This window comes from Desulfomicrobium aestuarii, from assembly GCF_055385525.1.
On sequence record NZ_AP042427.1, the window covers coordinates 3336233 to 3566918 of the forward strand.

Below are 230686 nucleotides of genomic sequence, written 5' to 3' on the forward strand. Positions count from 1 at the left end.
GGCTGAGGCTCCATGCCCACCGGCTGCAGTTGGCAGCCAAAAGACAAGGACAAGGATAAGGACAAATCATGACTCGCGAAGCTCGGTCATGATGAGTCCCACGAAACCTCCGACCGAGCCGCGATATTCCCAGCCCAGATGCGTCCCGCAGCTGCGGCACATGGCGTAGCGCCATGCGTAGCCCGGAAACCAGGTGAATTCCGGGGTGAACCCGCCCTCGAAGCGGCACCCCGGAGCCGCGGCGAAGCACCCGACCTCGAAGAGGATGCCCGACGGGTTGAACAGGGCGTGGCCGTGCTTTCCGTTCACATCGACCCGGTCGCGCACGCGGGCCACGGTCTGGCCGCAGGTCCGGCACAGCAAAACCCTTTCCCCGGGCTCATCGGGGAATTCCTGATCCTGGTCAGCCAGGACCGGGCTGTGTCCTGGACTGTCGGCGCTTCGAAAACAAAGGGGCAGCGGCGCGAACATGCCGGGAAAGTACCCCAGACACCCTTGAAAGCAAAGAGGTTCGCATGAACATGCTCGCCGTGCGCACGGCCCAGGCCAGCCTGGCCGCGCGCATTTTCGAATCCCTCGCGAACGCTGTCGGCGCGGACCAGGCCCGAGCCGTCCTGGCCGACGCCATCCAAAAGGACGCCCATTGCGCAGGCGCAGCCTTCGCGCGCCTCGCCCCGCAGGCCCCGAGCCTCGCGCACTTCGCCACGGTTCTGGAGCGCTGGCGCGAAGGCGGGGCCCTAGCCATCGAAGACGTGGCCCTGGCCGGGAACACCCTGTCCTTCGCCGTCAAGGACTGCGCCTACGCCCGGGCTTACGCGGACATGGGCCTCGATCTAGAACTCGGCTTCATCCTGTCCTGCTCCCGGGACGAACCCTTCGCCCACGGGTACAGCCCGCGGCTGTCCATGGAGCGCTCCCGCACCATCATACAGGGCGCGCCCGCCTGCCTCTTCACCTTCTCCTGGGCCGGGTGACCCGCTCTCCCGGCCGATCTCCCTTCCCGCCCGCGCCCCTCCGCCTTCGTCCGTCCTCAGACGCCAGGCCGAACTGACGGCGGCGCCATGACTGCGAACAGCGCCGTGTCTATAAAAAATTCCATAAAAATAGATAAATACTTGAGTTTCGAACAACTCGACACGCTCATTCCCCCTGACTCGACCGAGCACGCCGATCTCAGGCGCATTTCAGGTCGGATGTGCGGAACCTTGTGCCCAAAAATGTTCGCAACTTGTTCCTTGCCCAAATCCATCAAAGCTCCCTGACCCGGTCCCCTGAAAATGCGCCCGCCCCTTCTCCCGGACGCGAGCTCGAAACAGGGAACAGCGATGAAAACATCACATAATCTTTAATTTCGCAATGTTATCCTGTTTACGCACAAAATGCACAGCCCATTCGCATCTCTTCCAAATCTGTTCACGAGGGTGTTCACCGAATGTTCCTAACGTGTTCCAAGACACGGCGGTCGTGTTCCGAAAACACCGCCCGGGCGCCCCTTCCGTTTCCGCACACGATCCGCACAACTCCGGAACCGCGCGCACGAAAAAGGCCGCCCCCCGGACAGGAGGCGGCCTGCTCGACCACGCTGGGGCGGGAGGGTCAGTCCCCGCTCTTGACCCGCAGCACCCCGTCCCCGGAGCGCACGTGCACGTCCATCTGCGGGAAGGGCATCTCCACGCCGTGCTCACGGAACCTGGCGTCGATGGCCTCCCGGATTTCGGAACAGGTCGACAGCCCAAGGTCCACATGCCGCACCCAGAAACGCACGATGAAATCCAGGGAGCTGGGCCCGAAATTGTTGAAGACGACCCAGGGGGCCGGACTCGAAAGCACGGCCGGGTGCTCCTCGGCCACTTCCTGCATGATCTTTTTGACCAGCTGCACGTCGGACCCGTAGGCCACGCCCACCGGCACGTCGCGGCGGATGCGCACGTCGTTGCGGTGGGTCCAGTTGGTGACCTGGTTGGCGATGAGGGTCGAGTTGGGCAGGAAGATCTTGGCGTTCTCGAAGGTCTGGACCTCGGTGTTGCGGATGTTCACGCTCATGACCTTGGCCCACACGCCGTTCACCTCGATGACGTCGCCGGGCTGGATGGCGCGGTCGAAGAGGAGGATGAGGCCGCTGATGAAGTTGCTGATGATGGTCTGCATGCCGAAGCCGATGCCCACGGACAGGCCGCCGGCGATGACCGCGAAGTTGTTCAGGCTGATGCCCAGGAGGTTCAGGCTGACCAGGCCGTAGAGCATCCACAGGCAGTAGATGCCGATGCGCTGCAGGGAGGCGGCAGCGCCGTGGTCGATGTTCTTGCCGCGCAGGCTCTCGCTGTCGAGGATCGTCTTCCAGGCCATGGCCAGGGAGCGGACCACCTGGAAGAGCAGCAGCACCACGCCCAGCCGCATGAAGTTGAAGGAGAAGTCGCCCCAGTTGAGCTCCAGGGACGACAGCTTGTCCACAAGGGCGCTGGTGCCCAGGTTGACGTTGACCCAGGTCATGATGCCAATGATCACCGCCAGCCAGACCAGCAGCGTCAGGAAGGTCATGGCCAAGTCCGCTACCAGGGCGCGCCACCCGCGCTTGTCGAGCTTCTCGACCACCACCCGCACCACGCTCGTCGCGCCGATGGCCAGCTGTACCGCCAGGGCCAGCACGCCCCACATGGTGCTGGCCAGCACGGCCAGGTTGCCCCAGCCGAGCACGGCCACGGCCACGAGGACGGCGAGCACGTAGGGGTGCGCCCGGCGGATGAAGCGCTCGTACCTGAGTTCCGGCCTGATCATGCCGAAGAAGAGGCTGCTGAGAACCAGGAGCCCGACCCAGGTCAGCCGCTCCATCCACTGCGGCAGGCGCAGGAGGTCCAGCACCGCCACGCTGAGGGACAGGAAGACCAGGGGCAGCAGGGGCTGAATGGTGTCCTTCTGGAGAATGCCCCGCACGTTGCGGAAGACCCAGGCCAGGGCCTGTACCCCCAGAAGCATGAGCACATGGGTAAAGACCAGGAGCAGGGACGTCTGCTTGACCTTGCCGGAGAAAAAGGCGGCCAGCAGGGAAAAGGCCAGGGAAAGACAGAGAATGGCCATGGCCGAGGTCACGCGGCCGCCCGCGTGAGCGTTCTCGAACACGCCCGACAGGAAGCGATACGAGATGACGCCGATGAAGACGAAGGGCAGCCAGAAGAGGACGAAAGTCCCGGCCCAGTCGCCCGCATCGCCGGCCAGGGAATACTGGCTGAGGAAAAAGGACTTCAGGTTCGTGAACCAGTCGGACAGCTCCTGGCCGACATCGGCTCCGGGCTGCGGAAGCATGCGGAACTCCGTGCCGTCCAGAAATTCCGCCCGCCAGATGAGAGGCAGCTGCGTTTCAAAGTTGGTGATCCATTCCGTGGTGGCGGTCAGGATTTCGTTCGCCTGCGCGTTGATCTTGTCGATCTGGCTCTGAACGCCCTTGAGCTTCTGCCCGACGGCGGTCACGCTCTTGCGGATGGCCTGCACGTCCTGGCGCACGTCCTTGTCCAGGCCGGTGGACCATTTGCGCTCCAGGTCTTCCTCCAGAGCCTGGATGGTGACGGTCTTGAGCCCGAGCTCCTTGGACAGGGCCTCCAGGGGCTGCATGTCCTTGGTCAGGGTCAGCTGCAGGTACTTGGCCTCGGCCAGGGCCACTCGCATGTCGTAGGGGTTGGTCTTGACCATGCGGGCCATGACCTCGAGCATCTGCAACCTGCCGCGCGCGGTGTCCAGGGCGGCCGCGAAATCCGGCTCGCGTCCGGCCAGCTGCTCCTGCAGCCCCTCGACGTCCTTCTGCAAGACGTCCACTTCCTGGGCCTTGGATTGGAAAAAGGAGGACAGAGCCGAGCTCTCGGGAGCGGGCTGGGGCTCGGCCGCCGGGCCCGGCCCGGCGATGCAGAGGAGAAGTGCCGTGAGGATGAGAATCTTCTTCATATGCGTCCTTGAAGCAACGAAAGGGCCACCCGTTTCCGAATGGCCCTTACGGATTGTCGTTTCCGGGCTTACAGGTAGCCCCAGGTCTTGAGCCTGGAGTAGGCGTGCTGGGCCATCTCGCCCTGCCGCACGACCTTCAGGTAGCGGTGATATTCCTGGGCCGCGTTCTGCTTGTCCTTCATGCCTTCGTAGGAAAAGCCCTTGAAAAAGACCGTGGTCGGGTTTCCGGGGAGCATGCGCTCGTAGGCAGTGAAGTCGGCCAGGGCCGCGGAGTAGTTCTTGGCCATGATGGAGGCCACGCCATGCACGTGCTGGGCCTGGGCCTCGGTCGGGTAGACCCGGCGCGCCCTGTCGGCGTAGTCCGCGGCCTTGGCGGGATTCTTCCGGGCAACCTGGCACTTGGCCATCATGACCAGCCCCGCGTAGTCGTTGGGGGAAATCCTGAGCCCTTCGGCATACCTGCCCTCGGCCGCGTCGTAGGACTTGGCGGCCATGGCCTTGTCGCCTTCCTGGAAAAGCTTGAACATGGGGGCGAGCTTGCGCAGCCCGGCCGTGGAGGCCATGTAGCGCTCCTTGCTCAGGGGCAGGCTCAGCCGGTCCCCAAAAGTGGTCCGGGCGCGGTTCACGGCCGTCTGATAGCGTTCCTCGCTCATGGGGTGGGAGGAGAACATGGCCTCGATGGCGCTCGGCTGGCGCTTGCCCATGGAACGCAGGACGTCCATGAGGCCGACCATGCCTTGGGGGGAATACCCTGCGCCGACCATGTACTCCATGCCCAGTTCGTCGGCCTGGCGCTCGTCCTCGCGGCTGTACTTGGCCAGCAGGAGGCTCGCGCCGAGTCCCCCTACTGAGCCGGTCAGGTTGCCCAGGGTCTGGCTGGCGGCCCCGGCGATGAGGGAGGCCCCGCCCACCAGGGCGCCCAGAATCTTGCTCGTGGACATGCGCGCCGCCGTGTGCCTGGCGTTGACGTGCCCGAGTTCGTGGCCGATGAGCCCGGCCAGCTCGGCCTCGTTGTCCAGTTCGGCCAGGATGCCGCGCGTGATGGCGATGCTCCCGCCGGGGAAGGCGTAGGCGTTGGCGTAGGTCGCGTTGACCACGCTGAACCTGTAGGGCATCTGCGTCCGGTGCGTGACCCGGGCCAGGGAGGCGCCTATGCCGGCCACGTAGGCGTTCAGGCCCGCGTCCTGGGACACGCCGTAATCGGATGAGAACTGGTGGGGGGAGTTGACCTTGTCGACCTGGATTTCCTCGCCTTCGCCCACGAGCATGAGCTGGCTCTGCCCGGTCACGGGGTTGGCCGCGCAGCCCGCGGCCGTGGATACGGCGGCCAGGGCGGCGAGCTTCATGAAATCGCGGCGGGTCAGGGTGCCCCGATAGGCACGATCGTCGAAAATCGAGGTCATGGTCTGCTCCTGCGGATAACGGTTGAGCCCACCTTCTACACCACCCCCCCGCAGCCTGACAACCCGCCCCGCAGTCCCCAAGGGCGCGATGCGCCCTGACACGCGCCGCTTGACGCGACCGCGGGAAAGTTTCAAACGTTCGATTGAAACAAGCATTTAATTCCGGAGAACCGATGCCCAGCAAGAAATCCGCCCGGACCAGGGAAAGGCTGCTGTCAGCCGCCGGCGACGTATTCGTGGAAAAGGGGTTCCGCGACGCCACCGTGGCGGAGATATGCGCCCGCGCCGGCGCCAACATCGCCGCGGTGAACTATTACTTCGGCGGCAAGGAGGCCCTGTACCAGGAGGCCTGGCGGCACTGCCTGGCCGAGTCCCTCCGCGCCCACCCGCCGGACGGCGGCGCCGACCCCGGCGCCCCGCCCGAAGAGCGGCTGCGGGAACGCCTGAGGGCCCTCATGGGGCGCATCGCGGACCCCGAAACCAAGGACTTCTTCATTTCCCAGATGGAGATCGCCAACCCCACGGGGCTGCTGGAGGAGGTCATGATGCGGGAGCTCATCCCCATGCGCGAGAAAACCCTGGCTATGGTCCGCGAACTGCTCGGACCGGATGCCGACGAGCGGCAGGTCGTTTTCTGCGAGGCGTGCATCATCAGCATGTGCGTCCACCCCCTGATCATGCGCCGCCTCGGACAGAAGACGCCCAACGCGCGGATGCCCGTGATCGTGGACGACCTCGACGCCTTCGCCGACCACGTGGTGCGCTTCGCCCTGGCCGGCATCCACGCCAGCCGCACGCCCGCAAAGGCATCGTGAGGTTCCGGCCATGAACGTTTGCAAAGCCTGCACCCTGATCCTGCTTGCCCTCACGGGCCTCACGGCCTGCGTCTCCGTAGGCCCGGATTACATTCCTCCGATTCCGGAAACGCCGGTCGCGTGGAGCCGGCTGGACAGCCCGGCCGACAACGCCACGGCCGTAGACCTCGGCAGCTGGTGGGACAATCTGGGCGACCCGCTGCTGTCGGAACTCGTGCACGAAGCCCTGGACGCCAACCTCGACGTGCGCAGCACCCGGGCCAGGCTCAAGGAGGCCCGCGCACGCCGTGCGGTCGCCTTGGCGGGGTTCTTCCCCACCGTGAGCGCCTCGGGCAGCGGCAGCCGCAGCCAGTCGAGCCGCGAAACGGGCAGCGGGCTGACCCGCGAGCTCTACAGCGGAAGCCTGGACGCCGGCTGGGAACTGGACGTGTTCGGCGGCACCCGGCGGGGCTACGAGGCGGCCGAGGCGGATTTCGAATCGTCCCGGGCCGAACTGCACGCCGCCCGGGTCTCCATCGCGGCCGAGGCCGCCCTGAGCTACGTGGAGATGCGGACCCTGCAGGAGCGCCTGCGCATCGCCCGCGACAATCTCGCCAGCCAGACCGAAACCCTGCAGCTGACGCAGTGGCGCGCCCAGGCCGGCCTGGTCGACAGCCAGGACGTGGCGCAGGCGCGCAGCAACCGGGAACAGACGCGGTCGCAGATTCCGGTCCTCGAAACCAGCCTGGCCGAAACGCAGCACAGCCTGGAGATTCTCCTGGGCAAGGCGCCCGGCTCCCTGCGGGCGCGCCTGGATGTCGAGGCAGAGCTGCCGGCCGTGCCCGAACGCATCGCCGTCGGCATCCCGGCCGACACCTTGCGCCAGCGCCCGGACATCCGCGCGACCGAGCGCACACTGGCGGCGGAAACGGCCCGCGTGGGCGTGGCCGAAGCCGCGCGCTACCCGTCGTTCAACATCTCGGGCTCCATCGGCCTGGAGGCCCTGACCTTCAAGGCCCTCGGCGGAGGCGACGCCGGCACGTCGTCGCTTCTGGCCGGCATCACGGTGCCCATCTTCGAAGCCGGCCGGCTGAAGAGCCAGGTCGACATCCAGGACGCGGTCCGCGAACAGGCCCTGGTCGCCTACGAAAAGGCGGTGCTTGCGGCCCTGCAGGAGGTCGAGAACGCCCTGGTCTCCCTGGCCCGCTCCCGGGAGCGCGCCCGAGCCCTGGGAGACGCAGCAGACGCCGCCCGCAGCGCGGCGGACATGGCCCGACTGCGGTACGGCTCCGGGCTCATCGATTTCCAGTCGGTGCTCGACACCGAGCGCAGCGTGCGCACCATCGAGGACAGCCTGGCCAGCGCCCGCGCCGACGGCGTGCTGGCCCTCATCCGATTGTACAAGGCCATGGGCGGCGGCTGGTCTGCGCAGGCAGAAGCCGCTCCGGCCGTCAAGGACACGCCATGAACGAATCCACTCCGCAACGCGGGACCGGGGAAGCGTCCCTCAAGCACCTCATCGAAACCCGCTCCCCCGCCCGAAGAGGTCGGCGCTGGCTCTGGCTTCTCGCCGCCCTGGCCGTCCTGGCCGCTGGCGGCTTTCTCTTCCTGCGCGACGGCCAGGAAGCGGCAGGGCCCAGCTACAAAACCGAGGCGGCCGTCGTCGACACCCTCGTGGTCAAGGTCTCTGCCACGGGCAACCTGCAGCCCACGAACCAGGTGGATGTAGGCAGCGAACTTTCGGGCATCATCGACCAGGTGCTGGTGGACGTGAACGACCGGGTCGAAAAGGGGCAGGTCCTGGCCCGCCTCGACCTCTCCAAGCTGGAGGACGCCGTGGCCAAGTCGCGGGCCAACCTGGCCTCGGCCCAGGCCCAGGTGCTGCAGGCCCGGGCCACCGTGGCCCAGGCACGGGCCGAACTGAGCCGGATGCGGCAGGTGGCCGCGCTCTCCGGCGGCAAGGTGCCGTCGGCGAGCGAAATGGACACCGCCGATGCGGACCTCAAGCGCGCCGAGGCCGACGAAGCCAAGGCCCTGGCCGTCGTCCGCCAAGCCCAGGCCGACCTGCAGTCGGACGAGACCAACCTGCGCAAGGCCAGCATCCGCTCGCCCATCGACGGGGTGGTCCTGGCCCGGGAGGTGGACCCGGGGCAGACCGTGGCCGCGTCCTTCCAGGCGCCGGTACTCTTCACCCTGGCCGAGGACCTGGCCAAGATGGAGCTGCAGGTGGACGTGGACGAGGCCGACGTCGGCCAGGTCCGCGAAGGGCAGAACGCCACCTTCGCCGTCGACGCCTGGCCCGGGCGCAGGTTCGACGCCGTCATCACCAGGGTCAGCTACGGGTCGCAGGAAAAGGACGGCGTGATCTCCTACCTGACGGAACTGCAGGTGGACAACGCGGACCTGTCCCTGCGGCCCGGCATGACGGGCACGGCCGAAATCACCACCCTGGTCAGGGAAGGCGCCCTGCTGGTGCCCAATGCGGCCCTGCGCTTCTCGCCGCCGGAAACGGACGCGGCGCCGAAGAAAACAGGCGTCAGCCTGGTGGGGGCCATCATGCCCCGCCCGCCGCGGCAGACTGCACCGCAGGCCAAGGCTGCAACCGGCGCGGCCCCGAGGGTGTGGACGCTGCAGGACGGACGGCCCATCCCTGTCGAGGTCGTGACCGGAGCCACCAACGGCCGCATGACGGAAATCCTGGACGGCGCCCTCGCCGCGGGCGCGGAAGTGGTCACCGAGACGCTGGAGAGCGCCAGATGAGCGACCCCGCCCTGATCCGGCTCTCGGGCGTGACCAAGACCTACGGTCAGGGACCGTCGGCCTTCCAGGCCCTCAAGGGCATCGACCTGGCCATCGGCCAGGGGGAGTTCGTGGCCATCATGGGTCCCAGCGGCTCGGGCAAATCCACGGCCATGAACATCCTCGGCTGCCTCGACGTGCCCACGGACGGGAGCTACGAATTCCAGGGAGTGCATGTGGAGCGCCTGCAGCGAGACGAACGGGCGCTGCTGCGCCGGCACTTCCTCGGCTTCGTCTTCCAGGGCTTCAACCTCCTGGCGCGGACCACGGCCCTGGAGAACGTCGAGCTGCCCCTCATCTACCGCGGGCACGACGCAGGGGCGCGCCACGCCGCGGCCCGCGAAGCCCTGCGGCAGGTCGGCCTCGAAGGCTGGGAGCACCACACCCCGGCCGAGCTGTCGGGCGGCCAGCAGCAGCGCGTGGCCATCGCCCGGGCCATGGTCACCTCCCCCCTGGTGCTCCTGGCCGACGAGCCCACTGGCAACCTGGACACGAAGACCAGCCGGGAGATCATGGACCTCATCACGAGTTTCAACCGCGACCGCGGCATCACCGTGCTCATGGTCACCCACGAGCCCGACATCGCGGCCTGCGCGAGGCGCGTGGTGCGCTTCGTGGACGGCCGGGTGGACAGCGACCGCCGCCACGGGGAGGCCGCCTGATGCTCTGGAACACACTGCTTCTGGCCCTGCGCGCCATCCGGCGCAACCTAATGCGCTCGTTCCTGACGATCCTGGGCATCGTCATCGGCGTTGCCGCGGTCATCACCATGGTCACCCTCGGCAACGGCGCGACCAAATCCGTGTCGGACCAGATCGCGAGCATGGGCAGCAACCTGGTCATGGTCGTGCCCGGCCAGCGTTTCGGCCCCGGTTCGGGCGGCGCGCCCAACTTCAAGAGCGCCGACGTGGAGGCCGTGCGCAGCCAGATCTCCGCCGCGGAATGGGTCGCGCCCGTGGTCAGCAAATCCGTGACCGCCGTGTACCAGGCGAGCAACTGGGCCACGGTCGTCACCGGCAGCAACAACGACTTCTTCAGGGCGGGCAACTGGGAACTGGCGCACGGCCGCACCTTCAGCGAAACCGAGGAACGGGCCGGCAAGGCCGTGTGCGTCATCGGCGCGACGGTGCGCGAGAAGCTTTTCGGAGGGCAGAACCCGGTGGGCAGCGAGATCCGCATCAAGCAGTTCTCCTGCGAGGTGGTCGGGATGCTGAAACCCAAGGGGCAGTCGGCCATGGGCTCTGACCAGGACGACATCGTGGTCATGCCCCTGCGCACGGTGCAGCGCCGCCTGAGCGGCAGCCAGGACATCAACCGCCTGAGCGTGTCCGTACGCGACGGGGCCTCCATCGACGCCGCCAAGAGGCAGCTGACCCTGCTGCTGCGGGAGCGCCGCAACATCGCCGAAAACGAGGAGGACGACTTCCGGGTCATGGACACCCGGCAGATCGCCGAAACCCTGACCGGCACGACGAAGATCCTCACCATGCTCCTGGGCGCCGTGGCCGCCGTGAGCCTGCTGGTGGGCGGCATCGGCATCATGAACATCATGCTCGTCTCGGTCACGGAACGCACCCGGGAGATCGGCATCCGCCTGGCCATCGGCGCCCTGGAGCGCGAGGTGCTCCTGCAGTTCCTCATCGAGGCCGTGGTCCTGTCGAGCCTCGGCGGCCTCGTCGGCATCGCCCTGGCCACGGGCGCATCCATGGGGCTTGCCCGCGTCATGGGCGTGCCCTATATTTTCGACCCGGCCATCAACATCGCCTCGTTCCTGTTCTCCGCGGCCATCGGCGTCATCTTCGGCTACTTCCCGGCCCGGCGGGCGGCCGGGCTCAACCCCATCGACGCCCTGCGCCACGAGTGACGCCGGCCGGGGAACCGGCGGCAAACCCCTTCAGACCATCCAAACGGAGCCCATTCTTGTTCAACCACGTTCCGAGCCTGCTGCGGCTCGCCCTGCCTCTCATCCTGTCCTCCTCGACGATCACCATGATGCAGATCGTCGACGCCTTCGTCCTGTCGCTGCATTCCAGCGCAGCCGTGGCGGCCATGGGGCCGTCCAGCCTGGCCGTGATCCTGTTCCAGGGTTTCCTGTTCGGAACGGCGGGCTATGCCGGGACCTTCGTGGCCCACAGCCACGGACGCGGCGACGAGGGGGGCATCCGCCAGGCGGCCTGGCTCGGCGTACATGCGTCCCTGGTCTCGGGCCTGGCGGCCCTGGCCCTGGCCTGGCCCCTGGGCAGCCTTTTCCTCTTCGCCGGCCACGAGCCGCAGGTGGCCCGGGACGAGCAGGTGTATTTCGCCATCTGCATGGCCGGCTCCCTCTTCCCGGTCCTGGGCGGGGCGCTGGGCGGGTGGCTGGCGGGCATCGGCCGGGCCGTGACCGTGACCTGGGTGACGCTGGTTTCCTTCGCCGTCAACGCCGTCCTCGACTGGGGGCTGGTGCTCGGGGAATGGGGATTTCCGCGCATGGGCATCGCCGGGGCGGCGCTGGGCACCGTGGCGGCCCAACTGGTGGCGGCCGGGCTGTACGCGACGCTCTTCGCCATGTCGGGCGGGTTCGCCGACCGGCTGGCCCGGCGCTTCCGGTGGGCCGAGTTCCGCCGTTTCCTGTCCCTGGCCACGCCGATGGGATTTCGAATCAGCATCGAGCTCGCGGCCTGGACCTTCTTCCTGCTGATCCTGGGACGCCTCGGCACCGTCGAGCTGGCCGCATCGAGCATCGCCTTCCGCATCAACGGCACGGCCTTCTTCCCGGCCCTGGGCCTGGCCCAGGCCGCGGGCATCCTGGTCGGCCAGGCCCGCGGGGCCGGGCGGGACGAGGACGTCCTGCCCATCGCCTGGCAGTCCCTGATCGTGTGCGAGCTGTGGCTGGCGGTCATGGCCGTGCTCTTCGCCACGGCCTCGGAGCCGCTGGTGGCCATTTTCGCCGGGGACGGGCCCGAAAGCGCGGCCATCGTCGCCGCCGGATCCGTGATCATGAAATTCGTGGCCGCCTACTGCCTCATCGACGCGGCCAACATCGTCTTCGGGGGCGTGCTCTCGGCGGCGGGCGACACCCGCTGGATCGCCCGCGCCTTCCTCGCCGCCACGAGCCTCTTCCTGGCCGCCCTGTGGATGATCGACCTCTTCATGCCGAGCCTCGTGGCCGAATGGACCGCGGCCACGGTCTTCGTGGCCGGCACGGCCGTGGCATGGACGCACCGGGTCAAGGCCGGAGCCTGGAAAAAGGCCCGGGTGCTCCATGACGAGGCTGCGTAAGGGATTACTCCCGGCCTTGCCTGTCCAGTCCGCGGTAGTTGATGGCTTCGGCCAGGTGCACGACGGTCAGGGTCTCGTCCCCGGCCAGGTCGGCGATGGTGCGGGAGATGCGCAGCACGCGGGTGAAGGCCCGGGCCGACATGCCCAGGCGCTGCACTGCGCCTTCCAGAAAGTCGTGCTCGCGTGCGGTCAGGGGGCAGAAGCGCTCCAGCCACCTGCCCGAGAGCTCGGAATTGGATGAGAAGTGCAGGCCGTCGTAGCGCCTGCGCTGAACCTCGCGGGCCGCGTCGATGCGCTCCCGCATGACGGCCGAGCTGATACTGCCCTGCTCCTGTTTCAAATCCCTGTACGGCACGGCCGGCACCTCGACGTGCAGGTCGATGCGATCCAGCAGAGGCCCCGAGAGGCGCGAGCGGTACCGCTGAACCTGCAGCGGCGTGCACGAGCAGTGGTGCTTCTCGTCGCCCAGATACCCGCAGGGACAGGGGTTCATGGCCGCCACCAGCATGACGTCGCCGGGATACTCCAGGGACACGGCGGCCCGCGAGATGGTCACGCGGCCTTCTTCGAGGGGCTGGCGCAGCACTTCCAGCACATGCTTCTTGAACTCCGGCAGCTCGTCCAGGAAGAGGACGCCCCGGTGGGCCAGGGACAGCTCGCCTGGCCGCGGGTACTGGCCGCCGCCGATGAGGCCGGCGTCGGAGATGGTGTGGTGCGGCGAGCGGAAGGGGCGGGTGACCACCAGCGGCTGCTCGGCGGGCAGCTTGCCGGCCACGGAGTAGACCTTGGTCACCTCCAGGGCCTCGTCGAAGGTCAGGGACGGCAGAACCGTGGGGATGCGGCTCGACAGCATGGTCTTGCCGCTGCCGGGAGGGCCGATGAACAGGAGATTGTGGTTTCCGGCGCAGGCGATCTCGATGGCCCGCTTGGCCCGCTCCTGGCCCTTCACTTCGGCGAAGTCCAGGTGATGCCGCTCCCGCTGCTCCCACAGGCTCTGCACGTCGCAGGCCAGGGGGGCGACATCCTCCTCGCCGAGGACGAAGCGCACGACCTGGGACAGAGTGCGGCAGGCGAACACGGGCAGGCCCTGGACCACGGCCGCCTCGGGACCGTTGGCCTCGGGCACGACCATGCCCCTCGCCCCGGCCTCGCGGGCGCGCAGGGCCAGGGGCAGGGCGCCGGAAACGGGCTTCAGCTCCCCGGAAAGAGAAAGCTCCCCGGCCAGATACAGACCGGAGAGCTTTTCCTGCGGAATGACCTCGGCCCCGGCCAGAAGGCCCAGGGCCAGGGGGAGGTCGTAGGCCGAACCCTCCTTGCGGATGTCGGCCGGCGCGATGTTCACGGTGATGCGGCTCGGCGGCAGCTTGAAGCCGGTGTTCTTGAGGGCCGAGAAGACCCGTTCCTTGGCTTCGCGCACCGCCCCCTCGGCCAGGCCGACCATGATGAAGGCCGGCATGCCCGAACGCGCAAGGTCCACCTCCAGTTCCATGGTGAATCCGTCGATTCCCAGGAGCGCGGCGGTGGAGACCTTGGCGATCATGACCTCACTCCACCATCTGCCCGATGCGTTCCCAGCGTATGTCCGTCAGGCTCGCCCATGACCAGTAGAGGATGAGGGCCTTGCCGGCGATGGTGTTTCGCTCCACGAACCCCCAGAAACGCGAGTCGTAGGATTCGTCGCGGTTGTCGCCCATGACGAAGTACTTGTTCTCGGGCACCATGACGGGCCCGAAATTGTCGCGCCTGGGCACGGAGCTGGCGGAGTCGACATGCTGCACGTACGGCTCGGTCAGCTGCACGCCGTTGCGGAAGACCTGCTTGTCGCGGATCTCGATGACGTCGCCGGGCAGGCCGATGACGCGCTTGATGAAGTCCTTGGAGGGGTCCTCGGGGAAGTCGAAGACGATGACGTCCCCGTGCTTGGGCCCTTCGCGCTCGATGACCATGATGTTCGTGAAGGGGACTTTCACGCCGTAGGCGAACTTGGTGACCAGCAGGTGGTCGCCGATCTGCAGGGTCTGCAGCATGGAGCCCGACGGGATCTTGAAGGCCTGGACCACGAAGGAACGGATGAAAAACGCCAGAATGAGCGCCACGATGAGCGCTTCGGCATATTCTTTGAGCATTGTCTGCCAACGAGGGTTCATATCTGCCTGCCTGATACCTGATCCGCGCGGGGCGGAGAGTTGTCTGGACTATTCGTCCGGTTGGAGGGCGGCCAGGAACGCTTCCTGGGGAATTTCCACGCTGCCCATGCGCTTCATGCGCTTCTTGCCTTCCTTCTGTTTTTCCAAAAGCTTGCGCTTGCGGGTGATGTCGCCGCCGTAGCACTTGGCGGTGACGTTCTTGCGCATGGGGGAGACCCGCTCACGCGCGATGATCTTGCTGCCGATGGCCGCCTGGATGATGATCTCGAAGAGCTGGCGGTGGATGACGCGCTTGAGCTTCAGGGCCAGGGCCCGGCCCCTGTAGGCCGCGTTGGAGCGGTGCACGATGACGGCCATGGCGTCAACGGGCTCGGAGTTGATGAGCACGTCGAGCTTGACCAGGTCGGCCTGGCGGTAGTCGATGACTTCGTAGTCAAGCGACGCGAAGCCCTTGGTCACGGATTTCAAACGGTCGAAGAAGTCGTAGACGATCTCCGAGAAGGGCAACTCGTAGCTGATGACCACGCGGGTGGAGGTCATGTAGCGCATGTCCTTCTGGATGCCGCGCTTCTCCTCGCACAGCCCCAGCACGTTGCCCACGTAGTCGTTGGGGACGTGGATCTCCATGCGCACGAAGGGTTCGGCGATGGAGGCGATCTTCTCCTGCGGGGGAAGGTTGCTGGGGTTGTCGATGTCGAAGGTCTCGCCGTCGGTGCGGGTCACCCGGTAGATGACCGAAGGGGCTGTGGCGATGAGCTTGGCCTGGAACTCGCGCTCCAGACGCTCCTGGATGACCTCCATGTGCAAGAGGCCCAGGAACCCGCAGCGGAAGCCGAAGCCCAGGGCCTGGGACGTCTCGGGCTCGTAGTGGAGGGCCGCGTCGTTCAGTTGCAGCTTCTCCAGGGAGGACTTCAGCGTGTCGTACTCGGCCGGCTCCACGGGGTAGAGCCCGCAGAAGACCATGGGCTTGATGGTCTTGAAGCCGGGGAAGGGCGAATCCGTGGGACGGTCCGGGTCCGTGACGGTGTCGCCGACCTGGGCGTCCTTGAGTTCCTTGATGGCCGCGCAGAGGAAACCCACCTCACCGGGCCCCAGTTCCTTGATGTCCATGGCCTCGGGAGAGAAGACGCCGAGCCTGGTCACTTCGAATTTCTTGCCCGTTGCGCACATCTGCACGCGCTGGCCGTTTCTGATCGTGCCGTCGATGACGCGGAAGAGCACGACCACGCCCTGGTAGGAATCGTACCAGGAGTCGAAGATCAGGGCCTTGAGCGGCGCGTCGGTGTCGCCCTTGGGCGCGGGGACGCGCTCCACCAGGCGCTCCAGCAGATCCTCCACGCCCAGGCCCGTCTTGGCCGAGACCTTGGCGACATCCGTGCAGTCGAGGCCGATGACCTCCTCGATCTCCTCGGCCACGCGGTCGGGCTCGGCGCTCGGGAGGTCGATCTTGTTCAGGACCGGCAGGACCTCGAGGTCGTTGTCCAAGGCCATGTACACGTTGGCCAGGGTCTGGGCCTCGACGCCCTGGGTGGCGTCGACCACCAGCAGCGCGCCGTCGCAGGCCGCCAGGCTGCGGGACACCTCGTAGGAGAAGTCCACGTGCCCGGGCGTGTCGATGAGGTTCAGGATGTACTCGCGCCCACTCTTGGACTTGTAGGGGATGCGCACGCTCTGGGCCTTGATGGTGATGCCGCGCTCCTGCTCCAGTTCCATGCGGTCCAGGTACTGGTCCTTCTTCTGGCGATCCGAGATGAGGCCGGTCTTCTCCATGATCCTGTCGGCCAGGGTGGACTTGCCGTGGTCGATGTGAGCGATGATGCTGAAATTTCTGATGTGTTCTTGCTTGGCCATATGTCCTTGCGGGGAGGTCGAAGCTCCCGTTCATTACGGATATAAACGTTTTTCAATATGTGATTTCGCGAGCGTTGTCCAACGGCCCCGGAGCTGGGAAAATTTCGGGACAGGGCCGAAAAAACCTTCTGGTTCCAGCTGGTTGGGGAACAATTCCGCCGGGATTGAGGAAAAGGGGAAGAGGCCGGGGCGCCTCGCAAGCTGGGAACTTGAGCTCGTTGGAAATCAAGGATATATGATCGGTTGCCCCATTACCCGCGACCAGGCTGGCATCATGCCCAAACTCAAAGCTCTGCTGCTGCACCCGGACCCGCAAGTCCGGTCCCAATTGCGGGACATGCTCGATCCTGTCAAGGAGATCACCGTGCTCGGGGAAGCGGTGACCTCCTTCGAGGCCCTGGAGATGCTGTCGTTCATCCCCTACGACGTCTTCTTCATGGGCACGGAGCTGCCCCACGGCGTCAGCGGCATGGAGCTGGCCGCGCACCTGGCCCAGGGCGACGACCCTCCGGCGCTCATCTTCCTGGCCACGGAAGAGGATCACGCCTTCACCGCCTTCGAGCTCGGCGCGGCCGACTACATGCTCTGGCCCGTGAACGCCAATCGCTTCGCCCGGGCCATCGAGCGCCTGCGGCCCCTGCTGCCGCGCAAGAAGGCCGCCCCGCCGACGCAGCCCCTGCGCACGCGCGAGCAGATCCCCGAAGAGACCCTGCAGCTGTCCATGGGCGAGGACGAGGAAGAGGTCTTCGTCAACGCCCTGCGCCAGGCCTGGGACATGAGCCGCGAGCGGCCGCCCGAGATCGAGAAGCTCCCCGTCAACCAAGAGGGCCGCCACATCCTCGTCCCCTACACGCAGATCGTCTACGTGGAGGCCTACGAGGACTACAGCTTCGTGCACACTGCCCAGGACCGTTTCCTGACCTCCTACCGCCTGAAGAACCTGGAGGCGCGCCTGCGGCCCCACCGCTTCTGCCGCGTGCACCGCAAGTACCTGGTCAACCTGGACATGGTCACGGAGATCGCGTCCATGCCCGGCGGCAATTTCATGCTGCGTACGGCCGGCCGCAAGAAGATCGAGCTGCCCGTCAGCCGCCGCCGCATCGGCGAACTGAAGAAAATATTGCAACTCTAGGGCGCTCACCTGCCCCACACGGCCGCTAGCCGAGAACAGGCTTGGCCCGCAACGCAAATCGAGTAGAGCATCATGGAAAGACGCATCGGCATGAATCGCGGCCTGCCGCGCAAGGAGAAGGCCATGAAAGAATCCGACATGGCATACAGCGAGGAGCTCGTCTTCCGCCCCCTGCCCCAACTGGTCATCGAGGCCAACGTCAACCCGCAGGAGTTCGCCACGGCCCAGGCCTCGGCCCGCGCCGACCATCTCGGCTACTGGGAGGACGCGGCCCAGGAGCTGGACTGGTTCCGCAAGTGGGACAAGGTCCTCGACGACTCCGACGCCCCGCGTTACCGCTGGTTCAAGGGCGCCCAGTGCAACATCGTCTACAACGCCCTGGACCGCCACATCGAGACGGCCAACAAGAACAAGCTCGCCCTCATCTGGGAAGGCGAGGCCGGCGACACCAAGAAATACACCTACTACGAACTCTACCGCGAGGTGAACAAGCTGGCCAACGCCATGCGCTCCCTGGGCGTGGCCAAGGGCGACCGCGTGGTCCTGTACATGCCGCTCATCCCCCAGACCATGATGGCCATGCTGGCCTGCGCCAAGATCGGGGCCGTGCACTGCGCGGTCTTCGCCGGCTTCTCGGCCAAGGCCCTGCGCCAGCGCGTCACCGAGGTCGAGGCCAAGCTGGTGGTCACGGCCGACGGCTTCTACCGCAACGGCCGCATCATCAACCTGAAGGCCACCGTGGACGAGGCCCTGGTGGGCGGCTGCGACTGCGTGGAGACCGTGGTCGTGGTCAACCGCGCCAAGCTCGACGTCGAGATGAGCGAAGCCCGCGACATCTGGTACGACGCCCTGGTCCGCCAGGAACGCTCCGACGCGGCCACGGAGATCATGGAGGCCGACGACCCGCTCTTCATCCTGCACACCTCGGGCACCACGGGCGAACCCAAGGGCATCGTCCACGGCCACGGCGGGTACATGGTCGGCCTGCACCGCTCCCTGGACTGGGTCTTCGACATCAAGCCCACGGACATCTTCTGGTGCACGGGCGACATGGGCTGGATCACGGGGCACAGCTACGTGGTCTACGGCCCCCTCATCGCCGGCACGACCACGGTCATGTACGAAGGCCACCCTCTCTACCCCCAGGCCGACCGCATGTGGGACATCGTGGCCCGCTACGGGGTGACCATCCTCTACACCGCGCCCACGGTCATCCGCATGCTCATGCGCTACGGGCACCAATACCCGCGCATGCACGACCTCTCGACCCTGCGCCTTCTGGGCAGCGTCGGCGAGCCCATCGCGCCGGACACGTGGCTGTGGTTCTACAAGCACATCGGCCACTCCCAGTGCCCCATCCTGGACACCTGGTGGCAGACAGAGACGGGCGGGTGCATGATCACGCCCTTCCCGGTCTCGGTCCTCAAGCCCGGCTCCGTGCACCGGCCCATGCCGGGCGTGGAGGTGGACATCGTCGACGACGACGGCCAGCCCGTGGAGAACGGCATGGCCGGCAACCTCGTGGTGACGAAGCCCTGGCCCGCCATGCTGCTCGACGTCTACCGCAAGCCCGAACTCTTCGAGACCGCCTACTGGCCCCTGGGCCCCGGCAAGTACTGGGCCGGCGACATCGCCACCCGCGACGAGGACGGGCTCGTCTGGATTCACGGCCGTTCCGACGACATCATGAACATCGCCGGCCACCGCATCGGCAACGTCGAGGTGGAGAACGCCTTCCTGTCCCACAAGGCCGTGGCCGACGCGGCCGTCATCGGCATCCCGGACAAGATCAAGGGCGAGGTTGCCAAGGCCTTCGTGGTCCTGCAGCCCGAGTTCGCGGCCCTGGACGACCGCAACGAGATCATCCGCATGCTCAAGACCCACCTGCGCAAGGAGGTGGGTCCCGTGGCCGTGATCCGCTCCGTGGAGTTCGTGGACGCCCTGCCGCGGACCCGTAGCGGCAAGATCGCGCGACGCGTCCTCAAGGCCCGCGAGGCCGGCGTCGACATCGACATGACGGCCATCGCCGAGGACTGATCCCGCCAAGGACGCCAGGAACGTGCACCAAGCCGACGTGATCATCGCCGGGGCCGGGCCCGCGGGCAGCACCGCGGCCCTGGTCCTGGCCCGGCGGGGCTTCGACGTCCTGCTGCTGGACAAGGCCGCGTTCCCGCGCCCCAAGCTCTGCGGCGGCCTGCTGACCTGGAAGAGCATGCGCCTGCTGGAGAGCCTGCACGGCCGCACCGCTGATGACCTCATCCGCGAAGGCGTCGTGGACACCGTGGCCGGCGGTTTCGCGCTCCATCTCGACGGGCATCCGCTGATCCGGGACCGGCTGGCCTACCCGTTCCACCTCGTGCGCCGCGCCCGCTTCGACGCGTTCCTGCTGGACCAGGCCCTGACGGCCGGGGCGCGAATCCTCCACCGTCACGAAATCACCGGCTGTTCCCCCCAAGGGAACGTGCGCACGAAACAGGGCGAGTTCCGCGGCCGCTTCGTGCTCGGCGCCGACGGGGTCAACTCCGTGGCCCGCAAGTGCTTCGGCCTGGCCCGGGAGCGCTGGCAGAGGAACCTCGCCGCGGCCATCGAGATCACCGTGCCGCGCGAAGCCGCGCCGAGAATCACCGACGTCCCGGAACTGCACGCAGGCTTCCTGCCCACGGGATACGGCTGGGTCTTCCCGAACAGCGCCGGGATGGTCATGGGCGTCTGCGGCCTGCGCCGGAACGGCGAAAATTTCCGCGAAACCTTCAAGGCGTTCCTGCGCCACCTCCATGTCGAGACCCCCGACGCGTTTCTGCGGCGACACGCCCTCGAAGGCCACCCCATCCCCTACGGCAACGCCCTCCAGGACCCGGTCCACGGCAACGTCCTGCTTGCCGGGGACGCCGGCGGCTACGCCGACCCACTTCTGGCCGAGGGCATCTTCTACGCCCTGCTGACAGGCTGGTACGCCGGCGAGGCCCTGGCCGACGCCCTGGAAAAGGGCCTCCACCCAGGGCCGGCCTACCGCGAGCGCATCAGGCGCCACGTCATGCCCGAAATGCGCGGGGCCAACCGCCTGCGCTGGATCCTCTACGGCCTGAACAGGATCAACCCGCGGAACCTGGGGCGGTATTTCCGGCTGCGCGGCGGAGCGTTGGCCGAGATGGTGCACGGCATGCGTTCGTATGATTGGGGCAGGAAAAAACAGTGGGACTTCTGAGATGCAGGAGGCGCTCCTCCCGAAGCACGGCGGCTACCGGAGCCTGAAAAGCTTCCGGGTGGCGCAGTTGGCTTACGACGTGACGGTTCTTGTTCTGTGAACGCTTCGTGGACAGACGCAGCCGCACCCATGACCAGATGGTCCAGGCAGCGCGCTCGGGCGTGCAGAACATCGCCGAGGGCAGCCAGGCTTCGGGCACGTCGAGGAAGATGGAGCTGAAGCTGACCAACGTGGCCAGGGCCAGCCTGGAAGAGCTGCGCCTGGATTATGAGGATTTTCTGCGGCAGCGCGGTTTGCCAGAACTGGAGCCGGGGCACCCGGCGCTGGTGCGGTTCAGGGAGAGGCGCTGCGCGACGCTTGATGAGGTGCGGCAGTGGGTCAGGGAAGAAATGGACAGGCAAAAGGCAATGGACGGGCACGGACTTTCACGGACCGGCACGGACAAAAACCAAGACGCCCAGGCAGTTCCGGGGTCCGTGCCCGTCCGTGTTCGTCCGTGTCAGTCCACAACGTCCATCCCTCCTGTCCCCCCAGAAGCCCTTGCTGCCAACGCCGCTCTGTCCCTCCTCAATCTGGCCTGCCACCTCCTGGACCGCCAGCTATCCGCCCAGGCCGACACCTTCCTTCAGGAGGGCGGGTTCACCGAGCGGCTGCACCGCCTCCGCTCAAATCGCCGCCCATAAGCTTCAACCCAATCCGCCCCGCAGCAGGTCGGCGTAGAGCCTCGCCTGGATGTACTGCGCCAGGGCGGCCACGGCCCGGTCGCAGACCGGGAAGACCGGCACGCCGCCGGCCATGAGCGCGTCGCGCAGGGGGTCGTAGAGGCGGCCGCCGTCGATGACGCCGATGACGGGCTTGTCGCTCAGCCTGGCAACCTCCGGCAGAAGCTGCGCGATGCCCCCTTCGGCCCCCAGGTCGAAGGCCGGCACGCCCGTGTCCGCCAGGGTGTGCATGACCGGCGAGAGCGGGTCCAGACCCAGGATGACCGCGTCCACGCCCGGGTCTTCGGCCAGGATGGCGGCCACGCGGGCATGGGCCTCGTCGTCGGCCGAGGGGTTGATGTCCAGGGGGTTGGCCACGCTGACCAACTTGTCCAGCCGCTTCTCCCGCAGCAGTTCCCCGATCCTCTCGACCGTGTCCGGCGCAAAGGGGGCCAGCTGCATGGCGTAGTCGTCGCTCTGGATGGAGTCGGCCATGCCCACGGCCTCGAAGCCCGCGCCGCTGACGGCGGCCAGGCGGTTGCCGCGGATCTTCTTGCCGTGCAGGGTCTCGGCCAGGAGGAAGAGGTCCTGGAACTGGTTGAAGTTCTGGGCCACGATGGCCCCGGCCTGGCGCACGCAGCTCTCGCAGACCATGTAGTCCCCGGCCAGGGAGGCCGTGTGGCCGCTGGTGGCGGACTTGCCCTCGGGGGTGCGGCCGGCCTTGTAGAAGACCACTTCCTTGCCCTTAAGCACCGCCTCGCGCACGGCCCGGCAGAAGGCCAGGCCGTCGAGGTCGTTGAAGCCTTCGGCGTAGACGGCGATGACGTCCACCTCGTCCGAGTCCTTGAAATAGCTGACCATGTCGCCCAGGGTCAGGTCCGTCTGGTTGCCCATGGAGATCATGTAGGCCGGGGCCAGTTCCGGGCACTGGCTGCTGCGGTGCAGCATGAAGGCTCCGCTCTGGCTGACCAGGGCCGCCCGGCGGTAGGGCTTGCCGCGCTCCCGCGGCAGCTTCTCCTCGGGGATGAACCACGTGTCGTAGCGGCCGGGCCGCGAAACAACACCCATGCAGTTGGCGCCAAGAAACACGGGCCCGCCGTCGCCCTGACCGTGGGCCGCATCGATGCGGGCCATGACCTGCGCGGCCCGCTCGCGGCTGTCCTCGGTCTCGCCCATGCCGCCGGGGATGAGCATGACGGCCCTGGCCGCATCCCGCGCGATGACCTCCTCCACCAGATCCGGCACCTGGGCCGCGTTCACGGCCACCACCAGCAGATCGAGCTTATGCGGCAGGCTGGCCAGGCCGGGCACGCAGGCCACGCCGCTTTCATCGGGCCCGCCCTCGCGCAGGATGGTCACGTTTTCGGGCGCGAAACCCTGGGCCAGGACGTTGTCGAGGATGATGCGCCCGAAATTGCGGCGCGTGGCCGAGACGCCGACGATGCCGATGCGTTCCGGGTGCAGGAGGTTGCCGATCTTGCCCACGGGCCGCGCCACGGGCCGGCTGCCGGGCAGGGAGAAGCGGCACATGCCGTCCAGGGGCACCATGAGGTAGTCCGTGAAGGCGAAGGGGTTGATTTCGAGCTCTTCGATGACGAAAGGCGCGTCGGGGTTTTCGGGGGAATAGAAGTTGGCCATGGAGATGAAGCTCTCGAAGCACTCGATGAGCTGGTCGTCGCCGACGATGCGGCGCTGGCCGCGGGTCAGGCCGGCCAGCTTCTTGTAGGAGATGGTCTGGCGGAAGAGTTCGAAGAAGGCCTCGCCGTCGGTCAGGGCCGTGGACGCGGCCACGATGGCCTGGCCCTTGCGGAAGCGCTGGGCGTAGAGTTCCGTGTCCGTGCCGCCCAGGCCAGCCGAAAGCACCATGCCGAACTCGCGCGTGCGGCGCAGGCCGACGATGAGCTCGTTGCCGAAGGCGTCGGAGTCGGGCGGCATGAACTGGACCTGCAGCACGCCCTTCAGGTCCCGGCTGATGGCCGCCACCAGTCCCTGGCCGGACAGGCCGCGGTAAGACGGCGGCGCCGCGTCGGGGTGGCGCTCGATCCAGGCGGCGTAGTTCTCGGGCACCTCGTAGAGCATGCGCCGCAGGGCCGAGCGCACGCCGTCGGGCGTCTTGGGCACGATGCGCACGCCGCCGACCTCGGTCTTGTGCACGATGGTCGGGGAGACGATCTTGAGCACCGCCCTGTCGCCGGGCATGGCGGCCAGTTCCTCGTCCGACGGTCGCGCGCCGCGCACCAGCAGGTTGGCCCTGGGCGGGGTCTCGGCCCCTGACCTGGCAAGCAGGGTGTAGACCTCGTATTCGTACAGAAAGTCCCGCCCTTCCAGCTGCGCTTCGCGGAACAGGGCGGTGATGGCTTCGAAATCGATATAGTCGGGGGTATGCATGGCGTATCCCAGCTCGCGGCAAGAGGTTGCGGACGACGGCCCGTTATGCCCCGTGCGAACCACGGGATCAAGATCGGCGGAGAAGCCCGGCCACGAAAAAAGCGGGCCGAAGCCCGCTTACGATGAGACACAAGGGTGCAGGGACCGCGTCCCTGCCCGCCGGAGGCATTCCCCCCTACTTCCCCCCCAACTCCCGCCCGGCCAGGAAGGCGGCGTAGTTGGCCTGCCAGACGGCCGGCTTGGGGCTGACGTTCTTGAGGGCCTGCAGCCAGTACTCCGTGGGGAAGGAGTCGAAGGGCGGCAGGGTGCTCAAAACGCCGATCATGACCACGTTGGCGCAGCGGCCCGTGGGGTCGCCCAGGCCCAGGGCGGTGCCCAGGACGTCGACGTCGATGACCTTGTACCCGTCCAGGGCCTGGCGCACGGCCTCGACCGAGGGGTAGTTCTCGGCCTTGAAGAGCGGGGGCATGATGGCCGTGTCGGCCAGGATGACCGTGCCGCCGGGCCGGAGCATGTCCAGGAAGCCGGGACGGAAGACTTCGCTGCGCTCCATGCTGACCAGGCACTGGGTGGTGCCGGGCATGAGCACTGGCGAATGGACGCTGCCGCAGGCGAAGGTGCTGATGACGGGCCCGCCCATCTGGGCCATGCCGTGGGTTTCGCCCTTGACGATGTTCTGCCTGTCGTAGCCCAGGAGGTAGGCCAGCTGGGTCAGGACGCGGCCGAAGAAGAGGTTGCCCTGGCCGCCCACGCCGCGGATGGCCACGGACAGGAAGGGCGGCAGGCCACCGGTCACGGCCGGGAGGTCTATTGACTCGGGCGGCGCGGGCAGCTCCGGGCAGGTCGTCAGGCCGCAGGCGCTCTGGTCGCGGGCCGGGGCGATGGCGCCCTTGGGGCACATCTGGGCGCAGGCCGGGTTCTGGCTGACGCAGCCCGTGCAGATGTTGTTGAAGAAGGGCAGGCCTTCGGCGTCGGCCTCGATGCCGGAGCAGATCTGGCACATGCCGCAGCGAATGCACAGCTCGGGGTCCACGGCCATTTTCACGCCGTAGGACTCCTTGGGCATCTTGCGGATGCAGGTGCCCGTGACCACGAGGGTGGTGAAGGTGCCGGCCTCGGCGTCGGACAGGGCCTTTTTCAGAGCCTTTTCGAGATCCTTCTTCTCGTAGCCGCTGACCTCGACGACGTTGGCGCCATGGGCTTTGAGGCTGCCGTTCAGGTCGAAGACGTTGGGGTCGCCGGCCAGGTTGGCCGGGGAGGTCGGCGAGGGCTGGCCGCCGGTCATGGCCGTCCATTCGTTGTTGAGGATGACCTTCACGCCCGGGATGTTGCGGAAGATGGTGTTGCGCGTGGCGTCCATGCCGCTGTGGCACTCGGTGCCGTCGCCCAGCACGGCCAGGCACTTGCTCGCCGCCTCGGGCCGCGACAGGACGTAGCCCAGACGCTTGGCTTCGCTGGCGCCCATGGCCAGGGCCGTGTCCATGGCGTTCAGGAAGTGCAGGAGCGTGTTGCAGCCGATGTCGCCGAACACTGCTTCGAGCTTGCCCTTCTTGCGCATCTTGCCGACGATCTGGCCGAACAGGCGGTACGGACAGCCCGCGCAGATCATGGGCGGGCGCGGCAGGCTGGCCACCTTGGACGCACCGGCGGGCGAGGCCAGGCCCAGGCGGGCGGCGATGAGGGCCGGGGACCACTCGGTGACGGTCTCGTCCTGGCCCTTGCCCTCAACGGCGATGCCTTCGGCCAGGATGCTCTCCTGGATGAAGCGGTAGCCGTCCTCGATGACGAAGACGGGGCCCGAGACGCTCTCGCAAAAGCGGCGGATGAGGTCCATGGGCAGGGGGTAGGTGAAGCCCAGGGACAGGACGTCGATGTTCTTGCCCGTGGCGGCCTTGACCTCCTCGACGAAGAGGCCGTTCACGCCGTGGGTGATGATGCCGACGCTGCCGTCGCCCTTGGTCCACGTGTTCAGCGCGCTTTCCTCGACCATCTTGCGCAGGGCCGGGATGCGCGTAGTGCGGACCTGGTCGTGGAACATGCGCGCCCGGTTGGGCAGGGTGATGAAATCGCTCATCTTTTCGGGCAGGGGCGCTTTTTCGCGCACGGCCGTGTCCATGAGCCGCACCAGCCCTTCGCTGTGGCAGAGCACGCCCGAGGCGATGACGGCCACGGGGGTGTTGAACTGTCGTCCAAGATCGGCGGCGATGCGCGCGGCCTCGTGCATTTCCTGATGGCTGCGCGGCTCGAAGACCGGCACGCAGCAGCTCTTGAGCACATAGCGGGGGTCCACCAGATGCTGGGTGGAGCTGGGCGTGTAGTCGCTGGCGATGTAGTAGACGAGGCTGCCGCGCCGGCCGGTGTAGAAGGCGGCGCTGGTGATGACGTCGGCGGCCTGGAACAGGCCGGGGATCTTCATGGTCACGACGCAATCGCTGCCGGCCAGGGTATGGCCGAAGCCCACGCCCGCGGCCACGGCCTCGTTCACGGACCAGCCCACGGTGATCATGTCCTGGACCTGGGACAGGCCCTTGTCGATGACCTCGGTGCTGGGCGTGCCCGGATAGCCGTCCGCGGCATGGATTCCCGCCCGCACGCACCCCACGGCGAAGGCCATGTTGCCCTGGATGACCACACCCTTGCCCGCCTTGTCCGTACACATCGCCTTCACTGCACTCATGAATCCTCCAAAGTATGAAAAGACATCGAATAGTCGTACCTGTACGCATGGGCCGCGCCGGCCTGACGGAGGGAGCCGGAACCGCCGGCCGCATCGCGCGCCCCCCGTCGTCTGCCGGTACGCGAAGCTTCGGCCTTTCTCAAGCCCCCGAAAGCACGCGCCGCTTTCTCGACATGGCCTCGAAAACACCACGAATCCGGTTAAAAAACAGAAGGATATCCTATATTATCGATTATCCGAAACACGTTATCCACAGGCTTGCATCTTCACCAAGAATCTGTTTGAAGAAACCTCATATGGGAACCATCTACGCAAACATCACGCTCAAAGGTCCGCAGGCGCAGGATATTCTGCAGGAACTCGGCAACCAGGGGAAGTCGGCCTTCGTCTCGCCGACCGAGGACGGACTGACCACCGTCTACGAGATGGACAGCGACGAAGGTGAGCCCTCCATCCTGACCGATCTGGCCGAAGACCTGTCGGGTTACTTCGGGTGCCCGGCTCTTGCCGTCAAAACAGTAGACGAAGAGCGGTTCTGCTACTGGCTGTACTCGGACGGTGAACTTGTGGATACCTACAAATCCGCAGCCCCGTCCCTGGACCACGACGGCAGGGGCAAAAGCCTGGGCGGCAAGCCCGAGCTCCTGGCGCAGCTGTTCAACACCGACGTCACGAGCGAGGAGATCAGCGAGATCCTGCATTGCCCCGATCAGGACTGCGGTTTCTCCCTGGCCGTGGACCGTCACCTGAGCCTGGTGGAACTCCTTGGGCTGCCCATGTGCTCCGTGGGCTTCGGCTTCTGCGACCTTGATTCCGGGGAATACCCCGAAGACCTGGAAGACGAGGATCTGCTGCGGGTCGACGCCGAATAGGCACCCTCGTCCCGCACCGCCCAGACGAGGCGCGAACCGGCCTCGAGAGTCAATACAGGGATCGCAATGCCCTGCACCCCTCCGTGAACGCCCCCTTGCTCCTGCACCACAGCGTGGCGTGCCCGACCTTGCGGCCAGGCCGCTCCGACTTGCCGTAGAGGTGCACGTGCAGACCGCGCAGGGCCAGCAGCTTCGCGAGGTCAGGCTTCCTGCCGATGAAATTGACCATGGCCGAATGGCCGGTCACTGCGGTCTTCCCCAGCGGGAGCCCCGCGATGGCACGCAAATGGTTCTCGAACTGGCTCGTCTCGGACCCTTCGATGGTCCAATGCCCTGAATTGTGCACCCGGGGGGCCATCTCATTGGCCAGCAGCGTCTCTCCCACCTGAAAGAGCTCCAGGGCGAGAACCCCGACATAATCCAGACGCCGCAGCAGCTTTCCCGCCATCTCCTCCGCGAGGCCCTGGAACGGATCGTCCGGGCAGCTCCTCGAAAAACGCAGTACCCCTGCCTGGTGCACGTTCTCGCTGAGGGGATAGAAGGCCATGTCTCCACAAGCACGCCTGACCGCGAGGATGGAGATTTCGCGATCGAACTCCACCAGCCGCTCCAGGACAAGGGAAAATCCCCCCAGAAGCTGCCAGGCCTTGGCGACATCGTCGGGACCGCGCAGGACGTGCTGCCCCTTGCCGTCGTACCCGAGGGTGCGGGTCTTGAGCACTGCGGGCAGCCCGATCTCCATGACCGCCGCTTCGAGTGCTTCCAGAGAATCCACGCCCCGCACGACAGGGGCTTGAATGCCGAGTTCACGGAAGAGCTGTTTCTCGAGCAGCCTGTCCTGGGACAAGGCCAGGGCCCCGGGGCCAGGGTGCACGACCGTTCGTGCCGAGAGAAACTCGATGCATTCCAGGGGGATGTTCTCGAATTCGAAGGTCACGACGTCCACTCGGCGGGCAAAAAGCTCGAGCTTGAACCGATCGGTGAACTCGCCCTGCATGTGCTCTCCGAGCGGCGCCGCGCAGGGATTTGTCGCGGGATCGAAGAACACGAACCGGAAGCCGAGCGGCAACCCGGCGAGGGCGAGCATGCGGGCCAGTTGTCCGCCGCCGAGAACCCCGATGATCATGCTTCCGTCCCGGGGACGGGATTGGCAAGGACCGCTTCGGTCTGACCCCGCCGGTATCCGGCCAGGGCCTCGCGCAGCCGGGGATGCCTGGCGCAGAGGATGCTGGCGGCCAAAAGAGCCGCATTGACCGCGCCGGCCCGGCCGATGGCCAGGGTCCCCACGGGCACACCGGCCGGCATCTGGACTATGGATAGCAGGGAGTCCAGGCCGTTCAGCGCCTTGGAACGGATCGGGACGCCCAGAACGGGGAGCAGCGTTTTCGCCGACACCATGCCGGGCAGGTGCGCCGCGCCCCCGGCGCCGGCGATGATGACCTCGAGGCCCCGCCCCTCGGCTCCTGACGCGTATTCGAAAAGGAGATCAGGCGTCCTGTGCGCCGAAACCACGCGCACCTCGTGCGCAATCGTCAACAATTCAAGCGTCTGCGCGCAATGCCGCATGGTTTCCCAATCGGACGAGGACCCCATGATCACGCCAACTATCGGAGTCATTCCGCTCCCTCCTTGGATCATGTTTCCGGCCCGGCGAAACCTCTCTGCGGCCTGAAGCCGTCATCGAGCCTGCCAGCCCGCAACCCAGCTCTTGCGCCTATCATTTTTTTGCATCAAGTAAATTCGTATTTACTTGATGAATTGTTCGGCAAAAATTGACAAAACGAGTCCCAAACATGCTCAACTACAAGCAGCTCTATTATTTCTGGAACGTGGCCATGGCGGGGGGCATCCGACGCGCCGCCGTCCGGATGCACCTGACTCCCCAGACCTTGAGCGGGCAGATCGGCGAACTGGAAAAGGACCTGGGCATCTCTCTGTTCCGCAGGTCGGGGAAGCGGCTTGAAATCACCGAAGCCGGCAAACTGGTCCTGTCCCGCGCCGACGAGATATTCCAGATCGGCAAGGAACTGTCCGACATCCTGAAAAACTCTCCGCCTGAAGAGGCGTTGCCGTTTCGCGTAGGTCTGGCTGAGCCGGTGCCGAAGTCCATCGCCTTCCGGCTCCTGGCCCCTGCGTTGCGCCTGGACAGGCCCGTGCGTCTCTTTTGCCACAGGGACAGGCTGGAAAACCTCTTCGCCGAGCTGGCCATACACAAGCTCGACCTCGTCATCGCGGACCGCAAGCTCCCTCCGGAGCTGGGGGTGAAGGGCTACAACCATCTTCTGGGCCGCTGCGCAGTCACCTTCTTCGGCACCGAAGCCCTGGCGCGCCGCTTCGGCCCCGGATTTCCGCAATCGCTGGATGGGGCGCCCCTGCTCATCCCGTCGGGCAGCGCCGCGCCGCACGGCATTCTCGGCAGGTGGTTCGACGAGCACGCCATACAACCGCAGGTGGTGGGGGAATTCGACGACACGGCACTGATGAAGACCTTCGGCCAGGCCGGCCTCGGGCTGTTTCCCGCACCGAGCGTGATGGACGAAGAGGTGCCGCGCCTGTACGGCGTGGAGGCCGTTGGCAAGGCCCATGACATTGACGTGAGATATTACGCCATTTCGGCGGAACGACGCCTGAAGCATCCGGCCGTCATGGCCGTGAGCGAGCACGCCCGGCTTGATCTGTTCGTCGAAGACCCGCGGGAGTCAAAGCCCGCCGAAACCCTCAAACCTTCGTGAGCAGTTCCTGCCAGCGGCGGGCCTTTTGCGGCGAGTACCCGCCCGGAACACAGGGCCAGATGGAATTGTTCTGGCAAACCGGCTCCGTGCGCAGGGGCCAGGGCGAAACCTCGCATGCCCGGTCGAAGAGGGGGCTCGACGGGATCGGCGTGAAATGGGCCAGTTCCGGCCGCACGCCCCAGGCCCTGGCCAGGGCGATGGTCCGCTCCACCTCGCCCGGGTCCTGATCCGGCAGGCCGAAGAGGATGTAGGCCGCCACCTCCCCGGGGCCGAATCCGGCCCCGCTCAGGGCCGCGACGCCCGCCTCCCACTGCTCCCGCGAGAGCTTGACGTCCCGACGATGCTCGAAATCCTCGGTTTCGAGCCCCAGCCGTATCGTTCTGAACCCGGCCCTCCTCAACCGCGCGCAGACCTCGGGCGTGAGGTACCGCACGTGCATGGCGTTGGGCGTGTGCAGGCGCGCGCCCTTTCCCTCGAACCAGTCCAGCAGCGGCCACAGCCACGTCTGCGGCGACACGAGCAGCGCGTCGTCGTAGAAGGCGAAATCGCGCACGCCGCGCGCATACTCGCGGCGTGCGGCGGCCAGCACATCTTCGGCCCGGGCCTGCCGGAATCCGGGGTGGAGGCTCCCGCTGGCGCAGTACGCGCACCGGAAAGGGCAGCCTCGGGAACCGAGAATGATGGAAAATGCCGGACTCTCGTACAGGTCCAGGGCCAGCTCCAGGCCCGCAGCCTCGGGTAGGGATGGAACCCCGCCGCCCAGAAGCCCCCAGAGCCGCTCCCAGACATGCGGCTCCTCCATGCGGCCGGGCAGAACCAGGTCAGCCCCCAGGCCTGCGGCGTGCTCCGGGCACAACGTGGCGTAGACGCCGCCCAGGACCACGGGGACGCGCGGCCAGATTTCGCGGACCATGCGTAGGGCCTCGGCTGCGCCGGGGTACCAATAGGTCATGACCGTGGTCACGAGGACGAGATCGGGGACAGGGGAGAGGCTCCGCAGGGCGTCACGCACCGTGTCGGGATGGTGCCCGTAGCGGCTGTACCGGCGCGGCACACCATGCAGGGCGGCGGGCGTGGGCAGCGGGGTCTTGGGGTAGGGGCCCTGGCCCGTGAGACGGGCCTTGGGCCAGGAGTCCGGGGACCAGGCGCGGTCCAGGCAGTCCATGAGGGCGACGCGCGCGCCGGCGGCCCGCAGCATGTGCAGGCCGGCCAGCAGCCCGGCCGGGCGGGACCAGAGCCCGTAGGCCGCGAAGTCGTGGATCCAGGGGTTCAGGCCGAGGACGCGCGGGCCGTCCCCGGAGCCGTCACTGCAGGAGGTCCAGGTAATCCCGGGCCGCTCTGGCTTCACCGGACTTGGGGTACTGGGTGGCGATGCGCTCAAAGAGCTCCTTGGCTTCCAGCGTCTTGCCGATGCGGACCTGGTGTTCGGCCAGGGCCAGCATGGTCGAGGTGCTGCTCATGTCGGCCTCCAGCCCGCTCTTGAGGACCGACTCTGCATCGTCCATGCGGTTCTGGGCGATGAATGCGTCCGAGAGCAGCTTGTAGGCCGGGATGTACCGCCAGTTGCGGGCCAGGGCCTTGCGGCCGAAGTCCTCGGCCTCCTTGGCCCGCCCCGTGCGCAGCAGGAGGCTGCCGAGATTGTAGGCCGCGAATTCGGGCGTGACGTAGGTCAGGATGCCGAAGGCCTTGCGATAGGCGGCCTCGGCCTCTGCATCCTTGCCCTGGGCCTCCAGCACCTTGCCCAGGTTGTTCCAGGCCTCGGCGAAGTCCTCGTCGATTTCCACCGCCTTGGCGAAGCCCTCGCGGGACTTATCCAGCTCGTCCAGGCCCAGGTAGATGAGGCCGGCGTCGAAATGGTATCGCGACAGGTGGTCGGCCGAACTCTCGACCTTGATGAGCTCCTGCAGGGCGATCTGGTACTGGCGGCCGCTGATGTGCGACTCGACCAGGTTGAGCCGCAGGTCCACTTCCTTGGGAGTGATGCTGCCTGAGGACATCCCCCTGGAACCGGCCTTGGCCCCGCACCCGGCAAGGGCCAGACAGAGAAGACAAACCAGCGCGAACTTCTTCATGGACGTCTCCTGGGCGGCCCCCGGATCGGGGGCCCCGGATTAGATGACCTTGTTCAGGGAGTACTCGATGATGGCCTGGGCCCCGACGGACTGCAGCCTCGGGATCAGGTCGCGGACCTGGCAGGTCTCGACCACGGTCTCGATGGACAGCCAGTCGGAATTGTGCAGGTGCGCCACGGTCGGGGAATTCATGCTCGGCAGCAGCTCCATGACCTTGTCCACGGCTTCGGACGGAGCGTTCATCTTCAGGGCCACGAGCTTGTCGGCCCGCAGCGCCCCCTGCAGCAGGGTGTTCATGTTCTCGATCTTGGCCCGCTTCCAGGGATCGTTCCAGGCGTTCTTGTTGGCGATGAGCTGGGTGTTGGTCTGCAGCAGCTCGGCGATGATGCGCAGGCCGTGGGCCTTGATGGTCGTGCCCGTCTCGGTGATCTCGACGATGGCGTCGACCAGCCCCTCAACCACCTTGGCCTCGGTGGCGCCCCAGGAGTACTCGACCTCCACGGGGATGCCGGCGTCCTGGAAATAGCGACGGGTGAAGCCCACGAACTCCGTGGCGATCTTCTTGCCGGCCAGATCCTCGGGACGGCGGTAGGGGGAGTCGCCGGCCACGGCCAGGACCCACTTGGCCGGGCGGTTGCTGGCCTTGGAGTAGATCAGGTCGTCGACGATGACCACGTCGGACTGATTCTCCAGGATCCAGTCCTTGCCGGTCAGGCCGGCGTCAAGCAGGCCGCTTTCCACGTAGCGGGCCATCTCCTGGGCGCGGCACAGGGAGCAGGTCAGTTCCGGGTCGTTTATTTCAGGGAAGTAGTTCCGGTGGTGGGAGGTCACCTTCCAGCCAGCCTTGGCGAAAAGCTTGACCGTGGCCTCTTCCAGGGAACCCTTGGGAATCCCGATGCGCATCTGTTTTCCTTCAGCCATTATTTGTAAACCTCCTTGGGGTCGAACACCATTGGGGAGCAGTCGGACCACTGCCCCTCTGCATCCCGTTCACGATAAAAACAGCTTCTGCGGCCCGTGTGGCAGGCCGCGCCGCCGATCTGCTCCACCTTCACCAGCACCGTGTCCCGGTCGCAGTCCATGCGGATGGACCGCACCTTCTGCACGTGGCCCGAGGTCCCGCCCTTGTGCCACAGGCATTTGCGGCTGCGGCTGTAGTAATGGACCTCGCCGGTGCGCAAGGTCTCGTTCCAGGCGTCCTCGTTCATGTAGGCGAGCATGAGCACCTCATTGCTGGCCGCGTCCTGGGCGATGACCGGGACGAGGCCACCGCACTTCTCGAAATCAGGCTGTTCCATTCCTATTGTCCTTGTTCATGCGTCGAATTCATGCGGCGTTCGGCCTCGGTCTTGAGCTGGCCGCAGGCCGCCGCGATATCCTGCCCCTTGCTCTTGCGCAAGGTCACGGTGAAGCCCTTCTTGCGCAGAAGCTCCTCGAAGGCCAGCACATCCTCGGGCGCGGGCGCGGCAAACCCGATGCCCGGGCCGGGGTTGTAGGCGATGAGGTTGATCTTGCACTTCAGATGCGACAGCAGGCGCACCAGCTGCCGGGCGTGCTGCAGGCTGTCGTTCACGCCCTTGATGAGGATGTACTCGATGGTCACCCTCTCCCTGGGCTTGAGCTCCATCTCCTGCAGGGTCTTGATCAGGTCGTCGATGTGCCAGCGCGCGGCGCCGGGCATGAGCTGCTCGCGGATCTCCTGGGTCGGGGCGTGCAGGGAGATGGCCGGCAGGGCCAGGCCTTCCGTGTCGAAGACGCCGAGCTTCCCCTTGATGGCGCAGGTCGAGAGGGTGATGCGCCGCCGCGAGAACTCGAGGCCCTCGGGGTGGGACAGGATCTGCAGGCTGCGCCGCACCTCCTCCCAGTTGGTCAGGGGTTCGCCCATGCCCATGTACACGAGGTTCTTGACCTCGTCGGCCAGGCCGTGGGCGCGCAGATGCTCCCGCGCCACCAGCACCTGGGACGCGATCTCCCCGCCCGACATGTTCCGCACGAAGCCCATGAGCCCCGTGCTGCAGAAGGTGCAGCCCATGGGGCAGCCGATCTGGCAGGACAGGCACTGGGTGTAGCGGTCCTTGTCCGGGATGAGCACGGTCTCGACCAGGGCCCCGTCGGTCAGGCGCAGCAGGAGCTTGACCGTGCCGTCGGAACTTTGCTGGGTTTCGACCACCTCGGGCCAGCCGAGGGACCACTCGCGCGCGAGCTGCTCCCGGAAATCCCTGGCGATGTTGGTCATGTCCGAAAAGTCGCGCACGCCCTTGCGCCACAGCCACTGCCACAGCTGCCGGGCGCGGAAGGCCTGGTGGCCCATGGCGCGGACGGCCTCTTCGAGTTCAGGGTAGGTCAGTTCGAGAATGTTGCGCATGCTGCCGCGTTGTCCGGAATCGCAAAGGCACAAGGAACGCGAACCGCGCGCCCCTCGTGCCTTCGGCAAACGAAAAGATTGTTACGAAACAAAGAGTTAGAGCTGCTCTTTTTCCCTGTACGCCAGAACGAAACGTTCGGCCTCCTCGATGGTGTTCACGTCGCCCGCGATCTGGGCCTGGAGCAGGTTGTCGCGGATGAGGCCCACGGCCGGACCGGGCTTGATACCGGCCAGATCCATGATCTGCTTGCCGTTCAGGAGCGGTTCGAGGAGTTCCTCGCGGATGTCGGCACGCTCCAGCATCTTCATGTTGTGATTGAATTCCGTGTAGTTGGCATTCCTGGCCTTGATGTCCGCCCGGGCCATCTCGATGAGGCGCGGGTAGTCGTCCACGGCCTTGAAACGCCGGATGCCCTTGTCCGTGAGCATGAAGTGGAAGCGCATGTGGTTGCGCACCAGATTGACGATCATGTCCACTTCCTCGGTGTTCAGACGCAGGCGCTTCAAAATCTTGCGCGCGATCTTGGCTCCGATGCGGTGGTGCTGGTAGAACGTGGTCCGCCCGTCGTAGACCTCGCCGGCGTAGAGCTTGCCGCAATTGAGGAAGAGGCAGCCCAGGGTGCCGTACCAGTCGTAGGGCAGTTCTTCGGGATAGTGGCTCATGACCTTGAGGGTGTGCTCCCAGATGGACACGGGGCCGGCCTCCTCGTCGAAGGTCTGGAAGATGCGGCTCAGGGCGGCGAGCTCCGGCACCAGGCCGTGCAGGATCATGGAGTCAAAGAGCAGTTCGGCGAAACGCCACATGTTCTCGGCCTCGACCTTGCGCCACTCGTCCATGATGTCCGTGACCGAGACGTAGTCGAGGACGCGGCGGGAGGCGCGGATGATGGACATCCACGAATTCTCCTCGATGGGCAGGTGGTAGTTGGCCGAGAAGCGCAGGGCGCGGATGGCGCGCAGGTAGTCGTGCTTGAGGGTTTCGTCGGGGATGCCCTGGAACCTGATCTGACCGCCGGAAATGTTCTCGAAGCCGTCGTACACGTCGCGGGAGCGGGGGATGAACGGGCAGGCGTAGTTGACCGGAAAGGCGTCGTCCTTCTCCAGCTTTTTGAGCATGGTGCCCGTGACCTGCGCCACGCAGGCCTCGGGGTGGGACGCGTCGGCCATGTCGGCCGGGTGGAAGAGGAACGTCGCCCGGCCCTGGTTCATGCGGGCCACGATGCCGCCTTCGCCGGCGGTCACTTCGGGAAAAAGGCTTTTGAGGCCCTTCAGGTCCATGTCCGTGCAGATCTCCACCTCGGCGTCCTTGGACGTGGCGAGAATCTTGCGCTGCAGGGCGGCGTTGCTGACATAGGCGTCATAGCCGTTGCGCATGATGGTTTTGCAGATGGAGGCCGCTTCTTTTATCGGCTGAGGCATCAATGTCTCCTTGAAAGTCGTGTTGGCGGTCGTCGTGGTTCGGAGACCGTTCAAATATCTTCGTCTTTTTCCCCCGCCTTGGTCAAGCGGTAGCGGAACTGCCGGAAATTGAGGCCCACCATCTCGGCGGCACGGCCCTTGTGGCCGCCGCAGCGGCGCAGGGCTTCGGCGATGACCCGGTGTTCGTGCTCGGCCAGGTACTCGTCAAGGGTCATCTGGCCCGAAAGGACTTTGTGGACCCCGCCGTCCTGCTCCGCCGCGGCGATCTTCTCGTAGATGACGAGGGACTGGGACGAGACTGCGTCGCCGAGTTCCAGGGCCACGGCCCGCTCCACGATGTTCTCCAGCTCCCGCACGTTGCCGGGGTAGCCGTAGGCCAGGAGCTTCTTGCGGGCCTCGGGCGTGAACCCTTTCAGCTGGCGCTTCTGGGCCCGGCAGGCCTTGTCTAGAAAGTGGTCGGCCAGGTCCAGCACGTCCTCGCCGCGCTCGCGCAGGGGGGGCAGATGCACCTTGACCCCGCTCAGGCGGTAGTAAAGATCCTCGCGAAAATCCCCGTCGGCCACGCACTGCTCGACGTTGCGGTTGGTGGCCGCGATGATGCGCACGTCCGAGCGCAGTTCCTCGGTCCCGCCCAAGGGGATGAAGCAGCGCTCCTGGATGTAGCGCAGGAGCCGGACCTGGGTCGAGGGGGCCAGCTCGCCCACCTCGTCCAGAAAGAGGGTCCCGCCCTCGGCCATCTCCAGAAGGCCCTTCTTGTTGCGGTCCGCACCGGTGAAGGCCCCCTTGCGGTAGCCGAACAGTTCGCTCTCGACCAGGTTCTCCGGCAGGCCGCCGCAGTTGATTGCCAGGAACGGCTGCCCGCGGCGCCGGCTCTCGTCATGGATGCAGCGGGCGAAGAGCTCCTTGCCCGTGCCCGACTCGCCGGTCAGCAGCACGCTGATGTTGGTCGGCGCGATGCGCCGCACCAGATCGAAGACGGCCTGCATCTGGCGGCTGTGGCCGATGATCTCGCCGTAGTGCCGGCTGATCTGGCCCTTGAGCCAGGCGTTCTCCTCCTTGAGGCGCGCCGTCTCCAGGGTCCGCTCCACGGTGTAGAGCAGGTCGTCCAGTTCGAAGGGCTTGGAGATGTAGTCCTTGGCCCCGTGCTTCATGGCCGTGATGGCGCTCTTGGCGTCGGCGTAGGCCGTGACCATGAGCACCGGCACGTCCGCCCACGTCTCGCGGATGCGCACCAGCAGGTCGATGCCGCTCTCCCGGCCCAGGCGCAGGTCCAGGAGGATGAGCGCGATGGACTGCTTCTGGAGCACGGACAGGGCCGTGGCCGAGTCGGGCGCGGTCCAGACCGCGTGCCCCTTCTTGAGCAGCGCGATCTCCAGGACCTCGCGCAGGCTTAGGTCGTCGTCGACGATGAGTATGTTGGCCATGTCGTCACCCGGGCTGAAGTCCCTTCCAAAAGAAACGGCTAGCCCAAATCCCGCCGCGGCTCAAGGCGGCGGCGCAAAACCTACCTGGAAAACACCTTTTGCCCGCCGAGATAGTGCGCCATGACCCGGCCCGGCACCTCCTTGTCCAGGCAGGGCGTGTTCTTGCCCTTGGACAGCAGCGCCTCGGCCGAGACCACCCAGGCCAGATCCGGGTCGAAGAGGACGAAATCCGCCGGGTCGCCGGGCTGCATGCGGTTGGCGGGCAGGCCGAAGATCTCGGCCGTGCGCCAGCACCACAGGCGCGCGATGTCGGTGAAGTCCAGTTCGCCGCTGCGGACCAGCTCGTATGTCAGGGACAGGGCCGTATCGAGCCCGGAGATGCCGTTTGGCGCGTCGGCGAAGGTCACTTCCTTCTCGTGGGCCGCGTGGGGCGCGTGGTCCGTGACCAGGATGTCGATGACCCCGGTCCGCACGGCCTGGCGCAGGGCCAGCACGTCGTCGCGGGTGCGCAGTGGCGGGTTGACGCGCACGCTCGTGTCGTAATTGCCGACTCTGGTCTCGTCCCACAGCAGGTAGTGGGGGCAGGTCTCGGCCGTGACGGGCACGCCGCGTTCCTTGGCCCTGGCGATGAGCTCCACGGACTCGCGGCAGCTGATGTGGGCCAGGTGGATGGGCAGCTTCAGGTAGGAAGCCAGGAGAATGTCACGGGCCACCTGCATGGCCTCGGACACGGCCGGCACCCCCTTGAGGCCCAGGCGGCCCGAGACCTCGCCCTCGTTCATGACCCCGCCGCGGCCAAGCCACGGGTCCTCGCAGTGGTCGATGACCTTGAGGCCGAAGTCCGCGGCGTATTCCATGGAGCGCCGGAAAAGCTCAGTGTTCTCGATGGGCACGCCGTCGTTGGACAGGGCCACGCACCCGGCCCGGGCCAGTTCCCCGGCCGGGGCCAGCTCCTTGCCGGCGAGGCCCACGGTCAGGGCGCCCACGGGCCGCACCCAGGGCCCCCCCGGAAACGCCTGGGCCGCCTTCTGCAGCATGAGGCGCGTGACCGAGGCGTTGTCGTTGACGGGGCTCGTGTTGGCCATGGCCATGACCTGGCCGAAGCCGCCGCCGGCCGCGGCCGACAGGCCCGAGGCGATGTCTTCCTTGTACTCCTGCCCCGGTTCGCGCAGGTGCACGTGGGCATCGATGAGGCTCGGCAGGAGCATGAGGCCCCCGCCGTCCACGACCCGGGCCCCGGGCGCCTGGACCGCTCCCGCGTCCGCGAGTTCCACCACCTTCCCGTCGCCGACGAGCAGGTCGCAGTCGCGGTCCTGCCAGGAAACGTTTCGAATCAGCAGATCGACATGTGCCATTTTTCCGCCTCCGCTCAGGCCGAGACCCGGGAGCGGGTCAGATAGAGGTGCAGGAGGGTCATGCGCACGGCCACGCCCGCGGCGACCTGGTCCAGGATGAGGCTCGCGCCGCAGTCGGCCAGCTCCGAGGCGATCTCCAGGCCGCGGTTCATGGGGCCGGGGTGCATGATCTTCACGCCGGGGTTGGCCTTCTCCAGATGCCTGGGCGCCAGGCCGTAGGTACCGGCGTACTCGCGCAGGTCCGGCAGAAGCCCGGCCTGCTGGCGTTCGAGCTGCAGGCGCAGGCAGATGACCGCGTCCACGCCCGCGCAGGCCCTGCCCACGTCGGAGAAGACCTCCACGGGCCAGGTCGAGACGGCGGCAGGGAGCAGGGTGCGCGGGGCGCAGACCCGCACGCGCGCGCCGAGCATGGTCAGGAGTTCCACGTCGGAGCGGGCCACCCGGCTGTGGGCCACGTCGCCCAGGATGCAGACGGTCTTGCCCTCGAAGGAGTCCCAGACCCGGCTCAGGGTGAACCCGTCCAGCAGGGCCTGGGTCGGGTGGGCGTGCCAGCCGTCGCCGGCGTTGATGACCGAGCACTCCAGCCGCTCGGCCAGGAAGCGTGCTGCCCCGCTGTCCCAGTGCCGGATGACGATGGCGTCGGGGTTCATGGCCTGCAGGGTCAGGGCCGTGTCCTTGAGGCTCTCGCCCTTCTGCAGGGAGCTGCCCGACTTGGCCAGACTGAAGGTGTCGGCCGAGAGCCGCTTGCCGGCCATGTCGAAGGAGGTCTTGGTCCGCGTGGAGGCCTCGGCGAAAAAGAGGACCACGCTCTTGCCCTTCAGGATGGGCACCTTCTTGATGGGCCGCTGGTTCACCTCGGCGAACCTGGCCGCCGTCTCGAAGACATGGCCGATCTCGCCCGGACTGAGCTGCGAAATTTCCAGAAGATCCTTGTGGCGCCAGTTCATATCACTTCCCGTCCCGCCCTGGGGGCCATGGTTGGCGTGCGGCCAAAAAAAAGGGACCCGCCTTCCGGCCTGTCCCCTGTTGCTGCATGACGCACGGTCTTTCGTACACGTTTCATGGCATGGGCCCTTACACCACCGGGGGCCGAGCGTCCAGTACCGCATTGCCCCCCGCGATCCGCGCAAAAAAGGCGCGCCCCGTGCGGAACGCGCCTTTTCATCTTTTGGTGCGATGCCCTATTCCTCGCCGTCCTCGGGCCCGTCGTCATCCGGCAGGTCCGTATCCAGCAGATCCTCGGGATCGTCCAAGTCGACCGGGTCCGTCGACGCCGGCTTGGGCCTGGGCGCCCCGGCGGTCTCGACGGTATCCGTGGGCACGTGGTCGAAGCAGACCACGGTCTGTTCGTCCTCGAGGCGCACCAGGCGCACGCCCTGTGTGGCGCGGCCCACCAGGCTGATGTCGGAGATGCCGATGCGAATGATCTTGCTGCCCGAAGTCAGCAGAATGAGCTCGTCCGTGGGGTGGACCATCATGGCGCCGACGACCTTGCCGGTCTTGGGCGTGATGCGCATGTTGATGATGCCCTTGCCGCCGCGCGACTGGGCCCGGAAGTGCTCTACCTGGGTGCGCTTGCCGTAGCCGTTCTCGGCGATGGTCAAAAGCTCCTGCCTGGAGTCCTTGCCGACGACCACGCCGGCCACGACCTGATCGCCCTTGCGCAGGGCCAGGCCCTTGACGCCCGTGGCCGAGCGGCCCATGGCCCGAACCTCGGAGCAGGCGAAGCGGATGGAGTAGCCGTCGGCCGTGACCAGGACCATCTCGTCGTCGGCCTCCACCTCGCACACGCCGATGAGCTCGTCGTCCTCGCGCATGCCCAGGGCGATGAGGCCCACGGCCCGGACGTTGCGGTAGAGGCTCGCGACGCTGCGTTTGACCACGCCCTGGCGGGTGTAGAAGAAGTAGTACTTTTCCTGATCCAGGTCGCGACAGGTCATGGCCGTGGCGATGTACTCGTTGCTGTCCAGGGGCAGCAGGTTGGCCACGTGCTTGCCGCGCGCCGTACGCCCGCCCTCGGGGATCTGGTGCACCTTGATCTGGTACATCTTCCCCTTGTTGCTGAACAGGTTCATGTACTGGTGATTGGAGGTGGTCAGGATGGAGGTGATGAAATCCTCGTCGGCCACCTGCACGCCGGTGATGCCCGTGCCGCCGCGGCGCTGCTGGCGGTAGTTGTCGAGGCTCGTGCGCTTCAGGTACCCGTTGCGGGACAGGGTGATGACCACGGGCTCGTCGGGGATGATGTCCTCGATGTCGATGGAGTCGGGGTCATGGGCCAGGATCTCGGACTTGCGCGGCGTGGCGAAGGTGTCGCGCAGCTCCTGGAGCTCCTGCCGGATGACGGATTTGAGGACCTCGGGGTTCTCGATGACGCTGGTCAGGTACTCGATCTGCTTGAGGAGCTCCGCGTATTCCTCCAGGAGCTTCTCGCGCTCGAGGTTGGTCAGGCGCTGCAGTCGCATGTCGAGGATGGCCTGGGCCTGGATCTCGGACAGGCCGAAGCGCTCGCGCAGGCGCTCCTTGGCCTCCTGCGGCGTGCGGGAGGCGCGGATGAGGCTGACCACCTCGTCGATGTGGTCCAGGGCGATGCGCAGGCCTTCGAGGATGTGGGCCCGGTGCTGGGCCTTCTTCAGGTCGAAGCGCGAACGCCGGATGATGACCTCGCGGCGGTAATCGAGGAAATACTCGAGCACCTGCTTGAGGTTCAGGAGCTGCGGCCGGTTGTTGACCACGGCCATCATGTTGATGCCGAAGCTCGTCTCCAGGGACGTGTACTTGAAGAGCTGATTGATGATGACGTCGGAGAACACGCCCTTCTTCAGGTCCATGACGATGCGGATGCCCTTCATGTCCGACTCGTCGCGCAGGTCCGAGATGCCCTCGATCTTGCGCTCGTTGACGAGCAGGGCGATCTTCTCCACCAGGGTGGACTTGTTCAGGGCGTAGGGGATCTCCCGGACCACGATGGATTCGAGGTCCCCTTTTCGCTTCTCGATCTCGACGCGGGAGCGGATGCGCACGGAGCCGCGGCCCGTGTGGTAGGCCTCGCGGATGCCGGCCCGGCCGTAGAGCAGGGCGGCCGTGGGGAAGTCCGGGGCCTTGATGTAGCGCATGAGCTCATCGATGGAGGCCTGCGGGTTGTCCAGCAGGTGCAGGGTGCCGTCCACCACCTCGCCCAGGTTGTGGGGCGGGATGTTGGTGGCCATTCCCACGGCGATGCCCGAGGAGCCGTTGATGAGCAGGTTGGGCACCTTGGTCGGCAGGACCGAGGGCTCCTGCAGGGAGTTGTCGTAGTTGGGGCGGAACTCCACCGTGTCCTTCTCGATGTCGGCCAGGAAGGAGCCGGCCAGCCGCGACATGCGCGCCTCGGTGTAACGCATGGCCGCCGCGGCATCGCCGTCGATGGAGCCGAAGTTGCCCTGCCCGTCGACCAGGGGGTCGCGCATGTTGAAGTCCTGGGCCATGCGCACCAGGGCGTCGTACACGGCCGAGTCGCCGTGGGGGTGGAATTTGCCGATGACGTCGCCGACCACGCGGGCGGACTTCTTGTAGGGCCGGTTGTACGTGTTGCCCAGCTCGTGCATGGCGAAGAGGATTCGCCGGTGCACGGGCTTGAGGCCGTCGCGCACGTCCGGGATGGCCCGGCCGATGATGACGCTCAGCGAATATTCCAGGTAGGATTTCTGCAGTTCTTTCTCGATGCTGATGTTCGACACATCCACCTCAGTTCATTGTAAAATCGTATTGATTCGCGCTAGATGTCGAGGTCCGTGACCAGGAGCGCGTTGCGTTCGATGAATTCGCGACGGGGCTCTACCTTGTCGCCCATGAGCTTGCTGAACAGTTCGTCGGCCTCCACCGCGTCCTCGATGCGGACCTGCAGCAGGGTGCGGACCTCGGGGTTCATGGTCGTGCCCCAGAGCTGCTCGGGGTTCATCTCGCCCAAGCCCTTGTAGCGCTGCACATTGACGCCCTTCTGGGCCAGATCCAGGACCTGGCGCAGCAGGTCGAAGGGCCCGGCGGCCTCGAATTCCGCGTCCTTGTGGCGGATGGTCCAGGTCCCGCCGGGGCAGACTTCCCGGATTCTGGACTGCAGCTCCAGGGCGCGGCGGTAGCGCTTGGAGTGGAAGAACTCCACGCCCAGGCGGATGACGTGGTTGTTGGAGTCGACGAAGCGCAGGTAGTGGCGCGCCTCGCTGTCCAGGGCCTCGCCGTTGCCTGACTCGTCGTGCTCGCTGATCAGCTCCAGGGCGTACCCACCCCCGGCCATGTGCGCGACGAAGGCCGCGTCGGGGCCGCTCTCGCGCAGGGCGTCGGGCTCAAGGGGGGCCGGCGCGTTCACTACCCGCATGAACAGGCCCTCGGGGATGCCCATGTTGGCCACGTCCTCGGCCAGGTCGCGCAGGGCCAGGGCGGTGTTGAGCAGAGTGGTCAGCTCCTGGCCGGCCACGGGCTCGCGCCCTTCCACCGCAAGGCTGACCTCCTCGGCCACGCGCTGGACCAGGAACTGGCTCATCTCGGCCTCGTCCTTGATGTATCGCTCGAAGGAGCCCTTGTGCACTCGGTACAGGGGCGGCTGGGCGATGTAGAGGTAGCCCTGGCGGATGAGCTCCTCGTAGTGGCGGAAGAAGAAGGTCAGGATCAGGGTGCGGATGTGCGCCCCGTCCACATCGGCGTCGGTCATGATGATGATCTTGTGGTAGCGCAGTCGCGCGAGGTCCACGTCGTCCTCGCCGATGCCGGCGCCCATGGCCGTGATGAGGGCCTTGATCTCCTTGTTCTGGAGCATCTTGTCGAAGCGGGTCTTCTCCACGTTCAGGATCTTGCCGCGCAGGGGCAGGATGGCCTGGAACTTGGGGTTGCGTCCCTGCTTGGCCGAACCGCCGGCCGAGTCGCCCTCGACGATGAAGACTTCACTCTCGGCCGGGTCCTTGCTCTGGCAGTCGGCCAGCTTGCCCGGCAGGGAGTTGTCGGACAGGGCGCCCTTGCGGCGGACCAGCTCCTTGGCGCGGCGGGCCGCGTCGCGGGCGCGGGCCGCGTCGATGACCTTCTCGATGATCAGGCGCACGTCCTTGGGGTTCTCGCCGAAGAATTCGTTCAATTTCTCGTAGACGATGGTCGCCACGTAACCGGCCACCTCGGAGTTGCCGAGCTTGGTCTTGGTCTGGCCCTCGAACTGCGGGTTGGGGATCTTGACGCTGATGATGGCGGTCAGGCCCTCGCGCACGTCGTCGCCCGAGACCTTCTGCTTGAGCTTCTTGGGCAGATCGGCACTGTTGCCGATGTAGGTGTTGATGGCGCGGGTCAGGGCCGTCTTGAAGCCCTGCAGGTGGGTGCCGCCTTCGCGGGTGCGGATGTTGTTGGCGAAGGTGTAGACGTTCTCCTTGTACCCGGCCGTGTACTGCAGGGCGAAGTCGATGCTCACTCCCTCCATCTCCCCGGAGCCGCTGACGATGCGGTGGATGCCGTTGTCCAGGTTCTTGTTCTTGACGAAGAGGGGCAGACCGCCGTCGTACTTGTACACGTCGCGGTTCTGGGACTTCTCGTCGAAGAACTCGATCTTGATGCCGGGATTGAGGTAGGCGAGCTCCTCAAAGCGCTTGGCCAGCACGTCGTACTGGAAGTCGAGCTCCTCGAAGATCTCCTCGTCGGGCCGGAAGCGCACCAGGGTGCCGGTCTTGTCGGTCTCGCCGACCACGGCCAGGGGCGCCTGGGGCACGCCGCGCACGTAGCGCTGGTAATGGCGCTGGCCGCCGCGGCTGACCGTGACCTCCAGGTACTCGGACAGGGCGTTGACCACGGACACGCCCACGCCGTGCAGGCCGCCCGACACCTTGTAGGTGTCGTTGTCGAACTTGCCGCCGGCGTGGAGCACGGTCATGACGACTTCCAGAGCCGGCTTCTTCTCCTTGGGGTGCATGTCCACGGGGATGCCGCGGCCGTTGTCGACGATGGACACGGAGTTGTCCATGTGCACGGTGACCTTGATGTGGTCGCAGTACCCGGCCATGGCCTCGTCGATGGAGTTGTCGATGACCTCGTAGACGAGGTGGTGCAGGCCGTTGATGTTAGTCGAGCCGATGTACATGGCCGGCCGCATGCGGACGGCGGACAGGCCTTCGAGGACGGTGATGTTGTCCGCGGTGTATGTCGATGTTTTTGTCATGTTTTGTTCTTGTGTCATGGAGCGTTATTGTCCGGCGGAACTAGAGTTCCTCTTCGCTGTAATACGTGTCTTCGGTGATCTCCACGGGCATGGTGATGATCATGTAGTTGGCGTCGTCCTTGCCCGTGATGCGGCAGGGCTCCGAAGAGCCGACGAAGGAGAAGGTCAGGGAGTCGGACACGAAGTGGCCCAGGATCTCCAGGATGACCTTGGTCGGCAGGGCGATCTTGGCCAGCTCGCCCTGGTACTGGCAGCCGATGAGCTCCGTGCCTTCGCCGATGTCCTGTCCCTGGCAGTAGAGGGACAGCTCCTCGGGGCCGAAGGCGAAGAACGTGGCCTTGTTGGCCTCGGTGTTGAAGACGAAGATGCGGTCCAGGGCGTCGGTCAGCTCGTGCCGGTCCACCGTGAGGTTGGAGGCGAAGCGGTCCTTGTACTGGTTGATGAAATTGCGGTAGTCGGCGAACACGTAGGCCTTGAGCGGCAGGCTGAAGGCCTCCTTGCGGTTGCCCGTGCGCAGGAAGAGGCGCTTGTCCGAGAGGCTGATCTCGATCTCGTCGTTGGTCAGCCACTTGCGGATTTCAAGCAGATACTTCTTGGAGATGAGGAAGCCGTCCCGGCCGAGCAGGCCCCGGATGTCGGCGTTGGTGAAGCGCAGCAGGCCGAACTGGTGGCCGTTCAGGCCGCAGATCTCCACGTCGTCGCCTTCCACGGGCGCGAACTTGATGCAGTTCATGCTCGTCAGGTCCTCGTCGTCGGCGATGCAGAAGGCGATGCGGTCGATGATCTCCTTGAAGAAGTCGCCGGACCACAGCACGGCGTTCTCGGCCGGGAACGGGTTGAAATCCTGGAACCAGGAGGACTCGTTGGCCGGCAGCTTGTATTTGCGGCGGCCCTGCTCGACGTGCAGATGCTTGGAGGTCGCGTCGAGCTTCATGGTGATCTCGCCGGGAGGCAGGCGGCGCATCAGTTCGCAGAACTTCTTGCCCTGCACGCCGACCAGGCCGCCGTCGCTGATGACGGCAGGATAGACGCCCACGAACTCGATGCTCGAATCCGTGGCCAGGATGGACAGGGTGTCACCCTCGGCCTTGAGCCAGACCGTGCGCAGATAGGCGGCTCCGGTCTTGGACGGGATGATGTTCGAGGCCTTGAGCAGCCCGTCGATGACGTCTTCCTTTCGCACTTTCAAAAACATCGCCGTCTCCTTGTGTCCTGATCAGGCAGGTGATTTTTCGTTCATGGCCAGACATTTTTCGGTCAGGGCCTGTAACATGGATTTTATGTTTTTATCATCTCTCTGTAATTGCTGAATTTTCCGGCAACTATAGAGGACAGTGGAATGATCGCGCCCGCCGAAGGCCCGGCCCAGCTCGGGAAAGGACAGGCCGAGGTGCTTGCGGCAGAGAAACATGGCCACCTGACGGGCGAAGACGAGCTCGTGCCTGCGCCCGGCCGAGAGGATTTCCTCGGCGGTGAGGTCGAACTGGGCGCAGACCGCGTCGATGATCTGCTCCACGCTGAGGGAGGTCACGGAGCGGTCGTCGAGGTAGTTGAGGATGTTGTCGAACTCCTCGTCGGAAATCTGGTCGTGCACCAGCTCGCGGTACGCCCAGAGCTTGAGCAGGCATCCTTCGAGGTTGCGCAGGTCCGGAAAGCGCTGGGCCAGCAGGAGGATGCGGTCCTTGGGCAGGTCCAGGCGGCGCTCCCGGCAGCGGGACTGGACGTACTGGGTGCGGATGTCCAGGTCCGGAATCTTGAGGGTCACGGTCAGCCCCCACTCAAGCCTTGACTTGAGTTTGGGCGTCAGGAACGCGAGCCCGGCCACCTTGCCGGAACACGCGAAGACCATCTGCTTGCGGTGCAGGTGGAAATGGTCGAACAGCGCCAGCAGCTCCCCCTGCAGATACGGGTAGCGCTCGATCTCCTGCAGGTCGTCCACGGCCAGGAAGTGCATGGACATCAGAAACTTGCGCGCGTCCGGCCGGGAGGAAAAGAGTTCGTGCAGGTCGTTGACTCCGGCCACGTGGATCCCGTCCCGGCCGTTCTCGCTCTTGGCGTTGGCGATGGCGCGCAGCAGGAAGGACTTGCCCGAACCGCTCTCGCCGCAGAGCACGAAGGGGTTGTAGGGCGCGTGGCTGCTCTGGGCCACCTCCTGGGCCGAAGCCAGGGGGAAGTAGTTCTTGGTGTTGACCAGAAAGTTGTCGAAAATGAACTCCGACCCGAAGGGTAGCTCCTCGGAGGCCGGACGCGCCTCGCGCACGATGCGGGAGCGGCTGCCGTCGCGGCACTCGTAGGCCAGGGCCAGGCCCGTGCCTTTCAGCGCGCTTTCAAAACGCTCCCGGGCGTGGCTCTCGAACCAGTCGGCGAAATACATGTGCGGGAAGCGCACCGTGAGAACGCCGCCTTCCACGCTCATGCCAAGAGACGAGCGCCACCTGCCCAGCTCTTCGGAGGAAAAGGCCCGCTCCAGGGCCGCATCGACCTGATCCCTGCTCAATTCAACTCCCAATTATCTTCGATCCGCCATGGCGGCCGGTTTACTCCGGCGTGCAATTCGGGCACAGTCACGCCCTGCGGACCGGCATCGGCCCGATATCATCTTCGGAGGACAAGCATGAGCGCCCAGCATACAGTCAGAACCATCGCCGAGATCAACGAGAAGATCCGGCAAGGAAAAGCCGTCGTCCTCAACGCCAGCGAAATGACCAGCCTAGTTCGCAAGGAAGGCAAGGTCAAGGCCGCCCGCAAGGTCGATGTCGTCACTACCGGCACCTTCTCCCCCATGTGCTCGTCGGGCCTTCTGTTCAACATCGGCCAGCAACCCCCGACCATCAAGACCGCCAAGGTCTGGCTCAACGGCGTGCCCTGCTACGCCGGCCTGGCCGCGGTGGACAGCTACGTCGGCGTCACCGAGCCCACCGAAGAGGACCCGCTGAACAAGGTCTACCCCGGACAGTTCAAGTACGGCGGCGGCCACGTCATCGAGGACCTGGTCAAGGGCAAGCGCGTGCATCTCAAGGCCGAGGCCTACGGCACGGACTGCTACCCGCGCAAGGCCATCGAGAAGAAGATCTCCCTGGCCGAGCTGCGCAACGCCATCCTGCTCAACCCCCGCAACTGCTACCAGAACTACAACTGTGCAATCAACCGCACGGGCAAGCTCAAATACACCTACATGGGCCCCCTCAAGTCCAACCTCGGCAATGCCAACTACGCCACAGCCGGAGAGCTGAGCCCGCTGCTGAACGACCCGTATTTCCGGACCATCGGCCTGGGTACGCGCATCTTCCTCGGCGGCGGCATCGGCTACGTCATCGGGGAGGGCACCCAGCACGTGGCCGAGCCCAAGCGGAACGAGCGCGGCGTCCCCATGAGCGCCTCGGGCACCCTCATGGTCAAGGGCGACCTCAAGGGCATGAACGCGCGCTACCTGCGCGGGGTGAGCATCGTCGGCTACGGCTGCTCCCTGGCCGTGGGCATGGGCATCCCCATCCCCATCCTGGACGAGGAAATGGCCTGGTTCACGGGCGTGGCCGACGAGGACATCCACGTGCCCGTGGTCGACTACGGCGAGGACTACCCCAACGGATACCCGTCCAAGTACGGGCACGTCACCTTCGCCGAACTGAAGAGCGGCGTCATCAGCGTGGAGGGCAAGGACGTGCCGACCACGCCCCTGACCAGCTACACCCTGTCCCTGGAGGTGGCCGAGGAGCTCAAGCGCTGGATCCTGGAAGGGCGCTTCCTGCTGACCGAGGCCCAGGAACCCATCCCTTCGAGGTAAGCCATGGCCGAGGCCGTCTATTTCTGGAACCTGCGCGCCTCGCGCAAGGCCCCCTTCGAGGCCAAGGTCAAGCGCATGCTCAAGCTCGCCGGCCTGGGGGCGGAGCTGCGTTCCGGGGATCTGACGGCCGTCAAGCTGCACTTCGGCGAAGGCGGGGGCACGGCCCATATCCGGCCCCTGCAGCTCACGCCCCTGCTGGCCTTCATCCGCAAGTGCGGGGCCAAACCCTTTCTGACGGACACCAACACCCTCTACGTGGGCCAGCGCGGCGAGTCCGTGTCCCACTGCCTGCAGGCCGCGGCCCACGGCTTCGACCCCAACGTCCTCGGCGCGCCGGTCGTCATCGCCGACGGGCTGAAAAGCGGCAACGAACGGGCCGTTCCCTGCCCGGGCAGACATTTCGACGCGGCCTACCTGGGTGGCGACATCGTGGACGCGGACATGCTGGTCACGGTCAGCCATTTCAAGGGCCACGAACTGGCCGGGTTCGGCGGGGCCATCAAGAACGTCGGCATGGGCTGCGCCACGCGCAGGGGCAAGATGCAGCAGCACTGCGGCCTGGGCCCCTCGGTCAAGCCAGACCACTGCACGGGCTGCGGCCAGTGCGTGGAGGTCTGCAGCCACGGCGCCCTGCGCCTGGACCTGAACGGCAAAATCTCCATCGACCGCGACAAGTGCGCGGGCTGCGCGGCCTGCTTCCTGGTCTGCCGCAGCGGCGGCCTGGAAGTGGACTGGCGGGTGGACGTGAACACGTTCCTGGAGCGCATGGCCGAGTACGCCGCCGCGGCCCTGCTCTCCCGCTCCCGCAGGACCTTCCACCTGAGCTTCATCCAGCAGGTCAGCCCGGGCTGCGACTGCATGGGCTTTTCCGACGCGCCCGTCTGCCCGGACCTGGGCCTGCTGGGGTCGTGGGACCCGGTGGCCCTGGACCAGGCCTGCCTGGACCTGGTCAACCAGGCCCAGCCCCTGCACCCGAGCGCCCTGCCCTCCGGCATCGCGCCCGGTGAGGACAAGTTCGCGGCCATCCACGGCCATGTGCGCGGGCAGTACCTGCTCGAGTACGCCCAGAGCCTTGGCCTCGGATCGCGGGAGTACGCGCTGCAGCCGGTATGAACCGTGAAATCGGGCTCGAAAGAGGCTGGACAAATGCGGCAAGGCTATTATATGTGCCCTTGCTTCGCGCCAGAAGAAATTTCACCCCATTGGAGGATTGCATAATGGCCCACAAGAAAATCGAACGCATGAAAGAGATCGCCCGCCGCCGCAAGCGCCGCGCCGAGCGCATCAAGGAACGCATCAAGGAAGCCAAGGCCGCTGCTGCCAAGAAGTAGGCTCTGTCGTCTTTGAGGAGGTAACCATGCCCATCTACGAATACTGCTGTGAAGACTGTCGCCAGATTTTCGAGGAATGGCAGAAGGATTTCCAGGACAGGGAAAAAATCTGTCCGGTCTGCGGGGGCACTGCCCAGAGGCTTATCTCCAACACCTCCTTCGTCCTGAAGGGAGGCGGCTGGTACGCGTCCGGATACAGCAAGGAGTCCGGCGGGAACGGGAGCAAAAGCTCCACGCCCTCAACATCCGCGGACACATCCTCTTCGGCGTCCTGATCAAGGCAGCTTAGGCTGCCTTTTTCATTTTCGGCCCCGTCCACGGCGGGGCCCGAACATCAACCACACCCCACCATCATGATCGATCGCTATACACGGAAGGAAATGGGCGAGATCTGGACCCTGGAACGCAAATTCCGGGTCTGGCTCGAAGTCGAGCTGGCCATCTGCGAAGGCTGGCACGCCATGGGCGTCATCCCGGCCGAGGACATGGCCGTCATCCGCGAGAAGGCCGACTTCGAGCTGGACCGCATCCTGGAGTTGGAGGAGACGACCAAGCACGACGTCATCGCCTTCCTCACGGCCGTGGAGGAGAAGGTCGGGCCCTCGTCGCGCTACATCCACCTCGGCTGCACGTCCTCGGACATCGTGGACACGGCCAACGCCGTGCTCCTGACCCGCGCCGGCCGGATCATCCTGGCCGACCTGGACCGGCTCCTGGGCACCATCGCGAAGATGGCCGAGACCCACAAGGGGCAGCTGTGCATGGGCCGCACCCACGGCATCCACGCCGAGCCCACCAGCTTCGGCCTGAAGATGGCCGTGTACCACGCCGAGTTCCAGCGCCATCGCGAACGCTGGGAAGCCGCCCTGGAGAACATCCGCTACGGCAAGATCTCCGGCGCCGTGGGCACCTACGCCCAGCTGGAGCCAGAGCTCGAAAGGCGCGCTCTGGACATCCTGGGCCTGAATGTGGATCCCATCTCGACCCAGGTCATCCAGCGCGACCGCTACGCCCAGTACTTCACGGCCCTGGCGCTCATCGCCGGCGGCGTCGAACGCCTGTGCGTGGAACTGCGGCACCTGCAGCGCACCGAGGTGCTGGAGGTAGAGGAGGGCTTCGGCAAGGGCCAGAAGGGTTCCTCGGCCATGCCCCACAAGAAGAACCCCATCTCGGCCGAGAACCTGACGGGCCTCTCGCGCCTGGTGCGCACCAACGCCCTGGCCGCCATGGAGAACATGGCCCTGTGGCACGAACGCGACATCAGCCATTCGTCGGTGGAGCGCGTCATCATGCCCGACTCGACCATCATGGTGAATTATATGCTGAACCGCCTAAGCGGCGTTCTGGCCAACCTGCGCATCATCCCCGAGAACATGCAGCGCAACCTCATGGGCTCCTACGGCCTCTTCTTCTCCCAGCGCGTGCTCCTGGCCCTGGTGGAGACGGGCCTGGAACGCCAGAAGGCCTACGAGATGGTGCAGGCCGTGGCCATGCGCTGCTGGCAGGAGCGGACCTCCTTCGAGGAGGCTGTGCGCGGAAACGCCGACATCACGGCCCGTCTCGACGCCGCGCGACTGGACCAGGCCTTCGATCTGAACTACTATCTGCGGCACGAACAGACCGTGTTCGACCGCGTCTTCAAATAGGTGATACACCATGCTTGAATTGAAAAAACGACTGGCCCGCCTGCTCATCGAGAAGTCCTACCTCGAGGGCGACTTCACCCTGACCTCGGGCCAGAAGAGCGACTACTACTTCGACTGCAAGCACACGGCCCTGCACCCCGAGGGCGCGTGGCTCATCGGCAAGTTCTTCCTGGACATGATCCGCGCCAAGGGCGGCGTCCAGGGCGTGGGCGGCATGACGCTGGGCGCCGACCCGCTGGTCTCGGCCGTGACCGTGGTCTCGCACCTGGAAGGCTACCCCCTGCCCGGGTTCATAATCCGCAAGCAGCCCAAGGGCCACGGCACCAACCAGTATCTTGAGGGCCTCAAGAACTTCACGCCGGGCATGAACGTCTGCCTGCTGGAGGACGTCATCACCACCGGCGGGACGCTCCTGAAGGCCGTGGACCGCGTGCGCGAGCAGGGCCTCAATATCGTGGCCATCATGGGCGTCCTGGACCGCGAACAGGGCGGCCGGGAGAACATCGAGAAGGCCGGGTTCCAGCTGCAGACCATCTTCACCCGCCGGGAACTCGTCGAAACCGCGAAACTGTAGGGAGGCCCCGGCCTCCCTTTTTCCTGCCATGGTCACCCGCTTCCTTCAGCTCACGGTCCTGGTCCTCGCACTGGCCGCCACCTGCGCCTTCGCCGAAGGCTGGGTGCCGACCCTCGCCCCGCGCACGAACCTGCCGCCCCAGTTCATGGCCGTGGACATGGGCCGCCAGCGCGCCTTTCTGCTGCAGAGCCAGGGCGGGGCCCTGCGCACGCTGCAAAGCATGTCCTGCACCACGGGCATGCGCGGCGGGGGCAAGCTTCTCGAGGGCGACCGCAAGACGCCCGAAGGCGTCTACTTCCTGCAGGGCAAGGCCACCGGCGGGCTCGATTTCGACCGCTTCGGCAACACCGCCTACCCCCTCAACTACCCCAACCCCGCGGACCGGGTCCTCGGCAAGACAGGCGACGGGATCATGATCCACGGCCGGGGCCGAACCTTCGGCCCGCGCCAGACCCTCGGGTGCGTGGTCCTGGAAAACGACGTCGTGGACCGGCTGGACCGGCACGTACGCATCAACGCCAGCCCCGTGGTCATCGCCGACGGGGTGAAGTGGGGCGAGACGGCAAAATTCGGCCCCCCGCCCGAGATCGTCATGGGCACCAAGGGCTGGGTCAAGGCCAGGGAGCGGCGCGAAGGGGCGTTTTTCGAGATCTACGATCCCGAGCGCTTCGAAAAGTCCGCAGGCATGAGCTTCGACCAGTTCAAGCGCAAAACCCTGCAGGAATTCTCCCGCTCCCCCTGGGTCGACATCCGCATGCAGGATCTGCAGGTGCTGGAAGGGCCGGGCTACATGGTCTCGGCCTTCGCCCAGCGCACCTATCCCCAGGGCGAGGAGGGCTGGCGGCGGCTGTACTGGATGCGCAAGGTCGAGCTGTGGAAGATCGTCGGCGAGGAGTGGGTGCCCCAGAACCTGGGCCCGCGGCCGGATTACGCCTCTCTGGCCGGCCGCGAGATCCGCGAGCGCCTGCGTGAATGCGCCGACGCCTGGGACAGGGGGGATCTGAAATCCCTCGTCCAAGCCTACGACCGCACGGCCAGCCGCGACAGGGACCAGGGACGCGACGCCATCGCCACGGCCCTGGACAAGGAACGCGGCAAACCGAACCCCTTCCGCGCCGAACCTTCCGTGCGCGTCACGAAGGACGGCGTCGAGGCGGTCCTGCGGCCGGCGGGCGGACAGCCACGGACCTTCCTCTTCCTTCCCGGCAACTTCGAGTCCTGGGTCATCGCCAGGGAACACACCGCTTCCTGACATGGCCTTCGTCAACCTGCCCCTGCGCTACCTGGACGAGCACCCCGCCTATCTGGAACTCTTCCTCTCGCGGCGCCTGAACCCCGAACTCGGCTTCGACGCCCGTGCCCTGGACTCCACGAGCCCGGCCCGGCATGCCGAAAACGCCCGGATGTTCCACGACGCAGGCCTGACCTGCGCCGTACACCTGCCCTTCTTCGACCTGCATCCCGGCAGCCTCGACCCGCTGGTGCGGCGGGCCGCCACCGAACGCCTGCTGCACGCTCTCGACGCGGCGCAGGTCTACGAGCCAGCCCACCTCATCGCCCACCTGGACTACAATCACCTGACGTACGCCGCGTTCCAGGAGCAGTGGCTGGAGAACTCCCTGTCCACCTGGACGACGGTCCTGGAACATGCCTGCGCGCCCCTTTTCCTGGAGAACGTGTTCGAGGCGGACCCGCAGTGGCATGTCCGGGTGCTCTCGGCCCTGCCGGGTGTCGTCCGGGCCTGCCTGGACCTGGGACACTGGCACAGCTTCGCCCGCGGCGGCGAGCGCGGCAACTTGGACGAATGGCTCACGGCCCTGGACCCGTTTCTCGGCCACCTGCACCTGCACGACAACGACGGCAGCGCGGACCAGCACCTGGGCCTGGGACAGGGCGCCGTTCCATGGGACAGGCTCTGGGATTTCCTGGCAAAACGAAAGGCCCCGGTCACCGTCACCTTCGAACCGCATACGAAGGATGATTTCCTGGCGACCGAGGCCTACCTGGCCCGAAATCCCGGACGCTGCCCGGCCTAGAAGTTTCCGCCCTCCTGGGCCGGCCAGACGCCCTTGTATCCGCGGCACAGGAAAAGCGTGAAGGTCTGGCCGAGACGGCTGCCCTGGGCGGTGGTCACCACCCTGGGCTCGTCCACGCTCTCGAAGAGTTCGAGGACCCGCTCCGCAACCTTCCCCTTTTCCCCCTTGACCACGAAAACAGCATTCTGGGCAGCCGGGTCCGGAGCCGGCCAGAAATCGTACTGGTTCATCTTGCGGCCGCCGGCCAGGCAAAAGGCCCGCCTCTGTCCCGGCACGTAGAAGGACAGCTCAGCCGTGACTCCGTATTCGCTGCCGAAGACGAACGCCGCATCGGACCCGCCCAGTTCCTGCCGCGCCTCGTCGACCTTCTGCCCCAGTTCCTGCCAGCCGCGCAGCCGGTGCACGGGGTTCTTCTCCCCGTCAAAGGGGATTAATGCCTGCATGTGAAGGACGGCGAAAACGACAACGCCGAGCGCGGGCCAGGCGAAACGCCACCTGGGCCGCGGCTCGCGGTGGACAAAGCGCTCCAGGGCCATGGCCGCCAGCAGGATGCCGGCAGGGTAGGCCGTGGCCGACCAGTTGGCCTCGACCTTGGCGTGTAGGCTCCAGAAGAGGAAAAAGAGCCACACGGGCCAGAAGAAGACCGTCAGGATGATGGCCATGGGACGCGGCAGCCAGGGGAAAACCGGCTCGGCCTGCCTCCGCAGGAGCTGGCGGCCGACCAGCCAGGCCCCGATGAAGAGAAAGGCGAACCACCACGGCGTGACCACGCCCAGCTGGCTGCCCAGGTATTCGGGAAAATTCTTCAGCTCGAAAAAGACCTTGGCCTTTTCCCCGGCCATGGCTCCCCGGTAGAGGACATGCTTGATCCCGGCCCAGTCGTGGGTGGCGTTCCAGACCAGGATGGGCAGCAGCCCGGCCGCGCCGCCGATGCCGAGGGACTTCAGCAGCCGCGGCCAGAACAGGGCCGGCAGGTCCTGTCCCCGGCCGATCCAGAAGGACGCAGCCATTGCCAACGGAATGAAAAGCAGCATGGTGTACTTGGCCGCGATGCCCAACGCCAGGAAAAGCCCCATGAGAATGAAAAGGGGGAGGCTCCCTTTGTCCACGGCCAGGCTCAGGCAGATCATGCCCAGAATCCAGCAGGCCAGCAGCGGGTTGTCCGTGGTCATGAGCAGCCCCCCGGCCATGAAGAGCAGGGTCGTGTTCAAGACCACGAGGGTCCAGAAGGCCGTACGGATGCGCCGCAGCCATATCCCGATCCAGCCCAGCACGGCCAGCTGCATGAGGACCGCGCCGACCATGGCCCCGGCGCGAACGCCCAGTTCCGTGGCACCGAGAAAAAACGTACTCAGGGCGTTTATGAAGGCGATGAGCGGCCCCTTGGAGTAGTAGGACCACTGCAGGGTCCGGCTCCAGTCCCAGTACTGGGCCTCGTCGGGCGAGAGGCCCAGCTGTCCCGAGGTTACGAACCAGTACCTGACCCAGGTGGTCAGGGCGATGAGGGCGAGGCTTGCGCCCCAGTACAGGGCGCTTGATTGGCGTTCGTTCATGAAGCCCCCTCCTTGGCGGGAGCGGTGGTGATGATGTCGTTGATCGTTCCGGCCAAGGCAGGGGAAACCTGAAAATCCCCGGTCCAGGGCGGAAGGGCGAAATAGGCGTGTCCCGGCCAGGACAGGAAGGCGGCATGGAGCATGAGCCCCCCGCCGCGGCCGTATTTGGGGTCGCCGACGATGGCGTGGCCACGGTCGGACAGATGCACCCTGATCTGGTGGGTGCGGCCGGTGCCGAGCACCACCAGCACCAGACTGCGGCCCGCTGCGAGGCTGACGGGATGGACATGGGACACGGCCCGCCGCCCCTGCCCGGAAACGACTTTCTCGCCCCCGGCGGTGGCGGCCTTGGCCAGGTCCGAGACGATGGTCGTCCAGCCCCGGTCCGGCCAGGCCCCTTCGACCCAGCACAGGTAGGCCTTGGTCGTGCCGGGCCAGGCCTCGTGCATGGCGCGCAGGAAATCGTGGGTCTTGGCGCAGAGCAGCAACCCCGAGGTGTCGCGGTCCAGGCGGTGGACTGGGACCGGGGTGAAGATCTGTCCGGGAAAGCGGACCTTGAGCCGGTCGTGGACCGAGTCCGTCCAGCCCGTGCCGGCGTGGACCGGCAGGTTTGATGGTTTGTTGACCACGAGCATGTCCGCGCCCTCGTGCACGATGTCGAGGTCCGTGCGGGCCGGACCGGCCTCCTCGCGCAGTTCGACGGTAACGGGCGGGATGCGCACCTTCTGCCCCGCGGACACCCGGTCGAAGGGCTTGCAGCGGCGGCCGTCGATGCGCACCTGGCCGGTGCGCACAAGGCGCATGACGAGACCGGCCGGGAGATGCCCCAGCCGCGCCTGCAGGAAGGTCGTGAGCTTGCGGCCGTTCTCCTCCGCCCCGACCTCCACAATCTGAACCGCCGTCCTGACCGGTTGCATGGGCCCTCCGCTTTGACAGGCCCTTTCTTGATGGCTACACGGGCTCTTGTCAAATGGCCCAGGCACAACCCCTATGAAAAACACCACCCGCTCCTTCCGTCTGGCATGCGCCGAGGATCAGATCCCGGACGTCGAAGCCCTGCTTCGGGCCGAAGGGTTCGGCTTCGAACCCGAGCCGTTCTTTTCCCTGGCCCGGACCCTGACCGCCGAGCCCATGCCCCTGGGCCGCAGCATCGCGGCGCGCTTCGGCTACATCTACATCCAGGACAAGTCCTCCATGCTCCCGCCCCTGGCCCTGGCGCCCCGCCCCGGCGACCGGGTGCTGGACATGTGCGCGAGCCCCGGCAGCAAGACCGGCATCCTGTCCCGCATGGTGGGGCCGACCGGGCTCGTCCTGGCCAACGAGCCCAGCCCCGACCGCCTGGCCACCCTGCGCGTGAACATGCGCCACCTGGGATGCCTGAACGTGGTCACCTGCAAATACGAGGGACAGGACCTGCCGCTCGTTCCCGGCTCCTGGCCCCTCATCCTGCTCGACGCCCCGTGCAGCGGCTGGGGCACGGTCGAAAAGAACCCCAAGGCCGCGCAGATGTGGGCCGGAGAGAAGACCGCGCCCCTGGAGGAACTCCAGCGCGAACTGCTGACCAAGGCGGCCGAGCTGCTGGCCCCGGGCGGAAGGCTCCTCTACTCGACCTGCACCACCAACGTCCGCGAGAACGAGGACCAGGTCCGCTTCGCCACGGAACATCTGGGGCTCGCACCGTCTCCGCTGCCCGAATTTGCGTCCTTCAGCTTCGCCCCGTCCCTGCCGGGCTGCCTGCTCGTGGACGGCGAGGGCAGCGCCGCCCAGGGCTTCTTCCTGGCCGGACTGACCAAACCGGGCACGCAAGGGGATATGGAGAAGTCGGAAGGCCGGGAGCTTCCGGGCGACACGATCACGAGACAGCAATTTTTCGCGCGCACCGGGCTGGACACGAGCTGGCTACCGGAGCACAGTTTCCTTTGCGTCGGCGGCCGCGTCTACCTCATTTTCGAACAGGCCAGGAAGCTGCCCGGCGAACTGCGCTGGCAGGGATTCGCCGTGGGCAAGACGGCCGGGGATTCCGTCCTGGCCGACGCCACGCTGCGCATGTTCGTTCCGCCCGTGCCCGACGGAAACAGCCTGGTGCTGGAAAACGTGCGGGACATCGGCGCCCTGCTTTCCGGGCAGAGCCTGGCCTGGAAGGGCGAGGCCCGACGCAGGGCCTTCTATTACCGGGGCCTGCCCCTGGGGTTTCTGACGGTCAAGGGCAATCGGTGCCTGTGGTCGGATCGCTAACGCATGAGGAGAACGACATGATCGGATACCTGCGCAAGGCCGCGCGGCTCTTCCACCCCGAATCCAAGAGGACCATCATCCTGCCGCTGGACCACGGCCTGTCCGAAGGCAACATCCCGGGCCTGGAAGACCTCGGCAGCCTCCTGCGCGGTCTGCAGCATCTGCCCCTGCAGGGGGTGGTCCTGCACAAGGGCATGGTCATGGCCACGGCCGGGGAGATCCGCCTGGATCAGTCCCTCATCGTGCACCTTTCGGCCGGCACGCGGCACGGCCTGCCGTCCTACAACAAGGCCCTGGTCTGTTCCGTGCCCGAGGCTCTGCGCCTTGGCGCGGACATGGTCTCCATGCACATCAACATCGGCAACGACCTCGAGGACCGCATGCTCTCGGACCTCGGCGCCTGCGTGGAGGAGGCCCACCAGCTGGGCCTGCCCCTTCTGGCCATGATCTACGCCCGCGGCGGCCAGATCGTGAACGAGAACGACCCGACCCTGGTGGCCCACAGCATCCGCATCGGCGCCGAGCTCGGGGCCGACGTCATCAAGGTGCCGTCCTGCGGCAGCCACCCGAGCTTCGCCCGGGCCGTGGCCACCTGCCCCGTTCCCGTGGTCATCAGCGGCGGCCCGCGCAACGGCGATTTCCGCCATTTCCTGCGCAACGTGCGCGAGGCCCTTGACTCCGGCGTGTCCGGCGTGTGCATCGGCCGCAACATATTCCAGCAGGAAAACCCGGCCAAGGCCCTCGAAGAGGTCTGCACCCTGGTTCACGGAAAATAACTACCCGAAAAAAATGACAAATGGCCGGGCTGCACGCATGCAGTCCGGCCATTTCGTTTGCGGGCTCTTTCTTCAGACCGTCGGTTCCGTTTCCCAGGCCATGAGGGGGGTCTGGGCCGGCGGCGCGGTCAGGTCGATGCGCACGGCCGTGACCGCGCCCATCCAGGGGAAGACGGAGACGCTGTTCAGGAGCCTGATGACGGGCAGAGCATTCCAGGTGCAGGACGGCCCCAGCAGGATGGATCTGGCCTCCATGGCTCCGGGGGAGATACTCTGCTGGATCAGGGCCCGCATTTCCGGCCAGGTGAACCAGCGCGCCCTGGCCAGAGTCGAATGCCGCTTTCCCAGACGCACCGAACACCCGTAGAGCGACCATTTGTTCAGGAACGTGACGAGGATGCCCTTGCGGGCCACTCGCGCAGCCTCCTGCAGGACGAGAACGGGGTCGTCCACGAATTCGAGCACGGTCATGACCGAGGCGTAGTCGAACTCGCGGTCCTCGAAGGGCAGATGCTCCGCGCTGCCCAGGTGCAGGTCTGCCCTGTTCCCGATCTTTTGCCTCGCGCTGGCCAGCATGTCCGGGCTCAGGTCGATGGCCGTCAGGTCGAACCCGCAGGACCAGAAGAACTCGAGGAACGTGCCGGTGCCGCAGCCGATGTCCAGCAGCTTCTGCTTGCGCCGGGGCCAGTGGGCGATGACGCCCTGCAGCAGCCTTTGCTCCTGCCGCAGGGCGAAGCTCCCGCAGGGACTCTTTGCCCACTGGTCATAGCGGGCCGCGGTCTGGGCGTCCCAACCCATCAGATCTTCGTCACCGCGCCCTTGGCAGCCGACGAGGCCATGCGGCTGTAACGGCGCAGGATGGATGACGTGATTTCCTTGGGGTAGGGCTTCCAGTCCTTGCGGCGCCGCTCGAGTTCGGCCTCGTCCACGAGGAGTTCGAGCTTGCGGGCCGGGATGTCGATGCTGATGCGGTCCCCTTCCCTGACCAGGCCGATGACGCCGCCCTCGGCCGCCTCGGGGCTGATGTGCCCGATGGCCGCGCCGCGCGTACCGCCGCTGAAGCGGCCGTCGGTCAGCAGGGCCACCTCGCCGCCAAGGCCCAAGCCGGAAATGGCCGAGGTGGGGGTGAGCATCTCGCGCATGCCCGGGCCGCCCACGGGGCCCTCGTTGCGGATGACGACCACGTCGCCGGCCACGATCCTGCCGCCCAGGATGGCCTCCACTGCCTCCTCCTCGCCCTCGAAGACCCTGGCCGTACCCGTGCGGCGCATCATCTCGGGAGCCACGGCCGACTGCTTGACCACGGCCCCGTCCATGGCCAGGTTGCCCTTCAGGATGGCGATGCCGCCTTCCACGGAATACGGGTCGGCCACGGTGCGGACCACTTCGGGCCGAGAAATGCGGGGCTTCAGGGCTTCCAGGTTTTCACCCAGAGTCCGTCCGGTCACGGTCATGACGTCAAGCGCCAGGCGACCGCTGCCGGCCAGCTCGTTCATGACCGCGGGGATGCCGCCGGCCTCGTGCAGGTCGGCGATATGGTGCGGTCCGGCCGGGGACAGGCGGCAGAGGTTCGGGGTGCTGCGGCTGATGCGGTCGAAAATGTCCAGCGTCAGGTCCAGCTCGGCCTCGCGGAAGATGGCGGGCAGGTGCAGGACAGTGTTGGTCGAGCAGCCCAGGGCCATGTCCACGGTCACGCCGTTGGCCACGCTCTTCTCGGTCACGATGTCACGCGGCCGGATATTCTTCTCGACCAGCGTCATGACCTGCATGCCGGCGTCCTTGGCCAGGCGGATGCGCGCGCTGGTCGGGGCCGGGATGGTGCCGTTGCCTGGCAGGGCCAGGCCCAGGGCCTCGGACAGACAGTTCATGGAGTTGGCCGTGAACATGCCGGCGCAGGAACCGCAGCCGGGACAGGCGCACTCTTCCATGCGCTCCAGATCCTCCTCGGTCATGCCGCCGCTTCTGACCTTGCCCACGCCCTCGAAGACCGTGATGAGATCAACTGTTTTCCCCTCGAATTTGCCGGGCAGCATGGGCCCGCCGCTGATCATGATGGACGGGATGTTCAGGCGCAGCATGGCCATGAGCATGCCGGGCACGATCTTGTCGCAGTTGGGGATGAAAACCAGGCCGTCGAAGGGCACGGCCGTGGCCGATATCTCGATGGAATCGGCGATGAGCTCGCGGCTGGGCAGGCTCATCTTCATGCCCTCGTGGTTCATGGCCAGACCGTCGCACACGCCGATGGTCGGGAACTCCATGGGCGTGCCGCCGGCCATGCGCACGCCGTCTTTGACCGCTCGGGCGATGATGTCCAGGTGCATGTGGCCGGGCACGATCTCGTTGGCCGAGTTGACCACGCCGATGAGGGGACGGCGCATCTCCTCGCGGGTCATGCCCAGGGCGAAGAGCAGGGAGCGATGGGGGGCCTTTTCCAATCCTTTCGTCATCTTATGGCTACGATTCATATGATCCTCGATTGTCTAGTTGCGAAGGGCGACGAGGGAGCTCAGGACTCCGACGGTCGCCAGGGTTGCGACGATGACCAGGCAGTGCAGGGGGGGCAGGAAGGAAATGGTCATCCACAGGGGCGGGACGTTGAACATCTCCTCGATGCCGTTGTGCAGAAGTTTGAGCAGTCCCAGGGCCAGGCCGGCTCCGAGAAACCCCTGGAAAGCCCCGCCCACCAGCAGCGGAAACTGGATGTACGCGCGGCTTGCGCCCACGAAGCGCAGGATCTCCAGTTCCTCGCGCCGGGCCAGCAGGGCCAGCTTGATGGTGTTGCCGACCACTAATGCGACCACGACCAGCAGAAAGCCCGTCACCGGCCAGAAGGCCATCCGCGTCAGCCCCACCCACGAGGTCAGCAAATCCACCTGCAGGGGGTTGAAGGAGACCTTCTCCACCTTGGGAAGGGCCCGAAGCCGCTCGACCATGGCCGCGGCCCACTTCTTGCCGTCCTCGGCGGGAAGCTCGCATTCCACCAGGGCCGTGGGCGGCAGGGGGCTTCTGCCCTTCATCCACTCCATGTCGGCGCTGTTCTGGAAGGATTCGGCCAGCACGCCCAGGGCCTGGTCCGGCGTGAAGGTGCGCACGTTGACGACGCCCTCCATGGACGAAAGGCCCGCCCACACCTCACGGACCTCCTCGGTCGTGGTCTGGGGCTGCCAGTAGACCTGAAACTGGACGTTTCCTTGCCTGGCGCCGATCTGCAGGTCGAGATTGTGCACGAGCATGAGAAAGGCCCCGCCCAGAAAGGACACCAGGGTAATGGCCGCGATGGTCATGCACAGGGACCAGGGCGCACGGAACAGATCCCGGACGCCCTGGCCCAGCAAGTGGAAAAAGACGCTCATAGGCCGCCTCCCGTTTCCACGCAGCCCTCGTGCATGACGCCGTCGTGCAGGGTCACGACGCGCGCGCCGGACATGCGCTCCATGATCTCGCGGTTGTGGGTGGCGATCATGATCGAGGTGCCGAATTTGTGGAACTGCTGGAAAATGTCCATCATGCGCATGGACAGCTCGTAATCGAGGTTGCCCGTGGGTTCGTCGGCCAGAAGGAGCTTGGGTTTGACGACCACGGCCCGGGCCACGGCCACGCGCTGCTGCTCTCCGCCCGAGAGCTCCTCGCACGGGGACATGGCCTTGTGGTCGAGATGAAGGCTCCTGAGTACCGCGCGCACGCGCTTCTCGATGATGTGCCGGGGAATGCCTCGGACCTTCAGGGGCAGGGCCACGTTGGCGAAGACCGTCTGGTTGGTCAGGATCTTGAAATCCTGGAAGACAACGCTCACGTCGCGGCGCAGCAGGTGCTTGCGCCGTTCGGGCAGGGTATTGAGGTCATACCCGGCCACGTCGACCTTGCCGCGCTGCACGGGCAGGGCGCCGTGCAGGATGCGCATGAACGTCGTCTTGCCCGCGCCCGAAGGCCCGCACAGGAAAACGAATTCCCCCTGCTTCATGCAGAAATTGACATCCTTCAGGGCCAGCTGCTTGCCGAAGGTGTAGGACAGCTTGGATATGGTGATCATAACCCCCTCTTCGGGCCGATGGTCTCAGTCGGCCTCGCGAGTGTGCGCTTTGTTGATCTGCTCGTAAAGGAGTCTGGCCTTCTCGAACCCCGGATCGTTGCCCAGGGCGCGGGCCAACAGCTCCTTGGCCTTGGCGAGCTGCTTGCGGTTCACATAGGCCACGGCCGCGTTGTAGAGAATTTTCGGGTTGTCGGGTTCCTTGGCCAGGGCCGTGCGGTAGATCTCCACCGCCCGGGCCAGTTCCCCCTTGCGCCGATAGGCCACGGCCATGTTGTTCAGGGTATCGCAGGTCAGGGATGAAAAGATGTACGCCCCGAAATCGCGCTGGACCTCGTCGACCATGTCCAGATCCACGTAGGCGTTCCAGATGTCCTGTTTGATCTGGTCGTTCTTGCGGTCGATGTTCAGGGCCGTCATGAAGCTTTTCCTGGCCTCGTGGAGATCTTCGCGACGCAGATGGATGGTCCCACGCAGCACGTGGTTTCCGGCATTGTTGGGGCTGATGGAGATGGCCCGCTCCGCCGCTCCCAAAGCCTGGTCCCATTTCCCCATCCTGGACTGCAGGATGACGAGGGTTTCCCAGGCCTTGGTGAAAAGGGGGTTGGAGGACAGGATTGCACATGCTTCCTTCTCGGCAGCTTCGAACTCCGAAATGTTCATCAGCAGATGAACCCGTTCCAGACGGATTCGCGGGTAATTGTCGGGATGCAGGCTTTCGAAGCGGCGCAGAAGGTCGTCGGCCTGGTCGCATTTCCCGGATGCGCACAAGGTTTTCACTTCCGCCTTGAGCAGCTCGAAATCCCGCTCGAAGGTGCTTCCGAACACCGCTTCGAGGGCCTCAGACAGGGCCTTGATGGTCACCGGCTTGACCAGATAGGCCGAAGCCCCTCCCTCGGAGGCCAGGGCGATGTCCTGCATCTCGTACTTGGAGGTCAGGAATATGAAGGGAACGTGCCTGGCCCCCTCCATGGAACGCACGGCCTGCAGCAGCGAAATCCCGTTCATCTTGGGCATGTTCCAGTCCGAGATGATCAGTCCGGGAATCTCCCTCGAGACGTGTTCGAGGGCCGCCGCACCGTTCTCGGCCTCCAGGAATCTGGAAAAGCCCAGGGCCCGCAAGATATGGATCACCGTCTCGCGCGCGGAAAGAATGTCCTCCGCCACCAGCACGGTCATGTTCTTATCCATGTTCGTTTCCGTCCGGACCATCCGGAATGAAGAGAATGACGCAGAATCTGCTGCCCTTGGGCAAGGCGTCCTCGACCCAGATCCTGCCCTGAAACATGTTCACGATCTTGCGGCAGACGAAGAGCCCGATCCCCGTGCCCTTGATGCCGCTCTCCACGGATCTCTCCGTGCGCACGAACTTTTCGAACACGGCTTCCTTGTAGCGGTCCTCGATGCCATCGCCGTTGTCCTCAACCCAGAATTTGAGGACCGTGCGGGTCGGGTCCTCGGTGCGGCGCGATTCCCAGCTGTCCATGCCGAGGCGGATCCGGCCGTTCTCCGGGGTGTACTTGACGGCGTTGGAGACGAGATTCTGCACCAGATGTCCCAGAAGCATCCTGTCGCCTAGAACCCGCACGTCGAGGGCGCATTCGTTCTCGATGACAATGCCCTTGTCCCTGGCCAGGGGGGCTATCTCATCGAGCTGGCTTGCGACCAGGGGGAGAAAGGACACCGGCGCGGGGCTGAAACCCCGCTCGTGCAGCTCGTCGACGCGGGCCACATGCAGAAACTCGTCGATCATCTCCAGAAGCTTTGAGGCGCCCTTGAAGGCCGTCTCGATGATGGGCTTCTGGGACTCGCTGGGGCCCAGATAGGTCAGCAGGTCCATGTTGGAGATGACGGCCGAGAGGGGGCTCTTGAAGTCGTGCACCACCATCTGGACCAGCTCGGCCCGCTCGGTGGATGCCATGATCAGCTCCCGCTGCTTGATCTCCAGCTCCTGGGCCAGATCCCGGTACCGCTCCTTCTCCTTTTCGAGCCTGTCCAGAGCGATGAGGTAGTCGATGAGCGGCGTGACCCAGCCGGCGTATTCCAGAAGCAGTCCAAGGTCGGCCTGTGAAAAGGCGCCGCCACCTTCCTTGTCGGAGACGTTGATGACCCCGATGACGCTCCCCTGCTCCGACAGGAGAGGCACGGACATGAGGGAGGCCGTGCGGTAGGCGGCGCTGCGGCAGCAGAAGCGCCCGTCCGCCGCGATGTCCGTGATGAGCAGGGGCTCCTTGAAGGTGCAGACGTAGCCGGAGACGCAGCGGGGAGACAGGGGCTGGCAGAGCCCCACGATCTCCTGCCTGGTCGCGGCCACGACCCTGAGCTCCTGCCTGTCCTCGTCGAACAGCATGACCGAGGCCTGGGAACTGCCGAGGCGCTCCTGGATGAGCACGCCCCCAAGGCGCAGTTTCTCGGCCGGACTCTTGGACCTGCAGGCCAGGATGCCCATCATCCGGCGCAGGAACAGGCCAAGGTCCGGCTCGATCCCGTTAGTCAGAGGCATGACCCGTCAACCGCACTTGGTGAACCCGCAGGAGGGACAGACGAAGCACCCTTCCTGGAACACGAGCTCCGTCGAACACTCCGGGCACTCGGTCTTGGACAGGGAATTGCCGAAGCTCCTGCCCGCACCGCTCTGCATGTATCTGTTTTCCAGCACCCAGGACACCGCGTCGGGGATGGAAAGGAGCATGCCCTTTTTCTGGAAGACCGGGTGTTCGCCGCCGATGCCCTTGAGCTGCTTGACGATCTCGCTGACGTGCACGCCCGAGCGCAGGGCCAGGGACACGAGGCGGCCGATGGCCTCAGCCTTGGCCGTGATGGACCGCCCGGACCGGCCGATGGTGGCGAAGACCTCGAAGGGCTTGCCGTCGATCTCGTTGACCGTCAGGTAGAGCTCCCCGAGACCCGTGCGGACCTTCTGGGTGAATCCGAAGACGATATCCGGCCGGTCCATGGGCCGCGTCTCTTCCTCGGCCTTCTTGCCGTCCTTGCCCCCCTCGCCCGTACACAGCACCTGCACGCTCTTGCACCCGTCCCGGTAGACGGTCACGCCCTTGCAGCCCTCCTCGTAGGCCATCCAGTAGATCTTGTAGATGTCCTCCTGGGTGGCGGAGTTGGGCAGGTTGACGGTCTTGGACACGGCGTTGTCCGTGTGCTTCTGGAAGGCGGCCTGCATCTTCAGGTGCCAGACGGGGTCGATGTCCATGGCCGTGACGAAGACCTTGCGCAGGTCGTCGGGCAGAAATTCCATGCCGCGCACCGTGCCCTTCTCGACGACTTCGGCCATGACCTTTTCGGAATAGCAGCCGGCGTCGTGCAGGGCCTGCACGAAAAAGCCGTTGGCCTCTGTCAGCTTCTCGCCGTCCATGACCTGGCGAACGAAGCACAGGGCGAAAAGCGGTTCGACGCCCGAGGAACACCCGGCGATGATGGACAGCGTGCCCGTGGGCGCGATGGTCGTGGTCGTGGCGTTGCGGTAGGGCCCGAGATTCTGGTCGCTGTAGACCGACGTCTCGAATGCCGGGAAGGGGCCGCGCTCCTTGGCCAGCTGGGTCGAGGCGGACTTGGATTCACGCTGCAGAAACTCCATGAGCTTCTCGGCCAGGACGATGGCCCGGCGACTGCTGTAGGGCAGGCGCAGCTGGTAGAGCATGTCGGCCCAGCCCATGACGCCCAGTCCGATCTTGCGGTTGCGGCGCACGGTCTGGGTGATGCGCTCCAGAGGGTACTCCGAGGCGTCGATGACGTTGTCCAGGAACCGCACGCTCAGGTGGATGACCTCGCGCAGCCTGTCCCAATCGACCTCCTTGACGCCGTCCTTGTCCACCACGAAGCGGGCCAGGTTGATGGAGCCCAGGTTGCAGGCCTCGTAGGGCAGCAGGGGCTGCTCGCCGCAGGGGTTGGTGCTCTCGATCTCGCCCTGGTCGGGGTTGGGGTTGTCGCGGTTGATGCGGTCGATGAAGATGATGCCGGGGTCCCCGCTCTCCCAGGCCTTGCGCACCAGAAGCTCGAAGACCTCGCGGGCCTTGAGGCGCTCGATGACCTCCTGCGTGTGCGGGGCGACGAGGGCGTACTCCTCGTCCTTTTCCACGGCCTGCATGAACTTCTCGGTCAGGGCCACGGACAGGTTGAAGTTGTTGAGGTCGCCCTCGCGCTCCTTGGCCCGGATGAACTCGAGTATGTCTGGGTGGTCGACGCGCAGGATGCCCATGTTGGCGCCGCGCCGCGTGCCGCCCTGTTTGACCTGTTCCGTGGCCGTGTTGAAGATCTTCAGAAACGAGATGGGCCCCGAGGCCACGCCGCCCGTGGAGCCGACGCGGCTGTCCTTGGGACGCAGGCGGCTGAAGGAAAACCCCGTGCCGCCGCCGGACTTGTGGATCAGGGCGGCGTGCTTCACCGCGTCGAAGATCTCGTCCATGGAGTCGCCGACCGGAAGCACGAAGCAGGCGGCCAGCTGCCCGAGATCCGTGCCGGCGTTCATGAGCGTGGGGGAATTGGGCAGGAAGTCGTAGTCGGTCATGAGCCTGTAGAAGGTCCGAGCGAGATCCTCGACCTTCCACGTGGAGTCCGCATACGCTGATTCCATGGACGCGATGCTGGCGGCAACCCTCCAGAACATCTGCTTGGGGGTTTCGATGGGACTGCCGTCCAGGCCCTTTTTCTGGTAGCGCTTCCTGAGCACCAGTTCGGAGTTGGCGTTGAGGGTCACCTCGGGCAGATCCGCCGGCATTTTCATAAGGTCCATGGATACCTCACTTTCCTTGAAATTGTATGAGACATATTGAAATTATTGGCTCTTCTTGATCCGTGTCTCTGTACTGGAGATGGCCGAAGACTTCAACGTTGTGAAAAGGGGGACGGCTCGGCCTTCCTCTCTTCCTCTAAAAAAATGAGAAAAGAATTTGTTGGTATTATTAGGCGGCGTCGAATGTGAATAATTAACTCAATATTATGAAATAATGATTGTTTTTTGAAGCCCCAACGGTTCCGAACAAAGTTCCCCGCCGTGTTCGAGTCAGACTTCACACTGGCGAAGGAACAAGGGAAAATGTTTGGAACAATCTTTTCCACAAGTGTTCCTTCGCCATCTTACATTCTGAAATAATTGAGTTTACTCGTCCTCTTCAACCAGTTCATCGAGGTATCGGCCGTAGTCGTTCTTGGAGAACTTCTCGGCCAGGGCCTTCAGGTGTGCGCTATCGATGAAGCCTTTCCTGAAGGCTATCTCCTCGATGCAGGCGATCTTGAAGCCCTGACGTTCCTGGATGGCCTGCACGAAGCTGCCAGCCTGCTGCAGGGATTCGTGGGTCCCGGCGTCGAGCCAGGCGTAGCCGCGTCCGAGGAGCTCCACCTGCAGGGTGCCGCGGCGCAGGTACTCGAGGTTGACGTCCGTGATCTCGAGCTCGCCGCGTGGCGAGGGACGCAGGGCCTTGGCGATGGCCACGACGTCGTTGTCGTAGAAATAGATGCCCGGTACGGCGAACTTGGATTTGGGTCTGGCCGGCTTTTCCTCGATGCTGACGACCTTGCCGGCGTCGTCGAATTCCACCACCCCGTAGCGCTGGGGATCCCTGACCGGATAGCCGAAGACGATGCCGCCCTTGTCCAGGCCCACGCAGTTTTCGAGCACCGTCGACAGGCCTTCGCCGTGGATGATGTTGTCGCCCAGGACGAGGCAGACGCTGTCCTGGCCGATGAATTCCTCGCCGAGGATGAAGGCTTGGGCCAGGCCGTCGGGCGAGGGCTGCACGATGTAGGTGAAGCGCACGCCGATCTGGCTGCCGTCGCCGAGCAGGTCGCGGAAGCGCGGCAGGTCGTGGGGGGTGGAGATGATCAGGATATCCCTGATGCCCGCCAGCAGCAGGATGGAGAGGGGATAGTAGATCATGGGCTTGTCGTAGACGGGCAAAAGCTGCTTGCTGGTGCCCAGCGTCAGTGGGTAGAGGCGCGTGCCGGATCCTCCGGCCAGAATGATTCCTTTCATGGGGTATCCTTTCCTGTTGATTTCAGGGACAAACTGTACGCGGGAAGAGGTTTGCGGACAAGTGGCTGAGGCTTTGCGGTAATGACAATGGCGCTTGCCTTTGGTAGCGATAGGCGTCGACTCTGAAAGAAACAAAGGGGATGGGATGCGCATAACCTGGAAGAACGCTTGGCAGTCGGGACCCGTGGTCATCACCGTGGGCATGGACCATGGCCTGGCCCACGGCTTTATCGATGCGGTGCAGGAATTGCGCGCCGGGGATGTTTTGGATGACGGGGCCAGCCGGGTGCAGGTGGAGAGCAGGATCCGCCTTTGCCGCGAGGACGGCCTGTGCCTTGAGGCCTGGACCGGGCAAGTCGCGGGAACCGTCACGGCGGGGGAAAGGGAATGCGTCCTTTCCCGCAGCGGCTTTTCCCTGGCCTGGATCACCCTGAGCGACAAGGGGTCGCGCGGCGAGCGCGTGGACGCGAGCGGCCCCTGCATCCGCGACACCGTCGCCGGGGCGATGGAGCTGAGCCTGGCCAGGGGGGTGATCATCCCGGACGAGCCGCTCATGCTCAAGGCCGCCCTGGTCGACTGCTGCCTGAACCACGGCTTCGATCTCGTCTTCACCACGGGCGGCACCGGTGTGGGGCCGCGCGACATCACGCCCGAGGCGACCCTGCCCCTTCTGGACAAGAGACTGCCGGGCTTCGAGCGGGCCATGACCCTGGCTTCCCTGGCCAAGACCCCGCACGCCGTCATTTCCCGGGCAGTGGCCGGGACCATGGGGAAATCCCTGGTGGTCAATCTTCCGGGCAGCCCCAAGGCCGTGCGGGAAAATCTGGCGGCCATTCTTCCGGCCCTCAGGCACACGGTGGAAAAACTCCAGGGAGACCCAAGGGATTGTGGACAATAACCCCGAGCTGACACCCTCCGCCGAACTCAAAAGCTTCTTCGTCAAATTTTCCGTGATTCGTCTCGGAATCATGGTCTTTCTCCTCATGCTGGCCGTTTCCGAGATCCTGAACCTTTCGGACCGGGGCATGCGGCTGGAAGTCGACAGGGACGTCCAGTACATCCTCTTCTTCGCCTCGGGTTTCGCCCTGAGCGCCGTCTATCTCCTGGCGTCGAAGCGGTTTATCGGTTCCATGGGCCTGTTCCGCTTCCAGCTCATCGCAGACCTCTTCCTGACGACGTGGTGGATCGTGCTGACCGGCGGGTCGTTCAGCGCTTTCATGATCCTCTACATCCTGTGCCTTTTCTTTTACGGACGCATCGTCGGTTTCCAGACTATTGTCTTCTCCTCCATCGCCGTCTGGGCACTCCTGTTCCTTATTTCGTGCGTGCAGTTCTATTTTCCCGGTGCGTGGGGCCAGGTGCATATCCGTGGTTCCGATCTGGCCTACAACTACAGCCTGTTCACCCTGGCGCTCATTCTTGTGGCCTCCCTGGTCAAGCTGAGCCGCACGGCGGAAAACAGGCTGCTGCAGCGCCTCATCGAACAGGAAGGGGCTCTGCGCAGGTCCGAGGAAATCAAGTACCGCGTTTTCGACTGGCTCGACGCGGGCCTGCTGGTGGTCGACGACCACAGGCGCGTCACCAGCATCAACCAGCGGGCCCTGGACTGGCTTCCGGGCTACGACCGCAGCCGCACCATCGGCGCGCGGCTCGATTCCCTCTTCCCGGAGTTCGTTCCCTTCTGGGCGGACCGTCGCAAATCCACCCGCCGTCACATGGTCGTGAGCACGGGCCGCGACCTCGTCTTCGGCTTCAAGATGACGGAACTGCCCGAGAACCAGGGGTGGATGATCCTCTTCTCGGACATCACCGAAGTGCAGAAGATGGAACGGCAGATCAAGGAAATGGAGAAGTTGGCCAGCGTGGGCGAGCTGGCCGCCGGCCTGGCCCACGAGATGAAGAACCCTCTGGCCGGCATCAAGACGAGCCTGCAGCTTCTGCTGTCCGACGATCTGGAGAAGGACTTCTCCGAGCGACTCTCAAGGGTCATCCTGCGCGACATCGACCGCCTCGACTTCCTGCTCAAGGATTTTCTCATCTTCGCCCGCCCCCAGGCCCCAAGCCCCGACCATCTGGTTCTGGCCGAAGAGATCGAGCATGTGCTCATGCCCCTGCGCCTGCAGCATCCCCGGGTCAGGATTCGCGTCGATGTCGATGACGCCCCATGCCGCTTCGACCGCAACCAGTTTCATCAGATTCTCGTCAATCTGCTGGTCAACGCCATGCAGGCCCTGGAAGACGCGGAGGATCCCGAGATAGTCATCTCATCTTCCCGCGAAAACGGAAAAATGGTCCTCTCCATTGTCGACAATGGTCCAGGGCTGAGCCAGGAAGTCGAAGAGAAGTGCTTCGATCCCTTCGTCACCACCAAACCCGTCGGATCGGGGCTGGGTCTGGCCATCGCGCGCCGGCTCGCGGCCCAGAACGGGACCTTCATCGATCTGCAGAACAATCCCACCGGAGGGGCCAGGGCCGTCCTGGTCCAGGACGAATCATTTTTCCGCACGCGAGCGGATCAGGATGCACCGTGAACACCTACATCGCAGACCTCCACATCCATTCCCGGTTCTCGAGGGCAACGAGCAAGAACCTGACGCCGAGAAACCTGGTGGCCTGGGCCGCGGTCAAGGGCATCGACGTGCTGGCCACGGGCGACTTCACGCATCCGGGCTGGATGGAGATGATCCAGTCCCAGCTCGAACCGGGGGAGGACGGCCTCTTCCGCCTGCGCGACACCAAGGGCCTTGCGGCGGAACTGCCGTGGTATTCCGGCAACCTCGATGCGGACGGAGTGCGTTTCGTGCTCTGCACGGAGATCAGCTCCATCTACAAGCGGGGCGGCAAGGTGCGCAAAGTCCACAACCTGGTCTTCATGCCCGGCTTGGACGCGGCCCTGAGGTTCAACACCCGCCTGGCGCAGGTCGGCAACCTGGCCTCGGACGGGCGGCCCATCCTGGGGCTTGATTCGCGCGACCTCCTGGAGATGGTCCTTGAGACGGACCCGCAGGCCTTTCTCATTCCGGCCCACATCTGGACGCCCTGGTTTTCCGTCTTCGGTTCCAAATCCGGCTTCGACCGCATCGAGGACTGCTTCGGTGACCTGAGCGGCGAAATTTTCGCCTTGGAGACTGGCCTGTCGTCGGACCCCGAGATGAACTGGCTGTGGAGCGCCCTGGACCGCTTCTCCCTGGTCTCCAACTCCGATGCCCATTCGGGGGAAAAGCTCGGCCGCGAGAGTAACATCTTTTCCGGCGAGATGTCCTTTTCCGGCATGCGCCGCGCCCTGCGCCGCGAGGAGGGTGGCACGCGCTTCGAAGGCACCCTCGAATTCTATCCCGAGGAGGGGAAATACCACCTCGACGGCCACCGCAAGTGCGGGGTCATGCTGGAGCCCGCGGAGTCCGCGCGGCACAAGGGCCTGTGTCCGGTCTGCGGTAAACCCCTGACCATCGGCGTGCTGAACCGGGTCTTCGCCCTGGCGGACCGGGCCGCGCCCGTGCGGCCGGCCCACCAGCCGTCCTTCACGTCCCTGGTTCCCCTGCCGGAAATCCTCTCGGAGATCCTCGGGGCCGGGCCCGCGACCAAGAAGGTCCAGGGCATGTACAACCAGCTCATCCGGGACTTCGGCTCGGAGTTCGCCATTCTGCGCGCCGCACCCGTGGAGGACCTGCAGCGTTCCTCCAAGATGCTGGCCGAGGCCCTGCGCCGGATGCGCCAGGGGGTGGTGCACCGCCACAGCGGGTATGACGGCGAGTTCGGACGCATTTCCATGTTTTCCCCCCAGGAGCTGCTCGAATTCCGGCACGGTCGCATGCTGTCCATGGCCGCCCCGGTCGCGGAGCCCGAGGAGGTCGGGCAGCGCTGGCGCAGGACCCAGGCCCAGGCGGCGCCGAGGCGCGAGGAACCGCTGCAGGAACCGAACGAGATGCAGCTCGCGGCCATCCTGGCCGGACCCGGCCCTGTCCTGGTCCTGGCGGGGCCCGGCACGGGCAAGACCCAGACCCTCATGGGCCGGGTGCGGCACCTGCTGGACCAGGGCGCGGACCCGGCGCGCATCCTGGTCCTGACCTTCACCCGCAAAGCCGCGCGGGAGCTCAAGGACCGCCTGCAGCGCGCCTGTCCGGCCGGGGCGGCGCTGCCCAAGGCCGACACCCTGCACGCCCTGGCCCTCGAATACTGGGCCCGGGTCATGGGCGAGGCGCCCATACTGCTCTCGGAGGAATCGAGCCGCCGCCTCTTTGCCGCCGCCAACCCCGAACTGCAGGGCAAGGCCCTGAAGACGGCCTGGAACGAGCAGTCCCTGGCCCGGGAGAACGGCGTGCGCATCCCCGGCGAGCAGACCCGCCGCTACCTGGACCACAAGGCGCGCTTCAATCTGGTGGACTACACCGACCTGCTGGAATTCTGGCTCGAACACCTCCAGCTCGGACACCATGTCCCGGACTGGGACCACGTGCTGGTGGACGAGGTACAGGACCTCTCGCCCCTGCAGATCGCCCTGGTCACGGGCCTGAGCGGAAAGAGGGGGCAGGGGTTTTTCGCCATCGGCGACCCCAACCAGGCCATCTACGGCTTCCGGGGGGCCGTGCGCGACATCGAGGCGAGGCTGCGCGGCATCTGGCCCGACACGCGCAAGGTCAGGCTGGTGCGCAACTACCGCTCGTCACAGCAGATCCTCGACCTGGCCGCGAGCCTCTTTCCCGAACGCGAGTCCCTCGTGGCGCAGCTCGGGCACGGCGCGTCCATGACCCTTTTCGAGGCCCAGAGCGCCGACCAGGAGGCGGGCTGGATCGCCTCGCGCATGCGCGAACTCCTGGGGGGAACGGGCCACTGGCATGCCGACGCACACGGCGGGGCCGGGCTCTCGCCGGGCGACATCGCCGTGCTCGTGCGCCTCAAGGCCCTCATCCCGCCCATCGTCAAGGCCCTGGAGGGCGCCGGCATCCCCGTGTCCGTGCCCGAGCAGGAGCCTTTCTTCACGGACCAGCGGGTGGAGGTGGTCATGGGCATCGCCGGCAACGTGCTGGGCATGCCCGAGGCCGTGCAGCAGGAATTGCCGCCCTGTCCCGAGGCCATCGTCGAGAAGGGCCCCCTGGCCATGGCCGTGCACCTTTCGCAGACGCCCCCCTTCGACGAACTGTTCTGGAAGAGCCGGGCCTTTCTGGATCTGGTCAAGGCCCACCAGAGCTTCGGCGGTTGGCGGGGCCTGCTGAACATGGTCCGCCTGGAGACGGAGCTGTGCGCCATCAGGTCCAGAGCCCAGAAGGTCCAGGTCATGACCCTGCACGGCGCCAAGGGCCTGGAGTTCGAGGCCGTCTTCCTGCCGGGCCTGGAGGAGGGCATCCTGCCCTTTGCCGGCATGGACATGCTGCTGGGCAAGACCGTGGAGGACGGGGTGGACCTGGACGAGGAGCGGCGCCTCTTCTACGTCGGCCTGACCAGGGCCAGGTCGTCGCTCTTCATGAGCCACTGCGCCAGCCGCCGCATGTTCGGCAAGACCTTCAAGCTCGGCCTGTCCTCCCTGGTGCGCCGCCTGCCGCAGGACATGCTGCGCAAGAGCGCCATCCGCCGCCACGTCAGGAAGAGCGAGCGGCAGCTGAGCCTCTTTCCGGCCCCATGAGCTTCCGTCTGGCCGCGCCGTCATGCGTCATCCCCGACAGGGTCGGGCCCAACTGCCGCGCCCTGGCGCCCCTGGTGCGGGAGGTCGGACTCATGCTCCTCGAAACGCGGGGATGTCAGGATTACGACGACCGCGACCTGCCCCCGGACCTGCCCGATCTGGGTTTGTCCTACCATGCCCATCTGCCCGTGGACCTGCCCTGGGACTTCGGCCAGGACGCGGTCTGCGGGTCCCTGGGGGCCATCGAGCAAAAAATTGCCTTTCTGCATCCCTGCGGGTATGTGCTCCATCCTCCGCCTCCCGGGGAGCTGACCCGGCTCGTGCGCCGGCGGCCCGACCTGGCGTCGTCCCTTCGCATGGAAAACACGAGGGAGGGCGACCTGCGGGACATCTGGCCGGAAATCGAAAGCCTGGATCTGGGCGTGTGCCTGGATGTGGGGCACCTGGTCAGCTACGGCCAGGAACGCATTTTGCAAATTCCCGGATTCCTTGAGCGCGTGCGCATGCTGCACGTCTACGGCGGGGAGTCGGGCCGAGGTCACGCCGGCCTCGAAGACCTGCCCGACCCAGGCCTGCTGCGCGCCATCCTGGGTTCGGTGCGCCGGGACTGCGTGCTGGTGGCGGAGCTTTTCCGGCTGGACGCGCTGACAAGGTCCCTGGACCTGCTGCGGGCCTGGCTCGACGCATGGGGGATGGATCATGATTGAGCTGGTGCTGGGCGGCAACAAGTCCGGCAAGTCCGATTTCGGCCTGGAACTCCTGCGGGCCGCTCCGAAGCCCTGGACCCTCGTGGCCACGGGCAAGTCCCGGGATCTGGCCTTCCGGGAGCAGATCCGGGCCCATCGCCTTGACCGCGAGCCGGACATCGCGGTGCGCGAGGCCGACACGGACCTGGCCGGCGTCCTGCGCGAACTCTCGACCCTGGGTGGCGGGGTCCTGGTGGACAGCCTCGATTTCTGGATGTTCGCCCTCACGTGCCTCGACGCCGCGTCCGGCAAGGGCCGGCGCGAGGAACTGCTGGCGGCGCTTTCTTCCTGGCAGGGGGGGAAACTGGTCCTCGTCTCCACGGAGATGGGACTCGGCCCTCTGGCCTTCGACGGGACCGTGCGGGCATTTGCGCGGGACCTCGGGCAGCTCAACCGTGAAATTGCCAGCATCAGTGCAAGTGTGTATCTGGTGGTTGCCGGTCTGGCCCAAAAACTCAAGTGAGAAGGTCATGGCATATTTCAGAAAGCTGGATCCGAAGCTCGCCAAGCTTCAGGAATTGCTGAACAAGAACGAGCGCTGGCTGATCCTCATCAATGCCGACCCCGACGCCCTGGCCTCTGCACTGGCCCTGAAGCGCATCCTGGCCGGCCGCGTCGAGCAGGTGGCCATCGCCCATGTCAACGAGATCACCCGTCCGGACAACCTGGCCATGATCCGGCTCCTGCGCATCCCCACCAAGAAGCTGACGCCTCTCCTGGCCGCCCAGTACGACCGCTTCGCCCTGGTGGACTCCCAGCCCCATCACCACCCCGATTTCGCGAACATCAAGTTTTCCGTGGTCATCGACCACCACCCCAAGGTGGCCGGCACTCCCGTCGATGCCGACTACGTCGAGATCGTGTCCGAGTACGGCTCCAACTCGACCATCATGACCGAATACCTCTACAACCTGGACCTGCGGCCCGGGAAACTCCTGGCCACGGCCCTGCTCTACGGCATAAAGACCGACACCCAGAGCTTCGAGCGCGAGTTTCACGACAACGACATGAAGGCCTTCCGCTACCTGTCGAAGTTCTACAGCAGGCCGCTGCTGCACAAGATCATCCGCTCGGAGTTCCGCCTGGAGTGGCTCAAGTACTTCACCCAGGCCTTCCGCAAGATGCGGCTCATGGGCAACACAATCACCATCTTCATGGGCAAGGTCGACTCGGCCGACATCCTGGTCATCCTGGCCGACTTCTTCCTGCGCGTGCACGGCCTGTCCACGACCATGATCAGCGGCATCAGCGAGGACAAGCTGGTCGTTGTCTTCCGGGGCGACGGCCTGCGCCGCGACATGGGCAAGTTCGCCAAGCGCCTGTTCGGCGACGTGGGCTCGGCCGGCGGGCACAAGTCCATGGCCCGGGCCGAGATCCCCATGGAGAAGCTGGGCTGCCAGCACGCCAGCCAGTTCATCTGGGAGCGCCTGCACAGCAGTTCCGAGACAAAGAAAAAGAAAAAGGATCCGGAGAACGGCCAAAACGGCTCCGCCTGACGGGCCGACCTTCCCCGGACCGGAGGGCGCATGACTTTGCAGACACGGCTCGGCCTGAAGACCGAGCCCCTTTTTTTGATCGACGGCCACGCCTTCATCTACCGCGGCTTCTACGCATACCCTGATTTCAAGCGCTCGGACGGGTTCCCGACCAGCGCCATGTACATCATCTTCAAGCTCGTGCTGAAGCTCTTGCGCGAGGAGAAGCCCACGCACCTGGTCTTCGTCACCGACGGGCGAGGGCCCACCTTCCGCAACGAACTCTACCCCGACTACAAGGCCAACCGCCCGCGCATGCCCGAAGGCCTGGCCGCACAGCTGGAGCCCCTCAAGAACGGCCTGCGCCTTCTGGGCGTCCCCGTGCTGGAGGCCCAGGGCTGCGAGGCCGACGACTGCATCGCCTCCCTGGCCGAACGCTTCAAGGACCGGCGCAGCATCGTCATCGTCGGCGCGGACAAGGACCTGCGCCAGTGCCTGGACGAGGATGTGGTCATGTGGGACCCGGCCCAGGGCAAGGAGAAGATCATCACCCTCGGCGACTTCACGCAGGAGACGGGCCTCACCCCCGGCCAGTGGCCCGACTTCCAGGCCATGACCGGCGACTCCGCCGACAACATCCCGGGCATCCCCAAGGTCGGTCCCAAGACGGCCATGGGCTTCCTGCGCCGCTTCCCGAGCCTGAACCTGCTGAAGGACAATTTCGACCGCCTCACGGCCAAGGAGCAGACCCTGCTCGGCCCGCACATGGATCAGGCCTTCGTCTACCGGCAGCTGACCACGTTACGCACGGACGTGTGTACGGAGTACGGCCTGGAAGACCTGGCCGTAGGGCGGGTGGACGACGCGGCCCTGGAGTTCTTCAGGGAATACGAGTTCCGCTCCCTGCTGTCCGATTTTCAGTCGCTGACCGGAACGAAGGCCAAGCCTGCGGCGGCAGGCGGAGGTTCGTCCGAGGCTCCGGAGCCCGAGGCCCCCTCCCGGACGCCGCGGGTCGAACCCCGCGTGGTTTCGGAACTGGGACCCATGGCCGGCCGCGAGGTGGGTCTTTTCGGCGAGTCCGGCCGCTGGATCCTGGGCACGGACGTCAGCGAACTGCTTTTCATGGGGCGGGACGCGGAGCTGGGCCGGGCCCTGACCGGGGCGCGCGTGCACGTGACGTCCTACAAGACCCTGCTGGAGTTGGGTCGCCCCGACCTCTCGGGCTGCGCCGAAGTCTTCGACATCGAGCTGGCCGCCTACCTGCTGAGCCCCGAGGAACGGAACTATTCCCTTGAGCGCATTCGTGACGGCCTGGGCGAGGAGATCGAGGTCCACCCCGAGAATCTGGGGCAGACCGCGCTGGCCGTGGGCAGGGTGCTGCGGTCGCGCCTGGCCGGGTCGGAGCTGCTCGGGCTTCTCAAGGGCCTGGAGCAGCCCCTGACCGAGGTCCTGGTGCGCATGCAGCGTCGCGGCATCCGCATCGAACAGGCCAAGTTCCGCGATTTCCTGGACATGGTGCAGGCCGAGCTGGACCGGCTGACCCTGCGGATCCACGACCAGGCCGGCGGGGAGTTCAACATCCGCTCCAGCCAGCAGCTGGCCGACGTCCTGTTTTCGAAGCTGGGCCTCAAAAGCAAACAGAAGACCCCGGGCGGCGCCCAGTCCACCTCCAGCGCCGTGCTGGATGGCCTGGTCGGTCAGCACCCCATCGTCGACGACATCCAGGAGTACCGGATGTACGAGAAGCTGCGTTCGACGTACCTTGAGCCCCTGCCGCAGCTGGCCGACGCCGAGGGGCGAATCCACACGACCTTCAACCAGCTGGCCACGGCCACGGGCCGTCTTTCCAGCAGCAATCCCAATCTGCAGAACATCCCCATCCGCGGCAGCCTCGGGCCGCGCATGCGGTCCTGCTTCGTGGCCGCGCCGGGCAAGATGCTCGTGGCCGCGGACTACTCACAGATCGAGCTAAGGGTTCTGGCGCACATGTCCGGCGACCCGACCCTCCTGGACGCCTTTGCCGCGGGCGACGACATCCATGCCCGCACGGCCAAGATCCTGTTCGACAAGGCCGAGGTCACGCCCGACGAGCGGCGCAAGGCCAAGACCATCAACTTCGGCCTGCTGTACGGCATGGGGCCGCAGAAACTCGGCCGGGAGCTCGGCATCAGCCTCAAGGAGGCCAAGGAGTTCATCGAGGTCTACTTCAGCAAGCTGTCCCGCGTGCGGCAGTTCTACGAGGAGATCGAGGAGGGCGCCAGGGCGCTCGGCTACGTGACCACCCTGGCCGGGCGGCGGCGCATGCTGCCCGACATCAACTCGCGCAACGTCAACCTGGCCCAGCAGGCCAGGCGCATGGCCATCAACACCGTGGTCCAGGGATCGGCCGCCGACATCATCAAAAAGGCCATGCTCGAAGTGGACAAGAGCAGGGTTATTGGCGAATTAGGCGCGAGCCTGATCCTGCAGATCCACGACGAACTTTTGCTGGAAGCCCCGCAGGACGCGGCCCGTGAGGTCGGCCAGGCCGTGGCCGCCGTAATGGGCTCGGTCTACGACCTGTCCGTGCCGCTGGCCGTGGACTGGGGCGTCGGCGCGGACTGGAGCGAGGCGCACAAGTAACCATTAATTTTCATTGGAAATACGGACATGCTGAACAAACTTCGATTGCTGACGCCCGGGCCGACACCCTTGCCCGAAGAGGTCCGCCTGGCCCTGGCCAAGGACATGATCCATCACCGCAAGCAGGACTTCGTGCGCGTCATGGAGCGCATCCAGCCCGGCCTGCAGTACCTCTTCGGCACCACGCAGCAGGTCCTGCCCCTGTCCTGCTCGGGCACCGGGGCCATGCACGCGGCCGTGACCAATCTCTTCGCCCCGGGCGAGAAGGTGCTTGTGGTCGAGGGCGGCAAGTTCGGGGAGCGCTGGCGCGAGATCGCCGAGTCCCAGGGGCTGGCGGTCACCTCCCTGGTGACGGAGAACGGACACGCCATCACGGATGCGGCCGTGCGGGAGGCCCTGGACGCCGACCCGTCCATCGCCGCCGTGCTGGTGCAGGCTTCGGAGACCTCCACGGGCGTGCTGCACCCCGTGCGTGAACTGGGGGCCGTGACCAGGGACAGAAACGTCCTCCTGGTGGTGGACGGCATCTCGGCCGTGGGCATCTCGCCCTGCCCCATGGACGCCTGGGGCGTGGACTGCCTGCTCACGGGCTCCCAGAAGGGGCTCATGCTGCCTCCGGGCCTGGCCCTGCTGTCCCTGAGCGCGCGGGCCTGGGACAAGGTGCGCGCCGTGGGGCCCAAGAACTTCTATTTCAACCTGCTGGCCGAGCGCGACAAGAGCCTGGCCAACCAGACGCTGTTCACCTCTGCCGTGAACCTGCTGCAGGGCCTGGCCGTGAGCCTGGACCTGTTCCGCGAGCAGACCCTGGAGGGCGTGTTCCGCAAGCAGTGGGCCATGACGGCCATGGTCCGGGCCGGTGCGGCGAGCATGGGCCTGGAGCTGCTGGCCAAAACGCATTTTACCTGGGGCCTGACGTCCATCCGGATGCCCGCCGGCATCGACAGCTCCCTGGTGCTGAAGGCCGCGGCAGAGCGCTGCGGCGTGGTCATGGCCGGTGGCCAGGGCGAGTTGAAGAAGTGCGTGGTCCGCCTGGGCCACATGGGGCACGTGGACTGGGCCGACGCCCTGGCCGGCCTGCACGCCCTGAAGGTCGGGCTCGCCGCGGCCGGCGGCTACAGCGCCGCCAGGTCGTACATGGAAGATGCCATGGCCGCCTACGACGAGGCCCTGGAAGAGGGATACCCCGGAATGAAGGCCTGAAGGAGACGTTATGAGCGAAGAGAAGAAAACTGAATACGAAGACCTGACCTGCGGCTGCCCGGAGCTGCCGCAGCTGGATTTCGCCACGTTCGTGCTGTCCATGAGCTCGTCGGCCCTGGTGCATCTGGGCGAGGTGCCGGAGCCCGAGACGGGCCATATGATGGAGAACCTGCTGGCGGCCAAGCAGACCATCGACATCCTGTGCATGCTCCAGGACAAGACCAGGGGCAACCTGACGGACCAGGAAGCCCGACTGCTCAAGGACATGCTTTTCGAACTGAGAATGAAATACGTGCAGAAGGCGAAATAGGAGAACGGGCATGGCAAAGCGCGTCGGACTGGTCGGGGTGACCGGCTACACGGGAATGGAACTGACCCGCATCCTGCTGGATCACCCGGGGCTGCAGCTGACCCAGGTCACCTCCCGCAAGGAGGCCGGTCAGCCCCTGCGGAAGATTTATCCCTTCCTGCAGGGCACGGAATTGGGGGACCTGCAGATCACAGCGCCGGACAGCTCGTACCTGGCCGAGAACTGCGACCTGGTCTTCCTGGCCGTCCCCCACGGCACGGCCATGGAGATGGCCGCCGAGCTGCGGGAGAAGGGGGCCAGGGTCGTGGATCTTAGCGCCGATTTCCGCCTGCGCGACCGCGAGGTCTACGAGAGCTGGTACGGCGTGACGCATACCCGCGAGGCCCTGCTGCCCGAGGCCGTCTACGGCCTGCCGGAACTCTACGCCGAAAAGATCGCCGGCGCCTCCCTGGTGGCCAACCCGGGATGCTACCCGACCTCGGCCATCCTGGCCCTGTACCCGGCCCTGCAGGCCGGCCTCGTCTCGGCCGAGGACCTGGTCATCGACTCCAAGTCCGGAACCACCGGCGCCGGGCGAAAGGCGGCCGTGGGCACGCTCTTCTGCGAGGTCTCGGACACCTTCCGGGCCTACAACCTGACCAAGCACCGCCACACCCCGGAGATCGAGCAGGAGCTGGGTCTGGCCGCGGGTCGGGACATCCGCCTGTCCTTCAACACGCACCTTCTGCCCATCAACCGCGGCATCCTGACCACGGCCTACGCCAAGCTCTCGCCGGGCGCGGGGCCTGAAGAGATTCGCGCCTGCTACGAGCGCTTCTATGCCGGGAAGAAGTGGGTCCGCCTGCTGCCCGCCGGGACCCTGCCCGAGACCAGATGGGTGCGCGGCACCAACTTCTGCGACATCGGCCTGGTCACGGACCCGCGCACGGACCGTCTCATCGCGCTCTCGGCCATCGACAATCTCTGCCGCGGGGCGTCGGGCCAGGCCGTGGCCAACGCGAACCTCATGCTCGGACTGGCCGAGGATGCGGGATTGCCCAGGGCCGCCCTCATGCCGTAGGCACGGACATGACCGAAAGCGAACCCGAAAAGCTCTACGACCGGATCTTCGTCGCCCGCCAGCCCATCTTCGGCGCGGACATGAAGGTCTGGGGCTACGAACTCCTCTTCCGGCACGGCGACACGCAGGCGGCCGCCATCACCGACGGCGACCAGGCCACGACCCAGGTCATCGCCGACGGGTTCACCCTGGCCTCGCGCGGCATGCGCAAGGGGGCAAGGGCATTGGTCAATTTCCCGCGCAACGTGCTCGTCGGCGCGGCGGCCTTCGTGCTCCCTCCCGAGCGCTGCGTGGTGGAGATACTGGAGACGGTGGAGCCCGAGGCCGAGGTCATGGAGGCCTGTCGGGAGCTCAAGAGGCGCGGCTACACCCTGGCCCTGGACGACTTCGTCGGGCAGCCCGGGTTCGAGCCCCTGTGCGAGGTCGCGGACATCGTCAAGGTCGACATCCTGCACAAGAAGCCGGCCGAGGTCATGGACATCGTCAAGGGTCTGCGCCCCTACAAGGCGCGGCTCCTGGCCGAGAAGGTCGAGAACCTCGACATGTTCACGGTCTGCAAGCGCCTCGGGTTCACCTATTTCCAGGGGTATTTCTTCAGCAGGCCCGAGATCATTCCCGGCCGCAAGCTCTCCGCCAGCCAGACGACGAAGATCAAGATCCTGAAGGAACTGAACCAGGCGGACACGGAGCAGGACAGGCTGGTCGAGATCATCCAGACGGACCTCTCCATCTCCTACCGCCTCCTGCAGTACATAAACTCGGCCCGCTTCGGCCTCAGGGGCAAGATCGAGTCCATCCAGCGGGCCGTGAACATGCTCGGCCGGCAGAATCTGCGCCAGTGGCTGCAGGTCATCATCCTGTCCGACATGAACAGCACGGACAAAGCCCAGGAACTGGTGCGCATCTCCGTGCGGCGAGGTCGGTTCCTGCAGCTCCTGGCGGCCGACCGGCCGACCCCCTTCGGCTCCGACAGCATGTTCCTGCTGGGCTTTTTCTCCGTCCTGGACGCCATCCTCGACCAGTACATGGACCAGCTGCTGGAGGAGATTTCCCTCGATGCCGACATCAAGGCCGCCCTGACCGACCCCAAGAACCCGGCCGCGGTCTGGCTCGGGCTCCTCGACGAACTCGACCGCGGCAACTGGGGGCGGCTCGAAGCCAGGGCCGCTGCCATGGGCATCCCCATGGACCTGGTGGACCGGGCTTCCATCGACGCGGCGGCCTGGACCGACGAGGTCATGGGCGGGGCGTTTTAAGGGCCGCGGCTTGAAAATGATCCCGGGCAACTGTAAGGACAACTCTGGAACCCCATGATGGAAGAGCAGTACCCGGAACAACTCTACGACAAGATCTGTGTCGCCAGGCACCCCATCTTCACCGCGGACATGCAGGTGTGGGGGTACGAGCTGCTTTTCCGCCACCAGGAGGACATCCAGTCGGCCGTCTTCACGGACGGCGACCAGGCCACCAGCCAGATCATCGCCGACGGCTTCAGCCTGGCCGCTCCGGGGCTGCGCAAGGGCTCCAAGGCGCTCATCAATTTTCCGCGCAACGTCCTTGTGGGCGCGGCCCCCTACGTGCTCCCGCCCGAACGCTGCGTGGTGGAGATTCTGGAGTCGGTCCGGCCCGAGCCCGAGGTCATCCAGGCCTGCCACGAGCTGAAGAAGCGGGGCTACGTCCTGGCCCTGGACGACTACGAGGGCGCCCCGGGCCTCGAACCCCTGTGCGAGCTGGTGGACATCATCAAGGTCGACATCCTGCACAAGTCACCGAAAGAGGTCCGGACCATCGTCGAGGGGGCCTCGCGATACAAGGCGGCCCTCCTGGCCGAGAAGGTCGAGACCCACGACATCTTCAAGGTCTGCAAGAATCTCGGCTTCACCTATTTCCAGGGTTTCTTCTTCAACCGCCCCGAGATCATTCCCGGCCGCAAGCTCTCGGCCAGCCAGGTCACGAAGCTCAAGCTCCTGAAGGAGCTGGGCGCCCTGGACACGAACCCCGACCGTCTGGTGGAGATCATCCAGACGGACCTGTCCATCTCCTACCGCCTGCTCAAATACATCAACTCGGCCTTCTTCGGCCTGCAGGTCGAGGTCACGTCCATCCCCCGCGCCGTGGCAATGCTCGGCTGCCAGAACATGCGCCAGTGGCTGCAGGTGGTCATCCTCTCGGACATGAACACCACGGACAAGGCCCAGGAACTGGTCCGCATTTCCGTGCAGCGGGCCCGCTTCCTGCAGCTGCTGTCCATGCGCCACCCCACCCCCTTCGACCAGGACAGCATGTTCCTGATGGGCTTTTTCTCGCTGCTGGACGCCATCCTGGACCAGTCCATGTCGACGGTGCTGGAGGAGATCCCGCTGGATCCCGCCCTGAAGAAGGCGTTGGTCGACCCGGCCAGCGCCGACTCGAAGTGGATCGGGCTGCTCGACGAAATCGACCGCTGCAACTGGGCCAGGCTGAACGGCAAGGCCGCGCAGATGGGGCTGTCCATGGCGCTCATCAGCAGGCTGTCCGCCGAGGCCACGGCCTGGGCCAACGAGGTGCTGACCTGAAACGCAGCACCCCCAACCCGACACGGCCCGGCCACGTGCCGTCCCACCGGAAACCCCATGCCTGAGATGCAGTTCCCGCCAGTCCTCTTCCATGCCGCGGCCCTCATCCTGGGCCTGTGCCTGGGCAGCTTCTACAACGTCTGCGTCCACCGCTACCTCACGGGGCAGTCCGTGATCAGCCCCGGCTCACACTGTCCGGCCTGCGGGCACGTCCTGTCCTGGTGGGAGAACATCCCGGTCCTGTCCTACGTGCTGCTGGGCGCCAAATGCCGGTCCTGCAAGGGGGGCATCCACTGGCGCTACCCGGCCGTGGAGCTCCTGTCCGGCGTGCTCTCCCTGCTGTTCGCCCTGAAATTCGGCCCCTCCCTGCAGTGGGCCGTGTACATGGTCTTTCTGGGCATCTTCCTGGTGGCCAGCTTCATCGATCTCGACTCCTTCATCCTGCCGGACATCCTGACCTGGCCGGCGGCCGCCCTGGCCCTGACAACCCCGCTCTACCTGCCCGTGGACTGGCTGGAAACGGCGCTGGGGAGCCTCTTCGGGGCGGGCGTCTTCCTGCTGCTGCAGCAGGCCTACCTGCGCCTGCGCGGCCTCGACGCCCTGGGCACGGGGGACATCAAGCTGATGCTCAGCCTCGGCGCCTTGACCGGCCTGTCCCGCCTCCCCCTCATGATCCTGCTCGCCGCGGTCTCGGCCCTGCTCGTGGCCGTGGTCTACATGCGCAGGCCCGATGCGCAGGGCATGCGCACGGCCGTGCCGTTCGGCCCCTTCCTCTGCCTCGGGGCGGTGCTGACGCTGCTCTGGGGCGACGCGATCCTGGACTGGATTCTCTTCCTGTAACGACTGCATGTGCGGTTTGCGGCGCTGTTGCGGTCCTGGCGCGTCCTCAAGTGAGTTGATCAATCAATGTATTGGTTGGTTGATTAATGTATGTGCGGACGAAAAGAAGATTGCTCGGTTGATCAAATAAGCGCTTTTATATTGACCTTTTGCCCCTCTTTTGGATAGCCAAACCTGTTGCAAAAATCCCAAGGATTTTTGTTCACATTCTCCTTGTTACTGCTCTTTCCGTGGGAAGTAGTCAGCCGGTTCAGCCGGCTGAACTTATACTGGCGTCTATGGTGACTGGACAAAATTGCAAGGAGGTTTTTTGCCTATGCTAGCCCCGCAACTGATAGGGATTAGCATCGCCCTGCCGTTCATCGCGGCAGTGTTGTGTCTGATCAATGTCAAACCCCTGAGGTCCGCGCTGGTTATCGGAACCGGCGTGGTCGTCTCCGTCGCATCGCTTGCGCTGGTGCAGTCGGGGGCGATTTCCTTCACGCCCGAGAGTTTTCTCGGGATCAACCCCGACGGCCTGATCGCCATCCTCGATTTCGCGCTCCTGTTCGTCATCCTCGGCATAGCCTACCGGATGAAGAACAAGCTCATCGCCGTCCTGACCCTGCTGCAGATCGTGCCCCTGGCCTTTCTCGAGCTGTTCATGAACCCCGGCGAGAACATGGGGCCCGCGATCTACGTGGACCAGTTCTCCATGATCATGTGCATGGTCATCTCCATCGTCGGGTCGCTCATCTGCGTGTACGGCCTGGCCTACATGAAGGAGCACGAGCACCATCTGAAGCTGGCCACGTCCCGGCAGGGGCGCTTCTTTTTCTTCATGGTCCTGTTCCTGGGCGCCATGAACGGGCTGGTCTTCTCCAACAACCTGCTGTGGCTGTATTTCTTCTGGGAAGTGACGACGTTCTGCTCGTTCATGCTCATCAAGCATGACGACACCGAGATCGCGGTCAAGAACGCCACCCGCGCCCTGTGGATGAACATGCTGGGCGGCGTGGCCTTCGTCCTGGCGCTGGTCATCTTCCGCTCCCAGGGCCTGCCCCTGTCCCTGCAGGAGATCATCACCGCGGAATCCGCCTCCAAGCTGATCCTGCTTCCCGTGGGCCTTTTGTGCTTCGCCGGCTTCACCAAGGCCGCCCAGCTTCCCTTCCAGAGCTGGCTGTGCGGCGCCATGGTCGCACCGACGCCCATCTCCGCGCTGCTGCACTCGAGCACCATGGTCAAGGCGGGCGTGTACCTGGTCATCCGCCTGGCCCCGGCCTTCGCCGGCACCGTCTTCAGCAACTACGTGGCCCTGTTCGGCGCCGTGACCTTCCTGGGCGCCGCCGTCCTGGCCCTGTCCCAGAGCAACGGCAAGAAGATCCTGGCCTACTCGACCATCAGCAACCTCGGCATGATCGTGGCCTGCGCGGGCATCAACACGCCTGCGGCCATGGCCGCGGCCGTGCTCCTGATCGTCTTCCACGCCATCTCCAAGGCCCTCATGTTCCTGTGCGTCGGCACCATCGAGCAGCACATCGGCAGCCGCGACATCGAGGACATGCGCGGCCTGATCAATGTCATGCCCCGCACGACCATGGTCGCCGTCATCGGCATCGTGACCATGTTCCTGCCGCCCTTCGGCGCCCTGCTGTCCAAGTGGATGGCCGTCGAAGCCTCGGCCCACCTGCCGCTGGTCGTGCTCATGCTGGCCGTCGGGTCGGCCCTGACCATGGTCTTCTGGGGCCGCTGGCTTGGCCTGCTCATGACCTCCGTGGTGCCGGACAAGGCGCCCCTGGCCGAAAGCCAGCCCTGCCTGACCCGCCTGCCGCTCCTGACTCTGGCCGTGGCCGCGGTCCTGATCAGCTTCGTGGCCCCGGGCCTCTACACCTCCATGGTGCTGCCGGTCCTGGAGCGCTTCTACGACACCGACCTCTACATCGCGGCCCGCGGCGTTATCTCCAACAACATCGGCATGTTCGCACTGTACCCGGTGTTCGTGGTCATGACCCTGGGCGTCATCTACGCGGTGCGCGCCTCATCCTCCAAGCGCCTCATCAAGCGCGGCAACTACGTCACGCCGTACGTGTGCGGCCTGCAGGACCCCGGCGATTCGCGCAAACTCGGCTTCAAGGGCCCCCTTGGCGTATGGGCCGACTTCAAGACCACGAACTGGTACATGGAAAGCCTCATTGGCGAATCCCGGATCACCGGTTGGATCAACCTGGTCGCCATCGGCATTCTGATCATCTTGCTGGCGGGGGTGTTCTAAATGGACTTCAAGACAATTAGCTTCGTCATCCTGGCAATCATCCTGGCACCTCTCGCCGGCGGCCTGCTGGCCGGCATCGACCGCCGCCTCACCGCCTGGTTCCAGGGCCGTTTCGGGCCGCCGATCCTGCAGCCCTTCTACGACGTCATCAAGCTGCTGGGCAAAGAGCCCCAGGTGGTCAACTACTGGCAGATCTTCTGCGTGCACATCTACCTGATCGCCTCGATCCTCTGCGTGGCCCTCTTCGCCATGCAGGCCGACCTGCTCATGATCTTCTTCGTCATGACCATCGGCGCGGTGTTCATGGTCGTGGGCGCCCTGGCCGTGCCGTCGCCCTATTCCCAGCTCGGCGCCCAGCGCGAGCTGATCCAGATGCTGACCTACGAACCGCTTCTGATCATCGTCTTCGTCGGCATCTACTTCGTCACCGACAGCTTCAAGATCGCCGACATCCTGGCCTACGATCGTCCGATCTTCCTCGCGCTCCCGCTTCTGTACCTCGTGCTGACCTTCGCGCTGACCATCAAGCTGCGCAAGTCGCCCTTCGACATCTCGGCCAGCCACCATGCCCACCAGGAACTGGTGCGCGGCGTGCTGACCGAATACTCCGGGCCCTATCTGGCCATTCTGGAAATCGCCCACTGGTACGACATCGTGCTCATCCTGGCCATCTGCAGCCTGTTCTGGAGCACGAGCTGGATCGGCCTGGTGATCCTGCTGGCCGTGACCTACATGGCCGAGATCATCATCGACAACGTGACGCCCAGAATGACGTGGAAATGGATGCTGACCTACGTGTGGGCAGTGGGCATCAGCTTGTCCTTCTTCAACATGGCGCTTCTGTACGCCAAGTCCTTCTAAGTACCAACGGAGTTCAGATATGGGCTTTTTTCAAGATCTGCTGCACACATCCCGGGTGAAGTCCCCGTGGCTCATCCATTTCGATTGCGGGAGCTGCAACGGGTGCGACATCGAGGTGCTGGCCTGCCTCACCCCGGTGTACGATGTCGAACGCTTCGGCATCCTGAACATCGGCAACCCCAAGCACGCCGACATCCTTGTCGTCTCCGGAACGGTCAACCCCAGAAACGCCAAGGCACTGAAAAACATCTACGACCAGATGCCCGACCCCAAGGCCGTCATCGCCATCGGCGCGTGCGGCACCTCGGGCGGCGTGTTCCGCGAGGCGTACAACGTCGTGGGCGGCGTGGACAAGGTCATCCCGGTGGATGTCTACGTCCCCGGCTGTCCCTCCAAGCCCGAGGCCATCATCGACGGCGTGGTCCTGGCCCTGGAGAAGCTCAAGAAGCGCCGGCCCGAGAAGGATACGGAGCCTCTGGTGGCCGACCTCAAGAAGGCCAGGGAGTTTTACGAAAACCGCGAAGATCGTCAGGTCACGAGGTAAGATATGGCATTTGAAACGATGAATCTGGTGAAGGGGCAGCTCTCTTCCGAGGTGCTGGCTCTCAAGAACAAGGGGTACCGCTTCGTGACCATGACCTGCGTCGATCTGGGCGACAGCTTCGACCTGCTGTACCACTTCGACCTGGACCTGAAGCTGACGCACCTGCGCCTGAACGTGGCCAAGGCGGACAGGGTGGTGCCGAGCATTTCCGGCATCTATTTCGCCGCCCTGGTCATCGAGAACGAGACCCAGGACCATTTCGGCATCACGTTCGACGGCCTGGCCCTCGATTTCGGCGGGCATTTCTACCTGGAGGAGGAAGTGAAGAAGTTCCCCTTCTGCAAGTTCACGGTCAACAAGGCCGAATCAGCCGGGGAGGGAGCATAGCATGGCGACCATAGTACCTTTCGGCCCCCAGCACCCGGTTCTGCCCGAACCGCTGCATCTGAAGCTCGTCCTCGAGGACGAGATCGTCAAGGAAGCCCTGCCGACCCTGGGCTACGTGCACCGCGGCCTGGAGACCCTGGCCTCAATCCGTGACATGGACCAGATGGTCCAGATCGTCGAGCGCGTGTGCGGCATCTGCAGCTGCATCCACGCCCACACCTACTGCATGTGCATCGAGGGCCTGATGGGCATCGAGGTCCCGCAGCGCGCGGACTTCCTGCGCGTCGTCTGGTCCGAGCTGCACCGCATGCATTCGCACCTGCTGTGGCTGGGCCTGCTGGCCGACGCCTTCGGCATGGAGAGCATGTTCATGCACGCCTGGCGCATCCGCGAGCGCGTCATGGACGTCATGGAGGCCACGGCCGGCAACCGCGTCATCATCTCCGTCAACAAGATCGGCGGCGTGCGCCGCGACATGAGCCCCGAGCAGCTGCGCTGGGTCCTGCAGGTCGTCGACGAGCTGGAGACGGAACTGGACAAGATCAAGGCCGTCCTGACCAACGACTACACCGTCAAGAAGCGCACCGTGGGCGTCGGCGTGTTGACGTACCAGCAGGCCTACGAGCTGGGGGCGGCCGGCCCGCAGCTGCGCGGCTCGGGCGTGGCCCAGGACATGCGCATGACGGGCTACGGAGCCTACAAATACATCGACTTCGCCCCGGTGGTGGAGAAGGACGGCGACAGCTGGGCACGGACCATGGTCCGCTTCCGCGAGCTGTACCAGTCCATCGACATCGTGCGCCAGCTCATCTCCAAGATCCCGGACGGCGAGATCGCCGCCAAGGTCAAGGGCAAGCCCACGGGCGAGATCGTCTGCCGTTCCGAACAGCCCCGCGGCGAACTGATGTACTACGTCAGGGCGACCGGGGACAAGTATCTGGACCGCGTCCGCATCCGTACCCCCACATTCGCCAACGTGCCGCCGCTCTTGGCGATGCTCCCCGGCTGCGAAATGGCCGACGTGCCGATTATCGCTCTGTCCATCGATCCCTGCATCAGCTGTACGGAACGTTAAGGAGGCCCCATGTTCGATATGACAGCGACCGTGCTCAGGAACTTCCTGAGCAAGACACATACGCGGCTCTACCCGTTTCAGGTCCGCGAGACCTTCGAGAATGTGCGCGGCAACCTCGACATCAGGATCGAGGAATGCATCATGTGCGGCATGTGCCAGAAGAAGTGCCCGTCCCAGTGCATCACCGTGAACAAGGAGGCCAAGACCTGGGAGGTCGACCCCTATTCCTGCGTGTACTGCGGCATCTGCGTGGACCACTGCCCCACGGACTGCCTCTTCATGCACTCGGAGCACCGCAAGCCGGCCAGGGTCAAGGAAAACAACCAGCAGATCCAGCTTAAGGGACCGGAAAAGAAGAAGAAAGCCCAGGAGTGATTCCGGGGTGTTTCATGCATCGATGCAAGGCCGCTCCCGCGAGGGGGCGGCCTTTTTTCACGGCAGGTAGGCCTTGGCGACGAGGTAGAGGTCGGCGAAGGGCACGCCGGACTTGATGGCCGACATCATGTACATGGACAGGTCCATCTTCAGCTCCGTGGCTTCCAGGATCTCCTTCTTGACCAGGTTCAGGCGGAACTTGACGAAGTCGTAGTCGAACCCGTCGCAGATGAGCGTCAGCCCGTCCTTGAAGTACTGGGAGGAGATGAACTCCTGGTAGTCCAGCAGGGACTCGACCCCGCTGCGCCTGGCCAGCATGCAGTAGAAGATGAGATTGATGATCAGGGCCTCGATCTTGAGCTTGTGGTCGATGTTCAGGAACTTGGCCTTGTTGAGCTCGGAGTTGTCCAGGTTCTTGAGCATGACCTGGGCCACGTCGAAGACCTGCTTCTCGAAGATGGGCGCGATGTGGAACTTGGACAGGAAGCGGATCATGACCTTCTGCGGGTTCTCCTTGGACACGATGCCCAGGAGCCCGATGGCCATGAGGACGTACTTGCGATGCAGCTCGGCCAGGATGTTGCGCTTGCGCACCTGGGCCAGCTCCTCGCAGCGGGAGGCGGGGAAGGACGAGGCGGCCAGCTCCAGCAGGAATCGCACGTGGGGCTCGCGCGTGTGACGGGCCTCCTCCAGCAGGAAGCCGTCGTCCTTTTTTTTGGCGTCGAGGGTCTTTTTCACGGACAGCCAGAAGGCGGCCACGCCCTCGACGGGCATCTCCATGAGGTCGAACTCCTTGGGCGCGTCGATGGAGCGGGCGCTGGCCCCCAGCAGGAGCTGCGAGACCTGGTCGTTGATGTTCCCCGCGCCGTTCATGGGGCTAGTCGAAGCAGAATTCGAGGGTGAAGGTCCCGGCTTCGCAGGAGAATGGGATGGCGATGGCCAGGGCCGAGGTCATGTGGGCGATGGTGTGGTTGTCGCCCATGATGACCGAAGGGGTGGAGCCCTGGAGCTTCAGGCCCATGTCCACCAGGCCGACGCGGGCCTGGCCGGAGATCATGTTGGTGATCTCGCCAACGGCGTCCTGCACGTCCTGCAGGATGTCCTCGATGGCGTCGCCGAGCATCTGCTTGACGATGTGCACGGCGGTCTTGCGGTCGAAGGATATGGAAAAGGTGCCGTGCTTGTCGCCCGTGATGCCGATCACGGCCGAGACGTCGCCGCGGGCCATCTTGTCCTTCTTGATGTAGGGCGTCCCCGCGACGACGTCGAGGGCGGCCATGGCGGCGAGCACGTCCTTGGTGGCTTTGATGAAGGGCTTGGCCAATGCTGGGTCCATTTGGGTCTCCTTGGGGCGCGTGAACTGTGAAGACTTCACACCGTGGAATCTCATAAGGACAATTCGCGCCCCGGGTCAACTCCCGGCGCAGACGCGGCGCGGATGCGCCGGACACCCCCGCTCTGCGGGGAGTTGACCGGGACGATCCCTGGGCGCAATGATCCTTCGGGACGGCATTTCACCAAAAAAGGAGTACGACGTGGAGAATAGTCTGGAGCGGAGGGTGCTGGATCACCTGTGCCGGGTCTACGGCCTCGGGCTCGAAGAGGTTCGGGAACTGTACGCCATCGGGCGCGACACGGTCGGCGGAACGCTGGGCAGCCTCGAAGAGGCCCAGGCCCGTGAAGACTGGTCCGGAATGGCCGACGCGGCGCACATGCTGAAAGGGACCTTGTTCAACATGGGGCTGCAGGAACTGGGCGAAGCGGCCCGGAACCTGGAGATGGCCGCCAAGGAGGCGCGCACCGCCGAGGCCCGGCGGCTCCATGCCGAGCTAGGCCTCCAGCTGAAGGAATTTCGCGTTCCTGCCGCAGGCGCCTAGTCGTGGTGATGGTGCGGCTCGTCCCCCAGGGGATGGGCGTGCACGTGGCGGTGCGGCAGGTGGGGAATGTCGGTCAGGAGGCGGCCGTCCTTGATGGTCATGAACCGCGTCGTGGTCTGCGCCAGGAAGTCCCAGTCGTGGGAGATGATGATGCGCGCCGTGGGCAGGGCGTCCAGGATTTCGATGATGCGCTCCCGGGTCTGCGGGTCCAGGCCGTTGGTCGGCTCGTCCAGGAGCAGGGCGCTCGGCCGCATGGACAGGATCGTGGCCAGGGAGACGAGCTTCTTCTCGCCGCCCGAAAGGCGGTGGGTCAGGCGGCTTCCGAAGCCCGCAAGTCCCAGTTCCCGAAGGGTTTCCTCCGCCCGCTCCCTCGCCTCCTCGGCCGACAGCCCGAGGTTCAGGGGGCCGAAGGCCACGTCGTCGAGGACCGTGGGGTTGAAGAGCTGGTCCTCTGCGTTCTGCATGACGAGGCCGACTTCGCGGCGCAGGGCGCGGAACTGCTTTTCGCCGCTGATGGGGGCGCCGTGGAACAGCACCCGTCCCGCCGAAGGCGCCACGAGACCCATGATGACATGGAAGAGGGTCGTTTTACCGCTGCCGTTGGTCCCGTAGAGGCCGATCTTGCGGCCGGGGTCAAAGGCGAAGCTCACGTCGCGCAAAACCTCGCGCCCCGAAGGGTAGGCGAAGGACACGTTTTCCAGGGCGAAAAGGGACGGTTCAGACACCAAGAACCTCCGGGTACAGATCCATCACGGTGAGCGCGGCCGTGGCCGCCAGCCAGAACAGGGCGAAGACGGCGTCACGTGCCCGGGCCCGGAAGCGGACCACGGAGGCGAAGCGCCCGGAGAAGCCGCGCAGGATCATGGCCTGGTAGACGCGCCCCGAGCGGTCGAAGCTGTTGACCAGGACCATGGCCAGCAGATGGGCGATGGTCCGGTAGCTGTGCATGCCGGTCCGGGGTACGAAGCCGCGCAGCCTGGCCGCCGTGATCAGCCGCCGCCATTCGTCGGCGATGACGTGCAGGTAGCGGTAGGTGAAGAGAAACAGAAAGACCAGCTTGGGCGGCACGCCGAGTCGGTCCAGGGCATGCCCCATGGTCGGGGCGTTCATGGTCGCGACCATGGCCAGGAAGGCCAGCAGGATGGCGTTGGACTTGAGGGTCACGAGCCAGGCCATGGCCACCCCCTCCCGGCTGAAGGAGATCGGCCCCACGGCCAGCAGCTCCTGGCCGGGCATGGTCGCGGGAACGGTGGCCCACAGGAAGAGGATGAAGACATTGACCGCGGCCAGACGCCTGATCAGCAGGCATGCGGGCGGCAGGCTGGCTGCCAGCGCCGCGGCGGCCAGAGCCAGGGCCGCCGCAGCGGCCGCGGGGTCGCGCAGCAGGGCCACGCATAGGGAAAAGAAGGCAGCCGAGGCCAGGCGCACCCTGGGGTCGAGCCTGTGCATGGGCGAGTCGCCCTGGGCGAAGGGTTCGTCAAACACGTGACCGGCTCTTGAAGTAGGCGGCCACGCCGACAAGGCCGAAAATCCATCCGATGCCGCCGATGATTTCCCGCACTCCGGGTCCATCCTCCGTCCGTTCCAGCACGGCGCGCCTGATGGGCGCGAGCTTGGCGTCGAGGGCGGCGTTCACGATTTCCTCCACGTCGCCGCGCGACAGCGCTCCAGGCGCTGGAACGGCCGCAGGTGCTGGCGGCACCTTTGCGCCGACCGTCTGCGTCGCGTCAGATGCGATGGCTGGTCCCGATTCTGCGTCCATGAATTCCGCGGCATCGACAACCCACTCGTTCTGATGACCCTCGCCGGCCTTCAGCACGATGCGCAGTCCGGAACCCGTTTCTCTGGCCGTTTCGGGCACGGGAAAACGGAAACGGCCGGCCTCGTCCGTCTCCCCGGCCAGCAGGGTCTCCCCGCTTTGCAGGCTCAGTACCTCGATGGTGCCGCGGTTGACCCGCTTGGACTTGCTGTAGCTGCACTCGACCACCACCTCTCCAACCTCGACATAGGCGAAAACGTTGACCCTGTGGGCCAGGGCCGCGTTATGGGTCAGCAGGGCGAGGACAAGGGGCAGCAGAATGCGGGACATAACGCTTCTCCTCATGCGGTTCAGGCGAAGTTCAGAATTTCCGGCCGCACCCGGGCCAGAAAGGACACGGCCAGCACGGTGACGATCCCTTCGGCGATCATGACCGGGATGTGGGCCGCGAACAGGACCTGCGCGGCCCGGAGAAAGCCTTCGCTGGTGAAGGACAGGGACAGGGCGGTCAGCAGTCCGGCTCCGGCTACGGACATGGCGCCGCAACAGAACGCGCCGACGGTGCGCAGGCGCCCGGGTTGAGCCAGCAGGGGGCGCAGCAGGTAGAAGCACAGCACGGCCGGGAAGGCCATGTTGAAGGCGTTGACACCCAGGACCGTGAACCCTCCGTACTGGAAGAGCACGGACTGCAGCACCAGGGCCACGAGGATGGCCGGGAAGGCGGCCCAGCCAAGAATCACGCCCACGAGGCCGTTCAGGATCAGGTGGGCGCTGGCCGGGCCGATAGGCACGTGGATGAGGGAGCCGACGAAAAAGGCCGCGGCCAGGATGGCCACGGTCATGAGGCGGTCGTAGTCCAGGCGGCGCAGGCCCACGGCCGTTCCGGCGGCGGCCAGGGCCGCACCGGCGCCCAGGATGGCGGGGGAGAGGACCCCTTCGGAAATGTGCACGATCAGCTCCCGTATGTTCCGGCCTGCCCCGGCCGCATGTCCGGCGCTCCGGGAGGCTGCCCGGAGCGCCGTCTCGAAAGAATGTCTCGAGGCAGTCGTGTAGCCCTACTTGCGCACGGGTTCAAGAAATTCCGTCCACAGCACCGCGCCGAGCTCCACATCCTTGGGCTTGCCCTCGTGGTCCATCTTCTCGTCCGCCGTGTTCAGGGCGGCGAAGCCCCACCAGCCCGCAAAGGGCACGCCGTAGGTGAACACGCCGCCCTCGTCGGCCTTGACGACCTGGGTGATCATGTAATCGTTGGGGGCTTCGTGCCTGCCGTCACGGTTGTAGAACTCCACCTCGACCATGGCTCCGGGCACGGGCTTGCCGTCAAGGAGCACCTGGCCCTGGAAGACGTTGCCCGCATAGTTGCCGAAGGGACGGGTCAGGGGCACGATCTCGGTCTTGAGGCCCAGCGGCGCGTCCCACCCCTCCTCCTCTCCGAAGGCCGGTACGACGGTCTTGGTGTAGTGGACGATGAAGCAGTCCTCGGCCGGCTCCCAGTAGGGCTTGGGCTCCATGACGAACTGGTACACGCCGGGCTTTTTGACGGCGTACGCGGCGCTCCAGGCCTCGTGCTCCATGACCTTGGCGGGCTTCAGGGCCGGCAGCAGGTCCTCGGCCGCTCCATCGACAAAGACCTTGAAGGATGCGGGGGAGGCCAGCGGCATGCCGACCATTTCCATGGGGTGGGAAAAGGACAGGGTCAGGGTTAACGATGCGTCCTTCTTGTCCGCGACGCTGCCCGCGGAGGGAATGAGCATGCCGAAATGCGCCAGGGCCGAGTTGGCGGCGCAGAAAACCAGGGTGAAACAGAGCAGTAGGATTCTCGTCATCGCGGCGCACCTCCTGTCCCGGACCCGCGCGTGGAGTACGGCTGGCTCCGGAAATTGCGTTAAAAGAATATTGAACTGAAGAAAATGCCGAAAAAGTAACACTCAAAATAAAATCATAATACTCGGAGATGAATTACAGCCGAGACGTGATCGTTGTCAATCATGATTTTGGGGGGTTGCGTGAGAAAGAGGTGAAAACGCAGACCGCCCGGATGTGGTGGCTCATCCGGGCGGCTTGCGCAAGCTTCATGCGGGTTTTTTGGGCTTGGAACGCCGTGCGGGAGGAGCGGTCGCTGCCCTGTCGCCGTGTGCTTGCTTGCGGCGGGGTGGGGCCTCCGTCCTGTCGTGTTCCGACCGCCTTGCTGCCGGCTCGGCATGTGCGCCGGATTTCCTGCCCGGGCTTCGAGGCTTCTTGTCGGCAGCTTCCCCGTGCCGGGTTTCCGGGCGGCGCGGCTCCTTTTCAGGCTTCTGGGCCGCCGGGGTCGTCTTGCCTGTCCTGCGCGGTGAGCCGGGGGCGGCCAGGCCGCGTTTGCGCGGGGCCGGGGCCAGGGGCTGTGCGCCGGACCCGTCGGACGGGACCAGGGCGCCGCGCACCATGCGCACGGGCTCCATGGAGATGTCGAGTTCTTCGGAATAACGTCTGGCCAGTCTGGCTTCCGCCTCGGTCAGCAGGGACAGGACGAGCCCGGCGGCCCCGGCCCGGCCGGTCCGTCCGGCGCGGTGCAGGTAGTCCCGGCTCTGGCTCGGGGCGTCGACGTTGACCACCAGTTCCACGTCCGCGATGTCCAGGCCGCGGGCCGCGATGTCCGAGGCGATGAGCACCCGGGCCCGGCCCTTTCGGAAGCTGTCCAGGGCGGACTGGCGCTCGAACTTGTCCCTGGCCCCGTGCAGGTCGGCCACGGCCAGTTGGTGGTAGTCGAGGCGCTCGGAGATGCGTTCGGCGCTGGCCCCGCGGTGTACGAAGACGAGGGCGCGGCTGGGTTCGAGGCCTCGCAGGGCCTTGCGCAGCCACTCGATCTTGTCCCGCTCCTCGCACACGAGGTAACAGTGGCGGATGGAGGGGCTGATGCCCGCCTGCACGCGCACGAACTTGAGGTCGGGGGCCAGGCCCTTGGCGATGCGGGTCGTGGCCGGGCCTTCGGTGGCCGAGACGAAGACGAAGCGCGTATGCGGCCCCAGTTCGCCGGTAATGCGCCGCACGTGTTCGAGCCCTTCCTCGATGAGCAGGCGGTCCGCCTCGTCGAGAACCAGCCAGGTCGTGTCGCGCAGCTTCAGCTTGCCCAGGTCCAGGAGATGGGTGATGCGGCCGGCCGAGCCGACGACGATGTGCGGCTTTTTCTTCAGCCCCTCGATCTGCCGGCTGGCGGCCGCGCCGCCGATGAGGGACTGGACCCTGATCCCGAGGCCGGCCTCCGCCGAAAGCTCCTTGGCCACGCGGTTGATCTGCATGGCCAGCTCGTGTGTCGGGGCCAGGATCACGGCCTGCACGTGCGGGCTCTGCGGGTCGATGCCCGCCAGGATGGGCAGGAGATAGGCCAGGGTCTTGCCTGACCCGGTCCGGGAGATGAGCATGGCCGATTCGCGGGCGGCGAGCGTGGGCAGGGCGGCCTCCTGCACGGGCAGGGGTTCGCGCAATCCACGTACGGCCAGGGCCTGAACGAGCGGTATGGGTAATCCGAGTGATTCGAATGACATAGAGTTCCTTTGAGTGCGGCTTTCGGCCGGCGGTGAAGGCTGCGGGTCCGGGCCCGCAGCCGGCGGGGGACGATCCGGCGTGCGGGCTAGTCGGTCTTGAACAGTTCGGGCTTCCAGGCCAGGACCCGGTTGCGTCCGGCTTTCTTGGCCTGGTACAGGGCCTGGTCGGCTTGTTCAAGGAGCATGTCCATGCCACCGTCCCCTTCCTCGGGCGAGGGGATCGTGGTCACGACGCCGATGCTCAGGGTCACGTAGGGCGCGGCGTCGGACCCGCAGTGGTCGATGCGCAGATCCCGAACGGCCTGCCCCAGCACTTCGGCCATGTGTCGGGCCCCTTCGGCGTCTGTGCCCGGCAGGATGGCGGCGAACTCCTCCCCGCCGTACCGGGTCAGCAGGTCGGCCGGACGCTGCATGTGCAGCTGCATGACCGCGGCCACGCCGATGAGGCACATGTCGCCCTGCTGGTGGCCGTAGGTGTCGTTGTACTTCTTGAAGTGGTCCACGTCGGCCAGCATGATGGACAGCGGGGTCTGCTCGCGCATGGCCCGCCGCCATTCCTGCTTGAGGTAGGCGTCGAACATGCGTCGGTTGGCGATGCCGGTCAGGGCGTCGTTCAGGGAGAGCTGCGTGAGCTGTTCGTTGGCCCGCTGGAGCTCCACGGTGCGGTCGTTGATGGTCTGGACCAGGGAATCGAGGCTCTTGGCCAGGACTCCGATCTCGTCCTTGCGGTCGAGGTCGAGGCGCAGGGAATAGTCGCCCTCCGCCTGCAGCTTGACGGCATGGTCGGTCAGGCGCTGCAGAGGCCTCAGAACCACGGCCTGCATCATCAGGTTCAGGATCACGAGCACGGTCACGCCGGAGCCGATGACCAGGAAGACGGCGTAGCGGATGCTGTCGATGCCCTTGCGCGTCGTTTCGCGGGGAAAGAGGTACTGGACTCCGAAGAGGGTCTCGCCGGCTTCGTTCTGGAATCCGGCACAGGACACCATTTTGTCGCCGTCGTCCTTGGTGTAGTAGGTCAGGTTGCCGGTCTGCATGGGCTTCATGCCCGACGTGCGGCAGAGGAAACGGGCGTTGTCGAAGGGGTCGACGATCTCGAAGGACAGGCGGGTCTGCTCCTTCAGGGTTTCGAGCATGGTTTCGTTCAGGAAGCGTCCCATGATCAGGAAGCCGTTGGCGGGACCGGACCCGTCGGAGCGCAGCACTTCGCGGGTGGCGAAGAGCATGGGCCCGGCTTCGGTGTTGAATATGCCCCTTTTTCCCCTGCCGCCCTCGGGGGAGGGGTGCAAGGCGAGCGTCGTGTGCGCCGGGTCGATGCGCCCCTCGGCCATGAAGCCGAGCTGCAGGGTGGTCTTATCCTCCAAGTCGCGGACCCGGCTCCAGACGATGTTGCCCCTGGTGTCGCAGAAGACAAGCAGATTGAGGGAGATGTTGTCCAGGGAGTCGTCGCTCAGGTTGCTCTCGATGAACCCTTCGTAGCCCGTGGCCATGAAGTTGTGGGAGTCGTTCCACGTGGCCCAGTCGCGGCACAGGCGCTCCACGTGGTAGGTTTCGCGGTCGATGGCGTGGAAGATGCGTTGCAGGTTCTCGCCTGCCTCGCGATGCTCCAGTTCCAGGAAGCTCGGGTAGATGACGAAGCGCTGGACGATGAAATCCGCTATCCCGAGGGCGGCGAAAAGAACGAAGATGATGAGGAAGACCTTGGTTCTGATGGACATCGGGACTCCTTGAACCTATTTGAGCGCTGCGTTTTCCTCGCTATCCGAGTTCTCCCCGAGGGACAAGCGGCAAGAAGCAAAGGCTTGCGTTTCCTGCGCAACACGGCGTAAGGCCCATGCGTCCGTCCGGGCTTTGCGCCCGGGGCGCAACACTTCTGCGGATGGGAAAGATGCTCGAACTCGTCACCGTCGCCACCATCACCATTCTGGCCGTCATCAGCCCCGGCGCGGACTTCGCCATGGTCACCCGCAACAGCATGGTCATCTCCAGGCGTGCCGGGGTGCTGACCGCCGTCGGCATCTCCATGGGCGTGCTGGTCCATGTTGCCTACAGCCTTCTGGGGGTGGGCCTCGTCATCTCCCGGTCGGAGATGCTTTTCGGCCTGATCAAGTATCTGGGTGCGGCCTATCTCGTCTGGCTCGGCGTCGGCATGCTGCGGGCCCGGCCCGCGGAACCCGGCGCGGCGACACTTCCCCCCCTGTCCGACTTCGGCGCCTTGCGCCGCGGTTTTCTGACCAACGCCACCAACCCCAAGACCACCCTCTTCGTGGTCAGCCTGTTCACCCAAGTGGTCAGCCCCCGGACCCCCCTGCCGGTCCAGCTCGGCTACGGGGCGTTCATGTCTCTGGCGCACCTGGCGTGGTTCGTCCTGGTGGCACTGGCCTTTTCCTCGGTCCCGGCCCAGCGGGTCGTCGCCTCGGCCCGGCACCATGTGGAGCGGGGCATCGGGGGCGTCCTGGTCTGCCTGGGCCTGACCCTGGCTTTGGCCTCGCTGCGGCAGGCGTGAGGACCGACCTTTCGCACAAGGAGAATGCATGGCTGCGGAACTGAAACCAGAGGTGAGCTTTGAAGAGTCCTTCGGTCTCCTGGATATCCGTCTCGGGCGCATCATCGAGGCCGAACCCTGCGCCGAGACCCCCAAACCGACGTACAGGATGGTCATCGACTTCGGCAAATACGGCCGCCGCACGAGCTACGGACGTTTCACCTCCCATCCCGTGGACGAGGTCGTGGGGCGGCTGGTGCTCGGGGTGCTCAACTTTCCGCCGCGACAGATGGGGCCGGTAGTCTCGGAAGCCCTGGTGCTCGGCGTGCAGTACCCAGGCAGGGACAGCGGCGAGGCGACCTTCGTCTCTCCGGCCGTGAACGCCAAGCTCGGCAGCAAGCTCTTCTAGGCCGCGCCCATGAAACCCTACCTCTACGCCATGGGCGCGGTGCTCTGCTGGGCCAGCCTGCCGGCGGCCACGGGCAGCGGCCTGGACGGCCTCTCGGTGCCGGAACTGCTCTTCTTCAGCTTTGTGCCGGCCGCGCTGTACCTGGCCGCGCAGGAAATGGTCATCTCGAAGCGCGCGGCCATCCCCTGGCCCTCGCCGCCCATGGCCGCCCTGGGCCTCGCCGGCATCTTCGGCTACCACGCGGTCTACTACCTGGCCCTGGACCGCGCCCCCCTGGTGGAGGGGGCCATTCTGACGACGACCTGGTCCTTCTGGATCGTGGTCTTTTCGTCGGTTCTGGCCAAGCGCCGCCTGTCCCTGCCCGTGCTGGCCGTGGCCCTGGCCGGGCTCCTGGGGGCGGGGCTGGTCGTGTCCGGCGGCAGGAGTCTGCAGTTCGACCCGGCACACCTCCCGGGCTATGCCCTGGCCCTGTGCTGCGGCCTCATCTGGAGCAGCTTCTCCGTTGCCCTGTCGCGGCTGCGGCCCGCCAGGGACTACATGCCCGCCTTCACCGTCCTGGCCGCGGCCTGCTCGACCGCGGTCTACGCCGCCGGCGCCCCCCAGGGGCTGCCGCCCACCGGCGCGCTGCTCTCGGCCCTGTATCTGGGACTCGTACCCCTGGGCCTGTCCTTCACCCTCTGGAACCGGGCCGTGACCACGGGCAACATGACCGTCATCGGCTACCTCTCCTACCTCACCCCTCCCCTGGCCGTGCTGCTGGCGGCACTGGCCCGCGGCGCCGCCGTGACGCCCCACGCCGTGATCGGCATGGCGGTCATTCTCGTCGCCGCCTTCGTCGGGCGGCGCATCGCCTGAAGGCGAGCGCGGGGCATCGAACGCGACCGGCGTCCCCGGGGGAAAACCGGCTCGGCGTGGGCATATTGTCGGACCGGGGGGCGGCGCCGGGCACCGGTTTCCCGGCATTGTCTTCCATACCCTTATTTGCTACGAGCGCTTGTTTCTCTGTTTTCGCCGAACCCCAACTTTCATGGAGCATCTCATGGCCCGACCAAAAACCGCATCCCCCGAAGACGCGCGCCGCGAAGCGCTGGAAACCGCGCTGGCCACCATCGAGCGCCGCTACGGCCAGGGCTCGGTCATGCGCCTTTCCGACACGTCCCATCAGGTCGTCCCGGTCATCCCCACGGGATCCATCGGACTGGACCTGGCCCTGGGCGTCGGCGGCATCCCGCGCGGCCGTGTGACGGAGATTTTCGGGCCGGAATCCTCGGGCAAGACCACCCAGGCCCTGCACATCATCGCCGAGGCCCAGAAGCGCGGCGGCGTGGCGGCCTTCATCGACGCCGAGCACGCCCTGGACATCAATTACGCCCGCAGGCTCGGGGTCAAGACCGAGGAACTGCTCATCTCCCAGCCCGACTACGGCGAGCAGGCCCTGGAGATCGCGGACATGCTGGTCCGTTCCGGCGCCGTGGACGTGGTCGTGGTGGACTCCGTGGCCGCCCTCATCCCCCAGGCCGAGCTGGAGGGGAGCATGGGCGAGACCCAGGTCGGCAGTCAGGCCCGCCTCATGTCCCACGCCATGCGCAAGCTGACGGGCACCATCCACAAGTCCCGCACCTCCATCATCTTCATCAACCAGCTGCGCATGAAGATCGGCATGACCGGCTACGGCAGCCCCGAGACGACCACGGGCGGCAACGCCCTCAAGTTCTACGCCTCCGTGCGCATGGATCTGCGCCGCATCCAGACCCTGAAGGACAAGGAGGAGTCGTACGGCAACCGCGTGCGGGTCAAGGTGGTCAAGAACAAGATGGCCCCGCCCTTCCGCGAGGCCGAGTACGACGTGCTCTTCGGCACCGGCATCTCCCGCGTGGGCGAACTGCTCGACCTGGGTGTGGAGCAGGGCATCGTCGAGAAGAGCGGCGCCTGGTACGCCTTCGGCTCCGAGCGCCTGGGCCAGGGCAAGGAGAACGTGCGCGCCTTCCTGCAGGACAACGACGAGCTGCGTATGCAGATCGAACGCGCCCTGCTCGAACACCTGGGCATGCCCGTGCCCGAGGAAGCGTCCGCGGCGGCGCCTGCCGAGTAGTTTCGGCTGATTTTCAGCAATATCAAAGGTATGGATTTACCCTGCTGGGCACACGCCCGTCTTCGCGGGAATGACATCGTGCTATGACGGCAATGTTGCGTCATTCCCGCGAAGGCGGGAATCCATGCCTTTCACCATATCATGCCCTGACGAAAACGGGGATCAACGAGGTAAAGAACGTGATCAGCGCCGGTGAAATCCGCAAACGGTTTTTGGAATATTTCGAGAAGCACGGCCACAGCGTGCAGCCCAGCTCATCCCTGGTCCCCCAGGACGACCCGACCCTGCTTTTCACCAACGCCGGCATGGTCCAGTTCAAAAAGATCTTCCTGGGCCAGGAGAAGCGCGACTACACCCGGGCCGCCACCTCCCAGAAGTGCCTGCGCGTGGGCGGCAAGCACAACGACCTGGAGAACGTCGGACGCACGGCGCGCCACCACACCTTCTTCGAGATGCTCGGCAACTTCTCCTTCGGCGACTACTTCAAGGCGGACGCCATCCGTTTCGCCTGGGACTTCGTGACCGTGGAGCTGGGCTTGGACAAGGAGCGCCTCTACGTCTCCATCTTCCGCGACGACGACGAGGCCGGTGAGCTGTGGCAGAAGGTGGCGGGCGTTCCGGCCGAGCGCATCTTCCGCCTGGGCGAGAAGGACAATTTCTGGGCCATGGGCGACACCGGCCCCTGCGGCCCCTGCTCCGAGATCTACGTGGACCAGGGCGCGGACATGGCCTGCGGCCCCGACTGCGGCATCGGCAAGTGCGACTGCGACCGGTTCCTGGAAATCTGGAACCTCGTGTTCATGCAGTTCAACCGCTCGGCCGACGGGACCATGACGCCCCTGCCCAAACCGAGCATCGACACGGGCATGGGCCTGGAGCGCATCACGGCCATCTGCCAGGGCAAGCGCTCGAATTTCGACACCGACCTCTTCCAGGGCCTGATCCAGGCCATGGCCAAGAAGGCCGGCGTGGCCTACCGCCAGCATGCCGACTCGGATACGGCGCTTCGCGTCATCGCCGACCACAGCCGCTCCATCGCCTTCCTGCTGGCCGACGGCATGCTGCCCTCCAACGAAGGCCGCGGCTACGTCCTGCGCCGCCTGATCCGCCGCGCCTACCGCTTCGGCAAGCTGCTGGGCTTTGGCGAGCCCTTCCTGTGCGAGACCACGGCCCAGGTCGTGGCCGAGATGGGCGCCACCTTCCCCGAACTCGTGGCCGGCAAGGACTTCATGGTCCGCGTCGTGCGCCAGGAGGAGGAGCGGTTCGGCGAAACCCTGGACAAGGGCCTGCGCATCCTCGAGGACGAGATGGCGAGCCTTGCATCCGCCGGGAGCAGGACCATCTCGGGCGAGACGGCTTTCAAGCTCTACGACACCTACGGGTTCCCCCTCGATATCGTCAACGACATCGCCGAGAAGCAGGGCTTTGCCGTGGACGAGGCGGGCTTCCGCGAACACATGGCCGTGCAGAAGAAGAAATCCAAGGAAGCCTGGGCCGGCTCCGGTGACAAGGGCCTGGCCGGGCAGTTCGCGGCCCTCATGGGTTCGGGCCTTGAATCCGCCTTCATCGGCTACGACTGTCTGTCCGCCGTGAGCCGCATCGTGGCCCTGCTGGACGCCGAAGGCCAGCCCGTCGAGCGACTGACCGGCGGCACGGGCTTCATGGTCACGCTGAAGACCCCGTTCTACGGCGAGTCCGGCGGCCAGATGGGCGACACGGGCCGGGTGCAGGCCCCCACGGGCGCGGCCCGCGTGGTCGATACCCTGAAGCCCGCGCCGACGCTCCTCGTGCACAAGATTGAGGTTAGCGGCGGCGAGATCCTGGCCGACCAGGAAGTGGAGCTTTTCGTCGAGGAAGGCGAGCGCGTGGCCACGGCCCGCAACCATTCCTCCACCCACCTGCTGCACGCGGCCCTGCGCCGGGTGCTGGGCGAACACGTCAAGCAGGCCGGCTCCCTGGTGGGCCCGTCGCGCCTGCGCTTCGACTTCACCCACATCTCCGGGCTTTCGGCCGAGGAGCTGCAGCGGGTCGAGGACGAGGTCAACCGCGCCATCCTGGCCGACGCGCCCATCACCACGCAGGTCATGTCCTATGACGCGGCCGTGAACGAGAAGCAGGCCATGGCCCTGTTCGGCGAGAAGTACGAAGCCGACGTGCGCGTGGTCGAAATGGCCGGCGAATCCGTGGAGCTGTGCGGCGGCACGCACCTGGAGTCCACGGGCCAGGCCGGTTCCTTCGCCATTCTGTCCGAGGCCGGCATCGCAGCCGGCGTGCGCCGCATCGAGGCCCTGACGGGCTGGGACGCCCTGCGCCACTGGCAGGCCCAGCGCGAGGAGGTCCGCAACGCGGCCGCCCTGCTCAAGGCCGCACCGAACGAGGTGTCGAAGAAGATCGCGGCCCTGCAGGACCAGGCCAAGATCCTGTCCAAGGAGCTGCAGGCCCTGCAGGCCAGGGTCATGTCCGAGAGCGGCAAGGACCTGGCCTCCGAGGCCAAGGACATCGCCGGCATGAAGGTGCTGGCGAAGAAGGTCGCGGCCCCGGACATGAACGCGCTCAGAAACCTCATGGACGACCTGCGCTCCAAGATATCTAGCGGCATCATCGCCCTGGCCGCCGAGATCGACGGCAAGGCCATGCTGGTGCTGGCGGTCAGCAAGGACCTGCACGGGCGCTACACGGCCCCGGCGCTCATCAAGGAGGTCTCTGGAGAGATCAAGGGCGGCGGCGGCGGGCGTCCCGACCTGGCTCAGGCAGGAGGCTCCGAGCCGGCGGGCATCGACAGGGCTCTGGACAGGCTTGAGGCGTTTCTGGCGCAGTGACGGGGAAGGGCCGCCTCTTGGCGGCCCTTTCGTTTTCGGCTACGGACGGTCGGTAAGCGTCAATCGATAATCTTTTTAAGGACCCGTCTTGGTCCTAGACCACGACGCTGATCATCGGGGAGACGCTGCGCAGGTTGGCCTGTTGGCCGTAGGCCATGGCGCCCAGGCGCCGGGTGGTCGGGTTGGGGGCGTAGTCACCGGCCGGCTTGTAGGGCGAGACGTGCTGAGTCAGGTACTGGAGCTCAAGTTCCTGGGCGAAGTCCTTGAGGATCTTGGGTGCGGGCTCGTCGGCGAAGGAGATGTTCTGAGTGCTCAGGCTGACGCCGAGCTTGCCGAGCTGCACGCCCACGGTGCGTGTGGAGACGCGGGCCGAAAGCATCTGCCGTGACAACCCTGAATTCCACTGCGCGTCGGAGCCGATGCTCTGACTGGAATACGCGCTGATGGTGTCTGGGGTCATGGACATATCCTTCCTTTGAGGGTCATATTTCTTTACAATCGCCCAGGAAGTTTGACAAGCAGCGGTGAAGCGGCGGAATTCTGGGCCACTTGTTCAATAAGACGCCCCGGTTAGGGCATGGAGGAATTGGTGAGCACTACCATATTGAAAAAAAGAATTCTCATCCCCGGCCGGGTCACGGAGATGACCCTGGACGCACCCGAGATCGCGGCCAAGGCCAAGCCGGGCAATTTCGTCATCCTGCGCGTGGCGGAGGACGGCGAGCGATTTCCGCTGACCATCGCCGACGCCGATGCCGGGAAAGGGACCATCACCATCGTCTATCTCGTCCTGGGCAAGAGCACGGCCATTCTGGACAGTCTGGGCGAAGGCGATGCGGTTCTCGATCTGTGCGGGCCCCTGGGCCGGGCCACGGACATCCACAAGGTCGGCACCGTCATCTGCGTGGGCGGCGGCACGGGAATCGCGGCCATGCACCACATCGCCAAGGGCCATGCCCAGGCCGGGAACAAGGTGGTCTCCGTCATCGGCGCGCGTTCGGCCGATCTGCTGCTGTTCGAGGAGGAACTCTCGAAGTTCAGCCACGAGGTCCTGATCGCCACGGACGACGGCAGCAAGGGCCAGAAGGGCTTCGTGACCCAGGTTCTCAAGGAGCGCCTGGAGTCGGACCCGGAGGTCAAGGAGGTCGTGGCCGTGGGCCCGGTGCCCATGATGCGCGCCGTGGCCGAAGTGACCCGTCCCTTCGGCGTGAAGACGGTGGTCAGCCTCAATTCCATCATGGTCGACGGCATCGGCATGTGCGGCGCCTGCCGCGTGCGCGTGGACGACTCCATCCGCTTCGCTTGCGTGGACGGTCCGGAGTTCGACGCCCACAAGGTGGATTTCGGCGAGCTGATGATGCGGCTGGGGTCGTACGTTCCGCAGGAAAAACAGTCCTACAAGTGCTACTGTGAGTGCCATGGCAAAGAAAGCTAAACTCCTCCCCCGCGTTTCCATGCCCATGCAGGACCCCCATGTCCGCAGCGGCAACTTCAACGAGGTCGCCCTGGGGTATACCCTGGAGCAGGCGCAGGCCGAGGCCAGGCGCTGTCTGCAATGCAAGAACCCCACCTGCCAGGCCGGATGCCCGGTCGAGGTGGACTGCAAGGCCTTCATCCGCGAGGTGGCCGAAGGACGGCTCGACGAGGCCTACAAGGTCATCAAGGTCACCAACAGCCTGCCCGCGGTCTGCGGCCGGGTCTGTCCCCAGGAAAAGCAGTGCGAACTGCGGTGCAAGCTGAACCCCACGGGCCAACCCATCGCCATCGGACGCCTGGAGCGTTTCGTGGCCGATTCCTACTATGCCGTGAACCCCTGCGACGCCATCACCGGCGGGGATGACTGCAAACTCCTGCGCGAGGACCTGAAGGTCGCCTGCGTGGGCTCGGGCCCGAGCAGCCTGACTGCGGCCGGCTACCTGGCCGCCCTGGGCGTGTCCGTGACCGTCTTCGAGGCCCTGCACGAAGTCGGAGGCGTCCTGACTTACGGCATCCCCGAGTTCCGCCTGCCCAAGGCCATCGTGCACACGGAAGTGGAGTTCCTGAAACGCATGGGCGTGGTGTTCAAGACCAACTGGGTCGTGGGCAAGACCGTGTCCATCCAGGACTTCTTCGATCAGGGCTACAAGGCCGTGTTCATCGGCGTGGGCGCGGGCCTGCCCAAGTTCCTGAACATCCCCGGCGAGAGCCTGCTGGGCGTGTACAGCGCGAACGAGTACCTGACCCGCGTCAACCTCATGCGCGGCTACAAGTTCCCGGACGTGGACACGCCGGTGGCGGCCGGCCGGCAGGTCACGGTCCTGGGCGGCGGCAACGTGTCCATGGATGCCGCGCGCACGGCCCTGCGCCTGGGCGCCGAGAAGGTGACCATCGTCTACCGCCGCACTAAGGAGGAGATGCCGGCCCGTCTCGAAGAACTCGAGCACGCTCTGGAGGAGGGGGTTATCCTGGAGAACCTGGCCGCTCCCGTGGCCTTCAACGGCGACGAGAAGGGCCATCTGCGGAGCCTGACCGTGCAGCGCATGGAGCTGGGCGAACCCGACGCCTCGGGGCGGCGCAAGCCCGTTCCCGTGGAAGGGGCCTTCTTCGACATCCCCACGGACCTGGCCATCCTGGGCATCGGTACGGGGCCCAACCAGGTCCTGCTGCGCGAAACCCCGGAGCTGACGCTGAACAAGTGGGGCTACATCAAAGCCGACCCCGAAACCGGCGAAACGGACATCCCCATGGTCTTCGCCGGCGGCGACATCGTCACCGGCGCGGCCACGGTGGTCCTGGCCATGGGCGCGGGGCGCAAGTCTGCCCGGGAAATCGCGCGCAGGCTCGGCCTTCTCTAGCTTGTCACTTTCGGCTTCTCCCGCTACACAACCGGTTCCGGGCATCGGCCCGGAACCGGTTTTTTGCGCAGTGGCGCACGAACGTGAAACCGTCATCACCTCCCGCGCAACGCGACGGGATCATCCTTTGGAATATATATGGCTCAATACGTTGGTGTTTCTTTCAGACGCCAGGGACAGATATACTTTTTCCTGTCCACCCCCTTCGTGCTGTCCATGCACGACATGGTCCTGGTCAAGACCGAGGAGGGCATCGGCTTCGGCGAGATAGTGGCCCTGCGCGACGACCTGCCCGAAGGCGTGGACCCGGAAGCCGTCAAGCCCATCTACCGCCCGGCCACGGCCGAGGACACGGCCATCGACCGTGAAAACCGGGAGCTGGCCAGGGAGGCGCGCAAGTACTGCCAGCGCTCCATGGCCCGGCTGCACCTGGACATGAAGCTCGTGGACGTCGAGATCTACTTCGACAAGAGCAAGATGATCTTCTATTTCACGGCGCCGGGCCGCGTTGATTTCCGGGAGTTGGTCAAGGATCTGGTGCGCAACTACCGCACCCGCATCGAGCTGCGCCAGATCGGTGTGCGCCACGAGACCCAGATGATCGGGGCGCTCGGCAACTGCGGGCAGATGTGCTGCTGCCGCCGCTACCTGCGCCGATTCGAGCCCGTGACCATCAAGATGGCCAAGGACCAGAACCTCTTCCTGAACCCGGCCAAGATCTCGGGCGTGTGCGGGCGGCTGTTGTGCTGCCTGGCCTACGAGAAGGACAACTACGCCGATTTCCAGAGCCGGGCCCCCAAGCTCGGCCGCCGCTACATGACCACCCAGGGCCCCATGAAGACCATCCGGGCCAACATGTTCCGCGACTCCGTCAGCGTGGTGACCGAGAACGGCGAGGAGCTGGATTTTTCCCTGACGGACTGGGCGGCCATGGTCCTGCCGGATCAGCCGCGCGGAGCCGCGCAGGACGATTCCTCCGATGACGTACCCGCCGAGCTGGCGGCCCTCATGGATCCGGAGGTCAGGGGCCAGGCCGGGCGGCAGGACCGCCGGCCCAAGCCCATGCGCAAGGAGAACCGCCCGCGCCCGGGCGGCGACCGCCAGCCGCGTCCCGACCGCCAGGAACGGGCGGACCGACCGGACCGTCCGGATCGCGCCGAGCGCCAGGACCGCTCCGAAAGAGGGGAGCGTCCCGAGCGTCCGGATCGCCAGGATCGGGCCGACCGGCCCAGACCACGGCCCGAAGCCCAGCCCGGAGAGGGCGGCGAACGCAGGCCCGAAGGGTCAGGCCAGCCCCGTGACCGCAGGGACGGGCGCCCCAGGGACAAGCGGCGCAGGTCAGGCCCCCGAAAGGACCAGGCCCCCAAGCCCACAGAGCAGCAATAACCTCCGGCAGACAAGGAGCACAGCGTTGAAACCGTTTTTCATTTCAACTCCCATCTATTACGTGAACGCCCGGCCGCACCTCGGGCACGGATATACGACCATCGTCGCCGACAGCGTGAGCCGATTTCACCGCCTGAAAGGCGATGCCACGTTTTTCCTCACGGGCACCGACGAGCACGGCGACAAGATCGTGCAGGCAGCCGAGGCCAACGGCCAGGATCCCAAGACCTATTCCGACGCCGTCAGCCAGCTTTTCAAGGATCTGTGGCCCGAACTCGAGGTGTCCAACGACCAGTTCATCCGCACCACCGACGCCCGCCACAAGCTCTGCGTGCGCCACGTGCTGCAGCAGGTCTTCGACAACGGGGACATCTACTTCGACGAGTACGGCGGGCACTACTGCTTCGGCTGTGAGCGCTTCTACACCGAGAAGGAGCTGGTGGACGGCAAGTGCCCGGACCACCAGACCGTGCCGACCTTCATCAAGGAGAAGAACTACTTCTTCCGCATGAGCAAGTATCTGGAGCCGCTGCGCCAGCACATCGAAGCCAACCCGGACTTCATCCAGCCCGAGCGGTACCGCAACGAAGTCCTGTCCATGCTCAAGGAGGACCTGGGCGACCTGTGCATCTCGCGGCCCAAGACGCGCCTGACCTGGGGCATCGAGCTGCCCTTCGACAGCGATTTCGTGACCTATGTCTGGTTTGACGCCCTCATCAACTACATCTCGGCCCTGGGCTACCCCGATGGCGAGGATTTCCGCAAATACTGGGCCGGCGCCCACCACCTCGTGGCCAAGGACATCCTGAAACCCCACGCCGTGTTCTGGCCGACCATGCTCATGTCGGCCGGCATCCCCCTCTACAGGGGCCTGCGCGTGCACGGCTACTGGACCGTCAACGAGACCAAGATGTCCAAGAGCCTGGGCAACGTCGTTGCCCCCCTGGACATGGCCAAGAAGTACGGCCTGAGCGCCTTCCGCTACTTCCTGCTGTCGGAGATGAGCTTCGGCCAGGACTCGTCCTTCAGCGAGGACGCCCTGGTGGGCCGCTTCAACGCCGACCTGGCCAACGACCTGGGCAATCTTTTCTCGCGCAGCCTGTCCATGACGCACAAGTATTTCGGGGGCGTGGTGCCCGAATGCGGCGAACTGGCGGAACTGGACCGCGAAGTGCTGGAGATCGGACACAACGCCATGGCCAACTTCCAGACGCAGTTCGAGCACTTCCAGTTCTCCCGCGCCCTCAAGTCCCTGTGGGAACTGATCCGCCACCTCAACAAGTACATCGACTCGTCCGCTCCGTGGACCCTGTACAAGAACGGGGACATGAACCGGCTGGGCACGGTCATCTACGTGATCCTCGAAGGCATGCGCAAGGTCGCCCTGCACCTGTGGCCCGTCATGCCGTCCACCAGCGAGACCATGCTGACCCAGCTCGGGATCAAGTTCGCCCTGGAAGGCGTGGACCTGGAGGCCGAGACCTCGTCCTGGTTCGGCCTGGCCCCGGGCACGCCCGTGGCCGAGCGCTCCAACCTCTTCCCCCGCCAGGACCTGGAGCCCAAGGAGGACAAGCCCGCCGAGCCGAAGAAGGCCAAGGCCCCCAAGGAGGCCAAGGCCGGCCCCAAGATCGAGATGGCCTGCCCCGAGTGCATCGAGTTCGAGGATTTCGCCAAGGTCGACCTGCGCGTCGGCACGGTCCTCGAAGCGGCCCCGCACCCTGAGGCCGACAGGCTGCTGGTGCTCAAGATCGATGCCGGGGAGGAGAGCCCCCGGCAGGTCGTGGCCGGCATCGCCGAGTTTTGGAAGCCCGAGGAACTGGTGGGCCGGCAGGTGGTCGTGGTCTTCAACCTCAAGCCCCGCAAGCTGCGCGGCATGGTCTCCCAGGGCATGGTCCTGGCGGTCAAGAAGGAAGGCGGCCTGGCCCTGCTGGGGCCGAGTTCCGGCGTGGTCAACGGGAGCAAGGTGTCCTGATTTTGTGACTGTATTCCTGAGCTGAAAGGCATGGATTCCCGCCTTCGCGGGAATGACGCATCGTTCCATGCGGCAGTTCGGTTTACGGTTAAAGTCCGGTTCCTTCACCCCGCCATGGCGTCATCCCCGCGAAGGCGGGGATTCATCTTCCATAGTAATGAAGCGAGCCCCTGCCATCGTCTGGCAGGGGCTCGTTTATTTGGGCAGGCAATCGGTCAGAACAGGCCGCTGATGACCCCGTTGGCGTCGATGTCGATCTTCTCCGCCGAGGGGATTTCCGGCAGGCCGGGCATGCGCATCATGTTGCCGGTGATGGGCACCAGGAAGCCCGCTCCGGCCGCGATCTCGACCTCGCGCACCGTTGCGACGAAGTCCCGCGGCCGGCCGCGCAGGCCGGGCTGGTCCGAGAGGGAGCTCTGGGTCTTGGCGATGCAGACGGGCAGGTGTTCGAGCCCCAGCCGCCTGATCTTGTCCAGGTCCAGCAGGGCGCCGGGGGCGTATTCCACCGAGGCCGCGCCGTAGACGCGGGTGGCGATGATCTCGATCTTCTCGCGCACGCTCTGCTTCCAGTCGTAGAGGGGCTTGTAGTGGGCCGTGCAGCGGTCGGCCGTGGCCGCGACCAGCTCGGCCAGTTCCTCGGCCCCGGCCCCGCCCTTCTCCCATCCTTCCATCACGGCCGCCTGCACGCCCATGAACTGGCAGTGGTCGAGGATGACCTGGTGCTCCTCGTCGGTGTCCGTTGCGAAGCGGTTGATGGCCACGATGGGCGTCAGCTGAAAGTGGCGCACGTTCTCGACCTGCTTCGACAGGTTCTCAAGGCCCCGGGCCAGGGCCTTGGCGTTGGGCACGGACAGGTGCGGCAGTTCCACGCCCCCGTGGTATTTGAGGGCCCGGACCGTGGCCACCAGGACCACGGCGCAGGGGTCGAAACCCGCGGACTGGCACTTGATGTCCAGGAACTTCTCGCCGCCCAGGTCAAAGCCGAAACCGGCCTCCGTGACCACGTAGTCGGCCAGGCACAGGCCCGTGCGCGTGGCGATGACCGTGTTGGTGCCCTGGGCGATGTTGGCGAAGGGGCCGCCGTGCATGATGGCCGGGTTGCCTTCCAGGGACTGGATCAGGTTGGGCTTGACGGCGTCCTTCAAGAGGGCCGCCATGGCGCCCTGGGCGTTCAGGTCGCGGGCGTGGATGGGTTCGCGGCCGTGGGTGAAGCCGATGAAGATGTCGCCCAGGCGTTTCTTCAGGTCCGGCAGGTCGTCGGCCAGGCAGAGGATGGCCATGATCTCCGAGGCCGCCGTGATGTCGAAGCCCGTCTCGCGCGGCACGCCGTGGGCCAGGCCGCCCAGGCCGCAGACCAGGCGCCTGAGCGACCGGTCGTTCATGTCCATGACCCGCTTCCAGGCCACGGTGCGGCCGTCGAGGTTGAGGGACCTGCCCTTGCTTTGCAGGTTGTTGTCGATGAGGGCGGCCAGGAGGTTGTTGGCCTTCTCGATGGCCGCGAAGTCGCCGGTGAAGTGGAGGTTGATGTCCTCCATGGGCAGAAGCTGCGAATACCCTCCGCCCGTGGCGCCGCCCTTGATGCCGAAGACCGGGCCCAGGGACGGTTCCCGCAGCACGACCATGGATTTTTTGCCGATGCGGTTCAGACCGTCGGAGAGTCCGATGGACACCGTGGTTTTGCCTTCGCCGGCGGGCGTGGGCGTTATGGCCGAGACCAGGATGAGCTTGCCGTACTTGCACTGGTCCTTTTCGGCCAGGTGCAGGGGCAGCTTGGCCTTGTGCTTGCCGTAGGGTTCGAGCTGGTCGTAGCTCAGGTCGAGCTTGGCCGCGATGTCGCGGATGTGCAGCATCTTGGCCTGCTGGGCGATGGAAATGTCGGTCTTGGCGGTTGCGGGCATGGCGCTCTCCTGTCTTATTCGTGATCGGGGCAGAAGGGGCAGAGGCATTGTTCGAGTTCGAGTTCGTAGCCGAAGCGTTCGCGCACGGTCCGGCGGCACAGTTCGACCAGTTCAAGGACGTCCTGGCACGTGGCGTCGCCGACGTTGACGATGAAGCCGGCGTGCTTCTCCGAAACCTGAGCCCCGCCCACGCGGGCTCCCTTGAGGCCGGCCCGGTCGATGAGCTCCGAGGCGTAGGCCCCCTCTGGGCGCTTGAAGACGCTGCCGGCCGACGGGAATTCCAGGGGCTGCTTTTCCTTGCGTCTGGCCAGGATTTCCTTGCGTTTGGCCAGCAGGGCTTCGGGGTCATTTTCGGGCAGGCACCATGTCCCGGCCAGGATGACGGTGTCGCGCAGGGCCAGGGCGCGCCTGTAGCCGAAGCCGCATTCGGCCTTGGGAATCTCGACCACGCGGCTGTCCCGGGTCAGGACCGTGACGCTGTGCAGGCGGTCGCAGATTTCCTGGCCGTAGGCCCCGGCGTTCATGAACAGCGCGCCGCCCAGGGTGCCAGGGATGCCCGAGAGGCATTCGACGCCACCCAGGCCTAGGCGCAGGTTCTCCAGGACCCAGGCGTCCATGACCTTGCCGGCCTCGGCGAAGACGGTGCCGCCGTGGCGCGAGGTGCCCGTCATCTCGCTCGTGGAAATGACGGGCATGCGGATTTCGCCGTCCGGAAAGAGGGTGTTGGCCCCGCCGCCGTGAATCCAGAACGGGCGTCCCTGGGCGCGGTGCAGGCGGACGATTTCGGCCATCTCGTCGATGCTTTCGGGGAAATAGAGGTCCCGGGCCACGCCGCCGATGCGGTAGGTGCAGTAATTTTTGAGGGGTATGTCGCGAAGGTGTTTCATGATTCCTCCCACGTACTCCCGCAGCCGGGAAGGTGCAATATTGCGGTGCGTGCGTCGAGAAGGTAGGGGATGGGCTGAAGCTGGCCGTGAAGGGCCGCGTGGCGCATGCCCAACGCGCAGCCGCGGAATCGAGAAGGCCGGCAGACGGATGGACGCCCGCGAAACATCAACCCGTATCACCAGAGAAAACATGAAACTTTCCGCAAAATCCAGATACGCGTCCCGCATCCTCCTTGATCTGGCCCTGCACAACGAAGGCGTCCCGCACCGCGTCAACGACATCTCCGAGCGTACGGGCATCACCGTTCCGTTCATCGAGCAGATCATAAAGCCCCTCAAGCACGCGGGCATGGTCGCGAGCAAGCGCGGCGCCGCGGGGGGGCATCAGCTGAACAGATCCGCCAAAGACATCACCCTGGGAGATATCGTGCGCGTCATGGAGGGCTCGGTGGAGCTTTCGGCCTGCCTGAGCGACCCGAAGCTTTGCGGAAGGACAGAGAACTGCCTGACCAGGGCGGCCTGGCAGCGGGCCACGGGCGCCATGCTGCGCGAGCTGGACACCATAACCCTGGCCGAGCTGGCCAAGGGGGCGCCCAACTGCTGTCAGCTGGCCGAAGATTATTTCGATCGCAACCAACCCCTTTGACAAAGGTTTTTTCCCCTGTCAGGGAGGAATCCCGTGCCCGGGCGCGGGATTTTTCGTATCTGGAGGAGTCATGAACATCCCGTCGGGTTTCCGCTTTTCCACCGCCCAGTGCGGTTTCAAACGTCCGGGCCGCGCGGATCTGGCCCTCGTGGTCAGCGATGCGCCGGCCGCGGCCGCAGGCGTCTTCACCACCAACCGCTTCCAGGCCGCCCCGGTCCTGGTGGCCCGGGAGATCCTGGCCGCTTCGCCGGCCGGCATCCGCGCCCTGGTCGTCAACTCCGGCCAGGCCAACGCCTGCACCGGCCAGGAAGGCATCGACAAGTGCCGGGCCACCCTTGAACTGCTGGGCGCCCTGGGGCTCAAGCCCGCAGAGATTCTGCCCGCCTCCACAGGCGTCATCGGCGACCAGCTGAAGATGGACCTCTGGGAGCTGGGCGTGCCGTCCCTGCGCGACAACCTCGGCCGCGTGGGTCTCGTGGATGTGGCCAGGGCCGTCATGACCACGGACACCTTCCCCAAGATCGCCGCCCGCGAGGTGGCCCTGGGCTCCGGCACCGTGCGCCTGGCCGGCTTCTGCAAGGGCGCCGGCATGATCTGCCCCAACATGGCCACCATGCTCGGCTTCATCCTCTGCGACGCGGGCGTTGACCCGGCCTGGTGGCAGGCGGCCCTGAAGCGCTGCGTGGACAGGAGCTTCAACGCCATCACCGTGGACGGGGACACGAGCACCAACGACTGCGTACTGGCCCTGGCCAACGGCGCGGCCGCGCCGGCCGCAGGGGCCGATCTGGAGATCCTTGAAGAGGCCCTGCTCGAAATCTGCCAGGATCTGGCCTACATGATCGTGCAGGACGCCGAGGGCGGCACCAGGGTCATGCGCGTCAACGTCAGCGGCGCAGCCAGCATGGCCGACGCCCAGCTGGCCGCCAGGGCCGTGGGCAACTCTCCCCTGGTCAAGACGGCCCTCTACGGTCGCGACCCCAACTGGGGCCGCATTGTGGCCGCCCTGGGCCGCAGCGGCGCCTCCTTCACGCCCGAGGCCGTGGTGGTGCGCATCGCGGGCCTGACCATTTTCCGCCAGGGCACGCCGGTCAAGGCAGACTGGGACAGCCTGCTGGCCTCGGCCCTGCGCCGCGACACCGTGGACATCGACATCGAGCTGGGCGCCGGTGGGGCGGAGCTGACGCTTCTGGCGTCCGATTTCACCGAGGAGTACATCAAGATCAATGCTGAATACCGAACCTGAGGCTGCCGTCGTGGCCGACCAGACCTGGAAACGCCTGGCCGATTTCGTCTTCGAGCTGGGCATGCTGCGTCGCACCCCGCGCACGGGCTACCAGTTTCTCGGCTCCGGCGCGGAGAACGTGGCCGAGCATTCCTTCCGCACGGCCATGATCGGCTACATCCTGGCCCGCAGGGCCGGGGCCGACGTGGCCCGCACCGTGTTCCTGTGCCTGTTCCACGACGTGCACGAGGCGCGCATCGGCGACTTCAACTACGTCAACCGCATCTACAACACGAGCGACCCTGTCCTGGCCTTCACCCACGCCCTGGAGGGCACGGGCCTGCGGGAGGAAGTGCTGGACATGTGGCGCGAGCTCGAAGCGGGGGAAACCCTGGAGGCAAAACTGGCCCAGGACGCGGACCAGCTCGACTTCATCGCCAACCTGAAGGAGGAGCAGGACCTGGGCAACCCCTACGCGGCCAAGTGGCTGGCTCACGCCCTGCCGCGGCTCAGGACCGACGCGGCCAGGGAGTTCGCCGCGGTCATCCGGGAGACCGACCAGTCCGAGTGGTGGTTCGCCCGGCCCGACGAATCCTGGTGGCGCAAGGGCAACGGGAAGCGACGGTCCTGAGGCATGGACAGGCCAGAGAGGAAGGCGCCCCGGCTCGGGTGGGCGGTGACGAGCGTCCTTCTCGCCCTCTGCCTGCACGCCGGCCCGGCCTGGTACCTTTTTTTCGGCCACCTCTACGGATTGCCGAGCGTTCTCGAACTCAACATCGACGCCATCAACTGGTATCGGCAGCGCATCTTCCGGGAACGCCCGCCTGACGGCACGGTCCAGCCCGCCGCCGTTCCGCCGCTGAATATCACCGTGTCCATGCAGGCCCGCCCCGAGACCGGGAAGCGGGTCTCGGGCCCGCGCAGCGAGGCGGAGCTCGTCAGGGCCCGAGCCGTGCAGCGCGCCATCCAGAGCCTGTGGGAGGGCATGTCGCCCGAGCGGCCGGGTTACGCCCTGGTCAGCCTGAACATCCGCGAGGACGGGAGCATCGGCGAGTTCGTCCTCAACCGCATCTCCGGCGGGGAGGAGTTCCAGGCCTTCCTCCTTTCGTTCCTGTCGACGCTCAAGGCCACCACGGGCGCCCTCGGCGGTGCCGGCGAGCCGCTGTGGATCGAATGCGAGTTCGTCATTCAACCGCGCAGAGGCAAAGGGGCATCATGATCGTCGCGGTCATTTCCGACACCCATCTCGAACGGCCGGGCCGGCTGCTGGCGGCCGTGTACGAGCGCTTCTGCCGGGACGCGGACGTTCTCCTGCACTTGGGGGACTGCGTGGGCGAGGAGACGTGGGCCTTTCTCAACGCCCACGAGCGCTTCTACGCGGTGCAGGGCAACTGCGACCTGCCTCCGCTACGGGGTGCGCTGCCGGCCCTGCGCGAGCTGGAGCTGGAAGGCTTCCGTCTGGGCATGGGCCATGGCTGGGGGCCGCGCTCCCGCGTGGGCGAGGCCGTGGCCGAGCAGTTTCCAGAAGCGGACATCGTCTGTTACGGGCACACGCACATCCGCGACTGGCGCAGGCTGGGCAGCGGCGTGCGGCTCCTCAACCCCGGCTCCCTTTTCTGGCCCAGGGGCGGGGAAGGCGGGCTGGCCAGGCTCACGCTCGAACGGGGCCGGGAACCGGAGGTGGAATGGGTGACGCTCTGAGGCGCGCGATCTCCTGATTCGACAAGTCCTTTTCAAAAAACGAAGGCCCGCCTCGGTAATCGAGGCGGGCCTTCGCGCGTGTCGTGTTCGGGAAGCGTCAGTTGTCGAGCAGGGCCGGGTTCGTCAGCCGAACGTCGGCCTTGGCCCGCAGCTCCGCCATGAAGGCCTGCATGGCCTGGTCTTCGGTGCGCTGATTGAGGGTCGAGACCCACAGGTCCTTCTCCGCGGCCCATTCCTCCGGCGAGGGAGGCGTGACCTTGACGGGCTTGGCCAGGACATATCCTGTGGCGAAGGCGAAGGCCTCGGGAATCCAGGCGCCTGCGGGGGACACAAAGGCCTTGTCCGAGAGCAGCTGGTTCGCGCCCAGGCCCGGGATAGAGCCCTGGCGGGCAAAGGGTTCCGTCTCCACGGCCGTGGCGGTGGACGCCGCGGACGGGGCTTCGCCCTTCATGAGCCGGGCCAGGTCGGCGTCGGCGTCGGCCTTTGCCATTTTCATGGATTCGTCCCGCACGATGGCCGCCACGATGTTCTCGCGGACGGTATCCAGCGGCTGCACCGAGGCCTCGATCTGCTCACGCTTGGCTGCGAGCAGGTAACCGTCCTCGAAGGGCAGGGGTGACTGGGTCGTCGCGTTCAGGGCCAGGTCGAAGAGGGCGGCGGTGTTCTCGGGAGACAGTGCGGCGAGTTCCACCGGGCCCTGTTCGCGGGTGAAGTAGCCGGTCGAGCGTACGCCGATGCCGAGGGCCTTGGCCACGGCGTCGAGAGGCTCGCCGACGAGGACCATCTCCAGCGCCTGGTCCAGGCGGTCCTGCAGCGTCTCCGCGGCGCGATCCTCGGCGATGGAACGGCGGATCTCGCCGGCGACGTTGTCGAATTCCTCGAAGCCGGCGGCCTTCTTGTCCTCCACCTTGATGAGGTGGAAGCCGAACTGGGTGCGGACCGGTTCGCTGACCGCGCCCTTTTCCAGGGCGAAGGCAGCGTCCTCGAAGGGCTTGACCATCCGGCCGCGGCCGAACCAGCCGAGCTCGCCGCCGGTCTGGGTTCCAGACGGGTCCTCGGTGAATTTCGCGGCCGTTTCCTCGAAGCTCTTGCCGGCCTTCAGGTCGGCCTGGGCCTTCCTGACGATGTCCATGGCCTTGGCGACGTCGGCTTCGGTGGCGTTTTCCTCGGCGCGCACCAAGATGTGGCGCGCCTGGACCTGTTCTTCGATCTTGAAGCTGTCCTTGCGCTGGTCGTAGTAGGCCCGGGCCTCCTGGTCCGTCACGGAGGCCGTGTCGGCCAGGGCTCCGGGGGTCAGGGCGAGGTAGTCGATCTTGGCCCTGGCCGGCACGGCGAAGGCGTCCTTGCGCGCGGCGTACTGCTCCGCGATCTGTTCCTCGGTGGCGTTGACCTGGTCAGCGTACTTTTCCCAGGGGTACTTCAGGTACGAGATCACGGCCGTGCTGCGGCCGTATTCGTAATAGTCGCGCGCCTGCTCCTCGCCCAGACGCCCCGTGAGGCCGACATAGGCCTGGAGCTTGTCCATGAGCATGCTGCGCATGTACTCGGACTCGAACTTGCCGGGGGTGAGGTTGTTGGCCCGCAGCACGCTCTGGTAGGTTTCGGGGTCGAAGAGCTTCCCGTCCTTCTGGAAGGCCGGGATCAGGTGGATCTGCTTGGCGAGTTCCTCCTTGGACACGGATATGCCAAGGGAGGCGGCCTGCTGCAGCATGAGTTCCTCCATCACCATCTGGTCGAGGATCTGCCGCTTGAAGCCCATCTGGGCGAGCATCTCGGACGTCACGTCCGGGTTCTGGCGGCGGATGAGCTCCAGGTTGCGCTGCAGGCGTTCCTGGTAGTGCTGGAAGAGGATGGGGGCGTCGTTGACCGTTGCCACGACCGTGGCCGTGTCGTTCTGCGTGCGGTTCATGCCGAAGGCCAGGACGAACACGGCGATGATGATGCCGAAGAGTATCTTGATTCCCCAACTTTGAGCGCCTTTGCGCAGTATATCGAGCATGGAATCTCCGACGGAGTGTCTGGGGTTAAATGATGCCGCCCGCAGGCCTTATTTCTGCCTGTCGTTGACGTAGTTGAGCAAACCGCCCGCCTTGATAATGGCTATTTCGTTACCCGTCAAATCATGGCCGAGGGCGATCCGCCTTCCTTCGGAGGTTGTCGCTTCCAGGGGCTTGCCTGCTTCCAGAGCCGTCAGGTCGAAGCGCAGGACCTCGCTCTGGGACAGGGCTTCGTAGTCCGCCGGGTCGGCCAGGACCAGGGGCAGGATGCCGAAGTTGATCAGGTTGGCCTTGTGGATGCGGGCGAAGGACTTGGCCAGGACGATGCGCACACCGAGGTGGCGCGGGGCCAGGGCCGCGTGTTCGCGGCTGGAGCCCTGGCCGTAGTTGTCGCCGCCCAGGATGAGGCCCTGGCCGGCGGACTCGGCACGGGTCACGAAGTCCTTGTCCACGCGCTCGAAGACGTGGCGGCTGATGGCCGGAATGTTGGAGCGCAGGGCCGTGATGGCCGCGCCGGCCGGCATGATGTGGTCCGTGGTGATGTTGTCGCCGACCTTGATCAGCACCGGCAGTTCCATGCTGTCGGGCAGTCTGTCGAAGGGCGAGAGGGCGACGATGTTGGGCCCGCGCACGATTTCCACCGCGGAGCCGTCCTCGGGCGGGAAGGCGAAGAGGTGCCGGATGGACGGGGCCGAGGACGGCAGGGACGGCTTGGAGACGGCCTTGGTCCAGCCCGCGGGGTTGGTAAACTTGCCGTTCAGGGCGCAGAAGGCCGCGGTCACGGGGCTGACCAGATAGACCTGGCCGTCCTGGGTGCCGCTGCGGCCCTCGAAATTGCGGTTGAAGGTCCGGGCGCTGACGCCGTGACTCGACGGAGAGCCACCCATGCCGATGCACGGGCCGCAGGAGCACTCCAGGAGCCGGCCGCCGGCGTCGAGGATCTTGTCCAGGAGCCCTTCGGCCATGAGCATCTTGAGCACCTGCTTGGAGCCCGGCGAGAGCAGCAGGTCCGTGTTTGGGGCGATGTGCTCGCCGTCCAGGACCTGGGCCACGGCCTGCAGGTCGGAGTAGGACGAGTTGGTGCAGGAGCCGATGGCCACCTGGTCCACGGTCAGGCCGTCGAGTTCGGCCACGGGCACGACCAGGTCGGGCATGTGCGGGCGGGCAGCCAGGGGGGCAAGCGCGCTCAGGTCGATGACGATCTCGCGGTCGTACTCGGCGCCTTCGTCGGCGGCCAGGGGCGAGAAATCCGCCTCGCGGCCCATGAGGGCCAGGAAGGCGCGGGTCTGCTCGTCGCTGGGGAAGACGGACGTCGTCGCGCCCAGCTCCGCGCCCATGTTGGTGATGGTGGCGCGCTCGGGCACGCTCAGGGTGGCCACGCCGGGGCCGCAGTACTCCATGACCGCGCCCACGCCACCCTTGACGGTCAGGACGCCCAGCAGGTGCAGGATGACGTCCTTGGCCGAGGCGTGCCCGGTCAGCTCGCCTTCGAGGCGGATCTTGAAGACCTTGGGCATGGTGATGGTATAGGGCTCGCCGGCCATGGCCAGGGCCACGGACAGCCCGCCGGCGCCCATGGCCAGGCTGCCGATGCCGCCGGCCGTGGGGGTGTGGGAGTCGGAGCCGATGAGGGTCTTGCCCGGGACGGCGAAGTTCTCCAGGTGCAACTGGTGGCAGATGCCCGTGCCGGGAGGCGAGAAGACGATGCCGTACTTGGCCGCGACGCTGCGCAGGTAGCGGTGGTCGTCGGGGTTGCGGAAGCCCATCTGCAGGGTGTTGTGGTCGACGTAGCTGACGGAGAGTTCGGTCTTGACCCGCGGCAGGCCGATGGCCTCCCACTGCAGGTAGGCCATGGTGCCGGTGGCGTCCTGGGTCAGGGTCTGGTCTATCCTGATGGCCACTTCCCTGCCGGGCGTCATGTCGCCTTCGACGAGGTGCGCCGCGATGATCTTCTGGGTCAGGTTCTGTTTCATGGATGCTCCTTCACGGGAAAGACGTGTATTTGAAAAAAGGCTCCCAGCCGAAGCCGGGAGCCTGTAGTGTCTGGTTCACCAGGTGGATGTGAGCCGTCGCAGCTTGACCTGCAGGAACTGGATTTCCGTGTCCATGCGCAGCTTATCCTGCTGCAGCCGGAAGATTTCGTCGTGAAAGACGACGCCGTTGGCCGGGTCCTCGCGCTGCAGCAGATCCCGAACCCGGGTCTGGATGGCGGCCTGCTCCGTCCGGATGCGGTCTATGTCCCGCTCGATGGCCTCAGTCTGTGGAGATTCTGATGCGTTTGCGCTTGGGCTTGTCATCGCGGGTTTCGTCTTCCTTTTCTTCGCTGCGCGGCGGGTTGATGAAGTTCTGGGGGTCCGGGAGGTTCATGAAGATCTTCCAGAACCAGGGCCATGCGGAGGTGATGTTGTCGGCGTTGCTCATGCACAGCCCGGGATGGGTAAAGGAGATGAGCGCGCCCGCGAGGGTCCAGTAGGGGCCGGGGCTCTGCCAGGGCGACTCGCCGCTTTTCTTGTTCGCCTGCGCCGCCGCCGGGATTCCGACCTGCAGGAGTCCGGGCTCGATGGAGTACCCTGCGCCGAGGTTCTCGAGCATGTCCTGGGCGTGCTCGACATCCTCGCGGGAGGTGTCCAGGGTGATGGCGCACTTGCCGCGAAGGCCCATGGCCATGGCCAGGACAAGGGGCAAGTACTCCTGGCAGTATGTAAGATCAATGGAAAGCTGCTTGGGCCTGTTGCCCATGCGCGAGGAGATCTGGTCTGCGCCGACGTTGATGCGCAGGCCGAACTCGTGAAGGATGTCCATGATGTCCTGCAGGTGCGGCACGTACTCCGGCCACTTGCCGTGCAGCACCACGTTGCCGTCCACGAAGAACGGCAGCGCGAGCAGGTGCAGGCTCATGAGCGGGTCCACCGGGATGTCGACGGAGGAGAGGTTGAGGTTCATCGGCGCGGGCGGGATGATGATGCCGGTCCCCTCGTATTGAAGTTCCGGGATGTACTGCTGCAGGAAGATGAGGCCTTTGCGCAGCAGCTTGCTGCCTGCATAGGACTCGTGCAGGCGGATGGTCAGGCCGGATTTGAAGGTGGTGGCGGCCACGGCCAGGGCGAGGATGAACTTTCTGGACATGCCTTCGGGAATGAAGATGCTGTCGGGCAGCTGGCCGCTGGATTCCACGCGCACGGGAACGCCGTTGCTGTGCGGCTCGACGATGGTCAGGCGGGCGCCGAGCTTGGGCAGCAGATCCTGGACGGGCCTGACGTCGTGAATCTTCAGCTTGGTCGAGCCGGTGAACTTGGCCCGGGTCACCTGGCCTAGCGCGAGGCAGAGCAACAGATAGAAATGGAACTTGCTCTGGCCGGCGTAGATGATCTTGTTGTCGAGGGACCAGGACGAAACCGGCTGCGTCGAGCACTCGCGGTTCTGGAAGGTCAGGTTGAAGCCGCAGAGGTTCAGGGCGTTGATGAGCTCGAGCGAGATGTCGTTGCCCTGGAACGGGGCCACCGTCAGGGGCGCGGGGTTCGTGGCGCCGAGAAAGAACATCATGCTGCGCAGGATCTGGTCGCGTGGGGCCGACAGGTCTATGTTGACGGGTTTGCGCCTGGGGTAGAGGCACAGGGGCTTGTCGTTGGAGGTGTTCTTCTCGACGCGGGCGTAGGAGAGGTTGTTGGTCAGGTGGAAGATCTTCTTGAGGATCTGGGGCTCGAGGTTGTCGCCCTTGGACGAATCCCTCCAGACCTGCCACAGGACCTTTTCCTGATTCGGGTCGGTGATGCCCAGGTTTTTTGCGCGGCGGGACGCCGCCGCCCGTGACAGCAGGTTGGTTCGCGCGGCGATGAGGGAGACGAGGCGCTCGTCGAGCTGCGCCAGTTCCTGGGTGAGAGAGAGGGTCGTGTGTTTTTCGGCCATTCGATTCGCTTCGGGGCTAGGGTGTTGCTGGTTCATTGCTAGATGAACGCTTCGATTACTCAGGGAACAATAGTGTTGTTTAACAATAAGAAAGTACGGATTGCAAGGGTTTGTTGACACAAAAGATCGTAATGTGCTGGAATAGATGGGTTTATGATTGATCGCTTCGAAGGGTGCGATGTTTCATGGCCGGTTGGAGGGAGGTTGATAAAAAAATCACAAAAAGGTTGACAAGTTTGCCGAGCCGAAGCAAATAGGGGTCTCCGACCTGTTATTTGTGAAGATAATAACAAACTATATTTAGGAGGATCCGCATTATGGCTCTCGTACCCCCGCATGGTGGAAAAGGTTTGGTTTGCTGTCTGCTTCAGGGCGCTGAACTCGCTGCCGAGCAGAAGAAGGCCGAAGGTCTGAAGAAGATCGACATCAGCCCCCGCGCCAAGGGCGACCTGATCATGATGGGCATCGGCGGGTTCAGCCCGCTGAACGGCTTCATGTCCAAGGCCGATTGGAAGTCCGTTTGTGAAAACTTCACGCTGGCCGACGGCACCTTCTGGCCCGTGCCCGTGACCCTGGACATGGACGAGGAAGTGAAGGTCGGTGAAGAGATCGCTCTGTTCGACCCCAAGAAGGGCGTGTACATGGCGACCATGAAGGTCACCGAAGTTTACGAAATGACCGACGCCGACAAGAAGTGGGAATGTGAAAAGGTCTACAAGGGCCAGGGCGAAGAGTCCGCTGACGAAAAGTTCTGGGAAATCGCCCCGAAGGATCACCCCGGCGTGCAGATGGTCATGGCTCAGAAGAAGTACAACGTAGCCGGCCCGGTCAAGGTCCTGTCCGAAGGCGACTACCGCGACAGATTCCCCGGCTGCTACATGACCCCGGCCGAAGCCCGCAAGACCTTCGAAGAAAAGGGCTGGAGCAAGGTCGCCGCTCTGCAGCTGCGCAACCCCATGCACCGCTCCCACGAGTTCCTGGCCAAGATCGCCGTTGAAGTGTGCGACGGCGTGTTCATCCACTCCCTGGTCGGCAACCTGAAGCCCGGCGACATCCCGGCCGAAGTGCGCATCAAGTGCATCGACACCCTCATCGACAAGTACTTCGTGAAGGCCAACGTCGTGCAGGGTGGCTACCCCCTCGACATGCGTTACGCCGGTCCCCGCGAAGGCCTGCTGCACGCCACCTTCCGCCAGAACTACGGCGTTTCCGACATGCTGATCGGCCGTGACCACGCCGGTGTCGGCGACTTCTACGGCCTGTTCGAAGCCCAGGAAATCTTCGACCGCATTCCCAAGAACCTGGGCGCCGGCAAGGACCTGGTCACCCAGCCCATGAAGATCGACTGGACCTTCTACTGCTACAAGTGTGACGGCATGGCCTCCCTGCGCACCTGCCCCCACGGCAAGGAAGACCGCGTTGTCCTGTCCGGCACCAAGCTGCGCAAGGCCCTGTCCGAAGGCGCCCCCGTCGCCGACCACTTCGGCCGCGACGAGGTCCTGGACATCCTGCGCGAATACTACTCCTCTCTGACCGAGAAGGTCGAGATCAAGATGCAGAGCCACGCTGCTGCGACCAAGATGTAGTTTCGATGATCATCGGGAGGTCGGGGAATTCCCCGCCTCCCGTTTTGCCATGTGGGGCACGGCTTGAGACGGCAATGATGTGCAGTCGGGCCGCTTGACACGGCATACGTGCTTTGATAAAAGATTCACAAGCGAAACGCTTGGGTATTTCTGTTCGGGCCTGTGGCTAAGTAGTTTTTAACTCTTTATTCGGAGGAATTATGCCAACCTTTGTTGATCCAGCAAAGTGTGATGGATGCAAGGGCGGTGAGAAGACTGCCTGCATGTACATCTGTCCTAACGACCTGATGATCCTGGACCCCGTCGAGATGAAGGCTTACAACCAGGAGCCGGCCGCTTGCTGGGAATGTTACTCCTGCGTCAAGATCTGCCCCCAGGGTGCGATCACTGCCCGCCCCTACGCCGACTTCGCTCCCATGGGTGGCACCTGTATCCCGCTCCGCGGCGCCGAAGACATCATGTGGACCGTCCAGTTCCGCAATGGCGAAGTGAAGCGCTTCAAGTTCCCCATCCGCACCACCGTTGAAGGCTCCATCAAGCCCTTCGATGGCAAGCCCGAGCCCGGCGATCTGGAAAGCGAACTGCTGTTCACCGAGACTGCCCTGGCCGCCCCGAAAGAGGCCCTTGGCAAGAAGATCGAAGTTGGTGAAGCCGACCTGAAGGTCACCTTCAAGTCCGCCGTCGCCTAATTCTGGGCTTTGTAACGCAAGAAATTTCAGGAGGAACACATGCCTCAGATTCCTGTTAAAGATACGATCAAGGGCCTGGCCCTTGCTGAGCCGGAAGTTGTTGAACTCGAGACCGACATTCTCATGGTCGGTGGTGGTATGGGTAACTGCGGCACGGCTTTCGAAGCCGTTCGCTGGGGCGACCCCCTCGGTGTGAAGATCCTGCTGGTCGACAAGGCCGCCATCGACCGCGGCGGCGCGGTTGCCCAGGGTCTGTCCGCCATCAACACCTACATCGGCGAAAACCAGTCCGACGACTACGTCCGCATGGTCCGCACCGACCTCATGGGCCTGGTCCGCGAAGACCTGATCTTCGACCTGGGCCGCCACGTCGACGATTCCGTCCATCTGTTCGAAGAGTGGGGCCTGCCCTGCTGGATCAAGAAGGACGGCAAGAACCTGGACGGCGCCCAGGCCAAGAAGGAAGGCCTGGCCCTGCGCAAGGGTGACGCCCCTGTCCGCTCCGGCCGCTGGCAGATCATGATCAACGGTGAGTCCTACAAGGTCATCGTTGCTGAAGCCGCCAAGAACGCCCTGGGTTCCGACCGCTACATCGAGCGCCTGTTCATCGTGAAGCTGCTCCTCGACGCCAAGGTTCCGAACCAGATCGCCGGCGCCGTGGGCTTCTCCGTCCGCGAGAACAAGGTCTACATCATCAAGGCCAAGACCATGTCCGTGGCCTGCGGCGGCGCCGTCAACGTGTACCGCCCCCGCTCCACCGGTGAAGGCCTCGGCCGCGCCTGGTACCCCGTTTGGAACGCCGGTTCCACCTACACCATGTGTGCTCAGGTCGGCGCCGAAATGACCATGATGGAAAACCGCTTCGTCCCCGCCCGCTTCAAGGACGGTTACGGCCCGGTCGGCGCTTGGTTCCTGCTGTTCAAGGCCAAAGCCACCAACGCCAAGGGTGAAGACTACTGCGTCACCAACCGCGCCATGCTGAAGCCCTACGAGGATCGCGGCTACGCCAAGGGTCACGTCATCCCGACCTGTCTGCGTAACCACATGATGCTGCGCGAAATGCGCGAAGGTCGCGGCCCCATCTACATGGACACCGCCACTGCCCTGCAGACCACCTTCGCCACCCTGTCCAAGTCCGAGCAGAAGCACCTTGAGTCCGAAGCTTGGGAAGACTTCCTCGACATGTGCGTCGGCCAGGCCAACCTGTGGGCCGCCATGAACATCAAGCCCGAAGAACGCGGCTCCGAGATCATGCCCACCGAACCCTACCTGCTCGGCTCCCACTCCGGCTGCTGCGGCATCTGGGTTTCCGGCCCGAACGAGCCTTGGGTTCCCGAGGAATACAAGGTCAAGGCCGCCAACGGCAAGGTCTACAACCGCATGACCACGGTCAACGGTCTGTTCACCTGCGCTGACGGCGTCGGCGCTTCCGGTCACAAGTTCTCCTCCGGTTCGCACGCTGAAGGCCGCATCGTCGGCAAGCAGATGGTGCGCTACTGCGTGGATCACAAGGACTTCACCCCCACGCTGAACGTCTCCGCCGACCAGCTGAAGAAGGAAATCTATCAGCCCTGGTACACCTACGAGCAGTTCAAGGGCGCGTCCACCGATCCGGTCGTCAACCCGAACTACATCACCCCGAACAACTTCATGATGCGCCTGATCAAGGCCACCGATGAGTACGGCGGCGGTGTTGCCACCCTGTACACCACTTCCGACAGACTGCTCGACACCGGCTTCGCCCTGCTCGACATGCTGGAAGAAGACTCCCAGAAGCTGGCCGCCCGTGACCTGCACGAGCTGCTCCGCTGCTGGGAACAGTACCACAGACTGTGGACCGTCCGTCTGCACATGCAGCACATCCGGTTCCGTCAGGAAAGCCGTTACCCCGGTTTCTACTATCGTGCCGACTTCATGGGTCTGGACGATGCCAAGTGGAAGTGCTTTGTTAACTCCAAGTTCAACCCGGCCACTGGTGAAACCGAGATCTTCAAGAGACACTACTACCAGATCATCCCTGACTAGTTTATGGGCCAAAAGGCTGCGGGTCCAACCCGCAGCCTTTTTTCTGTATCAGGATATAGAATGGTCTATGCATGATCTGTAACCTCTGGTAGTTATAGATCATGCTTGGGCCATTCTATTCATTTTTATGGCCTTCAACATGTGTGTTCTGGGAGGAATCTAATGGCTAGCAACAGCATACTTGTCATAGGTGGTGGTTTTGCAGGACTCACCGCCGCCCTTGAGGCCGCAGAGATCGGTCATGAGGTCTTCATCATAGAGAAGACCCCATTTCTGGGTGGACGCGTTATGCAGCTGAACAAGTATTTTCCGAAGTTGTGCCCACCGTCGTGCGGCCTGGAAATCCAGTATCAGCGAATCAAGAACAACCCCAAAGTGAAGTTTTTCACCTTGGCTGAAGTCACCAAGGTGGAAGGCGGGGTCGGCAACTACGATGTTACCGTCCGCATCAAGCCGCGCTACGCTGGCCCCAGCAGTCCCGATCTTTCCGATCTGTGCAGCTCGCTCGACTCGGAAGTGGTCAACGACTTCGAATTTGGACTTGCCACGCGCAAGCCGGTGTACATGGACGCCCCGTTCGCCTTCCCGCAGCGCTATGTCGTCGACAAGGCCGGGATGAGCGATTCCGACAAGGCCAAGGTCAAGAAGTGCGACTACTTCGACCTGAACGAAGACGAAAAGACGATCACGCTGAACGTAGGTTCCATCGTCATCGCCACGGGCTGGAAGCCGTACGACGTCACCAAGCTGACCAACCTCGGCGCCGGTCAGGTCAAGAACTGCATTTCCAACATGCAGATGGAGCGCCTGGCCTCGCCCTACGGTCCGACCAACGGCAAGATCGTGCGTCCCTCCGACGGCCGCAAGCCCAAGAAAATCGCCTTCGTGCAGTGCGCCGGTTCCCGCGACGAGAACCACCTGCACTACTGCTCCTACATCTGCTGCGCCGCATCCCTGAAGCAGGCGCAGTATGTCCGTGAGCAGTACCCAGACGCCGAAGTCACGATCTTCTACATCGATCTGCGTACTCCTGGCCGTTACGATAATTTTGCCAAGAAGGTGCTGGCCGACGAGAAGACCTTTGCCGTCAAGGGCAAAGTTGCTGCCGTCGAGCAGGACAAGGCGGGCGACGATGTGTGGGTGACCGTGGAAGACGCGGTGTCCGGCAACAAGTCCGTCGAACGTTTCGATCTCGTGGTTCTGGCCACAGGAATGCAGCCCAGCCTGGCCGGCGCTTCCCTGCCCATCGATGTCCCGGTTGACTCCGAAGGGTTCATCATCGGCGGGGAGGAAAAGGGAATTTTCGCCGCTGGCTGTGCCAAACAACCTCTGGACGTGATGAAGTCGGCCCAGTCTGCCACCGGGGCAGCGATGAAAGCGATCCAGACGGTGAGAGGGAGGTAGGACATGGCCGACAAGATTGGTGTATACTTTGACGAATCGAGCCTTGGCGGAGTGCTGGACATCCAGAAACTCTGCGAAGGCGTGCAGAAGAAATGGAGCGATCTCTGTCCGGTGGTCAAGACCCATCCCCGCCTGGCGAGCGACGACGGACGTGCGATGATCCAGAAGGACATCGACGCCGGGCTGATCGAAGCCGTCTGCATCTGCGGCACGTCGCCGCGCGTCGAGTGGGACTTCTACAAGTTCGGCGAGGGCGTCCTGGTCGAGCGCGTCAACCTGCGCGAGCAGTGCGTGCTCTGCTACGCCGACCCGAGCGGCGAGAAGGTCCAGCCCGGACAGACGCCTGAGCTGCTGCACAAGATGGCCAACGACTATGTGAACATGGGCGTGGTCAAGCTGCAGAAGGCCAACATCCCCGCCGGGGACTCGGTCGAGGTCGTCAAGCGCGTGCTGGTCATCGGCGGCGGCTGGGCCGGTCTGACCGCGGCCAAGAACGTGGCCGCCGTAGGCTACGACGTGACGCTGGTGGAAAAGAAGGATGTGTTGGGTGGCGCCGCCGCGACCATGTACAAGACCATCCCCCTTTCCTACCCCTACGACGCGGCTCATCCCACGGGAGTGGAGAAGAAGATCGCCGAAGTGACCGGCAACGACAAGATCGAAGTCCTGCTCTCGAGCGAAGTCGTGAGCATCGCCGGCGCCCCGGGCAACTACGAGGCGACGGTGTCCGTTGGCGGCGAAGAGCGCGTCATTCCGTGCGGTTCCGTGGTCCTGGCCACTGGCTGGGTCCCGCAGGATACGGCTGTGCTGAAGCCCCTGGGTTACGGCAAGCTGAAGAACGTCGTGACCTCGCGCGAGTTCGAGGCCATGGCCAAGGCCGGAGCCATCGTGCGCAAGAGCGACGGCGCCAAGCCCCAGAAGGTCATGTTCCTGCTCGGCGTGGGCGACAAGCTCGTCCCGCAGGAGGCCAAGGAAGCCGAAGCCAAGGCTGCGGCCCTGGCCGCGGCTGCCAACAAGGAAGCCGACGACGCGCCCAAGACCAACTTCAGCAAGCAGGACACCTGCAAGCACTTCTACTACAGCTCCGAGCTGACCTCCGTCACGGCCCTCAAGCAGGCCAACTACGTGCGTGAGTTCATCCCCGGCGGCGTGGCCATGGTCGTCTACGAGCACATGATGGTGCCCGGCATCAACGAACTCTACTACAAGGCCGCCCAGAACGACCCGAGCGTCATGATGACCAAGGGCGTCATCAACGACGTGCGCGACGGTGGCGACGGCGACATCGTCGTGGTCCTGGAGGACACGCTGCTGGGCTCCAAGATCGAGGTCGAGGTGGACATGCTCGTCCTGCCCACGGCCCTGGTGCCGACCACGGCCCTGGACCCGATCCTCAAGCTGAAATACCGCCAGGGTCCGGCCATGCCCGATCTGGAGCTCTTCAGCGGCTACGCCGACTCCAACTACATCTGCTTCCCGTACGAGACCCGCCGCACCGGCATCTATGCCGCCGGCACCGTGCGCCAGCCCATGACCCTGTCCACGACCGAGACCGACGCCGCCGGCGCGGCCCTCAAGGCCATCCAGTGCCTCGAGTCCGCCAACCGCGGCATGGCCGTCCATCCCCGCTCGGGCGACCTGTCCTACCCCAGGTTCAACCTCGTGCGCTGCACCCAGTGCAAGCGCTGCACCGAGGAATGCCCCTTCGGCGCCCTGGACGAGGACGAGAAGGGCAACCCGATGCCCAACACCTCGCGCTGCCGCCGCTGCGGCACGTGCATGGGCGCCTGCCCGGAACGCGTCATCTTCTTCGACAACTACAACGTCGACCAGATCGGTTCCGCCATCAAGCAGGTCGAAGTGCCTGACGACATGGCCGTGGGCGGTCCGCGCATGCTCATCCTGGCCTGCGAGAACGACGCCTACCCGGCCCTCGACATGGCCGCCCTGCGCGGCAAGAAGTGGAGCCCGTACGTCCGCATCGTCCCGGTCCGCTGTCTCGGCTCCGTGAACACCATCTGGATCGCCGACGCCATGTCCAAGGGAACGGACGGATGTCTGCTCCTTGGTTGCAAGTACGGCGAAGACTACCAGTGCCACTTCGTCAAGGGTTCCGAGCTGTGCAACCGCCGCATGGCCAACATCGGCGAGACCCTGGGCAAGCTCGGCATCGAAACCGAACGGGTGCAGCAGATGCAGGTGGCCATCGACGAATACGACAAGGTGCCCGGCATGATCGACGAGTTCGTAGATGCGATCACCAAGCTCGGCCCCAACCCGTTCAAGGGATACTAGGAGGAGCATGTATGTCCAAAACTGTGAAAATCGAGCCTAATCTGCAGTTCGTCAAGGAACTGCAGGAGGTGGGTGGTGCGGACCTCAAGAAGTGCTACCAGTGCGCGACCTGCTCTGTCACATGCCCCATGTCTCCCGCCGACAACCCGTATCCCCGCAAGGAGATGGTCTGGGCGCAGTGGGGTCTCAAGGACAAGCTCGTCAACGACATCGACATCTGGCTGTGCCACAACTGCGGCAACTGCTCCGAGCTTTGCCCCCGCGGCGCCAAGCCTGGCGATCTCATGTCGGCCTTGCGCAACATGGCGTACCGCAAGGTCGTCGCGCCGACCATCATCGGCACCTGGATGAGTTCGCCCAAGCACCTGCCCATCCTGGCAGGCATTCCGGCCGCCCTCTTCGCCATCATCTGGATGATCCGGGCCGCCATGCTCGGGACCTTCTTCCCGCTGACCGAAGACGGCAAGATCGTCTACGGGAACCTCTTCCCAGGTGACTTCACCATCGACCCGGTGTTCGTGCTCCTGTTCCTGTGCGTGTGTCTGTGCTTCGGCATGGGCATCAAGAACATGATCGACGGCTTCAAGGCGACGGTGGGGCAGACCTTTGTTCTCGGCTACAAGAAGCCGAGCCTGAAGGAAGCCATCATCGACACCGTCAAGTACGACATCCTGCAGCACTCCAGGTTCAAGAACTGCGTGGACAGCCCGGCCGACGAAGAGCGCGTCAAGGGCCACCAGATCCTGTTTTACGGCTTCGTGGCGTGCGCCATCGTAACCACCATCGTGGCGGTGAGCCACTGGGGCGGCAAGGTCGTGCACTTCATCGCGCCTCTCGGGCATACGCCCATGCCCCTGTGGAGCCCGGTCAAGATCCTGGCCAACGTGGGCGCCGTCCTGCTGGTGACCGGCCTGACCCTGCTGACCCGTCGCCGCCTCAACGCGGACACCGCGAAATCCCGGTCTAACTACTATGACTGGTATCTGCTCGGCGTGATCTGGGTCGTGACCCTGACCGGCATCGGTTCGGAAGTGTTCCGACTGGCCGGTGTGGCCCCCTTGGCCTTCTTCACCTATTACGTGCACCTGGTCAGCATCTTCATGCTCATCGGGTACCTGCCCTGGTCCAAGCTGGGGCACTTGGTGTACCGTACCACGGCGCTCATTTACGCCCGGTACGTAGGTCGTTTGCCCATCGGCGAAAAGCTCATCGAAGACGATAAAATCTTTGTTATTTAATTAAAGGAGGACACCATGTCTGAAGCTCGCAAGATTTTTCCCATGGATACGTTTGTGGCCTATCTGAAGGGTGATGGCAGCGCCAATGTGACCGAGATGCTCGGCTACCTGACCCAGAAGGATCTGGATGCCGATTCCGTGCCCTTCGCCGCCGCCCTGGCCAAGGCCTGGATTTACGAGCAGCACCCTGAGCTGACCAAGATGTCCAAGGGACAGGTGGTCGAACTGGGTCAGTCCGTCTCCGTGGCCCCCATGCCCGTCAAGGCCAAGACCGAAGTGGACGAAGTTTTCGCCAAGCTGGCCGACTACAAGGGCCAGATCAACGCCAAGGCCGCCAAGATCGATGAGCTGACCAAGGCTCTGGCCGCCAAGGACGCCGAAATCGCCGCCCTGGCCGCCAAGGTCAAGGAATTCGAAGGCCAGAAGAAGGGCGAAGCCGAAGCCCTGTTCGTGACCACCGAAGCCCGCATCGTCGAATTCACCGGCAAGCTCGAAGCCCTGCTGAAGGAAGTCGATGAAGTGAAGAAGACCGGTGTCGTGGTCGCCGGCGTGGCCGGTGTGGCCGCTGCCGCAGGCGCCGCCCCCGCCGCCGAAGGTGCTGCCGGCGCTCCCGCCGAAGTAGCTGCCGGAACCGATTTCGGCTTCTCCGGTGGTTCCCAGGACCCCTTCGCCGATTCCAACTGGTAGAATCGGACCTGATATGCGCCTCAAAGGCTTCTCCCGTTCGCGGGGGAAGCCTTTTTTGCATCTGCGACGCAAGGCGGGTTGTTGCCGACCTTGCGCGATTCTGGGACAGTGCGGGAAAATTTCAGTCGGGGAGGCGGTGATGAAGTATTGGCTCATGAAGACGGAACCAGGGTGCTTTTCCATCGACGATCTGGCGGCCCTGCCAGAAGGCACCACGAGCTGGGACGGGGTGCGCAACTACCAGGCGCGCAATTTCATGCGCGATGGAATGAGCGTGGGCGACCTGATCCTCTTTTACCACAGCGTGACGAACCCGTCGGTGGCCGGCATCGCCAGGGTGGCCAGGGAGGCATATCCGGATAACACGGCCTGGGATCCCGAGGACAGGCATTACGACCCCAAGTCTACGCCAGAGAAGCCCCTGTGGTTCATGGTCGATGTGCAGTTCGTGGAGAAGTTTGCGAACCCTGTCCCGCTGGCCGCGTTGCGCGGGGTCAAGGGGCTGGAGCGGATGGAGCTCCTGAAGAAGGGCTCGCGGCTGTCGGTCATGCCGGTCACGCAGGAGGAGTTCGAGATCGTTTGCCGCCTGGGCAGAGAGTGACGGCTCGCGCGCGCGTCGTGTGGAAATGAAAAAGCCACGTCGGCGGATCCGGCGTGGCTTTTCTTTTCTGCCATGCGGCTTAAGGGGTTAGTGGCCGCCGCCCAGGTAGGCCTTCTGGACCTGTTCGTTCTGAAGCAGGCTGGCGGCGGTGTCCGCCAGCACGATGTTGCCCACTTCCATGACGTAGCCGCGGTCGGCGAGCTTGAGGGCCGCCTTGGCGTTCTGCTCCACGAGAATGACCGTCACGCCGGATTTGTTGATCTCCCTGACCGTGTCGAAGATGGATTTGACCAGGATGGGAGCCAAGCCCAGGCTCGGCTCGTCCAGGAGCAGGATCTTGGGGTTGGCCATGAGGGCCCGGCCGATGGCCAGCATCTGCTGCTCGCCGCCGCTCAGGGTTCCGGCAAGCTGCCTGCGGCGCTCTTCCAGTCGGGGGAAGAGGGTGTAGATCCACTTCAGGCTCTTCTGGATGCGCTCGGTGTTGACCGAGGTGAAGGCCCCGAGCATCAGGTTCTCCTGCACCGTCAGGGTCGTGAAGACGCGCCGGCCTTCGGGGCTCTGGGTGATCTTGAGCTTGACGATCTCGTGGGCCGGGAGCTTGTGCAGGGCCGTGTCCTGGAAGAATATGCCTCCGCCGGTGATCTGCACCAGGCCGCTGATGGCGTTCAGGGTGGTGGACTTTCCGGCTCCGTTGGCGCCGAGGATGGTCACGATCTCGCCCTCGTTCACTTCGAGGTTGATGCCGTGCAGGGCTTCGACATTGCCGTAGTTGACGCGCAGATTTTCGATTTTGAGCAGCATGGCGGGTACCTTATTCGGAGTCGGCGCCGAGATAGGCTTCGATGACCCGTGGGTTGGACTGGATTTCGGCGGGGGTTCCGGAGGCGATCTTGGCCCCGTGCTCAAGCACCACCAGGGACGAGCAGACGCGCATGACCAGGCCCATGTCGTGTTCGATCAGGAGCACCGTGATGCCGCGGTCCTGGATGGCGCGGATGAGGGTGATGAGTTCCTGGGTCTCCTGATCGTTCATGCCGCCCGCGGGCTCGTCGAGCACGATGAGCTTGGGCTTGGTGGCCAGGGCCCGGGCGATCTCCAGCAGACGCTGGTTGCCGTAGGACAGGTTCTTGGCCTTGTTCTGCCATTCCTTGCCAAGACCCACGAACTCGAGCTCCCCCATGGCCTGGCGCATGGCCTCTTCTTCTTCCCGGCGCTGCGCGGGCGTGCGCAGCATGGCCGCGATGCACCCGGCGCGCATGCGGCAGTGGGCTCCGGCCAGGACGTTCTCCAGGACCGTCATGTTCTGGAACAGGCGGATGGTCTGGAACGTGCGGGCGATGCCCTTTTCAACGATGGTATGGGTGGGAAGCCCGACGAGGTTCTGCCCGTCGAAGAGCACCGTGCCCGTGTTGGGCTGGTAGTTGCCGGTAATGAGGTTGAAGACCGTGGTCTTGCCCGCCCCGTTGGGGCCGATGAGGCCGACGATGCTGCCTGACTCCACCTCGAATGTGACGTCGTTCACGGCCATGAGGCCGCCGAAGCTCTTGCTCAGGTTGTCGACGGAAAGGAGGGTCACTGCGCACCTCCCGCCTGGAGCCTGGCCGCGACGTCGTACCGTTTCGGGCCGGGGGGCAGCAGGCCCTGGTTGCGGAAGATCATCATGAGGACCATGGCCGCGCCGAAGACCAGCATGCGGTACTCGGCCAGGCCGCGGAACACTTCGGGCAGGCCAACGAGCAGGAAGGACCCGACGATGACGCCGGGGATGCTGCCCGATCCGCCCAGGATGACGATGGTGAAGAGGATGACGGACTCGGCGAAGGAAAAGGACTCCGGGGCGATGATGGTCATCTTGGCCGCGTAGATGGTGCCGCACATGCCGGCCCAGACCGCGCCGATGATGAAGGCCACGAGCTTGTGGTGGGCCACGTTGATGCCGCTGCCGCCGGCCGCGACCTCATCCTCCTTGATGTACAGGAGCGCCCGGCCGAAGCGGGAGTGCTCCAGGCGCATGAGCAGGAAGATGGTCAGGGCGGCGAACCCCCAGATGAGGTAGAAGAAGTGGTCTGGCTTGGAAATCTTGAAGCCGAAGACCGAAGGGCGGCTGATGCCGAAGATGCCGTTGGCCCCGCCGGTGATGTCGAAGACGTTGTTGATGAGGGCGATGCGCACGATCTCGACGATGCCGATGGTCACGATGAGGAGATAGTCTCCGCGCAGATGGATGATGGGCCGGGCCACGATCATGGCGAACAGCCCGGCCAGGATGCCGGCCAGGGGCATGAGCCAGAGCACGGGGACGCCGTACATGGTGTTCAGGATGGCCGCGGTGTACGCGCCGATGGCGTAGAACGCGGCGTGTCCCATGTGGAAGAGCCCGCAGTGGCCGAGGATGACGTTGAGGCTCAGGGCCAGGATGGCGTACAGGCCGACGTTGTTGAAGACGTCCGTCCAGTAGGCGTTGAGGAAGAACGGGCACGTGGCCATGGCCGCGGCGAAGACGAGATAGAGGATTTTGCTCGATTTCATACTTTTTCAGCCACCCTTTCTCCAAGCAGGCCCGTGGGCCTGACGATGAGGATGAGGATCAGGACGCAGAAGGCGATGGCGTCCTTCCAGGCGATGGAGATGTAGGCCGCGCCCAGGGCTTCGATGACGCCCAGCAGCAGCCCGCCGACCATGGCTCCGGGGATGTTGCCGATGCCGCCCAGGATGGCGGCGGTGAAGGCTTTGAGGCCGTACATCCAGCCCATACTGAAGTTGATCTGCCCGTAGTAGAGCCCGACCATGAGACCGGCCGCTCCGCCCAGGGCGGGGCCGATGCAGAAGACGAGCATGATCACGCGGTCCACGTTGATGCCCATGAGCTTGGCCGCGCCCTGGTCGATGGCCGCGGCGCGGATGGCCGTGCCGATCTTGGTCTTCTGGATGAAGAAGTAGAGGGCCAGCATGAGCACGAGGGACGTCATGAACAGGATGATGCGCATGATCGGGATGTCCAGGCCCAGAATGTTGACGGCGGCCTTGGGCAGGATGTCGTGGGGGTAGACCAGAAATTTGGGGCTGTAGATGGCCATGATCGCGTTCTGAAAGAAGATGGACGCGCCCAGGGCCGAGACCACGGCCGAAAGCCGCGGCGAATGCCGCAGGGGTTTGTAGGCCACCCGTTCAAGGATCGCGCCGATGATGGCCACCAGGATCATGACCATGACGGCCAGCAGGATCACCGCCGGGAGCGGCCCGATCTTGTCGAAGAGGCCGAAGGACACCAGCAGGGTCAGGCCGAGGTAGGCGCCGATGGTGAAAAGGTCTCCGTGGGCGAAGTTGATGAGCTTCATGACCCCGTAGACCATGGTGTAGCCCAGGGCGATGAGGGCGTAGATGCCTCCGACCGCCAGACCGTTGGTCAGCTGCTGAAAAAATTCTTCCATGATGAACGCCAGGGCAAGGTGTTGATGAAAAAGGGCTCCCCCGAGCGGGGGAGCCCTTGGCGTTTACGGCTGCAGGACGAAGGCGCCGGCGGCGTCGACCTTGTACACGCGGTACAGGTCGCCCACGCGGTCGCCCTTGTCGTTGAAGGAGATCTTGCCGGTCAGGCCGGAGAAGTCCTTCAGCTCGGTCTTGAGGTAGGCGGCGAGCTTTTCGCCGGAGGTTTCCTTGGACTTGGCGATGGCTTCGACGATGACGCGGTAGGCGTCGCCGGCCAGAACGGCCCAGACGGAGCCGGGGGCGGTGCCGTACTTGGCCTTGTAGGCGTCCATGAAGGCCTTGGCTTCGGGGGTGTCGAGGTCGGCCGGGACGGGCGGGCTCAGGAACATGAAACCTTCGGCGGCCTTGTTGCCGGCGATCTTGACCAGGTCGGGGTTGTTGGTGGCGTCACCGCCGAGCATGGGCACGTTCCAGCCCATTTCCATTTTCTGGCGCAGCAGCATGCCGGCTTCGGGGTAGTAGCCGGTGAAGAAGACGACGTCGGGGGCGGCGGATTTCAGCTTGGTCAGGATGGCGTTGTAGTCGCGCTCGCCGGGGGTCAGGGCGTCGAAGAAGGCGATGGTCTTGCCTTCCTTTTCGAGCAGGGACTTGGCTTCGTCGGCCAGGCCCTTGGCGTAGGAGGTGTTGTCATGCAGGATGGCGATCTTGGCGAAGCCCAGGGCGCTCAGGGTCTTGGCTGCGACCATGCCCTGCTCGTCGTCGCGGGGGCAGGTGCGGAAAAAGAGGGGCAGGTTCTTCTCGGACAGGCGGATGGCCGTGGAGCCCGTGGCGACCTGCAGGATGCCGGACTCGGCGTAGATGTTCTGGGAGGCCTCGGTCACGGAGGAACCGTAGGTGCCGATGACGGCGGAAATTTCCTTGGTGGTCAGGCGGGTGGCTGCCAGGGCGGCCTGGCGCGGGTCGCCGCCGTCGTCTTCGATGACGATCTCGACCTGGTCTCCGTTAATGCCGCCGGCCTTGTTGGTCTCGGCCGCGAGCAGCTCGACGATCTGCTTCATGTCCTGGCCTTCGCTGGCCCAGGAGCCCGTCAGGGGGCACATGAGGCCGATGCGGACGGTCTTCGCCCAGGCCGACCCCAGGGTCAGCGCCACGAGGGCCAGGGTCAGGAATCCAAGTGTGAACAGCTTTCTCTTCATGAAGTCCTCCTTCAGGTTGCAGAGCCCTTGGGTCCGCGGACGGCGGACCGGTTTGGGTGAGATATGGAACCGGAGAATCCGGATTACCCCCTTCGGGAAAAACAAGGGACGGAAGCGGTAACGACGGGACAATTATGCAAATTTTGTAAAAAACGACTACATGAGAACCGGTTAGAAATCAATTTCTTTCCAAAAAGAGAAAGGTGCTCACCCGCGGTGATTCTGCTTTGGTGAATATTCGGAAAAAGGGCGATATAGGAAATTTTGTTCAATTTCAATCGCTGGACACGGTCTCATTCCGGATGATTGCGGATTTCCGGACCCCGTGATGGGTGATTGTTCGGACCAAAGGTTTGTCGCGGCCTGAGGCGGGAATCGTGCGGACAAAAAAAAGGCTTGCCGGAGAGGTGTCCGGCAAGCCGCGAAGCGAATCGATGAAGCGCGTCAGATGATCCAGTCGTCGTCGGCCTCGATGGGGGCGAAGCCGCGGCGCATGGTGTTTTCGCAGACCACGCGCGGGTCCATGAACTGCAGGAGGTAGTCGGGGCCGCCGGCCTTGGAGCCGATGCCGGACATGTTGAAGCCGCCGAAGGGGTGGCGTTCGACCAGGGCGCCGGTGGAGCCGCGGTTCAGGTACAGGTTGCCGACGTTGAACTCGGCGCGGGCCCGGTCGAGGTGTCTGGGGCTGCGCGAGAACACGGCGCCGGTCAGGGAGTAGCGGGTGGAGTTGGCCCACTCGATGGCCTGGTCGAAGTTCTTGGCCTTCATGACCGACAGGACCGGGCCGAAGACCTCCTCCTGGGCGATGCGGTGTTCGGGCGTGATGCCCTCGACGATGGTCAGGGGCACGTAGTAGCCGCTCGACGGTGCGGAGCTGGATACCAGGAGCTTGCCCTCGCTCTTGGCGATTTCGATGTATTTGAGGACGTTGGCCTGGGCCTTGTCGTCGACCACCGGGCCCATGAAGTAGGTCGGGTCCTCGGCGGGGCCGACGGCCAGGGAGCGGGCGCCCTCCACCAGGCGCTCGATGAACTTGGCGTAGATGGGCTCGACCACGATGACGCGCGAGCAGGCCGAGCACTTCTGGCCCTGGAAGGCGAAGGCCGAGTGGAGCACTTCCCTGATGGCCTCGTCCAGGTCGGCGTCGTCGTCGATGATGATGGCGTTCTTGCCGCCCAGTTCGGCGATGACCTTCTTGATCTGCTTCTGGCCGGGGTGGACCACCGAGGCCTTGTTAATGATGCGGTGCCCGACCTCCATGGAGCCGGTGAAGGCGATCAGCGAGACGTCGGGGTGCTCGACGAGGTAGTCGCCCATGACCGAGCCGCGGCCCGGCACGTAGTTGAACACGCCGTCGGGCAGGCCGGCCTTGCGGAAGATCTCGGCCAGCGTGAAGCCGACCACCGAGGACGGGCCGGCCGGCTTGTACAGCACCGGGTTGCCGGTCACGATGGCCGCCGCGCTCATGCCGCAGCTGATGGCCAGGGGGAAGTTCCAGGGGGCGATGACGGCCGCGATGCCCTTGGGCTGGTAGATGAGCTGGCTCATCTCGCCCGGGGCGCGGCCCATGCGCTGGGGCTTGCCGAGGCGGATCATCTCGCGGGCGTAGTATTCCAGGAAGTCGATGGCCTCGGCCACGTCGGCCTGTGCCTGGTCGTACTGCTTGCCGACCTCGAGGGTCTGCCAGGCCGAGAGGGTGAAGATCTCCTTGCGGGCGACCTCGGCGGCCTTGACCAGGAAGCCGGCGCGCTCCTCGGGGGACAGGGCCTTCCAGGCCGGGGCGGCCTTTTTGGCGGCCTCGATGGCCAGGTCGATCTCCCTGGTGGACGCCTGGCAGATGGTGCCGATGACTTCGCTCGGGTTGGCCGGGTTGACCGAGGGCAGGGTGTCGGAGGTGCGCACTTCCTTGCCGCCGATGATGAGCGGGTATTCGCGGCCGAGCTGGGAGCGGACCTGGGCCACGGCGTCGATGAAGGCCTTGCGCACGGACTCCTTGGTGAAGTCGGCGAAGGGCTCGTTCTCGAAGCGGGGCAGGCCCTTGGCCTCGGCCTCCGCCTTGGGCACGCGGCAGGCCCTCTCGCGTTCGGCCGTCTGGACCGGGTTTTCCAGCAGGCGGTCGATCTCGGCCTCCTCGGCGAAGGACTGGCGCAGGAAGGACTCGTTGGCCGTGTTCTCCAGCAGTCGGCGCACCAGATAGGCCATGCCGGGCAGCAGGTCCCCGTAGGGGGCGTAGAGGCGCACGCGCTTGGCCACGTTCAGGAGGCCCTTGCGCACGGGTTCGGCCATGCCGTAGAGCACCTGGAACTCGTAGCGCTCGTCGGGCACGTTCAGCTCCTTGGCCGTCTCCATGACCGCGGCGATGGTGCGGATGTTGTGGGAGGCGCAGCCGAAGTGGCAGATGTCATGGTTTTCCAGGATGACCCTGGCCTGGCGCTCGAAGGCCGCGTCGCTCTCGGCCTTGACGGTCCAGACCGGGATGTCCCAGCCGTTCTGCTTGGCGATGACGGTCTCGTAGTCCCAGTAGGCGCCCTTGACCAGGCGGATGGAGATGGGGAGCTTCTCGGCCCGGGCCCAGGCCAGGAGCTCGGCCAGGTCCTGGTCCGTGTCCTTGAGGTAGGCCTGCAGGACGATGCCCAGGTGCGGGTAGTCGCGGAACTCCTCGCTCGAACGCAGGCGACGGTACACCTCAAGGGTGATGTCCTTGAACTTGTACTGCTCCATGTCGATGCGCATGAAGCCGTTCATCTCCTTCACCTTGCGCAGGATGGTGGCCAGACGGTCCTGGATGCCGCGCACGGAGCCTTCGAAGTCCTTGGGCGAGGCCTGGGAGAAGAGGGCCGTGGGCTTGACCGAGATGTTGACCTTGGGGGCGTGTCCCCAGTCCCGTTCGCCCACGCCCAGGGCCGGCCAGGAGGAGTGCTCCTTCTTGAGTGCGGCCAGGAGCTCCATGTACTCGTTCAGGTAGGCTTCGGACTCGATCTCGCTGACCGTGGCCTCGCCCAGGATGTCGACGGTGAAGGCGAAGCCGTCCTTGCGGATCTTCTTCAGGTTCTTCATGGCGTCGGAGGTGTTCTCTCCGATGATGAACTGCTTGGCCATGCCCTCGATGTTGGAGCGGATGGTCTTGGCCATGAGGCCGGCGGCCAGCTTCCCGCCCAGGCCCGAGCCCATGGCGCCCGCGCCCCATTTGAGGACCTTGGGCACGTCCTGGTCGTCGCCGGCGAAATACTCGTCGATGTGGCGGGTCAGGGAGTCGGAGGTGTTCAGGTAGGGCAGGACGTCGACGAAGCGGAAAAGCTGAACCTTGAAGTTTTCGTTCTTCATGGACCAGTCCATGACCTTGCCGGTCCACCAGCCCTTGTTGAAGATGGAAGGCGCCTCGCCGGAAATGCTGGCGAAGAACTCCTTGCCGCGCTCGCGGATCTTTTTGTCCAAAGCTGAACTGTCCATTCCTCGTCTCCTGTACTGGGTGTTATTTTGTCGTTTTCTTGGGTTGCCTGCACTCGATGAACTGCAGCGACAGGGCCTGCGTTTCCTTCAGGGTATCGAGGACCAGCGTGGTGCGGCTGTCGCGCACCCCGGGGATCTCGCCGAATTTCTTCATCAGGAGGGCCAGGGTCTCGGTGCTGCTGACCCGGGCCTTGACGAGATAGTTGTACTCGCCCGCGGTCCAGTGCACTTCCTGCACCTCGTCGATCCCGGCCAACTGGCGGCCTATCTCGGAACTGCCCACGGCGTCGGAGGTCTTGATCTGGATGAAGGTCGAGAGGGAAATCCCGAGGGCCTTGGGGTTCAGGCGGACCTCGTAGCCGGCGATGATGCCCTTCTGCTCCAGTTTTTTCACGCGTTCGAGGACGCCCGACGGTGCCATGCCGATCTGGCGGGCCAGTTCGGCGTTGGTGATTTTCCCGTTTTCTTGAAGGATGTTCAGGATCTGAATGTCTGTGCTGTCTAACATGGTTCGATCTCTCTCTTTTCAGGAATATAATTCTTTGAAGGATCTTCGTCAATGAAGATTGCCATTATTGGGAAACCGGGCGCGAACACGTCAGGCCGGCTCCGGGCGGGCGCTTGACGGGATGCCGACCGGACGGCGGGATATGAATATCATTCGGATGATTGGTCAAGAAAAAGAATGATTGTGCGGAAATGACAAAATCGTCTCGCCGGGGAAATAATTTTCGTCGCTTTCGTCATTTTGGGTCCGAAATTTGTCAATCGCCCGGGAACTACGGTGATGCCCGGAACCGGGGCGGGTGAGGCTCAGCGGGTTGGGCAGGATTTTGCATGAACGCAGTGTTTGACCTTCCCGTACTCAGTGTTTAGTGTACTGGGGCCTCATCGGTGCGGGCATGACGGCGGCAGCCCCGCCCGCGCTTGTGACGGGATTCCTTCACATATAACCCACCCACATACCATCCATGCCCAAGAGAACAGATCTCAAGAAGATAATGCTCATCGGCTCGGGCCCCATCGTCATCGGACAGGCCTGCGAGTTCGACTATTCCGGTACCCAGGCGCTCAAGGCCCTCAAGGAAGAGGGGTACGAGGTCGTCCTGGTCAACTCCAACCCGGCGACGATCATGACCGATCCGAACCTGGCCGACCGGACCTACATCGAACCCATCGAGCCCGAGACCGTGGCCCGCATCATTGAAAAGGAGCGACCCTGCGCCCTCCTGCCGACCCTTGGCGGCCAGACCGGCCTGAACACGGCGGTGGCCGTGGCCGAGAACGGGGTCCTGGAGAAGTACGGCGTGGAACTCATCGGCGCGTCCCTGCCGGCCATCAAGAAGGCCGAGAGCCGCCAGCTCTTCCGCAAGGCCATGGAGAAGATCGGCCTGAAGGTGCCCAAGAGCGGCATCGCCCGCTCCCTGGACGACGTGCGGGAGTGGGGCGAGAAGCTCAAGTTCCCCATCATCGTGCGCCCCGCCTTCACATTGGGCGGCACGGGCGGCGGCGTGGCCTACAACAAGGAAGACCTGGAGCGCATCGCCCAGCAGGGTCTGGCCGCCAGTCTGACCACGGAGGTCATGCTCGAGGAGTCGCTCCTGGGCTGGAAGGAATACGAGCTCGAAGTCGTCCGCGACAAGAAGGACAACTGCGTCATCATCTGCTCCATCGAGAACCTGGACCCCATGGGCGTGCACACCGGCGACTCCGTCACCGTGGCCCCGGCCCAGACCCTGACCGACGACGAGTACCAGAAGATGCGCGACGCCTCCCTGGCCATCATGCGCGAGATTGGCGTGGAGACGGGCGGCTCCAACGTGCAGTTTGCCCTCAACCCGGCCAACGGCGAGATGATGATCATCGAGATGAACCCGCGCGTGTCGCGGTCCTCGGCCCTGGCATCCAAGGCCACGGGTTTCCCCATCGCCAAGATCGCGGCCAAGCTGGCCATCGGCTACACCCTGGACGAGCTGCAGAACGACATCACCCGCGAGACCATCGCCGCCTTCGAGCCGACCATCGACTACGTGGTCATCAAGATCCCGCGCTTCACCTTCGAGAAGTTCCCCGGCGCCGAGGACTACCTGACCACGGCCATGAAGAGCGTGGGCGAGACCATGGCCATCGGCCGGACCTTCAAGGAGGCCCTGCAGAAGGGCCTGCGGTCCCTGGAGATCGGCTACCCCGGCCTGGGCAAGAATTTCGACGGCCGCCTCCCCGACACCGAGGAGATCCTGGCCGGGCTGCGCAAGCCCAACTCCCGCCGCCTGTTCCAGATCCGCCAGGCCCTGCTGGCCGGCCTGACCGAGGAGGACATCTTCGAGGCCTCGGCCATCGACCCCTGGTTCATCCGCCAGTTCAAGGACATCGTGGACTTCGAGGCCGTACTCAAAAACGTCGGCCTGCAGGGCAACCTGACCGTGGACAACCCCGAGTTCGTCAGCGTCCTGCGCCAGGCCAAGGCCATGGGCTTCTCGGACCGGCAGCTGGCCACCCTCTGGAAGCGTGGCGAGATCGACATCCGCAACATGCGCAAGGAGGCCGGCATCCTGCCGACCTACAAGCTCGTGGACACCTGCGCCGCGGAGTTCGAGGCCTACACCCCCTACTACTACTCCACCTACGAGACCGAGAACGAGGCCCGCGTCTCCGACAAGCGCAAGGTCGTCATCCTCGGCGGCGGCCCCAACCGCATCGGCCAGGGCATCGAGTTCGACTACTGCTGCGTGCATGCCTCCTACGCCCTGCGCGAGATGGGCATCGAGTCCATCATGGTCAACTCCAACCCCGAGACCGTTTCGACCGACTACGACACCTCCGATCGCCTCTATTTCGAACCCCTGACCCGCGAGGACGTGCTGGCCATCATCGAGCAGGAGAAACCCGAGGGCGTCATCGTCCAGTTCGGCGGTCAGACCCCGCTCAACCTGGCCGTGCCGCTCCTGCGCGAGGGCGTGCCGATCCTCGGCACCTCGCCCGACTCCATCGACCGCGCCGAGGACCGCGAGCGCTTCCAGGCCCTGCTGAAGAAGCTCGACCTGCTGCAGCCCGACAACGGCACGGCCATGAGCGTGGACGAGGCCCTGGTCGTGGCCGCGCGCATCGGGTACCCCGTGGTGGTGCGGCCCTCCTACGTCCTGGGCGGCCGGGCCATGGACATCGTCTACGACGACAAGTCCCTGCGCGAATATTTCGACAAGCACGTGACCGTGGCCCCCGAGCACCCCATTCTCATCGACAAGTTCCTGGAGAACGCCATCGAGATCGACGTCGATGCCTTAAGCGACGGCGAGGACACGTATGTGGCCGGCATCATGGAGCACATCGAGGAGGCCGGCATCCACTCCGGTGACTCGGCCTGCGTGCTGCCCCCGCACACCGTGGGCAAGATGTGGATCCAGGAGATCGAGCGCCAGACCAAGGCCCTGGCCAGGGAACTCGGCGTGGTCGGGCTCATGAACATCCAGTTCGCCCTCAAGGACGAACAGATCTACATCCTGGAAGTGAACCCCCGCGCCTCGCGCACCTCGCCCTTCGTCTCCAAGGCCACGGGCGTGCCCCTGGCCAAGCTGGCCACGCGGGTCATGATGGGCGAGAAGCTCCGGGACCTGAAGCCCTGGGACATGCGCAAGGGCGGCTACTACGCCGTCAAGGAGGCCGTGCTGCCCTTCAACCGCTTCCCCGGCGTGGACGCCCTGCTCGGGCCCGAGATGCGTTCCACGGGCGAGGTCATGGGCGTGGACCCGTCCTTCGGCCTGGCCTTCATGAAGTCCCAGGTGGCGGCGGGGCAGTTCCTGCCCGCCTCGGGGTGCGTCTTCATCTCGGTCAACGACCACGACAAGAACGGCATCGTCATCCCGGCCAAGACCTTCCAGAAGCTTGGCTTCACCATCCTGTCCACGCGCGGCACGGCCGCCTTCCTGGCCGGGCACGGGGTGGAGTGCCAGGTGGTCAACAAGGTCTACGAGGGCCGGCCCAACGTCATCGACCACATCAAGAACGGGGAGATCCAGCTGGTCATCAACACCTCGTCGGGCAAGCGCACCAAGGAGGACTCCTCCGAACTGCGGCGCACCACGGTCATGTACGGCCTGCCGTACACGACCAACCTGGCGGCGGCCAAGGCCCTGGCCATGGCCATCAAGGAACGCAGCTCCTCGGGTCTGGACGTGAAATGCCTGCAGGAATACTACCGGGAACCCGGTCGCGACTACTAGCCCCAGGTTGCCCGGGGCCACGGATTTTGGTGCAAAGCTCAGGACCTTCGGCGGTCCTGGGCTTTTACACATTCAGGAACACCTACACGGAACGTGAAACGATATGAAAAAGGAAGCTTGCGGATTATTTGGAATTTACGGCCACCCCGAGGCGGCGCGCATGACGTATTTCGGCCTCTACGCCCTGCAGCACCGCGGTCAGGAGAGCGCCGGCATCATCACCTGGGACGGCCAGACAATCCGTGAGCAGCGCGGCATGGGCCTGGTCGCGGACGTGTTCCAGGAGCGCCATCTGGGCCACCAGCTCAAGGGCAGCGTGGCCATGGGGCACATCCGCTACTCGACCACAGGCGCGTCGCTCATCCGCAACGCCCAGCCGTTCAAGGTCACCTACAAGGGCATGAACCTGGCCCTGGCCCACAACGGCAACCTGGTCAACACCATCAGCCTGCGCGAGGAGCTGGAGAACCAGGGTACCATCTTCCAGACCACCATGGACAGCGAGGTCATCATGCACCTCGTGGCCAAGTACATGAACGGCGGCACGCCCGAGGAGGCCATCGCCAAGGCCTGCAGCCGCATCAAGGGCTCCTACAGCCTGCTTTTCATGGTCAACCAGAAGCTCATCGCCGTGCGCGACCCGTGGGGCTTCCGCCCCCTGTCCCTCGGCCGGGTCGGCGACGCCTACGTGCTGGCCTCGGAAACCTGCGCCTTCGACCTGCTGGAGGCCGAGTACCTGCGCTGTCTCGACCCGGGCGAAATGCTCGTCATCGAGGACGGCCGCATGATCTCGCACCGCATCATGGAACCGGCCGACAGGCAGAGCTCCTGCATCTTCGAGCTCATCTACTTCGCCCGGCCCGACTCCCTGGTCTTCGATCAGGAAGTCTACAACGCGCGCAAGAACATGGGCAAGATCCTGGCTCAGGAGTGCCCGGTCGACGCCGATTTCGTAATGCCGTTCCCGGACTCGGGCGTGTACGCGGCCGTGGGCTACGCCCAGCAGTCGGGCCTGCCCTTCGAGGCCTGCATGATCCGCAACCACTACGTGGGCCGGACCTTCATCCAGCCCACCCAGGGCATGCGCGACTTTTCGGTCCGCGTGAAGCTCAACCCCGTCAAGACCATGATCAAGGGCAAGCGCGTGGTCATCGTCGAGGACTCCATCGTGCGCGGCACGACCATCCGCACCCGCGTCAAGCAGCTCCGGGAGCTGGGGGCCAAGGAGATCCACATGCGCGTCAGCTGCCCGCCCATCCGCTACCCCTGCTACTACGGCATCGACTTCTCCTCCAAGGGCGAGCTCATCGCGGCCAACCATTCCGTGGCCGACATCGGCCGCTATCTGGGCCTGGACAGCCTCCACTACATCACCATCGGCGGGCTCCTGAAAGCCGTGCGCGCCCCCGAGAACTTCTGCCTGGCCTGCTTCAACGGCGCCTACCCCGTGCTGCCCGACGAGGGCATGGGCAAGCTGTCCCTGGAGTGCTGCTAGATGGCGGGTGAAGGGATGGGCGGAGACTGGCTGGACAAGGCGCGGGAGGTCCTGGACATCGAGGCCCGGGGCCTGTGTGCCGTGCGCGACAGGCTGGACGGTTCCTTCGTGCGCGCCCTGGAACTCATGGCCGGTTGCGCGGGGCGCGTCGTGGTCACGGGTCTGGGCAAGTCCGGCCTGGTGGGCCGCAAGATCGCGGCGACGCTGAGCAGCACGGGCACCCCGTCCTTTTTCCTGCACCCTGTGGAGGGTGCCCACGGCGACCTGGGCATGATCCGGCGCGAGGACGTCATCGTGGCCATCTCCAATTCCGGCGAGACGGACGAGCTCAACAACATCCTGCCGAGCCTCAAGTCCCTGGCCGGCGCCGTCATTTCCCTGACGGGCGGCGTGAACTCGACCATGGCCGGCCTGTCCGACGTGGTCATCGACACGTCGGTGCCCTGCGAGGCCTGCCCCCTGGGAGTGGCGCCCACGGCCAGCACCACGGCCACCCTGGCCGTCGGGGACGCCCTGGCGGTCTGCCTCATCGAGTGGAAGTCCTTCGCCCTGGACGATTTCCGGCGCTTCCACCCCGGCGGCGCCTTGGGTCAGCGTCTGGCCCAGCGCGTGGAGGAGCTCATGCGTTCCTCGCAGCTGCCGGTCACGCCGAGCGGCGCGTCCCTGGGGCAGGCCCTGGAGGTCCTCAACGCCGGCAAGCTCGGCTGCGTCTGCGTGCTGGACCGCGAGGGGCGCCTCCTGGGGCTCCTGACCGATGGCGACGTGCGCCGCCTGGTCTGCGCCGGCCGCCTGGATCTGGACGTCGCCGTGGACTCGGTCATGACCGCCAGTCCCCTGCACGCCACCCCCGGGCAGAAGGCCGCCGAGGTCCTCGACATCATGGAATCCCGCGCCATCACGGTTCTGCCGGTGGTCGGCGCGGACCGGACCCTGGCCGGCATGGTGCACATGCACGATGTCCTCGGCAAGGGCCGGGTCAAGTTCTCCAGGTCCTGACCGTACCGGGCCGCATCACATTTTTTCCCGAGAGCCATGAACGATACATCAATCATACACCCGGATATCTGCCGCCGTTGCGCGGCAGTGGGGCGCACCTGCTGTGCGGTTTCCAGCGGGGACGAGGAATACTGTTTCCCCGTCTCCGCGGCCGAGATGACGGCCATCAGAGGCACGGGCGAAAGCGGGGAGTGCTTCGTGCTCGCCGCCAACACGGCCGGCTTCATCGAACAACTGGCCGTGCTCCTGCCGGATTGCGACATCGGGAAGGCCTTCCCGCTTCAGGGCTCCCACTGGAGGCTGGCCACCACCGCCGAGGGCCGATGCGTCTTTCTGGGCGAAGGCGGCTGCCGTCTGGACCGCAGCGTGCGGCCTTTCTATTGCCGCCTTTTCCCTCTGTGGTATTTCGAGGGCAGGCTGACCTGGTTCACGGCCGAGGAGTGCCTGGCCAACAGGGAATGTTCCTCTCTTTCTTCGATGCTCGGCGCCATGGGCACCGACAGCGCCGAAGCCAGGGCCCTGCACCGCGAGATGTGCGAGAAGCTGGGGCTTGAATGCAGTTCAAAGGTGAAATCATGAAAATTCTGAAGATATTTCTGGCTCTGTTCGTCCTGGGCGTCCTCCTGGCGGCCGGAGCGGGCGTGGGTCTCTACTATTGGGCCCAGGAGGATCTGCCCGGGTTCACGAAGCTGAGCGACTATTCCCCGGCGCTGGCCACCACGGTCAGGGCCAGGGACGGAAGGATCCTGGGTTATTTCTACCGCGAGAAGCGCTTTCTCATCCCCCTGTCCATGATGAGCCCCATCACGGTCAAAGCCTTCCTGGCGGCCGAGGACTCGGGCTTCTACCAGCACGAGGGCGTGGACCTGCCCGGAATCTTCCGCGCGGCGGTCAAGAACCTCGCGGCCGGAAGCATCGTCCAGGGCGGAAGCACCATCACCCAGCAGGTCATCAAGTCCATGCTGCTCACGCCGGAACGCAGCTACGAGCGCAAGATCAAGGAGATCATCCTGGCCTACCGCCTGGAGAAATACCTGACCAAGGACGAGATTCTGACCATCTACCTCAACCAGATCTACCTCGGGGCCAAGGCCTACGGTGTGGAAGCGGCGGCCAGGGAGTATTTCGGCGTGAACGCCTCACAGCTGACCCTGGCCCAGGCGGCCCTGCTGGCCGGCCTGCCCAAGGCCCCCTCGCGCTACTCGCCCTACGGCAACCCCGAGCGGGCCAGGGAACGGCAGCTCTACGTCCTGAGCCGGCTGCGGGAGCTGGGCTGGATCGGGCAGGCTGAATTCGAAGCCGCGGTCAACGAGCCGCTGGTCTACGGCGCCCAGGAGGACCCGTCCTGGAAGGTCGGACCGTACTATCTGGAGGAAGTCCGCCGGCAGCTCGTGGAGATGTACGGTGAGGACAAGGTCTACGCGGGCGGTCTGCAGGTGCGCACCGCCATCGACATGGACCATCAGGTCGTCGCCGACCAGGCCCTGCGCGATGGCCTGCGCGAAACCTCCAAGCGCCACGGCTGGCAGGGCCCTGTCACGACCCTCGAACCCGGCGGCTACGAGGAGTTTCTGCGCGGTCAGAACCTCGGCGACATCAAGGTCGGGGACCGGATTCAGGTCCTGGTGACCGGTGTGGAAAAGGCCGGGGCCAAGGCGCGTTTCGGCGCTCATACCGGCATCCTGCCCGTGTCTTCCATGTCGTGGGCCAGGCGCCCCAACCCCAAGCTCGCCCCCGAGGAGGCGGGCAAGGTGGGCGACGCGACCAGGGTGGTCAAGCCCGGCGACGTGGTCTGGGCCGCCGTGAACGCAACGGGCAAGGACAAGCCCTGGCAGCTTTCCCTGGAACAGGAGCCCAAGGTCGAGGGCGCCCTGGTGTCCATGGACCCGCGCTCCGGCGAGGTCCTGGCCCTTAGCGGCGGCTACGACTTCTTCCGCAGCCAGTTCAACCGCGCCACCCAGGCCCTGCGCCAGCCCGGTTCGGCCTTCAAGCCCATCGTCTACTCCGCGGCCCTGGACAACGGCTACACGGCGGCCAGCATCGTCCTCGACGCTCCCATCATCTTCGAGGACGGCAGCGGCGAGACATGGAAGCCCGAGAATTTCGAGGGCATCTTCTACGGCCCCACGCTCCTGCGCACGGCCTTGGTCAAGTCCCGCAACCTGGTGACCATCCGCGTGGCCCAGAGCATCGGCATCGGCAAGATCATCGAGCGCGGCAAGGCCATGGGCCTGACGGGCATCATGGAGCCCAACCTTTCCCTGGCCCTGGGCTCCGGGCAGTTCTCCCCCCTGAACATGTGCGAGGCGTACTCGGCCTTTGCCAGGGGGGGCACGTCCATCAAGCCCCGCTTCATCGAGAACGTGGTCTCGCCCTGGGGCGAACAGCTCTATTCCTCGACGCCGGAGACCAGGGAGGCCATGTCGCCGGAAACGGCGTACGTCGTGACCAGCCTGCTGCAGCAGGTCGTCCAGGAGGGCACCGGCGCCCGCGCCAAGTCCCTGGGGCGGCCCGTGGCCGGCAAGACCGGCACCACCAACGACGAGCAGGACGCTTGGTTCATGGGCTTCTCCCCGTACCTGCTGACCGGGGTCTGGGTCGGCTACGACCAGGTCAAGCCCATGGGCAAGTTCGAGACCGGCGCCCGGGCCGCGCTGCCCATCTGGATCGACTACCGCGCCAAGGTCGAGCCGAAATATCCCGTGGAGAACTTCACGGTGCCGCCGGGCATCGTCATGGCCCGGGTGGACGCCCGAACCGGCCGCCTGGCTGGACCGGACGCGGCCGAGGCCTACATGCTCCCCTTCGCCAACGGCACGGAGCCGACCCTGACCGCCATGCCGGATGAATTCGACGCGTCGCCCGGGTCCTCCAACGCCGGCGGGGAAAGCCTGCTCAAACAGATATTCTAGACGGTTCCGGCTCCGGTCCACTCGGGACCGGGGCCGCTGCCGCGATCTCCATTCAGACGGGAAGAGCATGAACCTCCTCGAAGAAGCCAAGGCCGTCCTGCGGCGGTCGGCCACCATCAGTCTTGAACTCTACAAGATCATGGTCCCCATCGTGATCGCGGTCAAAATCCTGCAGGAGCTGGGCCTTATCGCCTGGCTGGCCCTGCCGCTGGAGCCCGTGATGCGCTTGGTCGGGCTGCCCGGAGAGATGGGTCTGGTCTGGGCCACGGCCATGATCAACAACATCTACAGCGGCATGATCGTCTTCGTCTCCCTGGCCGGGCAGCACGAGCTGAGCGTGGCCCAGGTCACGGTGCTGTGCACCATGATCCTGGTGGCCCACTCCATGCCCGTGGAGCTGCAGATCGTGCGCAAGTCGGGCCCCAGGATGGGCTTCCAGGCGCTGCTGCGCATCGGCGGGGCACTGGTCCTCGGTTTCCTCCTGGCCCGCATTTACGAGTGGGGCGGATGGCTGCAGGAGCCGAACGTGCTCATGTGGCGGCCCGAGCCCGAGAGCGCGAGCCTCGTGGACTGGTCCGTGGACCAGGTCCGCAACCTGGCCATGGTCTTCGTCATCATCACCGCCCTCAATGCCTTCATGCGCGTGCTGACGGCCGTGGGCCTGACGGCCCTGTGCGTGCGCCTGCTCTCCCCGGTGCTGCGCCTGCTGGGCATCGGTCCCGAGGCCGGGACCCTGACCATCGTCGGCATGGTCATGGGCCTGTCCTACGGCGGGGGCATGATCATGCACGAGGCGCACTCGGGCAAGGTGCCGCCCAAGGACATCTTTTCCTCCCTGAGCCTCATGAGCCTGTCGCATTCGGTCTTCGAAGACACCTTTCTCATGGCCGTCCTCGGCGGGCATTCGTCGGGCCTGCTGGTGGGGAGGGTCGCCTTCACGCTGGTCGTGGTGGCCCTGCTCGTGCGCATGGTGAACCGGCTGGGGGACGAGTTTTTCTACCGGCGCCTGTTCAAGCCCGTGGAGGTCTACGCCCAGCCCGGGCCCTGCTGCCCGGGGGCGCCGACGGCGGACAGGCCGTGACGGGTATTTCGGGTTTTTCCAAAGGAGAGGACATGTCGCAACGCATCGACGCGCTCAAGGAGCTCATGCGGCGGCAGGGCGTCGGTGCCCTGCTCGTCATCCACCCGGCCAACCGGTTCTACCTGTCCGGCTTCGAGCTGCATGACGGGCAGTGCAACGAGAGTTCGGGCTGCCTGCTGCTGCGCACGGACGGCCCGGACTGGCTGCTGACCGACGCCCGCTTCACCGTGGAGGCTTGGCGGCACTGGCCCGAGGAGCATGTGCACGTCTACGGCTCGCCGCGGGTGGAGAAGATCGCGGAGTTCGTGAAGAGTCTCGGGGTGCGCGAGCTTTGGGTCGAGACCCACGCCATGTGCGCCGAGACGTATCTGGAGCTGGGGAAATCCCTGGAACTTCGCACCGCCCCGCGTCTGGTCGAGGAGCTGCGCACGATCAAGGACAAGGGGGAGCTGGCCGCGCTCAGGGCGTCCTGCGCCCTGAACCACCGCGTCTACGCAGCGCTTGAATCGGCTTTGGCGCCTGGCATGACCGAACGGGACGTGGCCTGGATGCTGGAGCGGCTTTTCCGGGATGGCGGGGCCGAGGCCCTGAGCTTCGCGCCCATCGTCGGTTTCGGCCCCAACGGGGCCCTGCCCCACGCCACGCCGGGCGAGGCCAGTCTGCGGCCCGAGACGCCGGTGCTCATCGACATGGGCGGGCGGCTTGACGGCTACTGCTCGGACCAGACCCGCACCTGGTGGATCGGCGAGAGGCCCTCGGACGAGTTCCGGCGAACCCTGGACCTGGTCCGCGAGGCCCAGGGCCTGGCCATCGCCAGGGTCGCGCCCGGCGTGTCCACGGACGAGCTGCACGCCACGGCGCGGGAGCATTTCGCGCGCCACGGCGTGGCGGACCATTTCACCCACTCCCTGGGCCACGGCATCGGTCTCGAGACCCACGAGGCCCCCGGCGTCGGCCCCGCCCGGCCGACGATCCTGCGGCCGGGAATGGTCATCACCGTCGAGCCCGGGCTCTACTACCCGTCCTGGGGCGGCGTGCGTTGGGAGCATATGGTGGTCGTGACCGAGGATGGCCATGAGGTGCTCTGAGAACAGGGGAGGGCGCAGGCGAAAGCCGCGCGACCTCGGTCTTCTTCCCCCCTGCACGGCAAGCAGGGTGCTGTACGCCGAGGTCCCGCGCAGTCAGATCGCCCTCTACCGCTTCCTGCTCGAAGGCTACGACAACCTGGCCGTCATGAGCGTGGTGGACCGCTACCGCGCGGTCATCAAGCTGCGCTTCACGCCCGACGCGGAGCATACCCTGCGCGGGATGCTCCTGGCCCAGGGCGCGAAACTCGTCGAACCGCCGATTCTTTCAGACTAGGCCGAAAAATTCCCGCGCGTTGTCCCCGCAGCGTTGCCACAATTCCCGCACGTCCTCGCCGCGCAGGAGGGCGATCTCCCTGGCCGTGAAGCCGAGCAGGGCGGGTTCGTTGCGCTTGCCGCGCCAGGGTTCGGGGGAGAGGTAGGGGCAGTCGGTCTCCAGGAGCAGCCGGTCGGACGGGATGATTTTCACGGCTTCGCGCAGTTCCGCGGATCTGGCGTAGGTCACGGTGCCGGGCACGGAGATGTGCCAGCCCCGTTCGACGATGAGCCTGGCCCAGTCGGGCCCGAGGCCGAAGCAGTGCCACAGCAGCGGGCGCCCGCCGAAGCCCATGGAGTCGAGGGTGGCCAGGCAGTCGTCCTCGGCGTCGCGGCAGTGGATGACCACGCGCTGGTCCAGCTCCCTGGCCAGGGACAGCTGCCGGCGGAACCAGCGCTGCTGGTCCTCGCGCGGCGAGAAGTCGTAATAGTAGTCCAGGCCGATCTCCCCCACGGCGCGCAGCCTGGTGTCGGCCGTGAAGGCTTCGCGCATCCCGACCAGGTCGTCCTCCATCATCTTCGCCGCGTCGTGGGGATGCACGCCGAGGAGGAAAAAGACGTCGGGATGACCTTCGAAGAGGCCGCGTCCCTCCCGGTAGGCCGCGGGGCCCAGGAAGACGTTGCCCACGGTGCGCACCCCGCAGGCCCTGGCGCGGGCCAGGACTTCGTCCACGTCGTAGTCCCGGCCGTCGAGGTGGGCGTGGCTGTCCGCGCCCACGGGCGGCAGGTTCAGGGCCTCGGGGAGCTCGCGTTCCCGCTTTTTGCTCACGCCTTGTTCTCGCGCACGCCCTGTTCCCATTTGGCCACGGGCACGGCTTCGTCGACGAGCATGACCGGGATCTCCTCGCGCACGGGGTAGACGAGGCCGCAGGCGTCGCATTTGAGGCCTTCCTCGCAGTCCAGGAGCTCCAGGCCGCCCTTGCATTTGGGGCAGGCCAGGATCTGCAGCAGTTCCTTGTTCAGAGCCATGTTTCCTCCGGTGTGCATGGTGTGATGATGGACACGGGCTTATCCTGATCGATACCGCGTTACAAGCGCGCAAACGCCACCCGGTTCTTGAGTTTTCGAACCAATGGGGTACAAACGCACCCATGATGCACGGCGCAAAGAATCCATCCGCGGGACCTGTCCTGCTCTTCGACGTGGGCAACACCAACGTGAAGCTCTGCCTGGCCGACGAAAACGGCCTCGGCCGGACCTACTCCCTGCCCTCCACCAACCGCGAGACCGCGGATTCGCTGGGGCTGACCATCGCGGGCATCTGTGCCCGAGAGGGCGTGGCCGAAGGCGCGGTGCGGGCCTGGGTGCTGTCCTCGGTGGTGCCGCCCCTGAACGGCCTGCTCAAGGCGGCCTGCGGCAGCTACTTCTCCTGTCCGGCCCTGTTCGTGCCCGGCGACATCGCCCTGCCCCTGGAAAACCGCTACGCCCGTCCCCAGGAGGTCGGCGCCGACCGGCTGCTCGGCGGCTTTGCGGCGCGGAAGCTTTTCGACGACCCGACCCTCATCGTCGTGGATTTTGGCACGGCCACCACCTTCGACTGCGTGCAGGGCAACGCCTATCTGGGCGGCCTCATCTGCCCCGGCGTGCTCAGCTCGGTCACGGCCCTGGGCACCCAGACCGCCAAGCTGCCGCAGATCAGCCTGGAGCTTGACTCGGACGAACTCGACATCGGCACCAGCACGCGCCAGAGCCTCAACCACGGCGTGCTCTTCGGCTTCGCCTCCATGCTGGAGGGGCTGACCGCGCGGCTCAAGAAGCGCCTTGGCGACCCGCACGCCCGCGTCGTGGCCACGGGCGGTTTCGCCCGTCAGCTGGCCGCCATCACCGACTGCATCGACGACCTGGCCCCGGACCTGCTCATGCAGGGACTGGCGGCCGCATATTTCCAGAAACATTCACCGGATACATCCAGGGAGCAATCATGAGCACCATCACAGGCATTTGGGCCAGGGAAATTCTCGACTCCAGAGGCAACCCCACCGTCGAGGTCGAGGTGACCCTCGAATCCGGGGCCACGGGCCGCGCGGCCGTGCCTTCGGGCGCGTCCACCGGCACCCGCGAGGCCCTCGAGCTGCGCGACGGCGACGCCGACCGCTACCTCGGCAAGGGCGTGGAGCAGGCCGTACGCAACGTCATGGAAGAGATCGCCTCCGAAGTCGTGGGCCTCGAAGCCATCCGCCAGGTGGAAGTGGACCAAACCCTCATCGACCTGGACGGCACCGAGAACAAGTCCCGCCTGGGCGCCAACGCCATGCTCGGCGTGTCCATGGCCACGGCCAAGGCCGCGGCCGAGTTTCTGGGCCTGCCGCTCTACAAGTACATCGGCGGCATCAACGCCAAGGTCCTGCCCGCGCCCATGATGAACATCATCAACGGCGGGGCGCACGCGGCCAACAACCTGGACATCCAGGAGTTCATGATCATGCCCCTGGGCGCGGCCAGCTTCCGCGAGGCCCTGCGCATGGGCGCCGAGACCTTCCACTCCCTGAAGAAGATCCTGCACAAGGACGGCCTGGCCACCTCCGTGGGCGACGAGGGCGGTTTCGCGCCCAACTTCGCCAGCCACGAGCAGGCCTTCAAGTACATCATGAAGGCCATCGAGGAGGCCGGCTACGAGCCCGGCAGCCAGATCGCCCTGGCCATCGACGCGGCGGCCTCGGAGTTCTACAAGGACGGCAAGTACCACTTCGCCGGCGAGAACAAAATCCTGACCGCGCGCGAGCTGACCGACTACTACGCCGACCTGGCCGGCAAGTTCCCCATCGTGTCCATCGAGGACGGCCTGGCCGAGGCCGACTGGGACGGCTGGGAAGTGCTGTCCGACGTGCTGGGCGACCGGCTGCAGTTGGTCGGCGACGACATCTTCGTCACCAACCCCGCGCTTCTGGCCGACGGCATCATGCGCGGCGTGGGCAACTCCATCCTCATCAAGCTGAACCAGATCGGCACCCTGACCGAGACCATGGACTGCATCGAGATGGCCAAGGAGGCCTCCTACGCCACGGTCATCTCCCACCGCTCCGGCGAGACCGAGGACAGCTTCATCGCCGATCTGGCCGTGGCCGTGAACGCCGGCCAGATCAAGACCGGCTCCCTGTGCCGCTCGGACCGCATGGCCAAGTACAACCAGCTTCTGCGCATCGAGGAGGACCTCGACTCCCAGGGCGTGTACTTCGGACCGGCCATGGCCGCCAACTGGTTCGACGAGGAAGAGTAACCGAAAGGGCGCACCGAGGTGCGCCTTTTTTCATCAGCAGAGGACACCATGCGCATCATCGACGGAAAAAAGACGGCCGCCATCATCCGTCAGGAACTGAAAGACCAGGTCGCGGTCCTGACCGCCCGGCACGGCAGGGCCCCGGGCCTGGCCGTGATCCTGGTGGGCGACAACCCGGCCTCGCAGGTCTATGTCCGCAACAAGGAGCGGGCCTGCGCCGACGTCGGCATCATCTCCAAGGGCTTCCGCCTGCCGACGGACATCCCCCAGGAGCAGCTCGAAGACACCATCGTCTTCCTGAACTCCGACCCGGCCATCGACGGCATCCTGCTGCAGCTGCCGCTGCCCAAGGGGCTGGACAGCCAGCGCTGCCTGGACCTCATCGACCCCTCCAAGGACGTGGACGGCTTCCACCCGGTGAACATGGGCCGCCTGGCCCTGGGACTGCCCTGCCTGCGTTCCTGCACCCCGGCCGGCATCATGACCCTGCTGGACCGCCACGGCATCGACGTGGCCGGGAAGAAGGCCGTGGTCATCGGCCGCAGCAACATCGTCGGCAAGCCCCTGGCGCTCATGCTCCTGCAGAAGAACGCCACGGTCACGATCTGCCACTCCCGGACGAAGGATATCGCCGAGGAGGTCCGCACCGCCGACATCGTGCTGGCCGCCGTGGGCATCCCCAAGTTCGTGACCGCGGACATGGTCAAGCCCGGGGCCGTAGTCATCGACGTGGGCATCAACCGCACGGAGCTCGGCCTGGTCGGCGACTGCGATTTCGCGGGCCTGCAGGACACGGCCTCGGCCATGACCCCTGTGCCGGGCGGCGTCGGTCCCATGACCATCGCCCAACTGCTGGTCAACACCCTCGAAGCCTACGTCGAACACGTGGGCTGACGGCAACGAAAAAGGGGGCCTCGCGGGGCCCCCTCGTCATGTCCGTTCCCGGCGCGGTTCCTATTCGATGATGATCCCGGCGTAGCCCACCACCCTCGACATATCCCCGTTGACGTCGCCCGACGTGGCGTAGGCCACGAGCTCGGCCTTCTTGGCGCCCATGATGTTGGCCAGGTGCATGCCCATGGTCATGGGCAGCACGCCGCACATGGAGATGTTGTCCTCGCGCACCGTGCCGTAGAAGCCCATGGGGTCCAGGGCCAGGATGCGCTCCAGGGCTTTTTGGTCCACGATGCGCGTCACGGCGTCCGAGGCGAAGTGGTTCATGTCCGAGCTGACGACCACGGACACGTCGCGGCCCAGGGCGCTCAGAACCTCCGCGATCTTGGAGGCCGCCCCGGCGAGCTTGTGGGGGCGCGGGTCGCCCACGGCGATGGGCACGATGCGCATGTCGGGGTTCTTGGCCCACAGGAAGGGCAGGACCACCTCCAGGGAGTGCTCCTGCATGTGGGCGGCGCGGTCGGCCGTCAGGGCCGGCTCCGCCGCCAGGATGGCCGCGGCCAGCTCGGCGTCGACCGCAAGGCCGGCCCCGGGGAGATGCCATGTCCCGTCGGGCCACACGGCCAGGGGCGCGCCCATGCCGGTGTGGTTGGGGCCCAGCAGCAGCACCGTGTCCGTCAGCCGCGCCCGGGCCAGTGTCTGTCCCGCCACGCCTCCGGAGAACACGTGGCCGGCGTGGGGCACCATGGCCAGCCTGGTCACGGCCTCGCGTTCCGCTTCCCCGCGCATGCTGGTTCTGACCGAGGCCAGCCACTGGTCGTGGCGTCCGGCATAAAACTGTCCCGCGACAACGGGCTCGCGATCGATGCTCATTCCATACTCCTATTGAAATTTCTCGACTTCCCGCTCGATGCGCACGCCTTCGAGCTCTGCCGCAGCCATACGGCCATACAGCGTGTTTGGGAAGCGCTCTTTGAGGCCGAGAAGCGTTTCCCGCCACCTTTTCATGTCGTCGTTCCTGCGGAAAAGGATGGCCTTGCGGTAGGCGTGCGCGGGCCAGTCCCGGTCCTCGGGCGTGACATACCCGTCGTATTCGAGGCTCCAGGCCAGGGCATCCTGGTTCCGCCCGCGCCGTTCGGCGGCCTGCACCAGCAGCTCCAGCGTCTCCTTGAGCTTGGGGATGTCGTCCTTTTCCTTCTTCAGCAGCTCCAGGGCCTCCTGGCCCAGGATGGTGGCGCGCTCGAACTCGCCCGCGGCCAGGGCGGCGCGGCCGAGAAAATAATGGGCGTAGCCGCGCTGCGTGTCCGTCAGGCCCAGATCCGTGGCCAGGCGGTCCCACAGGGACTTGGCCCGTCCGGGCTGGTTCAGCTTCTCGTTGGCCAGGGCCGCGGCGTAGTCGACCTGACGCCGCCTCTCGGCGTTCAGGTTCCAGGGCGCGACCCTGCGGGCCAGTTCGAGGATGTCCTTCCACTCCTGCAGTTCCACGAGCATGGCCAGGGTCAGGTCCATGCCCGGCTCGGAATGCTCCCCCCTGGGTATGGAGCCGAAGACGAAGGGCCTGGCCATCTCCAGGGCCTCCCTGGCCCGGCCCGTGCGCATCATGGCCGTGGCCACGACCAGCCTGGTCTGCGGGTCCGGCTCCCGGTCCGCGTAGAGGTCCTGGTGGTCCGTCCAGTTCTGGACGATGCCCTCGAAATTCCCCTGCTCCAGGTCGCGCATGATCCAGTCCCGCAGGGCCTTGTCGGCGACTTCCCGCGCCTTGGGCAACAGCTCGTGTTCGGGGTAGTCCTGTTCGAAGCGGCGCACGTCCTCCAGGCTTTCCGGGAATTTCCCCTTCCACAGCCGCCACATGGCCAGCTTCAGCCTGGCAATCGGGGCCAGGGGGCTGTCCGTGTGTTCGAGGATGCGGGTGTAGATTTCTTCGGGGTTGGCGTCCGGGCGGTCGAAGACCGGGGCCATGTCGCCCATGGAGGGCTTGTCGAGGACGCCTTCCTCGGCCAGGCGCATCTGGGCGATGAGGCCACCCTCCCTGTCCGGGTAGGCTTCGGCCGTGCGGTGGTAGATCTCGCGGGCGGCGTTGGGCCTGTTCTGCCTGAGGTGGATGTCGCCGATACGGGCCATGGCCACGTCGGCGTCGGGCGCGTCCGGCACGATGTTGGCGTAGGTCCAGAAAAAATCCCGCGCCCGGTCGTCGTTGCCGCTGAGCATGGCCGCATATCCCGCGGCCATGAGGAACGACGGGTCTTCGAGGTAGTAGCGGGGCCAGCGCTTCTCGATGGCGTTCACGATCTCCATGGCCTTGCCGAAAAATCCCAGCTCCGTGTAGGCCTTGAGAAGGCCGACGTTGGCCGGCTTGACGGCCGGGCTCATGGGGAAGTTCTCGATGACGTAGCGATAGTGCTCGGCGGCCTTGGCGAATTTTTTCTCGCGCAGGAAGTGGTCGCCCCAGAACGTGTCGATCATGGGCACGCGCGGGTTGTCCGGGTACTTGCGGCGCAGCAGGTCGAAGTTGCCCTTGGCTTCGGGCAGGTTGCCCACCGAGAGCTGCAGGAAGCCGATGCGGTAGAGGGCCTCGGGCATGTTGGACGATTCGGGGTTGGCGTACTTGGCCGTCTCGTAGGCGTCGAGGATGGCCGTGAAATTCCCCTCGAAGTCCCCTCTGCCCTGCTGCATGGTGATGTCGGCCAGATTGTAGAGCAGTTCCTCGCGCAGGGCGTCGGGCACCTTCGGGTGCTCGATCATGGCGGTTATGGCTTGCCTGCTGGCCTTCAGATCGCCGGCGGCCACCGCGACCTGCGCCAGCCTGTACAGCTCCTCCAGTTCGGCCGTGCTGTTGTCCTCGGGCATGTTGCCGGGGGTGGCTCCGGGCCCTTCGGATGAGGCATCGACCGTCATGGCCGCATCCTGAACCGGGATGTCATGCCCGCCGGTCGCGTTGCCGGGTTCGCCTTGCGATGCGTCCGCGTCCGTCGCTTCGGCGTCGTGGGCGGAGTCGGGAGCCGGCGTCGGCTCGCGGGATGCCTCCGGCGCTGGGGATGTCGCGTTTCCGTCCGGCGCGCCGGCTTCCCTGACCGCGTGGTCCTGTCGGGGGGTGGTGCCGTGAGGAGTGTCGGCCGTTAGGGCCTGCGCACCGGTCGCGTTGTCCGCCGCATGTCCTGCGGCTGCGTCCGGGCCGGGTTCCGTGGCCTGTGCCGTGGGAATCCCCTCGACCGAAGCGTCGGGTTGGGGCTGCGGCAAAGGCGCTGTCGCGTTTCGTTCGATGGGCATGCGCAGCCGGAATGTTTCGCGCGGCTTCGGTTCCGCGGCGTCGTCGGGACCGGTCTCCCGTTGCCCGGGGGCCGTCGTCCCGGTCAGATCGGGAGCTGCGGGACGGCTGATCCTTCCGCGCAGGGCACCCGTGCCCGAGAGCGCATCCTGCGGCGTCTCGCCCGTGGCGTCGCCGTGCGACGCGACATCGTCTCCGGGCTCCGTGGCATTGGCGGCAGGTTCTCCGGGGACATCTGCCGCAGGGAACGCGTCCCGCTCTTCGTCCTGCACGGCCGGGGGGGCGGCCGTCCCGTTGCCGGGCGCCGACGCATTGGCGGCTCCTTCCGCGGAGGCGTTCGTTGCGCTCTCCTCCGCGGGCACCGCTTCCGGGGTTGCATTGTCCGGGGGCGGGGGCGCCTGTGCCGGCGGGGGGTAGAGGATGACGCTCAGTTCCTGCAGGGCGGGGTGTGCGGATGAGGAAAAGATGAAATCCCCGTTGCGGGTTTCGATCAGAATGCCGTCAGCGGTGACCGAGACGCCCTTGATCAGTGCCGAACCGCTGAAGTCGGGGATTTTGGGCCTGTTCTCGCCCGTCCAGAAGTCCGGGGAGATGGGGATGATGATCCGCGTCAGCCCGCGCTGTCTGGGCTCGGCATCGGGCAGGGTGGAGGAGAAGGAGAAAAGGAGCCGTTCGTGGTCGGTCTCCCGATTCCACGTCAATACCGCCCCAGAGGCGCTCTGGTGAGGGAAGAAGCCCAGAAAGGCGGCAAGGAGGAGCCAGATCAGTCTGGCAGGGGTGTGTGCGCGCACGGGCTGCTGCTAGCAAGAATCGGGCAGAAGATCACAACATGTTCTTCTTTTTCAGTTTTTCGATCAGGGTGGTGCGCTTGATGCCCAAAACTTCGGCGGCCTTGTTCTTGACCCCGTCCACTTCGCCCAGGGCTTCGTTCAGCAGGCGCTCCTCCACCTGGTCCAGGAATTCCTTCAGACCCATGCTCTGCTCGCGAAGATCCTTCAGTTCCGGCCAGCGGAACGAGGCGTCCGCCAGCACCGGGACTCGTTTGGGCACCTCCACGCCGGTCTCCCGCAGGATCTTGTCCGGCAGGTCCACCAGGCCGATGCTCTCCCCGTCGCACAGGATCGACATGCGCTCCATGAAGTTCTCGAGTTCGCGCACGTTGCCCGGCCAGGAGTAGCGGGCCAGGATGTCGGCGACCTCCTCGGCCATGCCCAGGGTCGCGGAGCGGTTGTTGGCGCAGAAGTTCCGCAGGAAGTACCGGGCCAGGACGAGCACGTCGTCGCCGCGGTCCCGCAGGGGGGGCAGGGTGATGGGGATCACGTTCAGGCGGTAGAAGAGGTCTTCGCGGAATGTCCCGCGCCGCACCTCCTCCTCCAGGTCGCGGTTGGTGGCTGCCACCACGCGCACGTCGGCCTTGATGGTCTTGCCCCCGCCGACGCGCTCAAACTCGCGCTCCTGCAGCACGCGCAGGATCTTGACCTGCAGGGACAGCTCCATTTCACCGATTTCGTCCAGGAAGACCGTGCCGCCCTGAGCCATCTCGAAGCGGCCGATCTTGGTGCGGATGGCGTGGGTGAACGCGCCCTTCTCGTGCCCGAAAAGTTCCGATTCGAGCAGTTCCCGCGGGATGGCCCCGCAGTTGATGGGCACGAAGGGCTTGTCGGCCCGCCGGCTGTTGCGGTGCAGGGCCCGGACCAGCAGCTCCTTGCCCGTACCGGACTCGCCCGTGACCAGGATGGTGCTGTCCGAAGGGGCCACTTTGGCCAGGATCCGAAATACCTCTTGCAGGGCGGAACTCTTTCCAATTATTCCACAGGTATCAAACGACATAGCCTCTCCTGGAACGGGGATGGTCTCGATGCTGTTCCGATTCTGCCTAACTGTCAAGAATATGACAGAAACGCAACTCAAATTATGCCGTATCTCCTCGAATTTCCGCAGGGAAGCCGTCCGGCCCTTTTTGTCGCCCGCGAGAAGCGCTTCCTGATCCATGTCCTCCTGGACGGTCGGCCCGTGACCGCGCATACCAACAACTCCGGCTCCATGCTCGGCCTCCTGCGGCCCGGCATGGAGGTCTTCCTCTCCCCGGCCGCCTCGCCGGGACGGCGGTTGCCGTACACCCTGGAGGTGGTGCGCCCGTGCGGGGACTGGGTCGGCGTCAACACCCTCATGCCCAACCGGCTTCTCAAGAGGGCCTGGGAAACCCGCGCCCTGCCGGAACTCCGTGCGTACACGGACTTTACCGCCGAGGCCAAATGGGGGGATTCGCGCCTGGACGCGAAACTCACCGGCCCGGACGGGGAGTTCTGGATCGAGGCCAAGAACGTGACCATGGTCGAGGACGGCGTGGCCTGCTTCCCCGACGCCGTGACCGAGCGCGGACAGAAGCATCTGCTCGAACTCATGGACCTGGCCAAGCGCGGCGTGCGCGTGGGCGTCTTCCTGGCCGTGCAGCGACCCGACGGGCAGTGCTTCGGCCCCGCGGACTTCATCGACCCGCGATTCGCCGAGCTTTTCTGGCAGGCCCTGGACAGGGGGGTGGAATTTTTTCCCCATGTGGTGCACGCAAGCCCCGAGGGCATCGCCCTGGGCCGCCGACTTCCCCTTGTCTCGCGGCCTTGATCATCAACTCAGAAATTCCGGACACGACACCATGAAAGACCACCTTATCCGCGTCATCTCCGACGAAGCCAACGTCCGCGCCATGGCCTGCCTGACCACCGCCACCGTCGGCGAGGCCTGCGCCCGGCACCGCACCAGCCCCACCGCCTCCGTGGCCCTCGGCCGTGCCCTGACCGGCGGCGTGCTCCTGGGCGCGCTCCTCAAGGGCCGCCAGCGCGTGGCCCTCAAGTTCGAGGGTAACGGCCCCCTGGGCAAGATCGTCGTCGAGGCCGACCCCATGTGCCTGGTCCACGGCTACGTGGGCAACCCCGTTGCCGACCTGCCCCTGCGGGACGGCCGCTTTGACATCCCCGGCGCCCTGGGACGTGCCGGCCTGCTGACCGTGACCAAGGACCTGCAGCTCAAAAGCCCCTACCAGGGTGTGGTCAACCTCGTGTCCAGCGAGATCGCCGAGGACATCGCCTACTATCTGACCGAGTCCGAGCAGACGCCCTCGGCCATGGGCCTGACCACCATCCCTGACGACCAGGGCGGCATCGCCGTGGCCGGCGGCTTCCTCATTCAGTCCCTCCCCCCGGCCAACGACGCGGCCCTGGAAACCCTCACGGCCCGCATCGCGGCCATGCCGCCCCTGGCCAAGCTCCTCTTCGACGGGGCCGGCCCCAAGGACATCCTGGACCGCATCTTCGGCGACATCCCCTACGAAATCCTCGGTCACCAGGACGTGGCCTTCCACTGCGGCTGCTCCCGCGACCGCATCGAACAGGCCCTCATCACGCTCGGAGTGGACGAAATCAAAAGTCTGGCCGAGCGCGGCGAAGACACTGTCATCACCTGCGAATTCTGCCGGGAGCCGTACGCGTTCACCCCGGAGGATTTGCGGCGGTTGGCGGACGAGAGGCATTAGATGGGGATGATGAAGATGCCTCCGGCGGGCAGGGGGCGCGGCCCCCTGCACCCCATTTGGGGGATGGGAAAAAGAAAGGCTGTCCTGTGCGAGGGCAGCCTTTTTGGTGGTGGAGTGGGAAAGGGTGGTCAGACCATCATGTCGATGAGCACGCCCGTCATGTCGAAATGCGTGTGCAGGGCCGCGACGTTGGCGGCGAAGGCCTGCTCGTTCTCGATCATCTGTACCATCTCCGCGACCAGGTCCGTGTTGGAGCCTTCGACCAGAGTTTCCTCGTAGCGCAGGCCCTCTTCAGTCTCGACGTATTCGCCGCCTTGGACCAGAGGGCCGGGAGCGGTGTTTTCGTATATGTCGGATACCCGCACGCCGCGGTCGTTCGGGCCGGTCTCGTATTCCACGCGGCTGGAGCGGAACTCGTTCGTGTTCACGTTGGCCACGTTGTTGGCCGCGACCTGCTGGGAAACGGAAATGGCCTGCAGGGCCTGCACGTTCTCCATCATGGGGCACCTCCGGTCATGGGTTCACAATATCCCGGCCGGACGTTTCGTCAACCCCCATCTGGTCGATGCGGGCGTAGGCGCTGTGGTTGTGGATGGACTCGAAGGACTCCACCTCGACCCTGAAGCCGCGCACCTTCGGGTGGGCCGCCAGGCGGGAGGCCGCGTTGCGGACCACGTCCTCGACGAAGGTCGGCGAGGCGAAGGCCGCCTCGGTCACGAACTTCTCGTCCTCGCGCTTCAGCAGGGCGTAGACCGGGGACGAGCCGGACTCCTGGGCGATGGCGATGAGGTCCTCCAGCCAGAGCATGCCCGAGCACCCCGCCTCGATGCGGACCATGGCCCGCTGGCTGTGGGCGCCCTCGGCGGAAATTGCCTTGGAGCAGGGGCAGACCGTCATGACCGGCACCTCCACGCCCAGGATCAGCTCGACACCCCCGTCCATGAGCGTGCCGCGCAGGAAGCAGGCGTAGTCCATCAGGGCCGGGCTGCCCGTGACCGGGGCGCGCTGCTCCAGAAAATAGGTGAAATGGAAGCACAGGTGGGAGCTCCTGGCCTGCAGGCGGTCGCGCAGGTCCAGGAGCAGGCGTCCGCAGCTGGCCGTGTCCAGGGTCGTCTCCATGTCGCGCAAGGCTTCGAGGAAGCGGCTCATGTGCGTGCCCTTGAACTCCGCCGGCAGGTCCACGCTCAGGTCCACGCGCGCCACGGTCTGCTGGCGTCCCCTGGCCCTGTCCCGGACCGTCAGGGGCACCGAAAGATTTTTGACCCCGACCCGGTCGATGCGCAGGGCCACATCGGCCGGCCCGCTCTGCACGTCGCGCATCACTTCAGGTCCTGCCCGGTGGTGGCCAGGGTCAGTTTGCCGTGTTTGACGCCCTTGGTGGAGATGAGCCGCTCGGCCGTGGCCTTGATGTCCTGCCCGGGGCCGCGCAGGATGAGCACTTCCATGCAGTTGTGGTGATCCAGGTGGATGTGCAGGGACGAATGGATGACGTCCAGGGAGGAATGCTGGATCTCGGTCATCTTCTGGGCCAGGTCTGAGTGATGGTGGTCGAAGACCAGGGTCAGGGTGCCGACCATTTCCTTGTTCAGGTCCTCCCATTCCTTCTGCACCAGGGTGCCGCGGATGAGGTCGCGGATGGCCTCGGAGCGGGTCTGGTAGCAGCGCTCCTCGCACAGTGCGTCGAATTTCTCCAGCAGGTCGGAGTCCAGGGACACTCCGAAACGTATTGTCTGACCCATGTTTCCTCCTATGTGACGTCCGGGCGGGAAAGTTCCCAGACGTTGACCGTCATGCGTGCCCCCTCGAAGGGCACCACCACCTGTCCGCGGCCCGCGACCCGCCAGCCGCGGCGGGCGAAGCGGGGCCACACGGCCTGGGACACGGTGCGCTCGGGGTCGCCGAACCAGACCCTGCCCCCGGGGGCCAGGCTGTGCAGCAGCAGCTTTTCCAGGGGTTCGAAAAATCGCTGTTCGTAAAAGATGTCGCCGCCCCAGATATGGTCGAAGGAACGGGGCGCGAAGCCGGACCGGTTCCAGTCCATGCACAGCCACAGGGGCTGGGGCACGTCGTTGAGCCGGGCGTTCCTGGCGGCAAAATACAGGGCGTCCCGCTCGTAGTCCATCCCCACCACACGCGCGCCCAGGTCGGATGCCACCAGGGCCGAGAGGCCGAGCCCGCAGCCCAGGTCCAGGCAGGTGCGTCCGGCCAGGTCCTGCCGGGCCAGCCAGTCGCACAGGGCCAGGGTCGCGGGCCACAGCTCGACCCAGTAGGGGATGTGCTCCTCGGCCTCCGGGTCGTCCTCGTCCAGGGATTGCCACAGGGACTCCAGGTCCGCCGGGCGCTCCAGGGTCCAGGTCCGGCCTGCGGCCTGCACGGTGAGCTGCTGGAAGCGGTCCGGGTGATCAGTGCTCGGCATCGGGCTTCATGCCGGCCATCATCTGGCCGATGCGGTCCACGCGCTGCCGGTCGTCGGCCGGGAAGATGTCGACGATTTCGCCGCCGAACATGACCGCGATGCGGTCGGCCAGGGCCAGGGCTTCGGACAGGTCGCCGGTGACCAGCAGGACGCCGGCCTCCTCGCGGGCCGCCAGCAGGGTCGCCCAGACCTCCTCGATGGCCGAGACGTCGAGGCCCTGGGTGGGCTGCTCGGCCACGATGAGGCGCGGCCGGCGGTGAAACTCGCGCGCCAGGACCATCTTCTGCAGGTTGCCGCCCGAAAGCTGTCTGGCCTGGCTGGTCACGTCGGGCGGGGAGACCTTGAACTGCTCGACGAGCTCCCGGGCCACGGCCGCCGCCTTGTCGCGCTGCAGCCAGACCGTGGAACTGTAGCCCTGGCGGGTGGTCAGCAGGAAGTTGTCCACCAGGTCCATGCCCTTGCACACGGCCAGGCCCTGGCGATCCTCGGGAACGTAGCTCAGGCCCCCCTGCCAGGACGGGTCGGCGAAGAAGGCCTGCCAGCTCTTGCCGAGCACCGAAACCTCGCCGGCCTCGGGCGCCCGCAGGCCGCAGACCGTCTCGACCAGCTCCTTCTGGCCGTTGCCGGCCACGCCGACCACGGCCAGAATCTCTCCCTGCCGCAGGCTCAAGGACGCGTCGCGCATGACGCCGGCCTTGACTCCGGACAGGCGCAGCACATTCTGGCGCAGTTCCATGGGCTTGCGCGTGACCTCCAGGAGCACCTCGCGGCCGACCATGCGCCGGGCCAGGTCCGACTGGGAATGCACCTCGGCGGCCGGGACCTCGTCCACCACCTCGCCCCTGCGCAGAATGGCGATCTCGTCGGCCAGGGCCATGACCTCGCCCAGCTTGTGGGAGATGTAGACGATGGCCTTGCCCTGGGCGGCCATGCTGCGCAGGGCCGCGAAGAGCTGCTCCGACTCCTGGGGCGTGAGCACGGCAGTGGGCTCGTCGAAGATGAGGATGCGGCTTTCGCGCTGCAGGAGCTTCAGGATCTCCACGCGCTGCTTCTCGCCCATGGACAGGTCGGCCACGCGTGCTGCCGGGTCCACATCCAGCCCGAAGGCGGCGCTCAGGGCCCGGACCTGTTCGCGCATGGCCCGGGGCGAGAGCAGGAAGCCCGGCTCCTGGCCCAGGAACACGTTCTCGGCCACGGTCATGGCTTCGACCAGCATGAAGTGCTGGTAGACCATGCCGATGCCGGCTTTGATGGCGTCCTTGGTCGAGCGCAGGTGGCAGGGGCGGCCGTCGATGAGGATCTCGCCGGCGTCGGGCAGGTAGTGCCCCGCCAGGATGGACATGAGGGTGCTCTTGCCCGCCCCGTTCTCGCCCAAGAGGGCCTTGATCCGTCCGGCGTGGATGTCCAGGCTGATGCCGTTGTTGGCCCGGACGGAGCCGAAGACCTTGGTGATGCCGCGCAGGCCGACCGCTGGCGTGGACGGGGTCACGACCTATCCCTGCCGCTTCCCGGCCAGGGGCTGCACGAACTGCGACTCGGCGTCCCAGGGAAAGAGGATCCAGGTGTCCTGGCTGACCTCGGTGATGAAGGTGTCCACCAGGGGGCGGCCGGCGGGCTTGGCGTAGACGCAGGCGAAGTGGGCCTTGGGCAGTAGCTCGCGGATGAGCTTGCCCGTGCGGCCGGTGTCCACCAGGTCGTCGACGATGAGCCAGCCCTCGCCGTCGCCCTCGATGCCTTTCAGGAGCTTCACCTCGCCTTTCTGGTTCTGCCAATCGTAGCTGGACACGCAGATGGTGTCGACGAGGCGGATGTCGAGTTCGCGGGCGATGATGGCCGCGGGCACGAGGCCGCCGCGGGTCACGGCGATGATGCCCCTGAAGAAGTCCTTGTCCAGAAGGCGCCAGGCCAGGGCCCGGGCGTCGCGGTGCAGCTGGTCCCAGGAGATGGGGTAGGTGCGCTGGTATCTGTTGTCGCTCATTGAGTTTTCCTATTCCGATGGTTCCACGTTCACGCCCAGCGCGGCCGGGGCCTCGGTGCGCTGGCTTCGCCACGAGGAAAAGGCCAGGGCCGCGATGGTCAACACATAGGGCAGCATGAGCAGGATGGACGACGGCAGGGCCGTGCCCATGGCCTGCAGGCGGAGCTGGAAGGCCATGACCCCGCCGAAGAGATAGGCCCCGAGCATGGCCCGGGACGGTCGCCAGAAGGCGAAGATGACCAGGGCCACGGCGATCCAGCCGCGCCCCGAGGAGAGGCCGTTGGTCCAGAGGTGGGTGTAGGCCAGGCTCAGGTAGCTGCCGCCGAAGCCCACCAGCACCCCGCCGCCAAGGAGCGCGGCCCAGCGGTAGCCCAGGACGTTCAGTCCCGCGGCGCGCGTGGCCGCCGGGCTCTCGCCCGCTGCGCGTACACCCAGGCCCCACCGCGTGTAGCGGAAGAAGGCCCACATGAGCGGCGGGACGAGGTACGACACGTAGACCAGGGCGTCCTGCTGGAAAAAGATGTCGCCCACGAGGGGGATGTCACCCAGCACGGGCAGGGAGAACTTGTCGAAGCCGGGGGCGGTGCGGCCCACATAGGGTGTGCCGAAGAACCCGGCCAGGCCCGTGCCGAAGATGGTCAGGGCCAGGCCCGAGACGGTCTGGTTGCCCTGGAACCAGATGCAGACCACGCCGTGCAGGGCCGCCATGCCCGCGCCGGCCAGGCCGCCAGCCAGGAAGGCCAGGGCCGGGGAGCCCGTGTGCAGGGCGGTCAGAAACCCGGCCAGGGCGCCGACGAGCATCATGCCCTCCACGCCCAGGTTCAGGACGCCGCCCTTTTCGGTCAGGATCTCGCCCAGGGTGGCGTAGAGGATCGGGGTTCCGGCCTGCACCGTGGCGGCCAGGAGGGCCAGGAGGATTTCGAGGCTCATGCGGCCCTCCGCAGGTGCAGGCGGTAGCGGGAGAAGAAGCCCCCGGCCAGCACGGCCAGGAGGATGGAGCCCTCCATGATGCCGCCGAAGGCCGCGGGCACCTGCAGGTCGAGCTGCAGGGTCTCCATGCCGACGCGCACGCCCGCCAGGAGGAAGGAGGCCACGGCGATGATGAGCGGGTTCAGGTTGGCCAGCCAGGCCACGACGATGGCCGTGTAGCCGTAGCCGGACATGATGCTCGGCTGCAGCCGGCCCAGGGTGGCCGAGGCCTCCAGGAACCCGGCCCAGCCGGCCAGTGCCCCGCTGACGACCATGACCAGCACCACCAGGAAGGCGTAGGGCATGCGGGCGTAGCGGGCGGCGCGCACGTTTTCGCCGCAGGCGCGCAGCTCGAAGCCCAGGCGGGTGGAACGCAGGAACACGGACATGAGCACGCCCACGGCCAGGCACAGGAGCAGGCCCCAGTTCAGGCGGGTATCGCCGATGCGCGCCACCACGGCCGCCGGGACGAACTCGCTGGTCATGGGGAAGCCGAAGCTGGCCGGGTCTTTCCACACGCCGTAGACGAGAAAGTCGAGGATGAGGATGCCGACGTAGTTGAGCATCAGGGTGACGATGATCTCGTTGGCCCTGAGCTTCAGGCGCAGCAGGGCCGGAATGGCGCCCCACAGGCCGCCGGCCGCCGAGGCGCACAGCAGCATGAAGGGCAGCAGGGCGTACCAGGGCCAGCCGGGGAAGGTCAGGGCCGCCCAGGTCGCGCCCACGGCGCCCAGGGCGAACTGTCCCTCGGCCCCGATGTTCCAGACCTGCAGGCGGAAGGTCAGGCCCACGCCCAGGGAGCACAGAAAAATGGGTACGGCCTTGATGAGGCAGTCCTCAAGGGCATACCGGGAGCCGAAGGCGCTCTCGACCAGGAGCCACAAGGCTTGCAGGGCCGGCTTGCCCTGCACGGCCAGGAGCGTCCCGCTGACCGTAAAGGCCAGGGCGAGGGCGGCCAGAAAAACAAGACAGGAGCCCCAGCCAAGGGGCTCCTGTCGACGAACGGCGGACAAGACGGGCATGTGCGACCCTTATTCCAGGGTGCCGACGACGCCCTGAACGAACCAGTTGAAGCCGAGCAGTTCCTCGTCGGGCATGACGGCTCCGGCGGCGACTTTCTCGGCGCCGGCCTGGTCCTTGATGGGGCCGGTGAAGACCTTGTAGGCGCCCGAGGCGATCTCGGCCTTCTTGGCCAGGACGGTCTTCTGCACGTCTTCGGGGACCATGGGACCGAAGGGGGCGATGTCGACGATGCCGTGATCCAGGCCGTACCAGTAGAACTGGGCCTTCCAGGTGCCGTCTTTGATCTGCTTGACCATGTCGGTGTAGAAGGGGCCCCAGTTCCAGACGGCCGAGGTCAGGTGGGCCTTGGGAGCGAAGGCGGACATGTCGGAGTTGTAGCCGATGGAGTACACGCCGCGTTCCTGGGCAGCCTCCTGCGGGCCAGGGGAGTCCTGGTGCTGGGCGATGACGTCGCAGCCCACGTCCAGCAGGGACTTGGCGGCTTCCTTCTCCGTGGCCGGGTCGTACCAGGTCTTGGTCCAGACCACGCGAACCTGCACGTCGGGGTTCACGGACTGGGCGCCCAGGGTGAAGGCGTTGATGCCGCGGATGACTTCGGGGATGGGGAAGGCGGCCACGTAGCCCAGGACCTTGGATTTGGTCATGGCGCCGGCGACCATGCCGGTCAGGTAGCGGGCCTGGTAGATGCGGCCGAAGTAGTTGGCCATGTTCTCGGCGTTCTTGTAGCCGGAGCAGTGCAGGAATTTGACCTTGGGGAATTCCTTGGCCACCTTCAGCGTGGGGTCCATGTACCCGTAGCTGGTGGTGAAGATGATGTCGTAGCCTTTGCGGGCCATGTTCATGATGACGCGTTCGGAATCCTGGCCTTCGGCCACGGACTCCACGAAGGACGTGGTCACGCCGTCCATGGCCTCCACGGCCAGGCGGCCCTGGTCATGGGCATAGGAATATCCGGCGTCTCCCACCGGCGACACGTAGACGAAACCGACCTTGGTGTCCTCGGCGAAGGCGGTCGCTCCAAGGGCCAGGAACGCCAGCAGGAACAGGGACAAACATTTGCGCATCATCCTTCCTCCGTAATATGATTCTGACTGGGGTTTGTATGACGGACACCGCGTCCGCCAATGGGGAGAGTGCCAAGCACAAGGCACATAGCCAATACCCGCCAGCCTGGCAACAGTCAGGGGGGCGGTCCGGGCGTCCGGAAAATGTGGACATCTGTCAGACAATCATCGATAGTGATGGTGAAAATCCGGAAAATCCGGACGGGATGCATGGGCCCGACGCCTCTTCCCAACGGCCGGAAAATGTTTAACATATTCAATTGAAAGGATATTATAGCAGTCGGCATGCTTCTTCTAATATGTCAGACGGTTTTCGGCGAAGATCACATGACGATACGGAGGACCCCATGTCCAAAGACACGATGATAAGTTTTCGGACCACGGAAGAGTTCAGCAAGTCGTTGAAACGGCTTGCCAAGAAGAACAAGACGACCCTCTCGGGTTTTATCGATGCCGTGCTGCAGGATTTTCTTCAGTCCCAGGCCGGCCAGGATATTCTCATGCAGGACCGGAGGCGCTTTCCGCGCCAGCACAAGACCATCCCGGCCATCATCAGCGGCACGAACGGCTCCCGCAAGCACTTCCACGCCAGCAAGATAACCAACCTCTCCCTGGGCGGGATCAATCTCGTGGTGCCCAAGAACGAGCACAACGGCGCCCTGGAGGAGGAGAGCCTGGACGCTTTCGACGTGGTCTTCGCCCTGCCCCAGGAGGATCGGCCCATCACCATCCAGTGCCAGGGCAAGCGGATCTTCCAGACCCAGGACAGCTATCAGGTCGGCGCCAGCTTCGACGACGCGGACCTCGACAGCTATCAGGCGCTGCAGAGCTACCTGTACTGATCTGTTCGGGCAGGTTCGACTTTCATCGCCCCGGGGTACGGTTGTGCCCCGGGGCGGTTTTTTTTGGGGCGGGGTGCAATGGACCGTCTGGACGAGATGGACGGTATGGACTTGGTGGACGGGAGGGTCAGCCTTCAAGCCATCTGCGCAGTCTGGTTGTTTCCTCCTTCCATTGGGGGCTGAAGCGCAGGTCGAGGAAGCGGGCGTAGGCCGTGTCCACGTAGGCCATGCATTTTTCCGTGAGGTAGACCTTTTCGAGGATGCGGGCGTCGGGGTCCTCGCCCTCCTCCAGCTTGGTGTCCACCTTTGGGGTCTTGAGGCCCTGGAGGGTGAAGGTCGAGGCGTCGAGCAGGACCTGCCAGGCGGCCTCGTCCTTTTCGATGCGCACCTTGACCTTGTTGACCTTCTTGCCGGTGGCCAGGCCCATGCGGGCTTCCCGCAGCTCGGCCATGGGGCCGCTGCACACGGCCGTTTCCTTGGCTTCGCCCTCGCCGCCCTGGACCGAGACCTTCTGTTCCACGGTCACGGAAAACGCCTCGCCGTCCCTGGTGCGGAAGAGCCCGCTGCTCGTTTCGCTGGCGAACCACAGCCAGGTCAGGAATTCCTGGCCGAGCATGAGGCTGACTGTCTGCGCGTGATCCAGATCCATCATGCACCTCCCTGGGCGAAAACGGTGGGTTCGAACTCGTCCAGTTCTGCCTGGCGGTCCTTGCCGAGGAGCTGCAGGGCGAGAAAATACGGGGTCAGGGGTTCGAGGGTCAGGCCGAAGGTGTGGGTGAAGAGCTCCTCGAACAGCTCCGTCAGCTTGGACTGGGTCGAAGCGATGGACACGATCTGTTTGTCCGTGTCCCAGATGACGTCGAAGCAGGCCGGGATGGGCAGGGTCCTGGCCCGCAGGCGCAGTTCGACCTGGTCGCGGATCTCGGCCTTCTGCTCCTTGGTCACGAACTTCTTGCCCTGCTCGCGCATGGCCTGCATGGCCTCGTTCATGGCCACGAGGAGGTGCTTCTTCATGACCGCCGGGGGGATGCGCCGGGTGTCCAGGCGCAGGGTGAAGGCCAGGTAGGGGCCTTTTTCCGGGGGGCAGAGGGCGAAATCGGGGTCGAGCATGTTGTCGAAGGAGACCCAGCCGAAGCTGCGCTCCTCGGCGCTGCCGTCGATGTCGCGGAAGGCGTTGCGTTTGAGCCGGTCCTCGATCTCGTGCCACAGGGTCGAGGGGATGTCCTCCTCGACGATGCGGTAGCGGGTGAGGCCGACGCTGGCTGACATGAATCCCAAGGTATCCTCCCTTGCGCCGCCTTTGACGGCACCATGGTTTTGTTTCAAAGTCGTTTCATTGCAAACCGAAAATTCCGGAGCGCCCATGCCCAACGCCCTGTGCATCCATGGCCATTTCTACCAGCCGCCCCGTTTCGACCCCTGGCTCGAGACCGTCCTGCCCGAAGGCAGCGCCGCGCCGGAGCACGACTGGAACGCGCGCATCACCAGGGAATGCTACGCCCCTCTGGCCTGGGCCCGCAGGCTGGACGGCCGGGGCCGCATCCACGAACTGGTGAACTGCTACGCCTGGATGAGCTTCAACTTTGGTCCGACCCTGCTGCGCTGGATGGAGCTGCACGCGCCGCAGACCTATGCGCGCGTCCTTGAAGGGGACAGGCTGAGCCTTGCGCGACTGGGACATGGCAACGCCCTGGCCCAAGTGTACCACCACGCCATCATGCCCCTGGCCACGGATTTGGACAAGGACCTGGAAGTGGCCTGGGCCGTCCAGGATTTCCGGACACGCTTCGGCCGCGACCCCGAGGGCATGTGGCTGGCCGAGACGGCCGTGGACCTGCCGACCCTTTCGGCCCTGGCCAGGGCCGGCATCGGCTTCACCATCCTCGCCCCGCGGCAGGCCAAGGCCGTCCGCTCCGGCGGCGGGGAGTTCAGGACCGTGACCGAGGACAGCCTCGACACTACGCGGCCCTATCTGGTCAGGCTCCCGGAAGGCAAGAGCATAAATGTGTATTTCTACGACGGGGCCGTGTCGCGGGCCGTGGCCTTTGAGCGCCTGCTGGCCAGCGGCGAGAATTTCTGGACCCGCCTCACGGGCTCCCTGCCGGGGGGCCTGCGGCACATCGCCACGGACGGGGAATCCTACGGGCACCACTTCATGTTCGGCGAGATGGCTCTGGCCTACGTCATCGAGCAGGCCCGCCAGGGCCGCGATGATGTGGCCTTGACCAACTACGCGGCCCATCTCGCGGCCCATCCGGCCACGGACGAGGCGCTCATCCACGAGAACACGTCCTGGAGCTGCGTGCACGGGGTGGAGCGCTGGAAGACCCACTGCGGCTGCTCCGACGGCGGCCACCCTGACTGGATGCAGGACTGGCGGCGGCCCCTGCGCCGAAGCCTCAACTATCTCAAATATTATGCGGACGAGCACTACTCGCGGCGCGGGGCGGCCCTCTTCGGCGATCCCGCCCTGGCCCTGAGGGAGTACGGGCTGGTTCTGGCGGGGGCCGAGCCCCTGGCCGCCTTTCTGGAGAGGCACTGCACGCCGGGCCTTGCCGCATCCGAACGCACCGACGCCTGCCGACTGCTGCTCATGCAGCGCCTGTCCCTGGCCGCATTCGCCAGCTGCGCCTGGTTCTTCGACGAGGTGACCCGCATCGAGCCCCTGGGCGCCCTGACCTCGGCCCGGCGAGCCCTGGACCTGCTTTCGGCCACGGGCGGGCCCGATGTGGAGGCCGGATTCGTGCGCGTCCTGTCCGAGGCCCACTCCAACATCCGGGACGACTGGGACGGCGAGGCCATCTGGAAGACGCTGGTCACGCCCCGGCGGCCGTCTCTGGCGGAGCTTTCGGAATATGCCGTGAACTTCCCGGATTCGTCCGGCCGGATGAGGGCGCAGTGGCCCGGCCTGCGCCTGGAGGTCGAGGACGGCGCCGCGGGCAGAAGGGCCAGGGGGTTCTGGACGCAGACCCTGGAAGAGGAAGAAGCGCTCCTGCCGGCCGGGCCCGCTCATCGCTCGCGTTTCAGGACCGAGGTTTCCTATCGTCTTTCGCGGGAGATGGAGCGCGGTCTGCTGGCCGAGTCAAGACGGATGGCCGAAATTCTGGACCCGCTTATGGCCGGTTTCGACGAGGGGCAGAAGGTTCCGCAGGAACGCCTGGCCCTGCTGGCCCCCGGGCTGGTCTGGAACTGGCTTTTCGGGGGGCGGACATTACCCGCCGACGTGCTGGGTTTTCTGAACGCCTGGCTGTCGGCCAACAAGGACATGCGCAACCTGCTGGAGGGGCTGGCCGAGGAGCGCGGCACGGACATGGCCCGCGACCTCAAGGCCAATTCCCATGCGCTGACGGAGCTCATCGCCCGCACGCGCCGTCTGGGCATGTCCATCTATTGGTGGGAGGTCCAGAACCTGGTCATGGCCGAGCCCAAGCGCTGCGTGCACGAGGAACTCTGCCTGCTCCTGAACCTGTCCCTACCCGAGGCCTGACATCCTCCCACCGCAGGCCCACCGAACATACAAGGGGTGCAGGGGGCGGGGCCCCCTGCCCGCCGGAGGCCTGCTTTCCCTCTCTTCAGTCTTTCTCCAACCACGCTTTCCAAACCTCTCGCGCCCGTTGGGCGTAGAGTTCCTTGCGCTTTTTCTTGGGCGCTTTCCTGTTCAGGGCGGGCATGAGGCCGAAGTGGACGTTGGAGGGCTGGAAGTGTTTGGCCGGGGTGCGCAGGTGCGAGAGGAGGGCGCCCAGGGCGGTTTCCTGCGGGGGCAGGTCCGTATTGCCGGCCAGGTGCAGGCCCAGCCAGAGGCCGGTGGCGGCGGATTCGAGGTAGCCTTCGACGCCGCTGATCTGTCCGGCGAGGTAGGTGCGTGGGCGGTTTTTGAGTTCGAGGGTCGGGGTCAGGGCTTCGGGGGCCAGGACGTAGGTGTTGCGGTGGATGCTGCCCAGGCGCAGGAACTCGGCGTGTTCGAGGCCGGGGATCATGGCGAAGATGCGCTTCTGTTCGCCGTATTTGAGCTTTGTCTGGAATCCGACCATGTTCATGGCCGTCTTTTCCAGGTTCTCGGCGCGCAGCTGGACCACGGCGAAGGGCTGGCGGCCGGTGCGCGGGTCCGTGAGGCCCACTGGCTTGAGGGGTCCGAAGGCCAGGGTCATCTCGCCGCGTTCGGCCATGACCTCAATGGGCAGGCAGCCCTCGAAGTGCATCTCCTTCTCGAACTCCCGGGGGGCGACCTTCTCGCCGTCGATCAGGGCGCGCACGAAGGCCAGGTACTGCTCTTCGGTCATGGGGCAGTTGAGGTAGTCCTTGTCTTCGGGGGCGTAGCGCGAGGCCCAGAAGGCCGTGTCCGTATCCACGGATTCGGTCAGCACGATGGGCGCGATGGCGTCGTAGAAGGCCAGGGAGTCGCGGCCGACGATGCGGGCCAGGTCGGCGGACAGGGCGTCGGAGGCCAGGGGGCCGGCGGCGACGATGAGGGCGTCGTGGCCCTGGCCGTCAAGCTCGTCCAGGCTTTGGATCTCGCGGCGCACCAGAGTGATGCGCGGGTGTTCCAGGACGCGCCGGGTCATTTCGCGGGCAAAGCGTTCGCGGTCCACGGCCAGGGCCTTCCCGGCGGGCACTTCCGTGCCCTTGGCCACGTCCATGACCAGGCTGCCCAGTTCGGACATTTCAAGCTTCAAAAGGCCGATGCCCGTTTCGGGTTCGGCCGAGCGGAAGGAGTTGGAGCAGACCAGTTCGGCCAGGTCTTCGCTGTGGTGGGCCAGGGAGAAGCGATGGGGCTTCATCTCGTAGAGCACGACGTCGTGCCCGGCCTGGGCCAGTTGCCAGGCGGCCTCGCAGCCGGCCAGCCCGGCGCCGATGATTCCGTAGGTTTTCACGGCATTCTCCTCCTGATGGTGAAAGACGGGCTTGTGACCCAAGGCTGCGACGGGGTCAATCCCGGTGTTCGAGGCGTGCGGCTGGTTTGGGCGGTTGTGGTTGGCGGGCGCCGAAGCGCCCGCCCGGGATTTCAGGCCGCGGCCTGTCGGCTGCGGATCTTCTTTTCGGCCTCGATGATCAGGTAGGCCACCAGGGAGGCGGCGATGATCTTGACCCACGGCAGCACGCCGATGGGTGCGCTGCCGAAGAGGGTGTTCATGAACGGCAGGTAGGTGAAGGCCAGCTGCAGGACGACCATGAGCACGAATCCGCCGGTGACCCAGGGGTTGGTCCAGAAGCCCAGCTCGAAGGGCGAGCGGGTGAAGGAGCGGCTGTTGAAGAGGTAGAAGGCCTCGACCATGACGAAGACGTTGACGGCCACGGTGCGGGCCTGTTCCTGCACGCCGGTGGTCCGCAGCTCCCACTCGTAGAGGCCGAAGGCGGTGACGAGGAGGATGGCGCCGACGAGGAGGATGCGGATGTAGAGCTCCGTGTCGAGGATGGGCATGGCCGGGTCGCGGGGGGGGCGGTCCATGATGCCGGGTTCCTTGGGCTCGAAGGCGAGCATGAGGCCCAGGCACCCGGCCGTGGTCATGTTGATCCACAGGATCTGCACCGGCAGGATGGGCAGGGCCACGCCGAGGAGGATGGCCAGGAGGATGACCAGGCCTTCGCCGACGTTGGTCGGCAGGGTCCAGACGATGAACTTGAGGAGGTTGTCGTACACGCCGCGCCCTTCCTCCACGGCGGCCTCGATGGTGGCGAAGTTGTCGTCGGTCAGGATCATGTCTGCCGCCTCCTTGGCCGCCTCGGTGCCGCCCTTGCCCATGGCCACGCCGATGTCGGCCTGCTTGAGGGCCGGGGCGTCGTTGACGCCGTCGCCGGTCATGGCCACGATCTCGCCGCGGCCCTGCAGGGCCATGACCAGGCGGAGCTTCTGGTCCGGGGCCACGCGGGCGAAGACCGCGGTTTCGGCGGCCTTGCGGGTCAGTTCGTCGTCGGACAGCAGGGCCATGTCGGAGCCCGTCATGACCTGGCAGGTGGGCCGGCCGGGGCAGGTCTCGATGCCCAGGCCCAGCTGCACGCCGATGGCCGCGGCCGTGACGGCGTGGTCGCCGGTGATCATCTTGACCTTGACCCCGGCGCGCTTGAAGGCGTCCACGGCCAGGATGGCCTCGGGGCGCGGCGGGTCGATCATGGCCTGCAGGCCGATGAAGATGAGGTCCGCGGCCACGTCGTCATGGGTCAGCGTGTTCGTGTCCGCGGGCAGTTCCTTGCAGGCCATGGCCAGGACGCGCATGCCTTCCAGGCCCAGGCGTTCGACCTCGGCCCGGATCAGATCGTGATCCAGGGGCGCCAGGGATCCGTCGGCCTGGAGTTCGCGGGCGGCGCGCTGCAGGACGGATTCCACGGAGCCCTTGAAGAAGGCCAGGCGCGGCGCGCCCTTGCCCTGGTCGTGCAGGGTGGCCATGTACTGGTGTTCGGACTCGAAGGGCAGGGTGTCGAGCCGCGGCAGGCGCCGGGCTTCGGCGTGGGCTTCCAGCTCGGCCTTGGCGGCGGAGACCAGCAGGGCGGCCTCGGTCGGGTCGCCGATGACCTTTTCCGCGCCGTCGTCGTACTCGATGCGCGTGTCGTTGCACAAAAGGCCTGCCAGCAGCGTGCTGCCGAGGGCCTCGTTGTCCTCGTCCAGCCCGTCGATGCGGCCCTCGGGGCGGTAGCCCGTGCCGTGCACGGCGTGGGTGCGGCGGCCGGCGAAGATGGCGGTCACGGTCATCTGGTTTTCGGTCAGGGTGCCGGTCTTGTCCGAGCAGATGACGGATGCGCCGCCCAGGGTCTCCACGGCGGGGAGCTTGCGGATGATGGCCCCGCGCGCGGCCATGCGCGAGACGCCCATGGCCAGGATGACGGTCACGGCGGCGGGCAGGCCTTCGGGGATGGCGCCCACGGCCAAGGCCACGGCGGCCATGAACACGTCGGCCGGGTTCTCGCCGTGCAGCAGGCCGGCCACGAAGGTCAGGCCGGCCAGGCCGAGGATGGCCCACAGGAGCAGATGGCTGAATTTCGAGATCTTGCGGGTCAGGGGCGTGGCCAGTTCGTCGGCCTCGGAGACCATGGTCGAGATGCGGCCGATCTCGGTCTGGTCGCCCGTGGCCACGACCACGCCCGTGGCCTGGCCGTAGGTGACCAGGGTCGAGGCGTAGGCCATGTTGCGGCGGTCGGCCAGGACCGTGTCGCGGTCCAGGATGTCCTCTTTCTTGCCGACGGGCACGGATTCGCCCGTCAGGGCCGACTCGTCCACGCGCAGGTCCTTGATGGCCGTGAGGCGCACGTCGGCCGGGACCTTGTCGCCGGAGCGCAGTACGACCACGTCGCCGGGCACCAGTTCCACGGCGTTGACGCGCCGCGTCGCGCCGGAGCGGATGACCACGGCCTCGGTGACCATGGCCTTGGCCAGGGCCTCCAGGGCCCCGGCGGCCTTGGCCTCCTGGATGTAGCCGACAATGGCGTTGACCAGGACCACGCCGACGATGACCGCGGAGTCGACGACCTCGCCCAGCACGGCGGTCACTATGCCGGCCGCGATGAGGATGTAGACCAGGGGCTGGTGGAACTGGAGCAGGAAGCGTTCGATCTTGCTTTTGCCCTTGGTCGCGGTCAGGGAGTTTGGGCCGAAGTGCTCGGCCCGGCGTTTGACCTCGAAGGTGTCGAGGCCTTTGTCCAGGTCGGTCTGCAGCAGATCCGCCGCTTCCCGGGGCGGGAGGTGGTGCCAGAGTTTTCCGAGAAAGGATTCCATAACGTCGCTCCTTGGCGTTTTGTCTGCAACTTTTTCACGGCAAGCGAGGAAAAGACAAGTATTTACTGAGTAGTGCACATGGTGGCAAACTTCAAGCCGGAGTTCGGATTCGTCTGCATACCGGCAACATCGGCCGAACAGCGCGAGGGGAGGCGACTGCCCCGCGAACCCTTTTGACAGGATTTGCCCATGATATCAGGTTCGTGCAAAAATTTCTTGCGGTGGATGTCCTTGGCGGGGCTGCTTTCGGTCCTGGCCTTCGCGCTGGCGGTGATCGTCTCGAACACGGGGTTTGCGCCCTGGTACGCCGGGATCAGGTCGCCGATGCTCGGCGTTTCCTATGGAGAAGCGGTCCTCGGGCGGCCCGTGCTTGTCTGGATCAACCTGGCCCTCGTGAGCGCCCTCCTCTTCGTGGTCGCCCTGGAGTGCAAGCGAGGTGTGACCGAGGAGGAACTGTCCGGTCCCGACCGGCTGCGGCTTCCCGCGTTGGGCGCATTGGGCGGGATGCTCGCGGCGGGGGCGGTTCATGCCCTTTTGTCCAAGGCGCAGGGAGGTTCCGGGGCGTTGTGGGTTGCGTCCATGGGTACGGACGTGGCCTTGGGGCTGGCCGTGCTGTCGCTCCTTGGGGAACGTGCGCCCGCGGCGTTGAAATCCCTGTTCGCCACCATGGCCATGTTTTCCCTGCTCGGGTCGTCGGTCGTCCTGGTCGTGGTGCAGGGAGGGCTGCCGTCCTGGCCCGTGCTGACCGCTGCCGGTGCCTGCGCGACCGTCTTTGTCTGCCTGCGCTTTGCGGCCGTTGAGCTTGTCTCGCCATATGTGCTGACGGGCGCCGTCCTGTGGGCGGTGGCTGCGGGCGAAGGTTCCCTGGCCGTACTGGCCGGCCCGCTGACGGCTCTCTTCGTTCCAGGCCGGAGCAGGGACGCGAGCGCCTCCCCTCTTCTTGGACTGGAACAGGATTTGCTTCCCACGGTGTGCTGCGTGGCGCTGCCGATTCTGGTCTTCGCGAGCGCCGGCTTTTCGCCGGTCGAAGCTCCCGCGGGTTCCTCGACGGAGCGTGAGGCGCTGCCGGCCTTCCTGGGAATGTTCCCGGCCAAGGCGGCAGGAATCTTCGGGATGTGCTGGATGGGGACAAAGCTGCGGCTGTGCGCCCTGCCGGCAGGGATAGGCTGGAAGGAATTCGGCGGAGCGGCGCTGCTCTGTGGGACCGGGTTCACGGTGAACGTTTTTCTCGGCCTCGCCCTCGCCGGGCACGACGGACCGACCGTGAACGAAATCCGGTTGGCGGCCATGGCGGCTTCGGCGCTGTCCGTCTCATGCGGGTATGCAATTCTGCGCTATGCCCTTGCCCGTCGACGCAACAAGGTTATACAGAGAGCATGATGGGAGGTTGCCATGAAATTTCGATACGTCTTGATTCTTCTCGCGTTTGTATTTTTGACGCAGGCCTGCGTCATCGCGCCCGCTCCGCCGGTATACCGCGATGATGGATACAGGCAGGGGCCTCCGCCCCACGCCCCGGCCCATGGATATCGCAAGAAACAGCGGTATTACAGATATTATTATTATCCGGAAGTGGGCGTGTATTTTGATCTGGACCGCCGGCTCTACTTCTATCTCGACGGCGGCTGGCGCGCTTCGACCCGCCTGCCCGGGAACCTGCGCGTGGGCCTCTACGGCCCGGTGACGCTTGAAATGGATCTGGCGGAACCGTACCGCCGCTATGACGAGCACCGCCACAGCTACCCTCCCGGCCACGGGAAGAAAAAGAACAAGCACAAGAAATGGTAGCGCCCGGATTCTCCCTTGTGGCTGAGGGGCCCGGATTCCTTGTCGTGGACAAGGATCCGGGCCTCGATTTTCACGACTGCGACGGCCGCCCCGGGCTGTGCACGCTGGCCGGGCGGCATCTGGGGCGACCCGTGTTCCCGGTGCACCGTCTGGACAAGGCCACGTCCGGGCTCCTGCTTCTGGCCACGGACCGAAGCCGGGCGGCAGACTTGGCGGCCCTGTTCCGGGAGCGGCTCGTGGAGAAGTTCTACCTCGCCCTTTCGGACTCCCCGCCGCGCAGGAAGCAGGGGCTGGTGCAGGGGGACATGGTCCGCTCCAGGCGCGGGACATGGAAGCTGACCCGGACCATGGAGCGCCCGGCCGGGACGCGTTTCTTCAGCTTCTCCGTGGGGCCGGGCCTGCGCCTGTTCGTCCTCAAGCCCCTGACCGGGCGCACGCATCAGCTTCGCGTGGCCATGAAGAGCCTCGGCTCCCCCATCCTTGGCGACGAACTCTACCATCCCCGCGTGCCGGACTGGCCGGACCGCATGTACCTGCACGCCCACACCCTGCGCTTCCACCTTGAGGGAGCGGAGTTCGGCTATGCCTGCGCGCCGAGGGTCGGGAGGCTGTTTCTGGAAGAGCCGTTCAGGCAGGTTTTCGGGAGTCTGGGGGCCCTGGAGGCGCTGCCCTGGCCGGGAAGGTGAAGATGGAGGAGTGTCGGGCAGCGCGACGGGCGCGGCTCAGGTGTCCAGCAGGTTGTTGCCCTTGACCCGCATGCGGGCGTTCAGGGCGTCGATGCGCTCCTGCAGGCGGGCGCGGCGGTGTTCGTTCTTTTCGCCGTAGAAGGCGCGCAGCAGGAAGTTGCGGCAGTGGAAGAGGGTGTGGGACTCCTGGTCGATGTCGACCAGCTTGCCGCAGATGGCGCAGGTGCTGAATTTGGCCATGCCTCACTTCCCCTTCTGCGGGTTGAAGACGGCCTTGGGGTCGTCGTCCCATGACACCCCGGTCAGCAGGCGGAACATCTTGAGTGCCTCGATGTGCTCCGGGGCCAGGGACAGGGCGAGGCGGATGCACTCCAAAGATTTTTCGGGCTGGTTGTCGCAGAAATAGGCCTTGGCCATGTTGTAGTGGATGTTCTCGTCCTTGGGACTCAGCTCGATGGCCTGGAAATAGGCCTGGATGGCCTCCTTGTACTGCTTTTCCTGGCGCAGCCGGATGCCCAGTGTGTTGTAGGGATTGGGCGCGTTGACGTCGTACTTGACGATTTCGACGAAAATTTTCTTGACCTTGGCGAAATTGTTCAGCCTTGCGTACTCTTCGGCCGCCTTCTGCAGATAGAAGCGGTAGCGATCCGTGTCGTTCTTGCCCAAGTATGCCCTCGCCAGGCCTTCGTAGGCCTTGATGAAGGTCTGGTTGCGGGACAGGGACTGGTTGAAGGCCAGGATGGCCTCGGACCACTTCTTTTCCACCAGCAGCTGGCAGCCCTGGAAAAAATACTTGCTGGCCAGGTCCTCCTGGTGGCTGACGACCATGGTCAGATCGCCGATGGCGTCTTCGAAGCGGCCCTGGGTGATCATGGTGTCGGCCAGGTCGATGGTCTCCCGCTCGCCGTCCTGGAAATGGTCGAGCTTTTCGGACTGCAGCATGTGGTTCTTGAGGGACGCCAGGTTGTAGGGCCGCAGGACCAGACCCGAGCAGCCGGCGGAGATCATGGACAGCACGAACTCCTCGGTGCGTTCGGAGGAGATGACCAGGATGTGCAGGAACTCCGATGTGCGGACTTCGCGCAGGGCCGTGACGAATTCGGGCAGGGAGAGGTCCTCGACCTCCGTGTCGACGATGATGATCCGCGACGGGTTGTATTTGATGAACTCCGCGGCCGCCCTGCCCGAGGAGAAGCGGGCGCAGTTGGTGTAGCCAAGCCTGGCGAGGTTGCCCCTGGTTTCCTGAAACAAGGCGTCCTGGCTCGTGGCCACGAAAACGAGATCCGACATGTTCATCCTGGATGGCCCCGGTAAACGCGTATGGGAGTGAGTACGTATCATTTCGTACGATATTCCCGGACAACGCACAAGGGCGGCCCTTTGGCCTTGACATGACCCCGGCCCGTCGGGCTACCCCGGAACGGTTCGCCTGCCTCCGCATCGACCGTTGTACGCAGCAGCGCCGCCGGCCTCCCGCCGGCGGGCATCAAAGTACGGCCTTTGGGCCGTTGGTCCTCACATGGAAATCGAAAAAAAGCCTGAAATCCTCGCCCCGGCCGGCGACACCGACAGCTTTCTGGCTGCCGTGGCGGCCGGAGCCGACGCCGTCTACTGCGGCCTCAAGAATTTTTCCGCGCGCATGGAAGCGGAGAACTTCTCCCTGACCGAACTCGCGGCCCTGACCGAACTGGCCCATGCCCGGGGCGTGCGGGTGCACGTGGCCGTGAACAACCTGCTCAAGGCGCCCGAACTGGCCCAGGCCGGACGGCTCATCGACCGACTGGCGCAGCAGGTGCGGCCCGACGCCCTCATCGTGCAGGACCTCGGCCTGCCGGCCCTGGCCCGTCAGGCGGGCTTCAAGGGGGAACTGCACCTCTCGACCCTGGCCAACGGCGGGACCATCTCCGGCCTGCCGCAGATCCTGGCCTTGGGCGTGAACCGCCTGGTCCTGCCGCGCGAGCTGTCCATCGACGAGATCAAGGCAGTGGCCGCGCACTGCCCCGAAGGCCTGAGCCTGGAGGTCTTCGTGCACGGCGCCCTGTGCTACGCCGTCTCGGGCCGCTGCTACTGGTCCAGCTACCTAGGCGGCAAGAGCGGCCTGCGCGGCCGCTGCGTGCAGCCCTGCCGGAGGCAGTACGTGCAGAAGAACCAGAAGGGCGCGTTCTTCTCCTGCGACGACCTGTCCCTGGACGTGCTGGTGCGGCCCTTGAGCGGCGTGGACAAGGTCGAGTCCTGGAAGATCGAGGGCCGCAAGAAGGGGCCGCACTACGTCTTCTACACGGTCAAGGCCTACCGCATGCTGCGCGACGCGGGGGGCGACCCGGCCCAGCGCAAGGCCGCCCAGGAGTTGCTGGAAATGGCGCTTGGGCGCCCGGGCTCGCACTACAATTTCCTGGGGCACCGGCCCTCGAACCCCATCGCCGACCGAGAGCAGACGGCTTCGGGGCACATGGTCGGCAAGGTCCAGGGCGGCATGAAAGCCTACATTTCGCCGCGCGAGCCCCTCAAGAGCGGGGACCTGCTGCGCATCGGCTACGAGGACCAGGCCGGGCACCAGACGGTCAAGGTCCGCCGCGACGTGCCCAAGGGCGGCCGGCTGGACCTGCCCAAGGGGCCGGGGAGGCCCGCGCCGCAGGGCGCGCCCGTCTTCCTGGTCGACCGGCGCGAGCGCGAGCTGCAGGCCATCATCGCCGACCTGCGGCAGGAACTGGCCACGGACCGGCCGAGCCGGGAATCCACGTTCGCGCCGACCCTGCCCAAGCGGGCCAAAGTCAAGGGTCGTCCTCGCGAAATGGACGTGTGGCGCAAGCTGCCCAAGCGCATCGGCAACCAGAGCGAGCAGGCCGTGTGGCTGACGCCCGGCGTGGAGCGAGACATCTCGCGCAACATCTTCGGCCGCATCTGGTGGTGGCTGCCGCCCGTGGTCTGGCCGGCCGAGGAGAAGGCCTGGACCGACTGCCTGGACAACATGACCCGCCTCGGCGCCCGGCAGTTCGTACTGAACGCGCCCTGGCAGCTGGGCCTCTTCGCCAAGCCCGAACGCCAGACCTTCTGGGCCGGCCCCATGTGCAACACCGCCAACCCCCTGGCCCTGGCCGAACTGGCCAGGATGGGCTTCGCAGGGGCCTTCGTCAGCCCTGAACTGGACCGGGAGGGCTTTCTGGAACTGCCCGCCCTGTCGCCCCTGCCCCTTGGCATCCTGGTCCGCGGCATCCATCCCCTGTGCGTCTCGCGCATCCGCTCGGAAAGCCTGAAGGAGCGCGACCCCTTCCAGAGCCCCAAGGGCGAGCAGTTCTGGTCCCGGACCTACGGCAACCTGGTCTGGACCTTCCCCACCTGGGAACTGGACCTGAGCGAAAAGTGGACGGAACTGGAAAAGGCCGGCTACGCCCTCCTGGCCAGGCTGCATGAGCCCGTGCCGGACAAGGTGGTCATCAAGGAACGGCAGGGGCTCTGGAACTGGGATCTGAAGATGCTGTGAAGCCGCCTGGAAAAATCCGTTCCGGACAGCGTTGCTCCCCGATATTCGAGGGTTCATGGAGGCGGTGACACTTCATCCCCGAAAATCGGCCCGAGCTTTGGTAGAACGGGTTTTGAACGGCTCGGAATACGTGCATTTTCTTCATGAGTTCGTCAGCAATAGCTCAATCCGGCTGGAGCCGAAGAGATGCGGGCCTGAGAGATTAGGTCCGCTTTTTTTATATCGATGTAATGTGCAATAAGTAGTTGATGTGCCGCATGAGTGATCTTGTATTGCCTGAAGAGAGAGAAATATAGTGGAAATTTCGGCAGTACATTTGCGCGATGAGTGCATCATTGCGTGCTCATTGTGCGTAATTAAATGGGAAATAAAATCAATATTGAACAAAGTAAAAATTTGATGCTAGCAGCTTCCGAAATTCACAAGGAGGTTGTTGGATGAAGAAACTGTTTCATGTCATGATCTGTGTGCTGCTCTTCGGTCTTCTGCTCGGCGCGCCGTCCTTTGCCGCCGACCTCATCAACGTCAACACCGCCACCGTGGAGGAGCTGACGTCTCTCCCCGGCATCGGCCCCGCCACGGCGGCCAAGATCGTGGAATACCGCGAGGCGCACCCCTTCGCCACGGTCGAAGAGATCCTCGAGGTCAAAGGCATCGGACCCGCCAAGTACGAGGCCATCAAGGATCGTATCTCCGTTGGGGAGCCGCCGGCCAAGAAAGAATAACTCCAGAAGGTTATGCTCTTCCTCCAGCGCGGTCCCGGTCATTCGGCCGGGGCCGCGATTTTTTTGTCGTAATAATTCCCGCCTTCTTGCATATCGTTCAGAATAACTGTACGAAGTCGCCATGCTCTCGCAACTTTTCACCTCCAAGACACGCATCCAGCTTCTCCTGAAGCTCTTCCTCAACCCCGACGTCTCCTGCTATCTGCGGGAACTGGCCACGGAATTCGCCGTCTCCCCCAACGCCGTCAAGGAAGAGCTGGATAGCCTGACCGAGGCCGGCTACCTCGAAAAGAAGAAACAGGGCCGTTCCCTTTTCTTCCGGGCCAACACCAGCCACCCCATTTTTCCGGAGCTGCACTCCATCGTCAAAAAGAGCCTAGGCATCGACCGGGTCATCGAGGAAGTGCGGGCCGATCTGGGCGACGTGGATGCGGTGTATATTCTCGATGATTATGCCCTGGGCAAGGATTCGGGGCTCATTGACTTGCTCATCGTCGGCGAGGTCAAGGCCGACAGACTGCGGGAGTATGTACGCATCACTGAGGAAAAGATCAGGCGCAAGCTGCGGGTGATGGTGGTCGGGGTGGAAGAGTTCGCGGATTCGAATCAGACTTTTTTGCAACGACCGCATTGGAAGGTGGTTTAGGCACGAGGTGACAATGGGAAGCAAGGCTGATTTTTGGCTGATATCCGCTGAGAATGACTGGAATGTCGCTGGCCATCTTTTAGATAAAGGCGATTATTCCTACGCTCTGTTTTTTGGGCATTTGACGTTGGAAAAGATGCTGAAAGCTTACTTTGTCCTGGCCCATGGTGAAACACCACCGCTGACGCACAGGCTTGTCTTTCTGGCCGAGAAGAGCGGACTTGCACTCTCCCCAGAACAGCAGGAATTGCTGGAAACTGTGACCGACTTCAACCTTGAAGCACGCTATCCAGATGAAAAATTTTCTTTCAAAAAAAGATGCACTCGTGAATTTACGCTGCATTACCTGGATTCTATCAGGGAGATGAAAGCATGGATCGCCAAAAAGCTACCGTGATTCAGGACGTCAGGAAGTATATAGCGGTACTTCGAGAAAACGGGATTTCTGTGGATAAGGCGCTGCTGTTTGGGTCTTGGGCCAAAGGAACGGCAAGGGAAGAAAGCGACGTGGATGTTGCTTTGGTGTCCTCATTTTTTACAGGAGACCGTTTCATGGACAGGCGTAAAATTGTTCCGCTTCGCAGAAAGATCAACAATAATATTGAGCCAATTCCTTTCAGCCCGGAAGATTTCGCCGCAGGAGGCATGCTTGTGGAAGAGATCAGAAAGTATGGTGAGGAAATTGTGTAAGAGTTATGGGCATTTTGAGATCAAGACAGGGTAGGATATATGCAGCCAATTGAAGTCACGCGGATGAATACACCCAAGAAAGCCCTCATTACCGGCGTCACCGGCCAGGACGGAGCCTATCTGGCCGAGTTTCTGCTGGCCAAGGGCTACGAGGTCCACGGCATCAAGCGCCGTGCCTCGCTCTTCAACACGGACCGTATAGACCACCTCTATCAGGATCCGCACGAGAAGGCCCGTCGCTTCTTCCTGCACTACGGGGACCTGACGGACGCGTCCAATCTCATCCGCATCATCCAGCAGGTCCAGCCCGACGAAATCTACAATCTGGCGGCCCAGTCCCACGTACAGGTGTCCTTCGAGACACCGGAATACACGGCCAATGTCGACGCGTTGGGCGCCCTGCGCATGCTTGAGGCCATCCGCATTCTGGGGTTGGAGCAGAAGACGCGTTTCTACCAGGCCTCGACGTCGGAACTCTACGGCCTGGTGCAGGAGGTTCCCCAGACCGAGAAAACGCCCTTCTACCCGCGCTCGCCTTACGCCTGCGCCAAGCTCTACGCCTACTGGATCGCGGTCAACTACCGCGAGGCCTACGGCATGTACGCCTGCAACGGCATCCTCTTCAATCACGAGTCCCCCATCCGCGGCGAAACCTTCGTCACCCGCAAGATCACCCGCGCCCTGGCCCGCATCCACCTCGGCCTGCAGGACTGCCTGTTCCTGGGCAATCTGAACGCCCTGCGCGACTGGGGGCACGCCAAGGACTACGTGGAGATGCAGTGGCTCATGCTCCAGCAGGACGCCCCGGACGACTACGTCATCGCCACGGGCGAGCAGCATTCGGTGCGCGAATTCGTGCAGGCCGCGGCGAGCGAACTGGGCATGACCATCGAATTTTCCGGCCAAGGAGTGGATGAGAAGGGCGTCAACCCGGCCAACGGCAAGACCGTCGTGGCCGTTGACCCTCGTTATTTCCGTCCCACCGAGGTGGAGACCCTTCTGGGCGACCCGTCCAAGGGCAAGGAGAGGCTTGGGTGGAGGCCGAGGATCACGTTTCGCGAACTGGTCGGGGAAATGGTTCGCGCGGACCTGGAAGAAGCGAAGAAGGAAGAGTTGTGCGTGCGTGCGGGGTTTTGCGTGAATACGCCGCGGGAATGAGGCGGTGGGACTCATCTCAATGAAAAAATCAGACAAGATCCTCGTGGCCGGAGCGGCCGGCATGGTCGGCAGCGCCCTTGTGCGCGCCCTTCTGGCCCAAGGGTTCGAGAACATCGTCGGCACCATCCACCGCAAGGCGCCGGATTTCGGCCCTGAGGCCGCAGGCCGTGTTCTCCTGGAACCCCTGGATCTCATGGACCAGGGCGCGGTGCGTTCTTTCTTCGAACGCCAGCGGCCCGAGCACGTCTTCCTGGCCGCGGCCAAGGTCGGCGGCATTCACGCGAACAACTCATTTCCGGCGGATTTCATCCACGCCAACCTGGCCATCCAGACGAACGTCATCCACAGCGCCTATGCGTCCGGGGTGCAGCGCCTCCTTTTTCTGGGCTCAAGCTGCATCTATCCCCGCGAATGTCCGCAACCCATCCGCGAATCCTATCTTCTGACCGGCCCCCTGGAGGCCACGAACCGCCCCTACGCCCTGGCCAAGATCGCGGGCATCGAGATGTGCTGGGCGTACAACCGCCAGTACGGCACGCGGTATCTGGCGGTCATGCCAACCAATCTTTACGGTCCGGGCGACAACTACGACCTGCAGAACAGCCACGTCCTGCCCGCCCTGATCCGCAAGGCGCACGAGGCCAAGGAGCGGGGCGACAGGAGCTTTACCGTTTGGGGTACGGGCTCCCCGCGCCGCGAATTCCTCTATAGCGATGATCTTGCCGGGGCCTGCGTGTTCCTGATGAACGAAACCGGGAAGACCGAAGCGTTGTTCAACGACCACGAACCGCCCCTGGTCAACATAGGCTGCGGACAGGACGTGACGATAGCTGAACTGGCGCGGATGGTGGCGGAAGTTGTAGGGTTTGAAGGGGAGATTGTCTTTGATGCCGGGAAGCCCGATGGAACGCCGCAGAAGCTTCTCGACGTTTCGAGGATGGGGAACATGGACTGGCGGCCGAGCGTTGCGCTGCGGGAGGGGATCGGGTTGGCGTATGGGGATTTTTTGAAGAATTGCGCAGGTCATGCATGAAGTTGAGGGCTGGCTCATTAGGCGCGGTGTGAGGAAGTGGTCCTGGCGCGAGGAGGGGACATGCGTATCACGGAAACAGAGCGTCGAGTGTTGCGCGACGAGGCACAAAAGCTTTCGGGGCAGACTCCAAGGTTTTTCTTTTCGGGTCACGTGTAAATGATGCTCTGCGGGGTGGAGACATCGATCTGTTGGTGGAGACTGGAAAGATGGGGTATGCCGCCATTTTCGAAGCTCAACTCCGTTTTTTGGCCAGGGTTAAATTAGCTCTTGGAGAAAGAAAAATCGATGTGCTCGTGGACTATCCGGATCGCAAGGACCGTCCGAAAATTATGCGTCTCGCACGGAGTCAGGGGGTACGGTTGTGATTTCGGCAAATAGCGATGTCGATGCATTGCGGTTTACTGATGCGTGGCTGGACTGTTGTACTCATCTGGTCCACGCCAGGTATGCCCTCAAATCAATGGAGACGCTTTTGCCGCTTGATGGGCAAAAACTATCGAGCCTTGATTTAGAGTCCATTTAAGACATCGATCAGCTTGTGTACCGATATTCCAAGCTGCAAGACAGCTTGGGTCGCAAGCTTTTTCCAGCGCTTCTCAAAGTTTTTATGGAACCGTTGGAAGACAGTCCCAAGTTGGACAAGCTCAATAAGTTGGAGAAACAAGGCGTTCTCCCTAGCGTTAAGTGTTGGCGGTAGCTCCGGGAAATTCGCAACACATTTGCACATGACTATCCCGAAGGAGACGAGATGAAGGCCGCGGTATTGAATGCTGCATGTTCCAGCATCGAAGAACTGGTCGAAGTCTTGGATCATGTGGGCAAGGCAGGTGGAGTGTTCTAGGCGAAAAACTTTAGTCGAATGATGCGAGCAAGGAATGCGTCCGGAAGAGGCTACAGTTGGTGAGTTTTGCCAAGGTCAAAATGCTTCTCAATGAAAAAATGGACGGGATTGGTTTTTAAAATAGAAAATCGTCAAAGGAAGATCTGACCCCCATGTTCCCCATGTTTAGTCAAGAAACGACGTTTTATAAATATAAGACAGTAAAATGCGAAAATTGTGTAGTACTGATTGTCGCGTGATGAATGCATTGCGTTAGCAGTATAAATTTCGTTAGCCGGTTGATTGGATGATAAATAGGTCAAGGAGATGTTTTTGGTAATGACTGAAGAAAAATTTGACCTTATGTCAACAATAAAGAGGGGCGAATTAATTCGAGGGAAAGAAAGAGAAAAGAAGATTTTAATAACAACGATAGGGTTATCTATTTCGAAAGTATTGTCATTAATCGTGTCATTCGCGCTTGTACCAGTCATGTTGAAATATTTGGGACAAGAAAGATTTGGCTTGTGGATGACAATCAGTTCTTCAATCGCGATGTTTAGTTTTGCAGATATGGGTGTCGGCAGTGGTGTGCAAAATTCAGTGTCAATCGCGCACGGAAGAAATGATATTAATGTGATCAGGGAAAAAGTATCAAATAGTGTAATTGTTCTATTTGTTATTTCGATTGTTATAATATGTGTGTATTTTTTAGTTTTCCCCATGCTGCATTGGCAAGAATTTTTTGGAGTTGATGTAAGTAATGAAAATGAAGTATTTCATACAATTTCAGTAGCTGTTGTAATTTTTGCGATATCTATGCCTTGTAGTGTCGGCATAAAAGTTTTGGCTGGTTTGCAACGAGGATTTGAGGTTGCTATTTGGCAATCATTAGCTGTAATAGGTATGTTAATATTTGTAATTTTTTCAATATATAAAGACTTAAATCTGACATATATAGCGATATCAACCTATTTGCCAAGTCTTTTGTTTCCATTTATTGCTTCATTTATCCTTTTTAAAAATGAAATTAAACTTGATTTTAAATTGATTAAATTAGCAAGCATAAAAAAAATTGGTAATATAAGTATTCTATTTTTTGTGTTGCAAGTTTCTGGTCTCATCGCCTTATATTCAGATACATTAATTATTGCGGGATATCTAGGGGTTAGCGAGGTGGCAGTCTATTCAGTTTCATTTAAATTGTTTACAATACCATCGGTTGTAATGAGTTTTTATTTAAGTCCTCTTTGGCCAGCGTACGCTGAAGCAAATAGTAGAGGAGATATATGCTGGATTCACGAGACTTTTCTGAAATCGTTAAAATATAGCTCCGCAATTGTTATCCCAGCATCATTGCTGATGCTATTTTTTGGTAACTTAGTGATTGAAAAATGGGTAGGACAAACAATTCAAGTACCGTTTAATTTGATGTTAAGTTTGTTTTTTTGGACAATATTGACTATTATTGGGGGAAATTTTTCTTCATTGTTGAATGGATTGAATATAATCAAATTTCAAGTACTTACCTCGGTAGCAATGGCCATAGCTAATGTTGTTTTGTCTGTGATTCTTGTTCAGAGGATAGGTGTTTCAGGAGTTGTCTGGGGGTCGGTTATCAGTTTATTCTTATTCGTTTATGTTCCGACATCAGTTTTTATTTGGAAATATTTTAAATGAACAATTTACATTTTATATACGTTCTACCTAATTTTAATCGATGGAAGCGGTATATTAAACGCATATTTAGTAAAAATGATAGTTTTACATCTTGTGATGATTTCAGATGGAATAGTCCGATACGCGCTCCATATTCTATAACATATCACTTAGGCAAAGAATTAAATAAAAGTTTTGACGTTAAATACTATGATTGGAGTGAAAAAGGGAGGGTAATCCCTGAATCACAAGATATTCTTTTGGGTCATCTGTCAAAAAATGATGGAATTGTAAAAAACTCTATTTTAAATGAGAAATTTAGTAAAAAATATCTAATTCAGCCATTTAATAATGATGATAGTCAAGTTGGGTGGATAAAAAATGCGATGGATTATTGCGATGGTTTTATTGCCATAAGCGGTGATTATTGGAGAGACAATTTTCATCAATCTCCGTTAGTCAAATTTCATAGCAAAATGACTTATGTTAACATGGCTATTAATTCTAATGATTACCCATATGTAAAAAAAGAATTTAATAAAATAGGAAATAGGCGTTTTTTTTATATTGGAAGAAGAGGTAGCGCGAAAGATGAAAAAGGTATCAAGTTGCTAGAAGATTTTGCAAAGCATATGCCCGGCTTTAAAGGTGGCTATATTTGCGGAGGATATAATATAAAAGGATGGGAAAAAATTAGTTCTCCGACAGATTTAAATCAAGAGATAATGAATAAAATTGCACAAAAATATGATGTATTTATTAATATGAGTAGGGCGGATGCGCAAGCCACAACTATATTAGAAGCAATGAGTTGGGGGTTTCCAGTCGCATGTACAAAAGAGTCTGGATATTCCAATGAAGAAAATATATTTTATTTATCTATTGACAATATGGCTCATAATAAAAAAGTATATAATTTATTGCAAAATATTTCAGATTTAAATTTGTTAGAAATGGCAAGGAAGAACAAAGATATTGTTCGTAGTAAGTATTCATGGAGTGTGTTTGTGGATAAGGTATGTAGTGTTATAAAGGAGTAGTATGATGGTAAACGATGTTTTAGAAAGAATTATGATCCAAAAAAATGAAGTTAATAAGGTAGAGGCCACCATTAGATTTCATGAGCATTTAAGGCGGTATGCCTCCGTGCGGCGTTTTTGTTATGGTCGCGTGCTAGATTTTGCTTCAGGTTGTGGTTATGGTTCACATATTTTGTCTTGTAATCCAGACGTTGATGTCGTTGTCGGGGTTGACAAGGATCAGTCTGCTATAGATTGGGCTATAAAAGAGTTTTCAACTAGTAAAACGGCCTACAAGTGTGTCGATATTGAAGAAGTGGCTGAAAAATTTGATACGCTTGTTTGTTTAGAAGCAATCGAGCATTTTGAAGATAAGTCGTTAATTCCAAGATTAGCAAATCGTTGTGCCATAGATAATTTAATTATCTCATTTCCTAATAAAAAATCAACTCACTTTAATCCATTTCATGTTTACGACTATAATTCACAGATGATTGTAGACTTATTGCCTGATTATGTTTGTTATAAATCATTTTGTTTGGGTGATGTTCAATTTTTGCTTTTTATAATTAAGCCTATTAAGGCGCCATTTGCCATATTTCAAAATATTTTAAATTATGCATGAATACTTTATATGTATTTTTGTTTTGCAAAGATTTATTTAAATACTATATAATATTATGCATTCAGTGTTAGGCAATAAAATAATATCTTAACGCCTTGATTTGACAAAGGCTTTCATAAAATGCAGATTGTTGTAATATTGATCTTCCCCTTTATTTAGCGGTTGTGATATAATTGATATAAAATATGGTAATTTATTTATGTTCAGCTTTAAAATTAGTGAGTTAATATGACAAGCAATTGCCCAATATGCTTAGGCGAAATGTATTTCAGTTTTCAAGCTAAAGTCTTGTTGAAGCATTCAGCGGAATACGAAGTTTGCAATATGTGTGGGTATTTGCATGTGAGAAACCCATATTGGTTAGAAGAGGCATGCTCGTCTGCCATTTCTGCTACTGATACTGGGTTGGTGATGCGTAACCTTTCCTTTGCATCCAAGGTGGCCAGCTTTTTGTTTTGGGTAATGGGCGAACGAGGTCAAGGGCGATATCTCGATACGGCGGGTGGTTATGGGATTATGACTCGGCTAATGCGTGATTTAGGTTTCGACTTTTACTGGGATGACAAGTTTTGCTATAACTTATTGGCACGCGGATTTGAGTACGGTGAGCATCTAAAAGGTTGTCGCGCGGTGACAGCGATGGAGGTTATGGAGCATCTCACAGATCCTGTGGCCTATATTGATGAGGTGCTCCAGGTGGCGGGGAGTGACACATTGTTGTTCACAACTGAGCTATACGAAGGTGATCCTCCGGGGCCTGATTGGTGGTATTACTCGTTATCTACCGGACAGCACATCGGATTTTTCACTAGAACAAGTCTCAAAGCATTGGGGAGTAGGCTTGGGTTACATTTTATAAGCGCGAACGGTTTGCATGTGCTGTCACGGCAATCAATCAGTAGAAATCGCCTTCAGTGGGCCACTCGCCCTTGGTTCACGAAGATTTCATCAGTGTTGATTCGTCGACAACTCAAGTCAAGGACCATGTCTGATCATCAGCGAATGATGAGTGCGCTGTAATGAGAAATTGTAGGAGGTATATTTCTATAATTTGCAGCCATTATTGTTTTTAACGTTCAATTAAGAATTTATCAAGGCAGACAAGCCTATTATAATTTCTATATCCAAAGTTATTTATGAAAATTTTAATTGATCACCAAATTTTTTCATCTCAAAAGTATGGCGGTATCTCGCGCTACTTTGTTAAAATTGCAAATAAAATGAATCAATTTGGAGAGAATGTCTGTGTTTGTGCTCCGGTGCATAGGAATTATTACCTAAAAGAGTCTGGTTCTAAATTGTCAAAGGGTATGTATTTAAACTCTTTTCCACCAAAAACGACTCGGATTATAAAAGCAGCGAATCACTATTTGTCAAAATTGATTGTTCATAACTTAAAGCCAGATATAGTTCATGAGACATACTATTCATTAAATTCTCTTGCTAATAAGAATATCGTCTTGACGGTTTATGATATGATTCATGAAATTTTTTCAAATTCGTTTAGGAATAATGATATTACTTCTGTGTTAAAGAGAAAAGCTGTAGAGAGAGCGACTCATGTTATTTGTATATCAGAAAATACAAAAAATGATTTAATTACTTATTGTAAAGTAGATGAGTCTAAGATTAGTGTAATCTACTTAGGTATTGAAAAGTCCTTTGTCATGCCAGAACAACTTTTGCCATCGAAAGTTTGTAGCAAATCGTTTTTACTATATGTTGGGTCGCGAGAAGGGTATAAGAATTTTAATAATTTTATTACTGCATTTGTTGCTTCAAAAAAATTAGTCCAAAATTTTAATATAATTTGTTTTGGTGGAGGTAGTTTTGACAAAGATGAGAGAGATTTTTTGATAGAAAAAGGGTTGTCGGAGAAGAATATCGCACAAGTTTCCGGTGATGATCAGGATTTGGCAGGCTTATATAGAAATGCAAGTGCGCTTGTGTATCCTTCTCTATATGAGGGGTTTGGTTTGCCTCTTCTTGAAGCTATGGCATATAATTGTCCGGTAATATGCAGTAGTTCAAGCTCTATTCCTGAAGTTGTTGGTGATGCAGCTGAAATGTTTGATCCTTATGATGCCGAATCAATTCAAAATGCAATTGAGCGAGTTGTATTAGATAATTCTGTTCGAACTGATTTGATATGTCGTGGCCAACAAAGAGTTAAGTTGTTCTCTTGGGAGCGTTGTGCGAGGGAGACATTGGATGTTTATCGTCGGGTACTATCATGAAGGCATTGATTTGTGGTGTTAGCGGACAAGATGGTGCATATTTAGCCCAGTTATTACTTGAGAAGGGTTACGATGTAGTTGGTACGTCCCGTGATTCGATGGTTGCGTCTTTTGACAATTTGCGAAAATTGGAAATTATTGATGAAATTGAAACCGCATCAATGGCCGTCAACGATTTTCGCAGTGTATTGTACACCATCAAGAGGCATGCTCCGGATGAGATCTATAATCTTTCAGGGCAAAGCTCGGTTGGGTTGTCGTTCGATCAGCCCGTTGAGACGATGGATAGCATCGCAGGTGCTACGCTTAATTTGCTTGAAGCAATACGTTTTGTCGACCGTCCAATTCGCTTTTATAACGCTGGTTCTAGTGAATGTTTTGGCGATACAGGTGCGGCTTCAGCATGCGAGTTGACACCGTTTCGCCCTCGAAGCCCTTATGCTGTTGCTAAATCCTCAGCGCACTGGTTAGTACATAATTATAGAGAGGCCTATAGCCTTTTTGCTTGTACAGGAATATTGTTTAATCATGAGTCTCCATTGCGGCCTAATAGGTTTGTGACGCAAAAGATTGTTCGAGCAGCCGCGCGAATTTCTCAAGGATATCCCGAAAAGTTAATGTTAGGGAATATAAACATCCAGCGAGATTGGGGATGGGCTCCAGATTATGTTGAGGCAATGTGGCGTATGTTGAATAGTAATGTTGCAGACGACTACGTTATTGCTACAGGAAGAACTGTATCTTTGGCTTATTTTGTAAAACATGTTTTTGCTCATTTCAAATTGAACTGGAGAGACCATACTGAAATCGACCCGACATTATTTCGTCCAGCAGATATTATAGAAGGGCGAGCTAATCCAGAAAAGGCTCGGGAATTTTTAGGCTGGAGGCATACTGTTGGAGTCGATGGTGTTATCGCTAATATGTGTAGAGCTGTGAGTCCTTGATGACATCGACTTTGGCTGTCCGAGTTTAATGCCCTTTGTTAAGTCACTATTCTGATGTTTTAAATTTTAGCTGTATTTTGTCATGATTCTTTTCCATGCCTTGTCGACTCTGAAAATGTGACAATATGCTGAAATAAATGAAATTTACTCGGAGATTTTGTATTTCAAATAACCAGTAATGCAATGGAAAATACATTTTTCTGGTCGAAATAACTCCGAGGTTATAAACCATGCATCCTAAAAAATTGAACCGCCAGCGCAGATTCCTTTGCCCGGATCTGCTTGATCAACTCGATCTTCGAAGCCACCTACTCGGTTTGGCCAAGGTCATCCAATGGCAGTTATTCGAGGACAACTTCCGTCTGTTTTATGCAACTATCGGTCGCCCCTGGCGTCCTTTCCGATTGATGGTCGGACTCCTCATTTTCGGGCAGCTTGAAAACTTAAGTGATGAGCGCGTTGTCGAGTATGGTTCAAGAATCCATATTTCCAGGTCTTCTGCGGCCAGCAGCGAACCGGCACAGTCATGATATACAGCCTCCACGAGCCAGGCGTGTCCTGCATTAGCGAAGGTAAGGCCCGCAAGCAATACGAGTTTGGCGCCAAAGCCTCCGTGACCGTGACCAAGACCTCCGGCATCATCGTTGGGGCCCTGTCCTTCCCAGACAATCCCTTTGATGGGCACACGCTGCCGTCTGTTCTGTCGCAAGTCGAAAGTATAGTGTGGCAAAGGCCGGCCATGGCGATCTGTGACCGTGGCTACCGCGGCAAGCACAAGATCGGCGTGGCTGCATCGAGATTCCCGAGTCCGGCAAGCGGACAAAAACAGCATCTGGCAAGCGGAAAACCAGGGAGCGATTCCGTCGCCGTGCAGCTATCGAGCCGATCATTTGCCACCTCAAGAACGATCACAGGATGCATCGCAATTTCTTCAAAGGCCAGTTCGGTGATACTGTGAACCTGTTCATGGCCCGTTCTACGTTCAATTTTCTGAAGTTCGCGAGGATTCTGTGTTTCTTGTGTATCAAATTCTTCGGGCAGGTACTTCGGCTTAATATTCAGCCTGTTCAGGCCTGTGCCTGACCTGGCGTTTTTACTTTTTTTCAGGATCGACTAAGTTTTTTATCATCGCGATAATAGAGAGTACACTGTGAAATTTTTTTGCGTTACGCCATGCTTAAATGCTGAAGCATATATTGAAGAAACCATGCTGTCGGTTATTAACCAAACAGTTTTTGAAAGTTCAAATTTTAGTTTGCGTTATATAGTTGTTGATGGTGGATCTGTTGACGGTACTGTTAAAGTGATCGAGCGTGTTATTTCTAGGCACAGCAATAAAAAAAATCTGCTAATAAGTTTTATTTCTGACAAAGATGATGGTTTATACGATGCGTTAGCGAAAGGTTTTGGTATAGATAAAACAAATAGTGATGTGTATTCGTATATGAATGCTGGCGATTATTATTCTAAGTATGCGTTTGCTATCGTAGCAGACATCTTTGCTAATAATAAGGTTCATTTTCTAACTGGAATGAATGCTTTATATAATGAAAAATCTCATTTAATTAATTTAATTCTGCCATTTTCTTATAGTAAGAGATTATTATTAAGAGGTTTTTATGGAAAAATGCTTCCATTTATTCAGCAAGAGTCAACTTTTTGGAGCCAGAAGCTCCATAGTGAAATTAATTTTGAAAAATTGAAAAAGTTAAAATTGGCTGGCGATTATTATTTATGGAGAACTTTTATCAAAACAGAAAATTTATATATTGTTTCAGCTTGGCTTGGTGGATTTAAAATTCATAATGGGCAGTTAAGCTCTAAGTATGCCTATGAATATGCGAAAGAACAGGAAATGATTTCTATTAAACCAAACTTTTTAGATTATATATTTGCATATATTCATAAAATTGTGTGGTGTTTGCCTGACTTTATAAAGAGACGGACTGGGCGTGGCATATTTGAATTTGACCATTCGATTCAACGGTATTGTTTAAAAAAGTGATTTCACCTAAAGGTTATTGCTTAGGGTAATTCATTAATGTAGCCTAGGAAACAGGAACTATGAAGGCGATTGTTAAAAAGATATTGAGAAAAACAGGATGGGAGCTACGTCGGGCAAGTGCAAATTCTCGTTCAACTATGGAGCAAAGTTTGGATTGGCTGCGTAGAAATAATTTTGATGTTATACTCGACGACCTAATTTATTGCGCATAACTTCCGGAGAACTTCGCTGCCATGACGCCATCGGTCGAACACACCCTCAACGGCACTGATCACATCCTCCAGTTTGGGGAAGTATCGGTTATGAGTAGCTTTTCTTCTCGTGATATTCCAAACCCGCTCAATGGGATTGAGTTCAGGGCTGTAGGGCGGCATGAACTCCAACGCAAATCTCTTATGGCAAGCCAATCTCCATTCAGCATGAAGCTGCGCATGGTGGTATCTGACGTTGTCGACGATCAGCACAACCCGCCTGCCCGAGTGAGAGCTGATTTGGCGCAAGTATTTGAGAAAGCCGAAAAATGTCTCTCCGTTGAACTTGTCTGCTTCTCGGCGATAGACGAACTTGCCATCTCTGATTCTCACTGCTCCGAAATATCCCACGCTCTTTCTTGTCGGATGATGGAGTACAACAGGGTCTTTCACATCTTTCGGAATCCACATGCGGCACCTGGATCCATGCTGTTCGAACCTGACCTCGTCCAAGGCCCAGATATCGATCCGTTTATTCTTCAGAAATCTCAGCAGTTTTTTTATATTCCGCCTGCTGGGCGGGATCAGCGTGCGCAATTTTCGGTCGAGGCTTGCGGAATCGAAAACCGAGTTGCCGGAAAAGGCGCTGACACTGTCGAACTCCCAGGGAGACGTCCCATTGGTCCTGAATGAAACACGAAAGGGTTTTTCCATCCCAAAGGCCTTGCAATCCGAATTCGGCTGGATCTTTTCGCAGGGCCGTCTCAATTGCAGCGAGTTGCTCTTTGGTCAGTCTACGGGGGCGCCCGGGCCGCTCTCCATCGACCAAACCTGCAAAACCCTCATTTTCAAACCTGTTGACCCAGTACGCGACTGTCCGGGGTGCATCGCCCAACATCTTTCCAGCCTCCCTGCAACTCAGTCCCTGCGCGACGAGAAGCATAGCGTGGAGGCGATGATCGTAGCGGGCTTCCTCGGTACGGCGAATTTCGTCCTGGATGGCCATAATCATGTCTTCGGCATCGGTGATTGTGAGTACTTTCATGGATCCACGATGCCATGATTTTATCAAGTGCGCAATTAATTATGTCGTCACGTATAAGACTGTTCTTGATGTCGGTGCGTCTAACGGTTGTTGGTCAAAAGAGTGTATAAAATTTTTTCCAAAATCTAAATTTGTCCTTTTCGAGCCACAGCCTGTGCATAATGAAGCGCTAGATTTATTTTCTAAGTCATATAAACAGGCAATTATAGTAAAAAACGCTGTTGGGTCCTCTGATGGATACACGTTTTTTGATTCCTCTGATCCTTTTGGTGGAGCGATTATGAAAAGCAGTGGATCTGATTGCAGTATTAGAGTAGAAATGACTACGATCGATTCAGCTGTTTCTTTACTTCAAATAGAAGGTCCATTTCTTTTAAAACTTGACACTCATGGTTACGAGAAGGGTATTTTGTCGGGAGCAGCAAAAACTATTGAAAAGGCTAACATATTGATAATTGAGGCATATAACTATCGCATCACTGAAGAGGCGTTTCTATTTTGGGAACTTTGTGCGTTTCTTTCAGACAAAGGATTTCGTCCAATTGATTTAATTGGGGTTATGCACCGGCAATTTGACAATTCCCTTTGGCAAATGGATCTAGTTTTTATTAGGTCTGACTGGGATGGTTTTAGATATATTTCATATAAGTAAGTAGTATTTTATTGATTAATTAAGCTATAGTTAAAGTTTAATGAGTATGTATGGCGCCGTAAGTATTATATTAATATTTATTAATTTATAAAAATTTTTCTATGATATCAATAATTACAGTTGTTTTGAATGATGTAAATTTTATAGGAAAAACAATAGAAAGTGTTTTAAGTCAAAAGTTTAAAGATTATGAATATATAATTGTTGATGGGGGTTCGACTGATGGGACTGTAGATGTTATTAAAAGATATAAAATAGATATTGGCGGAGTAATTATAGGAAACGACTCAGGCATTTATGATGCGATGAATAAAGGTTTGCGTGCTGCGCGTGGTGACTGGGTTTTGTTTATGAATTGTAGGGACGTATTTGCAGATAATGATGTCTTGAGTCGTATTTTTTTTAAATTGAATGATGCTGATTTTATTTACTCTGATACGTTGATGTCCGATGGCGAGTTGGCGGTGTGTGATATTGCTGCTAACAGGATTATCCATCAATCTTTAATATACAAAAGAGCTATTCACGACGAAGTTGGTTTTTACGTTAACAAGCCTGGTTTTACTGCTGCGGATTATCTTTTTTTTCAGTTAGCTAAACATAAAAAATGGTTTAAAACAGATGTAGTTATCTCTGTTTTTGAGAAAGGAAGCTATTCATCACGGATTGATCACTTCAAGCAAAAAATTGCTATTGATATGATGTTTGGCAATGTTAATAAATATTTTGGTTGTGCAATTATTGTTTTTCATCCTATATATAATTTTATAAAAAAACATATTTTCAGATGAAAAAAATTTCTGTCTGCTTAGCAACATATAACGGTCAAGCCTATATAAAAGAACAAATTGAATCAATATTACGTCAATTGTCAATTGACGACGAAATTTTGATTTCTGATGATAGATCTACGGATGAGACGGTTTCTATTATTGAAAATATAGGTGATGCCCGTATATCTGTTGTTAAAAACGAAAATAATAATGGATTACTGCGAAATATAGAAACTGCGTTAGTTAAGGCTACTGGGTTTTATATTTTTTTGGCAGATCAGGACGATGTGTGGCTTTCCGGAAAAGTGAAATCCATGGTTGCGGCTCTTGATTTGTATCACGTTGTAGTTTGTGATTGTAGCGTCACAGATGAGAATTTGAGTGTGATTCATCCATCATTTTTCCACCATCAGAACAGCGGGTCGGGTTTGCTTAAGAATTTATGGCGTAACTCTTACATCGGTTGCTGTATGGCTATGCGCAGGGAAGTGCTGGATAAGGCGCTGCCTTTTCCGAAAGATACGCCTATGCATGACTGGTGGATCGGGTTGGTTGGAGAAGTCGCGTTTAGCACGCAATTCATTTCTGAGTCGTTGGTTTTTCATCGACGTCATGGCAATAACTTGTCTTTAACGTCGCATAGTTCGTCATTTACTATTTTTCGCAGACTGCAATGGCGCATGGTTTTGGTCAAAAATCTTTTTCGTAGACTATATTTCACCTGATCCTGAGAATGATATGAACTTTTATGGACTGTTGCGATGAGTTTGGCGGCGTGAAAAAGCGTGTCTTCATTTCGTTGGTTACTCATAGACAATTTGCTCTGGCGGCGGAATTGCTTAATGATCTTCGCGAGCACTGCTCTGGCGATATTGCCGAAGTCATCCTGACAATCAATATCGATGAGGCCGTATCTCTGAAGCAGGAAATACTCCCGTTTCCTGTTCGAGTTCTTCGTAATTTTCAGCCCAAGGGCTTCGGTGAAAACCATAATGCCGCCTTCAAGATCGCGACTGGCGACTATTTTTGCGTACTCAATCCCGACATCCGGTTGAAAGAAAACCCATTCCCTGCCCTCATTGCTCTGGCGCGGCAAACCGCTGTCGGTGTGGTGGCCCCTCGAATCGTGAACAGTGCCGGATTGCGGGAGGACAGCGCCCGCCGCTTCCCGACTCCCTTTGAACTGTTGCGCAAGGCTCTGGGCGGCAAATCGGAGGTTGTGACTGACGCGCCCGAAGTTTCTGCGCCAGATTGGGTGGCAGGGATGTTTATGCTCTTTCCTGCTTCCGTTTTTCGGGCCATGGGTGGCTTCGACGAGCGCTACTTTCTCTACTATGAAGACGTCGACCTCTGTGCCCGTCTCGCCCTGGCCGGGTACAAACGACTTGTCTGCCCGGACGTTGCTGTCGTACATGAAGCGCGCCGCAGCAGTCACCGGCGACTCCGGTTTGCGGTGATGCATGTGCGCAGCATCTTGCGGTTCTTTTTTTCCGATGTGTACCGGAAGGTTCGCAAGTTGTCACAATCGTGACGTTCAGGCCCGCTATTTTTTTTTGCTGGTCTTCGAAAAACACAAATTTCAGGCTGTTCAAAAATGGTGAGATGCGGAGAACAAAGAAAATCCAGTACCGAAGCGTATTTTTCATACGTGAGAGGCTGGATTTTCTGCAGAGACGAAGCAGAGTACCGTATTTCAACAGCCGCTTAGCCCTCAAACATCTGGCGGCATTATGACCACTCCTACCCGCTTCTCTCTTTCTGCCAATGGCGAATTCTGGCTGGCTTGCCTGTTGGTTGTTTTTACAACGGTTTCGATCCGGTTAACGGAATATCCCCTTTGGCTCAACCCGGCCTTTTTTGTTGAGGGGGAGCATATTATGGCCACGCACGACGCCTATGTGTGGCTGGCCGGGGTGAAGGGCATCGGCAACTTTATTGAAGATCCATTTACTCGCCTACTGAGCCTGCTGCACGGTCTGTCCGGCATCTCCCTTGGCACCATCGGTTTTTGGACCCCGATCACTTTCATTCCGTTGTTGGCCTTGCCCATCTGCCTGCTGGCCCGAGCGCTTCGTTTGCCCGAGGGGGGATTGGTCTTTGGAATTCTGGCAACATCGGGGTTGGGATTTTTGGTTCGCACGCGGCTCGGGTTTTGCGACACTGACGTGGTCAACCTTCTCTTCCCGGTGGCCATGGTCAGCACGCTTGGCCTGTGGTTGCACGACATGGAGAAGGAAAACCGTACGGACGATGTTTCGTACCCTCGCAAGCAGATGGCCTGGGCCCTGCTCGTGGGGCTTTTGGGAAAGATGTCGGTGTATGTGTATCCCGGCAGTTCGAGCATCATTCTGCCCGCGTTCGGATTGGCGGCCGTGATCGGCTTGTGGCGGGTTGACCCAAGAGATCGGCTTCTGCTTCTCAATGGATTGCTGCTCATCTTCGCCGTGATCTTTGCCGGCTGGCAGGGCGGGCTGCTTGTGGGGGCATGGTCGATTTGGGTTCTATACAGGCAGGACGTGCCGGCAAATATTCAACTTGGCGCCATGACCGTTCTTTTTGTTGCGGTAGTGTTCTTCGGAAACTTTTGGGAAATCGTGCAGGCTCTTATCTACAGGCTTTACCTGTACACCAAGGTCGGCACACCGGACATGGTCAGCAACGCCACTGGCCTCAAGCTCCCCGACATCGCGCAGAGCGTGCGCGAGGCGCAGAACCTGGAGTGGGAGATGATCGGCCCGCGTATGGGCGGGAACTGGGTCGTCTTTGTTCTGGGCTTGCTGGGATTTGGCCTTGTGGGCTGGCGCAAGCCCGCCCTGTTGGTTTTTCTGCCGTTCCTGGCACTGGGCGTGGCCAGCGTGAAGCTTGGAAATCGTTTCGCCATGTACGGCACGGTCGGTGTCGGCGTGGGGCTGGGGTTGGGTTTGAGCGAGTTCATGCACATGTTGAAGCAGAGTCAGGGGCGGCGGTGGATCGTGCAGCTGTCCATGGCCTGCGTGGCCCTGTGGCCGCCTGCCGAGTTCATGCAGCAGGTCGGGCCTGTGCCCGTTTTGCCCCAGGCGTACGCCCAGACCTTTGTGGACCTGAAAAGCCGGACCGAGCCTGACGCGCTGCTTTGGCAGTGGTGGGATTACGGCTATGCTGGCCAGTATTATGCCGAGCGGGCGACCTTGGGCGACGGGTCGCGGCATGACGGCTGGATTCTGTACCCGCTGGCCAAGGTCCATTCCACGGATTCGCCCCGCCAGGCGCGTCAGATGATGCAGTATTTTGGGCAGGTGGTGTTGGAGGACGGTTCCCGGAACACGGCGGATCGTCGCGCGGCGCTGCTTGCCGGGGACCCTTTGGCGCGACTCAGGGACATGGACGCCGGCGCAGCCCAGAAATTTGTTGCGGATCTGGCTACGGCTGAAAACAGCATATCTACCACCGTACCCAACTACCTCGTCGTATCCTGGGAAAACCTGCGCCTGGCCGGGTGGATCGGATACTACGGCAACTGGGACATCGTCACCGGGACAAGCTCCCCCGGCAAAATTCAGCAGATCCAGGGGGAGATCCGCGTGGATTCGGGCAATGGCACTCTGGTGCTCAATGGCAAGCCCATTCCTGTCGACTCCCTGGACATCATCGAGGAAAAGGGGACCAGGCGTTTCGAGTGGCCTAACGGGTCCGGTTCGCATGTGCTCATCAACCAGATATCACGCCAAGTGTTTCTGGCCGACGACAGGATGTACCGCTCCATGATGGTGCAGATGCTCATCGCTCCGCCCGAGAAGTTCGCCGACGATTTCACCCTGATCGTGGACAGGTACCCGTGGGTGCGGGCGTACAAGGTCAAGGGGTGAGGATGGGGTTCGAGGGGCGTCGCGTCCTGGTGACCGGTGCGTCGGGGTTTATCGGGCGGTCGCTTTGTGCGGAACTGACGCGCCGCGGATGCGATGTCCTGGCCTTGCTGCGCAGGCCGGCCGCGGGGCCTTGGAGTTCCGTGGTTCTTGCTGAATTGGGCGCCGGTTCCATGTCCGCCGCGTCTCTCGAAGGCGTCGACACGATTTTTCACCTGGCCGGCAAGGCCCACGTGAAGGCCCGCAGCGCGGCCGAGGTTCGTGAGTACGAGGCGGTGCACGTGCACGGCACCCGCTCCCTGCTGGTGGCGGCGCGTGAGGCCGGGGTGCGGCGGTTTGTGCTGCTCAGTTCCGTCAAGGCCATGGGCGAGGGGGGCGAGGATACCCGGGATGAAGACTCGCCCTGCGACCCGCAGAGTCCATACGGCATCACCAAGCTGGAGGCCGAACGGCTGGTATTGGAGGAACTTCCCCTGCCCTGCCCGGTGGTGCTCAGGCCGGCCCTCGTCTACGGCGCGGGGAGCAAAGGCAACCTCGACCTCATGATCCGCGCCGTCCGCAAGGGCCTTTTTCCGGCCATCGCCTTCCCCCCCAACGCCCGGTCCATGATCCACGTGGTAGATGTGGTCCGGGCCTGCCTGCTGGCTGCGGATCGTCCGGCCGCCTGCGGCCGGACGTACGTCCTGACCGACGGCCTGGAATACTCCACGAACGATATCGTTGCCTGGATCTTCGAGGCATTGGGGAAGCGCCCGGGCTTCCGCCTTCCCTTTCCCGTTTTGCAGGCCGCGTCACACTTCGGCGACCTTGCCTGCAAATTGGGGCTGCCTGCTCCGTTGACCTCGGACGCCCTCGAAAAGCTGGCCGGGAGCGCCAGGTATTCCAATGCGAAAATCTGCCGGGAGCTGGGTTTTGCGCCGTCGCGGGATCTGCGGCAGGGGATTCGGGAAATGATTTCAGGTACGGAGCGGGATTGATGGATATGCTCCTCTCACTGCTTGCCGGGGTGCTGGTGAGTGTCCCGTGCTGCGTGATCGTGCCCAGGCTGCTCGCCCATGGCGGGTTTCTGGACATGCCTGGAGAGCGCAGTTCCCACTTCCGCCCCACACCCAAAGGCGGCGGGGTCGGCATCGTGCTGGCTTTCGTCGCGGTTGCCGTTGCCCGGGATGTGCCGATGCATCTCTGGTTGCCGCTTTGCGCCTTGGCCGCGCTGAGCTTTGCCAACGACCTGCGCGGCATTGCCCCGGACCGGCGCCTGGCTGCGCAGGTCCTGGCGGCGGCGGTGACGCTGGGTGGTGCATGGTGGTTCGGCAGCATCGCCTGGAGCGGAATCCTGCTGTTGCCGACGGTTCTTTTCGTGGTCGGGACCACTAATTGCTTCAACTTCATGGACGGCATCAACGGCATCGCCGGGATCTGCGGGGTGACGGCCCTGAGCGGCCTCATTGCCTATGGTGTCATGGTCGATGCGCAGTTGTTGCTGCCGGTTGCCGCGGTCATTGGCGGCGTGATCGGCTTTTTGCCCTTCAACATGCCTCGGGCCAGGCTCTTCATGGGTGATGCGGGCAGCATCTTCCTGGGTTTTCTGTTTGCCGTAACCATTTGCATTTCAAGCCGTTCATGGACCGAGTTTTTTGTTCTGGCATCGTTTCTGTATCCGTTCTATGCCGACGAGGCAGTCACGATGGCGGAGCGCATCTGGCGGGGCGAGTCCCTCATGCAGCCCCATCGTCGTCATCTGTATCAATTTCTGGCCAACGAACTCGGCGTTGCGCATTGGAAAGTGAGCGCTGGTTACGGGTTGGTGCAGCTTGTCGTGATCCTGTTTGCGGTCGTGGCCGGCCGGCAGGGGCTTTGGGCCGTGCTGGCCCTGGATCTTGTCCTTCTCGGGGTGTGGGTTGCGGTGCATTGGAACGTGAAGCGCCGCTTCCATCGGAGGCGGAGAGAGGCTTGATGGAGTTCCCTCCTTTTTCTTTGGCCATGTTGAGGAACAAGAACCTCTACCTCATGCTCGTCGGCGAATCGGGTCTCTTCGCGCTCGCGCTCATGCTTTCCTTTCTGCTGCGCTTCGAATTCGACATCCCTCCGGATTTCTTCCGCCAGATGCTGAGCCTCCTGCCTCTGGCCGTGGCCTTCAAGCTCGGTTTTTTTCTCCTGTCCGGGCTGTATCGCGGCATGTGGCGCTACACCGGCCTGTCGGATCTGTGGCGCATCGCGCGGGCCGTGTTCATGGCAGAGGTGGCGCTGATCCTGTATGTCGTCTTCGCGTCCCGCTTCCAGGGCTACCCGCGCTCGGTCTTCATACTCGACCCCCTGCTGGCGTTCGTCTTCGCCTGCGGGGCGCGGGTGTTTATCCGCTCGGTGTACGAATTGTCCTTCCGTCCGGGGGACGTGTTCTCCGCCCTGCTGCCGGGGATGCTGTGCGCCCCGGCGCCCGGCGTGCGCGCCCTGATCGTCGGGGCCGATGACGCGGGGGCGAGGATCGCCAAGGAGATTCTGGAGGCCCGGGATTCCGGCCTGCGTCTGGTCGGATTTGTTGACAGCGATCCGTCGCGCGTCGGGCGCCGCATCCACGGTCTTCCCGTGTTCGGCCCCCTGGAGGAACTGGCCCGTGTGATCGGCATGAGCCGGGCGGAGGAGGTGCTGGTCAGCGCCGCCCAGAGCGGGGAGCACCTGCGGCGGGTCATGGCCGCCTGCGAGTCAGCGCAGATCCGCATCAAGAAGCTGCCGGCGTTGTCGGATATCGCCAGCGGCAAGGTCTCGGTCAAGGCCCTTCGCGACGTGCGCTACGAGGATTTGCTGGGCCGCGAGGAGGTGCGCCTCGACAAGGCGGGCATCAAGGGCTACCTCGCGGACAAGGTGGTGCTGGTGACGGGTGCCGGCGGCTCCATCGGGTCCGAGTTGTGCCGTCAGATCATCCGCTTCGGGCCCCGGAAGCTCGTGCTGTTCGATGCCGGGGAAGAGAACCTGTATTCCATTGAAATGGAACTCGTGCATCAGCGGGGCTTCACGAACTACGTGCCCATCCTCGGGCAGGTGCAGGACGAGGCCCTGGTTGAGACCGTGTTCCGCACGCACAGGCCGCAGGTGGTCTTTCACGCCGCTGCCTACAAGCACGTGCCCATGCTGGAACTCAACCCATGGCAGGCTGTGACGAACAACATCGTCGGCTCGCGTACCGTCATGGAGACTTCGGTCCGGCACGGGGTGGAACGCTTCGTGCTCGTGTCCACGGACAAGGCCGTGCGGCCGACCAACGTCATGGGGGCGTCCAAACGGGTCGCTGAACTGATGATGCAGGGCTTCACAGGCGGCGGGACTTTGTTTATGGCCGTGCGCTTCGGCAACGTGCTGGGCTCGTCTGGCTCGGTCATCCCCCTTTTCCGCGACCAGATCGAACGCGGCGGCCCGGTCACGGTCACCCATCCGGAGGTGACCCGCTACTTCATGACCATCCCCGAAGCGGCCCAACTCATCGTCCAGGCCGGCGCCCAAGGCCGGGGCGGGGAAATTTTCGTGCTGAAGATGGGCAAGCCCGTGCGCATTGCAGATCTGGCCCGGGATCTTATTGTACTCTCGGGCAAGGACCCGGCGGAGATCGAGATCAGGTTCACGGGGCTGCGGCCGGGGGAGAAGCTTTTTGAGGAACTGATCACGGCGGGTGAGGATGTTCTTGAGACGGGGCATGAGAAGATCATGGTGCTGCGCTCAGACCGGGCAACGGTTGATATTGATGAAGCATTGTCATCCCTGCTGGAGGCTGTGCGGCGTTTTGAAGTCGAGGCGGTCAGACGGGGGCTTGAAGCGTTGGTGCCTGAATACGTCCCGGCCCAAGGTGTGCGGTGTGAGTAGGCGCATACCTGCCACAAGCGCCATTTGATGAAAGGGAAAACTGTTATTGGATGCTGTAGTCGGCCTGCAAGGTTTGCGTCAGACGGCCGGTTCTTTCTGGTGGCGAAACGTTGTTTTGTCATACCGAAATGCCGGTTGACGCAAACGCAAAGGGGTGATTAAGGCTCGGCCTGATTATGAATATACTCATATTGTCGAATACGGTTGTCTATCGCGGTCGTACGATTTTGAATATGGAGTTTTGTCGATGAATATTGAACGCAAGGGCATCATTCTCGCCGGTGGGTCAGGGACTCGTCTCTACCCCTTGACCAAAGGTGTCAGCAAGCAGCTCATGCCGGTTTATGACAAGCCCATGATTTACTACCCGCTCAGTACCCTCATGCTGGCGGGAATCAGGGATATCCTGGTCATTTCCACGCCCGTGGATCTGCCTTTTTTTGAGCGTCTCCTGGGCGACGGAAGCCAGTGGGGCATTCGGCTCTCCTATGCAGAGCAGCCATCCCCGGATGGGTTGGCCCAGGCTTTCATCATCGGTGAGGATTTTTTGAGCGGCGCTTCCTCGGCCCTGGTGCTCGGGGACAACATCTTTTTCGGCCACACGCTGTCGGAAAAGCTTCGCCGGGCCGCGGCCCGGGAAAGTGGGGCGACGGTCTTCGGCTACCATGTGTCCGATCCTCGGGCGTACGGCGTGGCTGGCTTCGACGCGAAGGGCAGCGTGACGTCGTTGGAAGAGAAGCCTGAAAAGCCCAAGTCGAATTATGCCGTGACGGGCCTGTATTTTTACGACAGTTCCGTTGTGGACATCGCAAAGTCCATAAAGCCGTCGGCTCGGGGCGAGTTGGAAATCACGGACGTGAACAGGCGTTACCTGGAATCCGGCGCCCTCTGCCTGGAAAAGTTGGGCCGGGGCAGCGCGTGGCTCGATACCGGCACCCACGACAACCTGCTCGAAGCTTCCCTGTTCGTGCAGACCATCGAGAAGCGCCAGGGGCTCAAAATCGCGTGTCCGGAAGAAATCGCCTTCCGTCAGGGCTTCATTGATGCTTCGCAACTTCGTCAACTCGGCGAGGAGCAGAAAAAAAGCGGTTACGGAGTCTATCTTTTGAAAATTCTTGCCGGCGGAGAGTAATTGGTGCGATTCATCAAAACGGAAATCCCGGACGTCGTGATCATCGAGCCCCGTGTCTTTGGCGACGAGCGCGGGTTTTTCATGGAAACTTGGCAGCGGAAGACCTTTGCCGGGAACGGGATCGATTTCGATTTCGTGCAGGACAACCACAGCCTGTCCGGCAAGGGAATCTTGCGCGGCCTGCACTACCAGATTCGTAAGCCCCAAGGGAAACTGGTGCGTGTTGTCGAAGGCGAAGTGTTCGACGTGGCCGTCGATATCCGCAGCGGTTCGAAATGGTTCGGCAAATGGGTCGGGGTGAGACTTTCAGACGAAAACAAAAGCATGCTCTGGGTGCCGCCAGGCTTTGCGCACGGCTTTTACGTGCTCAGCGATCGGGCGACGTTCATGTACAAGTGCACGGACTACTATGCGCCCGAGCATGAACGCTGCATTGTCTGGAACGATCCGGACCTGAATATCGCCTGGCCCCTGGACGGCGAACCGGTGCTCTCCGGCAAGGATCTGCAGGGGACTCGCCTGGTCGAAGCTGAGGTGTTCCAGGAAGGTTTTACCTTCCGGCACTCATTGACGGAGGCTGGACAATGAGCAAGCTACTGGTCACTGGTGGGGCTGGGTTTATCGGTTCCAATTTCGTCAGGTATTGGCGGGCGGCATATCCTGACGATCTGGTTATTGTTTTGGACGCGCTGACGTATGCCGGCAATCGCGCCAATGTTGCGGATCTGGAAGGATCGGACAAGTTTCTGTTCGTGCAGGGCAATATCCTTGACCAGACTTTGGTTGAAGATTTGCTCCGCAGGTACGAAATTGACACGCTGGTTCATTTCGCGGCCGAGTCCCATGTGGACCGCTCCATTCTCGGACCGGATGCCTTTATCGAAACGAACATCGTCGGCAGCCACTGCCTGCTCAAGGCCACCCGCCAAGTCTGGCTGGAGGAGTGGACAGGGAAAAGAACCGTTCGCTTTCACCATGTGTCCACAGACGAGGTCTACGGCACTCTGGGGCCGGAAGATCCGCCTTTCACGGAAACAACGCCCTACGCGCCAAACTCTCCCTATGCGGCGAGCAAGGCTTCTTCGGATCATCTTGTCCGTGCCTACATGGAAACGTACGGCTTGCCGGTGACCATCAGCAACTGTTCGAACAATTACGGGCCATATCACTTCCCCGAGAAGCTCATACCCCTAGTCATCACCAACATCCTGGATGACAGGCCGTTGCCGGTGTATGGGGATGGATTGCAGATTCGGGATTGGCTGTATGTGGAGGACCATTGCCGTGGCATCGATTTGATCCTCAAGTCAGACAGGGTTGGGGAGTGTTTCAATATCGGCGGAAACAACGAATGGGCCAACATTGATATTGTCAGACTCATCTGCGAGCTGATGAATGAAGCAATGCAGGATGAGATCTATCGAGAGGCGTTCCCGAAAGCTCTATCTGCACAAAGAGGAGAGGCCGAGAGACTGATTGCTTTTGTGACGGACCGGCCTGGGCATGATAGGCGTTATGCCATAGATGCAACAAAAACGAAAATGATCCTGGGCTTCATGCCCAAGGAAAGCTTTGCCACAGGGATACGCAAGACGATTCAGTGGTATTTGGCAAACGAAACGTGGTGGCGGGATGTGCAAACTGGCGAATATCGTCAATGGATCGCCACGCAGTACGACATTTGAACAGTTTTCTTTGAAAGGACATGTTTTTTTTGATGCGCAATTATTCAGTTTCCCCTTATGAAATGATCGCCAGTCTGTGGCGAAATCGATCACTGGTTGTGGCATTGACCAAGCGCGAGGTTGTGGGGCGTTATCGCGGCTCATTTCTTGGTATTTTTTGGTCTTTGTTTCATCCGCTATTTATGCTTGCCGTGTATACATTTGTCTTTAGCGTTGTTTTCAAGGCTCGTTGGGGTGGCGGTACCGGCACAAAGACCGAGTTTGCCTTAGTTTTGTTCGCGGGATTGATTGTGTTCAATCTGTTTGCCGAATGTTTTGGTCGTGCACCGAGCCTTATCCTGTCAAATGTCAATTACGTGAAGAAGGTGATTTTTCCCCTCGAAATTTTACCTTGGGTGGCTCTTGGCGCAGCCTTGTTCCATGCCACGATTAGCGTTTTTGTATGGATAGTAGCGTATTGTTTGCTCTACGGCCTTCCACACTACACGGTTTTCTATCTACCTTTAATATTGCTTCCCTTGTGTTTTTTTATCATGGGTTTATCGTGGGCGTTAGCGTCTTTGGGAGTATATTTGCGTGATGTCTCACAGATCGTTGGACTGCTGACGACTGTCTTGATGTTCTTATCGCCCATTTTTTATCCAATCACCGCACTGCCAGATGCTTATCGTCATGTTTTGCTGATAAACCCGCTCATGCCTGCCATTGAGCAAACCCGTGCAGTTCTTTTTTGGGGGGACTCGCCAAATTGGATGCTACTTGGCGTATATTATGGAGCTATGCTTTGCGTGGCTTGGCTGGGTTTTGTCTGGTTCCAGAAAACGCGAAAGGGGTTTGCAGATGTCCTCTGAGATAGCGATCAACATCGAGAACTTGGGTAAATGCTATCAAATTTACGACAAACCCCGGGACCGTTTGATGCAGATGCTCATGCGTGGGCGAAGGCAGTATTATCGTGAATTTTGGGCGTTAAGGAATGTTTTCGGCGATGTGAGGAAGGGGGAAACAGTTGGTATAATAGGCTGCAATGGTTCAGGAAAATCTACACTCCTTCAAATGATTTGTGGGACAGTGAGTCCGACAGAAGGCTCAATTCATGCGAATGGACGAATTGCTGCTTTATTAGAGCTTGGATCTGGTTTTAACCCTGAGTTCACAGGGCGTGAAAATGTATATATGAATGCGTCCATATTAGGGTTGCAAAAAGAAGAAATAGATGCAACAATTAATGATATTTTAAAATTTGCAAATATCGGAGATTTTATTGATCAGCCTATAAAGAATTATTCGAGTGGAATGGTTGTAAGATTGGCGTTTGCTGTTGCTGTGAATGTTCAGCCAGAAATACTTGTAGTCGATGAAGCTTTGTCTGTAGGCGATATACAATTTCAAAGTAGATGTCTGAAAAAAATAGAGGAAATTAAATCAATTGGTTCAACAGTTTTGTTTGTGTCTCATAGTGCCTCGCAAGTTGAGGCGTTATGTGATAGGGTAATTTGGTTGCACCAAGGATCTGTAGTTGCTGATGGTTTACCTTCTAAAATTGTTCGCGATTATGTAAATTTCATGATGCACGGAATAAATCCTGATAAAGAAATCGATGTGCATAATGAAATAAATTTTGCTTTTATAAATCATGACGATAGATGGGTTGGTATTTCTCAGAGTAACAATATTAAAGGTTGTGAAGGGGTGTCAATTGAAAAGATATTCGTGGAGTTTGAAGAGGAAAAGTGTATTGGATGCGTGTTGAGTCGAGAGCAGCGAGTCTTGATCGAGGTAGATGCCGTTTTCGAGATTACGGTTGATTCGCCGCTTTTCGCCATTGGCATAATGAATGCGTTAAACGAACCTGTTGTGCACTTTAATAGCTATAATATAGAAAGTAAAATTAATAAAATACAACAACCTGGTAGTGTTTCTCTGAGATTTAGTTTTGTCATTCCGCCATTGAAGCCTGGAGAGTATTTGATATCAATAGGTATTGATGATGGAATTCCTGGATCCAGCACTGTCCTTTTTCACGTATATGATGCGTATTCTTTTCAAATAGTTGAAGATAAAAAATTCAAACCTCAAAGTGGATTTGTTCAGATAAGGTCTGCTATGATAGAGTGTGTTCCAAGCGAGGGTGGATTATGAGTTATTGTTTGCCTGAAAATTATAATATGAGATTGCGGCATGAGCATTATTTAGATGTGCCAGGTGAATTTGTTTATCAGCCTTATGTATACGATGCGGCAATTTTTATAGCGGAAAAGTGCGCTGCGAAATATATCATAGATATTGGTTGTGGATCTGCAGTAAAGTTAGGAAAATTTTCATCCCGTTTTAAATTTATTGGTATTGACTCCTCTGCGGCAATTAGCTTGGCTAAAAATGCATTGCCAAAAGCGCACTTTATTGAGTGGGACTTGGAAGAAGGCTTGCCTGAGATTGATCACAGTGTTCTTGAGTGTTCTGTGGTGATTTGTTCTGATGTTGTAGAGCATTTACGATATCCAGATCGGTTATTAAGATCTTTGGCACGGGTTTCTAAAATTGCTCCTTTTGTTCTGATTTCAACACCTGATAGAGACCGTGCGCGAGGTTGGCTTGATAACGGGCCGCCATTGAATCCTGCACACGTGATGGAATGGAGTGGCGGTGAGTTTGTAAGATTTATGAAATCATGCGGTTTTGATGATATCCCATTTTGCGGGCATACAATCAATACAGATTTTCATCGTGTAAAATCAACTATCCTGACTATATGCGGAAAGCATGCTGTTATTATGCAGGACGGAAAAAAATTTCAGGTTGCTGCTGTGATACACACATATAATGAAGAAGATGTAATTGCTGAAACAATTGAGCATTTAATTTCAGAGGGGATAGATGTTCACGTCTTCGATAATTGGTCAAATGATAATACTTGGAACATATTGATTGAGTTGCGCAAAAATGGAAAAATCGTTAATCTTGAAAGATTTCCTGAATCGCCTACGAATGATTATATTTGGAAGGAGCAACTTAAGAAGACGGCTGACTATTCTAAAATTTTAAATGTTGATTGGGTTATGCATCAAGATGCAGATGAAATTCGAAAAAGCCCATGGGCGAAAATTAAATTACGTGATGCTTTATTAAGTGTGGATTTGTTAGGATATAATGCAGTTGATTTTACTGTGATCGATTTTAGATATTTGAATAACTACAGTGATTTGAATGCGCCGTATCAAAATAATTTGAATTTTTTTGAATTTGGAAGGCGCCCTGGTCATTTTAAACAAATCAAGGCCTGGAAAAATGAAGTCGCTGTCGACTTGGATTCTAGTGGTGGTCATGAGTCAGATTTTGAAGGCAGATTAGTCTACCCGATTAAGTTTTTATTAAAGCATTATCCTTTGCGAAATCGCATTCAGGCCAAGAAAAAAGTTTTGCAAGATCGTTTGCCACGTTTTGCTCTAGAAAATTCGCGTTTTGGTTGGCATACGCAATATGATAATATTTTAAATAGTAATCAATTAGATGGTTGGGCGTCAAATTATTTAATTTCTTGGCACGAAAATTTATTTTTCACAGAGTATCTTGTGGAACGTCTTACAGGTATAGGTGTTGGCGGAGGGGTCATTGATTAAGGATTCTTTTTTTTTAAATAAATATGGTTATATACCACTTAATGATTCTGTATGGCATAGAATTGAATATACGAATATTGATTATAACGATGGCGATGAAATAGAGAATCGAATTGCTCGGATCGTTGCCCAGGCTTCAGATTTGACAGTGCATTCAATCGAACTACGAGAACATTGTTCAGATTGGGCAAGTCTTTATCACCTATCTAGTTCTCGAGTGAATATTTTGCGCCCCTTCAAGAACGACATTCGTGGGAACATTCTAGAAATTGGATCTGGATGTGGTGCGATTACCCGTTATCTAGGAGAGTGTGGCGCTAATGTTCTAGCTTTAGAAGGCAGCCTTCGCAGAGCTTCTATCACTAGATCGAGAACTCGGGATTTGGACAATGTAGTAGTGGTTTGTGATAAGTTTGATGATTTCGAAATCAATTGTCAATTTGATATGATAACCCTTATTGGGGTGTTGGAATATGCTAATTTATTTTCATTAAGTTCAGATCCACAAGTGGCCATGTTAAAGAAAGTTCGGGCTTTGCTTAAGCCGCATGGCAAGCTCATTCTTGCAATTGAAAATCAATTTGGTTTAAAATATTTTGCTGGGTTTCCTGAAGATCATCTCAATCAACCCATGTATGGCATCGAAGGGAGATATCGTTCTGATCAACCGCAAACATTTGGCCGAAATGTATTAGCGCAGTTGCTTAGCGAGGCGGGGTTTGAATCTTCCTATTTTATGGCCCCCTTTCCTGATTATAAGTTTCCAATTTCAGTGGTCACTGAGGATGGCTTTGGTTGTGATAATTTTGATTCATCCATATTCGCAGTACAGAGCGCAACACGTGATCCGCAGTCTCCACCTATCTTTGTTTTTTCTCCTGAGCGCGTGTGGCCGAATCTTGTGCGGAATGGTCTTGCCATGGATATGGCAAATTCATTCGTAATTCTTGCAGAAAAATTCAAGCAGATAAAAATTCGTTCTATTCTTGCTTATCATTTCAGTACTGAAAGACAAAAGTGTTATTGTAAAGAGACAACATTTATATTAAAATCTGACTCTGAAATTAGCGTTGAGTCTTCATTGCTTGTTCCTGAATGCAAACCCGTATCGAAGTTGCTTCGATTTACACACATGCCGTGTCAACAATACATGTTAGGTTATCCCCTTTCGGCTGAACTTGTTGAGATCATAACGCGTGATAACTGGAAAATTGAAGAGATTGCCTCCTTTTTGCACCGTTATATCGGAATCATTCACGGATACATCTCCCCGAATATTAGAGAGTATAGAGCAATCTCTTTATATTTTCCTCTCCCCGGCGAATGTTTTGATTTGGTGCCACAGAATATCATGGTTCTTCGAGATGGCAAGATCGAAGTCGTTGATCAAGAGTGGCAACTAAGCATTGAAATGCCCTTGGGTTGGTTAATTTTTCGTACACTTTTATTGTTGCTTCAGTCGGTGAACCGGGTGGGAGTTTCAGCAACCCCGAACTGCGATACTCGGATGGCATTTATTAAGGCGGCGTTCGGGGCTCTTGGTTGCAATGTTGACGATGTTGTCGTCAATAAATTTGCAGAGATGGAGGCTGCGGTTCAGGCAGAGGTTACACAGCGACCGATTGATGGCCTAAAGAATTGGTGGGCCGACTCTCCGCTCCCGGTCCGTAATCTCTCTTTAGCGTTGCATGAGTATGAGCGCAGGTTGGTTGAATATAATCGAATCGTTCTTAATCTGCAAAATTCTATTTATGATGTCGAGCAACAAAATGCAGAGTGTAGGACTAATCTGGAATTGATTGAAAGCAGCTTTTCGTGGAGGTTAACAGCCCCTCTTCGACAAGCTTTTTCTCTACTTCGCAAACTAACAGGGCGTCAAAAAAAAGAAATTGTTGAATGTTACGCAAATTTTTGTAGTCACAATTTATATAAACGAATTATAAATGGATTTCGACGTCATGGATTGATTGAAGGTTTTCTTGCAGGTATTCGAGTTGCAGGGGCTATGTCGAAAGCATGGCTGTTAAAAAAAATCGCAAGTCGGCGCTATAATCAGCGTCTAACAGAATTAAAAAATATAATAGCTGAGCATCAAGGTTTTGTGGATATATTTCACGTTCCGATGGGTTGGAGTACTCCGCTATTTCAGCGATTTCAACATATGTCTTTGCAAGCTGTGAAGTTCGGTGGGTTGTCTTTGTATGGAGGTCATGCGCAGGTTGATACTGATATGTTTGTGTATAAGCGAGCAGAAGGGGGTGTTGTTGTTTTTGATGCTCTCGACAGGCGAGTTGTTGAGTGTGTATTCAATGCCTTAAGGCTCAATAATAATAGAGTAATACTTCGCTTGCAATCGATTGACTTGGTTACAGAAATTGAAGACATACAACGTTTCGTCTCTGCTGGAATAGAAGTTGTTTATGAATATATTGATGAAATTTGTGAAGAAATTACGGGATCGATTCCAGAATTTGTCATTGAGCGACATCGTTGGTTGTTGGGCAATGAAAACATCCTTGCGATAGCAACATCCGACAAACTCTATGAGCAAATAATTAGGAAGCGAAAAGTAAATTGCTTATTATCAACTAATGGTGTGGATTTGTTCCATTGGAGTAAAGCCTCCGTACAGCCACCTGTTGATATGGAACGTGTCTTGGCAAGTGGGTTGCCGGTACTCGGATATCATGGCGCGCTTGCCAAATGGATCGACTACGATTTGTTGCGGAAAATTGCTGAAACCGGTCAATATGAATTGCTCTTAATTGGTTATGAGCATGACAAGGAATTGCGAGATAGCGGAATCCTCAATCTGCCAAAAGTTCATTTTCTTGGTAGCAAATCTTATTTTAATCTTAGTCAATACGCGCAATACTATTCAATTGGGATTCTTCCTTTTAAGCGATATGTGCTTACAGAGTCGGTTTCTCCTGTGAAATTATTTGAATATATGGCCGCTTCAAAGCCAATTGTTACAACAGATTTATTGGAGTGCTTTAAATATAAGTCATGTTTTGTATCTTCGAGTCATGAAGAATTTTTGAATAACATTAAAAATGCGATATCCGTCATGGATGACGCGAAATACCTGGCGATTCTGCGTAAAGAGGCAATGGATAATTCATGGGAGCACAAAGCTAAATCTGTTTATATACATCTCGGATTAATAGATGGTTTATATTCAAGTATGCATGATGGCAATAAGTCTTATATTATGAAAAAAAGAACATTCTGTTAGAGCGAGTTTATTTTTCTTGAGCATAACTTATGTCATGTGGTTTGTAATCTGTTTCTCAACTTGAAATTTCTTTGAATCTATCGAAGAAACCCTGTTGATAAATTTTTTTGTGTAATTTAATTTAACTTTTTTAATTATTATGAATAGTATAATCCGTCAAATCGCAAAAAAAATTTATTGGGGATCCCCTTTTAGCAATGAATTCAAAGATCGTCTTTTGGGGAAAATTCGTAGTTCTCTGCGCAAGATTAAACACGTTATGCAAGGAGGAAATTTCTGCTCTGGTAAGGACGATATTTATAAAAATTATGCTCGGCAGATTCTTGAAATTCCGTCTAAGTCAAGTGATGATTACGTAGAATTGGCACAAACGAAGTTTAATAGAATGCCTACGGACCCAAAACTGATCGCCTATTATCTTCCACAGTTTCACCCCACAGTGGAAAATGATCGTTGGTGGGGCAAGGGTGTGACGGAATGGAATAACGTGTCACGTGCAGTTCCGCAATATGTTGGTCATTACCAGCCAAGACTTCCGGGAGAATTGGGTTACTATGACTTGCGTATATCCGAGAACCTTGAACGCCAAGTTGAACTGGCAAGGTCACACGGCGTTTTTGGCTTCGCTTTTTATTATTACTGGTTTGATGGCGAGCGCTTGCTGAGCAAGCCGTTGGATATGTTTGTCGCATCAGAGCGTATTGATTTTCCGTTCTGTTTGTGCTGGGCAAATGAATCTTGGACGAGAAGATTTGATGGTTCATGTGGAGAAATCCTGATGAAGCAGAGTGCTACTCTGAAAAGTTATCAAACATTCATCGATAGTGTTATTCCGTACATGCAAAGTCAAAAATACATTCGTGTCGACGGGAGGCCACTACTTAATATTTATCGACCTTCTTTTATTCCTGATTGTGCAGAAATATTGAAGTATTGGCGCGCGAGGTGCGTCAGTGCTGGGGTTGGCGACATATATATAGTAGGAGCAAAGGAGCATACATGGGATGCAGATCTTCTCTCTATTGGTTTTGACGCGCTAAACGAGTTTCATCCAGGCACAATTTTTAGGCATTGTGTTGATATTACAAATCATTTTGCATATTTAAGAGATGATTTTTCAGGACAGGTATATGATTATAAAGATTTAGTAAGTAATAAAAAGTATTTTAATTTTACTAGTGAAAAATTATTTCGCGCTGTGATGCCAATGTGGGACAATACAGCTAGGCGTGATAATAAGGGAATGATTTTTCATGGTTCTAGTCCTGGTTTGTACAAGAGTTGGCTGTTAGATGTTTTCAAGGAGCTAAAGTCACGGCATGATCTGCCTGAGCCTTTTGTATTTATAAACGCGTGGAACGAATGGGGAGAGGGCGCCTATTTAGAGCCAGATCGTCGATATGGCTACGCATATTTGGCCGCTACCCGTAGCGCAATTGAAGAGGTAAGATAATGAAGTGTCTTTGCGTAATTGGTACCCGACCTGAAGCCATAAAAATGGCACCCGTGATACTGGCGCTGAAGAGGGAGTCATGGGCAAATGTTCGAGTTTTGGCAACTGCCCAGCATAGACATATGCTGGATCAGGTCAACCGATTCTTTGGGATTGAGCCCGACATTGACCTAAATATAATGCGTCCTAATCAGGCACTTACAACATTGACAGCTCGTTTATTGCTTGAACTGGATGGTGTATTGAGCGCGGAGAAACCTGACACTGTTCTGATTCAGGGTGATACAACCACTGTGATGACTGTTGCTTTGGCTTGTTTTTATCATCGTATACCTGTTGGCCATGTTGAGGCTGGCTTGCGTACATGGGACATGCAAAACCCATTTCCGGAGGAAGCCAACCGAATTATTGCTGGCAAGTTGGCTCGCTGGCACTTCGCCCCGACTGATGGCGCTCGCCATAATCTTCTGAAGGAAGGTGTTTTGGATGCGGCGATCAAGGTAACAGGCAATACAGTGATCGACGCTTTGCTGATGACGGCGGACAGGGATCTAGATCTTGGAATTGATCTTGACTCGAATAGGCGCCTCGTGCTGGTCACTTCGCACCGAAGGGAGAATTTTGGCGAACCATTCCGAACTATTTGCCAGGCATTGCGTGCTTTGGCAAAAAAAAATTCGGATGTTCAGTTTCTATATCCCGTCCATCCGAATCCGAATGTTAAAGACGTTGCACATGAATTTTTGGATGGATTGGAAAATTTCACTCTTTGCCCGCCTCTAGACTATGCACCATTCATTGCCGCAATGAAACGGTCTTACATTATTCTAACTGACTCCGGGGGTGTTCAAGAAGAAGCGCCAGCCCTAGGTAAGCCAGTCCTTGTCTTACGAGATGAAACAGAGCGCCCAGAAGCAGTTGATATGGGTGTTGTGAAGTTGGTTGGTCCGAACTACGAGCGAATAGTCTATGAGGCGCAACGATTGCTGGACGATGATGCTGTTTATCGATCGATGGCGCTTGGCGCATCTCCATATGGTGATGGTAAGGCCGCTGAACGGATTGTTGATACCCTGCGGAGGGACTTATTAATTGCTTGAAGCGATCATTGAGCGTTCTCCGAGCAAGGTGCTGATTCTTCGAGCATTGCCTTGGGGCGCTGACTCTCGGGCCTTGCGGTGGGCTACTATCTATTCGCCACGTCCCATTCGCTGGGGTTATTGGGGATCCCGCGCGTCGGAGCATCGAGACGAAGCCATCTTGAATTGGCGACCTAGCACTGGTTATGCTGGCTTTGTGGTCGGATATTTTGCTTTTATCGTGATGTGCTTCTTTTATGCGTTTAAACACTTGCGTCGCGGTGACACTTTGCTGTGCATTGATTTGGAGACCGCTTTGCTTGGTTTGTTCGCCGCCAAACTGCGTGGTGCTAATTTGCACTACGATATGGCGGATCCTTTTTTTCTCGCAAAACCCGTTCCCTGTAAGCCATTTTGGCGGATGCTAGAGGCTTGGTATATAAGCAAGGCCGATCTTGTAACGGCTCCCCATCAGTCGCGTTTTAAGCTGTTTTTTTCGGAATCGCCAAGTCGTGCACGCGTGGTCGAAAATGTGCCAGACATTTGTGTGGAGAATTGCGATATTATTTATCGGTCATCTCGCAAGGAAGGGTGTTCACTAACCTTGGGGTATTTTGGGACCTTGGATTATCACCGAGGGATCGAGGATATTCTGACCTTTGTGGACGATCACCTTGATATTCATCTGAAAATCGGGGGGCGTGGCGTCCTGCAAAACCTGATCATTGAGGCTGCACGTCGATGCGAGCGCATTCAGTTTGTCGGGTCCTACCGGCCAGAGGAGCTAGGTGCGCTGACGCAGGGCGTTGATGTCTATTGTTCACTTTATTACTGTAGCAAGCCCTTGCACCGGTTTGCCGCCCCCAACAAGTACTATGAGCATCTTGCGCTGGGAATACCAATTCTTATCTCGGCCGGTACGCCTTACGCCTCTGATGTTTTTCAAAACGGAACCGGTTGGGTCATTGAAGATGGGCGACGCGCTCTTGAGCGATGGTACGTACAGGTCCGTGACGACCTTGACTCCTTTGAGCGTTGCTCCAAAAAGGCCCGTGAACTATGGAATACCCACTATGCAGACTGGTTGACGCACCAGCAGAATTTATTTGTCAATTTAGGATAGAGCATAACGGGCCGGTAAATTTAATGTCTATGAATATTTCCGTTATAATTCCAAGTCTGAATGCAGTCACCGTGCTTGAATCACTCGTGACCTCCTTGCGGGGCCAAATCACGCCCCCTAATGAGATCATCGTCGTTGATTCCGAATCAAACGACGGTACACCACGACTCGCGCATGATCTGGGTTGTACGATTTTGCCGATTTGCCGGAGCAATTTCAACCATGGTGGCACACGTAACCTGGCCTATCTCCATGCTCAGGGTGATATCGTCGTTTTCATGACTCAGGATGCATTACCGGTGGATCCTTTTTTCCTGCAACATTTGCTTCATCCGATCCTCTCAGGTAAGGCAGTAGCAAGCTATGCGCGCCAGGTAGCGTATCCAGACGCTTCTGCGAGCGAGAAATTTGCGAGAAATTTTAACTATCCACCTGTGAGTCAGCTACGGACCCGTTCAAGCATTGAGTCAATGGGCCTTGGGGCCTATTTTTTTTCCAACGTTTCCTCGGCAATAAGGAAAGATGTATTCAGGGATGTAGGCATGTTTGCGGATGGTGTGATCATGAATGAAGACATGCTCATGTGTGCGAAGCTTTTAAATGAGGGGCACGCGGTCGCTTATGCCGCAGATGCACAGGTGTATCATTCCCATGACTATTCATTGCAGCAAACATTTCAGCGATATTTTGACATAGGCGTTTTTTTTACTAGACATTTTGACATGCCAAATCTTGCAACCAATGGTCGGGGTGTCTCATACACGCGAAAACTGCTTTTGCACACGATAAGGCAAGGTGATTTGTCTGCTTTTTTTTATGCTGTCGGAGAGACTGCGGCAAAATTTGCAGGCTTTACTCTTGGAAAATTCGAAAGATTAGTACCCTTAATGTTGAAAAGACGCCTCAGTATGCACTCTGGTTTTTGGCAAGACAATAGGTCTCAAAACAAGGTTGCCGGTCGATGAAAACAAGACGCAATTCGTTTGCCATGGCGAGCATATTTGCCGTTTCGGATTTGCTTGGTTTGTTGCTGGTCTGGGGCTTGAGTGTATTGACACGGTATGCTTTCGGCGGACAGTTTGGGATTCTCCTTTATTGGAACCTTGTTCCTTGTCTTGGTTTGTTTCTGGCGTCCAATGCGCTCGTTGGATTGTATCCAGGAATTCTGCTCAGTCCTCCTGAAGAACTCAAAAAACTATGTCAGTCTACCTCGGTAATATTCCTTGCCATGTCGGGCGCAGTGTTCCTTTCGAAACAGGGGGAGCTCTATTCCCGTGGAATTTTTCTCATGGCATGGTTGGGAGCGCTTTTGGTGCTTCCGCTTTTTCGGGCATTGGTCCGCCGGCAGGTTCACGTAAAGGAGTGGTGGGGGCATCCCGTAGTGATATTGGGCGCGGGTAAAACTGGACGTGAGGTGTGCAACGCATTGACCCGTGAGCATCGCCTTGGTTTGCGACCTGTGGCCTTTTTCGACGACGATCCAAGCAAAGCCGGGTCCCAGATCCAAGGAGTTCCGGTAGAGGGGGATCTTCATTCTGTAGGAAATTTTGTCGGTGAATGTCGGGATGCTGTCGCCATTGTGGCCATGCCGGGAGTGTCTCCTGCGCGGCTTGTTGAAATACTGGAGGGTCCAGCCTCAGAGTTTCGTCGTGTGATCTTGATCCCGGACCTTTTTGGGGCGTCTTCGCTATGGATTTCAGCTTTTGATCTTGGTGGAATTTTGGGACTTGAGGTCCATCAGAAACTGCTGGATCCGCGTCGGCAATGGGTCAAGCGATGCATGGAGATTGGGCTAATTTTTGTTTTTCTGCCCGTTCTTATACTGCTTTCGTTAGTCATCGCCATCTGGATCAAAAAGGATTCATCGGGGCCTGTTTTCTATGGCCAAAAACGGATCGGGCTTGGCGGGAAGGATATTCAAATCTGGAAATTTCGGACCATGGTTCAGGATGCCGACGATTCTTTGCAAGAGTGCCTGGCGAATGATCCTGACCTGCGGGCCGAATGGGAGGAAAGCCACAAGCTGAACTGTGATCCTCGCGTTACGCGCGTGGGAAGAATCTTGCGGAAAACGAGCCTGGATGAGTTGCCTCAGCTCTGGAACGTGTTGCGCGGTGATTTGAGTTTGGTTGGTCCGCGGCCCATTGTCTGGGATGAAGTGGACAAATATCAGGCCGGGTTTGCCCTCTACAAGAAGGTCAAACCTGGGTTGACAGGGCTTTGGCAGGTATCGGGGCGGAGCGAGACAACATATGCCGAGCGTGTACGGCTTGATGCATACTATGTTCGCAACTGGTCGGTATGGTTTGACATTTATATTCTCCTCAAAACTCCGGGCGAAGTGTTTCGAGGACGAGGGGCATGCTGATGATTTACTGAGGTGTTACGAGGACGTTGCATTTGTTTGAGTTGGCAACGCGTTGATGTCATTTTTCGGCGGATAGGATGACAGTCCGGCAAAAGCGAAAAGAATCGTTGATATCTGCTGTCCGTACAGGCTCATGTTCATCTGAAAGGCAATAAGGCTGATCAGGAACATGCCTGCAACTGCGGGTGAAATAGCGCTTCCATCTCGAAAGCCTTTGCGGACGACGGTAGCCCAAAACAGGAGCATGGCGCATAATCCGGCGATGCCTGTTTCTGCTAGAAGATGCAGGAAAAAGTTGTGGGCATTGTTTGTCGTTGGAATAGTGTGCGGAAATATTTTCTGGTACGCTTGGTCGTTTTTATATTTCTCCATCTCTTCCGCGTATTGATCGCTGAACGTGTCGAAGCCTCTCCCAAAAAACGGTTGCTGTCTGAAGCTTTTATAAGCAACATTCCATGTAAAGAATCTTTGTAAAAAAGAAATGTCTTCTTTGAGTCCTATTGTCACGCTGCTGATTATGCGATTATTCTTTAGCGGTGTATAAAATAGGGCTACAAAAGTGCATATTATTATAAGTGATAACGCTAGAAGCATTTGCTTGCGCATTTTCTGGGCCTTCCAGAGTAACCAGCCTGTGAAGATGAGTGCTGTGCCTAAAAAGCTCGCGCGGGCTGCCGTTCTGAACAGAAGAAAGAGGCATGTGCCGGACAGCAGGAAAGAGGCAGTGCGCATCCACCCCTTGTTATTTGCGCCGTAATAAATTGTGGCAAATGCAAACATTCCACAAATAAGTCCGAGATGGTTGGCTCTTTGTTCAAAAAAGAGGGTGAGTCGTTCTTCGGACAGGATGTTCAGATGGCTCCATCCCGCACCCGTCAAAACTGGAAAAATAACAATTGCTCCAAGAAGTGCAATCGGAATGACGAGTATGAATCTGTCATTTTTTTCTTGTGTGATTATCGAGGCGATATACCCAAAGATGAAAATGGCAATCCAATTGATTACTTCATCTATGTGCGACAATGGTGCGGAATTTAGTAGCAGGCTTGTCAGTGCAACTGCAAAGAAAAACAACAGAGTGAGAAATGAATCTGATTTCCATAGGTTGTTGAGTTTGTTTGTATTTGCTGAGCAGAATAAAATTGTTAGTCCGATAAGAATATATCTTGAGTGTTCAACTCCATGCCGAAAAAAAACACAAAAACCGAGCATGGCAGTAAAAGCAGTTATGTAAATTTTTTCTAACTGCGAAGTATATATTTTTATAAAATTTATAAATTTTAAAAAAAGCATATTAAACTATTCGTTTATATAGTGTTTTCGATGCATTGGTGTGCTTATGGAATAAATATTAATACTTTTTTGCAGTATGCTTGCGCTTTTTGCAACTTCTTGATTTGTGAAGAGGAGATTGAATTCTCAAGCGTGCTAAATGCGAGCTGTAACTTGTTGTTTTTGTTGGCTACCAGTACATGTTGCGATCAATTCGAAGATCCTGCGTGCAGTGCTGTCGGTTGAATACGTTTCGAGGAGGTTGCTGTTGTCTAACTCCGAAGTTCTCAAGCCATCAAGCGAGTCGAGGCTGTGGCGTAGCGAATCGGCCGAATCGGGCTCAAAGTAGACCGCGTGTCGGATGTCGAAGATCGCTTCGTACATGGGTATTCTCGGGATCACGGGGATGAGTCCGCTCTCAACGTAGTCGGCCACTTTGAGTCCTTCCATGAGGGACAGGCCGAATGCGTATCGGCAGAGAATTCCGGGCAATTCGCGCGGGGGAACCCTGTTCAGGAATCTGATGTTTCCGGAAACTCCGAGTTTCTCAGCCTCGCCACGGATTCGCCGGACATCTTCTGCTGAGCCTCCGAGGAGGTCGATGACATGGTTGCTCGGGGCCAGAGCCAGAGCGTGAAGAAGGAGTTCGATCATCTTGTTGGGGCCAAGCGAGCCGCAATAGACGATCCCCTTTCTGGACGTTTCGGCGCATGGCTTCGGAATCAAGGGATACCAGACATATGCGGTTTGCTTCAGGCCCAGGTCTGCGGTGACGATTTTCAAGCTTTCGCTCGAAGTGAAGACGAGGCCATCGACGCTTTTGTATATGTTTTTGAGAAGGCGGATGCTTTTATTGTCTTTTTCAATATGTCGCCGTTGCTCCAGATAAGGAGAGTCGGCGACCCTATCTTCTTTGTAATAGCCGCTCTTCTTATGTGTTTCGAGAATAACTGTGTTGTGATGGATAAATTTCGAGCGCGCCAGCCTTTTTGCAAGATTGTAAGACCGTGTATAAAATACAGAATTCTTTCCTATGGATTTTCTCAGGTTGCTCAGCGTGAAATAAAAAGAGATTCCTGTCAGTTTCTTCTTGGGGATGGCAAGAAACTGAACAGTGGATAAATCAATTCCGTATTGTTTATATATCTCATCGATTAATTTTGATTCCGGTACAGTGAATCCGTTGCAAACAAACGTCACCTTTGTACGCTTGGCAAGGCTGAAAAGCATCTTTGTGACCTGAATCGAGTGTGCTTTCAGGTTTGGGTATTCTGTGTTCATCAGATAAACAACGTGAGCGAGCATTGAATATCCTTATGGTAATTTTTCTTCGTTGAACTGCAATTTGTAAAGATTCTGGTAGGCCGGACATCTTTCAATCAGCTGGGAGTGGTGGCCGATGTCGAGTATTTCGCCCTTTCTCATGACCACAATGCGGTCTGCAGAAATGATCGTCGAGAGACGGTGCGCGATGATCAGGCTTGTGCGGCCCTGCATGAGGTTCTCCAGTGCGTCCTGGACGATTCGTTCGGATTCAGTGTCTAAGGCCGAGGTCGCTTCATCGAGAATGAGCAATGAGGGGTTCTTCATTATGGCCCGGGCAATGGTAAGGCGCTGCTTTTGTCCGCCCGAGAGCTTCACCCCCTTTTCGCCGACGACCGTGTCGTATCCTTGGGGCAGTTCGAGGATGAAATCGTGGGCATAGGCCGCCCGTGCCGCCTCCTCGACTTTGTTCTGCTCCGTTGATGGCCGGCCGTAAGCGATGTTTTCACGTACGGACAGGTTGAAGAGGAACGGATCCTGGGAGACGATACCGATGTTGGTCCGCAGGCTTACGAGGGAATATTCCGAGACTGGACGGCCGTTCAGGCGGATGACGCCCTGTTGGCAATCGTGGAAGCGGGGGATGAGGTGCGCCAGCGTGGTTTTGCCGGAGCCGCTCTGCCCCACGAACGCAACCCTCTCGCCGGCTTTGATGTCCAGGTTGATGGAACGCAGGGCCGGTTCCTTGACCCCGGGGTAGGCAAAGGTCACGTCTTCGAAGGACAGCGACTCGAAAGGCGGGGCGTACTCGGCCGTTCCGCCGGCCTCCTCCTTTAGGTCCGATGCGTCAAGAATCTCGAAGACGCGCTCCGCTCCGGCCAGAGCCTGCTGCAGGGTGTTGTTGGCCTGGCTGATGGACTTGAACGGGTCGTAGAGCATGACCATGGCCGTCATGAAGGAAAAGAATTCTCCCGGAGTGCGGTTGCCG

General features: G+C 62.1%; 197 protein-coding genes and 2 pseudogenes (1 of these 199 only partly in view). 118 read left to right on the forward strand and 81 right to left on the reverse strand.

All coding sequences use genetic code 11. The annotated features are described in order from the left end of the window. Window positions 1-66 precede the first annotated feature (66 nt). Window positions 67-471: a cereblon family protein gene (locus tag ACZ5AC_RS15405; RefSeq protein ID WP_464248453.1), complete on the reverse strand. Its 405-nt coding sequence runs from the start codon at window positions 469-471 to the stop codon at window positions 67-69. A gap of 44 nt (window positions 472-515) precedes the next feature. Here ACZ5AC_RS15405 and ACZ5AC_RS15410 point away from each other — a divergent pair, with 44 nt between their 5' ends. Beyond that, window positions 516-974, forward strand: a complete 459-nt coding sequence (locus ACZ5AC_RS15410) for an L-2-amino-thiazoline-4-carboxylic acid hydrolase (RefSeq protein ID WP_464248454.1) — start codon at window positions 516-518, stop codon at window positions 972-974. 622 nt (window positions 975-1596) lie between these two features. Here ACZ5AC_RS15410 and ACZ5AC_RS15415 read toward each other — a convergent pair. Together ACZ5AC_RS15415 and ACZ5AC_RS15420 are read right to left on the reverse strand one after the other, a co-directional pair. Next, window positions 1597-3933 carry a mechanosensitive ion channel domain-containing protein gene (locus ACZ5AC_RS15415; protein WP_464248455.1) on the reverse strand — a complete coding sequence of 779 codons (2337 nt, stop codon included), beginning with the start codon at window positions 3931-3933 and terminating at the stop codon, window positions 1597-1599. Between the two features lie 68 nt (window positions 3934-4001). Then, complete coding sequence (locus tag ACZ5AC_RS15420) at window positions 4002-5336, reverse strand: M48 family metalloprotease (protein WP_464248456.1); 1335 nt, start codon at window positions 5334-5336, stop codon at window positions 4002-4004. A gap of 173 nt (window positions 5337-5509) precedes the next feature. On the opposite strand from ACZ5AC_RS15420, the gene ACZ5AC_RS15425 reads away from it, so the two are divergent. From ACZ5AC_RS15425 to ACZ5AC_RS15450, 6 genes are read left to right on the forward strand one after another with little or no spacing between them, the layout of a single operon-like run. Continuing rightward, window positions 5510-6151: a CerR family C-terminal domain-containing protein gene (locus ACZ5AC_RS15425; protein WP_464248457.1), complete on the forward strand. Its 642-nt coding sequence runs from the start codon at window positions 5510-5512 to the stop codon at window positions 6149-6151. A gap of 10 nt (window positions 6152-6161) precedes the next feature. Next, window positions 6162-7598, forward strand: a complete 1437-nt coding sequence (locus ACZ5AC_RS15430) for an efflux transporter outer membrane subunit (protein WP_464248458.1) — start codon at window positions 6162-6164, stop codon at window positions 7596-7598. After that, window positions 7595-8890 (forward strand): efflux RND transporter periplasmic adaptor subunit, encoded by a 1296-nt coding sequence (locus ACZ5AC_RS15435; protein ID WP_464248459.1) that lies wholly within the window; start codon window positions 7595-7597, stop codon window positions 8888-8890. The genes ACZ5AC_RS15430 and ACZ5AC_RS15435 overlap by 4 nt, the downstream gene beginning before the upstream one ends. Beyond that, window positions 8887-9591, forward strand: coding sequence for an ABC transporter ATP-binding protein (locus ACZ5AC_RS15440; RefSeq protein ID WP_464248460.1), 705 nt, complete (start codon window positions 8887-8889; stop codon window positions 9589-9591). The genes ACZ5AC_RS15435 and ACZ5AC_RS15440 overlap by 4 nt, the downstream gene beginning before the upstream one ends. Beyond that, entirely contained in the window at window positions 9591-10793 is a 1203-nt protein-coding gene (locus ACZ5AC_RS15445; RefSeq protein ID WP_464248461.1) for an ABC transporter permease, read from the forward strand. The genes ACZ5AC_RS15440 and ACZ5AC_RS15445 overlap by 1 nt, the downstream gene beginning before the upstream one ends. 56 nt (window positions 10794-10849) lie before the next feature. Beyond that, window positions 10850-12190, forward strand: coding sequence for an MATE family efflux transporter (locus ACZ5AC_RS15450; protein WP_464248462.1), 1341 nt, complete (start codon window positions 10850-10852; stop codon window positions 12188-12190). Between the two features lie 4 nt (window positions 12191-12194). Here the strand turns inward: ACZ5AC_RS15450 and ACZ5AC_RS15455 are convergent, their stop codons facing one another. Genes ACZ5AC_RS15455 through lepA form a run of 3 tightly spaced genes read right to left on the reverse strand, consistent with a single transcriptional unit; the run spans window position 12195 to window position 16188 of the window. Next, on the reverse strand, window positions 12195-13730 hold the full coding sequence (locus ACZ5AC_RS15455) for a YifB family Mg chelatase-like AAA ATPase (protein ID WP_464248463.1): 1536 nt from the start codon (window positions 13728-13730) through the stop codon (window positions 12195-12197). Between the two features lie 4 nt (window positions 13731-13734). Then, the gene (gene lepB, locus ACZ5AC_RS15460) at window positions 13735-14337 is read right to left on the reverse strand and encodes a signal peptidase I (RefSeq protein WP_464248464.1); all 603 of its coding nucleotides are present in this window, start codon (window positions 14335-14337) and stop codon (window positions 13735-13737) included. Between the two features lie 48 nt (window positions 14338-14385). Further along, a complete protein-coding gene (gene lepA / locus ACZ5AC_RS15465) occupies window positions 14386-16188 on the reverse strand; it encodes a translation elongation factor 4 (protein ID WP_464248465.1) in 1803 nt (600 codons plus the stop codon). Between the two features lie 274 nt (window positions 16189-16462). Here lepA and ACZ5AC_RS15470 point away from each other — a divergent pair, with 274 nt between their 5' ends. The 4 genes from ACZ5AC_RS15470 to ACZ5AC_RS15485 all read left to right on the forward strand — a co-directional run bounded on the left by ACZ5AC_RS15470 (window position 16463) and on the right by ACZ5AC_RS15485 (window position 21208). Beyond that, on the forward strand, window positions 16463-17320 hold the full coding sequence (locus ACZ5AC_RS15470) for a LytR/AlgR family response regulator transcription factor (protein WP_464248466.1): 858 nt from the start codon (window positions 16463-16465) through the stop codon (window positions 17318-17320). Window positions 17321-17410: 90 nt separating this feature from the next. After that, a complete protein-coding gene (acs, locus tag ACZ5AC_RS15475; RefSeq protein ID WP_464250620.1) occupies window positions 17411-19357 on the forward strand; it encodes an acetate--CoA ligase in 1947 nt (648 codons plus the stop codon). A 22-nt stretch (window positions 19358-19379) separates the two neighbouring features. After that, window positions 19380-20525, forward strand: a complete 1146-nt coding sequence (locus ACZ5AC_RS15480) for a geranylgeranyl reductase family protein (protein WP_464248467.1) — start codon at window positions 19380-19382, stop codon at window positions 20523-20525. Between the two features lie 107 nt (window positions 20526-20632). Next, complete coding sequence (locus tag ACZ5AC_RS15485; RefSeq protein ID WP_464248468.1) at window positions 20633-21208, forward strand: four helix bundle suffix domain-containing protein; 576 nt, start codon at window positions 20633-20635, stop codon at window positions 21206-21208. A gap of 3 nt (window positions 21209-21211) precedes the next feature. Here the strand turns inward: ACZ5AC_RS15485 and ACZ5AC_RS15490 are convergent, their stop codons facing one another. Then, complete coding sequence (locus ACZ5AC_RS15490) at window positions 21212-23614, reverse strand: acetate--CoA ligase family protein (protein ID WP_464248469.1); 2403 nt, start codon at window positions 23612-23614, stop codon at window positions 21212-21214. A 175-nt stretch (window positions 23615-23789) separates the two neighbouring features. Beyond that, window positions 23790-26291, reverse strand: a complete 2502-nt coding sequence (locus tag ACZ5AC_RS15495; protein ID WP_464248470.1) for a 2-oxoacid:acceptor oxidoreductase family protein — start codon at window positions 26289-26291, stop codon at window positions 23790-23792. Between the two features lie 296 nt (window positions 26292-26587). On the opposite strand from ACZ5AC_RS15495, the gene ACZ5AC_RS15500 reads away from it, so the two are divergent. Further along, window positions 26588-27163 carry a hypothetical protein gene (locus ACZ5AC_RS15500; protein ID WP_464248471.1) on the forward strand — a complete coding sequence of 192 codons (576 nt, stop codon included), beginning with the start codon at window positions 26588-26590 and terminating at the stop codon, window positions 27161-27163. 49 nt (window positions 27164-27212) lie between these two features. Here the strand turns inward: ACZ5AC_RS15500 and ACZ5AC_RS15505 are convergent, their stop codons facing one another. Together ACZ5AC_RS15505 and purE are read right to left on the reverse strand one after the other, a co-directional pair. Then, window positions 27213-28289: a 5-(carboxyamino)imidazole ribonucleotide synthase gene (locus ACZ5AC_RS15505; protein WP_464248472.1), complete on the reverse strand. Its 1077-nt coding sequence runs from the start codon at window positions 28287-28289 to the stop codon at window positions 27213-27215. Continuing rightward, window positions 28286-28780: a 5-(carboxyamino)imidazole ribonucleotide mutase gene (gene purE, locus ACZ5AC_RS15510; protein WP_464248473.1), complete on the reverse strand. Its 495-nt coding sequence runs from the start codon at window positions 28778-28780 to the stop codon at window positions 28286-28288. The genes ACZ5AC_RS15505 and purE overlap by 4 nt, the downstream gene beginning before the upstream one ends. Before the next feature lie 176 nt (window positions 28781-28956). Here purE and nhaR point away from each other — a divergent pair, with 176 nt between their 5' ends. Continuing rightward, window positions 28957-29895: a transcriptional activator NhaR gene (nhaR, locus tag ACZ5AC_RS15515; protein WP_464248474.1), complete on the forward strand. Its 939-nt coding sequence runs from the start codon at window positions 28957-28959 to the stop codon at window positions 29893-29895. On the opposite strand, the gene ACZ5AC_RS15520 is transcribed toward nhaR, so the two are convergent. The 13 genes from ACZ5AC_RS15520 to ACZ5AC_RS15580 form a co-directional block, all read right to left on the reverse strand. Beyond that, complete coding sequence (locus tag ACZ5AC_RS15520) at window positions 29882-31243, reverse strand: B12-binding domain-containing radical SAM protein (protein WP_464248475.1); 1362 nt, start codon at window positions 31241-31243, stop codon at window positions 29882-29884. The two genes, nhaR and ACZ5AC_RS15520, sit on opposite strands and share 14 nt — an antisense overlap. Next, a complete protein-coding gene (locus tag ACZ5AC_RS15525; RefSeq protein WP_464248476.1) occupies window positions 31200-31967 on the reverse strand; it encodes a tetratricopeptide repeat protein in 768 nt (255 codons plus the stop codon). Before ACZ5AC_RS15525 ends, ACZ5AC_RS15520 begins: the two co-directional genes overlap by 44 nt. 39 nt (window positions 31968-32006) lie before the next feature. Continuing rightward, the gene (gene hisG, locus ACZ5AC_RS15530; protein WP_464248477.1) at window positions 32007-32888 is read right to left on the reverse strand and encodes an ATP phosphoribosyltransferase; all 882 of its coding nucleotides are present in this window, start codon (window positions 32886-32888) and stop codon (window positions 32007-32009) included. Next, window positions 32888-33265, reverse strand: a complete 378-nt coding sequence (gene hisI, locus ACZ5AC_RS15535) for a phosphoribosyl-AMP cyclohydrolase (RefSeq protein WP_464248478.1) — start codon at window positions 33263-33265, stop codon at window positions 32888-32890. Before hisI ends, hisG begins: the two co-directional genes overlap by 1 nt. Window positions 33266-33267: 2 nt before the next feature. After that, on the reverse strand, window positions 33268-34332 hold the full coding sequence (gene rlmN, locus ACZ5AC_RS15540) for a dual-specificity RNA methyltransferase RlmN (protein ID WP_464248479.1): 1065 nt from the start codon (window positions 34330-34332) through the stop codon (window positions 33268-33270). 96 nt (window positions 34333-34428) lie between these two features. Further along, the gene (locus tag ACZ5AC_RS15545) at window positions 34429-35751 is read right to left on the reverse strand and encodes a tRNA nucleotidyltransferase/poly(A) polymerase family protein (RefSeq protein ID WP_464248480.1); all 1323 of its coding nucleotides are present in this window, start codon (window positions 35749-35751) and stop codon (window positions 34429-34431) included. 50 nt (window positions 35752-35801) lie between these two features. After that, a complete protein-coding gene (locus ACZ5AC_RS15550; protein WP_464248481.1) occupies window positions 35802-37175 on the reverse strand; it encodes a sigma-54-dependent transcriptional regulator in 1374 nt (457 codons plus the stop codon). Between the two features lie 80 nt (window positions 37176-37255). Further along, window positions 37256-38530 (reverse strand): dihydroorotase, encoded by a 1275-nt coding sequence (locus ACZ5AC_RS15555; protein ID WP_464248482.1) that lies wholly within the window; start codon window positions 38528-38530, stop codon window positions 37256-37258. A 14-nt stretch (window positions 38531-38544) separates the two neighbouring features. Next, a complete protein-coding gene (locus ACZ5AC_RS15560) occupies window positions 38545-39477 on the reverse strand; it encodes an aspartate carbamoyltransferase catalytic subunit (protein WP_464248483.1) in 933 nt (310 codons plus the stop codon). 234 nt (window positions 39478-39711) lie between these two features. Continuing rightward, window positions 39712-42249, reverse strand: coding sequence for a DNA gyrase subunit A (gyrA, locus tag ACZ5AC_RS15565; protein ID WP_464248484.1), 2538 nt, complete (start codon window positions 42247-42249; stop codon window positions 39712-39714). Between the two features lie 38 nt (window positions 42250-42287). Continuing rightward, window positions 42288-44699 carry a DNA topoisomerase (ATP-hydrolyzing) subunit B gene (gyrB, locus tag ACZ5AC_RS15570; RefSeq protein WP_464248485.1) on the reverse strand — a complete coding sequence of 804 codons (2412 nt, stop codon included), beginning with the start codon at window positions 44697-44699 and terminating at the stop codon, window positions 42288-42290. 40 nt (window positions 44700-44739) lie between these two features. Further along, entirely contained in the window at window positions 44740-45894 is a 1155-nt protein-coding gene (dnaN, locus tag ACZ5AC_RS15575; RefSeq protein WP_464248486.1) for a DNA polymerase III subunit beta, read from the reverse strand. A gap of 21 nt (window positions 45895-45915) precedes the next feature. Beyond that, window positions 45916-47196, reverse strand: coding sequence for a DnaA/Hda family protein (locus ACZ5AC_RS15580; RefSeq protein WP_464248487.1), 1281 nt, complete (start codon window positions 47194-47196; stop codon window positions 45916-45918). Between the two features lie 117 nt (window positions 47197-47313). On the opposite strand from ACZ5AC_RS15580, the gene ACZ5AC_RS15585 reads away from it, so the two are divergent. The 7 genes from ACZ5AC_RS15585 (at window position 47314) to ACZ5AC_RS15615 (ending at window position 54070) form a co-directional block, all read left to right on the forward strand. Then, the gene (locus tag ACZ5AC_RS15585) at window positions 47314-48483 is read left to right on the forward strand and encodes a homocysteine biosynthesis protein (protein ID WP_464248488.1); all 1170 of its coding nucleotides are present in this window, start codon (window positions 47314-47316) and stop codon (window positions 48481-48483) included. A 3-nt stretch (window positions 48484-48486) separates the two neighbouring features. Continuing rightward, window positions 48487-49596: a DUF362 domain-containing protein gene (locus ACZ5AC_RS15590; protein ID WP_464248489.1), complete on the forward strand. Its 1110-nt coding sequence runs from the start codon at window positions 48487-48489 to the stop codon at window positions 49594-49596. Between the two features lie 244 nt (window positions 49597-49840). Next, window positions 49841-50089, forward strand: coding sequence for an FmdB family zinc ribbon protein (locus ACZ5AC_RS15595; protein ID WP_464248490.1), 249 nt, complete (start codon window positions 49841-49843; stop codon window positions 50087-50089). Between the two features lie 78 nt (window positions 50090-50167). After that, on the forward strand, window positions 50168-51460 hold the full coding sequence (gene purB / locus ACZ5AC_RS15600) for an adenylosuccinate lyase (protein ID WP_464248491.1): 1293 nt from the start codon (window positions 50168-50170) through the stop codon (window positions 51458-51460). Window positions 51461-51470: 10 nt separating this feature from the next. After that, complete coding sequence (gene pyrE, locus ACZ5AC_RS15605) at window positions 51471-52034, forward strand: orotate phosphoribosyltransferase (protein ID WP_464248492.1); 564 nt, start codon at window positions 51471-51473, stop codon at window positions 52032-52034. 28 nt (window positions 52035-52062) lie between these two features. Continuing rightward, a complete protein-coding gene (locus tag ACZ5AC_RS15610) occupies window positions 52063-53286 on the forward strand; it encodes a L,D-transpeptidase family protein (RefSeq protein WP_464248493.1) in 1224 nt (407 codons plus the stop codon). Window position 53287: 1 nt separating this feature from the next. Next, window positions 53288-54070: a sugar phosphate isomerase/epimerase family protein gene (locus ACZ5AC_RS15615; protein WP_464248494.1), complete on the forward strand. Its 783-nt coding sequence runs from the start codon at window positions 53288-53290 to the stop codon at window positions 54068-54070. On the opposite strand, the gene ACZ5AC_RS15620 is transcribed toward ACZ5AC_RS15615, so the two are convergent. Both ACZ5AC_RS15620 and ACZ5AC_RS15625 read right to left on the reverse strand, forming a co-directional pair. Further along, window positions 54067-55623, reverse strand: a complete 1557-nt coding sequence (locus ACZ5AC_RS15620) for an ArnT family glycosyltransferase (protein WP_464248495.1) — start codon at window positions 55621-55623, stop codon at window positions 54067-54069. The two genes, ACZ5AC_RS15615 and ACZ5AC_RS15620, sit on opposite strands and share 4 nt — an antisense overlap. After that, window positions 55620-56540 carry an RluA family pseudouridine synthase gene (locus tag ACZ5AC_RS15625; protein ID WP_464248496.1) on the reverse strand — a complete coding sequence of 307 codons (921 nt, stop codon included), beginning with the start codon at window positions 56538-56540 and terminating at the stop codon, window positions 55620-55622. The genes ACZ5AC_RS15620 and ACZ5AC_RS15625 overlap by 4 nt, the downstream gene beginning before the upstream one ends. Before the next feature lie 73 nt (window positions 56541-56613). Between ACZ5AC_RS15625 and ACZ5AC_RS15630 the strand changes: the two genes are divergently transcribed. Further along, window positions 56614-57858: an NOL1/NOP2/SUN domain family protein gene (locus ACZ5AC_RS15630; protein ID WP_464248497.1), complete on the forward strand. Its 1245-nt coding sequence runs from the start codon at window positions 56614-56616 to the stop codon at window positions 57856-57858. Between the two features lie 17 nt (window positions 57859-57875). Further along, the gene (locus ACZ5AC_RS15635; protein WP_464248498.1) at window positions 57876-58634 is read left to right on the forward strand and encodes a class I fructose-bisphosphate aldolase; all 759 of its coding nucleotides are present in this window, start codon (window positions 57876-57878) and stop codon (window positions 58632-58634) included. A gap of 72 nt (window positions 58635-58706) precedes the next feature. Here the strand turns inward: ACZ5AC_RS15635 and ACZ5AC_RS15640 are convergent, their stop codons facing one another. The 8 genes from ACZ5AC_RS15640 to rfbA (ACZ5AC_RS15675) form a co-directional block, all read right to left on the reverse strand. Then, a complete protein-coding gene (locus ACZ5AC_RS15640) occupies window positions 58707-59432 on the reverse strand; it encodes a class I SAM-dependent methyltransferase (RefSeq protein ID WP_464248499.1) in 726 nt (241 codons plus the stop codon). Beyond that, a complete protein-coding gene (gene ilvD, locus ACZ5AC_RS15645) occupies window positions 59432-61102 on the reverse strand; it encodes a dihydroxy-acid dehydratase (protein WP_464248500.1) in 1671 nt (556 codons plus the stop codon). The genes ACZ5AC_RS15640 and ilvD overlap by 1 nt, the downstream gene beginning before the upstream one ends. 15 nt (window positions 61103-61117) lie before the next feature. Then, the gene (locus ACZ5AC_RS15650; RefSeq protein ID WP_464248501.1) at window positions 61118-61990 is read right to left on the reverse strand and encodes a cell division protein FtsX; all 873 of its coding nucleotides are present in this window, start codon (window positions 61988-61990) and stop codon (window positions 61118-61120) included. Next, on the reverse strand, window positions 61987-62667 hold the full coding sequence (ftsE, locus tag ACZ5AC_RS15655) for a cell division ATP-binding protein FtsE (RefSeq protein WP_464248502.1): 681 nt from the start codon (window positions 62665-62667) through the stop codon (window positions 61987-61989). Before ftsE ends, ACZ5AC_RS15650 begins: the two co-directional genes overlap by 4 nt. Window positions 62668-62691: 24 nt before the next feature. Continuing rightward, window positions 62692-63855: a response regulator gene (locus ACZ5AC_RS15660; protein ID WP_464248503.1), complete on the reverse strand. Its 1164-nt coding sequence runs from the start codon at window positions 63853-63855 to the stop codon at window positions 62692-62694. Then, entirely contained in the window at window positions 63848-65167 is a 1320-nt protein-coding gene (locus ACZ5AC_RS15665; RefSeq protein WP_464248504.1) for a GAF domain-containing sensor histidine kinase, read from the reverse strand. Before ACZ5AC_RS15665 ends, ACZ5AC_RS15660 begins: the two co-directional genes overlap by 8 nt. A gap of 6 nt (window positions 65168-65173) precedes the next feature. After that, window positions 65174-67411 carry a vitamin B12-dependent ribonucleotide reductase gene (locus ACZ5AC_RS15670; RefSeq protein WP_464248505.1) on the reverse strand — a complete coding sequence of 746 codons (2238 nt, stop codon included), beginning with the start codon at window positions 67409-67411 and terminating at the stop codon, window positions 65174-65176. 366 nt (window positions 67412-67777) lie between these two features. Further along, a complete protein-coding gene (gene rfbA, locus ACZ5AC_RS15675) occupies window positions 67778-68650 on the reverse strand; it encodes a glucose-1-phosphate thymidylyltransferase RfbA (protein ID WP_464248506.1) in 873 nt (290 codons plus the stop codon). Window positions 68651-68795: 145 nt separating this feature from the next. On the opposite strand from rfbA (ACZ5AC_RS15675), the gene ACZ5AC_RS15680 reads away from it, so the two are divergent. From ACZ5AC_RS15680 to ACZ5AC_RS15770, 19 genes are all read left to right on the forward strand, one after another. Continuing rightward, window positions 68796-69548 carry a MogA/MoaB family molybdenum cofactor biosynthesis protein gene (locus tag ACZ5AC_RS15680; RefSeq protein WP_464248507.1) on the forward strand — a complete coding sequence of 251 codons (753 nt, stop codon included), beginning with the start codon at window positions 68796-68798 and terminating at the stop codon, window positions 69546-69548. Next, the gene (locus tag ACZ5AC_RS15685) at window positions 69538-71181 is read left to right on the forward strand and encodes a sensor histidine kinase (protein ID WP_464248508.1); all 1644 of its coding nucleotides are present in this window, start codon (window positions 69538-69540) and stop codon (window positions 71179-71181) included. The genes ACZ5AC_RS15680 and ACZ5AC_RS15685 overlap by 11 nt, the downstream gene beginning before the upstream one ends. After that, window positions 71178-74270 carry a UvrD-helicase domain-containing protein gene (locus ACZ5AC_RS15690; protein WP_464248509.1) on the forward strand — a complete coding sequence of 1031 codons (3093 nt, stop codon included), beginning with the start codon at window positions 71178-71180 and terminating at the stop codon, window positions 74268-74270. The genes ACZ5AC_RS15685 and ACZ5AC_RS15690 overlap by 4 nt, the downstream gene beginning before the upstream one ends. After that, window positions 74267-74977: a cobamide remodeling phosphodiesterase CbiR gene (cbiR, locus tag ACZ5AC_RS15695; RefSeq protein ID WP_464248510.1), complete on the forward strand. Its 711-nt coding sequence runs from the start codon at window positions 74267-74269 to the stop codon at window positions 74975-74977. The genes ACZ5AC_RS15690 and cbiR overlap by 4 nt, the downstream gene beginning before the upstream one ends. After that, window positions 74970-75479, forward strand: coding sequence for a bifunctional adenosylcobinamide kinase/adenosylcobinamide-phosphate guanylyltransferase (locus ACZ5AC_RS15700; protein ID WP_464248511.1), 510 nt, complete (start codon window positions 74970-74972; stop codon window positions 75477-75479). Before cbiR ends, ACZ5AC_RS15700 begins: the two co-directional genes overlap by 8 nt. A gap of 7 nt (window positions 75480-75486) precedes the next feature. Beyond that, window positions 75487-76512, forward strand: a complete 1026-nt coding sequence (locus ACZ5AC_RS15705; RefSeq protein ID WP_464248512.1) for a DHH family phosphoesterase — start codon at window positions 75487-75489, stop codon at window positions 76510-76512. 30 nt (window positions 76513-76542) lie between these two features. Continuing rightward, window positions 76543-79113: a DNA polymerase I gene (gene polA / locus ACZ5AC_RS15710; protein ID WP_464248513.1), complete on the forward strand. Its 2571-nt coding sequence runs from the start codon at window positions 76543-76545 to the stop codon at window positions 79111-79113. Window positions 79114-79140: 27 nt separating this feature from the next. After that, complete coding sequence (locus ACZ5AC_RS15715; RefSeq protein ID WP_464248514.1) at window positions 79141-80313, forward strand: pyridoxal-phosphate-dependent aminotransferase family protein; 1173 nt, start codon at window positions 79141-79143, stop codon at window positions 80311-80313. Window positions 80314-80323: 10 nt separating this feature from the next. Then, window positions 80324-80623: a DUF1844 domain-containing protein gene (locus ACZ5AC_RS15720; RefSeq protein ID WP_464248515.1), complete on the forward strand. Its 300-nt coding sequence runs from the start codon at window positions 80324-80326 to the stop codon at window positions 80621-80623. 10 nt (window positions 80624-80633) lie between these two features. Further along, a complete protein-coding gene (gene argC, locus ACZ5AC_RS15725) occupies window positions 80634-81683 on the forward strand; it encodes an N-acetyl-gamma-glutamyl-phosphate reductase (RefSeq protein ID WP_464248516.1) in 1050 nt (349 codons plus the stop codon). Window positions 81684-81691: 8 nt separating this feature from the next. Next, window positions 81692-82939 carry an EAL and HDOD domain-containing protein gene (locus tag ACZ5AC_RS15730; protein ID WP_464248517.1) on the forward strand — a complete coding sequence of 416 codons (1248 nt, stop codon included), beginning with the start codon at window positions 81692-81694 and terminating at the stop codon, window positions 82937-82939. Window positions 82940-82993: 54 nt separating this feature from the next. Continuing rightward, window positions 82994-84238, forward strand: a complete 1245-nt coding sequence (locus tag ACZ5AC_RS15735; RefSeq protein ID WP_464248518.1) for an EAL and HDOD domain-containing protein — start codon at window positions 82994-82996, stop codon at window positions 84236-84238. A 57-nt stretch (window positions 84239-84295) separates the two neighbouring features. Continuing rightward, window positions 84296-85078, forward strand: coding sequence for a prepilin peptidase (locus ACZ5AC_RS15740; RefSeq protein WP_464248519.1), 783 nt, complete (start codon window positions 84296-84298; stop codon window positions 85076-85078). Window positions 85079-85394: 316 nt separating this feature from the next. Continuing rightward, window positions 85395-87329, forward strand: coding sequence for an NADH-quinone oxidoreductase subunit 5 family protein (locus ACZ5AC_RS15745; protein ID WP_464248520.1), 1935 nt, complete (start codon window positions 85395-85397; stop codon window positions 87327-87329). Continuing rightward, window positions 87330-88190 (forward strand): respiratory chain complex I subunit 1 family protein, encoded by an 861-nt coding sequence (locus ACZ5AC_RS15750; RefSeq protein WP_464248521.1) that lies wholly within the window; start codon window positions 87330-87332, stop codon window positions 88188-88190. A 19-nt stretch (window positions 88191-88209) separates the two neighbouring features. Beyond that, window positions 88210-88734 (forward strand): NADH-quinone oxidoreductase subunit B family protein, encoded by a 525-nt coding sequence (locus ACZ5AC_RS15755; protein WP_464248522.1) that lies wholly within the window; start codon window positions 88210-88212, stop codon window positions 88732-88734. Window positions 88735-88737: 3 nt separating this feature from the next. Further along, window positions 88738-89121 carry an NADH-quinone oxidoreductase subunit C gene (locus tag ACZ5AC_RS15760; RefSeq protein ID WP_464248523.1) on the forward strand — a complete coding sequence of 128 codons (384 nt, stop codon included), beginning with the start codon at window positions 88738-88740 and terminating at the stop codon, window positions 89119-89121. Between the two features lies 1 nt (window position 89122). Then, a complete protein-coding gene (locus ACZ5AC_RS15765; protein ID WP_464248524.1) occupies window positions 89123-90196 on the forward strand; it encodes a hydrogenase large subunit in 1074 nt (357 codons plus the stop codon). Between the two features lie 9 nt (window positions 90197-90205). Further along, a complete protein-coding gene (locus ACZ5AC_RS15770; protein ID WP_464248525.1) occupies window positions 90206-90571 on the forward strand; it encodes a 4Fe-4S binding protein in 366 nt (121 codons plus the stop codon). Between the two features lie 57 nt (window positions 90572-90628). Here ACZ5AC_RS15770 and ACZ5AC_RS15775 read toward each other — a convergent pair whose 3' ends face one another. Both ACZ5AC_RS15775 and ACZ5AC_RS15780 read right to left on the reverse strand, forming a co-directional pair. Next, the gene (locus ACZ5AC_RS15775; protein ID WP_464248526.1) at window positions 90629-91444 is read right to left on the reverse strand and encodes a hypothetical protein; all 816 of its coding nucleotides are present in this window, start codon (window positions 91442-91444) and stop codon (window positions 90629-90631) included. A gap of 4 nt (window positions 91445-91448) precedes the next feature. Next, window positions 91449-91907: a chemotaxis protein CheX gene (locus ACZ5AC_RS15780; protein ID WP_028576384.1), complete on the reverse strand. Its 459-nt coding sequence runs from the start codon at window positions 91905-91907 to the stop codon at window positions 91449-91451. A gap of 199 nt (window positions 91908-92106) precedes the next feature. On the opposite strand from ACZ5AC_RS15780, the gene ACZ5AC_RS15785 reads away from it, so the two are divergent. Next, on the forward strand, window positions 92107-92448 hold the full coding sequence (locus ACZ5AC_RS15785) for an Hpt domain-containing protein (protein WP_464248527.1): 342 nt from the start codon (window positions 92107-92109) through the stop codon (window positions 92446-92448). Here ACZ5AC_RS15785 and ACZ5AC_RS15790 read toward each other — a convergent pair. From ACZ5AC_RS15790 to ACZ5AC_RS15820, 7 genes are all read right to left on the reverse strand, one after another. Continuing rightward, window positions 92445-93173, reverse strand: coding sequence for an energy-coupling factor ABC transporter ATP-binding protein (locus tag ACZ5AC_RS15790; RefSeq protein WP_464248528.1), 729 nt, complete (start codon window positions 93171-93173; stop codon window positions 92445-92447). The genes ACZ5AC_RS15785 and ACZ5AC_RS15790 overlap by 4 nt on opposite strands. After that, window positions 93166-93933: a cobalt ECF transporter T component CbiQ gene (gene cbiQ / locus ACZ5AC_RS15795; protein WP_464248529.1), complete on the reverse strand. Its 768-nt coding sequence runs from the start codon at window positions 93931-93933 to the stop codon at window positions 93166-93168. The genes ACZ5AC_RS15790 and cbiQ overlap by 8 nt, the downstream gene beginning before the upstream one ends. Beyond that, on the reverse strand, window positions 93926-94537 hold the full coding sequence (locus ACZ5AC_RS15800; RefSeq protein WP_464248530.1) for a cobalamin biosynthesis protein CbiL: 612 nt from the start codon (window positions 94535-94537) through the stop codon (window positions 93926-93928). Before ACZ5AC_RS15800 ends, cbiQ begins: the two co-directional genes overlap by 8 nt. Before the next feature lie 20 nt (window positions 94538-94557). After that, window positions 94558-95157, reverse strand: a complete 600-nt coding sequence (gene cbiM, locus ACZ5AC_RS15805) for a cobalt transporter CbiM (RefSeq protein ID WP_464248531.1) — start codon at window positions 95155-95157, stop codon at window positions 94558-94560. A 105-nt stretch (window positions 95158-95262) separates the two neighbouring features. Next, window positions 95263-96033, reverse strand: coding sequence for a DUF4198 domain-containing protein (locus ACZ5AC_RS15810; protein ID WP_464248532.1), 771 nt, complete (start codon window positions 96031-96033; stop codon window positions 95263-95265). A 246-nt stretch (window positions 96034-96279) separates the two neighbouring features. After that, complete coding sequence (locus ACZ5AC_RS15815) at window positions 96280-97728, reverse strand: DEAD/DEAH box helicase (RefSeq protein ID WP_464248533.1); 1449 nt, start codon at window positions 97726-97728, stop codon at window positions 96280-96282. A gap of 86 nt (window positions 97729-97814) precedes the next feature. Continuing rightward, a complete protein-coding gene (locus ACZ5AC_RS15820) occupies window positions 97815-99446 on the reverse strand; it encodes a sensor domain-containing diguanylate cyclase (RefSeq protein ID WP_464248534.1) in 1632 nt (543 codons plus the stop codon). Between the two features lie 170 nt (window positions 99447-99616). Here ACZ5AC_RS15820 and ACZ5AC_RS15825 point away from each other — a divergent pair, with 170 nt between their 5' ends. From ACZ5AC_RS15825 to alaS, 5 genes are all read left to right on the forward strand, one after another. Continuing rightward, window positions 99617-100234, forward strand: a complete 618-nt coding sequence (locus ACZ5AC_RS15825; protein ID WP_464248535.1) for a LysE family transporter — start codon at window positions 99617-99619, stop codon at window positions 100232-100234. A 28-nt stretch (window positions 100235-100262) separates the two neighbouring features. Then, entirely contained in the window at window positions 100263-100622 is a 360-nt protein-coding gene (locus tag ACZ5AC_RS15830; protein ID WP_464248536.1) for a tRNA-binding protein, read from the forward strand. A 9-nt stretch (window positions 100623-100631) separates the two neighbouring features. Next, a complete protein-coding gene (locus ACZ5AC_RS15835) occupies window positions 100632-101477 on the forward strand; it encodes a DMT family transporter (RefSeq protein WP_464248537.1) in 846 nt (281 codons plus the stop codon). Window positions 101478-101661: 184 nt separating this feature from the next. Further along, complete coding sequence (gene recA, locus ACZ5AC_RS15840) at window positions 101662-102714, forward strand: recombinase RecA (RefSeq protein WP_464248538.1); 1053 nt, start codon at window positions 101662-101664, stop codon at window positions 102712-102714. A gap of 179 nt (window positions 102715-102893) precedes the next feature. Beyond that, the gene (alaS, locus tag ACZ5AC_RS15845; protein WP_464248539.1) at window positions 102894-105533 is read left to right on the forward strand and encodes an alanine--tRNA ligase; all 2640 of its coding nucleotides are present in this window, start codon (window positions 102894-102896) and stop codon (window positions 105531-105533) included. Between the two features lie 94 nt (window positions 105534-105627). On the opposite strand, the gene ACZ5AC_RS15850 is transcribed toward alaS, so the two are convergent. Continuing rightward, window positions 105628-105993, reverse strand: coding sequence for a hypothetical protein (locus ACZ5AC_RS15850; RefSeq protein ID WP_464248540.1), 366 nt, complete (start codon window positions 105991-105993; stop codon window positions 105628-105630). A gap of 129 nt (window positions 105994-106122) precedes the next feature. Here ACZ5AC_RS15850 and ACZ5AC_RS15855 point away from each other — a divergent pair, with 129 nt between their 5' ends. From ACZ5AC_RS15855 to metG, 4 genes are all read left to right on the forward strand, one after another. Then, window positions 106123-106968, forward strand: a complete 846-nt coding sequence (locus tag ACZ5AC_RS15855) for a sulfide/dihydroorotate dehydrogenase-like FAD/NAD-binding protein (RefSeq protein ID WP_464248541.1) — start codon at window positions 106123-106125, stop codon at window positions 106966-106968. Further along, entirely contained in the window at window positions 106952-108367 is a 1416-nt protein-coding gene (gene gltA / locus ACZ5AC_RS15860) for an NADPH-dependent glutamate synthase (RefSeq protein WP_464248542.1), read from the forward strand. The genes ACZ5AC_RS15855 and gltA overlap by 17 nt, the downstream gene beginning before the upstream one ends. A 138-nt stretch (window positions 108368-108505) precedes the next feature. Further along, window positions 108506-109753, forward strand: a complete 1248-nt coding sequence (locus ACZ5AC_RS15865) for a PSP1 domain-containing protein (RefSeq protein WP_464248543.1) — start codon at window positions 108506-108508, stop codon at window positions 109751-109753. Between the two features lie 25 nt (window positions 109754-109778). Further along, window positions 109779-111725: a methionine--tRNA ligase gene (metG, locus tag ACZ5AC_RS15870; protein WP_464248544.1), complete on the forward strand. Its 1947-nt coding sequence runs from the start codon at window positions 109779-109781 to the stop codon at window positions 111723-111725. Window positions 111726-111940: 215 nt separating this feature from the next. Here metG and ACZ5AC_RS15875 read toward each other — a convergent pair whose 3' ends face one another. Beyond that, entirely contained in the window at window positions 111941-113623 is a 1683-nt protein-coding gene (locus tag ACZ5AC_RS15875; RefSeq protein ID WP_464248545.1) for a formate--tetrahydrofolate ligase, read from the reverse strand. Window positions 113624-113637: 14 nt separating this feature from the next. Beyond that, on the reverse strand, window positions 113638-114510 hold the full coding sequence (murB, locus tag ACZ5AC_RS15880; RefSeq protein ID WP_464248546.1) for a UDP-N-acetylmuramate dehydrogenase: 873 nt from the start codon (window positions 114508-114510) through the stop codon (window positions 113638-113640). 190 nt (window positions 114511-114700) lie between these two features. On the opposite strand from murB, the gene ACZ5AC_RS15885 reads away from it, so the two are divergent. The 5 genes from ACZ5AC_RS15885 (at window position 114701) to ACZ5AC_RS15905 (ending at window position 118082) form a co-directional block, all read left to right on the forward strand. Next, a complete protein-coding gene (locus tag ACZ5AC_RS15885; RefSeq protein ID WP_464248547.1) occupies window positions 114701-115156 on the forward strand; it encodes an RrF2 family transcriptional regulator in 456 nt (151 codons plus the stop codon). 70 nt (window positions 115157-115226) lie between these two features. Then, the gene (gene argJ, locus ACZ5AC_RS15890) at window positions 115227-116402 is read left to right on the forward strand and encodes a bifunctional glutamate N-acetyltransferase/amino-acid acetyltransferase ArgJ (protein WP_464248548.1); all 1176 of its coding nucleotides are present in this window, start codon (window positions 115227-115229) and stop codon (window positions 116400-116402) included. Continuing rightward, on the forward strand, window positions 116383-117012 hold the full coding sequence (locus tag ACZ5AC_RS15895) for an HD domain-containing protein (RefSeq protein WP_464248549.1): 630 nt from the start codon (window positions 116383-116385) through the stop codon (window positions 117010-117012). Before argJ ends, ACZ5AC_RS15895 begins: the two co-directional genes overlap by 20 nt. A 45-nt stretch (window positions 117013-117057) precedes the next feature. Beyond that, window positions 117058-117600 carry a hypothetical protein gene (locus ACZ5AC_RS15900; RefSeq protein ID WP_464248550.1) on the forward strand — a complete coding sequence of 181 codons (543 nt, stop codon included), beginning with the start codon at window positions 117058-117060 and terminating at the stop codon, window positions 117598-117600. Further along, window positions 117597-118082, forward strand: a complete 486-nt coding sequence (locus ACZ5AC_RS15905; RefSeq protein ID WP_464248551.1) for a metallophosphoesterase family protein — start codon at window positions 117597-117599, stop codon at window positions 118080-118082. The genes ACZ5AC_RS15900 and ACZ5AC_RS15905 overlap by 4 nt, the downstream gene beginning before the upstream one ends. Window positions 118083-118179: 97 nt before the next feature. Here ACZ5AC_RS15905 and ACZ5AC_RS15910 read toward each other — a convergent pair whose 3' ends face one another. From ACZ5AC_RS15910 to ACZ5AC_RS15925, 4 genes are all read right to left on the reverse strand, one after another. After that, entirely contained in the window at window positions 118180-120081 is a 1902-nt protein-coding gene (locus tag ACZ5AC_RS15910; RefSeq protein WP_464248552.1) for a peptidylprolyl isomerase, read from the reverse strand. 48 nt (window positions 120082-120129) lie between these two features. Continuing rightward, window positions 120130-122052: an aconitate hydratase gene (locus tag ACZ5AC_RS15915; RefSeq protein ID WP_464248553.1), complete on the reverse strand. Its 1923-nt coding sequence runs from the start codon at window positions 122050-122052 to the stop codon at window positions 120130-120132. Window positions 122053-122127: 75 nt separating this feature from the next. Continuing rightward, on the reverse strand, window positions 122128-122376 hold the full coding sequence (locus tag ACZ5AC_RS15920; protein WP_464248554.1) for a hypothetical protein: 249 nt from the start codon (window positions 122374-122376) through the stop codon (window positions 122128-122130). After that, entirely contained in the window at window positions 122333-123985 is a 1653-nt protein-coding gene (locus ACZ5AC_RS15925) for a chorismate mutase (RefSeq protein WP_464248555.1), read from the reverse strand. Before ACZ5AC_RS15925 ends, ACZ5AC_RS15920 begins: the two co-directional genes overlap by 44 nt. A gap of 314 nt (window positions 123986-124299) precedes the next feature. On the opposite strand from ACZ5AC_RS15925, the gene sat reads away from it, so the two are divergent. The 8 genes from sat to ACZ5AC_RS15965 all read left to right on the forward strand — a co-directional run bounded on the left by sat (window position 124300) and on the right by ACZ5AC_RS15965 (window position 134510). Beyond that, a complete protein-coding gene (sat, locus tag ACZ5AC_RS15930; RefSeq protein ID WP_464250621.1) occupies window positions 124300-125571 on the forward strand; it encodes a sulfate adenylyltransferase in 1272 nt (423 codons plus the stop codon). 200 nt (window positions 125572-125771) lie between these two features. Then, window positions 125772-126260 (forward strand): adenylyl-sulfate reductase subunit beta, encoded by a 489-nt coding sequence (aprB, locus tag ACZ5AC_RS15935; RefSeq protein ID WP_464248556.1) that lies wholly within the window; start codon window positions 125772-125774, stop codon window positions 126258-126260. A gap of 39 nt (window positions 126261-126299) precedes the next feature. Further along, window positions 126300-128285: an adenylyl-sulfate reductase subunit alpha gene (gene aprA / locus ACZ5AC_RS15940; RefSeq protein WP_464248557.1), complete on the forward strand. Its 1986-nt coding sequence runs from the start codon at window positions 126300-126302 to the stop codon at window positions 128283-128285. Between the two features lie 162 nt (window positions 128286-128447). Continuing rightward, window positions 128448-129689 (forward strand): CoB--CoM heterodisulfide reductase iron-sulfur subunit A family protein, encoded by a 1242-nt coding sequence (locus ACZ5AC_RS15945; protein ID WP_464248558.1) that lies wholly within the window; start codon window positions 128448-128450, stop codon window positions 129687-129689. A 3-nt stretch (window positions 129690-129692) separates the two neighbouring features. Next, window positions 129693-131984 carry a hydrogenase iron-sulfur subunit gene (locus ACZ5AC_RS15950; RefSeq protein WP_464248559.1) on the forward strand — a complete coding sequence of 764 codons (2292 nt, stop codon included), beginning with the start codon at window positions 129693-129695 and terminating at the stop codon, window positions 131982-131984. Window positions 131985-131995: 11 nt separating this feature from the next. Beyond that, window positions 131996-133222 carry a quinone-interacting membrane-bound oxidoreductase complex subunit QmoC gene (gene qmoC, locus ACZ5AC_RS15955; RefSeq protein WP_464248560.1) on the forward strand — a complete coding sequence of 409 codons (1227 nt, stop codon included), beginning with the start codon at window positions 131996-131998 and terminating at the stop codon, window positions 133220-133222. A 15-nt stretch (window positions 133223-133237) separates the two neighbouring features. Then, window positions 133238-133909: a zinc ribbon domain-containing protein gene (locus ACZ5AC_RS15960; protein WP_464248561.1), complete on the forward strand. Its 672-nt coding sequence runs from the start codon at window positions 133238-133240 to the stop codon at window positions 133907-133909. Between the two features lie 139 nt (window positions 133910-134048). After that, window positions 134049-134510, forward strand: a complete 462-nt coding sequence (locus ACZ5AC_RS15965) for an EVE domain-containing protein (RefSeq protein WP_464248562.1) — start codon at window positions 134049-134051, stop codon at window positions 134508-134510. Between the two features lie 87 nt (window positions 134511-134597). On the opposite strand, the gene ACZ5AC_RS15970 is transcribed toward ACZ5AC_RS15965, so the two are convergent. The 7 genes from ACZ5AC_RS15970 to ACZ5AC_RS16000 form a co-directional block, all read right to left on the reverse strand. Next, a complete protein-coding gene (locus ACZ5AC_RS15970; RefSeq protein ID WP_464248563.1) occupies window positions 134598-135311 on the reverse strand; it encodes an ABC transporter ATP-binding protein in 714 nt (237 codons plus the stop codon). A gap of 10 nt (window positions 135312-135321) precedes the next feature. Then, complete coding sequence (locus ACZ5AC_RS15975) at window positions 135322-136086, reverse strand: ABC transporter ATP-binding protein (protein ID WP_464248564.1); 765 nt, start codon at window positions 136084-136086, stop codon at window positions 135322-135324. Beyond that, window positions 136083-137039, reverse strand: coding sequence for a branched-chain amino acid ABC transporter permease (locus ACZ5AC_RS15980; RefSeq protein ID WP_464248565.1), 957 nt, complete (start codon window positions 137037-137039; stop codon window positions 136083-136085). The genes ACZ5AC_RS15975 and ACZ5AC_RS15980 overlap by 4 nt, the downstream gene beginning before the upstream one ends. Further along, complete coding sequence (locus tag ACZ5AC_RS15985; protein ID WP_464248566.1) at window positions 137036-137941, reverse strand: branched-chain amino acid ABC transporter permease; 906 nt, start codon at window positions 137939-137941, stop codon at window positions 137036-137038. The genes ACZ5AC_RS15980 and ACZ5AC_RS15985 overlap by 4 nt, the downstream gene beginning before the upstream one ends. 63 nt (window positions 137942-138004) lie before the next feature. Further along, a complete protein-coding gene (locus ACZ5AC_RS15990) occupies window positions 138005-139135 on the reverse strand; it encodes a branched-chain amino acid ABC transporter substrate-binding protein (protein WP_464248567.1) in 1131 nt (376 codons plus the stop codon). Window positions 139136-139579: 444 nt separating this feature from the next. Continuing rightward, a complete protein-coding gene (pruA, locus tag ACZ5AC_RS15995; protein WP_464248568.1) occupies window positions 139580-142585 on the reverse strand; it encodes an L-glutamate gamma-semialdehyde dehydrogenase in 3006 nt (1001 codons plus the stop codon). A 22-nt stretch (window positions 142586-142607) separates the two neighbouring features. After that, complete coding sequence (locus ACZ5AC_RS16000; protein WP_028576424.1) at window positions 142608-143093, reverse strand: Lrp/AsnC family transcriptional regulator; 486 nt, start codon at window positions 143091-143093, stop codon at window positions 142608-142610. 463 nt (window positions 143094-143556) lie between these two features. Between ACZ5AC_RS16000 and carB the strand changes: the two genes are divergently transcribed. The 8 genes from carB to ACZ5AC_RS16040 all read left to right on the forward strand — a co-directional run bounded on the left by carB (window position 143557) and on the right by ACZ5AC_RS16040 (window position 154651). Further along, window positions 143557-146805, forward strand: coding sequence for a carbamoyl-phosphate synthase large subunit (gene carB / locus ACZ5AC_RS16005; protein WP_464248569.1), 3249 nt, complete (start codon window positions 143557-143559; stop codon window positions 146803-146805). 103 nt (window positions 146806-146908) lie between these two features. Beyond that, window positions 146909-148300 (forward strand): amidophosphoribosyltransferase, encoded by a 1392-nt coding sequence (purF, locus tag ACZ5AC_RS16010; RefSeq protein WP_464248570.1) that lies wholly within the window; start codon window positions 146909-146911, stop codon window positions 148298-148300. Beyond that, on the forward strand, window positions 148301-149296 hold the full coding sequence (locus tag ACZ5AC_RS16015) for a KpsF/GutQ family sugar-phosphate isomerase (RefSeq protein WP_464248571.1): 996 nt from the start codon (window positions 148301-148303) through the stop codon (window positions 149294-149296). 36 nt (window positions 149297-149332) lie between these two features. Further along, window positions 149333-149875 carry a YkgJ family cysteine cluster protein gene (locus ACZ5AC_RS16020; RefSeq protein WP_464248572.1) on the forward strand — a complete coding sequence of 181 codons (543 nt, stop codon included), beginning with the start codon at window positions 149333-149335 and terminating at the stop codon, window positions 149873-149875. After that, window positions 149872-152208, forward strand: a complete 2337-nt coding sequence (locus ACZ5AC_RS16025; RefSeq protein ID WP_464248573.1) for a penicillin-binding protein 1A — start codon at window positions 149872-149874, stop codon at window positions 152206-152208. Before ACZ5AC_RS16020 ends, ACZ5AC_RS16025 begins: the two co-directional genes overlap by 4 nt. A 67-nt stretch (window positions 152209-152275) precedes the next feature. After that, window positions 152276-153289, forward strand: a complete 1014-nt coding sequence (locus tag ACZ5AC_RS16030) for a nucleoside recognition domain-containing protein (protein ID WP_464248574.1) — start codon at window positions 152276-152278, stop codon at window positions 153287-153289. Between the two features lie 32 nt (window positions 153290-153321). Further along, on the forward strand, window positions 153322-154377 hold the full coding sequence (locus ACZ5AC_RS16035; RefSeq protein ID WP_464248575.1) for a M24 family metallopeptidase: 1056 nt from the start codon (window positions 153322-153324) through the stop codon (window positions 154375-154377). Then, on the forward strand, window positions 154364-154651 hold the full coding sequence (locus ACZ5AC_RS16040) for a DUF4911 domain-containing protein (protein WP_464248576.1): 288 nt from the start codon (window positions 154364-154366) through the stop codon (window positions 154649-154651). Before ACZ5AC_RS16035 ends, ACZ5AC_RS16040 begins: the two co-directional genes overlap by 14 nt. On the opposite strand, the gene ACZ5AC_RS16045 is transcribed toward ACZ5AC_RS16040, so the two are convergent. Continuing rightward, window positions 154643-155458 carry a TatD family hydrolase gene (locus tag ACZ5AC_RS16045; protein ID WP_464248577.1) on the reverse strand — a complete coding sequence of 272 codons (816 nt, stop codon included), beginning with the start codon at window positions 155456-155458 and terminating at the stop codon, window positions 154643-154645. The two genes, ACZ5AC_RS16040 and ACZ5AC_RS16045, sit on opposite strands and share 9 nt — an antisense overlap. After that, window positions 155455-155658, reverse strand: a complete 204-nt coding sequence (locus ACZ5AC_RS16050) for a Trm112 family protein (RefSeq protein WP_464248578.1) — start codon at window positions 155656-155658, stop codon at window positions 155455-155457. Before ACZ5AC_RS16050 ends, ACZ5AC_RS16045 begins: the two co-directional genes overlap by 4 nt. A gap of 122 nt (window positions 155659-155780) precedes the next feature. On the opposite strand from ACZ5AC_RS16050, the gene ACZ5AC_RS16055 reads away from it, so the two are divergent. The 3 genes from ACZ5AC_RS16055 to folD are packed head-to-tail and all read left to right on the forward strand — an operon-like array spanning window position 155781 to window position 158800. Next, window positions 155781-156614, forward strand: a complete 834-nt coding sequence (locus ACZ5AC_RS16055; protein WP_464248579.1) for a type III pantothenate kinase — start codon at window positions 155781-155783, stop codon at window positions 156612-156614. Further along, complete coding sequence (gene eno, locus ACZ5AC_RS16060; protein ID WP_464248580.1) at window positions 156611-157906, forward strand: phosphopyruvate hydratase; 1296 nt, start codon at window positions 156611-156613, stop codon at window positions 157904-157906. Before ACZ5AC_RS16055 ends, eno begins: the two co-directional genes overlap by 4 nt. Before the next feature lie 48 nt (window positions 157907-157954). Beyond that, window positions 157955-158800 (forward strand): bifunctional methylenetetrahydrofolate dehydrogenase/methenyltetrahydrofolate cyclohydrolase FolD, encoded by an 846-nt coding sequence (gene folD, locus ACZ5AC_RS16065; protein ID WP_464248581.1) that lies wholly within the window; start codon window positions 157955-157957, stop codon window positions 158798-158800. 60 nt (window positions 158801-158860) lie between these two features. On the opposite strand, the gene amrB is transcribed toward folD, so the two are convergent. The 3 genes from amrB to ACZ5AC_RS16080 are packed head-to-tail and all read right to left on the reverse strand — an operon-like array spanning window position 158861 to window position 163895. Continuing rightward, window positions 158861-159673: an AmmeMemoRadiSam system protein B gene (gene amrB, locus ACZ5AC_RS16070; RefSeq protein ID WP_464248582.1), complete on the reverse strand. Its 813-nt coding sequence runs from the start codon at window positions 159671-159673 to the stop codon at window positions 158861-158863. A gap of 9 nt (window positions 159674-159682) precedes the next feature. Further along, window positions 159683-162856, reverse strand: coding sequence for a tetratricopeptide repeat protein (locus ACZ5AC_RS16075; RefSeq protein ID WP_464248583.1), 3174 nt, complete (start codon window positions 162854-162856; stop codon window positions 159683-159685). A 31-nt stretch (window positions 162857-162887) separates the two neighbouring features. Continuing rightward, window positions 162888-163895: a sigma-54 interaction domain-containing protein gene (locus ACZ5AC_RS16080; RefSeq protein ID WP_464248584.1), complete on the reverse strand. Its 1008-nt coding sequence runs from the start codon at window positions 163893-163895 to the stop codon at window positions 162888-162890. An 84-nt stretch (window positions 163896-163979) separates the two neighbouring features. Here ACZ5AC_RS16080 and sfsA point away from each other — a divergent pair, with 84 nt between their 5' ends. Both sfsA and hslO read left to right on the forward strand, forming a co-directional pair. Next, entirely contained in the window at window positions 163980-164687 is a 708-nt protein-coding gene (sfsA, locus tag ACZ5AC_RS16085) for a DNA/RNA nuclease SfsA (protein WP_464248585.1), read from the forward strand. 31 nt (window positions 164688-164718) lie between these two features. Next, a complete protein-coding gene (gene hslO / locus ACZ5AC_RS16090) occupies window positions 164719-165594 on the forward strand; it encodes an Hsp33 family molecular chaperone HslO (protein WP_464248586.1) in 876 nt (291 codons plus the stop codon). A gap of 128 nt (window positions 165595-165722) precedes the next feature. On the opposite strand, the gene ACZ5AC_RS16095 is transcribed toward hslO, so the two are convergent. Genes ACZ5AC_RS16095 through ACZ5AC_RS16135 form a run of 9 tightly spaced genes read right to left on the reverse strand, consistent with a single transcriptional unit; the run spans window position 165723 to window position 173044 of the window. After that, window positions 165723-166094 (reverse strand): flagellar basal body rod C-terminal domain-containing protein, encoded by a 372-nt coding sequence (locus ACZ5AC_RS16095; RefSeq protein WP_464248587.1) that lies wholly within the window; start codon window positions 166092-166094, stop codon window positions 165723-165725. Window positions 166095-166107: 13 nt separating this feature from the next. Then, window positions 166108-166914, reverse strand: a complete 807-nt coding sequence (gene folE2 / locus ACZ5AC_RS16100; protein WP_464248588.1) for a GTP cyclohydrolase FolE2 — start codon at window positions 166912-166914, stop codon at window positions 166108-166110. Beyond that, window positions 166914-167333, reverse strand: coding sequence for a nickel-responsive transcriptional regulator NikR (gene nikR / locus ACZ5AC_RS16105; protein WP_464248589.1), 420 nt, complete (start codon window positions 167331-167333; stop codon window positions 166914-166916). The genes folE2 and nikR overlap by 1 nt, the downstream gene beginning before the upstream one ends. Window positions 167334-167341: 8 nt before the next feature. After that, window positions 167342-168010: a class I SAM-dependent methyltransferase gene (locus tag ACZ5AC_RS16110; protein ID WP_464248590.1), complete on the reverse strand. Its 669-nt coding sequence runs from the start codon at window positions 168008-168010 to the stop codon at window positions 167342-167344. Then, window positions 167997-169499 carry an ABC transporter ATP-binding protein gene (locus ACZ5AC_RS16115; protein WP_464248591.1) on the reverse strand — a complete coding sequence of 501 codons (1503 nt, stop codon included), beginning with the start codon at window positions 169497-169499 and terminating at the stop codon, window positions 167997-167999. The genes ACZ5AC_RS16110 and ACZ5AC_RS16115 overlap by 14 nt, the downstream gene beginning before the upstream one ends. 3 nt (window positions 169500-169502) lie before the next feature. After that, on the reverse strand, window positions 169503-169988 hold the full coding sequence (gene gpt, locus ACZ5AC_RS16120; RefSeq protein WP_464248592.1) for a xanthine phosphoribosyltransferase: 486 nt from the start codon (window positions 169986-169988) through the stop codon (window positions 169503-169505). Window positions 169989-169997: 9 nt separating this feature from the next. Continuing rightward, window positions 169998-170918 (reverse strand): ABC transporter permease, encoded by a 921-nt coding sequence (locus tag ACZ5AC_RS16125; RefSeq protein WP_464248593.1) that lies wholly within the window; start codon window positions 170916-170918, stop codon window positions 169998-170000. Next, window positions 170915-171979 carry an ABC transporter permease gene (locus ACZ5AC_RS16130; protein WP_464248594.1) on the reverse strand — a complete coding sequence of 355 codons (1065 nt, stop codon included), beginning with the start codon at window positions 171977-171979 and terminating at the stop codon, window positions 170915-170917. Before ACZ5AC_RS16130 ends, ACZ5AC_RS16125 begins: the two co-directional genes overlap by 4 nt. A 9-nt stretch (window positions 171980-171988) precedes the next feature. Next, window positions 171989-173044, reverse strand: a complete 1056-nt coding sequence (locus tag ACZ5AC_RS16135) for a BMP family ABC transporter substrate-binding protein (RefSeq protein ID WP_464248595.1) — start codon at window positions 173042-173044, stop codon at window positions 171989-171991. Between the two features lie 347 nt (window positions 173045-173391). Between ACZ5AC_RS16135 and ACZ5AC_RS16140 the strand changes: the two genes are divergently transcribed. Next, a complete protein-coding gene (locus ACZ5AC_RS16140; RefSeq protein WP_464248596.1) occupies window positions 173392-173886 on the forward strand; it encodes a PilZ domain-containing protein in 495 nt (164 codons plus the stop codon). Window positions 173887-174013: 127 nt separating this feature from the next. Here ACZ5AC_RS16140 and ACZ5AC_RS16145 read toward each other — a convergent pair whose 3' ends face one another. Both ACZ5AC_RS16145 and rdgC read right to left on the reverse strand, forming a co-directional pair. Further along, window positions 174014-174535, reverse strand: a complete 522-nt coding sequence (locus ACZ5AC_RS16145; protein WP_464248597.1) for a hypothetical protein — start codon at window positions 174533-174535, stop codon at window positions 174014-174016. Beyond that, a complete protein-coding gene (gene rdgC / locus ACZ5AC_RS16150) occupies window positions 174535-175164 on the reverse strand; it encodes a recombination-associated protein RdgC (protein ID WP_464248598.1) in 630 nt (209 codons plus the stop codon). The genes ACZ5AC_RS16145 and rdgC overlap by 1 nt, the downstream gene beginning before the upstream one ends. 85 nt (window positions 175165-175249) lie before the next feature. Here rdgC and ACZ5AC_RS16155 point away from each other — a divergent pair, with 85 nt between their 5' ends. Beyond that, the gene (locus ACZ5AC_RS16155; protein ID WP_464248599.1) at window positions 175250-177373 is read left to right on the forward strand and encodes a DUF3536 domain-containing protein; all 2124 of its coding nucleotides are present in this window, start codon (window positions 175250-175252) and stop codon (window positions 177371-177373) included. A gap of 85 nt (window positions 177374-177458) precedes the next feature. Here ACZ5AC_RS16155 and trmFO read toward each other — a convergent pair whose 3' ends face one another. Both trmFO and ACZ5AC_RS16165 read right to left on the reverse strand, forming a co-directional pair. After that, on the reverse strand, window positions 177459-178757 hold the full coding sequence (gene trmFO / locus ACZ5AC_RS16160) for a methylenetetrahydrofolate--tRNA-(uracil(54)-C(5))-methyltransferase (FADH(2)-oxidizing) TrmFO (protein ID WP_464248600.1): 1299 nt from the start codon (window positions 178755-178757) through the stop codon (window positions 177459-177461). 131 nt (window positions 178758-178888) lie between these two features. Continuing rightward, the gene (locus ACZ5AC_RS16165; RefSeq protein ID WP_464248601.1) at window positions 178889-181591 is read right to left on the reverse strand and encodes a cation-transporting P-type ATPase; all 2703 of its coding nucleotides are present in this window, start codon (window positions 181589-181591) and stop codon (window positions 178889-178891) included. 189 nt (window positions 181592-181780) lie between these two features. Between ACZ5AC_RS16165 and ACZ5AC_RS16170 the strand changes: the two genes are divergently transcribed. From ACZ5AC_RS16170 to ACZ5AC_RS16180, 3 genes are read left to right on the forward strand one after another with little or no spacing between them, the layout of a single operon-like run. Further along, complete coding sequence (locus ACZ5AC_RS16170; RefSeq protein ID WP_464248602.1) at window positions 181781-182971, forward strand: Na+/H+ antiporter NhaA; 1191 nt, start codon at window positions 181781-181783, stop codon at window positions 182969-182971. Between the two features lie 12 nt (window positions 182972-182983). Next, a complete protein-coding gene (locus ACZ5AC_RS16175; RefSeq protein WP_464248603.1) occupies window positions 182984-183379 on the forward strand; it encodes a hypothetical protein in 396 nt (131 codons plus the stop codon). Between the two features lie 44 nt (window positions 183380-183423). After that, window positions 183424-184065, forward strand: coding sequence for a pseudouridine synthase (locus ACZ5AC_RS16180; protein WP_464248604.1), 642 nt, complete (start codon window positions 183424-183426; stop codon window positions 184063-184065). 36 nt (window positions 184066-184101) lie between these two features. Here ACZ5AC_RS16180 and ACZ5AC_RS16185 read toward each other — a convergent pair whose 3' ends face one another. Then, window positions 184102-184305, reverse strand: coding sequence for a hypothetical protein (locus tag ACZ5AC_RS16185; RefSeq protein ID WP_028578126.1), 204 nt, complete (start codon window positions 184303-184305; stop codon window positions 184102-184104). A gap of 3 nt (window positions 184306-184308) precedes the next feature. Further along, on the reverse strand, window positions 184309-185355 hold the full coding sequence (locus ACZ5AC_RS16190) for a tetratricopeptide repeat protein (RefSeq protein ID WP_464248605.1): 1047 nt from the start codon (window positions 185353-185355) through the stop codon (window positions 184309-184311). 229 nt (window positions 185356-185584) lie between these two features. Here ACZ5AC_RS16190 and ACZ5AC_RS16195 point away from each other — a divergent pair, with 229 nt between their 5' ends. The 16 genes and pseudogenes from ACZ5AC_RS16195 to ACZ5AC_RS16270 all read left to right on the forward strand — a co-directional run bounded on the left by ACZ5AC_RS16195 (window position 185585) and on the right by ACZ5AC_RS16270 (window position 201110). Further along, window positions 185585-187546 carry a peptidase U32 family protein gene (locus ACZ5AC_RS16195; RefSeq protein WP_464248606.1) on the forward strand — a complete coding sequence of 654 codons (1962 nt, stop codon included), beginning with the start codon at window positions 185585-185587 and terminating at the stop codon, window positions 187544-187546. A gap of 437 nt (window positions 187547-187983) precedes the next feature. After that, entirely contained in the window at window positions 187984-188271 is a 288-nt protein-coding gene (locus ACZ5AC_RS16200) for a ComEA family DNA-binding protein (RefSeq protein WP_464248607.1), read from the forward strand. 121 nt (window positions 188272-188392) lie between these two features. Then, a complete protein-coding gene (locus ACZ5AC_RS16205; protein WP_464248608.1) occupies window positions 188393-188917 on the forward strand; it encodes a winged helix-turn-helix domain-containing protein in 525 nt (174 codons plus the stop codon). 13 nt (window positions 188918-188930) lie between these two features. Continuing rightward, entirely contained in the window at window positions 188931-189314 is a 384-nt protein-coding gene (locus ACZ5AC_RS16210; RefSeq protein WP_464248609.1) for a HEPN domain-containing protein, read from the forward strand. Next, window positions 189290-189607 carry a nucleotidyltransferase domain-containing protein gene (locus ACZ5AC_RS16215; protein WP_464248610.1) on the forward strand — a complete coding sequence of 106 codons (318 nt, stop codon included), beginning with the start codon at window positions 189290-189292 and terminating at the stop codon, window positions 189605-189607. The genes ACZ5AC_RS16210 and ACZ5AC_RS16215 overlap by 25 nt, the downstream gene beginning before the upstream one ends. A 39-nt stretch (window positions 189608-189646) precedes the next feature. Further along, a complete protein-coding gene (gmd, locus tag ACZ5AC_RS16220) occupies window positions 189647-190765 on the forward strand; it encodes a GDP-mannose 4,6-dehydratase (protein ID WP_464248611.1) in 1119 nt (372 codons plus the stop codon). Between the two features lie 19 nt (window positions 190766-190784). Further along, the gene (locus ACZ5AC_RS16225) at window positions 190785-191798 is read left to right on the forward strand and encodes a GDP-L-fucose synthase family protein (RefSeq protein WP_464248612.1); all 1014 of its coding nucleotides are present in this window, start codon (window positions 190785-190787) and stop codon (window positions 191796-191798) included. 128 nt (window positions 191799-191926) lie between these two features. Next, a pseudogene (locus tag ACZ5AC_RS16230) lies at window positions 191927-192163 on the forward strand (nucleotidyltransferase domain-containing protein); the annotation flags it as partial. 794 nt (window positions 192164-192957) lie between these two features. Beyond that, complete coding sequence (locus ACZ5AC_RS16235) at window positions 192958-194298, forward strand: lipopolysaccharide biosynthesis protein (RefSeq protein WP_464248613.1); 1341 nt, start codon at window positions 192958-192960, stop codon at window positions 194296-194298. Further along, entirely contained in the window at window positions 194295-195317 is a 1023-nt protein-coding gene (locus ACZ5AC_RS16240; RefSeq protein ID WP_464248614.1) for a glycosyltransferase family protein, read from the forward strand. The genes ACZ5AC_RS16235 and ACZ5AC_RS16240 overlap by 4 nt, the downstream gene beginning before the upstream one ends. A 4-nt stretch (window positions 195318-195321) precedes the next feature. Beyond that, a complete protein-coding gene (locus tag ACZ5AC_RS16245) occupies window positions 195322-195921 on the forward strand; it encodes a class I SAM-dependent methyltransferase (RefSeq protein ID WP_464248615.1) in 600 nt (199 codons plus the stop codon). Window positions 195922-196149: 228 nt separating this feature from the next. Then, window positions 196150-196941 (forward strand): class I SAM-dependent methyltransferase, encoded by a 792-nt coding sequence (locus ACZ5AC_RS16250; RefSeq protein WP_464248616.1) that lies wholly within the window; start codon window positions 196150-196152, stop codon window positions 196939-196941. Window positions 196942-197057: 116 nt separating this feature from the next. Further along, entirely contained in the window at window positions 197058-198158 is a 1101-nt protein-coding gene (locus ACZ5AC_RS16255; protein ID WP_464248617.1) for a glycosyltransferase family 4 protein, read from the forward strand. Then, window positions 198155-199105: a GDP-mannose 4,6-dehydratase gene (locus tag ACZ5AC_RS16260; protein ID WP_464248618.1), complete on the forward strand. Its 951-nt coding sequence runs from the start codon at window positions 198155-198157 to the stop codon at window positions 199103-199105. The genes ACZ5AC_RS16255 and ACZ5AC_RS16260 overlap by 4 nt, the downstream gene beginning before the upstream one ends. A gap of 230 nt (window positions 199106-199335) precedes the next feature. Beyond that, window positions 199336-200188 (forward strand): annotated as a pseudogene (locus tag ACZ5AC_RS16265) (transposase). Window positions 200189-200255: 67 nt separating this feature from the next. Next, entirely contained in the window at window positions 200256-201110 is an 855-nt protein-coding gene (locus tag ACZ5AC_RS16270) for a glycosyltransferase (RefSeq protein WP_464248619.1), read from the forward strand. A 194-nt stretch (window positions 201111-201304) separates the two neighbouring features. Here ACZ5AC_RS16270 and ACZ5AC_RS16275 read toward each other — a convergent pair whose 3' ends face one another. Both ACZ5AC_RS16275 and ACZ5AC_RS16280 read right to left on the reverse strand, forming a co-directional pair. Continuing rightward, on the reverse strand, window positions 201305-201898 hold the full coding sequence (locus ACZ5AC_RS16275; RefSeq protein WP_464248620.1) for an IS630 family transposase: 594 nt from the start codon (window positions 201896-201898) through the stop codon (window positions 201305-201307). After that, the gene (locus tag ACZ5AC_RS16280) at window positions 201834-202346 is read right to left on the reverse strand and encodes a helix-turn-helix domain-containing protein (protein WP_464247925.1); all 513 of its coding nucleotides are present in this window, start codon (window positions 202344-202346) and stop codon (window positions 201834-201836) included. Before ACZ5AC_RS16280 ends, ACZ5AC_RS16275 begins: the two co-directional genes overlap by 65 nt. On the opposite strand from ACZ5AC_RS16280, the gene ACZ5AC_RS16285 reads away from it, so the two are divergent. From ACZ5AC_RS16285 to wbaP, 20 genes are all read left to right on the forward strand, one after another. Beyond that, window positions 202345-202998 carry an FkbM family methyltransferase gene (locus tag ACZ5AC_RS16285; protein WP_464248621.1) on the forward strand — a complete coding sequence of 218 codons (654 nt, stop codon included), beginning with the start codon at window positions 202345-202347 and terminating at the stop codon, window positions 202996-202998. The two genes, ACZ5AC_RS16280 and ACZ5AC_RS16285, sit on opposite strands and share 2 nt — an antisense overlap. 101 nt (window positions 202999-203099) lie before the next feature. Further along, window positions 203100-203789, forward strand: coding sequence for a glycosyltransferase family 2 protein (locus ACZ5AC_RS16290; protein ID WP_464248622.1), 690 nt, complete (start codon window positions 203100-203102; stop codon window positions 203787-203789). Then, a complete protein-coding gene (locus ACZ5AC_RS16295; RefSeq protein WP_464248623.1) occupies window positions 203786-204496 on the forward strand; it encodes a glycosyltransferase family 2 protein in 711 nt (236 codons plus the stop codon). The genes ACZ5AC_RS16290 and ACZ5AC_RS16295 overlap by 4 nt, the downstream gene beginning before the upstream one ends. Window positions 204497-204519: 23 nt before the next feature. Next, entirely contained in the window at window positions 204520-205302 is a 783-nt protein-coding gene (locus tag ACZ5AC_RS16300; RefSeq protein ID WP_464248624.1) for a glycosyltransferase, read from the forward strand. A 199-nt stretch (window positions 205303-205501) separates the two neighbouring features. After that, window positions 205502-207616 carry an STT3 domain-containing protein gene (locus tag ACZ5AC_RS16305; protein WP_464248625.1) on the forward strand — a complete coding sequence of 705 codons (2115 nt, stop codon included), beginning with the start codon at window positions 205502-205504 and terminating at the stop codon, window positions 207614-207616. A gap of 2 nt (window positions 207617-207618) precedes the next feature. Next, entirely contained in the window at window positions 207619-208590 is a 972-nt protein-coding gene (locus ACZ5AC_RS16310) for an NAD-dependent epimerase/dehydratase family protein (RefSeq protein WP_464248626.1), read from the forward strand. Then, window positions 208590-209567, forward strand: coding sequence for an MraY family glycosyltransferase (locus tag ACZ5AC_RS16315; RefSeq protein WP_464248627.1), 978 nt, complete (start codon window positions 208590-208592; stop codon window positions 209565-209567). Before ACZ5AC_RS16310 ends, ACZ5AC_RS16315 begins: the two co-directional genes overlap by 1 nt. After that, window positions 209567-211465, forward strand: a complete 1899-nt coding sequence (locus ACZ5AC_RS16320; protein WP_464248628.1) for a polysaccharide biosynthesis protein — start codon at window positions 209567-209569, stop codon at window positions 211463-211465. The genes ACZ5AC_RS16315 and ACZ5AC_RS16320 overlap by 1 nt, the downstream gene beginning before the upstream one ends. A gap of 247 nt (window positions 211466-211712) precedes the next feature. After that, window positions 211713-212597 (forward strand): glucose-1-phosphate thymidylyltransferase RfbA, encoded by an 885-nt coding sequence (gene rfbA / locus ACZ5AC_RS16325; protein WP_464248629.1) that lies wholly within the window; start codon window positions 211713-211715, stop codon window positions 212595-212597. A 3-nt stretch (window positions 212598-212600) separates the two neighbouring features. Then, window positions 212601-213185, forward strand: coding sequence for a dTDP-4-dehydrorhamnose 3,5-epimerase (gene rfbC, locus ACZ5AC_RS16330; RefSeq protein ID WP_464250622.1), 585 nt, complete (start codon window positions 212601-212603; stop codon window positions 213183-213185). Further along, window positions 213182-214282, forward strand: a complete 1101-nt coding sequence (gene rfbB, locus ACZ5AC_RS16335; RefSeq protein WP_464248630.1) for a dTDP-glucose 4,6-dehydratase — start codon at window positions 213182-213184, stop codon at window positions 214280-214282. The genes rfbC and rfbB overlap by 4 nt, the downstream gene beginning before the upstream one ends. A gap of 32 nt (window positions 214283-214314) precedes the next feature. Then, window positions 214315-215133, forward strand: coding sequence for an ABC transporter permease (locus tag ACZ5AC_RS16340; RefSeq protein WP_464248631.1), 819 nt, complete (start codon window positions 214315-214317; stop codon window positions 215131-215133). A gap of 67 nt (window positions 215134-215200) precedes the next feature. After that, window positions 215201-216424, forward strand: a complete 1224-nt coding sequence (locus ACZ5AC_RS16345) for an ABC transporter ATP-binding protein (protein ID WP_464248632.1) — start codon at window positions 215201-215203, stop codon at window positions 216422-216424. Beyond that, window positions 216421-217902 (forward strand): methyltransferase domain-containing protein, encoded by a 1482-nt coding sequence (locus tag ACZ5AC_RS16350; protein ID WP_464248633.1) that lies wholly within the window; start codon window positions 216421-216423, stop codon window positions 217900-217902. The genes ACZ5AC_RS16345 and ACZ5AC_RS16350 overlap by 4 nt, the downstream gene beginning before the upstream one ends. Continuing rightward, window positions 217895-221140 (forward strand): methyltransferase, encoded by a 3246-nt coding sequence (locus tag ACZ5AC_RS16355; RefSeq protein ID WP_464248634.1) that lies wholly within the window; start codon window positions 217895-217897, stop codon window positions 221138-221140. The genes ACZ5AC_RS16350 and ACZ5AC_RS16355 overlap by 8 nt, the downstream gene beginning before the upstream one ends. Before the next feature lie 139 nt (window positions 221141-221279). Then, window positions 221280-222593 carry a glycosyltransferase WbsX family protein gene (locus ACZ5AC_RS16360; RefSeq protein ID WP_464248635.1) on the forward strand — a complete coding sequence of 438 codons (1314 nt, stop codon included), beginning with the start codon at window positions 221280-221282 and terminating at the stop codon, window positions 222591-222593. Beyond that, complete coding sequence (gene wecB, locus ACZ5AC_RS16365; protein ID WP_464248636.1) at window positions 222593-223693, forward strand: non-hydrolyzing UDP-N-acetylglucosamine 2-epimerase; 1101 nt, start codon at window positions 222593-222595, stop codon at window positions 223691-223693. The genes ACZ5AC_RS16360 and wecB overlap by 1 nt, the downstream gene beginning before the upstream one ends. Beyond that, window positions 223686-224795, forward strand: a complete 1110-nt coding sequence (locus ACZ5AC_RS16370) for a glycosyltransferase family protein (RefSeq protein ID WP_464248637.1) — start codon at window positions 223686-223688, stop codon at window positions 224793-224795. The genes wecB and ACZ5AC_RS16370 overlap by 8 nt, the downstream gene beginning before the upstream one ends. A gap of 29 nt (window positions 224796-224824) precedes the next feature. Further along, on the forward strand, window positions 224825-225760 hold the full coding sequence (locus ACZ5AC_RS16375; protein WP_464250623.1) for a glycosyltransferase family 2 protein: 936 nt from the start codon (window positions 224825-224827) through the stop codon (window positions 225758-225760). Next, window positions 225757-227163 carry an undecaprenyl-phosphate galactose phosphotransferase WbaP gene (gene wbaP / locus ACZ5AC_RS16380; protein ID WP_464248638.1) on the forward strand — a complete coding sequence of 469 codons (1407 nt, stop codon included), beginning with the start codon at window positions 225757-225759 and terminating at the stop codon, window positions 227161-227163. Before ACZ5AC_RS16375 ends, wbaP begins: the two co-directional genes overlap by 4 nt. A 15-nt stretch (window positions 227164-227178) precedes the next feature. On the opposite strand, the gene ACZ5AC_RS16385 is transcribed toward wbaP, so the two are convergent. The 3 genes from ACZ5AC_RS16385 to ACZ5AC_RS16395 all read right to left on the reverse strand — a co-directional run. Beyond that, a complete protein-coding gene (locus ACZ5AC_RS16385; protein ID WP_464248639.1) occupies window positions 227179-228456 on the reverse strand; it encodes an O-antigen ligase family protein in 1278 nt (425 codons plus the stop codon). Window positions 228457-228591: 135 nt separating this feature from the next. Continuing rightward, window positions 228592-229740 carry a glycosyltransferase family protein gene (locus tag ACZ5AC_RS16390; RefSeq protein ID WP_464248640.1) on the reverse strand — a complete coding sequence of 383 codons (1149 nt, stop codon included), beginning with the start codon at window positions 229738-229740 and terminating at the stop codon, window positions 228592-228594. A 9-nt stretch (window positions 229741-229749) separates the two neighbouring features. Next, window positions 229750-230686 carry the 3' portion of an ABC transporter ATP-binding protein gene (locus tag ACZ5AC_RS16395; protein WP_464248641.1) on the reverse strand. 776 nt of this gene lie beyond the right edge of the window, so 937 of the gene's 1713 nt are visible here — the last part of the coding sequence; its start codon lies beyond the right edge, outside the window — the gene reads right to left on this strand; the stop codon is at window positions 229750-229752.

What these genes read in the sequence shown, in the direction of transcription:
- ACZ5AC_RS16140 (WP_464248596.1), top strand. Translation starts at nt 173,392, where the DNA reads ATGTCCAAAGACACGATGATAAGTTTTCGGACCACGGAAGAGTTCAGC.
- ACZ5AC_RS16285 (WP_464248621.1), top strand. Translation starts at nt 202,345, where the DNA reads ATGGATCCACGATGCCATGATTTTATCAAGTGCGCAATTAATTATGTC.
- ACZ5AC_RS15420 (WP_464248456.1), bottom strand. Translation starts at nt 5,336, where the DNA reads ATGACCTCGATTTTCGACGATCGTGCCTATCGGGGCACCCTGACCCGC.
- ACZ5AC_RS16250 (WP_464248616.1), top strand. Translation starts at nt 196,150, where the DNA reads ATGACAAGCAATTGCCCAATATGCTTAGGCGAAATGTATTTCAGTTTT.
- ACZ5AC_RS15560 (WP_464248483.1), bottom strand. Translation starts at nt 39,477, where the DNA reads ATGAACTGGCGCCACAAGGATCTTCTGGAAATTTCGCAGCTCAGTCCG.
- ACZ5AC_RS16290 (WP_464248622.1), top strand. Translation starts at nt 203,100, where the DNA reads ATGATATCAATAATTACAGTTGTTTTGAATGATGTAAATTTTATAGGA.
- ACZ5AC_RS15415 (WP_464248455.1), bottom strand. Translation starts at nt 3,933, where the DNA reads ATGAAGAAGATTCTCATCCTCACGGCACTTCTCCTCTGCATCGCCGGG.
- ACZ5AC_RS16095 (WP_464248587.1), bottom strand. Translation starts at nt 166,094, where the DNA reads ATGATGGAGAACGTGCAGGCCCTGCAGGCCATTTCCGTTTCCCAGCAG.
- ACZ5AC_RS15775 (WP_464248526.1), bottom strand. Translation starts at nt 91,444, where the DNA reads ATGAACGGCGCGGGGAACATCAACGACCAGGTCTCGCAGCTCCTGCTG.
- eno (WP_464248580.1), top strand. Translation starts at nt 156,611, where the DNA reads ATGAGCACCATCACAGGCATTTGGGCCAGGGAAATTCTCGACTCCAGA.
- ACZ5AC_RS15590 (WP_464248489.1), top strand. Translation starts at nt 48,487, where the DNA reads ATGGCCGAGGCCGTCTATTTCTGGAACCTGCGCGCCTCGCGCAAGGCC.
- gltA (WP_464248542.1), top strand. Translation starts at nt 106,952, where the DNA reads ATGGCAAAGAAAGCTAAACTCCTCCCCCGCGTTTCCATGCCCATGCAG.
- ACZ5AC_RS16145 (WP_464248597.1), bottom strand. Translation starts at nt 174,535, where the DNA reads ATGGATCTGGATCACGCGCAGACAGTCAGCCTCATGCTCGGCCAGGAA.
- ACZ5AC_RS15665 (WP_464248504.1), bottom strand. Translation starts at nt 65,167, where the DNA reads ATGCCTCTGACTAACGGGATCGAGCCGGACCTTGGCCTGTTCCTGCGC.
- ACZ5AC_RS15950 (WP_464248559.1), top strand. Translation starts at nt 129,693, where the DNA reads ATGGCCGACAAGATTGGTGTATACTTTGACGAATCGAGCCTTGGCGGA.
- ACZ5AC_RS16040 (WP_464248576.1), top strand. Translation starts at nt 154,364, where the DNA reads ATGAGGTGCTCTGAGAACAGGGGAGGGCGCAGGCGAAAGCCGCGCGAC.
- ACZ5AC_RS15755 (WP_464248522.1), top strand. Translation starts at nt 88,210, where the DNA reads ATGGGCTTTTTTCAAGATCTGCTGCACACATCCCGGGTGAAGTCCCCG.
- ACZ5AC_RS16015 (WP_464248571.1), top strand. Translation starts at nt 148,301, where the DNA reads ATGGCGGGTGAAGGGATGGGCGGAGACTGGCTGGACAAGGCGCGGGAG.
- ACZ5AC_RS15545 (WP_464248480.1), bottom strand. Translation starts at nt 35,751, where the DNA reads ATGCCTCAGCCGATAAAAGAAGCGGCCTCCATCTGCAAAACCATCATG.
- murB (WP_464248546.1), bottom strand. Translation starts at nt 114,510, where the DNA reads ATGAAACACCTTCGCGACATACCCCTCAAAAATTACTGCACCTACCGC.
- ACZ5AC_RS15445 (WP_464248461.1), top strand. Translation starts at nt 9,591, where the DNA reads ATGCTCTGGAACACACTGCTTCTGGCCCTGCGCGCCATCCGGCGCAAC.
- ACZ5AC_RS16020 (WP_464248572.1), top strand. Translation starts at nt 149,333, where the DNA reads ATGAACGATACATCAATCATACACCCGGATATCTGCCGCCGTTGCGCG.
- ACZ5AC_RS15745 (WP_464248520.1), top strand. Translation starts at nt 85,395, where the DNA reads ATGCTAGCCCCGCAACTGATAGGGATTAGCATCGCCCTGCCGTTCATC.
- ACZ5AC_RS15960 (WP_464248561.1), top strand. Translation starts at nt 133,238, where the DNA reads ATGTCTGAAGCTCGCAAGATTTTTCCCATGGATACGTTTGTGGCCTAT.
- ACZ5AC_RS15410 (WP_464248454.1), top strand. Translation starts at nt 516, where the DNA reads ATGAACATGCTCGCCGTGCGCACGGCCCAGGCCAGCCTGGCCGCGCGC.
- ACZ5AC_RS15670 (WP_464248505.1), bottom strand. Translation starts at nt 67,411, where the DNA reads ATGGACCTTATGAAAATGCCGGCGGATCTGCCCGAGGTGACCCTCAAC.
- ACZ5AC_RS16225 (WP_464248612.1), top strand. Translation starts at nt 190,785, where the DNA reads ATGAAAAAATCAGACAAGATCCTCGTGGCCGGAGCGGCCGGCATGGTC.
- qmoC (WP_464248560.1), top strand. Translation starts at nt 131,996, where the DNA reads ATGTCCAAAACTGTGAAAATCGAGCCTAATCTGCAGTTCGTCAAGGAA.
- ACZ5AC_RS15825 (WP_464248535.1), top strand. Translation starts at nt 99,617, where the DNA reads ATGCTCGAACTCGTCACCGTCGCCACCATCACCATTCTGGCCGTCATC.
- ACZ5AC_RS15895 (WP_464248549.1), top strand. Translation starts at nt 116,383, where the DNA reads ATGCTGAATACCGAACCTGAGGCTGCCGTCGTGGCCGACCAGACCTGG.
- ACZ5AC_RS15595 (WP_464248490.1), top strand. Translation starts at nt 49,841, where the DNA reads ATGCCCATCTACGAATACTGCTGTGAAGACTGTCGCCAGATTTTCGAG.
- ACZ5AC_RS16385 (WP_464248639.1), bottom strand. Translation starts at nt 228,456, where the DNA reads ATGCTTTTTTTAAAATTTATAAATTTTATAAAAATATATACTTCGCAG.
- argJ (WP_464248548.1), top strand. Translation starts at nt 115,227, where the DNA reads ATGAACATCCCGTCGGGTTTCCGCTTTTCCACCGCCCAGTGCGGTTTC.
- ACZ5AC_RS15925 (WP_464248555.1), bottom strand. Translation starts at nt 123,985, where the DNA reads ATGGCCGAAAAACACACGACCCTCTCTCTCACCCAGGAACTGGCGCAG.
- ACZ5AC_RS15720 (WP_464248515.1), top strand. Translation starts at nt 80,324, where the DNA reads ATGAGCGAAGAGAAGAAAACTGAATACGAAGACCTGACCTGCGGCTGC.
- folD (WP_464248581.1), top strand. Translation starts at nt 157,955, where the DNA reads ATGCGCATCATCGACGGAAAAAAGACGGCCGCCATCATCCGTCAGGAA.
- ACZ5AC_RS16345 (WP_464248632.1), top strand. Translation starts at nt 215,201, where the DNA reads ATGCAGATGCTCATGCGTGGGCGAAGGCAGTATTATCGTGAATTTTGG.
- ACZ5AC_RS15715 (WP_464248514.1), top strand. Translation starts at nt 79,141, where the DNA reads ATGCTGAACAAACTTCGATTGCTGACGCCCGGGCCGACACCCTTGCCC.
- amrB (WP_464248582.1), bottom strand. Translation starts at nt 159,673, where the DNA reads ATGAGCATCGATCGCGAGCCCGTTGTCGCGGGACAGTTTTATGCCGGA.
- ACZ5AC_RS15440 (WP_464248460.1), top strand. Translation starts at nt 8,887, where the DNA reads ATGAGCGACCCCGCCCTGATCCGGCTCTCGGGCGTGACCAAGACCTAC.
- ACZ5AC_RS15620 (WP_464248495.1), bottom strand. Translation starts at nt 55,623, where the DNA reads ATGAACGAACGCCAATCAAGCGCCCTGTACTGGGGCGCAAGCCTCGCC.
- ACZ5AC_RS15820 (WP_464248534.1), bottom strand. Translation starts at nt 99,446, where the DNA reads ATGTCCATCAGAACCAAGGTCTTCCTCATCATCTTCGTTCTTTTCGCC.
- ACZ5AC_RS15490 (WP_464248469.1), bottom strand. Translation starts at nt 23,614, where the DNA reads ATGCATACCCCCGACTATATCGATTTCGAAGCCATCACCGCCCTGTTC.
- rfbA (WP_464248629.1), top strand. Translation starts at nt 211,713, where the DNA reads ATGAATATTGAACGCAAGGGCATCATTCTCGCCGGTGGGTCAGGGACT.
- pruA (WP_464248568.1), bottom strand. Translation starts at nt 142,585, where the DNA reads ATGGACAGTTCAGCTTTGGACAAAAAGATCCGCGAGCGCGGCAAGGAG.
- ACZ5AC_RS15760 (WP_464248523.1), top strand. Translation starts at nt 88,738, where the DNA reads ATGGCATTTGAAACGATGAATCTGGTGAAGGGGCAGCTCTCTTCCGAG.
- ACZ5AC_RS15610 (WP_464248493.1), top strand. Translation starts at nt 52,063, where the DNA reads ATGGTCACCCGCTTCCTTCAGCTCACGGTCCTGGTCCTCGCACTGGCC.
- purB (WP_464248491.1), top strand. Translation starts at nt 50,168, where the DNA reads ATGATCGATCGCTATACACGGAAGGAAATGGGCGAGATCTGGACCCTG.
- ACZ5AC_RS15455 (WP_464248463.1), bottom strand. Translation starts at nt 13,730, where the DNA reads ATGATCGCCAAGGTCTCCACCGCCGCGCTCCTGGGAATCGACGGATTC.
- ACZ5AC_RS16155 (WP_464248599.1), top strand. Translation starts at nt 175,250, where the DNA reads ATGCCCAACGCCCTGTGCATCCATGGCCATTTCTACCAGCCGCCCCGT.
- ACZ5AC_RS15990 (WP_464248567.1), bottom strand. Translation starts at nt 139,135, where the DNA reads ATGAAGAGAAAGCTGTTCACACTTGGATTCCTGACCCTGGCCCTCGTG.
- ACZ5AC_RS16200 (WP_464248607.1), top strand. Translation starts at nt 187,984, where the DNA reads ATGAAGAAACTGTTTCATGTCATGATCTGTGTGCTGCTCTTCGGTCTT.
- ACZ5AC_RS16390 (WP_464248640.1), bottom strand. Translation starts at nt 229,740, where the DNA reads ATGCTCGCTCACGTTGTTTATCTGATGAACACAGAATACCCAAACCTG.
- ACZ5AC_RS15630 (WP_464248497.1), top strand. Translation starts at nt 56,614, where the DNA reads ATGAAAAACACCACCCGCTCCTTCCGTCTGGCATGCGCCGAGGATCAG.
- hisI (WP_464248478.1), bottom strand. Translation starts at nt 33,265, where the DNA reads ATGGAACAGCCTGATTTCGAGAAGTGCGGTGGCCTCGTCCCGGTCATC.
- ACZ5AC_RS16300 (WP_464248624.1), top strand. Translation starts at nt 204,520, where the DNA reads ATGGACTGTTGCGATGAGTTTGGCGGCGTGAAAAAGCGTGTCTTCATT.
- ACZ5AC_RS15505 (WP_464248472.1), bottom strand. Translation starts at nt 28,289, where the DNA reads ATGATCATCGGGGTTCTCGGCGGCGGACAACTGGCCCGCATGCTCGCC.
- ACZ5AC_RS16260 (WP_464248618.1), top strand. Translation starts at nt 198,155, where the DNA reads ATGAAGGCATTGATTTGTGGTGTTAGCGGACAAGATGGTGCATATTTA.
- ACZ5AC_RS15945 (WP_464248558.1), top strand. Translation starts at nt 128,448, where the DNA reads ATGGCTAGCAACAGCATACTTGTCATAGGTGGTGGTTTTGCAGGACTC.
- ACZ5AC_RS16320 (WP_464248628.1), top strand. Translation starts at nt 209,567, where the DNA reads ATGGAGTTCCCTCCTTTTTCTTTGGCCATGTTGAGGAACAAGAACCTC.
- gmd (WP_464248611.1), top strand. Translation starts at nt 189,647, where the DNA reads ATGCAGCCAATTGAAGTCACGCGGATGAATACACCCAAGAAAGCCCTC.
- ACZ5AC_RS16170 (WP_464248602.1), top strand. Translation starts at nt 181,781, where the DNA reads ATGATATCAGGTTCGTGCAAAAATTTCTTGCGGTGGATGTCCTTGGCG.
- ACZ5AC_RS16080 (WP_464248584.1), bottom strand. Translation starts at nt 163,895, where the DNA reads ATGTCGTTTGATACCTGTGGAATAATTGGAAAGAGTTCCGCCCTGCAA.
- ACZ5AC_RS15875 (WP_464248545.1), bottom strand. Translation starts at nt 113,623, where the DNA reads ATGCCCGCAACCGCCAAGACCGACATTTCCATCGCCCAGCAGGCCAAG.
- ACZ5AC_RS15635 (WP_464248498.1), top strand. Translation starts at nt 57,876, where the DNA reads ATGATCGGATACCTGCGCAAGGCCGCGCGGCTCTTCCACCCCGAATCC.
- ACZ5AC_RS16190 (WP_464248605.1), bottom strand. Translation starts at nt 185,355, where the DNA reads ATGTCGGATCTCGTTTTCGTGGCCACGAGCCAGGACGCCTTGTTTCAG.
- ACZ5AC_RS16310 (WP_464248626.1), top strand. Translation starts at nt 207,619, where the DNA reads ATGGGGTTCGAGGGGCGTCGCGTCCTGGTGACCGGTGCGTCGGGGTTT.
- ACZ5AC_RS15865 (WP_464248543.1), top strand. Translation starts at nt 108,506, where the DNA reads ATGGCTCAATACGTTGGTGTTTCTTTCAGACGCCAGGGACAGATATAC.
- ACZ5AC_RS15640 (WP_464248499.1), bottom strand. Translation starts at nt 59,432, where the DNA reads ATGGGTTGGGACGCCCAGACCGCGGCCCGCTATGACCAGTGGGCAAAG.
- ACZ5AC_RS15430 (WP_464248458.1), top strand. Translation starts at nt 6,162, where the DNA reads ATGAACGTTTGCAAAGCCTGCACCCTGATCCTGCTTGCCCTCACGGGC.
- lepA (WP_464248465.1), bottom strand. Translation starts at nt 16,188, where the DNA reads ATGGCCAAGCAAGAACACATCAGAAATTTCAGCATCATCGCTCACATC.
- ACZ5AC_RS15770 (WP_464248525.1), top strand. Translation starts at nt 90,206, where the DNA reads ATGTTCGATATGACAGCGACCGTGCTCAGGAACTTCCTGAGCAAGACA.
- ACZ5AC_RS15625 (WP_464248496.1), bottom strand. Translation starts at nt 56,540, where the DNA reads ATGCAACCGGTCAGGACGGCGGTTCAGATTGTGGAGGTCGGGGCGGAG.
- wbaP (WP_464248638.1), top strand. Translation starts at nt 225,757, where the DNA reads ATGAAAACAAGACGCAATTCGTTTGCCATGGCGAGCATATTTGCCGTT.
- ACZ5AC_RS15800 (WP_464248530.1), bottom strand. Translation starts at nt 94,537, where the DNA reads ATGTCCCGCATTCTGCTGCCCCTTGTCCTCGCCCTGCTGACCCATAAC.
- ACZ5AC_RS16215 (WP_464248610.1), top strand. Translation starts at nt 189,290, where the DNA reads ATGGATCGCCAAAAAGCTACCGTGATTCAGGACGTCAGGAAGTATATA.
- ACZ5AC_RS15470 (WP_464248466.1), top strand. Translation starts at nt 16,463, where the DNA reads ATGCCCAAACTCAAAGCTCTGCTGCTGCACCCGGACCCGCAAGTCCGG.
- ACZ5AC_RS15525 (WP_464248476.1), bottom strand. Translation starts at nt 31,967, where the DNA reads ATGAAGAAGTTCGCGCTGGTTTGTCTTCTCTGTCTGGCCCTTGCCGGG.
- ACZ5AC_RS16165 (WP_464248601.1), bottom strand. Translation starts at nt 181,591, where the DNA reads ATGGAATCCTTTCTCGGAAAACTCTGGCACCACCTCCCGCCCCGGGAA.
- ACZ5AC_RS16235 (WP_464248613.1), top strand. Translation starts at nt 192,958, where the DNA reads ATGACTGAAGAAAAATTTGACCTTATGTCAACAATAAAGAGGGGCGAA.
- ACZ5AC_RS16255 (WP_464248617.1), top strand. Translation starts at nt 197,058, where the DNA reads ATGAAAATTTTAATTGATCACCAAATTTTTTCATCTCAAAAGTATGGC.
- lepB (WP_464248464.1), bottom strand. Translation starts at nt 14,337, where the DNA reads ATGAACCCTCGTTGGCAGACAATGCTCAAAGAATATGCCGAAGCGCTC.
- ACZ5AC_RS15750 (WP_464248521.1), top strand. Translation starts at nt 87,330, where the DNA reads ATGGACTTCAAGACAATTAGCTTCGTCATCCTGGCAATCATCCTGGCA.
- aprA (WP_464248557.1), top strand. Translation starts at nt 126,300, where the DNA reads ATGCCTCAGATTCCTGTTAAAGATACGATCAAGGGCCTGGCCCTTGCT.
- ACZ5AC_RS15495 (WP_464248470.1), bottom strand. Translation starts at nt 26,291, where the DNA reads ATGAGTGCAGTGAAGGCGATGTGTACGGACAAGGCGGGCAAGGGTGTG.
- ACZ5AC_RS15740 (WP_464248519.1), top strand. Translation starts at nt 84,296, where the DNA reads ATGCCTGAGATGCAGTTCCCGCCAGTCCTCTTCCATGCCGCGGCCCTC.
- ACZ5AC_RS16110 (WP_464248590.1), bottom strand. Translation starts at nt 168,010, where the DNA reads ATGCCGAGCACTGATCACCCGGACCGCTTCCAGCAGCTCACCGTGCAG.
- ACZ5AC_RS15660 (WP_464248503.1), bottom strand. Translation starts at nt 63,855, where the DNA reads ATGGATAAGAACATGACCGTGCTGGTGGCGGAGGACATTCTTTCCGCG.
- ACZ5AC_RS15585 (WP_464248488.1), top strand. Translation starts at nt 47,314, where the DNA reads ATGAGCGCCCAGCATACAGTCAGAACCATCGCCGAGATCAACGAGAAG.
- nhaR (WP_464248474.1), top strand. Translation starts at nt 28,957, where the DNA reads ATGCTCAACTACAAGCAGCTCTATTATTTCTGGAACGTGGCCATGGCG.
- ACZ5AC_RS15425 (WP_464248457.1), top strand. Translation starts at nt 5,510, where the DNA reads ATGCCCAGCAAGAAATCCGCCCGGACCAGGGAAAGGCTGCTGTCAGCC.
- gyrB (WP_464248485.1), bottom strand. Translation starts at nt 44,699, where the DNA reads ATGACAAAAACATCGACATACACCGCGGACAACATCACCGTCCTCGAA.
- ACZ5AC_RS15985 (WP_464248566.1), bottom strand. Translation starts at nt 137,941, where the DNA reads ATGGAAGAATTTTTTCAGCAGCTGACCAACGGTCTGGCGGTCGGAGGC.
- ACZ5AC_RS15885 (WP_464248547.1), top strand. Translation starts at nt 114,701, where the DNA reads ATGAAACTTTCCGCAAAATCCAGATACGCGTCCCGCATCCTCCTTGAT.
- acs (WP_464250620.1), top strand. Translation starts at nt 17,411, where the DNA reads ATGAATCGCGGCCTGCCGCGCAAGGAGAAGGCCATGAAAGAATCCGAC.
- hisG (WP_464248477.1), bottom strand. Translation starts at nt 32,888, where the DNA reads ATGGCTGAAGGAAAACAGATGCGCATCGGGATTCCCAAGGGTTCCCTG.
- ACZ5AC_RS16350 (WP_464248633.1), top strand. Translation starts at nt 216,421, where the DNA reads ATGAGTTATTGTTTGCCTGAAAATTATAATATGAGATTGCGGCATGAG.
- ACZ5AC_RS16050 (WP_464248578.1), bottom strand. Translation starts at nt 155,658, where the DNA reads ATGGCTCTGAACAAGGAACTGCTGCAGATCCTGGCCTGCCCCAAATGC.
- ACZ5AC_RS15810 (WP_464248532.1), bottom strand. Translation starts at nt 96,033, where the DNA reads ATGACGAGAATCCTACTGCTCTGTTTCACCCTGGTTTTCTGCGCCGCC.
- ACZ5AC_RS16210 (WP_464248609.1), top strand. Translation starts at nt 188,931, where the DNA reads ATGGGAAGCAAGGCTGATTTTTGGCTGATATCCGCTGAGAATGACTGG.
- ACZ5AC_RS15615 (WP_464248494.1), top strand. Translation starts at nt 53,288, where the DNA reads ATGGCCTTCGTCAACCTGCCCCTGCGCTACCTGGACGAGCACCCCGCC.
- ACZ5AC_RS15735 (WP_464248518.1), top strand. Translation starts at nt 82,994, where the DNA reads ATGATGGAAGAGCAGTACCCGGAACAACTCTACGACAAGATCTGTGTC.
- folE2 (WP_464248588.1), bottom strand. Translation starts at nt 166,914, where the DNA reads ATGCGCGACGTGCAGAGCGGGCCGGCCGATGTGGCCCTGCGCATCGAC.
- ACZ5AC_RS15965 (WP_464248562.1), top strand. Translation starts at nt 134,049, where the DNA reads ATGAAGTATTGGCTCATGAAGACGGAACCAGGGTGCTTTTCCATCGAC.
- ACZ5AC_RS15730 (WP_464248517.1), top strand. Translation starts at nt 81,692, where the DNA reads ATGACCGAAAGCGAACCCGAAAAGCTCTACGACCGGATCTTCGTCGCC.
- ACZ5AC_RS16035 (WP_464248575.1), top strand. Translation starts at nt 153,322, where the DNA reads ATGTCGCAACGCATCGACGCGCTCAAGGAGCTCATGCGGCGGCAGGGC.
- ACZ5AC_RS15700 (WP_464248511.1), top strand. Translation starts at nt 74,970, where the DNA reads ATGATTGAGCTGGTGCTGGGCGGCAACAAGTCCGGCAAGTCCGATTTC.
- ilvD (WP_464248500.1), bottom strand. Translation starts at nt 61,102, where the DNA reads ATGAATCGTAGCCATAAGATGACGAAAGGATTGGAAAAGGCCCCCCAT.
- ACZ5AC_RS15650 (WP_464248501.1), bottom strand. Translation starts at nt 61,990, where the DNA reads ATGAGCGTCTTTTTCCACTTGCTGGGCCAGGGCGTCCGGGATCTGTTC.
- argC (WP_464248516.1), top strand. Translation starts at nt 80,634, where the DNA reads ATGGCAAAGCGCGTCGGACTGGTCGGGGTGACCGGCTACACGGGAATG.
- rlmN (WP_464248479.1), bottom strand. Translation starts at nt 34,332, where the DNA reads ATGCGCAACATTCTCGAACTGACCTACCCTGAACTCGAAGAGGCCGTC.
- ACZ5AC_RS16175 (WP_464248603.1), top strand. Translation starts at nt 182,984, where the DNA reads ATGAAATTTCGATACGTCTTGATTCTTCTCGCGTTTGTATTTTTGACG.
- ACZ5AC_RS15815 (WP_464248533.1), bottom strand. Translation starts at nt 97,728, where the DNA reads ATGTCATTCGAATCACTCGGATTACCCATACCGCTCGTTCAGGCCCTG.
- ACZ5AC_RS16205 (WP_464248608.1), top strand. Translation starts at nt 188,393, where the DNA reads ATGCTCTCGCAACTTTTCACCTCCAAGACACGCATCCAGCTTCTCCTG.
- ACZ5AC_RS16025 (WP_464248573.1), top strand. Translation starts at nt 149,872, where the DNA reads ATGAAAATTCTGAAGATATTTCTGGCTCTGTTCGTCCTGGGCGTCCTC.
- ACZ5AC_RS15970 (WP_464248563.1), bottom strand. Translation starts at nt 135,311, where the DNA reads ATGCTGCTCAAAATCGAAAATCTGCGCGTCAACTACGGCAATGTCGAA.
- ACZ5AC_RS15830 (WP_464248536.1), top strand. Translation starts at nt 100,263, where the DNA reads ATGGCTGCGGAACTGAAACCAGAGGTGAGCTTTGAAGAGTCCTTCGGT.
- ACZ5AC_RS16360 (WP_464248635.1), top strand. Translation starts at nt 221,280, where the DNA reads ATGAATAGTATAATCCGTCAAATCGCAAAAAAAATTTATTGGGGATCC.
- pyrE (WP_464248492.1), top strand. Translation starts at nt 51,471, where the DNA reads ATGCTTGAATTGAAAAAACGACTGGCCCGCCTGCTCATCGAGAAGTCC.
- gpt (WP_464248592.1), bottom strand. Translation starts at nt 169,988, where the DNA reads ATGAGCGACAACAGATACCAGCGCACCTACCCCATCTCCTGGGACCAG.
- ACZ5AC_RS15905 (WP_464248551.1), top strand. Translation starts at nt 117,597, where the DNA reads ATGATCGTCGCGGTCATTTCCGACACCCATCTCGAACGGCCGGGCCGG.
- ACZ5AC_RS15435 (WP_464248459.1), top strand. Translation starts at nt 7,595, where the DNA reads ATGAACGAATCCACTCCGCAACGCGGGACCGGGGAAGCGTCCCTCAAG.
- ACZ5AC_RS15705 (WP_464248512.1), top strand. Translation starts at nt 75,487, where the DNA reads ATGGCATATTTCAGAAAGCTGGATCCGAAGCTCGCCAAGCTTCAGGAA.
- ACZ5AC_RS16130 (WP_464248594.1), bottom strand. Translation starts at nt 171,979, where the DNA reads ATGCCCGTCTTGTCCGCCGTTCGTCGACAGGAGCCCCTTGGCTGGGGC.
- purE (WP_464248473.1), bottom strand. Translation starts at nt 28,780, where the DNA reads ATGACTCCGATAGTTGGCGTGATCATGGGGTCCTCGTCCGATTGGGAA.
- wecB (WP_464248636.1), top strand. Translation starts at nt 222,593, where the DNA reads ATGAAGTGTCTTTGCGTAATTGGTACCCGACCTGAAGCCATAAAAATG.
- carB (WP_464248569.1), top strand. Translation starts at nt 143,557, where the DNA reads ATGCCCAAGAGAACAGATCTCAAGAAGATAATGCTCATCGGCTCGGGC.
- ACZ5AC_RS16280 (WP_464247925.1), bottom strand. Translation starts at nt 202,346, where the DNA reads ATGAAAGTACTCACAATCACCGATGCCGAAGACATGATTATGGCCATC.
- ACZ5AC_RS15765 (WP_464248524.1), top strand. Translation starts at nt 89,123, where the DNA reads ATGGCGACCATAGTACCTTTCGGCCCCCAGCACCCGGTTCTGCCCGAA.
- ACZ5AC_RS15850 (WP_464248540.1), bottom strand. Translation starts at nt 105,993, where the DNA reads ATGACCCCAGACACCATCAGCGCGTATTCCAGTCAGAGCATCGGCTCC.
- ACZ5AC_RS15915 (WP_464248553.1), bottom strand. Translation starts at nt 122,052, where the DNA reads ATGAAACAGAACCTGACCCAGAAGATCATCGCGGCGCACCTCGTCGAA.
- ACZ5AC_RS16000 (WP_028576424.1), bottom strand. Translation starts at nt 143,093, where the DNA reads ATGTTAGACAGCACAGACATTCAGATCCTGAACATCCTTCAAGAAAAC.
- ACZ5AC_RS16185 (WP_028578126.1), bottom strand. Translation starts at nt 184,305, where the DNA reads ATGGCCAAATTCAGCACCTGCGCCATCTGCGGCAAGCTGGTCGACATC.
- ACZ5AC_RS15555 (WP_464248482.1), bottom strand. Translation starts at nt 38,530, where the DNA reads ATGGCACATGTCGATCTGCTGATTCGAAACGTTTCCTGGCAGGACCGC.
- ACZ5AC_RS16295 (WP_464248623.1), top strand. Translation starts at nt 203,786, where the DNA reads ATGAAAAAAATTTCTGTCTGCTTAGCAACATATAACGGTCAAGCCTAT.
- ACZ5AC_RS16195 (WP_464248606.1), top strand. Translation starts at nt 185,585, where the DNA reads ATGGAAATCGAAAAAAAGCCTGAAATCCTCGCCCCGGCCGGCGACACC.
- ACZ5AC_RS15680 (WP_464248507.1), top strand. Translation starts at nt 68,796, where the DNA reads ATGCGCATAACCTGGAAGAACGCTTGGCAGTCGGGACCCGTGGTCATC.
- ACZ5AC_RS16315 (WP_464248627.1), top strand. Translation starts at nt 208,590, where the DNA reads ATGGATATGCTCCTCTCACTGCTTGCCGGGGTGCTGGTGAGTGTCCCG.
- dnaN (WP_464248486.1), bottom strand. Translation starts at nt 45,894, where the DNA reads ATGTTTTTGAAAGTGCGAAAGGAAGACGTCATCGACGGGCTGCTCAAG.
- ACZ5AC_RS15920 (WP_464248554.1), bottom strand. Translation starts at nt 122,376, where the DNA reads ATGACAAGCCCAAGCGCAAACGCATCAGAATCTCCACAGACTGAGGCC.
- hslO (WP_464248586.1), top strand. Translation starts at nt 164,719, where the DNA reads ATGAAAGACCACCTTATCCGCGTCATCTCCGACGAAGCCAACGTCCGC.
- ACZ5AC_RS16240 (WP_464248614.1), top strand. Translation starts at nt 194,295, where the DNA reads ATGAACAATTTACATTTTATATACGTTCTACCTAATTTTAATCGATGG.
- ACZ5AC_RS15405 (WP_464248453.1), bottom strand. Translation starts at nt 471, where the DNA reads ATGTTCGCGCCGCTGCCCCTTTGTTTTCGAAGCGCCGACAGTCCAGGA.
- ACZ5AC_RS16340 (WP_464248631.1), top strand. Translation starts at nt 214,315, where the DNA reads ATGCGCAATTATTCAGTTTCCCCTTATGAAATGATCGCCAGTCTGTGG.
- ACZ5AC_RS15550 (WP_464248481.1), bottom strand. Translation starts at nt 37,175, where the DNA reads ATGGCCAACATACTCATCGTCGACGACGACCTAAGCCTGCGCGAGGTC.
- ACZ5AC_RS16125 (WP_464248593.1), bottom strand. Translation starts at nt 170,918, where the DNA reads ATGAGCCTCGAAATCCTCCTGGCCCTCCTGGCCGCCACGGTGCAGGCC.
- ACZ5AC_RS16030 (WP_464248574.1), top strand. Translation starts at nt 152,276, where the DNA reads ATGAACCTCCTCGAAGAAGCCAAGGCCGTCCTGCGGCGGTCGGCCACC.
- ACZ5AC_RS16135 (WP_464248595.1), bottom strand. Translation starts at nt 173,044, where the DNA reads ATGCGCAAATGTTTGTCCCTGTTCCTGCTGGCGTTCCTGGCCCTTGGA.
- ACZ5AC_RS15980 (WP_464248565.1), bottom strand. Translation starts at nt 137,039, where the DNA reads ATGAAATCGAGCAAAATCCTCTATCTCGTCTTCGCCGCGGCCATGGCC.
- sfsA (WP_464248585.1), top strand. Translation starts at nt 163,980, where the DNA reads ATGCCGTATCTCCTCGAATTTCCGCAGGGAAGCCGTCCGGCCCTTTTT.
- ACZ5AC_RS15910 (WP_464248552.1), bottom strand. Translation starts at nt 120,081, where the DNA reads ATGCTCGATATACTGCGCAAAGGCGCTCAAAGTTGGGGAATCAAGATA.
- cbiR (WP_464248510.1), top strand. Translation starts at nt 74,267, where the DNA reads ATGAGCTTCCGTCTGGCCGCGCCGTCATGCGTCATCCCCGACAGGGTC.
- ACZ5AC_RS16305 (WP_464248625.1), top strand. Translation starts at nt 205,502, where the DNA reads ATGACCACTCCTACCCGCTTCTCTCTTTCTGCCAATGGCGAATTCTGG.
- recA (WP_464248538.1), top strand. Translation starts at nt 101,662, where the DNA reads ATGGCCCGACCAAAAACCGCATCCCCCGAAGACGCGCGCCGCGAAGCG.
- rfbB (WP_464248630.1), top strand. Translation starts at nt 213,182, where the DNA reads ATGAGCAAGCTACTGGTCACTGGTGGGGCTGGGTTTATCGGTTCCAAT.
- ACZ5AC_RS16245 (WP_464248615.1), top strand. Translation starts at nt 195,322, where the DNA reads ATGGTAAACGATGTTTTAGAAAGAATTATGATCCAAAAAAATGAAGTT.
- aprB (WP_464248556.1), top strand. Translation starts at nt 125,772, where the DNA reads ATGCCAACCTTTGTTGATCCAGCAAAGTGTGATGGATGCAAGGGCGGT.
- ACZ5AC_RS15500 (WP_464248471.1), top strand. Translation starts at nt 26,588, where the DNA reads ATGGGAACCATCTACGCAAACATCACGCTCAAAGGTCCGCAGGCGCAG.
- purF (WP_464248570.1), top strand. Translation starts at nt 146,909, where the DNA reads ATGAAAAAGGAAGCTTGCGGATTATTTGGAATTTACGGCCACCCCGAG.
- polA (WP_464248513.1), top strand. Translation starts at nt 76,543, where the DNA reads ATGACTTTGCAGACACGGCTCGGCCTGAAGACCGAGCCCCTTTTTTTG.
- ftsE (WP_464248502.1), bottom strand. Translation starts at nt 62,667, where the DNA reads ATGATCACCATATCCAAGCTGTCCTACACCTTCGGCAAGCAGCTGGCC.
- rfbA (WP_464248506.1), bottom strand. Translation starts at nt 68,650, where the DNA reads ATGAAAGGAATCATTCTGGCCGGAGGATCCGGCACGCGCCTCTACCCA.
- ACZ5AC_RS15780 (WP_028576384.1), bottom strand. Translation starts at nt 91,907, where the DNA reads ATGGACCCAGCATTGGCCAAGCCCTTCATCAAAGCCACCAAGGACGTG.
- ACZ5AC_RS15835 (WP_464248537.1), top strand. Translation starts at nt 100,632, where the DNA reads ATGAAACCCTACCTCTACGCCATGGGCGCGGTGCTCTGCTGGGCCAGC.
- ACZ5AC_RS16055 (WP_464248579.1), top strand. Translation starts at nt 155,781, where the DNA reads ATGATGCACGGCGCAAAGAATCCATCCGCGGGACCTGTCCTGCTCTTC.
- ACZ5AC_RS16375 (WP_464250623.1), top strand. Translation starts at nt 224,825, where the DNA reads ATGAATATTTCCGTTATAATTCCAAGTCTGAATGCAGTCACCGTGCTT.
- nikR (WP_464248589.1), bottom strand. Translation starts at nt 167,333, where the DNA reads ATGGGTCAGACAATACGTTTCGGAGTGTCCCTGGACTCCGACCTGCTG.